Origin of the sequence: uncultured Aquimarina sp. (assembly GCF_947492115.1) — a bacterium.
Classification (GTDB): domain Bacteria; phylum Bacteroidota; class Bacteroidia; order Flavobacteriales; family Flavobacteriaceae; genus Aquimarina.
Genome location: NZ_CANLMM010000001.1, coordinates 173015 through 403700, shown reverse-complemented (window position 1 = coordinate 403700; position 230686 = coordinate 173015). Strand labels below are relative to the sequence as shown.

Genomic DNA, 230686 nt, shown 5'->3' with positions numbered 1-230686 from the left:
ATTACTTTTAGAAAAGTAAATGGTGTTGCCGTCTTTGGTAAAACAAAAATTACCTTCATGCAATTTAGAGTTAATCTCTCCCGAAATTTTTTCTATATCAGTTGTTGGTATATTTTTCTCATTCACCTGAACCTTATAAATATCTAAAAACGGACGATGAGTCCATTTATAGCTTTTATCCATAAAACCATTAGAATTCCTATCAGAGCTGAAATAAATGGCACTATCTACCTTAACTGCAGCAAACTCTGATGCATTGGAATTAATTTTTAGAGGACTAATGGTATAGTCGTCATCTTTTAGTTTAAAGGCCTCAATAACAGCTATGGCACTTTCTCTATGTAATTCTTCTGATTTGTTTTTCTTATACAAAGCCAGAAACTCAACTGCTTTTTCATATTTTCCTAAAGCAGAAAGTACTTGATACATTTTAAAATTATACGAATTATCGTAACTCTTATCTTTTGCATAAAACTTTCCAGAAGTCAAGATTTTAAGATACCGATATGCCTTTTGAAACTGAAAAGTATTATAATATGAGGTAGATATCTTTTCTAATATATCTTTTCTATACCCTTCTCTATTGAGTTCTTCCTCATATTGCAGCGCTGCATTGATATAGTCTCCTGTTTCAAAAAAACGATCTGCTCTACTCTTTCTTTGGGAAAAAATAGTTTGTCCGATCAATAGGACGAATACAAATAGTAACTTAGTTTTCATATTTTAATAAAATCTTGGAGATGTATATTTATTGCTAAGATTGAGTAAATCGAAATTATAAAGAAGAATAATTTCATGACTTCCGTTATTATACCCACTTAATTCACTAGTACTAAAATCATATGCATATCCCACTTTTAAATTTCTGGTAATATTAAATCCCGCCAGCGCAATAAAAGCATCTTCATAGCGGTAAGAAACTCCTAGTTCGAATTTATTATAGATTAAGGAATTTAAAGAAATATCAAAGGTTAATGGTGAATCCAAAACCTGTTTGATTACTAAAGACGGTTTCAGTTTTACCTCATCAACCAAATCAAAAACAAAACCAGTAACCCCATATAAATGGGTTTTTGATCTAGATACACCTACTCCATCTATATCAACGTCATTAGGTAGTAAATTTGGCGATGAAATTCCGGCATAAAAGTTATTAGAAAACAAGAATAGGCCTGCTCCCAGATTAAGTTGCAAAGAAGAGTTGTTATCGGAAAATGCAGGATCATCGGACACATCAGATCCTATGGCATTAAACTGAAAACTTGTAATACCAGCTTTTAAACCATATGATAACTTAAATTTATCAGAAATACGAGTGATATATGCAAAATCAACATTAAAATAATTATTATTGGTACGAATCGCTTCTCCAATTCTATCATTTACATAGTTTACGCTCAACTCTATCTTTTCGTTTAACGGGATATTACCAAAAACATTTGCTGTTTCGGGTGAACCTTCTATTCCAGTCCACTGTTTTCTATATAAAAGACCGGTAGAAATAAGCCCTCTTTGATTCGTTACATAAGCTGGATTTACCGTACTCATGTTATACATATACTGGGAATATTGTGGATCCTGCTGTGCATACATCACCGAGCAGAAAACAAGTGCTATACTTAAAATTAATCGTGATCTCATGAACTATTTATCTGCTTAGGTAAAAACTTCCTTGAATTGGAAAATTATTTTCAAAATTGGGAGTAAAAATATAGAAATAGGTTCCAGAAGGAAGATCATCTCCTAATCGCAAAGAAACGTTACTTTCTCCTCTAAATTCTTCTGTATCTCTATTCCCTTCATATACTAAAGCTCCGTATCTGTTGTATATTTTTAAATCAAAATCTGGAAATGCAATTGGAATATTAAATTGATCCTCTATAAACAGATCAAAAGTGTCATTTTGGTTATTTCCATCTGGAGATACTCCATCCTGAAAATCCAACGCACATAATTCTCCATTAGAAAACCGTTCTCCCATATTTAGGATATTTATTTGTACCATTACTCGTTCTGATTCACAATTATCAGCATCAACCGTAGCTATATAAAAAACCTGATTATCGAAGAGTAAAGGGTTATCAATAATTGGCATATCACTTTCTAGACTAGCATACCAATTATAATTGAGTACATCGACCTCTATATCATCTAGCCTTTTAGCATCCAGAATACAAAACTCTTGATCAGGTACATTTGGTTCTGGTAAATCAATTATTTGTACTTCCACATTTAATGAAGATTGATCACAAGGAGCAGAATTAGGAATAACATATCTAAAATTGTATATCATATTAACCTCATTATCTGGATTAGGAAGTAGATCAAATTCCACCACACCTTCGGGAGTTAGCGCACCGGTATTTTCAATATCCTCAAAACTTCCAATTCTAGGAGTATCATTGTCTAGCAGTGTAAATAGATTCACACGACCGTCTATTTCACAAAAAGAAGCACTACGATCATTTCCTATTTCTACAGGCTCTACTATTTCTATAGTTACTGTAGCTTGATCTTGACCAGTACATCCAGCATTACCACCTACGGTGTAAACATAATTTCCAGGACCCAAGATTGGTAACGTAAGATCTGTAGCATCAAAAACTCCTAAATGATCTGGTGAGGTATATCCGAAAGGACCTGTCCATATTCCTGTTGGATCAGGATTTCCTTCCAATAGATTAAAAAGAGTAACGGTCAAATTATCTGAACATACGGTAACAGCAGTTCCACTTCCAGCACCTGCATCAGCTTCTTTATATATTGTAAATTCAAGTGTAGCTTCATCTACACATCCTGAAGGATTCATTGTCGTATGTGTAAATGCATAAGAAATAGGATCCACTATATCTACAGGAACTATAAAAATATCATCGACTATAACATTCATATCATCTGTCCAAACTCCTTCTGCTATTTCTCTTCCATCTGAGTTGAGTAAACTGCGTAAACTAAATTGATCATTAGAACTTTGACAAATATTTAGACCTACTGTATCCTGTCCTGCGTAATCATAAGGCAAAATCTCAATCGTGACAATAGTAGAAATCGAAGCGCAAGGATTACTATCTATGCTAATAGGATTACATACGTCATCCGAAAATAAAAATGTAACGTCGCAGCTCTGTCTGGGAATCACATCATATCGAAATCTATAAGTTCCTGGATTTGCATTAGCAATATTAATTGGTCCAAGATGTTGCTCATCTTCAGGTAGATCATTTAGATTATTTTCTAAATTCAGGTCTCCATTTGAAGGCACTCCTCCAACAAAGGTCCAAAAGGCAAAATCATCAGCAATTGAACCATCCATATATTCATATCCAGGTTCAAATTCAAGTAGATCAAAAAGATTAATTTGATCTGGAGAAGAATTAGGACAAATTTCTTCCACTGAATTCTCAGGAGCAAATGGCCTTAATTCTTCATAAATCACGAAGGTAACCGTTTCTTCGTCATTTGGACAAATAGGAGATCTACTGTTGATTTTATAGGTATAACTAAAATTCACACAACTAAAACCAGGAACATAGTCTGGAGAAGCTCTAAAAACGTCGTAAACCTCTTTTAAATTAATTGTTGAATCTGTGGCACTTGTAATTTGACCAGTATTATCATCATCTTCCCAACTTCCTCCTGTATCTTCTCTTGTTAAAAATCTATCTTCAAAAAGATTAATATTCTCATCCCACAAATCAATATCACTTTCACAAATCGTAAATGATGATCCGTAACCAGCTGTCACCGGTCTTACTACTGTTATTTGGACATCAACAAAATCCGTTACACAAGTATCTACATTTAAAACAGTATATCTAAAACTAAAATCTTCACTATCTACAGGAAAACCTCCGTTATCGTCTATAGTAGTGGCAAAATTTGCACCTTGTAATATATAAGGATTTGCTGGTTGAGGACCTGTGTAGGTCCACTCACCATTTAAATGAGGAAGTGCAAAACCTTCTCTAGATTCCAGGGTATCAAATAGATTGATATCAACTTCGATACCAGGTTGGCAAATATCATCATTATCACATACTGGAAAGAATCCCGTAGTAGCAGCAATCCCAGCGTAAGGCCCAAGCTTTAGATTAACTCTAACTCTATACCCACTTGGACAATTGGGGTTTATAAGATCAAAAAAATAATCCCCAGAGGCATCTCTTAATTGCCACAATCTTAAAATACCAGAAGACTCTATGCCCTCTTCCCCTTCTTCTATTCCAGTTGATTCCCAAGAATCACCAGATTCGGGAACAATACCTGTTTCATTATATAAATTAATTATTCCATCGGGGTTACCATCATTATCAAAGTCAATGGTTTCCATATCACAAACAGTTATTGTCTGTGTAGTGTTACATTGAGCAAATAGTTTTTTTGTGACCCCAAAAAACAGAAATACAATCAAAAAGTGTTTTACGTAATATTTTTTCAAGATGAATTGGTTTAAGTGTAAGTATCATTTCATCACATTTTGTTACTATCAAAAGTGAAATAAAATTGATTAATATTCTAAAAGTATGTAAATATTAAAAAAAGTGATTTAAAAACACTATGATTTATATTAAGATTGATGCCTTTTTTAGTAACGAAATTTTCCCCTTCATCAAATAAGAGAGAAAAAAGGTACATAAAAGAATATACCAAACAAGATTTTCATAAATGAATTAATCATTTACGAAGTATCAAATCAATTATTCTAAAAGTTCGTTTAAAACTTATCGTAGCATCACTATGATAATTTGGAAGTAAAACACATTAAAATCAGTTAGTGTCTATCTTTTAAAACCTCAACAATATCATTTAATTTATATCCTTTTGCTTGTAACAAAATTAAATAATGAAAAAGTAGATCTGCGCTTTCATCTAAAAACAATTTTTCATTATCATCTTTAGCTTCAATAACAACTTCTACAGCTTCTTCTCCTACTTTTTGAGCAACCTTATTGATCCCTTTTCTAAATAAAGATGCTACATAAGATTTTGAATCATCTTGATTTTCCTTTCTGTTTTGAATAACATTTTCTAACTCGGTTAAAAAGCCAAAAGTCTGTGTATTATTTTGAGCCCAACAGGTATCATCACCTTTATGACAAGTCGGACCTACAGGATCCACTGTTATTAATAATGTGTCTTTGTCACAATCATTTTTTATATCTATCAGATTTAAAAAGTTGCCACTTTCTTCTCCTTTTGTCCATAATCGTTTTTTAGTTCTACTAAAAAAAGTAACCTTTTTTGTGTCAACTGTCTTCTGATAAGCTTCTTCATTCATGTACCCTAACATTAGTACATTTTTCGTTAAAGCATCTTGTATAATTGCTGGCACTAATCCATCATTATTTTTATCGAAATTTATTTCCATCATTAAGTTTTATAACTTCACAATTGAAGTGAAATATATTGATTGTATGTTATTTTGGTATAAGCTCTCCCGAATGTAAAAGCATAATGTAATTATAATCTAACGGGAATGTCATTCTTTTTTAATTCTTTCTTTAGATCTTCTATTTCTATTTCCTTGAAATGAAAGACACTAGCAGCCAATGCTGCATCTGATTTACCTTCCTTAAAAGTATCCACAAAATGCTTAATATTTCCTGCTCCTCCAGAAGCAATAATAGGTATATTAAGTTCTGTAGATAATCTTGCTAATGCTTCATTTGCGAAACCATCTTTAGTACCATCATTATCCATTGACGTAAACAAGATTTCTCCAGCTCCTCTTTCTTCCACTTCCTTTGCCCAATCAAAAAGATTTAATTCCGTAGGTACTTTTCCTCCAACCAAATGTACTTTCCATTCTCCATCTATTTGTTTAGCGTCTATCGCTACAGTGATACACTGACTTCCAAATTTACCGGCTAATTCATTAATCAATTGTGGATTTTTTACTGCAGAAGAATTCACTGAAACTTTATCTGCTCCATTTTTTAGCAATATATCAACATCTTCCACGGAAGAAATCCCTCCTCCTACAGTAAATGGAATATTTACTTTTTCTGCTACTTTCAGCACTAAATTTGCTAATGTTTTTCTTCTCTCTTCTGTTGCAGAAATATCTAAAAATACTAATTCATCTGCTCCTGCTTTAGAATAGATATCTGCTAATTCTACCGGATCACCTGCATCTCTTAAATCTACAAAGTTCACTCCTTTTACAGTACGCCCGTTTTTAATATCTAAACAAGGTATGATTCGTTTTGTAAGCATTACTTATCGTTGTTTTTTATATTTAAGTCCATACCGTCGTAAAAACCTAAATCTTTGTTTTTTAATTGTTTTGTCCAAAATGCAATTTGCCCAGTATGATATGATAAATGCTCTGTCACATGAATAGCAATACCAATTCCAGAAAAATTAAAACCTTGCACTTCTCTTTTTCTTTGATACTCTGCGGTTGAACAAGTATTGATGATCTTTTTAGCTTTAGTAATTGTAGCAGTTAATTTGGTTAACAATTCCGATTTGGACAATCCATCGGTAATACTAAATTCTGCATCTCGATCTCTATTATCTTCTAAATTCCCTAAAGACGAGATTGCGTATTGTGTAATATTACCACATAAATGTAAAATCAAATTACCAATACTATTCGAAGATTCATTAAACCGTTTCCATATATCCTCTTCAGAAAGTTGATCAAAGCTAATGGTAATCATTCGGACACTTTCATCTAATCTGTAGATGATTTGTTCTTTAAAATCCTGAATTATCTCTGAATCCATTGTTAGTTTATTTGAAGAATATAGTTTTCTAATTGTTTTAAGCTAATTCTGTTCTCATATATTGCTTTTCCGATGATGGCTCCTTCACATCCAATCTCTGCCAATTTAGGTAATTCATCAAACGCCGAAATTCCACCAGAGGCAATTAATTTTATATGCTCGGAATTATCCAAGATCTTTTTATAAAGATCAAATGAAGGTCCTTGTAACATACCATCCTTACTAATATCAGTACATATTACATAAGAAACTCCTTCTTTTTGGTATTCTTGAATAAATGGAATTAGTTCTTTATCGCTTTCTTCCAACCAACCACTCACTGCAATTTTCTCATGATGAGCATCTGCTCCAAGAATTATCTTATCATTACCAAACTTAGATAACCAAGATTTAAAAGTTTCAGGATTCTTCACTGCAATACTTCCACCTGTAATTTGGTTTGCACCACTTTCAAAAGCAATCTTAAGATCTTCGTCCGTTTTTAGTCCACCACCAAAATCAATTTTAAGACTTGTTTTAGATGCTATTTGTTCCAAAACTTTGTGATTGACTATATGCTTCGATTTAGCACCATCTAAATCTACCAAATGTAAATACTGAATTCCATGTGCTTCGAACTCTTTTGCTACTTCTAATGGACTTTCATTATATATTTTCTTGGTATCATAATCTCCCTTAGAAAGTCTGACACATTTTCCATCTATAATATCTATTGCTGGTATTATTCTCATTTTTCTCTTTGGTAAATAGTTATTGTTTATTAGTTGTTGGTTTAAATTTATAGCTTTAAAAAATTCTCTAAAATTTTCTCTCCAACAGTACTGCTCTTTTCAGGATGAAACTGAGTTCCATAGAAATTATCTTTTTGCAATGCTGTACTATAGGTTATTCCATAGGTAGACTCCGCAATTGTAGTTTCAGTAACGGGAGCATAATAACTATGTACTAAATAAATATATTCGTTTTCGGATATATCATTAAAAAGTGAAGATTTTAGAGATGTTATTTGATTCCATCCTATCTGGGGGACTTTTACATCCTTCTGAAATCTAATCACATCTGTATCAAAAATGCCCAAACCTTTGGTATCACCTTCTTCTGTATAATTACACATCAATTGCATTCCTAAACAAATCCCTAAAACTGGTTGTTTTAATTCTGGAATTAGTTTTTCCAAACCAGAAGCACGAAGTTTTTGCATAGCACTGCTCGCTTCTCCTACTCCTGGAAAAATAACTTTATCAGCCGCTTTAATCTCCTCTGGATCATCACTCAGAATGGCCTCATATCCTAATCGCTGAATTGCAAACTTAATGGACTGAATATTACCGGCTCCGTAATTTATAATTATTATTTTCATTTATATTGTCATTCCAGCATAGTCTGGAATCTTTTTTAATTTAAACCTTCTACTTTACTGTGGATTCCAGCCTGCGCTGGAATGACAAAAGCATTGGTTATAACATTCCTTTCGTACTTGGTAGAATCATTTTTTCAGGATCTCGCTTTACTGCCACTTTAATTGCTTTGGCAAAAGCTTTAAAAATAGCTTCAATTTTATGATGCTCGTTGGTTCCTTCTGCCTTTACATTCAAATTGGCTTTTGCACCATCGGTAAAGGACTTAAAAAAGTGATAAAACATTTCTGTTGGCATTTTACCAATCATTTCTCTTTTAAATTCTGCATCCCAAACGAGCCAGTTACGTCCTCCAAAATCTATTGCTACTTGAGCCAAGCAATCATCCATTGGCAAACAAAAACCATATCTTTCTATACCCAATTTATTGTTTAGAGCTTTACTAAAAACTTCTCCCAAAGCAATTGCTGTATCTTCAATGGTATGATGTTCATCAACTTCTAAATCTCCTTTTACTTTAATCTCTAGATCCATTTGTCCATGACGTGAAATTTGATCTAGCATATGATCAAAAAACTCCAGTCCTGTAGAAATATCACTTTTCCCAGTTCCATCCAGATTTAGCTTAATATAAATATCAGTCTCATTCGTTTTTCTAATTATTTCCGCTACTCTTTCATTTAGTTTTAAAAACTCATAAATCTCTTTCCAATCTGTTGATGTTAGCGCAATACTTTCTAAAATAGTCTTCTTATCTGTTTCTATTTCATCTGCGCCAAGTTCTGGATCTTCAGATAAGAAAATTCCTTTAGATCCCAAGTTCTTAGCTAATTCCATATCGGTAATACGATCACCCAATACAAAAGAGTTTTCTAGATCATACTTTTCTTTATCAAAGTATGCTGTTAACAAACCTGTTCTTGGTTTACGCGTATCTGCATTTTCATGAGGAAATGTCTTATCGATATGAATTGCACTAAATACAACTCCTTCCTTCTCGAATGCTGATAATACTTTATTATGTGCCGGCCAAAAAGTATCTTCTGGAAAGGAATCCGTTCCTAATCCATCCTGATTAGTGACCATTACCAATTCATAATCTAATTCACTGGCTATTTTAGCCATGTATTGAAAAACTTTTGGGTAAAACTCTAGTTTCTCCAAACTATCTAATTGATAATCTACTGGTGGTTCCAAAACAAGTGTTCCATCACGATCTATAAATAATACTTTCTTTTTCATTTTTTTGTCATTCCAGTAAAGGCTGGAATCTATTTTTAATTAAACATTTTGTTATTTATGGATTCCAGATCAAGTCCGGAATGACAATTACAAACTCTTTAATGCTTCTATTAATTTTTGGTTTTCTATTGTCGTACCCACTGTAAATCGTAAGGTATTTTCACAAAGTGGTTGTGTTGTTCGATTTCGGATCACAATTCCTTTTTCTAAAAGTTGGTTATATCTGCTATTAGCATCATCTACTTTTACCAAGACAAAATTAGCATCTGACTTATAGATCTTCTCAATAAAGCTAATTTCCTCTAAGGCAACCATTATCTTTTCTCGTTCTTGCAAAATATTGTCTACCTCTCTTTCTACAGATGCTACATCCTCTACTCTTTCTAATGCCTTTCGCTGTGTTAGTTCATTTACATTATATGGTGGTTTAATTTTATTTAAAACCCCTATAACTTCTTTAGAAGCATAACACAATCCAAGTCTAATACCCGCCATTCCATATGCTTTAGATAATGTTTGTGTAATAATAAGATTAGGACATTCTTTGATTTTACCAATCCATGTTTCTTGAGATGAAAAATCAATATAAGCTTCATCAATGACAACCAACCCATTAAAGTTTTCTAAAATATCCACTATACTCTTTTCTGAAAAAGAATTACCCGTAGGATTATTTGGTGAACATAAGAATATCATTTTTGTTTGGTGATCAACTGTATCTAAAATCTTAGCTACATTAGGCTCAAAATTATCATTTAGAAGAACTTTTCTGTTTTCTATATCATTGGTGTTTGCTAATACATTATACATCCCATAAGTTGGTGGTAATGTAATGATATTATCTACTTTTGGTTCACAAAACGCTCTAAACAAAAGATCCAAAACTTCGTCACTCCCATTTCCTAATAAAATACAATCAGTTGATATGTTTTTTTGCTCACTTAATACAGCTTTAAGACTTCTTTGTTGTGGATCAGGATATCTGTTTACCCCATTTTCATAAGGATTCTCATTAGCATCCAAAAAAATCATTTCCGAACCATCTGAAACGTATTCATCACGAGCAGATGAATATGGCTGTAAATCTTTTACATTTTCACGAACTAATTGGTCTATATTGAATTTTATCGTTTTCATTATTTATTGTGCTTCTTTATTTATTGAAATAACTTAAAGAGAAATACAAATGCAATTGTTATTATTATAATTAGAATGCCGAAAGTTATAGACAAAAGGATCAATACTGCTATAAACTTTAAGAACTTTAAAAAAATTTGTCCAATACTATAATCACCTAATTTTTTATAGGTATAAGAGTAATAAAAGATGACAACTAAAGAACTTACCATGTATATGTAAGGTGAAGTAATTAATCCAAGCAAAAAGAAGAGCGTTCCTGAAAATAATGCTAATCCTAATAAATAGGAGTTAATTACTAAATGTTCTCCATAATTATATTTTTTCTTTCCAAATACTAAGAATGATAATAAGGCATAGAAAGGAATCATTAGAAAGGCAATAAAGTTGAAATATTTAAGCATAAAGTTTTGAGTTCCTTTATTTATCTCATGTTGCTCTTGTTTGTATTGTAAAAACTGTTCCTGATAAGCCGCCGATTCTTTATCTAATTCAGGTTGTGTAATAGAAAATATTGTTTCATACATTGCCTCATTTTGCGCGGATAACATTAATTCGATATATTTCTCAGAAAAGAAGTTAAACGTAAATGTTGCAACTGCAGTACCAATTACCAGAAACGCAAATGGATTCATATACTTCTTTCTTGTTCCTGAAATATATTCTGAAATAACCTTTTGTGGAGAAGTAACTATACCAATCAATGTTCTAATAAAGAGATTGTCTAGCCCTAGAACATTACTGAAAAAATCACTTTTTAATCCTTTAAAAGTAATTCGTTCTCTTATCACTTTTGCGCCACAAGATTGACAGTAATCTGAATTTTCAGATATGAGATATGAACAATTTCTACAACTCACTAATTTCCAATTTTAGTTTATATTCTTTATAAAATTATTATCTAACCATTTTTCAAACTCTGTAATCGCAAGGTCACTGCATTTTTATGCGCTTGTAAACCTTCTGCTTCTGCCATAATTTCGATAGCATTTCCAATATTCTTTATGCCTTCTTTAGATAATTTCTGAAAGGTCATAGATTTCATAAAACTATCTAGATTTACACCACTATATTGTTTAGCATATCCGTTTGTAGGTAATGTATGGTTAGTTCCGGAAGCATAGTCTCCTGCACTCTCCGGAGTATAATTACCGATAAAAACAGAACCAGCGTTGGAGATATTATCTATGTAATATGCTTCATCGTTTACACATACAATAAAATGCTCAGGACCATATTCATTAATCAATTCTAAAGCTTCCTTATCATTAGCAACATAAATCAATTTAGAATTTGCTATGGCAGCTTCAGCAATTTCTTTTCTTGGTAATACATCACATTGTTTTGCTACTTCTAACTCTACATGCTCTATCAAATCTTTGGAGGTAGATACTAAAATCACCTGACTATCTTTTCCATGTTCTGCCTGACTTAATAAGTCTGAAGCTACAAAAGAAGGATCTGCTGTATCATCTGCAACTACTAACAATTCGCTAGGACCTGCTGGCATATCTATTGCTACACCGAACTTAGTCGCTAACTGTTTAGCAACGGTTACAAATTGGTTTCCAGGACCAAAAATCTTATATACCTGAGGAATCGTTTCTGTCCCAAAAGTCATTCCTGCTATTGCTTGAATTCCTCCTACTTTAAAAATCTTAGTAACTCCACAAAGATCAGCTGTATACAAAATAGCGGGGTTTATTTTTCCTTCTTTATCAGGAGGCGAACACAGCACAATTTCTTTACATCCTGCAATAGTAGCTGGAACTGCTAACATTAAAATTGTAGAAAATAATGGAGCTGTTCCGCCTGGAATATAAAGACCAACCTTTTGAATAGGTCTTTTCTCTTGCCAACAATTAACACCATTTGCAGTTTCAATATAAACCTTATCCGTTTTTTGTGCTGCGTGGAAAGCTTCAATATTAGATTTGGCAATAAGAATAGCATCTTTAAGATCAGATGAGACACTGTTCTTAGCTGTTTCTATTTCTTCCTTACTAACTAAAGTAGTACTAAGAGAAACCTTATCAAACTTCTCTGTATATTTATTAATAGCAAGATCCCCATCTTCCTTTACCTCATTAAAAACATCTAAAACAACGTCCTCAATATCTGCTACCGTTTGAGTTGGTCGTTTTAAAATTTCCGACCACGTACTTTTTTCTGGATTATATATTTTATTCAAAACAATCAATACTTTTTGATCTCTATTAGTAAGAGATATTAATCATTATAATTCTTTCTGAAAATGATATGCAATTTTCTTATACCCTTGATTCTCCCAAAAATTATGTGCTTTTTCGTTACCTAAATAACAATTTAACTCAGAAGCGATGCACCCTTTAGATTTGGCATAATCAAAAATCCAATTCATCAAAAGCTCACCTATTCCCTTTCCTTGATATTCTGGAAGAATAAATACATTATCTGGCTCTACATGTCTCCCAATATAATATTTGGTAAGAAACCACAACCCAGAAATACCAATTAAAGTTTTATCATCATATACACCAACACACTCGTACCCTTGAAGAATCATTTCTGCTAACCTATTTGACAAGATTTCTCTACCGATATTAGGATTGAGTTGTTCTAAAAAAGGAACAATGATTGGGATATTTTCTTTAGGTATAAGAGTGATTGATATCATAATACCATTTTTTCAATTGGACATACCAGAATCCCTTCAGCTCCTTCTGATTTTAATTCATCCAAGATATCCCAAAACTTATTTTTCTCTACCACAGTGTGTATAGAACTCCAACCTTTTTCTGCCAGCGGTAATACTGTAGGACTTCGCATACCTGGTAAAATATCCACAATACGATCGATTTTATCATTTGGAGCATTTAGCAAAACATATTTAGAAGCTCTTGCTTTAAGTACTGCTTGTATTCTGAATTGTAACTTAGCTAATATCTCTTTGCTTTCTTCACTAATCTTAGGAGAAACCGCTAAAACTGCTTCAGAAGTAAGCATAACCTCTACTTCTTTTAGATTATTCTTGAATAGTGTGCTTCCGCTAGACACTATATCACAAATTGCATCAGCTAGACCGATATTCGGCGCTATCTCTACCGAACCTGAAATCTGGTGGAGATCAGCAGAAACACCTTTCTCCTTTAAATATTCAATGACAGTATTGGGATAAGAAGTAGCAATTCTTTTTCCTTCCAAATCCTGAATAGAATTATACTCCATATCCTTTGGAACCGCAAGTGATACTTTGCACTTAGAAAAATTTAATCTCTCCGCAATATCAATATCCTTTCCTTTCTCTACCAATACATTTTCACCGATAATAGCAATATCCACTACTCCATCTCTTAAATATTGTGGAATATCTCCGTTTCTAAGAAACATAACTTCCATAGGGAAATTTCTAGTGGCTGCCTTCAATTGGTCTTTTCCATTATCTATGGAAATTCCACAATCTTTAAGGATCTGAACCGAATCTTGGTTTAATCTTCCACTTTTTTGAATAGCAATTCTAATTTTTGACATGTTTTTGTTGTTGTGTTTGGTCAGTTCAAAACAAGTTTAAACAAAAAACCCGTTTGACTTTGCTCAAACGGGTTACTATATATGATTCACTTTTACACATATCAACTTACCACGCTTGGGCGGAAATGTAAGAATGATGATGATGTAAAAGTATGTTTTTCATTTTTTCTAAATCTGCAGCGAATTTATAAAAAAAAAGTTTTACTCAAAATGTATTTCAGCTTAATTTTTTGCAATTCATCTTTTTTTGATGCATAAATCATTCTGCTTTAACAGATTAATTAAAACATTTCATAAATTTAAAAGAGTAATACTAATCATCAACCTATGAGAAATTTAATTTCCTTTTTAATTTTTATCCTATTTGCATTACTGGCCATGTGGTGGTACTATTCCTGCCCTATCTGTTTAGGAGATAGAGATAGTAATTCCACCATTGTCAAACAAATAGATCCTGAAGCAGAAGCCAAAGCAAAAAAAGCATACGAAGACAGTATTGCTTTAGCTAATGGATTATATGCATTAGATATCGACAACAACGATATCTTCAGGTATCCTGCCAATCTTCAAATTAACAATTCTAATCTCGATGTATTCATTCCGGAAAAACTAAAAGGTTTTGAATCTAAAATAGCTGATTATATAGGACAACATCAAGATCAGGAATTAATTATATACGGTTATGAAACTTCTGCCGAAAAAGAAGCTGATAGCCTTACAGGTGTTTCCAGAGCTAATTTTATTAAGAATATTTTGATTGATGCAGGAATTAATGGTGATCGTCTTGTTTCTAAAGCAAAATTACAAGAATACTCTTATGATGAAAATGGAAAATATAATGGTGGAATTCTTTTAAACTTCCATACACTAGATACATCTAGATTAAAAGAAGTAGAAAAAGGTATTGCCAATAAAACATTGTATTCAGATTTTGGGTCAAAAGAATTCAAACCGGATGCAACCCTTGCAAATTATGCGCTCGAGTTAAAAAGTTATCTTACCAAATACCCAGCTAAAAAAGTGTTGATCACTGGACATACAGACGATATTGGTGATAACAAATCCAATCAGTACTTTGGGTTAAAAAGAGCTGAAAATGTTAAAAAGTACTTCATCTCTCAAGGGATCTCTGCAGAAAAGCTTTCTTCTAAATCCAAAGGAGAAACAGACCCTATCGTTCCTAATGATAGCGAAGAAAACAGAGCAAAAAATAGAAGAATAGAAATAACTGTAAACTAAATACCAACGATAACAATGTTAGATTTTTTAAACGAAGCAAACTGGTGGTGCCTATTACTATTATTATTAATCGCTTTCCTTTTAGGATGGTTATTATCTAGGTGGTCACTTAAAAATAAATACCAAGAAGAATTAGACAAATGTCTAAAGGAAAAGGAAAAACTTAGAAATGGAAGTTATAAAAAAGCTAATACTACATTCTCTCAACCAATTCCTGTAGAAGCGCCTAAAGCAATTGAAACAACAGATATAAAGGTTGAAACGGAAGCTGTTGAAAAACCAAAATTAAATTTCGAAAGTTTCGGTAAAGCTGATGAAACTCAAAAAGATGATCTGAAAAGAATAAGTGGCGTTGGTCCTTTTATAGAGAAAAAACTAAATAGTATTGGAATATTTACTTTTGATCAAATCAGTAGGTTTACCAAAGAAGATATCGAAACAGTTACCGAACTGATTCAGTTCTTCCCTGGTCGAATAGAACGGGATAATTGGACCGATCAAGCAGAAAAACTAAAAAATCAGAAGTAATATAAATTACCTCTAATCAATATTTGCCTTTAAGCGATGAACGCTTAAAGGCTTTTTTTTGAAATAAAGAATAATAAAAAGTGTTAGATTTACGTGATCTAATTAACGCTCTATTATATGTCATTATCTACCTTAGATTGGATTATCATTATTTCATTCTTTATTGTTTTTGCTATCATTGGTATTGCTGTTTCCAAAAAATCAGGTAAAAGTGCTAGCGAATTTTTCTTATCCGGACGTAACATGCCTTGGTGGTTATTAGGCATTTCTATGGTAGCTACCACATTTTCTGCGGATACTCCAAATTTGGTAACAGACATTGTTAGACAAAATGGAATTTCAGGAAACTGGGTTTGGTGGGCATTTTTATTTACTGGAATGCTAACTGTATTCGTATATGCTAAATTATGGAGAAGATCAGAAGTACTAACCGATTTGGAATTTTACGAAATTAGATATAGCGGAAAAGCTGCCGCCTTTCTAAGAGGTTTTAGAGCTATTTATCTAGGTGTCTTTTTTAATATCATGATCATGGCATCTGTGTGTCTTGCAGCTATAAAAATTGGTGGTATTTTATTTGGACTAGCGCCTTGGGAATGTGTATTATATGCTTCTATCATCACTGTAATTTACAGTGCATTAGGAGGGCTAAGAGGTGTGATTTTTACAGATTTTCTTCAATTTATTGTGGCAATGATAGGATCAATTGCAGCAGCTTATTATCTTATTAACCTTCCTGAAGTTGGAGGATTATCTAATTTGTTAGCACATGAAAATGTAAGTCCTCAGCTTAATTTTTTACCCGACTTTAATGACTCCAATTCTCTTATAACGCTATTGATAATACCATTAGCTGTGCAATGGTGGAGCGTTTGGTACCCTGGTGCAGAACCCGGTGGTGGTGGCTATATAGCGCAAAGAATGCTCTCTGCCAAGGATGAAAAAAATGCTATCGGTGCTACCCTGCTATTTAATATTGCACACTATGCCTTGCGTCCATGGCCATGGATCCTAATTGCTTTAATTTCATTAGTAATTTTTCCAGAATTAACCTCCATACAACAAGCTTTTCCTAATGTAGACTCTGGAATCATTGGACACGACCTTGCATATCCAGCAATGTTAACCAAATTACCAGCTGGTTTATTAGGGCTAGTTGTAGCTTCGTTAATTGCTGCGTTTATGAGTACTATTTCTACCCATCTTAACTGGGGATCTTCATATATCGCTATTGATTTTTACAAACGCTTTATGAACCCCAATGCCAGTGAAAAAAAGCTAGTTAAAGTTGGACGTGTAAGTACCATAGGCCTTATGTTATTTGCAGCATTAATTGCATTGGCTCTAGAAAGCGCATTAAGTACTTTTAAAATACTATTGCAAATTGGCGCGGGAACAGGCTTAATTTTTATTCTAAGATGGTTTTGGTGGCGTATAAATGCCTACAGCGAAATAACTGGGATGATCGTTTCATTTATTATTGCACTTTGGTTTGAATTTATCCATGAGCATATATTTGGTTCTCGTTTAGAAGGATATCAAGAATTAGTAATCGGAGTAATTTTAACAACAATAAGTTGGGTAGCCGCTACTTTACTAACCAAACCCACTGAAAATGAAACACTGATTAAATTTTATAATAAAGTAAAACCTTTTGGTACTGGATGGAATGGTTTTAAACAAAAAGTAAGAACAGATAATATTGAGTTAGATGATAGTTCGGATAAATTTACAATTGATCTAGCGTCTATGTTATTAGGTGTATTGCTTGTATATTGCTCTCTATTTGGTACTGGATATCTTATTTATGGTAATCTCATTGGTGCCCTGATATTATTTACTATTACAGCTGTAGCGGTAATTGTTCTTTTAAAAATAAGAAGGAAATGATTATAGTTCTAAATAATAAAGTGCTTCCACATATTTATTAGAAGACTCTTCTGCGTCTTTTTTAGACGTGATTTCTTTTACTACACCCGCTATTTTCATTTGTCTTTCTGGAAGTTTCTTGAATTCCTTAGAATGCGCAATGATACAACTTGTGGAGGAATTGATATCTGATATTTCATAAACATTGTAGGTATCTATGATAGGAATCATACTAAAAGTTGTTACTTTTCCAGCTACAATGGGAACCATTATAAAACCATTAAAATTTGATTTGGAAGCAATCTTTTTGGGTATTCCCGTGATGATCACATTTGATGATAACTCGATCGACTCCATCTCCTTAGCATCTATAACTTCCCTGGTTTTATGTGAATTATAAATCAATTGTAATTCATCTGACAAATACGATATTACTTTGTTTCTATCAGAAACTTCTAATTTAGAAGTCGCTACATCCAGAAATAAAATCATTTTTTGTTTATCATTAAACAAGCCAGAAACCTTACCCAATTCGGCAGTAGAGATCACACCATCCTCTGCTTTCGTTAGTATATTGTAAAATCTTCCTCCATTATCTAAGGATTTAATTGCTTCTTCAAAATTATCAAATGGAACTATCTTTCTCATTAAATCAACAGATTACAGATGAAGAAAGTTATATAACAACTTTCCAATAAATTCTCCAAAACAGTATAGCAAACCTACAACTATTAAAGACACATATAAAAACGTAAACAATCGTTTCTTTTTGCCATTCTTTTCATTTTCTAAAGAAAGAAAACCAGCAAAACTCAATAAAGCAAAAAACATATAGTTCATAGTATAATCTTGTTTTATTTATAAGTATCTAAATGATCCAAAATGTTACAAAGTTAAAAACCCATCTTACACTTAGTTGAAAGATGGGTTTAAAAAGTTTGTAGTTACCTAACCGCAATAAATTCTGTTATGTTTTACTGATTTCCAAGAATTAAAGGCATACCATCCTTCCCAGATCCTACTACAACAACTTTCGCATTAGGAGATTTTGCTAATTGTAATGTAGCTTCGATTCCTTTTTCCTTTAAAATTTTATCTGTTAAAGAAGCACTAAGAATCTGGTTGGCTACCGCTTTACCTTCTGCATCAATCTTTTGTCTCTCCGCCTCTTTTTTAGCTTTCTCTAATCTAAACTCATACTCCAACGCTTCTTGCTCTTGCTTTAACTTTCTTTCTATCGCTTCTTTAATTGTCGGAGGTAAAGTAACATCACGTACTAAAACTTCATTTAACTGAATATACTGATCTCCAACAATCTTTTTAGTTTCTTCGAAAATTTCTTTTTGAATCGCATCTCTTTTACTAGAGTACAACTGTTCTGGTGTGTATCTACCTACTACACTACGTGCTGCAGAACGAATTGTTGGAAGTAATACTCGCTGTACATATTCCTCTCCTTTCTGCTGATGCAACAAACCTAATTTCCCATAATCTGGTTGAAACCAAGCAGAAGCATCTAATTTAATCTCTAGACCATTAGAAGATAATACTTGCATTTTTTCAAATACTTCTTGTTGTCTAACTTCGTATACTATTACTTTATTCCATGGCGCTACTAGATGAAATCCCTCTCCTAGTGGTGGTGCATCCGTTACTACTCCTCCTCCAAATGTTTTATAAAGAACTCCAGCCTCTCCAGATCCGATAGTAACTGTTGACTTCGACACAAACACAATAGTTAATACAATGATGATTAGAATAGGTAATCCTATTTTAGGTAATTTTTCCATGATAATTTTTTAGTTTTTTTAATAATTAAATAAGCCCATTATATTTTCTCATAAACCACTCGATACTTAATAGCGCTATGAGTATTGCTAAGAGATATTTCCAATCTACTAAAGATACGATATTTTCCTTGCTCTTCTGAACCGCTTTGTACCTTTCATCTGCCATAAGATCTTGTATCAAAATATCATCTTGATTCATAAAATAAGCCTTTCCATTCGTATTAGTCGCTACTTCAGTAAGTTTTGTTACATCTGCATTTAATAATTGTTGTTCGACATTATAATCCAAAATACTAAAACTCCCTGAACGGCTTATATTTTCTCCAATTACCGAAACCGTATAATCATAATTCCCCGAAGACAAACTACTTAAATCAACTTCATATGAATTATTCTTTAGTAACATAGGAATTGTTTGCGATTGCTCTGTATCTTTGTTTTTTAGACTGATACTAAGATTGCCTCTATTGTCAAATTCATAGTTCTTGGTAAAATATTCCGCCTTTATTTTTATACTGGAATTTCCATAATAAAAAGATTCTGCAATCGTATTAAGTCTACTTTTTTTCTTGTTAGAAGCAAGATATTGAATTAGTTTACCCAAGAATTCATCAAAAGTTTCGAAACTCTTTGTATCCAAATAAGATTGTGCTCTCCATCTCCAAATACCTTCTCCAAACAAAACTGCTTCTCTGGTACCATTATCTTCTACAGTTGCCAGTAAGGGTTCTTCGGTACTGATATTACTTATATTTCTATGAAGTACCACATCATAAGAAGAATTCATGGCAATTTCTCCAAACGTTCCTATTAATGGTGGATAACCACCGAAACCAATATCATCTAATAAAAAAGTTCCGTAATTATTATTAAATCTTGGAAGATAATACTCCGTTTGCCTCGTAATTTCCTGCTTATATAAATTTTGGGCTTTGTTTAAAAATACCCAATCTGTTTTAGATCCAGTAACAGTAAAGTGATTTTTCTTAGCATCTGTTATCTTCTTATAAACACTGCTAAATCTTGTATTAGGTTGATATAAGATTATTAACTGATAATCTTCTATATCTCGAACTTCTGCTGGCTTAAGGATCGTGATACTTCTTCTCTCGTTACTTTCTACACTCTTTTTTATAGCTCCAAGATCTGGATGTGTCATATCACTAACCAAAAGAATATTTGTTTTTTGATCAATTACCTCTACTGCAAAATCTTTGTTATTATTAATAACATTCTTTTCATTTTCTAACGGCACCAATCTTGCGGTATATTGCAAAACCCCAGCTTTAGAAGCTCCTAACGTTAAATTTATAATTTCGGAATTATTATCTTTAGAAAAAGAAACTGGCTGAGAATAAATTGTATTCTGACCTGATTTTATTTCAAATTTTGTGGATACATTATCTATGCCTGAGTAAGTAAGAATTACTTCAACTGGGAATCTATTCTTCAAATAAGAATATCGATTTACGTTTAATTGTTGAATTTTAGTATCTACAACTTTTGCCGTATCTCCAACAATTACTGGAAAAACCTGTTGTTTATAAGTTTTACTACTGAATTGGTAATCTGCTCCATATGTTTGATTACCATCGGTCACCAAAACTGTTGGTGCATTGGAGTTTTTATAAATCTGATCTAAATTTCCAAGAGCATTCGAAATATTTGTTTGTTTTTTATCGAAATTCAAATTCAATGTATCTTCTAAACGATCTGAAAAAGTATAATACTTTATACTAAACCTATCTTGAAGTTCTTCCGAATTTTGAAATTTATCAACAAGTTCAATAACCGGTTTATTTTGACTCAAATGTTTTATAGAGGATGAATTATCTACCGCAATGATCAAAGAAGGTTTTTCGATATAGCTCGATTTTTTGCGAAACGTAGGGTTGATTAATAAAATCAACAGTGTAAACACACTTAAAAAACGTAATAAAGCAAAAAACAGATGCTTTTTTGTTCTGTTTTTTGCTTTATAAATATACTGAAATATAGAAATAATTAGTGCAATTATTCCTGCTGCGATAATCAATCCTATATTATGTATCTGCATTCTTTTTTGTTACAATCTTAAAATTTAAGATTTCATATTTCAAAACGAAAATTAATCAGATTTAATTTAAAAGATCTTAAACTTATTAAAAAACTGAAGATTTAGGTTAACATACCACCATCTACATTTAGTACTTGACCCGTAACATATGCACTTAAATCACTAGCTAAAAATAGACAAGCATTTGCAATATCTTCTGGAGAGCCACCTCTTTTTAGTGGGATTGCTTTTCTCCATTCATCTACCACCTTATCATCTAACTTTCCAGTCATTTCCGTTTCGATAAATCCAGGAGCAATTACATTACTTCTAATATTTCTAGATCCTAATTCTAACGCTACCGATTTCGAAAATCCAATGATACCTGCCTTAGAAGCAGCATAATTAGCCTGACCTGCATTTCCTTTAACTCCAACAACAGAACTCATATTAATAATACTTCCTTTACGTTGTTTAAGCATTGTACGCTGAACCGCTTTGGTCATATTAAAAACACTTTTTAGATTTATTTCGATTACTTTATCGAAATCCTCCTCGCTCATCCTCATCAATAAGTTATCCTTTGTAATCCCAGCATTATTAACTAACACATCAATACTTCCGAAGTTTTCTAATACATCTTTAACCAAACTTTCTGATTGTTCAAAACTTGCAGCATTACTCTGATAAGCCTTTGCTTTAACTCCTAAATCGTTTAATTCTTTTTCTAATTCTGTTGCAGCATCTACTGAAGAACTAAATGTAAATGCAACGTTAGCACCATTTTTTGCAAAAACCTGTGCAATTCCTTTACCAATACCACGTGTAGCACCTGTGATAATAGCAGTTTTACCTTGTAAGAGATTCATTCGCTCTGTAATATTTTTTTGGTATCACATATCATATCGCTATAATATGCCTGATTTGTGTTTTCAAATATAAGAATAACTCTCAGGCATACAATAATAAAAACATTGATTTATACAGGGTTTTGAGCATATAATATGATCTCTAAAACACATTAAAGCTCCAATACTTTACTTCATTCTATTTAGAGTACTGAATATCTTGGGGTTAACAAACTTCATTATGCAGCTGCTTAAATAAAATAAAAAACCTTGATCTTTCATAGATCAAGGTTTTAAAAAAATCATATTTGAACTTATAATCAATGATGCGCAACTGCTTCTGATCGATAAGAAGATAAATCCTTCTGAAACGCATTATAAGTTTTCATTACTCCAAAAATCTCATCTCCTACCTCTTTTGATAATCGACCGGCATCTTTTAGCAAATCTGTGGTATTCATTAACGTTTGTGATAACTTGCGACCGTTATGGTCTAATTCTAAATACTGTTGATGCATATCTGGAGTGCATGGCTCGCAACGGTAAGAGTGTAAATCAGAAAGCATAGCGGAAAGCTCTTCTTTCATTCTGCTCAACCTGAGGGTATGCTTTTGACGATTTGGAGAGAGTGTTAAAGTAATGTCATTTTCCATAATGGTTTGGTTTTAAAAGTGAGTGTTTTAAATTTACCAATAAATATGAAAAGATCAAAAAAATCCAGCATTACAGCTTTATGTTTTATGTTTTTGTTAAACATTTAAACAAATTGCAAATAAATTATTATTAAATCTCTAAAAAAATATAAAAATGATAATTTAATTAAGGGAAAATCCCCTTAATTAAATCAAAAAGTCATCTATTTAATAAGACAATGAATTCTAACAAAATATATAATTGGGGTATTTTAGGCTGTGGTAAAATAGCCCATAAATTTGCTCAAGATCTACAAAGTATTCCTAATGCAAAATTACAAGCCGTAGCCAGCAGAAATATAGAAAAAGCAAAAGATTTTGGAGATACTTATCAAACACCAACCCACTATGGAAGTTATATTGAACTTGCCAAGGATACCAAAATTGACATCATATATATTGCCACTCCGCATGTATTTCATTACGAAAACACTATGATGTGTCTTAATGAAAAAAAAGCGGTTCTATGTGAAAAACCTTTCGCGATGAATAAAGCTCAAGTCTCTGAAATGATACAAATGGCTAAAACGCAAAATACATTTCTGATGGAAGCACTTTGGACATACTTTTTACCACATTATGAATTTGTTTTGCAAACTTTAAAAGGGAATCAGCTAGGTAAAATTAAGTCTCTGAAAGCTGATTTTGGATTTGCTAGCACGTTTGATCCTAATAACCGAATATTTAGAAAAGAACTAGGAGGTGGCAGTTTATTAGATGTTGGGATATACCCATTGTTCGCAGCTTTAAGCATGATTGGAGTTCCAGAAAAAATCAAAGCTTCTGCCAATTTTGGAGAAACTGGGATAGATGAAGATTGCAATATGACGCTTCATTACAAAAACAATGTATCCGCTGATCTATTTTCTTCTGTTATTCAAAAAACTGAAACAAAAGCTTTTATCCAACTAGAGCATGGAAGTATTATAATAAATAGTCGTTTTCACGAACCATCTTCTGTCACCATTATTAAAAATGGAAATTCCAAACTGTACGAATTTCCAGTAGTAACTAATGGATATAGTTATGAGGCGATTCACGTACATAATATGTTAGAAAGAGGAAATATAGAAAGTACAGTAATGTCTTTTGAAAAAAGCCTACACCTTATCGAATTACTAGATAAAATTAGAAAAGAAATCAAACTGGAATACTAACCATTCGATTTTTACAAAAAACCACAAAACATTGTAATTATTTTACTTTTTGTAAAGTTTATTTTACATTTAGTAAAAAAAATCATACTTTTGAAATATTAATCAAAAATCGAACAAGATGAAATATTTATTATCAAACAAGTTTAAAAAACCAGGATGGTTACTCTTCATTATTGGAAGTATTGCGGGAATTTATCTTCAACCACAGGGATTCGAATCAGATCAAATGAGGACTTCTGTTATTTCCTTATTTCATTATGATTCTTTTGAAAAAGAAAAAAATGGTATTATAAGAATCATAGAAAATGACATTTTAGACGAACTTATTATCGCTTTTATTATCATAGGAGGATTGCTGATTAGTTTTTCTAAAGAAAAGATAGAAGATGAATTTATTGCAAAAACAAGACTAGACTCTCTAGCTTGGTCGATTATTGTAAACTATTCTTTGCTCCTATTGTTAACTATCTTTATTTATGACATGAAGTATTTTCATGTATTAATTTATAACATGTTTACTCCACTGCTTATTTTTATTGTTAGGTTTCACTACGTTATCTATAAAAACAATAGATCATGAAAAATAAAATCAAAATTGAGCGAGCTATTCATGATTTCACTCAAGCTAATTTAGCTGAAAAAATTGGAGTAAGTAGACAAACCATAAATGCTATGGAAAAGAACAAGTATGTACCTTCTACTGTTTTAGCGCTAAAAATAGCGAAGCTATTTGGAAAACCAGTAGAAGAAATATTCTTTTTAGACAGTGATGATTAAAAAAAGCGCTCTGAGTTTCAGAGCGCTTTTCCATTTGTGTGAAAAAAAAGAGTGTTTATTTAGCTCCCCACTCTGCAAGGGAATCTTTATTTAGTTTTACGTAATCCGCATTATTTGCTTTCTCTGCTAATTGTAACGAAGTTTTAGCAGCTTTTATTGCCCCAGCCTTATCTCCGCTCTTGGCTAATATTAAAGAATGTTGTCTGTGATACCAGAAAGCATCCGCTCTTCCAGCTACTGCTTTTTCAATATGTGTTTTTGCTTTTGCAATGTCTCCTGTTTCTTTATAAAAGACAGCCGCTTGATAATGATCATTAGCAGAAGGACCTGCCATAATCTTTTCTATACTCTCTGTAGCTTTTTTCTTTGTAGGAACTTCTAACTTTATAGCCGCTTCAGTATTCTCCCATAAAATATTAATTAAAGCACTATCCATCGTAAAATCACTTAACATGATAGTAAATGTTTCTACGTTCATAGGAATCTTAGTCGCTTTTACTTTTACAGTAGCAGCTACTTTACTATCATCCCATTGGCGCGGTGTACCCCAGTTATTAGCATCACTATAAAAGATAACTTCCCAGCTGTCTTTTCCTGGTTTGGTGAAAATAGCGTAAGTACCTTTTTTAAGGTCTGCTCCTTCCACTTTTACATCATCACTAAAAGTTACCTGTGTATTCTTATTGGCACCTGTTCTCCATAATTTATCAAAAGGAACTAAGTTTCCAAAAATAGTACGCCCTTTCATGCTAGGACGAGAATATTCGATAGCTACATCAGTTAACCCAACAACTTGCTCAATTTTTGATAAAGGACTTGGCTGTGGAGTTTCTACCTGCGCTTTTACACCTAATGATAATAAAGCCACAGAAACAAATAAGACGATCTTTTTCATTGTAATTGTATTTAATTTTATTCCGTTAATTAGTATTATTGGTAACGAAAATAATAATTACACATACATTAAGAGTTAACAAAAACTTAAAATAAGGAGTGTTATATTTGCCATCATTTTCAATTGTATGATGCGTAAATATATAGCAGAGATTATAGGAACTTTCACCATGATATTTTGTGGTACGGGAGCAATGACTATTAATGAAGTAACTGGTGGTGATGTAACTCACGTAGGAATTGCTATCACCTGGGGATTGATTGTGATGGCTATGATTTATTCCTTTGGTGACATTTCTGGGGCTCATTTTAATCCTGCGGTTACTGTCGCATTTGCCTTTGCAAAAAAATTTAGTTGGAAAGAAGTCCCTAAATATATTCTAGCGCAATGTATTGGCGCTATCGCTGCCAGTAGTATTTTATTATTTTTATTCCCTGAAAGTGAGTTTCTTGGTGGTACTCTACCATCTTTTGAAGCATATAAAGCATTTGTTTTAGAATTACTCCTTACCTATTTCTTAATGTTAGTCATTATAAATGTATCTACTGGTTCTAAAGAAGTTGGTATGATGGCGGGTATTGCTATTGGTGGTGTTGTACTTTTAGAAGCTATGTTTGCAGGTCCCATGACGAATGCTTCTATGAATCCAGCTAGATCACTCGGACCAGCACTTTTATCAGGACATTGGGAACACCAATGGCTGTATATGACAGCACCAATAATAGGCGCTATTTTAGCTGTTCTAACTTGCAGATTAACAAAAGCTGATAATTGCTGCAACGACTGTTAACCTGATATATCTAAAATCCGGTCGTTTTAAAATTAACTTTATTTAACATATCTTTATTGCTTATTAATTTTTATGCAATTACAAACTACAGATTTTTGTACGATAGAGTTATATGAAAAGTTTGCTATTATAACCGTTAATAATGGAATTACGTTTACTTTGGAAAAAGCTAATATCATTAGAAAGGAACTACGTAGTTTTTATAAAGACAAAAAGTTTGTTTTAATCTCAAACAGACTCAACAATCACGAAGTATCTATTGATGTATACAAACAAGGTCAACTATCAAATATGAAAGGCCTTGCTATTGTTTCAAAAGAAAAAACAGATCGTGATAAAGCTCTTGAAGAGCAAAAACTGTTCGATAAATCATTTGTGTTTTTTGATTGTTTAGAAGAAGCTAAATCTTGGGCTATTTCTTATTTTTAATTTTGTTTAACTTTTTTATTTAAAGAATTAAACAAAATCATTGTACCTTTATCCTAATAAAAAGGTATACAATGAAAATTTATACATTACAGACGAAACAGAATCTTCCGATCTCCTTGCAAGAAGCCTGGGATTTCTTATCTGATCCGAATAATCTAAAGACCATTACACCCGATTATATGGGTTTTGAAATCTTATCCGGAGCTGATAGAAAAATGTATGCGGGACAAATCATACAATATATAGTAACACCTATCGCAGGAATCAAAACCAAATGGGTCACAGAAATCACACATGCTATTGATAAGGAATACTTTGTGGACGAACAACGATTTGGCCCCTATGCTTTATGGCATCATAAACATTTTATTAAAGAAATTCCTGGAGGTGTAGAAATGGAAGATATTATTGATTATAAAGTCCCTTTTGGCATTTTAGGTCAATTGGTACATCCCTTTTTGGTTAAGCCAAAACTAAAAGAGATATTCGAGTATCGTGAGCAAAAGTTAATTGAACTTTTTGGAACCTTCAAGCATAACACAAAACAAGAAACAGCAACAGTTTAAGAATAAAAAATAATATGAGAAAAAATATTTTACTAATTGGTGGAAGTCACGGAATTGGTTTTGAAATTGCATTAAAGCTTTATAAAGATCATAATATATATATTGCATCTAGAACCTCTCAAAATTTAGGGAATTTAGAGGTGACACATATTCCATATGATGCTTCTACCGATGAAATTGATACTTCTTTACTTCCAGAACAATTAGATGGTTTTGTATACTGTCCAGGTAGTATCAACCTAAAACCTTTTAAAATGCTAAGTCTAGAGGCTTTTCAAGAAGATATGCAGATTAATTTTATGTTTTTAATAAAAATCATGCATGCTATTGTTCCTCATCTAAAAAAATCCGAGCAAGCAAGTATTATCTTTTTCAGTACCGTGGCGGTAAAAGTAGGTATGCCATTCCATACAAGCGTAGCAGCTGCCAAAGGAGCTATAGAAGGTTTTGCTAAAGCGCTAGCTGCCGAATATGCTCCGAAACTAAGAGTTAATGTTATTGCTCCTTCTCTAACCGATACGCCTTTAGCCGAAAGGTTATTAGGAAATGAAAAGAAAAGAGAGAAAATGGATCAACGCCACCCACTTAAAAGAGTTGGAGAAGCCGAAGATATTGCCAATATTGCTAAGTTCTTATTAAGCGATGATAGCAGCTGGATCACAGGACAAATCTTAGGTGTAGATGGAGGTATGTCTACTTTAAACGTTAATTAAAATGTCTAAAAAAGTAAACATTTTCTGGTTCAGGAGAGATCTTAGGCTTGATGATAATATTGGTTTCCTTGAAGCACTTAAAGACGAAAATCCTGTACTGCCCATATTCATTTTTGATGACGAAATATTGGACAAACTTCCAGAAAACGATGCGAGGGTATCTTTTATATTCGAAACTTTGCAAAATATGAGAAAAGAGTTACAAGAAAATAATGATAGCTCCATTGCTTTTTTTCACGGGAAGCCTTTAGATATATTTAAAGCATTAATCAAGGATTACAAGATAGAAAAAGTATACACCAACCGAGATTATGAACCTTATGCGAAAGAAAGAGATGAAAGTATTAAAAAGTTATTAGACGATAATTCTATTAAGTTTAAGACATTTAAAGATCAAGTGATTTTTGAAATAGATGAAATTGTAAAATCCGATGGTGATCCCTATGTCGTATATACGCCTTACAAAAATAAGTGGAAAGAAGAATTTGATGAGTCAAAATTAAAAATCCATTATACCAGTCAGCATATTGATAATCTTATCAAAAACACCCGACTGCCTAATTTATCATTATCTGATATGGGATTTAATAAATCCAACATCACAGTTCCTGATTATACTGTTACGCCTACACTAATTGAAAACTATGAGGATACACGGAATTTCCCTGCTAAAGAAGATGGCACATCAAGACTAGGTCCACATTTGCGATTTGGTACGGTTAGTATTCGCAAAATGGTAAAAAAAGCTATAGCAGAAAAGAATGAGGTTTTTTGGTCTGAATTAATCTGGAGAGAATTTTTTATGCAAATTCTATGGCATTTTCCACATACAAAGGATAAGGCGTTTAGACCTAAATACGACCGAATCGAATGGCGAAATAATGAAGAAGAATTTGAGAAGTGGAAAAAAGGTGAAACAGGATATCCATTGGTAGATGCAGGTATGCGACAATTAAATGAGACCGGCTACATGCATAATAGAGTACGAATGCTTGTTGCTAGCTTTTTATGTAAACATCTTCTTATAGACTGGCGTTGGGGTGAAGCATATTTTGCAGAAAAATTATTGGATTACGACATGTCAGCCAACATTGGAAATTGGCAATGGGCTGCTGGGTCTGGAGTAGATGCTGCTCCTTATTTCCGAATTTTTAACCCAACAACACAAGTAACCAAATTCGATAAAAAACTAGAGTATATCAATACATGGGTACCAGATATTAATGAACTTACATATCCTAAACCCATGGTAGATCACAAAATGGCTAGAGAACGCTGCTTAAAAGTATATAAAGAAGCAGTTGCCTGATAACCAAATTATAACATTTCTTTAAAAATGCAGATAGCTATTTTTTGTAATTTAAGGGTCACAAATTATTAAAATTAAAACCAATGAATACACAAGAAGTAGCTAATCGTCTGGTAGAACTTTGCCGTCAAGGTGAGAATATGCAGGCATTAAAGGAATTATACGCAGATAATATTATTAGTAAAGAAATGCCTGGAGCTCCAAACCCAGTGATACAAGGTAAAGATGCTGTAACCAAAAAAAGTCAGGAATGGTATGCTACCGTAGAAGAATTTCATGGCGGAGAAATTTCTGATCCAGTGGTTGCGGACAATCATTTCTCTTGCAGAATGAAAATGGACTGTACTTTTAAAGGTCAAGGAAGGATGCAAATGGAAGAATTAGCTGTATATAGTGTAGATAATGGAAAAATAGTAGAAGAACAGTTTTTCTATTCAATGCCTTCGTAATAGATCTATATTTTCTGTAAAATCTAAAAAAAAACAAGTTTCACTTCTGATGAAGCTTGTTTTTTTATTAAAATTTATTCCAAATCTTAATCAGATTATTTTTTTAGAATTCTTTTTACCACGATCTTATCTAATGTAACATGATACATCCCTTCTTGTAAACCTCCAAGATCGATCACGTTTTGAAAACCATTATTGAGTATGGTTTTAAAAACGGTTTTACCAGTAATATCGCTAATTTCAACCAACGTATTTTTAGTGATTCCATGTACTATAATAAGATTATCGACCGGATTTGGAGTCAAAATAACTTTAGAAGAATCCAAAGGTGCAATATCCGAAACAGACAATATGTTTGATTCTATATTTATCATTATAGGCTCCATAGTACTCCAGGGACGATCGGTCCAAGACCACACTAAAGAACCATGCCATTCATTTTCTTTTAAGACAACTCCTAAGTGCTCTGCTTCTACTCCAAAAGTGTTCTCAGGATAATATTCTGCAATAACAGCTTTTTTGTCTACTTTTTCAACATCATAAAAATTATGAAATGGAGAACCATTCTCTCCTGCCCAATTGTAATAATGAATATTGTAAAAATCTAGGTAACCCCCAGATTCGCCTCCAATTTCTTCAAGTTTTTGATCCGTATAATAATTTTGATACCCCAAATCAATATCTTCTACGTTTGTAAGAAAACCTAATGCTCCATTTGTTATCATAACATTAGGTTCTACTCTTCTAATCGTTGCAGATGCTTTATTAATAAATTTTTGAATATCTACAATTGAAACTTTCTCTATAAATCCCGGCCAATGAGACCCGAACTCAGTAGTCATACCTTCTGCTTCATTAAAAATTTCCCAAGCATACAAACCAGGATGATCTCCAACAGCCTGAACCAAGGGAATCAAGGCATTAGTAAGATATGCTTCCATATTCTCATCCTCAGTGAGCACTTTTTTATTAGCAACAGCGTCGACATTCCACTGATCTTTTAACATATCAAATGACCAAAGACATATTTGTACTTGTACCCCTTTAGAAGATGCCAGATCCAGTATTTTTATAACATCCTCATGAAAAAAAGCTGGGTTATTTGTTACTTTTTGATCCATATCATAAACTGGATTCGTCGAACCATTTGTATGATACCACCAGCGCAAAACATTACCACCAGCATTAACTACCTTATCCATAACCAAACTAAAAGCATCTAAATCTGGATGGTATTCTGTTCCATATTCTGGATCTACTCCTATATCCCTACCAAATGAAACCCAAGCGATATTTATACCATTTACGAACTCCGAAACATTAGCATTAGATTGCTGTTCATAATTATTATTGATTGTAGTAGTAGACTCCTCTGGAAAATCAAAAAAATCCTTTGGATTTAAAATTTCAGGACTCTGTTTAATAGCTTCAATGACATCTTCTTTGTAATTCTCATGATTATGCCAAGGTTTTTTAGAGCGTTGTGAGAAAAGTTGGCACGTGAGTAATGTGACCATTAACGTGATAATAGTTTTCATGTAAGTTGATTATTTTGTTAGTGTAATTCCCAACGAAAAAAAACAACAATAATTATACGTTCTTCTTGAAATAACAATTCCTTAAAAAAAAGTGGTTTTTTAAAAAATCTAAAACAATAATTGCTTCACCTTAGCTAAAGCAGGATTACGATTATCTTCTTTCCATATTACAGACAACTCAGCTCTTTGAGAAATCCTTGGAATTTCTAAAAATTTCACTTTCAAATCAAAACCATATTGTAGAGAAGTAGGTACAATAGCCACTCCAAGACCACTTTCTACTAATTTAAAAATAGTTTGTGCATGAACAGATTTATGGGATACAATTGGTGTAAAACCCTGATCTTCGCAAATACTCATTATTTTATCATAATAAATAGAACTATAATCTGAAGAAAATAAAACAAAATGCTCCTTAGAAACTTGAGCCACACTAGTAAAGTTTTCTTGATTCAAAAAATGATTTTTTGGTAACACCAATGAAAAAGTATCGGTTTGCACCTGTTTAATACTAACTCCATCTGGAACTCTCGCTAATCTTACAAAACCGACATCCAATTGATCACTTAATATTCCATTTACCTGATCATAATTAGACATTTCTTCTAAGCTAAACTGAATCTTAGGAAATTCTTTATTAACCTTTATTAGAAGATTAGGAATAACAGTTTGCATGGCGGAGCCCAAAAACCCAATTCGTATCTCCCCTTCACTACCATCATCTATTAAAGCTGTTTGCTTTACGGTAAAATCAATATGATTAAAAATGTAAGATATTTCTTTTTTCAAATACATTCCTGCAGCTGTTAAACTTACGTTACGTTTATTCCTAATAAAAAGTTCAGCTCCGATAATCTCTTCCATTTGCTTTATTTGTCTGCTTAACCCAGGCTGAGAAATAAACAGGCGCTCTGCAGCTTTTCGAAAATGTAATTCTTCAGCCACTGCTAAAAAATAAGTAAAATGTCGAAGTTCTAATTGATAACTCATAGTTATTAATTATTGATAAAATTAGTATTTATAAGTATTAAAAATACATATTATCTTTATGTACACAAATAAAGAATCGTACAAAATGTCTAAAATATCATCACACTTCCACTTTGGAGAAGACTATTTAACTGCTGGAAAAGCAATAAAAATAGCTAGAAAAGAACTAAAAGGGGTAATTTCTAATGATGCGAGAGAAAAAATAAAAAGGAGCAGACACATCGTAGAAAACATTGTTGAAACGGGAAAGCCTGTGTATGGGATCAATACAGGATTTGGACCGCTTTGTACTACGATGATTTCTAAAGAAGAAACTAAGATATTACAAACCAATATATTACAAAGTCATAGCGTGGGCGTTGGAGATCCAATTGATCAAGAAATTAGCAAACTCATGCTAATCCTGAAATTACAATCCTTAGCCAAAGGGTATTCTGGAATTGCAGAAAAAACTTTAGATCGTATTTTATGGCATCTTGATAATGATGCTATTCCGATAGTACCTTCGCAGGGATCTGTAGGAGCTTCTGGAGACCTAGCTCCCCTTTCTCATTTATTTTTACCTTTAATTGGTTTAGGAAAAGTAATCTATAAGGGTACAGAAATTAGCACATCAAAGTTATTTGAGCTTACAGGTTTACAAGCTATCGAATTAGGACCAAAAGAAGGGTTAGCTTTGATTAACGGAACGCAATTTATTGCTGCGCATGCCGTTAAAGTTGTTGAAAAACTCCATAGTTGTCTTTCTCAAGCGGATATTATCGGAGCAATGATGATAGAAGGATTGCAAGGTTCTGTTAAACCTTTCTATAATGAATTACACACTTTAAGACCATTCAAAGGTACCATTCATGTTGCCTCCAGAGTAAAATCACTATTAAAAGGTTCTGAAATTATGGAAGATCATATTGATTGTGATCGTGTTCAAGACCCCTATTCTTTGCGATGCATTCCTCAGGTACATGGAGCTTCTCGAAACGCTTGGCTTCATCTTAAAGAATTATTGGAGATAGAATTAAATTCTGTAACTGATAATCCCATTATTATCAATGAAGAATTAACTATCAGTGGCGGAAGCTTTCACGGACAACCTTTAGCTATGGCAATAGATTACGCTTGTATTGCTGCATCCGAAATAGGAAATATCTCAGACAGACGCATATATCTGGCCTTAGAAGGAAATTCTCCTGGAGTTCCAAAGCTATTAATGGAAGACACAGGTATTAATTCTGGATATATGATTTTGCAATACACAACAGCGGCTTTAGCAAGTGAGAACAAAGGATTATGTTTCCCTTCTAGCGCAGATAGTATTCCAACCTCTTTAGGTCAAGAAGATCACGTAAGTATGGGATCTATTGGAGGAAGGAAAGCTATGCGAGTGATTGATAACGTAGAAAAGATACTAGCAATAGAACTTTTAACCGCTGCACAAGCATTCGAATACCGAAAACCGATGAAATCTGGTCCTATCTTAGATGAAATCCATAAAATGGTGCGTACCAAAGTTTCGTTTGCAGAAAAAGATCGGGTTTTCTCAGATGATATAGAAAAAGGAATTGATATTATTAGAAACAATAGGATCATAAACCTAGCAAATGAAGTAACCGAAAAGAAGAACTTATCCTTAGAAACCAAGTTTTCTTCCTCATTTGAAACATATTAATTATGGAAAAATATACACTTATTGGGCCTATTTCCCAAGTATTACCGATGGATAATATTCCACTAAAAGGTGCTCTAAAAAATGAAGAACTTCGTGTAATTGAAAATGCAGGAATTCTAATAGAAGATGAGTTAATTCATTCCGTTGGCGATTATCAAGCAATCAAGGAGATTGCACTTAAATTGAATGCCAAGATCATTGAATTACACACAGATTATGTTTGCATGCCTGGTATTATAGATGCGCACACGCATATCTGCTTTTCAGGTTCCAGAGCTAATGATTATGCTATGCGAAACTCGGGAAAGACCTATTTAGAAATCGCACGAGCTGGTGGAGGTATCTGGGATACAGTCACTAAAACAAGAGCCGCAAATCAAGAAGAATTATGCCATTCGGTTATAAAAAGAGCGAATTGCTTGCTTAAAAACGGGGTTACTACCGTAGAAGTTAAAAGCGGATATGGACTTTCCATATCAGAAGAATTGAAAATGCTTAGAGCAATCAATCAAGCGAATTCAAATTCGGAATCCGATCTTATCCCAACTTGTTTGGCAGCACATATGTTACCAAAAGATTATGATGGTGATCATCATACTTACCTCGCCGAAATTGCCGAAAAACTATTTCCAATTCTAAAAACTGAAAACCTAAGTAATCGAATTGATGCATTTATAGAACAAAGCGCTTTTTCTTACGAACATATAGAACCTTATTTTCATAAAGCAAAGGAAATGGGATTTGATATCACTGTGCATGCAGATCAGTTTACAACTAGCGGTAGTGAAATAGCCATAAAATTTGACGCTATTAGTGCCGATCATTTAGAAGCCAGCACAGAAAAGGAAATAGAAAAATTAGCAACAAGCAATACTATTGCAGTGGCATTACCAGGAGCATCCATAGGTTTAGGGTGTGACTTTACTCCTGCCAGAAAAATTTTGGATCAAGGAGGCGCTTTAGCAATAGCGAGTGATTGGAACCCTGGCTCTGCACCTATGGGTGATTTACTAACACAAGCTTGCATTTTAGGAACCTTTCAAAAACTTAGCAATGCAGAAGTTTTAGCCGGCATAACTTGCAGAGCTGCTGCTGCACTTAAACTAAATGATCGAGGTAGTTTAGCACCAAAAATGCTTGCAGATTTTTGTCTATTTCCGTCTCATCATTATAACGAAATATTATATCATCAAGGTAAACTCACTCCTTCACAAGTATGGAAAAGAGGTGAAACTGTGTATTCTAAATAACCAATCGATCAAAAAATCTAGTAATTAAAAGTCAATTACAATTCATTATCATGACTACATTCAAAGAGCAAATAAAAACAGGTATCCCACAAACTCTTCCTAAAAAAAAGGAATTTGACACAACCATAAGCAGAGCTCCAAAAAGGAAACAAATATTATCAATTGATGAAAAGAAACTAGCACTTAAAAATGCTCTGAGATACTTTCCTTCAGAATGGCATGAAGAATTAGCTCCAGAGTTTCTTGAAGAACTAAATGAATATGGCAGAATTTATATGTACCGATTTATGCCCGATTATGATATGTATGCCAGACCTATACATGAATATCCAGCAAACAATTTACAAGCTGCTGGAATCATGCTCATGATACAAAACAATTTAGATCCTGCAGTTGCTCAACACCCTTATGAACTTATTACCTACGGAGGTAATGGTGCAGTATTTCAAAACTGGGCACAGTATTTACTAACGATGCATTATTTAGCCACAATGACTAAGGAACAAACATTGCACATGTATTCTGGTCATCCAATGGGACTATTTCCTTCATCTAAAGACGCTCCAAGAGTTGTTGTTACCAATGGAATGATGATTCCAAATTACTCCAAACCAGATGATTGGGAAAAATTCAATGCCCTTGGAGTTACACAATATGGACAAATGACTGCTGGCAGTTATATGTATATTGGTCCTCAAGGAATTGTGCACGGCACCACAATCACAGTAATGAATGCTTTTAGAAAAACTCTCAAACCAGGAGAAACTTCTGAAGGAAAAATTTTCTTAACTGCTGGATTAGGTGGAATGAGCGGAGCACAACCAAAAGCTGGTAATATCGCCAAATGTATCACCGTATGTGCAGAAGTAAATCCTGCCGCTGCACAAAAAAGATATGAGCAAGGTTGGGTAGACGAAATTATAGACAATTTAGATCAATTAGTAAATCGTGTTAGAGAAGCAATTTCTAATACCGAAGTTGTTTCTATAGCCTATAAAGGAAATGTGGTTGACATATGGGAACGATTTTATGAGGAAAATATTTATGTCCACTTAGGGTCCGATCAGACATCATTGCATAATCCATGGTCTGGAGGATATTATCCTGTAGATATGAGCTATGAACAATCTAATGAAATGATTGCCAACAATCCTGATGGTTTCAAGGTAAAAGTTCAGGAATCTCTAAAAAGACATGCTTTAGCAATAAATAAGCATACAGCCAAGGGAACTTATTTCTTTGATTATGGAAATGCATTTTTATTAGAAGCATCAAGAGCTGGTGCGGATGTAATGAGTACTAACGGAGTGGATTTTAAATACCCTTCATACGTCCAAGATATTTTGGGTCCTATGTGTTTTGACTATGGATTTGGACCCTTTAGATGGGTTTGTACATCTGGTAAGTCAGAGGATCTGGACAAAACGGATCAAATAGCCATTGCCATAATGCAAAAAATAAAAGCAGAAGCACCAGAAGAAATCCAACAACAAATGCAAGACAACATTACATGGATTGAGGAAGCAAAACAAAATAAGCTTGTTGTAGGCTCTCAAGCAAGAATTTTATACGCTGATGCCGAAGGAAGAATAAAAATCGCTGAGGCGTTTAATAAAGCTATTAAATCAGGTGATATATCTGCTCCTATTGTTTTAGGAAGAGATCATCATGACGTTAGCGGTACAGATTCTCCATATAGAGAAACGAGCAATATTTATGATGGTAGTAAATTTACCGCTGATATGGCTATCCATAATGTCATTGGTGATAGTTTTAGAGGTGCCACTTGGATATCCATTCATAATGGAGGTGGTGTTGGTTGGGGCGAAGTAATCAATGGTGGATTTGGACTTTTACTCGATGGATCTAATGAAGCTTCAATCAAATTAAAAAACATGCTCTTTTATGACGTGAATAATGGTATATCCAGAAGAAGTTGGGCAAGAAATGAAGAGGCCATTTTTGCCATAAAAAGAGAAATGAAACGTACACCAACACTTAAAGTAACTATTCCTAATAAATTAAATACTAATATTTTAGACAAAATATTTTAAAGCTTACATTCAAAATAATTATAATCAAATAGATCTCAATAATTTTATAAAAATGACTAGTTACGAAAAGACCTCTGATAATATATGGAAAGGAAGAACATCTGACAAGGAACTATACCTGCATGAAAAGGTGCAATGCATCGATCTTGAAAAAGAGGAATTAACTAGAAATCAAAATATTGGATTCTCCATATTAGGATATGAATGTGAAGAAGGAGTTAAAAGAAACCAAGGGCGTATAGGTACAGCAGCTGCTCCTGATATTATTAGAAAAATGATGGGGTCTTTATCAAATCATTTTCAAGATGATGTCAATATCATAGATATTGGCAATGTAAAATGTGTTGATGATGATTTAGAAAAAACCCAAAGTTTTACTTCAAATAAAATAAAACAAGTAATTGAAAAAGAATACTTTAATGTAGTTTTAGGAGGCGGTCATGATTTAGGATATGCGCATTATAATGGTCTTAAAAAACATCTCCCAACTGCCACTATCGGAATTATCAATTTGGATGCTCATTTTGATTTAAGAGTCCCTAACGGAAAAGGAAATTCCGGTACTCCATTCTACCAAATAGCAAAAGAGAACGATCATTTCAAATACTTATGCTTAGGCATTCAGGAAGAAGCAAACAATAGGATTTTATTTGAAACCGCTCGTGAATTAGGTGTAAACTTCATCAAAAACACAGAATTTACTATGAGCCATATAGATCATATAGACAAAACCCTCACCAATTTCATTAATACTGTTGATTATGTGTACCTCTCTATAGATTTAGATGGCTTTTCTTCTGCATATGCTCCTGGTGTGAGTGCTCCTTCTCCATTTGGATTCTCTCCTTCTATAGCATTACACACTATCGAAAAGATTTGTAATTCTAAAAAACTTATTAGCGCTGACATTGTAGAACTTAATCCAGCTTATGATGTTGATAATTGTACCGCTAGATTAGCAGCAAGGTTAATTTATTATATCATGAAGTATATTTCTACTTTATAACATGATTCGCAATTCCTTTTCTTTATCTTTACTATTAAGAATCGGAATTACTTAAATGGAATTAACAGCTAAAACACTTATTTATATTCATGCTTTCTTTGGTAGTATTGGATTATTATCTGGATTTATAAGTTTGGTTGGAAAAAAAGGAAGATTTTACCATAAGAAAGGTGGTGTAGTTTTTTCTATAAGTATGCTTATAAGTTCATTGATTGCTATACCAATCACATTGCTACCAAATCATAAAAACTTATTATTACACCTACTTTCTATTTTTACTATCTATTTGGTTGTTTCTGGAAATCGTGTACTTAAGTTTAAAAGAAATCATACCCTAGGTAATACGGACATTATTATTACTTCAGTAATGGGTATTGTTTTTCTGGGAATGATTGCTGTGGGAGTGTATTATCAAATAAATGCGATACCTAAGAGCGCTTTATTTTTCTTTTTTGGAGGATTTGGCATTATGGCTACTATAAGAGACATAAAACTCTACAAAACCTTTAAAACAAATCCTACAGCTTATTTATCCAATCATCTTGGTAAAATGTCTGGAGCTTTTGGAGCAGCCGTAACAGCATTCCTTCTTGCCGCCTTAGACTCAAGCACTCTGTGGGTCTGGATAACCCCATCTGTAATTACTTTACTTTTTGTTACCTTTTGGAGAAGAAAAATCTCAAAGACCTAATGTTGTAACAACATTTCTAGTAAATCGTCTGATTACTAAATCTTTTCCTGTATGGCTTTTCAAAATATTATCGAACGTACGTTGCGTTATTTCGTAGCATTTTTCATTTTCGTATATGGAGCTGCAAAACCTTTACAATTTCAAAACAACAATGGATTTCCAGATAAACTTGTAAGTGAACTTACAGGAATGGAACTTATGTGGTCTTTTTTTGGATACACTCAAACACTACCTATAATTATTGGATTATTACAAGTAACAGGAGCTATATTTCTATTATTTTATAGAACAAAAATCATTGGTATTTTACTACTAATTCCAATTATGACTAATATCGTATTATTTGATATTTTTTACGAAGTAAAGACCGGTGCTACGGTTAATGCAATTGTATTTCTTGTAATTCTTTTCGTCCTTTTAATTTTTGAAAAGAATAGGATTTCCAAAGTAATACAGATAATTAGTTCCAAAAAAGAAAAGGATCCAAAGCGAATCCCTCTATTTATTATTAGTGCAGTATTTGCTGCTACCTTATTTTTTGTGTATACGTATCTTCAAAACACCATATAAATTGCTGCTATAAAACCTAAAAAGCTCTTCTTGGTAAATCTCTGTAGGTAACCGTTAAACCCTGATATTGTCCTTGCCAACCATTATCATCATCTACCCAGCCGAAATGACTTCGAGGACCATTTACAAACTCATCCACATCGTTAATTTGGGTTCTTCCGCCTTGTACTCCAAAACATCCTGTATTATTAGCTCCTACCCAAGAAGTAGGTGTTATTGCCAACATGGTGTGTTGTAAAACTCCACTATGATCCCAAAACCCAATTACAGAGTTTTCACGAACTTGAACTTCTCCACCAACTCTAGCTGGCAAACCCATATCAGGAAAAAAGAATCGTTCTGCTTCTACAGAAGAGATATTCTGTAACGGATCTGGATAATCTCCTGTAAAATTTCCATTAGCTATTAGCCATCTGTAGACGAAAGTATGGCATATTTCAGAATCAGGACTCATTCCTAACTCTGGAACATATGTGCCTAAAAAAATCCCCATTGTTGTTTATTTAAAAGGTTCTAAAAGTTATTATGATTGAAATAAATATGAAAATAACATATTTAAATTCACCTTTAAAAATACAAAAAAACCTCCAATTTTTGTAAAGCAGCAGGTAATTAAAAAAGGGAGAAAAATCATATCTCTAAAAACTTAAATATTAAGAGGACGTATATATAAATACTTTTGTATCTTAGAACAATACATTAATTCTCTTAACGATATACACATCGATCATCTTGAAGATTTTTTTAAAACGGCACTAAAAATTTCTTTCTTTCAATGAAAGTTAGGATGATTAATTATGTTCTATGGAAGCTATTAATTTTTATCAAATATCAGTTTTTCTACTACAAGGGTTTGTTGTTTCGTCATTGGTATTGATATTGTTCCATTTTCGCAAAGTCACTGGTAATGGTTTACTTTTTACCGCACTTGGGATGTTTCAATTCATACAGGTATTCACCGCGACTACTATGTATTTCGAGATATATGATGGTATTACAGTTTCTCCTGGCTCTTCTGTACTATTCTCTGTTACTCTATTTTCAGTTTTAATATTTTACATAAAGGAAGATGCATTACTGACCAGAAGACTTATTTATGCCTTAGTCATTGCTAATTTGATGATCGTAATTTTATTACTGTTATTCAGCATCAACCTACAAGACTCTAAGATACATCAGGTGTCTTTTAAAATGATCTCTGATTTTTTTAACACAAACATCTTTTTGTTGATTTATGGTACGGTATTATTATTTGTCGATTCTATATTACTCATTTTCATATATGAATATATCTCTAAATATATCGAAAATCTATTCTTTCGCATATTCTTAACGATGCTTACCATCCTCACTTTCGATGCGATTCTCTTTAGCGTTGTAGGCTTTTGGAACAATAGTAATATGATATCTTTTTTAATATCTGGTTTAGCTTCTAAAATTACTATGAGTTTTTATTATGGGATTATTTTTACTGTGTATTTAAAATACATACAAAAAGAAATCAACGAAAATACCTATGCCACTTTTAAAGATGTATATCATTCTCTAACCTACCGTCAAAAATTTGAAGAAGCTGAAAAAGTTATTCAACTCAGTGAAAATAGATATCAAACACTGACTGATATTTCTCCAGTAGGTATTTTTATGACAAAGGCTAATGGAAAAACTACTTTTGTAAACGAAAAATGGTGCCAGATTTCTGGAATTTCTCAGCAAGAAGCGATGAATGATGGGTGGTTAAAAGCGGTTCACCCAGAAGATCGAAAAAAACTAAAGCAAGGATGGTATCAAGACTCTAAGAAAAAAGATTCTTCTCATGCAGAATATCGTTTTTTACGTCCTGATGGAACAATAAAATGGGTATTGGGTCAAGCAATTCCAGAATATAATGAAAAAGGAGAAGTGATCGGCTATGTTGGAACTACTACAGATATCACAGATTTAAAACTCTATGAAATAGAACTTAACAAACTAAAAGATAAAGCCGAAGAAAGTGATCGATTAAAATCTGCATTCCTTGCCAATATGAGTCATGAAATCCGTACTCCAATGAATGGGATATTAGGATTTGCCGAGTTATTAAAAGAACCCGTACTTACTGGTGATGAGCAACAACTATACATTAGTTTAATCGAAGAGAGTGGTGCTCGAATGCTAAATATTATTAGAGATATTATTGATATTTCTAAAATTGAATCTGGACAGGTAAAAGTATTCTTATCTGATTTAAATGTAAATGAACAAGTAGGTTATTTATATAATTTCTTTAAACCCGAAGCAGACAGAAAAGATCTGGAACTTTCCTTCAAAAATGGACTGCCTGATAGTGATTCTATTATTAAAACGGATAAAGAAAAGTTTAACGCAATACTTACAAATCTTGTCAAAAATGCACTTAAATACACTCCTGAAGGCTCTATTACCTTTGGTTATGAATTAGAGGATGATTTTTTACAGTTTTATGTAAAAGATACTGGTATGGGAATAGCTAAGGATAGACAAAAAGCCATTTTTGAACGTTTTGTACAAGCGGATATTGAAAATAATTATGCTATTGAAGGAGCTGGTATCGGTTTATCCATTGCTAAAGCATACAGCGAAATGTTGGGTGGTAGTATATGGCTGGATAGTACAAAGGATATCGGAAGTATATTTTATTTTACTATTCCTTACCGGAAGGAATAGTAAAATAAAGAAATGATTTATTAATTATTCTGTCGGAATTCTTTCATCTACAAATTTTAAAGGCATATTGTCCATAAGATCTATCATATCTAAGATATCTCTTATCGTTTGCTCCTCTTCCATTTGCTCTTCTACAAACCATTGCAGAAAGTTTTCTGTTCCAAAATCTAGAACACTTCTACATTTAGCAACTATTTTGTATATAGACTTGGTAACACTAATTTCCTGCTCTAAGGCAGATTCGAATACTTCTTTTAAAGAGCTATATTCATGAGCATTTGATAGATTGGCTACTTCTGGAGAGTACGCAGCACCTCCAGCATCGTTGATAAACCTAAAAATTTTCATCATATGCTCTCTTTCTTCTTCAGATTGTTTGTAGAAAAAATCAGCACTTTTTAGCAAACCCTTTTGATCACACCAAGAGGCCATCGCTAAATATACAGATGATGCATGTTGCTCTTTTGCAATTTGAGCATTAAGCAAATCCATTACTTCTAAATTGATACTGATCTGTTGTCTTGCTATATTTTCCATCTTTCTGTGTGATTTGTCAATTAATTTTTATTTAAAATTAAACAAAAAAAGAAAGAGAAAATAATACCTATATCAATTTATAAGAAGTCTAAATATAAGTAAGATTAGGCGGTAACAAGAACATCTTGCAATTCTATCATCGTAAAAGTTCCATGAATTAGCTCCACAAAATCTAACACCTGAAGTGTATCTAATAATAATACATGTTGTTTATCACAAAACGACAGAAGAGTGGTATCATTCTGATTAAGCATATATTCTATATGTTCTTTGGTAGATAATTGTTTTGCTTTGTATCGAAGACTCAATAGTTGACAAAAGGATACTTTTATTAATTTATGACCAAAATCAATATAAAAACAACGCTCTTCAGCAGACTGATAAGAAGTGTAATATTTTGAGGCAAATAGTAATTCCATATTCCAGGAACAAAATTAATTGTTATTTAGATCTATTCCAAATATAAATAACAATTTTATAACTTTTCATTATTTAAATAATATCATTCTTGATTCTCAAACATCAATGAAACAAATTCTGCTACACAGGCGGGCTTTCTAACACCTTCGATTTCGACAGAACAATCCCAAGTAATCTTTAATCCTTTCTTAGTATATGGCTCTATCTCTGCAATACTGCTATGCAATCGCAATCTACTATCAACAATAACAGGATGTGGGAATCTAACTTTATTTAAACCATAGTTTACACCCATTTCTAAACTTTCAACAATCACAAGATCCATTAGCATCTTGGATAAAAGTGAAATCGACAAAAAACCATGAGCAATTGGTTTTTTAAACGGTGACTCCTTTTCAATACGATCTAAATCAACATGTAACCATTGATAATCTTGAGTTGCGTCTGCAAAAGAATTAATCATTTCCTGAGTAACAGTAACCCATTCTCCTATTGGCAACTTCTCTCCTTTGTGAGTTTTAAATTCTTCAAAATTTTTACAAATAAGCTGTTCCATATATTTACGTATAGATTCATTTACCTAGAAATGCCTCCATCTATGGTCAAACAAATTCCTGACACATAAGAAGCTTCATCAGAAGCCAAATATAAATATCCATATGCAATATCCATTGGTGTTGCAGCTTTTTGTAACGGTATTTGTGATTTTATTCCATCAATATGCTCTTTGGGGATTTGATCAGTCATTTCTGTTAGCGTAAAACCTGGCGCTAAAGCATTCGCCGTAATACCATATTTTCCAAGCTCCATAGTCCATGTTTTAGACATAGCAATAACGCCTGCTTTAGTTGCCGAATAATTTGTCTGTCCAAAATTTCCTCTTAGCCCTACATTCGATGCTGCAGAAACTATTCTACCGTAGCCAGCTTCTTTCATATACTTAGAAATAACCTGAGTACAGAGAAAAACTCCTTTAAGATTTACATCTATAACGGCATCCCATTCGGCTTCGCTCATTTTATGTAATGTACGATCTTTCGTAATTCCTGCATTATTAATTAATATATCTATTTTTCCATATTTCTGATATATCCTTTCTGCTTCTATTTCAATTGCATTTTTATCAGTTACAGAAATATTTGTAAACTCGGCTACTTGACCTTGATCAGCTATTGTACTTGCTACATCCTTACCTTCCTCCAAAAGATCCCAAATAATTACTTTAGCACCTTCGCTTGCAAATAAGGTAGAAATTGCTTTTCCAATTCCTCTGGCTCCGCCTGTAATAACAGCTACTTTATTTTTTAATCTCATCTCGTTAATAATTATATCGATATCATTAAGAACACTGAATCACTACTTTCCCTTTTACTTTTCGATTCATCATCTCCACTAAGGCCTTAGCAGCATCCTTTAGCTCATATACCTTATGAATATGAGGCTTCAATTTTCCTGCTTCTAGCCATTTCATTAATTGTATCGTATTATCCATATTCATTTTAGGATTCTTCATCGCAAAACTGCCCCAAAAAACACCCACAACTGAACATCCTTTTAACAAAGGTAAATTCAGTGGGATTTTAGGAATTGAGCCAGCTGCAAAACCTACCACCAAGTAATGCCCTTCCCAAGCCATAGAACGTAATGCTAGTTCAGAATAGTCTCCTCCCACCGGATCATATACAACATCTACTCCTTTGCCATCAGTTAACTCTTTCGCTTTAGATTTAAGATCTTCTGTGGTATAATTAATAACCTCATCGGCACCATACTCCTTACATAGCTTTAATTTATCCTCAGAAGAAGCAGCTGCAATTACTTTAGCTCCCATTAGTTTCCCTAATTCAATGGCAGCAAGACCTACACCTCCTGAAGCTCCAAGAATTAACAATGTATCTCCTTCGTTTAGATTCGCTCGGTCTTTTAATGCATGGTAAGATGTCCCATATGCAATCATAAATGAAGAGGCTATTTCAAAAGACATTTTTTGAGGTTTTTTAAAACACATATTTGCTGGCATTGCTACTTCCTCCGCATATCCACCTTTCATTACAAATCCAAAAACCTCATCATTAACCTCTAAATGTTTCACTTCACTGCCCACTTCTTTAATTATTCCCGCAACATCACTTCCTGGAACAAATGGTAACTCTGGTTTAAACTGATACAATCCTTGAATAATCAAGGTGTCGGGAAAATTAACTCCACAAGATTTTATCCGAATAAGAACTTCATCTTTCTTTAATTTCGGACTTTCTACATCCTCAAAAACTAAATCAGAAGGAGGTCCATAATTTTTGCACACAATAGCCTTCATAATTATTCCTCTATAACTTTTAGGACTAGTTTCCCCATTTTGTCTCCAGAAAAAAGGCGCAAAAAAGTATCATGAAAATTTTCAATTCCTTCATACACATCTTCTTTACTTTTTAGTTTTCCTTGTGCTAGCCAACCTCCCATTTCTTTAGCTGCCTTCCCATAATCCTTTGCATAATCCATGACAACCATTCCTTGCATAGTTGCTCTATTCACCAACAAAGACAAATAATTTTTGGGGCCTTTTACATCATTCATATTATTATATTGAGAAATTGCTCCGCAAATTACTATTCTTGCATGCATTCTAAGTCTTGATAAAGCCGCATCTAAAATTTCACCTCCTACATTATCAAAATAAACATCAATTCCTTTTGGACATTCTCTTTTGATTGCATCATAAATTTCTTCAGATTTATAATCTATAGCTCCATCAAAACCTAGTACCTCTTTTATGTATTTACATTTTTCAGTCCCTCCAGCTATACCAATTACACGACATCCTTTAATCTTAGCGATTTGCCCAACAATACTGCCAACAGCTCCTGCAGCTCCAGAAACTAAAACGGTATCTCCTTCTTTAATCTTACCAACTTCGAGAATGCCAAAATATGCTGTCATTCCAGGCATACCTAGCGTTCCTATATACATTGGCAAAGGCGCTAAGCTTGGATCTACAGGATACCAATTTTCGCCATTCGTTACCGTGTACTGTTGAACACCTCCTGTACCCTTCAAAAAATCACCTTCTTTAAACTTTGGATGATTATTTGACTTTATCACTTTACCTATAGATCCAGCTCTCATTACATCATCTAATTCTACCGGTTCTATGTATGATTTTCCTTCTCGCATCCAACCTCGCATTGCAGGATCCAATGATATATAATGATGTTGTATTAGAACTTCACCTTCTTTTGGTTCTGGAATCACATTATTTTGTAATTCCCAAGTATTTTCATCTGGTAATCCTTCTGGTCTATTTTTTAAGATGATTTGTTTATTCATGTGTATTGTTTTATTTCTCTATTAGTTTAGTTCTTTTGTGTATTAATAGTTTATCTTAAAATTTGTCTACAAAGATGTTCCTCCATCTAATATTATAGTTTGTCCTGTTATGAACTTTGTAGCATCAGATGCTAACCACACTACTGCTTCTGCTATTTCTTCTGCCTGACCATATCGCTTCATAGGAATTACACTTTTAAGCATATCATCCATATCTGGTCTTACAGATAATAATTTATTAAGTAGTGCAGATTCTGTATATCCGGGACATACTGCATTGATTCTAATGTTTTTCGTAGCGTATTCTAATGCAGCTGACTTTGTCATTCCTACTACGGCAAACTTACTAGCACTATATGACAGGTTTTTTAATGATGCTTTTAGACCAGCCAGAGAAGCTATATTTACAATATTTCCATGACCTTGTTTCATCATTTGCTGTAGTGCTAATTTCATACAATAAAACACTCCTGTTTGATTGACGGCAATCACATTATCCCAGTCTTGCAATGTATATTCTGCTGTTTTAGACATATTTCTAGGACCAATTCCCGCATTATTTACCATTACATCCAACTGCCCGAATTGATCAACTGTTTTCGCAATAAGAGTTTCTACCTCTTCATAACTTGCCACATTCGCTGGAATCACTGAAGCCTTTCCTCCTTCTTCCCGTATTTGATCCGCTGTACGCTTTGCTTTTCCTTCCTTTATATCCGATACTACAACTGTTGCTTTGTGTTTTGCGAAATGTTTTGCCGTAGCAGCTCCAATCCCAGAACCTGCTCCTGTTACGATAACTATTTTATTTTGTACTTGCATATTCGTTTACTTTTGATGAGGTTGTTTCCTAATGATTTGCACATAAAATAAGACGAGAGTCTAATAAGGATCTTCTTCTCATTTCCATCGGATACGCCTTGTGACTAATCATTCCCATAAATTCTTCTTTACTTTCATATTGTACAATTAGTATTTTGTCCCATTCTAAAGTATCTGCAGGTCCAATTAATTCATAGATTGGTTTTCCGTTGTAAACTATTTCAGCGTTTGTTGCTTTAAAAAAAGGAAGTGCCGCTTTCATATATTCTGCATAACCTTCTTCTCCAGTTATTCCCTGCTCTTCTATAATATCTTTAAATTTCAATAGATTAATCATTTGAAAAGATCCTTCGATAGGTAATTTCAAAAAATCAGTTAATTGTTTTTCAGTTATACTAGTATAGGTTTTCATAAAGTTGATTTTACAATCTTATTTCTTTTAATCCTTCATACTTATTATAAATTTCGCCGTAATGTTCTTTTATATTATTTAAAATAAAATCATATGGTACATCTTCAAAATGCCCATAATCCTCTAAATACTCCATAAAAGTACCTCCTTCATTATCAAACTCTTGAAACATCGAATCTTCTTCTCCATTAAATTCTAGTGGTGCTACATTACATTTTTCGCACAACTCTTTATTAAATGCTGGAGAAGCCTTTAACCATTTTCCATTAAGAAAGACATTAATCATTCCATGCGGTGTTAATTCATTCGTACCAATTTTTTCAATCAATCGCTCCACACCTATGTGGTTTTTCACCTTTGCTAAGTGTATTCTTGCAGGAATTCCAAGACCTCGTAATCCTGCGATTAATATGATCGATTTATCTAAACAATGCCCACTATTTCTTTTTACTAATGCACTTGCCTTATACGCTTCTTTTTTTAAACGGATATGATAAGGATCATAACGCCACCCATCTCTAACTTTCAGATATAAACCAACCGCTTTTTCCTTTTGTGTTAGCTCTTCATTATCAAACTCCTGTATCATATTTTTAATATCAGCACTTTGATGATCGTAATAGTATGTTTCCTCTAAATAATTCATTTTTTCCAGTATTAGTCAATCTTTTTTGTTTGGATTGCCCTCCATGCCAACGAACATAACAAAGCCGATGCCTGATCCAATTGGGCAAAACGCGGGTCTGTTGTTAATCCTTTATCATACCTGTAGTAAATTTGCTGAGCAATCACTGCAATTTTAAAAAGTCCGAAAGCATAATAAAAAATCAAATTATTCACAGCATTTCCACTTTTTTCTGCATATTTCTGAACAATTTCACTTCTAGTTGGATTACCTTCCATTATGGTAGGTGAAGGAATTCCTTTTTTTACAAATTCATGATCACTCTGCATTGTCCAATATCCTAAAGATGTGCCTAAATCCATTAAAGGATCTCCTAGCGTTGCCATTTCCCAATCCAAAACAGCATTTACCTCATTCCAGTTCTCATCTTTAAAAACAATATTGTCGTATTTAAAATCATTATGAACTAAGCTGTATGTATACTCTTTTGGTTGATGTGTCTCCATCCATTCCATTACTTTTTGCGCTTCTGGAACATCTTGAGTCTTTGCTACCACATATTGCTTACTCCAATTAGATACCTGACGCTCCACATATCCCTCTGGCCTACCAAGATCTTCTAACCCTGCTTTATTATAATCTATCGCATGTAATTGAACAAAAGTATCTAACCAAGATTCTGCTATTTTCTTAAAACTTGTATCATTAATATTTCTCTTTTTTGCTTCTTGAATGCTTAGAATAATTCCTTCCACTTTTTCCATCACATAAAACTGACATCCCAAAATACTTTCATCATCAGTATAAGCATGCATCTTGGGAACTTTTGGAAACGCCTTATAAATACCGGACTGAACTCTAAATTCTCGTCCCATATCGTGTCCTCGTTTTATGGCACCAAATGGAGGACGTCTTAACACATACTCCTCATCTTCTATTGCTATTAAATATGTAAGATTGGAGTAGCCATGAGTATATTGCGTAACCTTCCATGGACTCTTTATACTCTGTATAAGGTCATTTTTTTGTAGAAATGATTTTAATGCTTCTTCACTAAGTTCTTCTCCTTTACGAACATCTTGCATGATAGTAATCTTTAAAAAGCGTTGATTTTATATATTACTCAGCGTATTTTTTTATAATACTTTTTCCTAATTGGTACATATGTACTTCATCTGGTCCATCTGCTAACCTTAGCATTCTTGCAGCAACAAAAAAATGTGCTAATGGAGTATCTGGACCCACACCTTTTCCACCATGAATTTGCATGGCTCTATCAATTACTTTCAATGCCATTTTAGGAGCTACTACTTTAATCATAGCAATTAAATCTTTGGATGATTTATTCCCAAATTTATCCATCTTATCAGCTGCAGAAAGTGTCAATAATCTAGCTTGCTCAATATCACATTGTGATTTTGCAATTTCTTGTCTAATATTGCTATAATCTTTAAATGTTTTTCCGAAAGCTATACGTTCTGAAGCTCGTTTTGACATTAGCTCTAAAGATCTCTGAGCCATTCCGATAAGACGCATGCAATGATGAATACGTCCAGGGCCTAGTCTTCCTTGTGCTATTTCAAAACCTCTTCCTTCTCCCAGAATCAAATTTTCTTTGGGAACACGAACATTTTCTAGTAAGATCTCTGCATGCCCTTCTGGTGAATCATAAAAGCCGAAAACCGATAAAGGTCTAATTATTTTTAATCCAGGTGTATTCATAGGTACTAAGACCATACTTTGTTGTTGATGCCTTGGAGCTTGTGGATCTGTTTTACCCATTACAATAGCTATTTTGCAATTAGGGTTCATTCCGCCAGAAGACCACCATTTTCTACCATTGATTACATAGTCATTTCCATCACTCACTATGGATGTTTCGATATTTGTTGCATCCGAAGAAGCGACTTGAGGTTCTGTCATTAAAAAAGCAGAACGAATATCACCATTTAACAAAGGCGTTAACCATTGTTTTTGCTGATCTTTTGATCCATACTTTGCCAAAACTTCCATATTCCCCGTATCTGGCGCACTGCAATTAAAGATTTCTGAAGACCATAAAATGCGCCCCATAATTTCTGCTAGAGGAGCATACTCCAGATTTGTTAATCCAGGACTTAGATCTCCATACGCTTTGGGTAGAAATAAATTCCATAAACCTTCCTCCTTGGCTTTCTGTTTTAATGATTCCATACCAGGCCATGGTTTCCAAAGATTATCAGGATGATACAGAAATTCATTAACCTCCTTTTCTACAGGCAGAATATGCGCATCAAAAAACGAAGTAAGTCTCTCTTGAAGATTTATAATTTTTTCTGAGTAATCGAAATTCATATATATAATTATTATTTCAACATCTATGTTTCAAGATTAACCTGCTATCATATAACCTCCGTCCGCGGTATACACTCCTCCTGTCATATAAGCTCCAGCATCTGAAGCTAGTAAACAAACAATCCCTGCCATTTCGTCTGGCATTCCCATACGAGATGAAGGCAATGATTTTTCTATTTTATTAAGTAATTTTTCATTTTGCCAAAGAGCAGCACTGAATTTAGTTTTGATAAGTCCTGGACAAATTACGTTCGCTCTGATACCATATTGTCCCCATTCTTTAGCTTGATTCTTGGTTAACATTAGTAAAGCCGCTTTACTCGTACTGTATAAACCTAAACCAGCTCCTGGATGCAAAGCTTCTACAGAGGCTATATTAATTACACTACCACCTCCTCTTTCTTTCATAGAAGACAATACCAGATTAGATAATAGCCAAGGTGCTTTTACATTTACATCCATAATCTTGTCAAAAACTTCCTCTTCGGCTTCTTCAATTGGAGCATAAATAGGATTAATAGCTGCATTGTTCACCAAAATATCCACTCCGCCATAATGTTCTATGGTTTTTTCTATTAGCTCTTTACGCTGATCTGCTTTACCAATGTGACAAGCAACTCCAATCGCTTCTAAACCATTGTTATTGAACTCTTCTGCGACATTATCAACCGCTTCCTGATTTCTACTACTTATAACCACTTTGGCTCCATATTCTGCCAATCCTTGAGCGATTGATTTTCCAATTCCTTTGCTAGAACCAGTTATGATAGCTACTTTTCCTTTTAAATTGAATGATTGTTGTATACTCTTCATTAGGTGTTTAATGAATTAATAATTTTTAAATTGTGGGATAAATTAATGTAAGATCTCTTTTTCAGTTGCTACTGTAAGTACTTCTTCATTCGTTAGAATTTCTGCTAATCCAGTAGTCTTTGGCAACTCGTATTTATAATAAAACCGCATTGCATGAATTTTACTTTCATAAAACTCTTCTGAATATTTTAAAGCGCCAGAAACCAATTTGCTCTTAGCAAAAGTTGCTGTTTCTAGCCAAACCCAAGCTAGGGTGATATTACTTAAAAATTCCATAAAAGGAGAAGCATCAGATAAAAATCTTTCGTAATCGCCTTTTTTAGCAAAACCGACTAAAAATCCAATTACTTTTTGAGCTAATTGAAGTTTACCTCCAAGGGTATTTGCATATTTTCTTAGATCTTCGAACTTAGATGCATTTTCTATAGTTAGCATTACTTCCTTAGTAAGTAATTCTAAAGCCTTTCCATTTTCCATTAAAAGCTTTCTACCTAGTAAATCTTGAGATTGTATACCTGTAGTACCTTCGTAAATTGGAAATATTCTTATATCTCTATGATATTGCTGCAATATAAAATCTGCGCAAAACCCATATCCACCTAATACCTGTAGACCATTAGAAACAGCTTGTGCTCCCATCTCTGAAGGATATGTTTTTACCATCGGAATGATCAATTCTAACAATAAGCTATATTTTTCTTTTTCTAAAGGATCTGTAACAGTCTCTTTAAGATCATAATATTTTGAAGCTAACAATACCAAGCTTAGTGAACCTTCTGCAATTACTTTTTGCAATAAAAGCATTCTACGAACATCAGGGTGATTGATAATTAACGTCTGGCCTTGTTCAGGATCTTTTTTTCCGGTACTTGCTAGCTTTCTTCCTTGCGGACGTTCTTTTGCATATTGTAATGAGGCATGATAAGCTGCTGTAGCAATTGCCGCTGCACCTCTTCCTACAGCGATTCTTGCACCGTTCATCATCAAAAACATATATTTCAGTCCTTGATGCGCTTCACCAACCAACCAGCCTTTACAATCATCTGCATCGCCAAAACCTAAGTGTGTAGTACAATAACCGCGTTGACCCATTTTTTGAAAATCTGCAACCGTAGTTACATCATTACTAATAAGTCCTCCTTTACCATCAAGTCGTTTTTTAGGTACAATAAATAAGGAAATTCCTTTTGTTCCTGCTGGAGCCCCTTCAATACGTGCGAGTACCAAATGGACAAAGTTTTCTGCATATTGATGGTCTCCTCCAGAAATAAATATTTTTTGTCCTGAAATTTTATAAGAGCCGTCATCCTGTGGTGAAGCTTTTGTAACCACATCCGAGAGTGAACTACCAGCTTGGGGCTCTGTTAAACACATTGTTCCTCCCCAATCACCAGATAACATCTTGGGAACGTATGTGTCATTCAATTCTTTATTAGCAAAATGAATGATGAGTTCTGCCGCTCCTAAGGTTAAGCCTACATAACCAGGTAAGTGATTATTGGCTGCATCCTGAATAAAAGAAGAGGCTGTATAAACCATCATAGGCATTTGCAATCCTCCCGCCTCATAGTCAAAGGTTCCTGAAATGAGTCCCATTTCTCCACCTTTTTTCATCATTACTTCTACCTGTTTATGAACCACTACTCCACCATTTTTGTGATACGCAGGTTTTTCATCCATTTCCTTGAAATACGGAAATAGTTCTCTATCCGAAAATTCTTTTACCGAATCTATAAACAAATTCAACGAATCTTTATCATGATCGGCAAAACGTTCTTGCTGTAATACCTCTTCTAAATGATGAACGTCATATAAAAAGAATTTTAAAGTATCTATATCTACATATTGATTAGCCATTGTACGAAGTTTTAAGAAGTTGATTATTGACAACTCATTAAATTTCGTGAATATTTAATACATTCTCATTAAACATGTTTAATAAATGAGAAATTTAAGATTTCCTTAGGTTTTCGATATAACAAAAACAAGCTCTATTGCTGACTAAGACGTTTTCTTATTTTTGAAAGTCCTACTGGTGTCAATCCTAGATAAGAAGCAATCATATATTGGGGAACTCGTTGAAAAAGTGAAGGCCTTTTTTCCAACAACTGAAGATATCGTTCCTGATTTGACAAATTTTTAATGCGATTAATTTTTTGAAAATTATTTATATAGGCCTTCTGCATGGACAATCGCCCAAAGCGCTCTAATGCATGAGAATGATCAAAAACTTTTAATGCATCACTTTTAGATATCGCATAAACTACTGAATCTTCTGTAAGTTCCAAATATGATTCTGAAGGTATTTCTTCTATATAAGGATATAAATCCGTAAAAAAAGTGTTCTCCGTATAAAACTCCATAACCCTTGTTACACCATCTTCTACAGTATAATAGGTAGCACAACCTTGCTTCATATAATAGAAATCCCGGATATATTGCCCTGGTTTTACGAGAAACATTCCTTTTTTATATGTTTCTTTTTTATAAAACTGAAGCCCAAATTCCATATCCGAATCGCTAACTGGTGTAAAAGACCGTATTTTTTCTTCTAAATCTTTCAATACTTATTGCTATATCAACGAAAGAACAAAATATTTATATAAAGACCAAGTATTAGAAGAGGAATGAGTTTATAGTATAAAAAAAAAGGCCACTTACAAGAAGTAACCTTTTTCGACTATTTATAAACTACAACTAAACAATTTATTATTTACGGATCGCATAACTAGATGCTCCGGGAAGGTCTCTTAAAAAATCAACTGCACTTTTCAAAATAAGCTCAATAGAAGAATAAAGGTGATTCATAACTGTGTGATTTAAAGATTAAACAAGCTAAATATACATAGTTATTAACAATTTAACAAAATTATTGTTTAATTTATGTTTATAAATTGTTTAAAAGTTAATTTTTTCGGATAAAATTAATTATATTAATTTATAAAAGACCTTAATGTAAGTTATTTCTTTCTATTATTATTAATAACTATGTTGATAACTGCAATTTTTGTTAATAACTAGGAAGATCACCTACATCTAAATTCAAAAATCTACGTAGTATGCAATCATGGAAAGTGATTTATAATCAAAAAACGAAACTATTATTCATAAATATGCCTAGGCATATTTTGATAAAAACTTGTAGTTTTTCATAATTTTTGTTCTTAAATTAGAGGTAAATTCCCCTTACACCAACACACAATCTTTATAAAAAACTGTATGCCAAACAATTAAAAACTAAACATAGATTTGATTTATGGAGCAACCAAACCTATCTTTTATTACTAAACTATCTAACGGAGATAAAGTCTTTGAAGAAAAGATCTTTAAAGTAATTCGAAAAGAGTTTCCTGAAGAAAAAGAAAAATATTTTTTAAGTATAAAATCAAAAAATTATACAAAAGCAGCAGAAGATGTGCATAAGCTTAAACACAAAATTAGCATCTTAGGATTAGAAAAAGGATATGATGTTGCAGAGAAATATGAAGATAATCTAAAAGAATCCTCTGAAGTACTAAAAGAGGAGTTTGAAAATATCTTAACTAATATCACCACCTATTTAGCAGAAACACTATAAAATTTACCCTGCTACTTTTTTAAACTGTAGTGGTATGCTATTTGCCCCAATTGTCCAACAATTTTCACAGAATCTTTCATGGATAATTTGGATCCATCAGCATGAATCCATCTTTTAAGTGGTTGTTCACATATATAAGAAATTGCTTTTTTCTTTCCATAAAATTTTCGCATTCTCATAAAAATCTCCACGTCGAATAACCATCGGGTAATAAACTTTTCTTTAAATAACTCGTTAAAAACCTCTTTATCCATTATCTTGGCGCCACATTGAGTATCATTAAATGACATACCCAATATATTACGAATGATCAGATTAATAGTTTTACTAATTATTTTACGTGCTGATTCCTTGGTGATATCCGCTCCCATCCTACTCATTCTGGATCCACTTACAATTTTAAAATCAGAAGAGGCTATTGTTTTTACCAAATCATCAAAGTCCTTGAAATCTGTAGAAAGATCGGCATCTAGATATCCTATATAATCTAACTGTTTATCTTTTGCCATATGCAATACTCCTTGTCTCACTGCCTCACCTTTTCCGCCGTTTTTCTCACAATTATAAACACTAATATTATCTTCTCTGCCTTTTTGTAACTCTAATAAAACATTAAGCGTATCATCTGTACTACCATCATTTACAAAACACAAATGATATCCTAGATTACTATTTGTAAAATCTATAAACTCCTTACTTAACAATCTTTTCTCTTCATTGTAGCACGGAATTACCACTCCCACACAATTTCTTTGTAGTATTTTACCTTTGGAATCATCGCTAGGAATCCTGTCTTTCTTCACCCCTAAAATCCTACCTATTCTAACCGAAACTTCATTCAATGACAGAGGTTTTTTCATATAATCATCGATCCCTAAATCAAAACCATTAATGATGGTATCTTCATCGTTATTTCCGGAAAGTACTAATACCTTTACATCAGGTTTTTTTTCTCTTTTTACGGTTTCTATCACTTCTAAACCAGACATTCCATCCATATTAATATCCACGATGATAAGATCAGGGTCAAAAGAATCAAAAAGACGTAATCCTTCTTGTCCGCTATCCGCACATTTTACTTCATATCCTAAATCCGTAAGATGTTTCTCTAAAGATAATAGTATTAGTTGCTGATCATCAATCGCTAAAATTCTTTTCATTATATATCTAATTTAAAACTTATTATAAAATCTTAATCGAGCCTGTACTATTTGGATTTGTGGAAGTATCTGTTAGCGACAAAATCACTAAAGATATTATTAGTCGTTTTATAAATTTAGGGAATTTTCACCTAAATACACAAGTAGATAATTTTAATTTCAAAATATTTGTGTAATTCAAGTTACAGTTTTTATTCGAAAAAATCAATTAAAGATAGTTTTATAATAGTTAGAAAAACAGTAGTTAATCTTTCAGTAACCTGTACATTTGCAAAATGTCATTTACAGATCAAAACCAGCAGGTATTTTTAAAAAAACTAGGTATAGATAAGCTTAATCCTATGCAAGAAGAAGCAGGATTGGCAATTAGTTCCAGCGATAATGTCATTTTATTGTCTCCAACTGGAACAGGAAAAACTATTGCTTTTCTGTTACCTATCTTTGCCAATCTAGATGTTGATTGCCAAGAAATCCAGACGATTATAGTAGTTCCGTCTAGAGAACTTGCGATACAAATAGAAAAAGTTGCCAGAGATATGGGAACTGGATTTAAGATCAATGCCGTCTATGGAGGAAGATCGGGCTCACAAGATAAATTAGATTTAAAACATCGTCCTGCGATTCTTATTGGAACTCCCGGTAGGATTGCCGATAGACTTCGACGGGATAACATCTCAGTAGCTCATCTTACCACTATTGTTTTGGATGAATTTGATAAATCATTGGAAGTAGGTTTCGAAAAAGAAATGATAGAGATTATCAATGCATTACCCAATATCAAGAAAAAAGTACTTACTTCTGCCACGCAAGAGTCTACAATACCAGATTTTGTGAGACTTCACAATCCAATAAAAATCAATTATCTAGATCAAGCTACCTCTCAATTAACGCAAAAAAGAGTTATCTCTGAGTCTAAAGACAAATTACCAGTATTAGTAAAAACAATTAAACACATTGGGAATCAGCCTGGAATTATATTCTGTAATTACAAAGATTCTATACAACGTGTCAGCGCATTTTTAAAAGAGAACAAGATAGATCATGGTTGTTTTTATGGAGGTATGGAACAAAAAGATCGAGAACGAGCCTTAATAAAATTCCGAAATGGAACACATCAAATAATCGTTGCTACAGATCTTGCTGCAAGAGGAATTGATATTCCCGAAATCAAATATATTATACATTATCATTTACCTATGAAGCGTGAGGAATTCACACATAGAAATGGTAGAACAGCAAGGATGAATGCTAATGGGACCGCTTATATCCTGCAATGGGAAGAAGAAATACTTCCTGATTTTATAGATGAAGTTGAAGTAGAAGAATTGATAGATGCTCCCATTCCGAATAGATCTGAATGGAAAACATTATTTATTTCTGGAGGAAGAAGGGACAAAATATCCAAAGGAGATATTGCTGGTCTTTTTATAAAACAAGGAAAGTTACACAGGGATGAATTAGGGATTATAGAAATCAAACCTGATTGTGCTTTTGCAGCCGTAAAGGCTTCTAAAGCAAAAAAAGTAATCGAACAGGTTACGAATACTCGACTAAAAAAGAAAAAAGTTAGAGTGACCATGATTTAAAGGATTAAAACAAAAAGAGGAACAGTTTAGTTCCTCTTTTTGTTTTTTTCAATATAAGTAGATCTTTTACTTATGAGTCCATTCTAATAATCTTAGCTCCTATGGCTCTCAATCGATCATCAATATTTTCATATCCTCTATCTATCTGCTCAATATTATGAATCGTAGATGTTCCTTTTGCGCTTAAAGCCGCTATTAGCAAAGAAATTCCAGCTCTAATATCTGGAGACACCATAGTGGTTGCTTTTAATGTAGATTTAAAATCATGACCAATAATAGTTGCTCTATGTGGATCACATAAAATGATCTTAGCCCCCATATCTATCAATTTATCTACAAAAAACAATCGACTTTCGAACATTTTCTGATGTACCATTACTTCTCCTCTAGCTTGTGTAGCTACAACCAGTACAATACTTAACAAATCTGGAGTAAATCCAGGCCATGGAGCATCGGCAATTGTCATAAAGGATCCATCTATATAACTTTCAATTTGATAACCATCAGTATGCGCAGGTATGTAGATATCATCTCCTACACGTTCTAGAGTGATACCAAGTTTTCTAAATGTATTTGGAATAATACCAAGATTATCCCAGCTTACATCCTTGATCGTAATTTCACTTTTGGTCATAGCAGCAAGACCGATCCAAGAACCAATCTCGATCATATCTGGCAATACTCTATGTTCGCATCCACCTAAAGATTCAACTCCTTCGATAGTTAGCAAATTAGATCCAACACCTTGAATCTTACCACCCATGGAGTTAATCATTTTACAAAGTTGTTGTAAATACGGTTCGCAAGCAGCGTTGTATATTGTTGTTTTTCCTTTAGCTAATGCTGCAGCCATTACGATATTAGCCGTTCCTGTAACAGAGGCTTCATCCAATAACATATAAGTACCTGTAAGACCTTCTGGAGCTTCTACGCCATAAAAACGTTCTTCCTTGTTATACCTAAACTCTGCTCCTAAATTGATAAATCCTTCAAAATGAGTATCTAATCTACGACGTCCAATTTTATCTCCTCCTGGTCTTGGGATGTATCCTTTTCCAAAACGGCCCAATAACGGCCCAACTATCATTATAGATCCTCTTAATCCACTTCCTTCTTGCTTAAATTGCTCACTCTCCAGATACTCTAGATTCAGCTCATCACTTTTAAAGGTATATTTACCCTTTCCAAGTTTCTGAATTTTTACTCCTAAATTTCTAAGAATCTCTATTAATTTGTTTACATCTCTAATATCTGGAATATTAGAAATCGTAACTTTTTCTGGAGTTAATAATACTGCACAAAGAATTTGTAAGGCTTCGTTTTTCGCTCCCTGAGGTGTAATTTCACCTTTGAGCTGATGCCCTCCTTCTATCTGAAAAGTACTCATAAAAGTTGATTGGTTAAGGTAATGTTTTGGTTAATAACGTTTTTTTCCTCGGTTATTACCACCGCTTCGATAATTCTTTTTTCCAGAACCTCCACGATAGTTTTTCTTTTTTCCTCTAAGTAGATCAGTAGAAGTACTTAAATCCTCACTACTATTACGAAGATCTATTTTACCATCACTTAATTCCAAAAGATGATTAAAAATTGCCTGATCATCAACCGTATCCTTATTCCAGTTGAGATAACATTTCTTCATATGATTGGCAATTGTATACGTAAGCGCAGTTTTTAAATCTCCTTCTTCCCAACTTATTGCAACATCGATCATTCTCTTGATATTATTACCGTAGTATCGATATTTTGGGAAATTCTGAGGATATTCTAAAGGCTCTGGCCTTTCTTCTAACTTTTCTTTTGTGAGTATAGGATAAGGAGCTTCTACATCAAGTTTAAAATCACTCATAATAAAAAGCTGATCCCATAGTTTATGTTGAAAATCTGGAACATCTCTTAAATGAGGTTGAAGATTTCCCATAACCGCTATAATCGCTTTTGCTACCTTATTTCTCTCTTCTCTATCTTCTATTTCAACAGCTTGATCAATCATTTTTTGAAGATGACGACCATACTCTGGAATAATCAACTTATCCCGTTCGGTATTATATTCTAAATTATTTATACTCATATGATTGTTAAAGTCTATAAAATGTATAAGTAGTAGTCTTGAGCATCTACAAAAAGGAATGGTAAGTAATATATCCTGACTTTTAGGCGGCTCAATATTTGTTTGCAAAATACTAAAATAATATTAGTATGCTCAAAATGAATCTAAAAATATTCCTTTTATAGAGAAATTACACCTTCTACTTTATCCGCTACTTCTTTATACTTAGAAATAACATGGTCCGGGTTTTTCATGCGAACGTTTATAGAAACACTAGTGTATTTTCCATTTTTGGACTGTTTGGTAGTAATCACAGCACCAAGATTATTAAAAATCTCTTCTACCTGATTCACTTTTTCAGTTTCTGTAGGAACGATAAACTTATACAAATAGTTTGTTGGCCAAAGGGCCGTATCTGCTAATTGGGCTTTTAATTTTTTATAAAATTCTTCAGATTTTGAAGGGTCACTCATCTATTACAAAATTTTTGGGCAAAGATACACCTTCTCTTTTATATATTAAGAAGTGATATATTACTCTTTTAGCCTTTTAATTAACAACCGATATTGTTCGATTGTGTCCATATCATCCGTCTTATTTTTACCATCTAAGGTAATAACCTTATCCTCATATTTCTTAATAATATATCTTGCTCCAAAATCTTCTTTAAGCTCTGATAATTCTTCAAAGTAAATGCTAGAAAATATTGCTGGAACTCCTATTTTAGCTTGCATTGCTGTAGCTACAATCGCATTTGGATTTTCGGTATAATGCTGTATCAAATTATTGAAATGCGCAAGATCTATAAAAGGTTGATCAATTAAAGATATTAATACTGCTTTATATTTCTTCGTTGCACTCATTATATGTCGAACTCCTGTACTTATAGAAGTTCCCATTCCAGATTGCCAACTTTGATTGTACAAAATACGAACTGGTAAATGTTCTATTTCCTTATTAATGAGATCAAAATTAGCTCCTAATATGACATAAGTTTCTAATTGAGATAATTTTTGAACCTTTTTGATTTCAGATACTATCAAAGATTCTTCTTTCCAAGGTAACAATTGCTTTGGAGATCCCATTCTGGTAGAAGCTCCTGCTGCTAATATGATATGCGCTATTTCTTTAACGATCTTTTACTGTATTATGAGCGAGATCATTGGAATAATCACTGTGAATACCTCCTATTTTTTCGTGTAATGGAATAGGCCTCTGATTACGAACCACAGAAAGTATTTCTGCAATAATAGAAATAGCTATTTCTTGTGGAGTTTCTGCTCCTAAATTAAGTCCGGCTGGCCCATGAATACAATCCATAAACTCATCTGTAACTTCAGGAAAATATTCTATAAATGCGGATAACAGTTTTTCTCTTCTTCTAGAAGGTCCTAACAAACCTATATACACAGGACTTGTATCTTTGATTGCTTGCAGGTATAACAGATCTTTCGCAAAATTATGTGTCATCAATACAATTGCAGTTTGCTTATCTACTTTATCAATTATTAAATCTTCAGGAGATTTATTAATGATTCTATTAGATCCAGGAAAATCAGCAATTGTCTTTGGGTTTTTTGGAGAATTTACCACCTCTACTTCCCATCCAGTTTTATGAGCTATTTCGCTCAAGACTACTGCATCATGCTCAGAACCAATAATTACTAATCGAAAGCACGGTTTCATTTCTCTTTTAAAACAATGAATTCCATTAGTATCATCTATTGACATTAATTCAAAATCATCATAGAATCTAAAGCTACGAGTAGCATCAAAAGACAAAGTAGATCCCATAAGAAGTTCCGTATTCTCTTCTTTTGCATAAAAAGAACTCATCTCAAAAGATGTTCGAGATTGTAAATATGACTCTATTTCGTCTATATTTTCGGAACTAATTAGAAAAGGTTCTATCAGAATATATAAAACACCTTCACAACCCAAACGATACCTCCCATTATAGGTCATAATCTTAGCTCGTCCAGAATCGAAAACAGATTTAGCTTGCCTTAACACTTCTTTTTCTACACATCCTCCACTAACCGCTCCAGTCATCTGTCCATTTTCCAGAATCAACATTCCAACTCCTGGTCTACGGTAAGACGAGCCATCAATATCAACAACTGTTGCCATGACGGCTCGCATTCCTATTTTCTTTGCTTCTTTATAAGAAGCTATTATTTCTTTAAACTCATGAGTCATATTCTACCCAAGCAATTCTTTTTCCTTCATATTTTTCACAAAAGGTTGTTTTGTCATTCGAACACCTTTTGCAGCTTTTATAGCATTGGCAATAGCAGCTCCTGCTGGTGGTAATGTAGGTTCACCTAATCCTGTAGGTGCAACATCACTTTCGATAAAATGTGTTTCTACAATAGGTGTTTCATTCATTCTAATTAAACGATATGTATTAAAATTAGTATCCTGAGGTTGACCATCTTTAAAGGTAAAATCTCCATACATAGCATGCCCTATTCCATCGATAACTCCTCCTTCAATTTGATTTTTAGCTCCTAAAGGATTTACAACAATACCACAATCAACCACACAAGTTATCTTTTTTACTACAGGTTGATCATTTTCTATGACTACATCTGCTACTTCGGCTACATGAGTATTATGACAATAATAAGAACTAAACCCTTGAAATACTCCTTCAGGTTTTTTACCCCACTCAGATTTCTCAACTGCGGTTTTGATCACTTGTTCTAATCGCTCTGGAGAATATTGAATTCTTTCATCATTATGCCCTTTCACATTCTGCAATAAGTCTAGTCGCAATTGTATATTATCTACTTCCATTACTTCAGCTAGCTCATCAAAGAAACTTTGCTCTGCAAAAGCAAGAAAATTCGTGTATGGCGCTCTCCATGCTCCTATGGTAATATTACTATCATATTTAGCAACGTCTACCTGATAATTTTCTACTGCTCCCGCAGGAAAGAAATTAGGAATTAAACCATACATATTAGAATTCACTGCAGCTTCTTTTAAGTGATAACCTGTTAATTTACCATCTTTTATCGCAGCACTAATTCTATATTTTATTGCGGGTCTGTAGATCCCTGCAGACATATCATCTTCTCTGGAATATACCACTTTTACTGGTTTTTTGGCGATATTAGAGATCTCTGCGGCTTCTAAAGCAAAATCTCCATATAATCTTCTACCAAAACCACCACCCATTCTGGTCATATCTACGGTAACTTCTTCAGGCTTTCTATTCAATAGTTCCGCTACTCTTCTTGCAGTTCCTGCTGGTGTTTGAATAGGTCCAACCAAACGCACTTTTTCTTGGGTTACATCTGCAAAGAAATTCATAGGTTCCATACAGTTATGTGGTAGAAAAGGAGATTCATATGTCCTCTCTAGAACCTTGTCAGCATTTGCAAAAGCTTTTTTAATATCTCCGTCTGACCTCATCGTATCAAACTCACTCCCATCCAAAAGAGCAGTTAATGCTTTATCATGATCTTCTGTATTCTCTAGTTTAGAATCATCTTTCCACTTTGCTTTTACGATTTTTTTAGCTTTCATCGCCGACCAAGTATTTTCGGCCATCACAGCAATCTTATCACCAAACTTGAATATATCGACAACACCTTTTACCGTTTTAGCTTCTGTAGCGTCAAAATCTTCTAGTTTTTTACCAAATGCAGGTGGTCTCACTACACTAACGTATAGCATTCCTTCTTCCTTATAATCCAATCCATATAGAGGTTTACCAGATACGATTTTATCAATATCTACATTTCGAATATCTTTTCCGATAATGGTAAAATCCTTAGGATCTTTTAAAGTTATATCTTCAGGAATCTCCAAAGAAGCTGCTTCTTTAACCACTTCTCCGTATCCTAGTTTATCTCCATTGCTATTGGTTATCACTCCTTCTTTAGTAGTACATGTAGAAGGATCTACTCCCCACTTTGCCGCTGCAGCATTCACTAGCATTTGCTTAGCAGTAGCTCCTGTTTTTCTTAACGATTCCCAACCATGCCTTAAAGATTGACTACCTCCAGCCACTTGTCTGGTAAAGTTTTTGGTATCCAATGCACCTTGTGCTACCACTACATTATCCCATGCAACGTCTAACTCTTCTGCGATTAACATCGGCATCGAAGTTTTTACTCCCTGCCCAATCTCTGGATTTGGAGAAAAAATAGTGACCATTCCATTATCTGCTATTTTAATAAATGCATTAAAATCATTAAAATTCAAATCAGCAATATCTACAGGAGGCGCAGCTTCTGGTTTACAAGCCTGAAATAGGTTAAAACCAATTAACATTCCTCCACCAGCCAATGCGGATGTTCTTATAAATGACCTTCTACTAACAGAAGGTGTTGTAATACGTTTCATTTTTTTGGATTTAAATTGGTTAACTTAGCTTACTTGCAGCTTTTTCTACAGCTTTTTCTATCCTATTATAGGAAGCACATCTACATAGATTTCCACTCATAGCAGTTCTAATCTCCTCTTTATTAGGATTTGGATTCTGCTCTAAAAACGCGGCAGCGGTCATAATTTGTCCTGCCTGACAATATCCACACTGAGGAACATCTATTTCTTTCCAAGCTTGTTGAACTGGATGCGAAATATCTTCAGATAACCCTTCTATTGTCGTTATTTCCATTTCGGCAGCTACAGATACTTGTAACAGACAACTTCTGGTAGCTACTCCATCTGCATGTACAGTACAAGCACCACATTGTCCAATTCCGCAACCAAATTTGGTACCCACTAAATCAAAATGATCTCGTAGAATCCATAATAATGGTGTATCCTTATCTGCATCAACAGAAAGGAATTTACCATTTACTTTTAGATTATAAACAGGCATGAATTTTATTTTTAAAGATTTGTATTTAATTAGTCTAAATAACAGTTAAATCATTATTTGATTTCTGAATTTACTAAAAATAAATACTGGAGAATTCAACTTTAACAGAGCTTTATGGTATCCATATCAATCTATTTTCAAAATCCTTTAATAATTCCGAAATTTGTAAAAAAATATTTCTTTGACGAAACACAAAATAGTAATTACAGGAGGCCCTTCTACTGGAAAAACATCCATCATAAACAAACTTGAAAGTGATGGTTTCTTTTGTTTTCCAGAATTTATTAGAAGTATAACTCAAGAGGTGAAACTTAGCAACGACGCAATGGAAATCACCTCTAATCCAATTGTATCTGTTGATGATCCTTACGATTTCAACTTACAACTTTTACAAGGTAGAATTGATCAGTATCAGGATCCTAAGGCTAGTGATAAACAAATTTCATTTTATGATCGTGGAATTCCTGATGTTCTTGCTTATATGGATTTGTTTAATCAAACATATGATGAAACTTTTATTAATGCTTGTAAGTCGTATCGGTATAATAAGATTTTCATACTTCCTCCATGGGAAGACATTTACACTTCCGATGAAGAAAGATATGAAAGTTTTGAGGAAGCAAAACAAATCTACCTTCACTTATTAAACACTTATACAAAGTTTGGATACAATTGTATAGAAGTTCCTTTTGGAAATGTAAAAGAACGCAGTACCTTTATATTAGAACACGTTTTATAAAATAGTATTGATGATTTCCCCTATTCAACTATTAAAGGAAAATTGGAATTATGATTCTTTCAGACCTTTTCAGGAAGAGATCATCAATGCGCTCCTCCAAAATAATGATGTCTTTGGTCTACTACCTACTGGTGGAGGTAAATCCATTTGTTTTCAAATTCCAGCCCTTTTAAAACCAGGTATTTGTATTGTTATATCACCACTAATTGCTTTAATGCAAGATCAAGTACAACATTTACAACAAAAAGGTATTAAGGCAATAGCGCTTACTAGTGGAATCAAATATTCTGAACTAGATACGCTATTAGATAATTGCATCTATGGTAATTATAAGTTCCTTTATCTTTCGCCAGAGCGATTACAGCAAGATCTAGTGAAAGAACGTTTAAAAAAAATGAACATTAATCTGATTGCAGTAGATGAGGCACATTGTATATCACAATGGGGTAATGATTTTCGGCCTTCTTATAAAAAGATAAGAACTCTAAGAGAGCTAAAACCTTCTGTTCCTATAATTGCACTTACGGCCTCTGCTACTCCCGAAGTAGTAGATGATATTATAATTGAATTAGATTTATTTCAGCCAAAAGTATTCCGACAATCTTTTTACCGGAATAACCTGGGATATATCGTAACCCAAACTTTAGATAAAAATGATCAATTACTTCGGATTCTTTCTAAATATAAAGGTAGTTCTATCATTTATGTACGAAATCGAAAATCTGCCATAGAGATTAGCGATTTCCTAAACGCAAATAAACTGAAGGCAACTTACTATCATGGAGGTGTCGACGCAAAAGAAAAGACCAAACGTTTCCAACAATGGATGCAAGAGGAAATTACTATTATGGTAGCTACCAATGCTTTTGGAATGGGTATTGATAAATCGAATGTAAAAACCATTATACATTATAGCATTCCCGAAAGTATAGAAAGTTATTTTCAGGAAGCAGGAAGAGCTGGAAGAGACGGAACCAAATCATTTGCATTCTTATTAAATAGCAATAATGATATCCGCAACGTTCAAAATCAATTTATAAAAGTATTACCCGATATAGAATTTGTAAAACTGGTTTATCGTAAACTTTGCAATTATTTTCGGATATCTTATGGAGAAGGTGAACAATCTTCCCATGGTTTCAATTTTAATATATTCTGCAAAACTTATAATTTAAACACACTGATAACCTACAATGCATTACAGTTTTTAGATCGTTGTAGTGTATTAAGTTTTTCTCAACGATACTCCAAAAAGAGTACAATCCATATCACTACCACTGGAAATCATCTTTTAGGGTATCTAGAACAAAAACCCCACTTAGCATTAATTACCAAAGCAATATTGCGAACATATGGAGGTATTTTTGACGAAGAAGTAAAAGTTAATCTATCACTAATCGCTTCCAAAGTTAATTGTACAGAAACGGATGTAATCGACACATTAAAACAGCTAGAGGAAGCCGAACTTCTTATTTTTAAGCATAAACTAACGGATGCTAATATTACTTTTTTAGTACCTAGAGAAGATGATCATACTATTAATAGAATAAAACCTTATATAACAGAATTGCGATTATCAAAAACCAAAAAGGTAAATGCAATGATTGATTTTGTACAAAACGAGAAAATATGCAGAAGTAGATTTTTGCTAAAGTATTTTGGTGAACAAGATGCTGTCGATTGTGGAATATGTGATATATGCCTTGCCAAAAAAAAATCAGTTATTGATCCTGTAGCAATCAAAAAACAAATACTCAATCTTTTAACAAAACAAGACTTATCCTCAAGAGAATTGCTACATCAACTAGATTGCTCCGAAGAAGAAGGATTAAAAATACTAAGAGAATTAAACGAACATCGTATTATAAAAATAAATTCTTATAACAACTATCAACTCGTATAAATACATGAGAGACTTACGAATTCTATTTATGGGTACACCTGATTTTGCAGTAGAAACCCTTAAAACAATTATAGAAAATAAATTTAATGTTGTTGGTGTTATTACTGCTCCAGACAAACCTGCTGGAAGAGGTAGAAAACTAAGAGCGTCTGCGGTAAAAGAATATGCACTATCCCAAGGTCTAACGATATTACAACCAACGAATCTAAAAAATGAAGATTTTATAAAAGAACTAGCTTCCTTAGAAGCAAATCTAAATATCGTAGTTGCCTTTAGAATGTTACCTAAAGTAGTATGGAACATGCCCGAGTATGGTACATTTAATCTTCATGCATCTTTTTTACCCGATTACCGAGGTGCTGCACCAATTAATTGGGCTATCATTAATGGAGAACAAAAAACTGGAATTACTACTTTTTTCATCGATGAAAAGATTGATACGGGTCATATCATTCTTCAAAAAGAAGTAGAAATTAAAAAACAGGACACTGCAGGAATACTTCATGATAAATTAATGACACAAGGAGCAGCTTTGGTAATTGACACCATTAAAGCCATAGAAAACGAAACGGTTACTACTACGAAACAACCAAAAGAAGAGACTTTTAAGACTGCCTATAAATTGCATAGAGAAAATACCAAGATTAATTGGCAGGACTCAATTGAAAATATTTACAACCTTATTAGAGGTTTGAGTCCTTATCCTTCTGCCTGGAGTAACCTATATAATAAAGGAGAAGAAATATCTATAAAAGTATATGAAGCTGAAATAGAACTTATAGAACATAATTTTGAGATAGGAAAAGTAATCATTGAAGATTCTAAAATCAAAGTTTCGGTAGTAAAAGGATATATTATTTTAAATAAGATTCAACTTCCGGGGAAAAAAGCTATGGAAGCTAAAGCACTCCTTAACGGGTACACTTTTTATAAAGATGCTAAAATGTGCTGAGCCCTTGCTATCAAAGGAGTAAGAAAAATCCAATAATTCATATATGTTTATTAACAATCACCTTGAGTTATCAACAAAAGCCCGTATTTACTGGGCTAATCCTTGCACGAATCATAAATCCGTATAAATTTGTAGAGCGTTTAACAAAAATTTGGTTTAACCAACAATTAATTTAAAAACAGAATTATGAACAAAACAGAATTAATCGATGCAATGGCAGCTGATGCTGGAATTACAAAAGCAGCAGCAAAGAAAGCTTTAGAGTCTTTTTTAGGAAATGTTGAAGGTTCTCTTAAAAAAGGTGACCGTGTTTCTTTAGTTGGATTCGGTTCTTGGTCAGTTTCTAAAAGAGCTGCAAGAGAAGGTAGAAACCCTCAGACAGGAAAAACTATCAAGATCGCTGCTAAAAACGTTGTAAAGTTCAAAGCTGGTGCAGATTTATCTAGTTCAGTTAACTAATTTAGTTAGTTTTTGATATTATAAAGAGCTCCTTTTTAAAGGAGCTTTTTTTATGGATAACAGCTAAAAATCGGCTATACTTTTTGATTATTAGAAATAATTATTTAGTTTTAGTATAAACTACACCATCTATGATTTCATTACAACCAGCAAAAGGACACCTTCTGATTGCAGAACCATCGATTATTGGCGATGTTTCTTTTAATCGTTCGGTCGTACTTTTAGCAGATCATAGTAATCAGGGATCTATAGGCTTTATCATGAATAAACCATTAGATTATGTGCTTTCTGATTTAGTTCCTGAAGTAGAATCAGAATTTCAAATTTATAACGGAGGTCCTGTTGAGCAGGATAATCTGTATTTCATTCATAAAATTCCAGAGTTAATTCCTAATAGTGTGGAGATTTCTTCAGGAATTTATTGGGGTGGTGATTTTTCGGTAGTATCTAAATTAATTATCGAAAATAAAATTACACCTAATGAAATTCGTTTTTTCTTAGGGTATTCTGGATGGGATGCAAAACAACTACTACAAGAATTAGAAGCTAACTCTTGGGTGATTGTTAAAAACACTTATGAGAAGAATATTATAGGAAAATCCTATAATACTTTCTGGAAAGAAAAAATGATCGAACTTGGAGGAGAATATGTGCTGTGGTCCAACGCGCCTGCGGATCCTAGTTATAATTAATTTCCCAGTCTTATTTGTGCATTTAATACCCCAAGTAATCTTCTAGCAATATCTAAATTATACTCTTTCTTTCTAAACTTAGTAATAGGTTGAATACCTTGTATTACATTAGTTATAAAAAGTTCGTCTGCTTTCTGCAATTCGAAAGGAGAAATAGAAGCTTCCTCTATTTCGTATTCTGGTAACTTTTCAATAATTCTTACTAACTGCTTACGTAATATACCTTTAAGACAGCCATCAGCAACTGGCGGAGTTTTTATCTTATTCCCTTTTATCAAAAATAAATTTCCATTTAAAGCCTCAATAACCATTTTATTGGAATTAAGTAATAAACAATTATTGTATCCATTTTCTTTAGCAAAAATACCACCAAGAATATTCACCAATTTATTATTAGATTTTAGTGTGGATAATAAATCTGTAGCAACATAATGATCTTTAAATAATGTCACTTCATAAAAATCTTCAGATAAAGTATAAAAGGACGATGTAAGTTGCTTTACCGAAATAGAATAATCAACGTCATTGGTAGCTGGCGTATATAATCCTCCTTCTTTTCTATTTACAATGATCTTTACACGAACAGAAGAGTTTGACAAACCATTTTCTTCTATAAGACCTAAAATCTCTTCCTGTAAAAACTCTGGTGTAAACTTCATCGGAATTTGCATTCTTAGAATCCTCATGGAAGCCATTAATCTAAAGTAGTGGTCTTCCCAAAATAGAATAGTCCCAGAATTTACTCGTATCGTTTCAAACAAAGCATCACCGTAGGCATATCCTCTGTTGGCTGTAGATAATGTAGCTTCATTATCTTTCAACAAATTTCCGTTTATATTAATCATAAAAAAGCCCCTTATTACCAATTATCATTGGGCGGGGCAAATATACATTATAAAAATATAGGAATTAAGCAGAACCTAGTACATGTTTTAGGTTACTAATCATATTCTCCCATAACATTTTATTTTCATCGATTTCATCATCATCCGAGAAATCTGTAACCATTAAGGATACATCTTTAGTAATTTCATCTACCTGAATTCGCATTTCGAAAAAATAATCACTCCCATCTTCGTCATCTGCTAACCATCTAAATTTAATTCTTTCACCACTTTTTTTACTTAAAAGCTTTGCTTCCTCTTCACTATCGTCCCATATAAATGTAAACATTTCACCTCGTGAATTTACATTATCAGAAAACCACTCAGAAAGTCCTGAAGGAGTAGAAATGTATTGATATAATAGTTGAGGAGAAGATTGTATTACAAATTCAAGCTCGTATTTTATTTTTTCAGACATATTGGAAATTGTTAGTAAGCCAATATATAGATTAATTATTGACTTTAAAAATATTTGAAAAAAATTAATTCTACTTTATTGTTTGCTACAACGGTTTTTGTTTTTATATTTGCACCCGAATTAAAATGATGTAGCATCTATTTGGCGAGGTAGCTCAGCTGGTTAGAGCGTTGGATTCATAACCCAGAGGTCGGGGGATCGTGCCCCCCTCTCGCTACATTAATTCACAAAGCCCTTAGAAATAAGGGCTTTTTTGGTTTTATGAAAGAATTCGTAGTTTATATATTATTTTCTAAAAAGTATAATAAAACTTATACTGGTTATACTTCTGACTTAATTAAACGTTTTCACTCCCACAATCAACTTGCAACAAAAGGATTCACGATAAAATATAGACCTTGGTTGGTAGCCTATATAGAGTTTTTTACAAACAAAAAGGAAGCTCTAGAAAGAGAGAAATTCCTAAAATCTGGGAAAGGAAGAGCTTGGGTAAAAGACAAACTAATGCTATAGGTAAGGATTCTTATCCGCCTAAGGCGGACGGGGGATCGTGCCCCCCTCTCGCTACATTAATTCACAAAGCCCTTAGAAATAAGGGCTTTTTTGGTTTTATGAAAGAATTCGTAGTTTATATATTATTATCTAAAAAGTATAATAAAACTCTTACCATCATGCACTAAATCCGTCTAAAACATCTAAACTAATAAGAAATAGAACAACTATCGAAACAAAAAACCATCTTAAAATATCTTTTAAGATGGTTTTTTGTTATTTAGTAGAATTCTAATACTACATCTGTCTGCTTAAAGCATCTATTTGTTTTGTTTTTTCCTGCATATACTTACTCATCTTTTCCATTTCCTCTGCAGGTAATGTAGAAATTAATTTCCTGTACTGTTTGGTAAGGCTAGTACTAGACTCACTCAGCTTTAAAAAAGCGTCCAAATCGGCTTTGGACTCTACAGCTTTTTTATATTTTGCCACATAAGCTTCATAATCCCTGATATACTTTTTTGCTTCCTGACTATCAAATGAAGGTGCTCCAGCAGGTAATTTTATTTCCTCAGTTTTTGGCTTCTTCTTCTTAGGTTTCTTTTTCTTCTTTACTACTGGTTTTTTTTCTTCCACAACTTCAACAACATCCGTTGAGTCAACAACCTCTTCCACAACTTCGACTTTATCTTCTTTAGGATCCTTTTTGCAGGATACCGGAAAAGATAATAAGAGACATAAAAGAGAACTCAATAAGATATTTTTCATAATTATAATTTTAGGGTAGTTAATAGTATTTGCTTTTAGTACGGTCTATTTATTGGTTGTAATTTTAGCTTAAAAGTAACTTTAATTCTTCAAAATTCATAGTTTCTTGCGTTCCAGTCTTCATATTTTTAACTGTATAATTGTTATTTTCTATTTCTGAAGTTCCCGCAAGAACAACAAACGGTATTACTCTTTTATTAGCATATTTCATTTGTTTATTCATTTTTGCACTATCAGGATATAGCTCAGCAATAACACCTTCTTTTCTTAATTGAGCAACCGCTTTAAGACTATACAATCCCTCATCCGTTCCAAAATTAATAAATAAGACTTTAGTTCCTGGAGCTACTGTATCAGGAAACAGCCCTAATTCCTCTATAACCAAATATATCCTATCCAATCCAAATGAAATACCTACTCCACTTACATCTTTAAGTCCAAAAATACCTGTAAGATCATCATAACGACCACCTCCTCCGATAGAGCCCATTTTGACTCCTTCTGGAGCTGATACTTCAAAAATTGCTCCTGTGTAGTAATTTAAACCACGTGCTAAAGTAACATCCAAATCAAGTTCTGCAGTTTCTAACGGAATTTCCTTGATAGCATTTATGATAAACTCTAATTCATCTACTCCTTTTGTACCTTCTTCAGAGGCATTCAGAAGCTCTCTCAACTTAGCTAACTTCTCTGCAGTAGTTCCTGTAAAATTAAAAAGAGGTTGTACCTTATCTATGGCGGTTTGTTCGATACCTTTAGAAAGCATTTCTTTTTTAACACCTTCTTCTCCTATCTTATCCAGTTTATCTAATGCAACCGTAAAATCAATCAATTTATCACTAGCTCCAATCACTTCTGCAATCCCTGAAAGAATCTTACGATTATTCATTTTTATCGTAACTCCTTCTAAACCTAATTTAGAAAACACTTTATCATAAAGCTGAACAAAGTCTACTTCTTGCCATAAAGATTTACTACCTACCACATCTGCATCACACTGATAAAACTCCCTAAACCTTCCTTTCTGTGGACGATCTGCTCTCCATACAGGTTGAATCTGATACCTTTTAAACGGAAAATCAATTTCATTTTGATGCTGAACCACGTATCTGGCAAATGGAACTGTTAAATCATAACGAAGTGCTTTCTCGCTGATTTTAGAGGTCATCTTACCACTATCTTTTGTAGCATACAATGCATCATCTACCTTATTTAGATAATCTCCACTATTCAATATTTTAAAAATAAGACGATCTCCTTCTTCTCCATATTTACCCATCAATGTTTCACTATTTTCAAAACTTGGAGTTTCTATGGGATGGAAACCAAACAACTGAAATTGTTCTCTAATAGTATTCATAATATAACTTCTCTTAGCTACTTCAATTGGAGAAAAATCACGTGTTCCTTTTGGTATAGAAGGTTTTTGTGCCATATATTTATATTAAATTTTTCGCAAAAGTATACAATTCTTTATTTATACTTTTACCACTAATTCTAATTCATTCTAAAGGATGTAAAGATCTAAAAAAGCTTAAAATTTTATATTAAAAAACATAAAGAGTTTTACTTATTTAAATAAAATTTACTTTTTTGAGTAACTTTAAGGACGTTTTGTAGTCTTATACAGGAAACGATACTAATTCACTAATTATGTTTTCACTTTTTCGCGAGAATGTTCGTATTGCCTTAGACTCTATTAAGGGACAACTTTTACGCACTATTCTTACCGTATTAATCATTGCTATTGGTATTACAGCATTAGTAGGAATATTAACTTTTTTAGGAGCTTTAGAAAACACCATTACTGGAGATTTTGCCTCTATGGGTTCTAATACTTTTAATATTCAACGTTATGAATTTACTACCAGAAGAGGTGGTAGCGGCGAAAGAGAGAAAATAAACCCTATTATTAGTTATAGAAACGTACGACAGTTTAAAGAAAAATTCCAATATCCTTTTTCTAAAACTTCAATTTCATTCACAGGAACACGAAATGCAGAAGTAAAATTTGAAAATGAAAAAACAGATCCTGAAGCTTCTGTAGTAGGAGTTAATGAAAACTATTTAGAAAATAGCGGTACAGAAGTAGAATTTGGAAGAAATTTTACTTTTTTTGATATAGAAAACAACAATCGTGTTTGTCTAATCGGACCAGATTTTAAGAAGAATATTTTTAAAGATACTGATCCTGTAAATAAAACAATTAGCATTAGAGGTGTGAAATTTAAAGTGATTGGTGTTTTAGAGAGTAAGGGAGCAACTTTTAGAAACAATCAAGATCTTAAAGTTTTAATTCCTTTGCAAGTAGCACGTTCGATTTATACTTTACCAAACATTAACTATAACATCAGTGTAAAGGTAGATGATAAACAGTTTTTAGAAGGCGCGCAAGATGAAGCTATTATTACTTTTAGAAAAATACGCGGTCTCAATCCTATAGAAGAAAATAACTTTGGTCTAGAACGAAGTGATGACTTGATTAACCGTATCTCTAGTATTACTGGATATTTGTATTGGGCAGCGTGGATCATTAGTATCATTACTATTTTCGGATCTTCGATTGCACTTATGAACATCATGCTCGTTTCTGTAACGGAGCGAACCAGAGAGATAGGAGTTCGAAAAGCTCTTGGAGCTAAAAAGAACACAATTTCTACTCAATTTTTTATGGAAACCGTTATTATTGGTCAAATCGGTGGCGTAGTAGGTATTATACTAGGAATAACAATTGGAGCTATTATTGTAGCTGTTTCAGGCTTTGAATTTAGTACGCCTTGGTTAGCGATTTTCGCCGCAGTAGTTACCTCATTTTTAACTGCTGTTGTTTCTGGGTCCTATCCAGCTGTAAAAGCAGCAAAACAAGATCCTATCGAATCGTTACGATATGAGTAATTGGATATAAAACCTTAAAATGACATTTGAAAAAAATTACTTTTTTCTGATATCCAGATTTATTTTAATTAATGTTTCAATCTTTACTCTATTAATAATAGGCAAAACCTTGTATACTGGTACTGCCTTATTTAATATTCCAAATTACCTATTCATATTACATGGAATACTAATAACCATTATTTTTTTCCTAATGGTTCACTCGATTTCTATTAAAAAGAAGATTCTTATATTCAAAAATATTTTTGGTATAACTATTAAACTAGTAGATTTAAAAACCATAAAGGGACGAAAGGTAGATTACAAGTCACTCCCTAGCAATATCTATAATATTTTGCTGAGAAAAAAATACGATAGTACTTGTAAAATAACGTACGCTTTAACAAATAAGACATATTCTTTTAATGGTCATGTTTTATCAGATAAAGGTTTAAAATTACTATTGGCTAAAACCAAAAAATAATTTTTCTTATTCTTTATCTCCAATAAGTTTATCAAAATATTGAAACAATTCACCTTTGGTGATATTTGCACCTTGAAGAATCAGTTTAAACTTATCCATATTTGGATTCTCTCCGTAGGCTTTATTGGCATTATAGAAAGCTACTTTATCGTCTAATAAATTATTTCGTAACCAATCATATCCTTCTTTTGTAGTGATATCAATATCTTCTACATTTACTTTTATAGCAATCAAATGCATTTCCATTTCTCCAAGATGAAAAAGATGTATTTGATCTTTAGAAAAATGTTCTAAAAACTGAGCGCTATTAAGAACTCCTTCCCAAACTAGATCACTAAAAACATCTATCTCTTCCTCTGCTACTTCAGGTTTATTTGCCTTGATATCACTCCATTCTTCAGCTGTAATAGATTGTGTAGCTAAAAAATTAATAAACTCTTGATGTAATTCTTCTAATTGTTCTTTGGTGAGCCTTTTGTACTTCATCTTTTCTATAAATTGGCTGCAAAAATAGTAATAATTAAAAATCCGCTCCTAATAATTAGGAACGGATTTTTTATAGTATTCTGAATACAATGGTTTTAATTAAATATATAGCGCAAACCAACTTGTGCTTGCCATCTAGAGTCTAAACTAAAATCATTTGCGAATGTCTTTGTCTGCGAAGTGTCAAAAGAATAGGTTGGTGTATTAGTAGCATCCACAGTAACACCAATTGGCTGATCATTTACTGGTATCTGGATCACACCCCAATCAGAATTTAACAAATTTCCAAAATTTAGAATATCAACGCTTAATTGGATTGTATTCGTCTTATCACCTATTTGAAAATTATAATCCTGTAAAAGTTTTACATCCCATCTTCCTCGCCAGGGACTTAAAATTGCATACTTCTCAGCATAATTCCCCCTTCTTCCTCTAAGATACTCATCCTGTTGGATATATGCTTCTAGCGCAGCTCTTTGCTCTTCTTGTTCTGCTGGAGTTCCACTAAAGTTATAAGTCCCTAATTCTGTTTGTGTTGGAATATAAATCAAATCATTCAATACCGATCCATCATTATTGATATCTCCAGAATAGGTGTAAGAGAATCTTCCGCCTTGAGCATATTCATAAAAAGTCCCTAATGATGTTCTCCATTGTTTATTCTTTCCATAGTGGAAAGATTTATTTAATTGCCCCACAATTCTATGTCTATCCCCATATCTAGATGCAGTACTTATCGCCTGATTTACATTTCCAAGAGCCGGATTTCTATCATAAGCATCACTCGAAATTTCTGCATCAAGCGAACTTGCATCTTCAGCTTCTAAGAAGTTATAAGCAACACTGGCAAATAATCCATTCTTAAAACTCTTTTGTAATTTAAATGACCAGTTAAAAGAATGTCCTACATTCGTATTCGTAAAAACATAGGCATTTGTAACTCCTCCAAACTCATTAACAGCCCTATCAGATGCCAAATATATTGGTCTACTATCAGCTCCATTTAATGTTCCAGAAGGTGTCGCTAATCCAAAATTACGAACCATTTGCGCATTGATATCTTCGGTATAAATAATATCAGTGGATGCAATCAAACCATTTTTAAACTTATAATCAATTCCTAAACTATTTCTAAATACTTGAGGGAATTGAAAATCTGGAGAAGACGTAGTGTAAAAGAAGAAATTTGGATTTGCCACTTGATTCCCTATCCATACAAAAGGAAGTCGCCCCGTAAAAATCCCTGTTCCTCCTCTTACTTGCAATGTCTTATCTCCTAGTATATCATAGTTAAATCCTAATCTAGGAGAAATTAATAATTTTTTAGAAGGTAAGTCTAAGCTATTTAAATTAGTTGGGCTTCCATTTTCATCAAAATAAGTAATTCCAGGTTGGTAATTCCCATCTGGGAACTCTCCACCAGCTGCTCTTTCGATATTTTCGACAATTTTATCTCTGGTATCAAAAAATAGTGGTTGATCCACTCTAATCCCATAAGTTAACGTAAACTTGTCACTCATTCTCCATTTATCCTGTGCATAAAAAGCCAATTGCCCAACATTTGTTTCTGCCAACGCCCAATTATCTGTCGAATTATTGGTATCGAATACATTTCTAGCATTCGCAAGCGCTTCTGTAATAAGACCGTTATTTACAGCTTGTTCAAAACTATTCGTAGAACCAGGTGTAATCCTTACGCTATCAAAATCTGGCGCAAAAGTACCCACCCCACCATCGGCATTAAAATACGTATAGACTCCAAGATTAAAAGAATTATCAAACTCAAATCTTTCGAAACTTCCTCCTAGAGTAATTGTATGTTTACCGGTTACAATATTTAAATTATTAGTTACCTGATATACTTTTTGTTCTAATCTATTATTTATAGAAAACGGTTCATGCCCGGCGACAATATATCGCACACCATCTTGTGCAATATTAATAGGTGGAGCTGGCGCAGAAAAAGGATCTCTACTATCATCAAACAAGGTATAACCTGCCTGAAATTTATTAGAGATATTTCCTCCAAAATTGGAATTTAATTCTACTAAAAAGGAATTAATCTTGTTATTAATTGTGTAACCAGAATTTCTAAACTGTAAAGTAGTAAGATCAGGTCCCCTTCTGCCAATTGCTTCTGGATTTGCAGGTAAATCTCTAGAAGCATCTAAAAAGTTATAAATTAAAGCTAACCGGTGATTATCACTAATATTCCAATCTAGTTTTAGAATTCCTTTTGTTGATTCTGTATTATGCGTATATCCTTCATAAGGTCCTGTTTGATACCCTAATGAGTCTAATTTTCTTGACACAAATTCTAAATCTTCTGCAGAAACACGAGATACATTCGCACCAGTTAATCCAGGTCTGGCCGCTAAAAAATTAGAACCTAAATCTTCGCGATCATCTATCTCGAAGTTTGCGAAAACGAATAATTTGTTTTTTACAATCGGTCCTCCAATACTTAAACCATATTGTGCTTGGGTCAAATCTGGAACTATAATATCATCATCTCCAACTTTATCTCCTGTTAAATCCTGATTACGATAAAAACCATATACAGTACCTTTCCATTCATTCGTACCACTTTTGGTAACAGCATTTACCGATGCTCCGGTAAATCCAGCCTGTGTAACATCATAAGGAGCTGTAGAGACTTGAATTTGATCAATAGCATCTAAAGAAATAGGTTGCGCATTGGTCTGGCCACCAGGAGTTGCAGCATCTAATCCAAAAGGGTTATTAAAAATAGAACCATCTAAACTAAAATTATTAAACTGATCATTTCTTCCTCCAAAAGAACCATTACTCGAAGCTGTTGGTTCTAAACGGTAAAAATCCGCTGCAGACCTGGTAATCGTCGGTAACGATTTTATTTCTCTATTACCAATACTGGTTTCAGCACCTGTTCTTTCGCTACTAAACGTAGCATTTTTATTCGTAGTGATTACAACCTCTTCTAATTGATTAGCGTCTTCAATCATAACCACATCAATATTGTACGTTTGCCCTAACTGAAGATACACATCATCAAATACCTTTTTCTTAAATCCAACATAGCTAATTGTTACACGATAGGGTCCTCCTACTCGTAAATTAATAAGATCAAATCTACCATCGAAATTGGTTGTTCCGCCATAAGTGGTTCCAGTAGGCGAATGAACAGCAGTGATATTAGCTCCTGGTAGTAATTGATTGGCACTATCATATACCAAACCAGAAATATTGGATGTCGTTACCTGAGCATGAATAGTAATTGCCAATAAGGCAAAGACTAGAGTGATAAGAGTTTTTTTCATTGATTGATCGTTTTTGTGTGAATACAATGAAAATAAACAAAAAAACCACTCCAAAGGAGCGGTTTTTATATTCTTATAAACTGGTTTATTAACCGATTTAGTATTATGCTTGTGCTATAACTTCAAACGTAAGTGGAGTAATAACAGCTCTGTGAAGACGAATTGAAGCTTCGTACTGACCAAGACGTTTTATTGTTCCTCCTGGTACCGTGATGAATTTTTTCTCTAATTCAACACCTTCTTTAGCTAGAGCTTCAGAAACATCAGCACTAGAAACAGAACCAAATAATTTATCACCTGTTCCAACTTTTGCAGCGATTTTAATTTCTAAAGCAGCTATTTTCTTCTCTAATTTCTCTGCATCTTCAATTTCTTTCTTTTCTTTAAAAGCACGTTGCTTTAACGTTTCTTCTAATACTTTCTTAGCAGATGGAGTAGCTAATACTGCATATCCTCCTGGGATTAAAAAGTTACGTCCATAACCGTTCTTCACCTCTACTACATCGTCTGCGAATCCTAGATTCTCAACGTCTTTCTTTAATATAAGTTCCATAATGTTATGACGAATTTTATTTTAATAAATCTCCAACGTATGGCATTAATGCTAAGTGTCTTGCTCTTTTTACAGCAACACTTACTTTACGTTGATATTTTAAAGATGTTCCTGTAAGACGACGAGGCAATAATTTCCCTTGTTCGTTTACAAAAGCCATTAAGAAATCAGGATCTTTATAATCAATATATTTAATTCCTGATTTTTTAAAACGACAATATTTCTTCGTTTTAGAAGTATCTATATTTAATGGAGTAAGATATCTGATCTCTCCATCTTTTTTTCCTTTAGCTTGTTGTTCTATCGATGACATAATTAAGCTTTTTGTTTGTTTCTATTTCTTCTTTTCTCAGCCCAAGCGATTGCATGCTTATCTAATTTTACAGTTAAATAACGCATCACTCTTTCATCTCTTCTGAACTCAACCTCTACGGTGTTTATAGCTTCTCCTGGTACGGTGTACTCAAATAAGTGATAAAATCCACTTTTCTTGTGCTGGATTGCATAAGCTAACTTCTTAAGACCCCAGTCTTCTTTAGATATCATCTTGGCACCGTTAGAAACAAGAATGTCTTCGTATTTCTTAACTGTTTCCTTTATCTGCTCTTCAGATAAAACGGGATTCAAGATGAAAACAGTTTCATAATGATTCATAAAAAATCTATTTTTTAATTAAAATTGGCTGCAAAAGTAATACTATTTTTTAAAATATTCAACAAACGCAACAAGAGAGTAAATAAAAAGTATTATCAAAAATGTAAAAATTATCCATCTATCGTTAAAAAACACAATTCATCGATAAAATACACAAATTCATTTAAGTTTAGATAATTTTTGAGTACTATTGTAACATCCTAAATCTAATAAAATGAAAAAACCTTTAATCAAATGCGCAGTAGTAGATGATTCTAATATGCAGCGTCTTGCTATAACTCAATTAATCAGAAAACAACCCCAATTAGAACCGGTAGGGGAATGGAGCAACGCCATCGAAGCAAAAAATGGATTACTAGATGTACACACGGATGTATTATTTCTCGACATAGAAATGCCTGTACTAAATGGATTTAATCTTCTTGATTATTTAAAAGACAAGCCTCATGTTGTCATCGTTACTGGAAAATCGAAATATGCTCATAAAGCCTTCGATTATAATGCGATAGATTTTTTAAAAAAACCTTTGAAATCAAGTCGTTTTTCTATCACCATAGATAAACTTTTACAAGCCGAAAATTTTCATAAAAAAATCGAAGCGGAAAAAAACAGCCCTTCGATATTCATAAAAAGCGGTTTAAAAGAATATAAGGTTTATTTACAAGACATTTTATACGTATCAGCAATGGGAGATTTTGCAAAAATTCATTTAGAAAAAAGCTCTCCTTTGGTTGTAACTGGCACGATGACTTACTTAGAATCATTATTACCAAAACAATACTTTTTTAGAGTACATCGATCATTTATCGTAAATCTGGAAAAAATAGAACGTTTTACCTCCAGTTATTTGGAAATTAAAAACGAGGCCATTCCCATTAGTAGACAAAAGAAACAAGAATTAAGGGATATTTTAAAATCTTTTTAGCGTTATAGACCATAAAAATTATTTACAAGTAACTGTAATTAAAGTGATTCTAAAAAATGACATTTAAAATAAAAAAACATCGGAATTTTTCATTTCGATGAAACACATTTTTTATCGATAAAAAGCGTAAAATGTTTGTGGAAATAATATATATTCATTAATATTGTATAGAATATTAACCTATGCAAGTGGAACAATCTCAATTAAAATGCGCAGTAGTAGACGATTCACGTCTCCAAAGACTCGCAATTGTAAAATTAATAGATGAACACTCATCACTAGAATTAGTGGCTGAGTGGAACAATGCTATTGAGACAAAAAACGGATTATTAGATACTCCGGTCGACCTATTGTTTCTAGATATCGAAATGCCAATACTCACCGGTTTTGATCTTTTAGATGATCTGGAAAACAAACCTCATATCATATTTGTTACTGGAAAAACAAAATATGCTTTTAAAGCCTTTGACTACGATGCTATCGATTATTTAAGAAAGCCCCTAAAAAAAGATCGATTTAATGCAGCTGTAGAGAAAGCACTTAGCATGTCTCGTTTAAATTCAGAACAAGCTTCTGTAGAGGATGATGATTACATCTTTGTAAAAAGTAATCTGAAAAAACGAAAAATATTTTTAAATCAATTAAAGTATGTTGAAGCTTTAGGTGATTATGTAAAGTTAATTATGGAAGATGGTGATCCTATTGTGGTTTTGGCTACGATGAAATCATTTGAGGCAGAATTACCAAGCGATCGTTTTTTAAGAATACACAAATCGTACATCGTAAATCTTGATAAAGTAGAACGTTATAACAGTCGTAACATAGAAATAGCGGATGAAAAAATACCGCTAAGTAGACATAAAAAACATTCTTTGATAGAGGCGTTAAGCGGATAAAACAAAGTATAATAAATATACAATCCCGTTACTTCTAAGTGATGGGATTTTTTATTTAATGAAACCTAATAATGAGCATTAATAATTATCGACGTTGATAATTATCCGTACTCCAGAAAACTCTCTAATACTTTTAAATGAGTTCTCAATTTTTTTAATAACTTCCTTTGTTTTTTTTAGAGATTGTCCTGCTGGTATTTTAACCAATATATTTTTATTATACTGGTTTCTAATTCTGGAGATTGGAGGGAATTCGGGCCCTAAAACATGTTCTTTAAAACTCATTCTAAGAGATTTAGCAAACCAAGCTGTAGCGTCATTAACTCTATTATAATCTTTATGACGTCCTGTTATTTTAATAATCCTGTAAAATGGAGGATATTTATATTGATAACGCTCTTCCATCTGATCTTTATACATTCCTTCAAAGTCATTAATAGATACCTGCTGAAGAATTTGATGAAAAGGATTATAGGTCTGTATCAGAACTTTTCCTCTCTTACTGGTTCTACCGGCTCTACCAGCTACCTGTTGCATTAATTGAAAGCTTCTTTCATGTGCTCTGAAATCAGGGAAGTTCAGCAAATTATCCGCATTCATAATACCCACCAAAGTTACATTTCTAAAGTCAAGTCCTTTTGTAAGCATTTGAGTTCCTACTAAAATATCAATTTCTCCATTTTCGAATTTGGTAATAATTTTTTCGTATCCATGCTTTCCTCTTGTAGTATCCTGATCCATTCGACCAATATGATGTTCTGAAAAAAGCTCTTTAAGTTCATTTTCTATCTGTTCAGTACCAAAACCCTTTGTAGTTAACTCAGGGCTATCGCAGGCAAGACATTTTTGCAACATTGCGATATGATATCCGCAATAATGACATCTCAATTGATTTCTATAATTATGATATGTTAAGCTAACATCACAATTAGGGCACTGCGGAGAATGGCCGCAAGTATTACATTCTACAACAGGAGAATACCCTCTCCTATTTTGAAATAAAATTACCTGTTCATCTTCTTTTAAAGCTTCTTCGATAGCTGTTAATAGGGTATCACTAAAGTGCCCTTTCATCTCTTTACGCTTGTACTTCGTTTTAAGATCTACCAAATTAATATCTGGCATCAATACATTGCCATATCTTCTATTTAGAGTAACCAATCCGTACTTTTTTTGATTGGCATTATAATATGATTCTAAAGAAGGAGTAGCAGATCCAAGAACTACTTTACCATTAAATAGTTTGGAAAGTACAATTGCTGTATCTCTTGCATGGTATCTAGGAGCTGGATCATACTGCTTAAACGAACTTTCGTGCTCCTCATCTATAATGATTAACCCAAGGTTTGTGAATGGAAGAAAGATTGAAGATCTAGCACCAATAACTATTTGTGCTTTTGCTTTAGATTCTTTTACATTATTCCAAGCTTCTACTCTTTCATTTACCGAATATTTTGAATGGTATATGGTCAATTTTTCACCAAAGTATTCTTGCAATCTACTAATTAGTTGCGTGGTCAAGGCTATTTCGGGTAACAAATACAAAACTTGTTTTCCTTTTGCAATTTGCTCTTCTATTAGTTTTACATATACTTCTGTCTTACCAGAAGAAGTAACCCCATGAAACAAACAGACATCTTTTTCCAGTAAATGTTTTTGTATTTGCTCTAATGCTTGTTTTTGAAAAGAATTCAGTTCTTTACTAGCAACACTAATATTAGACGTATACTCTACTCTATCGGTTTGCTTGTGATACTCTTCTAAAATACCTTTATCAACTAAGGTCTTAATAATACTAGTACTGCTATTAGCTACTTTAATTAGGTCTGCTACTTTAATAGCTTTATTTGTTTTGGCTTGCAACATAAACAAATGCATTAACACTTCCTTTTGCTTTGGAGCTCTTGTTAAAGAATCTAATAAATCTTGTAATGCTTCTTCAGTACTATACGCAATCTGTAATTTAACATACCGAACTAGTTTAGGTTTGTATTGCTCATAAATCTCCTCCTGAACAGTAATTACATTTTTCTCTATAAGCCTTTTTATAAGTGGAAGTACACTTTTCTTCCCTACAATATCCATTATCTCCTGTATGCGAAGTAAACTTTGATGCTGCAGTGCTTCGTACAATAAAAACTCATCATCTTTTAATTCTTGTTCATCTATTGCATGTGAATCATTTCTAAGAATAATAGTTTCACTTTCGAGTAAGAATGCACTAGGTAAGGCAGCTCTCATTACTTCTCCCTTAGAACACATATAGTATTCTGATATCCAAGACCAAAGTTGTAATTGATCATTTGTTACAATAGGAACCTCATCCAAAATATGCTCGATCTCTTTAGCTTCATAAACCTGAGGAGCCGTTTGATGAATGTTCGTTACCAATGCAGAATACACTTTACTTTTACCAAATTGTACAGCTACTCTCATTCCTGGTTTTAGGAAATGAGCCTCGCTCTCATTAACACTATACGTAAACTCTTTATGAAGAGGAATAGGAAGAATTACATCTATATAATACTGCATCGACATTTTTGATTCATACAAAAATACATCTTTAGCCAAATTATAAACAACAAAAGCCAGATCAATTGACCTGGCTTTTGCTTGATTTTGGGGTAAATTTATTTTATCCGTTTTGACCTAACATTCCTCCTTTAATTAATTTACACGCTGGCTCATCTCCCAACCAAATTTTGAATAACGCATATTTAAAATCTCTTCCTTCTATATATCCGATTTCTTCTCCATTCTTATACGTTCTTATTCCTTTTCCTTTTATGTAAACAAGATCAAAGAAATCATTGATTTGCGTACTACTACCAAATAGTTCTAAAAACTTATCGATTCTTTCATCCAAACTTTGTGTATTTCCAAACATAGCATCATCAAAACCTTTTCTAAACACTTTGATCATTCTTTTATTAGTTACTTTTTTAGAATTGATAACTAATCTAATAGACATACTCTCATCTGCATCTAAAACTTTTCTATCATCTGTATATTTATTTACGGTATATAAACCTCCTGAATATGTTTCTACGCCAAGTACTTTTCTAACTCCGGCACCATTAAGGGTAAGTTCTTCTCCTTCAAAATTTACTTTATAAGGAACTACAGCATCACCAACTCGAATTTGAGCTGTAGCCATTGTTGCAACTAGCAGTAATATAGATAGGGTAATTATTTTTTTCATGATTTAGTTTTTTAAAAATTACAAAGTCTTAGTTCTGTATTTTTTTAAAAACTAACAATCAAAAATGTTAAAATTTTGTTTAAACATTAAACCATTAAGAAACACACTATGCTTTAACCCACTGTTGAGTACGAAATAAAAAGGCAATGTAACCCCTTACATTTAAAGTGTTTGGATCATTTTCTTCTAACCAAATTTTGCATCTGTACACCTTTCCGTTTTCAGGATCTAAAATTGTTCCATCTTCATATTCATTCCCATCTTTTGTTAAACCTTTTATAATAACCATACCCTCGATAGGTTTATTATAATCTTCTCCTTCACATTCTTTACATAATTGTCCTCTATCCGATTCCTTTAAAATTCGATCAATCTTTCCGTAAATTTTATCTCCCTTTTTGTAGATTTCTACGATAGATCTGGCTTCTCCAGTAGTATCATCTATTGTTTTCCATTTTCCAATAATTCCATTTTGAGCATTTACAAAACTTGATAGTAATATAAAACAGCTAATAATGATTTGAGATAATTTCATATTGAGTATTTATTTTAGATTATAATATTAAAAAAATATGTGATACTAAAAAAGCTACCTGAGCTCAGGTAGCTTTTATGTTTATCATTAAGGAATTAGAATTATTGTAATCCTAACATTCCATTTTTGATTCCTTCACTAGCAGGTTCATCACCTAACCATATTTTGAATAATGCATATTTAAAGTCACGTCCTTCTATTTCTCCTAGTTTTTTTCCATTTTTGAAACAGTGAACGCCTTTATCCTTTATATATACAATATCAAAAATATCGTTCTTCACAATAGGCTCATTAAAAAACTTAATAAACTTATTGATTCTCTCATCTAACGTTTTTGTATTGCCAAAAGTTGCTTTATTAAAACCATCTCTTACTGCTTTGATCATTTTCTTTTGTGTAACAAATCCAGAAACAATATTTAGTTTAATAGCCATTGTTTCGTCGGCATCCAAAATCGCTCTAGGGTCTTTACTCTTTTTTTGTAAATACAACCCTCCAGCGTATAGATCAATCCATAACATTTCGCGCATCCCCGCACCATTTAACTTCAGATCCGTATCGCCAAAGTTCTCTTCGTAAGGTAAAACAGCCTTACCTACTCTAATTTGTGCTGTAGCTGTATTTAGAGAAATTAACGCTACAATTAATAAAGTAATATTCTTCATCTTTGTCAAAGTTTTATTTGGGGTATATTAATATCAATTTTTCCATCAAGTTTCAAAAGTAATAAAATCTGTTATGCGCGCATAGCAATTTTCAAAAAAAAACGTTAAATTGTGTATTTCACCGCTAAAATAAGCATTTTACCCTAAAAAGCACCTAACATTTCATTTTTTAACCCTTTATCTGCTGGATTATCTCCAATCCATATCTTAAAAAGTGCTTCTTTGAAGTCTAAACCTTCTACATATCCCTTTTCTACACCATCTTTATAGATCACACTTCCCTTTCCTTTTTCATATACTATATCATATATCTGACCTTCTTCGATCTCATCTTTTATGAAACCAATAAATGTATTAATTCTATCATCTAAAGGTGCTGTATTACCATTTGTAGATTTTTTAAATCCATCTCTTAAGGCACCAGCCATTTTACTTCTAGACATCATTCCTGATAAAATATGCAATTTAATTGCCATCGTTTCATCGGCTGCCGCTATCGTATTCCCACTAGCACTTTTCTTCTTAAGATATAATCCTCCAGCATAAATATCGAAAAAGAACTTCTCTCTTAATCCAGCTCCATTTATAGAAAGGTCTTCTCCGCTAAACGTTACTGTATTTGGAAGTGTAGCATCTCCTACCTTCACTTGAGCTTGAGTAGTTCCTACAATTGCTAAAAGAATAAATAATAAGCTTAGTTTTTTCATTTTTATTAAATTAAATGTTTGTATGATGCTAAAATATTAAAAATTCTTCTTCAATTTAATAAGAGATGCGTTTAATTCAAATCCTAATAAAAGTAAATTAGCATTGAGCCAAATGTATACCATTAGAATTAGCATTGCACCTATAGAACCATACAATTTATTATAGTTAGAAAAATTATCTATATAAATACCAAACAAATAGGTCGTAACCATAATTAGAATGGTGGTCATAAAAGCACCTGGAGAAAAGAATCTATTCATTTTACCTTCAGTAGTACCGAAATAAAACAAAGTAGCTACAATAAGAAAGATCATCAGTACGAATAATCCATATTTTCCAAATTGTAACCAAAAAACAGTATTGTCCATTACTCCTATTTCTTTTAAATTTTCTAACAAGTAACTAAAATATAATGTTACTATTACCGTGATAAGCAACAATGATGCCACAATTAAAGACACACCTAAGGCAACTATATATTGCTTTACAAAATTGCGGTTCAGCGTTACGTGATAGGAGTATTCGAATCCCGAAAAAACTGCATTGATCCCATTCGTCATTAAAAACAGCGATAAAACAAAAACTGTAGATAATAAACCTGTTCTTGGTGTATCGGAGATATCTTTATAAATCCCTTCAAAAAAAAGTTTTGATTGATTGGGTAAAGCAGAGGTAATAAACTCGAAGAAATTTTCCTGAAAACCATCAATCTGAATTATAGGAATTAAATTAAGTAAGAAAAGTAAAAAGGGAAACAGAGATAAGAAAAAACTCCATGATATAGAACTTGCTCTTGCCGAAAATGTACCTTTTACGATACCGATGGAATAAATTTCTACTAAATCATATAATGATAGTCCTTCGAAGCCCGGAAGAATTACTTTTTTACCGATTTTAACAAAAAGATTAATAATCGGAATTTTATGGAGTTTATCTTCGACTTCTTTAGACATATATTATACTGCTTTCAAACTCAAATCTAGATTATATACCGAATGCGTTAACGCACCGCTGCTTATATAATTAACACCACACTCTGCGTATTTACGAACTGTATTTTCATTAATACCACCACTAGATTCAGTAAGACAAGTATCTCCGATAAGCTTTACTGCTGTTCTAGTATCTTCATAATTAAAGTTATCAATCAAGATTCTATAGACACCAGGTGTTTTAAGTATTTCTTGAATCTCTTCAAGATTTCTAGCTTCTACAATTATTTTTAAATCTCTTTTGGTATCAGTCAGGTATTTTTTTGTCTTTTCTATGGCTTTTGTGATTCCTCCTGCAAAATCAATATGGTTATCTTTTAGCATAATCATATCATATAAAGCAAACCTATGATTTTCACCACCACCAATTTTTACAGCCCATTTTTCTAAAGCTCTAATTCCGGGAGTTGTTTTTCTAGTATCTAAAATTTTAGTTCCCGTTCCTTCCAGAAGTTGCACGAAATGATTTGTTTTTGTAGCAATAGCACTCATTCTTTGCATTGCATTCAATACAAGTCGCTCCGCCTTAAGAATAGATTGAGAGCTTCCAGAAACATAAAAGGCAATATCTCCATATTTCACTTTGGATCCATCTTCGATCATCACTTCGATTTCCATATTTGGATCAACATAGTTAAATACTTTCTTAGCAAAATCTACTCCTGCCAATATTCCTTCATCCTTTACAAGAAGTTTTGCTTTGCCAGTTGCTGCATCTGGAATACAAGCAAGAGAGCTATGATCTCCATCACCTACATCTTCTCTAATAGCATTAGCAATAATTAATTCAATTTCGTTGTCGAATTGAGCCTTTGTAATCATATTGAATGGTTATTTTTGCTAAAGTAGGAAAAGTAGTTGGAAGAATGAAGTAGTAACTACAAAGTGCATAAATAATCAATACAAATGACTATTAAATTAATTGCAGTTGGCAAAACAGATCATAAACAATTACAGGATCTTACTGCAGAATATATTAAAAGACTAGGTTTTTATATCAAGTTTTCTTTTGACATTATACCTGATATCAAAAATTCCAAGAATCTTAGTGAAGCACAACAAAAAGACAAAGAAGGAAAATTGATCCTGCAGAAAATAACCACTTCTGATGTGCTAGTTTTATTGGATGAGAATGGAAAGCAATATGACTCTGTAGGTTTTGCTGATCTATTACAGAAACATATGAATAGTGGTATTAAACAATTAATATTTGTTATAGGAGGGCCATATGGATTTAGTCCAGAAGTCTATAATCGAGCGAATGGAAAACTTTCTTTATCCAAAATGACATTTTCTCATCAAATGATTCGCTTATTTTTTATCGAACAACTCTACAGAGGTTTTACCATCTTAAGAAATGAGCCTTATCATCACAGATAAAGCTCATCTCTAAAATGATCTCAATTTTTATAGCTGTTGAGACAAAACTCATTGTATTAGTTATCCTTTATTAAGCTTCTTAGATCATCAAAAGCATCAATAAGATCTTCTACCAAATCAATAGAAACTGCATCTTTATCTAAAAAGACTGATAATTTTCCTTTTTTAAGTTTCACTTTATACCCATCTTCTCCCTTAGCCAAATAGTTCCATTCATAAGTTCCATAGCTTTTGGACATCTTTGCATCTAAATGATCTTTTAAAAACTTTTTTACTTTATCTGTTTTATCAGAAGGAAAACTTGCTTTTAATCTATAATTATCATCGGTATTGGAGACAGAAATATTGATATTATATCCTTTATCGGTATCATCACTAGAATAATTAACCGTTACTTTAGTGTTTGAATTTGTTTGCGCATGTGCTGTTGGCAGTGCCATTGTCATACATAAGATAAAAATGATTGTTTTCATAATTCATATTTTTGATTAATGATTCACTTTAAGTGAAAAGATTATTGATTGATTTTAATAATTACTAATACTAACTTCCTGATTCTTGGGAAGTCATTTCTTTTAATTCTTTACCGATAAGCCCAAATCTCTTTAATAATTTATCTGAAGCTAATTCTTTGTTTACGTTTATTCTTAGTTTATTTCCTTTTAGTTTTACTACGTATACCTCTTCATCTTCTAAACCTTTTGTCCAAGAATATGTATTGTCTTTTATTACCATATCCTTTTGCCCAAACTGATCGATCAAATAAGATTTTATGTGAGACTTCATGCGTTTCATAAACTTAATCTTAATACGATAGTTATCATCTGTATCGAGCGTAACAAATGATCTATAAAATGTCTTATGCTCTGCATCGGTATCATAGGTTATAGAAATACTAGAAGAAGATCCTGATGAGCTTTCATCGGTTTGTGCCTGTGTTGTTAGTAAGCCAAATACAAGACTTACAATAACAAAAATTACTGTTTTCATATTGTTCGCTTTTATGAAGAGAAATCGCTAATACGAAATCTCAACTATGTTAATGATTGATTTATATATTAATTGCTTGTAGAAGCTTACAAGCTTTTGGAGTACTCGGATCTATATTGTTTTACTTCTTTCCAAATACTTTTTACTGATTGAAGAACATCTTTATCTTCTTCCAAACCTGTATTCATAAAAAATATAGCTCCTATTTGATCATTTTTATTAAAATACATTAGTGTTAAGATTCCTGGATCCGATCCATTATGACCAATCTTTCCGGAAGTTCCTACCTCCCAAAAGAAACCATAATTGTCTTTTTGATTTCCTTTATTATTTAACTGGTCTTTATCTAGTTTAGCGGACATCATTTGTTGAAAAGATGCGGTTTTTAATACAGAATCTTCTCCATAATATCCTTTCATCAATCCTTGTAAATACGCTGAAAGGTCTTTTATACTACTCCTGAATCCTCCGTCTGGATACGTAATTAAATCATACCTTGGTATTTTATTACCTTTTTCTGTGTAAATCGATGCGTAGTTTTTTGGGTTAGATGCTGCATAAGACCAACCCGAGTTGCTCATTCCTAGTGGATCTAATATAATTTGTTGTGTATATTCTGTAAATGAAGTTTCTGTGGCTATTTCAATAATATATGCTAATAGTGCCGAACCTATATTGGAATATTCATATCGGTCGCCTGGTTGATGCTTAGAGAAGTTATTTTTTCGAAACCACTCCCCTTTTGGTGTCAAATGATTTTTTAGAAAAGCTTCTAGACTATACTTTATATTGCCCTTCATCAAGGTAAGGTCCTTTAACTCGCTTTTAGTATAATTTTTTTTATCAAATTCCGCTTCATTTTCTAAAACATAACTTTTTTCATAAGCATCTGTATCTAAAATCGAAGAAGTATGTGTTGCCAAATGTTTTACCGTTATTGGTGTTTCAGGATGTCTTGGATGATTTATTCTAAAAGGCAAAATATCATTAATAGGAGTATCTATAGAAAGTTTCCCTTCTTCGATAGCTTTCATTAGTGCTACTCCTATAAAAGTTTTAGAAACTGAACCTATATTTTGCACCGTATTGATCGTATAAGGCTTTTGTGTTTCTGTATCAGCATAACCAAAACCGTTCTGATATAAAATTTGATTAGGAGTAAATACTGAAACTCCAAAACCAGCAATTTTACTGGATTTATAAATATTTTCCAGTTTTTGATCTAATTGCTCTCCTTTTAATTGAGCGTTTACATATAATGATATGCAACAGAATAGTAGTACTTGTAATGTTTTCATGATGTTCGTTTTTTGATTGATGATTGATGATTGATTTAATTTATTCTATTTGAAATGTTAGTCCCACACCTCGTACACTTTCGATTTTTATTTTACTATCTTTTTTAAAATACTTCCTTAGTCTGCTGATAAATACATCCATACTCCTTCCTGAAAAGAAATCGTCATTTCCCCAAACATCTTTCAGTAGGTTTTCTCTTTTGATCATAGTATTTTTATGATCAAACAAATACTGAATTAATATTGTTTCTTTTTCGGTTAATTTTTGTCGATCCTCGTTCAATTTTAAACAATGATTTATAGCATCGAATTTAAAATCACCGATAGACAACACCTCTTCCTTTATTACTTGAGTTCTTTGAGATCTTTTTAAAATATTCTGAAGACGTAATACAAGAATATCTGCTTCAAAAGGTTTTACGATATAATCATCTGCACCTAGTTTTAACCCTCGTATTTTATCTTCTTTCATTTTTTTTGCTGTTAAAAAAACAAAGGGAGTTTCTGGGTGTATTTCGATAACATTTTCTGCCAATGTAAACCCATCCATTTTGGGCATCATAACATCAAAGACGCAGATGTCGAATTGTTCTTGTCCAAATATTTCTAAAGCTTCTTTCCCATCTTTGGCCCATACCACCTTATATCCATGAAGTTCTAAATATTGTTTTAGAATACTTCCGAAATCAAAATCGTCCTCTGCTAATAATATATGCTTCATCTTATTCATTGATTGGTATATTGATGGTAAATGTGGTTCCTAAATCTAATTTGCTTTCCAAGCTTATATTGCCCTGATGTGCTTTTACAATTTGATTGGTAAAAAACAATCCTAAACCTAATCCTTTCACATCGTGGACATCTCCTTCGGTAATACGGTAAAATTTTTCAAAAATCTTTCGCTGTTCCTTTGGTGAAATTCCAATTCCGTTATCATGTATTGATATTTCATACAAATCATCTTTTAAATAAGTTCTAAAAACAATTTCTACCTCATCTTTTCCATATTTTACTGCGTTATCTAAGATATTTAACAAAGCTGTAGTAAACATAAACTTGTCTATATTTAAATTCACTTCTCTAAATTCTATTTTGGAGGTGACGGTAACATTTTTGTTTTGTACTGATAATTGAAAATCCTTTAATACATTTTTAAAATAAGTATCATCTAATACTTCTTCTTTTTTAAGAATAATCTCTTCGGATCCCAAACTATTTGTAACCACCTGATCTACTAACTTTTGCAATCTATCATTTTGTCGATCCAGTATATCTAAAGTGTTAGCAAAAGCATCTGGTGAATTTTGTATCTCAGGTTTTCTTAGGGTTTTAGAAGCTATTCCTAAAGTTGCCATTGGCGTTTTTAATTCATGAGTTATGTTATTAATAAAATCAGTTTTAATATCCGCTAATTTCTTTTGTCGAATCAAATTCCTAATGGAATAGAATAGTAGTATTACCACAAAAAGAATTAACAAAACTGAAAAAATAAACAATGATGCCATTTGCCCAAATACGATTCTTTTCCAACCAATGATATTGATATAATCTACAGTACGAACTTCTAAATCCATAGATATTTTAATTCCACCACTATTTACTTCATCTTCGTACTCAAAATCTGTAAACCATCGAGCATTACTCATTACCACCTCATCTTTTTGTGGGAACTTTTCTCCGAAAGTGTATATATTTTCACCGTCTACTGCAGAAAATATACTGTCCATCCTTTCGTCTTCAAAAAGGACGATACTTTTTATATCCTTTTTATATTGAATATCATACTCTAAATTGCGTTTGGCAATCTCTTTCTTATAATATTCTTTAAAAAGATCATTTAACGAATCTGTTTTAGGTCTAAACTTATCAAGAGCTTCTTTCTTTTGAATTTTGTTTTTCTTGTACTCCACTAAATTCTCACTCAGATATGTATACCATTGTTCCGCGAGAGAATCCATTTCCTTGGTATTATCTATATTGCTAATAGCTTTCTTTGTTTCTTTTATAAAGACATCTTTCTTTAATTGATATGTATTATATATCAAATACCCTTGTATACCAGATAAAGCAAGTAAAGCAATAACCGAAGTAATAATTAATAAGTTTATATTTTTCTTCATTATAGAGATGCGTTAATAATTTCAATTGCCTTTTGCAACTGATCTTGAGAATCTAAGATAAAGTGTTTTGGTTTAAAATCTTCTCTAGGCTTTCCATTTATATGAAATAGTTTTTCTACCGGAATTTGAAAGCCAATATTTGTTTCTGGCAAGGTATAATTATAGATGGCACCTAATAAATCAGCCATATCAGCACCTACGGTTTTGGATCTTTTTAATCCATCGAAACCAATCGTCATTCCTTCTCCCATACTTCCTGTCCATTTACCACAAAGAACAACTAACTTCTTACCATATATCTTTCCTCTTGGCATAACCAATTCTATCGTTTTTCTTTCTACTCCATATAATCTTTCTTCATACGTAAAGCTATGTATTTGGTAGGCTGCTTCTTTGTTGATAAATCTTCCCATAATTCCTCTTGCTACTGTGGTATTTCCGCCTCCTGGAGTATCTCTAAGATCTAATATCATCCCATCTGTATTTTCTAAAGCGCGTAATGCTTCATCGAAAGCAGCAATAGTGCTATTATTCCCTAATGAGTTGTTTATTTTTATGTACCCAATATTATTATCAATGATTTTTGAGGTCACCAATTCTTCATAATTTTTGTTTCTCACCTTTTCTAATTCGAATGTTAATGAATCATTAACATTCAAAACTCTACTTTGATTATGTGTCCCTGCCAATAATAAGTTAGCTGCGTACTCATACATTTCTTTTGTATACGTGGTAACACTCTTAGGTAAAAACTTTTTAATAGCCTTTGATATTGAAACTCCATTATATGCTGTAATACACATTCCTAATTTAACTCCTGTTTTCTGTGCCGAAAAACCGTCTCTAATACCAGATACAATGAATTGTTTGTTTTTATATGAAACCCATATATCAGTTCCTGATGGGATTACTCTACTAGAAGAAGCTAAATTTCTATTTAAACCAATATGACCATTATAAAGCTCATTATTAGTCATCTCCAACAAACGAATAAAATCATCATCATTTTGAATCGTATCTACAATAGGTTGGTAAATACTTCGCACTTTATCCCAATTCGTTTTCTGAACGTCGAAATAAGCAAAGTATTGATCCACTGTTTCCCAATAGGTGTTAAAATCCTTTTGATACTTTGTTTGGGCGAATGAACTCGATACGATTCCTAAAATGATGATGATTCTTAACATTACTATTCGTTTTTTGATTGTTGATGGTATCAAAAGTATAGAAGGCTTTCTAAGAAATCGAAAAATTACAGATCGTTAACCCTGCATTAACGTTAACAAGTATCAAAAACCCTTATAACATAAAGGATTGAAGAGATTAAGTTAATACCGCTATAAAAAAGATTAATTATTACATTTGCGAACAAACCAATTCAAACACTTTATGCAATCATATCTAAAGCTCATTAAACTTGATAATCTTCTTCTTATAGCATTAGCTCAATTATGCATTAAGTACGGGCTTTTTGAACCATTCGGAATTGATATTACACTAAATGGATTCGGTATCTCATTACTAATTATAGCGACTATTTCTCTGGTATCGGCTCTTAATGTTATGCTATATCTAGAGGATAAAGAAAAATCGAATATTGCAATCTCTGAAAAAGTAGCAAATCGACTTTTCATTATCTTTAATGTTATTGCCGTAGGTATTGGTTTTTATCTTTCCAATATTATTGGTCGACCCAAATTGGCTGCTTTATTTATTGTCGTTTCTGGTGTATTCTATATTTACACCACCTATTTAAAAGAAATCATTGTGGTCAAAAATGCACTAATGGGTATAATGATGGCTTTAGGGCTAATTGCTGTAGCCATTTTTGATTTACTTCCTGCAATCACAGAGCAGAATAAGGCATCCCAAAAAGTTATTTTCCTGATTATTGTAGATTATGCAGTGTTTGCGTTTATTATGATTACTATTAGGGAAATTGTAAAAGACCTTCTTACTGTGGATAAAGATCATAATACAGGATTACAAACCATCCCAATTGCTTTAGGAAAAGACAGAACAGCAAAGCTTATCAGTGGTCTTACTATAATTCCTATTGGTTTGATTATTTACTATGTATACACTTACTTGTTTAATAATTCAACCGCTGTTGTTATAGTCTTAGCAGTATTGGTAGCTCCTTTGTTATACTTTATGTTTAGAAGTTGGGGAGCAGAGAATGACAAAGATTATAAAGTTTTAAGTATGATTTTAAAACTAGTCTTATTTGCCACTTCTTTATCTATGCTGTTATATCAATTTATATTGAAATAAGCTATGCTTAAAACTATTTTAAAAGATTATCAACTTATTTTGGCTTCAGGTTCACCGAGAAGACAACAATTTTTTAAAGATCTAGATCTAGACTTTATCATACAAATAAGAGAAGTAAATGAGGTGTATCCCGAAGATCTAAAAGGCTCCGAAATATCAGATTATTTAGCTAATCTAAAAGCTGGAGAGTTTTCTGATTTACAACCCAATGATATTTTAGTTACAAGTGACACTATTGTTTGGCATGAGAATAAAGCATTAGGCAAACCAAAAAATCCTGAAGATGCTAAACAAATGATTGCTTCTTTATCTGGCAAGACTCATGAAGTCATCACTTCTGTGTGTTTTAAGACGATACACCAAACTAAAATTATTAACCAAACCACCAAAGTCACCTTTAAAACCTTATCGAAAGATGAAATCGATTATTATGTTGACACGTTTTCTCCATTAGATAAAGCTGGTGCCTACGGAATACAAGAATGGATAGGATATATCGGTATAACAAATATAGAAGGTAGTTACTATAATGTTATGGGACTACCTGTACAACTTGTTTATGAAACGTTAATAGCGCTTGCTAGATCATAGCTTTGTCGTAATTTAGATTTTGTTGATCTATTATTCAAAAGGATTACTAGTAAGAAGGATTTTGAATAATCATATAGATCATAAAACTTAAAATTACCGCTATGAAAAAGTCTTTACTATTATTTGGTGCACTTGGAGTTTTAGTTATTATTGCCTGTAGTAATATCAAAGCTGATGAAAAAAACAATACGGCATTAAACAATAGTTCCGAATCAGCAGAATCTGAATTACAACCAGCAAAAGAACTTTCAGAAGATTTTAAAAAATATTGGTATGCAGGAAAGGCAGAAATCACTTCTTATACTCTAGAGCAAGCAAGATATGGAGAAATAAGAGAAGGAAAAGCTGTGCTGATTTATGTAACAGAGGATTTTTTACCAAAAGAACAAGTAAAAGCTGATTACCAAAACAATACTAACGTGCCTGTTCTAAAACTCAATGCTACTAAAAAATTTAATACTGGAATCTATCCTTATTCCATTATGCAAAGTACGTTCTATCCAGTATCTGACAATAAACATGCGATTAAAGTATCCAGCTCTATGCAAGAATGGTGTGGTCATGTATACGCGCAAATTAACAATAAAGAGAATTATGAGATTACGTCGCATTCTTATTTTCAAGGAGAAGCTGATCAAAACTTTACGTTAGATAAGGATATTTTGGAAAATGAACTCTGGACTAAGATTAGAATAGATCCTGAAAATCTTCCTACTGGAGATATAAAAGTAATCCCATCCCTGGAATATTGCCGATTAAAACATAAAGAAATCAAAGCTTACAACGCCAAAGCTACCATTACTAAAGAAGGTAACTATAGTAATTATAGCTTAGAATATCCCGAACTAAAGAGGAAATTGAATATTACTTTTTCAACTTCTTTTCCTTATGAAATAGAAAGTTGGACAGAAACTTTTACAAGTGGTTTTGGTCCAAACACAAAGGAATTAGTAACAACAGCTACAAAATTAAAAAGCATTAAATCTGCGTATTGGGGAAAGAACAGTAATAAAGATGAAGTTCTTAGAGATGCTTTAGATTTGAAATAATACAAACCTGCACAACCTTTTCATAACTTACTGAAAACCAAACAAAAAATCTTATTTCTTGAGATATATTTGTTAAGTGATATTAGGAAAACTAAGCATTTATTAGGAAATTGCTATCACCAAAGAATTAAACTTAACAAATCTACTTAATTATGAAAAAACTCATGTTATGCATATGGTTTCTCATGTGCATATGCGAAATTGAAGCGCAGACATTAACGAATCATATTGTAATTGATCAATTTGGATACAGACCAAATTCTGATAAAATTGCTGTCATTAGAGATCCTCAAACAGGTTTTGATTCTAGTGAATCTTTTAATCCAGGAAATACATACGCATTAGTAAATGCATCTAACGATCAACAGGTATTTACAGGAACTCCAGTAGCCTGGAATGCTGGTGCAGAAGACACATCATCAGGTGATAAAGCTTGGTGGTTTGATTTTAGCAGTCATACAAATCCTGGAACTTATTATATTCTAGATACTACTAATAATGTTCGCTCTTTTGAATTCGAAATTCGAGAGGATATCTACAATGAAATACTCAAACAAGCAGTTCGAACATTTTATTATCAGCGTGTAGGGTTTGCAAAAGAGACTCCTTACGCAGAACCTAATTGGGCAGATAGTGCCAGTCATATGGGCGCTTTACAAGATACGCAATGCAGAAGTTACGATGCTCCAAATGATGCTAGCACAGAAAAGGATGTAAGTGGTGGTTGGTATGATGCTGGTGATTACAACAAATACACCAACTGGACTTCTAACTATATTTACGAAATGTTGTTGGCTTATGAGGAATCACCTGATGTTTGGGGAGATAATTATAATATTCCAGAATCAGGTAATGCCATTCCAGATATTATTGATGAAGCCAAATGGGGAATGGATCATTTACTACGATTACAAAATAATGATGGTAGTATGATTGCCGTAGTATCCGAAAGTCATGCTAGTCCTCCTTCTACTGCAACAGGACCAAGTTTGTATGGAGCCGTTAATACAAGTAGCACTTGGAATTCTGCTAGTACTTTTGCTTATGGAGCCAAAATATTTGCCTCTTTAGGAATGACTGCTTATGCAAACACCCTAGAACAGGCAGCTACAAGTGCATGGAATTGGGCAGCGGCAAATCCTAATGTAGTCTGGAGAAATAATGATGCAGCTAATGGATCGCAAGGTATTGGTGCTGGGCAACAAGAAGTAGATGATTACGGAAGAGCCATGTACAAACTGCGTGCTGCAGCACATTTGTATGAAATTACAAATCAAGATAGCTATAAAACTTTTTTCGAAAGTAACTATACAGAAACTCATATGATCGCTTGGAACTTTGTTTTTCCTTACGAAGCTAGAGAACAAGAAACTTTATTGTATTATACTAGAATTCCTGGAGTATCTACCAATGTTAAAGATAATATTGTGAACACCTATAATAGTTCCATGAATTCTAATGCTATTAACTTTATGTCATTTGATAATAAGGTTGATCCTTACATGGCTCATTTAGACACCTACACTTGGGGAAGTAATAACACGAAAGCTAAGAAAGGGCTAACATTTTATAGTATTAAAGAATATGCACTTAACAATGCTCGAGAAGTAGATGCAGAAAAAGCGGCAGAAAACTACATTCATTATATGCATGGAGTAAACCCTTTGAATATGGTATACCTAACCAATATGTATTCTTATGGAGGTGATCGCTGTGCTAATCAAATATACCACACTTGGTTTCAGGATGGAACGGATTGGGATGAAACCGGTGTTTCTTTATATGGTCCTGCTCCCGGTTTTGTTCCTGGAGGACCTAATCCAAGCTATGATAGAGATCAATGCTGTAACAGTAGCTGTGGAAGTACAGCAAATGATGCTTTATGTAATGCCATTTCCATCAACCCTCCTAAAGGACAACCTGATCAAAAATCTTATTTAGATTTTAATAATAACTGGCCATTGAATTCGTGGTCAATTTCTGAAAATAGTTGTGGATATCAGATAGCATATATTAGACTTTTATCAAAATTTGTTTCAGATACTAATAATACTTTGTCAATAAACACACCCAACACTCAGAACTCAAAGTTAGTGGTATATCCTAACCCTGCTAAAAATCAAATAAAAATAAAATTCCCGAATAATATAGATACTTCAGACTATACAGTAACTATTTCTTCTCTAGTTGGAAAAAAATTAATTGAAACCAAAATTAAAGATTACATAAATGTTTCTAAATTAAACCAAGGAATGTATATATTAACCGCCGAAAATAAAACGAAAACTTTTAGTCAAAAAATTATTATTCAATAAAATAAAATTATACCAAATGAAACTTTCAGAAACTGAAATTACGGATCGTCTTAAAACTAAGGACGGATGGGAATATGAAGATAATGCCCTACATACATCTTTTGAATTTGAAAACTTTAAAGATGCCTTCTCTGCTATGTCTAGAATAGCTTTTGAAGCGGAAGCACTAAATCATCACCCAGATTGGTCTAATGTGTATAATGTAGTTAATATATCCTTGTCCACACATGATGCCGATGGAGTAACGGATAAAGACTTTGAGCTTGCAAAGGCAATTGACGGCATCGTAGAAGAAGAATAAAAATATGCTGTAGAATCAAACATCTATTTGTGAAACTTTTGGTTTCTACTTATGTTTGTAATTAGATTTTAAATTTAGATTATGGGAAGAGCTTTTGAGTTCAGAAAGGCACGTAAAATGAAACGTTGGTCTGCAATGGCCAAAGCATTTACTAGAATTGGTAAAGATATTGTAATGGCTGTGAAAGAAGGAGGACCAGATCCTGATTCTAATTCACGTTTAAGAGCGGTTATACAGAATGCTAAGTCTGTTAACATGCCAAAGGACAATATCGAACGTGCGATCAAAAGAGCTTCTGATAAAACACAAGGAGATTATAAAGAAGTTCTTTTCGAAGGATACGCACCTCATGGAATTGCTATTCTTGTAGAAACCGCTACCGATAATAATAATAGAACCGTTGCCAATATTAGATCTTATTTTAATAAATGTGATGGAAATTTAGGAACATCTGGATCTGTAGAATTTATGTTTGATCACACTTGCAATTTTAGAATTAACGGAGACGGTCTAGATCCAGAAGAATTAGAACTAGAATTTATTGATTTTGGCGCTGAAGAGGTGTTTCAGGATGAAGATGGAATTTTAATCTACGCCCCTTTTGGTAGTTTTGGAACTATCCAAAAAGAATTAGAAAGTCGCGAAATTGAAATTCTTTCTTCTGGTTTTGAGCGAATCCCTCAAGTAACTAAAGAATTAACTCCAGAGCAAGCAGCGGATGTAGAAAAGCTTTTAGAAAAAATTGAAGAAGATGATGATGTGCAAAATGTATATCATACGATGCAAGAATCTTCTTCTGAAGCATAATTAAAAGTATAACAATACTTTATGAAAAGACTGTCTATAAAAGGCAGTCTTTTTTGTTATGTTTAAATAATCTTTTCGACTTAAATCAAAACAACATACAATGAAACAATGGATATTTTTGATTTTATTATCGTTTGGTGTAAGCGTTACGGCCCAACAAATGAATAATGAAACACTAGGAGAAATAATTACCCAAAAAGCTGATACGATAAATGGAATCACTGGTAATTGGCAATTTATTTATAAAGAAATCCCAATGTTGTGTGTTACCGACGAAAGGAATAACCGAATGAGAATCATTGCTCCTATAACAGATTCCAGTAATCTAGATAAAGATTTATTACTAGATTCTATGACTGCGAATTTTCATTCTGCCTTGGATGTAAAATACGCCATTTCTAATGGAATCCTATGGTCTGCTTATGTGCACCCGTTAAAAGAACTTACTACGGAACAGGTCGAAAGTGCTTTATCACAGGTTTATCTTGCTACCAAAACCTTTGGGACTACATTTTCTAGTACAGAATTACTTTTTGGAGCCAGTGCTTTAGAAGAAGAAAAAAAGGAAGAACCTAAAAAAGAAGTGATTAAAAAAGAGAGTACTCGAAAATTTTAATTATTTCGATTCTTAAATTCAGTATATCCTTCTTTTCCAATAATTTCATATATATCAGAATCAAGCTGTTCCATTTCAGTATTGTTATCTTTATATTGTTTACATAAGGCGTCCAGATATAAAGACAAACGTTCTTTCTCCTTAAGTTCTTGTAATAAAAATAGAATACACCTTACTATTTCCTCCTGATATTCTCCAATGAACTTATCCTGAATATCTTTTGCCAATTGAGCAATTTTTAGCGTTTCTAGCAGCCCATCCTTTTTATGATGGATCTTACTTAGATGTAGTGCTTTCATTTTTTGATAATTAATCAATGAATAAAACTTCATATAATTACCCTCTTCAAATAAAAACTCTTTACTAGCATCAAGAGAAACACCTATATCATGTAACCTTTCTATTTCTTGATCTAATACTTTTTCAAATCTAGAGAACAACTTATGATAAAAACTACTCTTATCCAATTGACTAAGGTATGCATGGATTTGTTCCATTTTAGCATAAAAATTGACTAAGTACTTGGGTTGATCAGGAGTTAGTAGGGTACTTTCCTCAAGAAGTGTAATTACTTGATTATATAGAACGTCTTCTATGTTTTTATAATCAATAACACTTACATGCTCAAAAACAGAATTACAATATGAGCAAGTATATAGATTTGGTTTATTCTCTTTAAAAGAGTCATTTGCTCCACAACTAGGACACTGTAATCGATTACTATTCATAACATTAACACTGTTCTTTTATGGTATGATTGAAAAGATTCAAGGATCAAAACTATATTCGGGAACTTTTCCCTTAACACCTTTAAAAAAGCTGTACATATGCTGTAAATCCTTATCCAAATCACCAGTTGGATGAAAAGCTTTAGAAATCACTACTCGCTTTCTTCCAAAATCAAAGGCTACCATGATTATTGGAACATTTGCTGCCATTGCGATATAATAAAATCCTGTTTTCCAAGATTCCACTTTTTTTCTGGTACCTTCTGGAGCTAGGGTAATTCTTAATTCATCACGCTTTTCAAATTCTTTAGCAATCGCTTCTACTTTATTCTGCCCAGGTGTCCTATCAAGTGCAATCCCTCCTACCTTTCTAAAATACCATCCAAACGGCCATTTAAAAAGCTCTTTTTTTCCCATGAAGCTAATTTTAACACCTGCTAATTGCCTAATTAACAGCCCTATATAAAAGTCGTGCCAACTAGTATGAGGGACAGCAATTACCACACACTTTTTTACATTATCAGCATCGAAATCACCTATCATCTCCCAGCCCATAATTTTATGAAATATAAAAGATGATAGCTTTCTCATGAGTTATTAAATATTATAAAGAGAAGTTACAAAGAGCGATAAATACCTTTTAACTTATCTGCATTGATATGTTCCTTCCAATTTTTACCCAGCGCATTTTCCCATAAAGGAACCAATCCAAGAGCCACAGAGACCATAGTATCTAATTGATCTTCTGAAACATTAGCACATATACCTTCTGGTATATGTATATTGTGGAGCTCTTTCATTTGTTTAAAAATCGCTACGCCTTCAGGATAGTACTCACCTAATTTATCGAATACGATGCAATTACCAATACCATGTTTTGTTCCTAAAACGTATGCCAATCCATAACTCATAGCATGAGCAATACCAACTTGAGAATAAGCTATGCTCATTCCTCCATGCCATGAAGCCATCATTAATTTAGCATCAGCTTCTTCTTTGTCTAAAGTAGTATCTAAAAATATTTCCTTACAAAGATCATACGCCTTTTCGCCATAACTTTGACTAAATGCATTAAGATAAGTACCTTTTAGAGATTCTATACAATGTATATAACAATCCATTCCTGTATAAAACCACTGATCCTTTGGTACATCTTTTATAAGTTCTGGATCTAGTATTACCTGATCAAACGGAGTGAAATCAGAATTAATACCTAATTTTTTTTCAGGACCTGTCAATACTGTTGTTCTCGACACCTCTGCTCCAGTTCCAGATATTGTGGGAATACCAACGTGGTACACTGCTTTGTGATGCACCAGATCCCATCCTTGATACTCAGTAGCACTTCCAGAATTATTCATCATAATAGCAACCGCTTTAGCAAGATCCATGATAGATCCTCCTCCAATTCCTATAATTCCGCTTGGAGTAAAGCTAAATTCTTGCTTTAATTCTGTTACAAGTTGATCTACTTGAGAAGTTTTAGGTTCTTCTTTCGTAGAAACATATATAATCTTGTCTGTACCTGATAATTCAATCCTATCTTCGATAAATGTTTTATTATTCTCAAAGACATCATCAATAAGATAGATGAATGGGGCTCCATTCTTTCGTTCTGCAGAGAGGATTTGTCCTAGTTGATTAAAGGATCCTTTACCAAAAACCACTCTTGGCACCATAGGGAAATTCTTATGGAAAGATTCTTTTACTTTAGGAGTAACCGTAGATGTAATGTTCAAAAGATTTTGTTTGTTAATTAAATTTCTTGCTTTTTCTAAATCTTCCGGGGTATCTATTTCCACACCTTCATGGTGTGTCTCTATCATTTTTATATTCTTACCATATTCTAAATATCGTATGCATTCAATTTTCTCAGAAGCTTCTAGCGTTCTCATCGGTAGGCGATAAAAATCTAAAATTGCTTGCTTTCTAAATGCATAGATCCCTTTATGTTTAAAATAGGTATGACTTACTTGTTTATCACGTGGGTAAGGTATGGGAGCACGAGAAAAATACAATGCGTAATCATTCTCATCTACGATTACCTTTACACTATTAGGATTTACGATATCATCCCAATCGGTCATGGGAGTCATCAAACTTGCCAAATCGATCTTATCTGCATCTTCTCCCTGAAAGACCTCTAAGACTTTTTCAAGACTTTCTCTTTCTGTAAATGGCTCATCTCCCTGAACATTAACCACGATATCGATATCCATATCTGCTACAGCTTCAGCAATTCTATCGCTTCCGCAGTCATGTTCTTTTTTACTCATAATAGCTTTACCACCATGAGATGTAATTTCATCAAATATAATTTCGCTATCGGTAACTACATATACCTCGCTAAATAATGATGTTTTTACCGCAGCTTCGTATGTTCTCAATATAACGGATTTTCCCTCAAGATCTTGCATAAGTTTCCCTGGAAATCGGGATGCAGCGTATCTCGCAGGAATCATTGCGATAGTTTTTAGTTCAGTTTTGTTCAAAATTGCTTGCTTTTGCGGGTCAAAAATAGGTTTTTTAAATCGATTTTCAAGAAGAGCGCCTGAATAGTTTTTTATAAACTTTTCTTAAACCAAAAAACAACACTATTACCAAAATAATAGCTACCAATGGAAGAAATACAGATAATATCGACATAACAGTTGCAGTTCCCGTTTCTACTGTAGCTATTATCGGATTTGCCAATCCTCCAGTCGTAGCAGAAGATGTTAACCGCGATGCTCCCATGGTACTTTTTACAGTAGCCGCCGTTCCTCCACCAGCAATAATTGCAAGTGCCCAAGTAACTACAGGACTCAAATTAGCGACGGTAGAAACCATAACTGCTGTTCCTGCAATAGCTGCAAGTGGAATTGCTATGGTGTCGAGCAAATTATCAAACCAAGGAATATAGTAAGCCAATATCTCTACTACCGTTGCTATAGATAAAACGATTAACGCAGTATTGCTCCCTACCCACTCCCATTCAGAATTTAAAGGAATAACTCCATAATGCCCTGCTATACTGATTGCTAACAAGGGTAAAAAAACTCTAAATCCTACAGAAGCAGCCAAACCAACTCCTAAACATATACTCAAAATAGTCTCTTGCATATACTTTTACTTTAATTTTCGATAAAAAATTCATCTTTAAAACCTATAAGATATAATTTTTCTTTCGCTCGGGTCACTGCAGTATACAGCCATCGTAGATAGTCTTTATTAATTCCATCGGGAAGATAAGGTTGTTCTATAAAAACTGTATCCCACTGTCCTCCTTGCGATTTATGGCAAGTAATCCCATATGAAAATTTAACTTGAAGTCCATTAAAAAACTTGTTGTTTTTTACCCCTAAAAACTTCTTATACTTAGATTTTTCATCTTCGAAATCCTTTAAAACCTCTTGATATAATTTATTCGAATCCTCATAGGACAATGATGGGCTCTCCGAAGTTAAGGTGTCAAGAATTAATACTGTTTCTAATGGTTTTTGATCAGGATAATCCACCATCATTATTTTTACTTCTGCAAAACGAAAACCATATAATTCTTTAATTGCATAAATTTCAAGAATTTTAATGATATCTCCATTTGCAATAAAACCTGCTTCACTTTTATTATCTAACCAAAAATAGTTATTCTTTACCACCATTAGATAATCTCCAGAAGATAACTCTTCTTCCTGAAATAAGATTCTGGATCTAATCTGTTGATTGTAAATATTGGCTCTTTTATTAGATCTTAGTATAATAACGGACTCTTCGTGTCCTGAGCTGGCATAAGAATCATTTAAAGCATCCATGATATCATGACCATCCACTAATCGAATAATATCTGGATATCCCTGAATATCGAACTGAAAAGAATCATAAAACCCACCATTTAATAATTCCCTAAGATTAGTGGCATTCATGAGTATACCACTATCTTCGGCTTGTCTTACTACTTCATCCAATTCTATTTGAGTTACCTCTTTATTAAATCCCATTGATAAGGTGTCAGGATCTAAAGCGGGACTAACTTCAAGCTTTACTGGCGGCAACTGTGCAGTATCTCCTATAAAAAGGATCTTACAATTATGACCAGAATAAACAAACATCATTAGATCATCTAGTAATGAACCATTCTCAAACAATTTACTGTCACTTGGTGTATCTGGTATCATGGAAGCTTCATCCACGATAAAAATGGTATTTCTTTTCTTGTTTTGTTTTAGTTGAAAAGCCAGACCACCACTATTGGTTTTTTTAGGATAGTAAATATTCCTATGAATGGTTTGTGCTTGTCGTCCAGAATAATTACTAATTACCTTTGCAGCTCGACCTGTTGGCGCTAATAAAACAGAGCTTAACTTTGCTTTCCATAGGTTTTTTACCAAAGTACCTATTAAAGTAGTTTTTCCTGTTCCAGCATACCCTTTTAGTAAAAAAAGATCATCTTTTTTACTTGATAAAATAAAAGCTGAAAGTTTTTGAAGTACAACATCCTGTTTTAGAGTAGGTTCAAAAGGAAAATCATCTTTTAATAATTGATAAAACTCTATTTCCCTCATGAAAAATTCTTGTTCCGTAAATCCATAATCTGTTAATAAATCAAAGATAGTAATGATTTTTTGGCTATAAACTTTTACGATTAAAAAAAAATTGTAGATTTGCGTATACACTAATGTCTAAAAGCTAAATTATAAAATGAAAATTGTTCTTCAATTAGTTCTATGGGTAGTTATCGGAGTTTTAGGATACCTGGTATTTAATTCTGTAATGGGTCCTGTAAGGTTCAATAAAGTTAAAGAAGCGCGTTACGCAAAAGCCATTGAAAACTTAAGAGATATCCGACAAGCAGAATTAGCTCATAAAACCGTAGTTGGTAGATTCGAAAAAGATCCAACTAAATTAATTGCTTTTATAGATACTGCTAAATTTACTCTTACACAGCGTAGAGATTCAAGTTTTGTAAGATTTAATAAAATATTACAAATTGATGAGCCAAAAGATACTGTTGTAGTAGATACTCTTGGTTATGCTTCTGTAAAAGATTCGTTATTTAAAGGAAGTGATCGTTATAAAAATATGATGAAAGTTCCTGTAGAAGGTAAAGAAGCTAATTTTGAATTAGATGCTGGATTCATTGATAAAAATGGTATTCGTGTAAGTGTTTTCGAAGCAAGAGTAGCGAAAGAAGTTTTATTACACGACCTTGATAAAGATCTATTATTTCAGGAAAAGCAAGTTGTTTCTGTTGAAGAGGTAAACGGACCATTCTTGTCAGTAGGTTCTATGCAGGAAGTTAATACTAAAGGAAACTGGCCAAAACTTTATGACACCAACGTTACAACCACAGAAGAGTAACACCTCTGGTAATAAAAAACATACATTGTCCATTCAGGTTAGCCTGAATGGACTTTCTTTTTGTATCGCAAATTCAGAAAAAGAAATCATTGCCTTAGAGCAAGATAATTTCGGGATCCACTTGTCTCCAGAACAGGTACTGGATAAAATCAAATATGTATTTGATCACCATCCTAAGTTCAACAATGATTTTGAAAGTGTAGAAGTTATTTATCAGAATGACTTATACACTTGTGTTCCCAAAGCCTTGTTTGATGAGGAACAGCTCAAAGAATACTTAAAATACAGTATCAAGGTATTAGAAAATGATTTTATTGCTTATGACGAATTACACCAGCATGATATCATCATAGTATATGTACCCTATGCAAACATCAATAATTTCTTTTTCGACACCTTTGGTACTTTTACCTATAGACATGCCGCTACAATGTTAGTGGACACTTTATTAGCTAAAGAAAAAAATAGCGATAGTACTAAAATATATGCTCATATGAATGCAGCATCTTTTGATTTAGTCATTACATCAAAAGGTAAACTATTATTAACCAACTCGTATCTGTACGCAAACGAAGAAGACTTTTTATATTATGTAATGTTTGCAGCAGAACAACTTCGGTTAAACCCAGAAGAGTTTGAGCTTATCTTTTTAGGAGACATTACGGAAAGAAGTAGTTGCTACACTATTGCATATACTTATATTAGACATATAAGTTTTGGAAAAAGAAGTAATCTTATCAATCTTTCAGAAGAGATCTCAACCATTCATGAACATGAACACTATTTGTTATTAAGTCATTTTTAATATGCGAATTATCTCAGGAAAATATAAAGGAAAACGGTTACAAGCACCTAAAAAGCTACCTGTACGTCCTACAACCGATATGGCAAAAGAGGGGTTATTTAACATTCTTAATCATCATTATGCCTTTTCTGAAGTTACCTTATTAGACCTTTTTGCAGGCACGGGAAATATCAGTTATGAATTTGCTTCTCGTGGAACCGAACATATTACTGCAGTAGATGCTCATTATGGATGCGTAGGATATATCAAAAGTGTCGCCAAAGAACTTGATTTCGATATTGATACCATTAAAAGTGATGTCTATAGCTATTTAGAAAAAGTAAAACGAAAATCTGATATTATTTTTGCTGATCCTCCTTATGATTTTACGGTAGAAGAGTTTGCCAAAATACCCGCGTTAGTATTTGAAAACGAATTACTCAATGATGATGGTGTGTTAATTATAGAACATTCTAAGCACACATCCTTAGAAGATCTTCCTAACTTTAGGAATTCGAGAAAGTATGGAGGTTCTGTTTTTAGCTTTTTCGAGAAAACAACTACATAACCCAAAACATAGTTATTTTACTCAAAACTATAGATCGAAGTAATGGACTCTCTACTTCTTGATAAATTTAAAAATATTGCTGTCTGTCTTATTTTTTATTTTAATGAAATAAGGACCAGCATTCAGTAAACTTACATCAATACTATAAAGATCCTCTGAGATAGTACCAGACATAAACTGTTGCCCCAAGATATTATAAATAAAATACGTATTATTTTCTTGATCGAATCCGTCTAAATGCAGCCTATCAGCAACCGGATTTGGATACATTCCAACAATTTTATTAGCAACTTCGTCTGTAGACAAGATATTACAAGACAAAACTGTATCCCAACTAATTGCTTCTTCTCCTAAAATATTGTTTTGATGTTTTATAATGAATTTATTGATATTTGGCCAGGCACGTTTCGCCCAATCTTTTACTTCATTTAACAAACCACAATCTGCTCCTAATTCTTCTCCAGATTTTAATACCCAATACATATGATCTGCATACATTGGGCCATCGGTGTTTACCGCTTTTGTAACATCGAATATTTCTGTTTTGCTCCAAGAATCTAGATTCTGCGAACCATTTCCTCCTTTAATTCTACTGGCAGGTCCTCCAGGAATACTTTCCATGTTATCATAGCGCCACCAATTTTCATTACTACTACTAAAATCAGAATTATCGACAAGATATAACCTATTGCGTGGTTTATTTATTTCTATTAAAAACTGCTTTAACTGTGCATTTAAAATTAGAGGTAACATCCCTCCTTCAATTTCATTTACGGATTTTACGAACTTCAGCGGTGCATGTCCTGCAAGCTGAGAAGCTCCTGCATCTGCTTCTTTTCCAAAAAAGTACCAAGGTCCCATCACGCGAATCCGAAAACCTCTGGCATCGTTTGGATTGGTATCTCCAGACCAGGTTTTTACTTGATACATATTATTAATCGTATGAAAATACCGTAATGGTTGATTAATTCCGGAGGATTTACTAGAACTTAATATAAACTCTGGCTGGTAATTAAAATCTACAGGGCCATTTCCATAATTTACACCATAACCAGGAGTAAGAATCATTTGCAATTGATACCATGCAGTAGATTCATATTGTCCAGTTTCTCTCGGTTGCCCCATAAAATTCTGGCATCCGCCATCATCCAAACATCCCGTAAGATGTGGTGGTATTTCGAAAACGTGTTTACTGTCATAATCAGGAACAAACCATTGATGATCCGAGGGATTATCTTCTAGATTTAGATAGTTCGCTGCCTGATTTTGTAGACTAAACTCATTCATGAACTCAAAATTCTTCACGGCCATCAACCTAGCCATACTGGTTGCAGCAAACACCTGAGGGACATGATCTGCTATTGAATTTAATCCATCTCCAGTTCTTGTTCTCCAATGCCCACTCATATTTTCATTATCTGAATTTAGTACCTGTGCCTGAAAAAATCGATAATGCACTCTATGTTTAACATGTCCTTGCATTAATTCATTAACTTGATCTTGTGATAAACTTGATAAATTAATATTTTTAGTAACTGCCGTGCTATTCGTGGCATAGCTTTCTAATAGCTCTCTAAATATTTCATATCCTTTCTGGGGATTTAAGTAACTCTTTACAATACTTACAAAAGGTGTACGATCATCATAAGTAGTTTGGTAGAAATTATTTTTTGTGTATGCATCCATAGGATGTATCATCGGTAGCCAATGTTTCCAATCTGGAAATTGAATTGGTAAAGGAAGTGTATAGGTTTCTGGGGATTTATCAGCATCAAAAAAAGTATCCATATCAGCCTGAGTAAATCCAGAAGATTTACCAAATAAATAGGGTGCCATTTCACTATCATTTTCCAAAACAGCTTCTAAACCAGCTCCTGCAGACCATTCGTTTATTGGTTTGTCTTTTAGCTCTGTACCTGGTTGGTATGGAGGATTCCAAGGACGTCCGTACCTATGAATATTATTTTTGTCACCATCGGCATCTGATAATGAACGTATGTAAGCAGCTATTAATTTACCTTCTGCTTCTGTTAATCGATGAAACTTAGATCTTTCTACAATTGCTTTATTAGAGTATGAAAAAATCTCTAAATCCCTTCCATCATGCGTATGACAATCTGTACATTTAGCTTTGATCTTTCTAGAATTTCCTAAATCATAACCGTACCAAAAACCGTTATTGCCACTGGTTAAATAATTACTCCATAAATCTTCTCCTGCTGTTTCAGATTCAAAATCCCCTCCTCTTCCATAATACCATAAACTTTTTCCTTTATAGATACTATCTAATAAAGCAGATTGACTGATAGAAATTCCGGATTCGGTATATGGATTTGTCCAAGTTAAAGGGTCATCTTCATTAAAATAACTAACACCATATACTCTGGAAGCTTCTGAAACCTGATTTGCAGGAAGATAATACTCACTATTTTTTAATATTCGTGCTCCTCCACTATCTACAAGATCTAGATCTATAATTCTATATCCGTTGGAAATACCATCAGAGATTTCCATTCTAAATCGAATTGAATTTTGGCCAACCTTTAAATCTGTATTTGTAAAATGTAGTCTTACGGAATTATAACCACCATGCACCATTCCTCCTCTGGCTAACTCCTGTGGATATATACTTGTATTATTTTTATGTAAGCTGGTAAACGTAGTATGATTTACACTTATAGACACCTTATCATCATAACTTGCATTATTAATCTGTAAATAAAGGTTATTTGTGTTTCGTATGCGATCATACATAGATTGATCTATGGTAAATCTAATTTCCGCTAATGCACGTTTCAAACCTAAACCCTCTAATTCTGTATTCGCAACAGCAATATTTTCGGGTAAACCAAAAACTTCTATGGGAAGGTTTATTTTTTGAGCTTTAAGATTGGTATAAGCAGATATTAAAAAAGTAATAGCTAAGAGAAAGCATTTATTTTTCATGGCATAAGAGATTTGGTTTCGCATAATTAGCCTAAAACCAACTATTTTAGAAAATAAAACTTTTTAATTTTATTTTAATTACGAAACATTTCGTATTGCCAGAAAAACCTTTCAGAATAAATTAAATCTACTATTGATTCCTACTTATAAAAGTAAACTTTGATAATAAAAGTATGATTTACTTTCTCTTCTTTTTATCAGATACTCCAAACTGTCTACGTGCTTTGATCTTATTGTATAGTAGAATAACAACAACAATCAACGCCAAAATAGCAAACCCTCCTCTACCCAATAGGTAATCGATAATGTCCATATATAAACTTTTAGACAAATGTCGTTGTTTAATATGATAGCTTACAACATCTTAACTAGAAATATGCTTTTACTGAAAATAAATTTAAAATAGTTAAAAAAGAATTTTATTCGATTTTCATGGTAACAAATTTGCTCTTAAAGACACTATAATAATAAGTAGATATTTTAACTATAATCAATATAATGAATATCAGATTACTAAGTAAGTCAAAAAAGTATATTTTTGCAGACTTGAAACAGGAGTTCAGAAAAGCTATATCTATATGAGAAATAAAATATATAAGGTCAAAGCATTCAACCTTCAGGAAATGCTTTTGGTATTAGCAATAATTGGAATTTTACTTCTAATTGCGTTGCCAAATTTCTTGCCATTGATAGCGCAGACCAAAGCACAAGAAGCAAAGATTCAGTTGAAATCCATCAGTAGTATGCAGACCCAATATAGATATCTTAATTCGAAATATTCCAATGATTTTAATGAGATAAATTATGAAGCTCCTCTAACTGTTAAAAATGGTGGCACTGCAAATTATAGTTATGAAATGATCGAAGCTTCTATTTCCAATTTTAAAGCAAGAGCAACCGCAGTTGTTGACTTTGATGGTGATGGGATATTTAACGTATGGGAAATTGATCAAAATGGTAATCCTAAACAAATTACTAAGGACTAATGTTGTTGCTTAAAGGACTTATCATACTTAATCTTATCTATATTATAGTACAAGATATTAAGAATCGGAAAGTATATTGGTTTCTGTTTCCTAGTCTTTTGATGCTATTAGGATATTTACATTATAAAAATGTTCTTCCTATTCATTTTAAAAATTCTATTGTGATTAATATTGGAGTAATAGTTTCTATAATGCTTATCCTGTATGCCTATGCTAGAATTATCATGAAACGTTCATTTTTTAAAGACGTATTTGGTTTAGGAGACGCATTGTTTTTTACCGTATTGGCGGTTGCTTTTCCTACGATTAGTTTTATTATTCTATTTGTATTTTCAATACTTTTCTCTTTGTTTACTTGGTTAATTACTAAAAAGAATGCTAAACATGAAACTATACCATTAGCAGGATATATGTCATTGTTTTTTATTTTTATTTTTTTGGGAAATTGGATTACAGACACTATTAATTTATATATAATATAATGAAAATAGATTCTTTTGAAATACCCGTAGATCTGAAGCAATTGATTACCTCTAATCAAGCTTTCCATTATCGAATCATTCCTTTTTTAAAAGAAAATGATATCGTGCAATTCAAAACTGATTCTAAAAACAGTGATGAATTAGCTAAAGAACTCTCTATCATATTAAATCATAAGATTACACTTATTTCTGAAACAACAGAAAATTTACAATCTTATCTTTCTTTAAATTATAGAAAAACAACTTCTGCTTCTCATCAAAAATTACACTACGAGGATAATTTTTTACAAAAATTAATCGCTACCGCAAAAGATTTTGGTAGTAGTGATATTCATATGGAACCATATGAAAAATTTTGTAGAGTTCGATTAAGACTTGACGGGAAATTAAAAGAGCAGTATACTATTAGTAATAAAGAATATCCTCAATTAGTAAACCAAATAAAAATACAATCGGGGCTTGATATTTCTCAAAAAAGATTAGCTCAGGACGGTCGTATTACTTTTAAAAACGGTTCAGAAGAATTTGATATTAGGGTATCCACAATGCCTACATTACATGGAGAAAAAATAGTACTTCGTTTATTAAGTAGAGATACACAAGATATCCAATTAGAAGATCTTGGTTTTACAGATAAAGAATTAAAACTTTATAGAGAGGCTACCAAAAAACCTCAAGGTATTGTTTTGATTTCTGGTCCAACAGGGTCTGGTAAAACAACTACTTTATATGGTACTTTAAAAGAGCTTAACAAAGAGGTTTCTAATATATTAACGATAGAAGATCCAATAGAATATACATTAGAGGGAATAAATCAAGTACAACTAAGAGAAGATATTGAGTTTGATTTTCCTGCTGCTCTTCGCGCTTTCTTACGCCAAGATCCAGATATCATTATGGTAGGTGAAATTAGGGATGACAAGACGGCAAATATGGCTATAAAAGCAGCTCTAACAGGTCATTTGGTATTATCTACAATTCATACGAACTCCGCTTGGGCTACTATTTCTAGACTTATTGATATGAAAGTTCCTTCTTTTCTATTGGCAAGTACATTAACCATGAGTATTGCACAGCGGTTAGTAAGAAAACTATGTACTCATTGTAAAACAGAAAAAAAATCAGAAGTTGAAGATTTTCCATTAGGATATGATATCCCAGAAGAAATCCAGAGCCACTACATCCCTGTGGGATGTAATTATTGTTACCAAACAGGATATTTAGGAAGAAAAGCTATATATGAATTACTTCCGATTACAAAAGAATTAGAAACCGCAATACGTCATAACGAAATTCAGATCGATGATTATATTGCTACCCAAAATATTGATACGCTACAAGATAATGCAATTCGCCTAGTAAGGGAAGGTGTAACTTCGGTTGAAGAAGTATATGCATTATTAGCTAATAACTAAGATTTATGAAAAAAAATATATTTTTAATATATCTCATTTTTAGTTTTGGAATACTCTCTTATGCACAAGATACTTTTCAAAATCAATCACAAGATAATGCTCGATTTCTTACTCTAGAAAATAAATTACAACTTCTAAGTGTAGAAGTACCAGGTTTAGCAGAGAAAGTGAACGTGAATATTTCTAATACTTCACTTCCTAATTTTGTACGGGCAGTTTCCCAAGTACATAAAATCAATATTAACCTTTCTAATGATCTTAATTCTATTTCTATTGTAAATGGTTTTAATGATGTTAATGTACAGGATCTTCTTCTATTCCTAGTTAAAGAATACCAATTAGATATAGAATTTACTGGCAATATTTTATCCTTAAAAAAATACAATCCACCTGCGGAAATAGCTCCAGAAAAAGAGCCTATCATTAATTATGATCTTGCAGCTGGAACTTTATCTACAGATCTTAGAAATGATCCTCTTCCTAAGGTTTTTCGAAAAATCACCGAATTCTCTGGCAAGAATTTACTTTTTACTCCAGAATTAAATTCTAAAAACTTAACACTATACATTAGCAATGTACCTATCGATTTAGCATTACAAAAATTAGCAGAAACAAATGATTTAATATTTAATAAAACTAAAGATGGGTTTTATGAATTCGAAGGTATTCCAGGAGTAAATGATGGAAATAACGCTACTTCTAGACAAAGAAGAAATCGAAGAAATACTAATTACAAAATTGTAGATACGCTACACAATGTTTTATCTGTAGATTTAAAAAATGCATCTGTAGCTCAATTAATAAACAATGTATCAGAAGATTTAGGGTTAAATATTTTTACAGCTTCCCCTTTAGAGAATGCTGGTAATGTTACCGTAAAAGCTGAAGCTATTAGTTTTGATGATTTATTAGTCAAAATTTTTGAAAGTAATGCTAACAGCAGTACTGCAAATAACACATCCAGTAATCAAAATAATCGAAATACAAATTCAAATACTCAAGGCAATTTCCAGAATACGAATACTACCACAAATAATTTTACTTTTAAGAAAGAAGGAAACGTATATTATTTCGGAACTGAAAATCAATTAACAGTTAAAAAGATCGAAATGATACAAATGATGCATCGATCAATCGCCATGCTTGGTGATGCTAATCCTGCTGGTGGTTTTGGAGGTAGCAGCTTTGGAAATAATAATTTTGTAACTGGAGGAACAAATTTTTTTGGAAATCAAGGTAATTCTAATTTCAATCAAAACAGAATTAATAACAGAAACCAAGGGAGTATAAATTCTAATATCGGAAGAACCAATGGTTCTGGCAATAACGATACGCAAGCGGGATCAATTTCTGATATTTTCCCTGCCTCTGTAACAGAAGGTTTAGATATAAAGATAGATACAGAATTAAATAGCTTTATCGTAAGTGGATCTGGGACAAGAGTAGAAAAATTTAAAAACTTTGTTAAGTATATAGATAAGCCAGTTCCATTAATTCTTATCGAAGTTATGATTCTGGAAGTAAGTAGAAGTGCAACAGTCGAAGCTGGATTAGAATTTGGAATTGGAAAACAACCCAACACAACAGAAGGGGCAACTTTTCCTAACACAAACATTACCCTTGGTGCACAGACAATTAATAGAATCATCGGTGGTTTCGATGGTTTTGGATCTTTAAATTTGGGTAATGTAGTTCCCAACTTTTATATGGATATCAAGGCTATGGAATCTAACGGGAATGTCAAAATCTTATCCACTCCTAAACTAAGCACATTAAATGGTCACAAAGCATACTTGTCTAGTGGTCAAACAACGTATTATGCAATTACTAGTCAGAATATTTTTGGATCTCAAAATCCACAAACCTCAGAAATTGTAAATTATCAACCAATAGATGCTGAATTAGCGTTAGAATTCAAACCTTTTGTATCAGGAGATGGTCAGATTACATTAGATATACAGGTAATACAGTCTAATTTTAGTGGAGAGCGAATTGCAGAAGACGCTCCGCCAGATATTAATAGCAGAAGGTTCTCTTCTATTATGAGAATGCAAGCCAATGATGTAGCTATTTTAGGCGGAATCGAAGAAAAAATTAAAAATGATTCTGGATCTGGAACTCCTTTATTATCCAGGATCCCAATTATAAAATGGTTATTTAGTAAAAGAAGAAGAGAAGACTCCAAGAAAAAGTTAAATGTAATTATCAAACCAACAGTGTTCTATTAATGAACAGATTTAGATTACCATATAACCCTATAAAGAGATCTATCTATGCTTTTGAACACACCGAAGATAACAACGGTACTGTAATTATTGGTGTAGAAGTCGCTAAGAAAAACGGTGAATTAGATATTGCAAAAAAATTCATGATTAATGATCTAAAAGATCTTCCTGAAAGGAATATCTCCTCAGCTCATTTGGTGATAACCGATAATCAAATATTAACTAAAGAAATTGTTACCAAAGGAACAGATCAGGAAATTGTATCTGAAGCATATCCAAATTTAGAGGTAGACAATTTTTATTATCAAATTCTAAAAACATCAGAAAAATCATTTATTTCCATCTGCAGAAAAACATATGTAGATGATATCATTTCGACATATAAAGATGCTAAAATAGCCATCACGTCTATTGACCTTGGAAATCTTACAACTACAGCATTAATTCCTTTTATAAAAGATTCTAAAGTCTTAACTTTTACAGCAAGTATTACTATACAGAATGAAGAATTACTATCTATTACTCGAAATGACAAACAAATAGAACACTATGAAATTGATTCTTTAGTGATCCCTAGTTCTCATCTGTTACCCTTTGCCAGTATTCTACATAAAGTTTCTGGTATATCGAATATTTCCGGTAATGTTATCGAAAAGAATACAACTTTAGAAATAACACATAAAGAACTTCGATTTTTTAAAAAAACTTTATACTACGGAATTGGTTTTTTACTTATAGCCCTACTCATTAACTTTTTTGTTTTTAATTCGAACTATAAAAAATTACAAGAATTAAAAGAAGAAGAGCAAGTATATAACACTCAAAAAGAAACTATAAAAAAACAACAGCTTATAGTAAACACAAAGGAGAATATTGTACAAAGTATCCTTTCTACCGGATTTTCTAAAAGTTCATATTATGCAGATCAAATAATTCAGTCATTACCACTATCAGTATTATTAAAATCATATAACTATCAACCTGTTCTAAAAACATTAAGAAATGACAAACCGATTACTATTAAACAAAAAGCAATAGTAATAACAGGAGACTCTTTAGATAAAACAAGTTTCACTAATTGGATTCATAAAATTGAAGACCTAAACTTTGTGGACAAAGTGACTATTCTATCCTATGGAATACAGAAAAAAAAGACTGCCATTTTCGAAATTGAAATTAAACTGATTGATGACACAAAAAAATAAAAATATAATCCTAATAATAGCTTTATTACTGGTTTCATTTTTTGCTTATAAATATGGAATATCTAAAACTTTTGTTGTCACTGATCAGGTCCATACATTAGAAATGCAAAAGCATGCTTATGAAACGGCACCTAATCAATTGGCGGCACTAGCTAATAAAGAAAAACAATTAGATGAAATTCTAAAGCAGAACAATGTAGAGGGTAATTCTATCCAAAATAATTTATTAAAAACTTTAAATACACTATCAAGTACCTCTAATTTTACTATTATAGCTTTCGAAGAGCCTCATATATATAAAGATGAAGCTTCGCAAAAAACGAGTACTACCTATAATTTCACATTACAAGGATCTTACAGTTCTTTAATAAAAGTAATTTACGCTTTGGAACAAAGCTATAGTTTTGGTAATATTATTCATACTAATTTTGAAAAAAAGAAAAATTTCAAAACAGGGAAGAATCATTTACAATGCACCATTTTTTTACAGCGGTTAAATTAGTTCCTAACCGAAGACGAAGGTTATTAGCTGATAAAAAATAAATTCAAAACCTCGAGCATTCGATTCCTAACATCCAAAACCTGACTCCTAACTCCCTACTTAACTGGACTTCGGGAACCTCAGTCCTCGGACATCCGACTCATAACATCAAACGCAAGACTCCAAACATAGGATTTACGACATCAGACTTATCAACCTTAACATTATTAAACATACCTCTTGTGTAAGCCTTTTTACTCAAAAAAATGAAGTCCAAACAGTCCAAACAGTCCAAATTTTAACACTATCAAAAAAAATCAAAAAAAAGTTCATTTTTCATAGTAACATTTATCGTATTACTGACACTATAGTATATAACAAAAAATTAAGAGCCGGAAATTTATACATTATCAGACACTTTACATGAAAACAAGAAGAGCTAAACATTAGTTTTTAACATTTTTAAGCATTTGTTAACAAACATGTTTTTTCCTCATAGAAGTAATATACTGATATCTATATTTGCAGCTTTTTTAAAATAAACAATAAGGGAAACAATAGGTCTATGAACAAATCAGTATTATTTGCTATAATTTTTATGTTTTTAGCATTGCCAACTTCGGCGCAAGTAAATTTAAATTCATCTAGTGGTCGAGTAAATGAAATCAAAACAGATTTTGTCTTCAAGATCGAAGATGCTCAATATACAAGACCACTACTCCAATCTGGTTGGTTATCAGGTATTGGTGATTATCTATCATTAAAACATGGTGGCGGAAATACCGAAGAAAACACTTATGGCCTTCGTATAAGTGATGCTAAAGGTTTTGATTTTGGAAAAAACAATTTTACAAATTCTTTCTTTAAAATTCAGACGAATGGTTATGTAGGTATCGGGACGAGTAATCCAACTGAAAAGCTTCAAATAGAAAATGGTATAGTTAAAATTAGGAGTAATAATCAAACCGACAGATTTATATGGAGCAGAACAGACAATACGATGAAAGCGGGCTTAGCTGGAGATGGTGCTAGAAAAGTATTTCTTTTGGCTGATAATTTAACAAGATTGACCATTGATGGGAATAATGGAAATGTAGGAGTTGGCACGAGTAATCCCTCAACGAAACTTCATGTTTACAATGGAAGTTCTGGTGGTTCAACCCATGATTTTTCTGATTTAACAGTTGAGGATGATGATAATACTATGATCAATCTTTTATCTCCAAATAATAAAACCGGTTATTATGGATTCTCCGACACCGAAGATAATTTTGTCGGAGGAATGCAATATGTCCACACTACTAACAGTATGATATTTAGAGTAAATAACCATGGTAGTGATGTTACTATAAATCAAGATGGAAATGTAGGAGTTGGCACAAATAGTCCCACGGCAAGATTTCATGTTGTTGGAAATGGAGTTAGAGCTGATAAATTTTCGCTGGAAAGTATAAACGATTTAATAAACGATAGTCCGTGGTACGGTTTAGGAAGAGGGAATTTTAAAGGTCTTTCTAGCAATACCGACAAATCATCAGTTCAATTAGCAGGTTATTATGGGCTTCTATTAAAAACAGCAAACGGTTCTTTTGGTATACATCAAAATGGAAATATTGGGATCGGCACCACTAACCCAAGTGCAAAACTACAAGTAGAAGGTCAAACCAGAGTAGGGAGATCAGGAGTACTAACATTGGATTGGACTAACGAACCAAATTGGGGAGGAAGTTCTAACAAATGGGCTGGATATATTGGTTTTAATGCTACTAGAAATAATGAGGATCCAAAAGATAATTATAAAGGTCCGAATCGATATACTTCTAAAGGTGTTTTTGAAGGTTCTAACTACGGGTTTAGATGGTTATTCAGGAATCATAACAATTATGATTCTGATGTACAACACCAACTTTCTGAGTACATGCGTCTAACAAATAGTGGAAACCTAGGAATAGGAACCACTGCTCCAGATGCTAAACTTACCGTAAAAGGAGATATTCATACCCAAGAAGTAAAAGTAGATCTTAATGGAGCTGTCGCACCTGATTATGTATTTCTAGAAGATTATGATCTAAAATCTATTGAAGAAGTAGAAGCTTATATCAATGATCAAGGACACTTACCGAATATTCCTTCAGCAGCAGAAATGGAAAAAAATGGTATCGAACTCAAACAAATGAATCTACAATTATTAGAAAAAATTGAAGAGCTCACTTTATACACCATAGCTCAAGAGAAAGAACTACAAAATCAGAAAAATAAAAATAGTGAGCTAGAAACACGTTTAGAAAAATTGGAAGCTCTCCTCACTAAAAAATAAGAAATGAAGACTTAGAAAAGATCATATAATTAATATACGACCAATATAAAATAAAACTATGAAAAGGAATCTTTTATTTCTTACTGCAATCATTTTATTCGTATTTAAGAGTTATTCTCAATTTACATTTACAAATAATGAAGCTCAAACAAACAATGAAATTGTTGCTCCCGTTATTCGTTTAAGTAATGAACTGAGACTCCCAAATACTTTTGCAGCAAACGACCCAACATTAGGAACAATTTACAACACTAGTTATGGTATTAACATCCATAAAACAGAAGGAATAGGTTTTGCATTCAATAATATCAACAGAGTATTCTTTACTCCAAATGGAAATATTAGAACTTTTAATAGCAACCCTTCTATTCATATAGAAGGTTCTGAAACAGGTAACTACCAGATACAAACCATATAGTAGGCTTCATAATTAATTCCTCTTAATTCAATAGTAACGAACTACACGAACGAGACACTCACCAGTATAAATATTTATTAAACAAAATAGAGATGAAAGAAATATTATTATTAATAATTATTATGACAATTAGTTTTGGGCTTAAAGCTCAAGATAACAAGATAGAATCTACTGGCAACGTTGGAATTGGAACAACAAATCCAACTGAAAAGCTTCAAATAGAAAATGGTACTGTTAAAATTAGGAGTAATATTGAAACAGATAGATTTATATGGAGCAGAACAGACAATACTATGAAAGCAGGCTTAGCAGGAGATGGAGCTAGAAAAGTATTTCTTTTGGCTAATAATTCAACAAGATTAACAATTAATGGGAATAATGGAAATGTAGGAATCGGCACAACAAATCCAGATGCCAAGTTAGATATTTATGGGGCAAATGGTAATTCTAACAACCTAATTTTATCTGCTAATTATGAAAACAAATATCGTTGGAGATTTAATACTCATGATAGAGGAAACGCCATTGACCTAGATATTACTGCTTCAGATAATAATGATACTCAAGAAGCAGTATTAAAATTATCTCGATCGACATCGGGAAGACCAGAATTTCAACTTCAAAACAACACAATCGTTGCTAACAATGGAAATGTCGGAATAGGTACACAAAGTCCTTCAGAAAAACTAGATGTAATAGGTACGATCCAAAGTCAAAAATTATTGCTTAAAGATCCAAATAATACATCAGACTGGAATACAATATGGCAAAGTGGTTTTTATCAAAGTTACAATGCAGCCAATGTTCCCGAAGCTAATCAGTGGTTTTGGGGTATAAACATGAATCATAGTTCTAATAATGCAGATTATAGATATAACGGTCAAATTGTAATTAAAAACAACTCCGTACATCCAAGGATGTATTTTAGAAGCACAAACAAAGAAGGTACTGGAAATTGGGCCAGACTAGTACACAGTGTAGGTAATCAATATATTGAAGGCGCATTAGGTATTGGAACCGCCAATCCAGATGCAAAACTTACCGTAAAAGGAGATATTCATACTCAAGAAGTAAAAGTAGATCTTAACGGCGCAGTAGCGCCTGATTATGTATTTCTAGAAGATTATGATCTAAAATCTATTGAAGAAGTAGAAGCCTATATCAATGATCAAGGACACTTACCGAATATCCCTTCAGCAGTAGAAATGGAAAAGAATGGTATCGAACTCAAGCAAATGAATCTACAATTATTAGAAAAAATTGAAGAGCTCACATTATACACTATAGCTCAAGAGAAAGAATTAAAAGAAGCAAAAAATAAGATTCAAGGTTTAGAAAATAACAACCAAGAACTGGAAAAAAGATTAGCAAAAATTGAAGCATTAATCAACAAAAAATAAAAAAAAGTAAGAATTATAACAAAAAAAGATAAAAGTCGGAAGATAGAAGTCAGAAGACCGAGGATAAAGCTCCGTTTTAGAACACAATTGACATCAAGCTCCTGACAACAAACTTCGGACATCGAACACCTGACAACTGTCAGTCAAAACAAATACAAAACAAATGAACAAATTAGCACTACCCATCTCCATTATAGCACTTGCCATTGCAGTAGCATCTTTCTTTTACCTACAATCTTCATCAGATTTAGTCTATGTAGATGTAAATAAACTTTTAGATGGTTATAAACGAACCAAAATTGTAAAAGCGGAATTTGATGAGAAAGCAAAAACCATGAAGTCTAATGTAGATAGTTTATTAGCAGATTGGCAAAAAGAACTAAAAACATATGAAAAAGAGCGCAGTAGCCTTAGTAAAAAGGAACTAGAGCTAAAACAGCAGTTATTAGGAAATAAACAACAACAGATTAACAATTATCAACAAGCTGTACAAAAGCAATTACAAGACGAAGACAAAAAAGTAACACAAACAGTTATCAATGATATCAATGATTTTGTAAAAGAATACGGGAAAAAGAACGGATACAAAGTCATTTTTGGTGCCACTGGAAATGGAACTATTATGTATGGAGAAGAAGGTGCGGATCTAACAGATAAAGTGCTGGAAAAATTAAATGCCGAATTCGAAGGGAAGTAGTAATGTTGGATGACAGAAGAAGGAAGTCCGAAGTCAAAAGACAAAGTTTGGAAATCAGGGGTTCGAAAACAAAGCTTTGCTTTGCAACACCAAACATCTGTCATCGGTCACCAAACTCCTGACTTTAAACATCTAACATCGGTCATCAGTCACCAAACAAAAATAGAATTATGAAATTCAAATTTGAGAACTTAATCATTTGGCAAAAAGCAATGGATTTCGCAGAATCAATAAATGTGATATCCTCTAAGTTTCCAAAAAAAGAAAGGTACAATCTATCTTCTCAAATAATGAGAGCTGTAGATTCGATAGCTTTAAATATTTCAGAAGGTTCTATTGGGCAAACAAATCCAGAGTTTAAACGATTTATGGGGTATTCGATAAGATCATTGGCAGAAGTTATTACATGTCTTCATAAAGCGAAGAGAAGAGCTTATATATCCAATGAGGAGTTTGCAATATACTATGAACATAGTTTTGAATTAATGAATATGATGATTGCATTTAGAAATAAAATTAATTGATTAAAGATAATAGTCAGAGTCAAAAGAAGGAAGTCTGAAGTCTGAAGTCTGAAGTCTGAAGTCCGAAGTCAAAAGACAAAGGTTGGAAGTCTGAGGTTGAAAACAAAGCTTTGCTTTGCAACACCAAACATCGGTCATCGGTCACCAAACTCCTGACTTTAAACATCAAAATAAAAACACTATGAAACAAACAATATATATCATACTAACAACTCTGCTGCTCACCTCCTGCTCTAGCGGAACTTTTGACAGCAAAGAAGAGTTGTGGGAATATATTAATGATCCCAAAAATGGGTATATACATACCAAAACAGTGAATGGAGTTGATTTTTCATTAGTGTATAAACCTACAGATATCTTAGTAGATCAGGAATTAAGTGGCCAGGCCACCGCTAAAGAGATCGACAGCTTAAGAAATAAATACAGAGAATATCTCTATTTCAACCTATCGATGTCTAAAAACAATAAGGAGTTACTAAGCAATGTAGCTGGAAACAAGCAACAATTTGGTGCAATGGTAAATCAGCTAGCCTTCGGAATGGAACAGAAAATACATTTCTATACACCCAAGAAAGATACTGTAGAAATTGCTGATTACATCTATCCTAGAATGTATGGTATGAGCGGAGCAACAACAATTTTATTGGTATATCCTAAAGAAAAGATGGTAACAAATCAAGAGTTCATGACACTTAGTATTGAGGACCTTGGATTTTACACGGGAGAAGTAAAATTTAAAGTCCCTACAAAAATATTTAAAAACGAATTAGAACTAGCTTTTAAGTAAGAATGAAAAGAGTTAGATATAAAAAGTCACAAGGCCGATATCAGATGTTTGAGGACAGAGGATCGAAGTCAGAAGTAGAAAGTTAGAAGACGGAAGTCGGAGGTCAGAGGTTGGAAGACAAAAGGCAAAGCTTTGCTTCGCAACACCAAACATCGGACATCAGACATCCAAAATCGGGCACCAAACCTCAGTCAGCTCACACCTGACATCCAACATCCAGCATCCTGAGCTTGTCAAAGGAAAAAACAAAAAAAGTAAAACATCAAATCATAAGCTGATGAGAAAACAGAACACAGAACATTTTAAAATTTCATATAAATCTATACTTACAAGTTTTATATGTTCTTTTATTCTATCGTTAAATAGTCTTTTTGCACAGGGACCCAACGCGCCAGAAGCAGCCGCTTTTGAACCCGTAGATGCAACAGATATGGTAAATCTATTAACGGGAGATTTAACTTATGTAATTCCAATACTAAACGTTCCTTCTCCTGAAGGTGGCTATCCATTGGCATTATCATATCATGCAGGTATTGCCATGGATCAAGAAGCCTCTTGGGTAGGATTAGGTTGGAGTTTAAATCCTGGCGCGATAAATCGTGGTGTCAATGGATATCCAGATGATTGGAAAAATGGTCTTATCCAAGAAAGTTTTTACGATGTTGGTGGTTCTGAAACTACTCATTCTATTGGTTCAACTTACACAACAATAGCTGGAGGTTGGACCTTTGGACATACTAGTTCATATAATTCAAACAAAGGTTTCGGAGGTTCTGTAAGTATAGGATATGGTATTCCAGATGGCGCTGGTGGTATAATTGGTGCTGGGGCGACCGCTGGTATACGACCTGGAGGTCAATTCTATGGATCCGCAAATGTAGGTTATACTTCTTCCTTTGGAATTTCGACTGGTATTAATGTTGGTACTAGCGGAGTCGGAGTAAACGCAGGATATAATTGGGGAAATAATCAGATTTCTGTGGGATATAATAGTAGCTACGAAGGAGAAAACTCCTTATCCATTACCTACGGTAAAGGAGAGTCATTTAAAAAATCTGGTGTTGGTGTTAATTTTTCCTCACGTGGAATATCCGTGAATGGAAAATTAGGTGGAATTGGAATTGGGTCCAATATATCATTCATGAATTCTATAAATATGAATGATTACAATGTTGAACAGGATAATGAATCTTATTCATTAATGGTTGGTACACCTATTGGAATATTTAGTTTAGGTTATAATAAACAAAAAGTAGAATGGTATTTAAACTCTCATAAATCAAGTAATGTTAGTGGTGCGTTATATTTTGGAGATGCTATAAAATATGAATGTGAAGTGGAGTACATTTTCAATACTTATTATGGTCAACCACGAAGATACAAGTCAATAGCTTATGTAGATTCTCCAGATGAATGTAGCTGTAGTAACTTACAAGGTAGTTCTAGCCTTTTTATTTGTACCGATACTAATTTAGTTTCTTCTAGTCCAACAAATGGAGGTAAATATTTCATGGATGTAAATGAGGTTGGAGTAACTAACGGATCAAGAGAACTTAACAAAAATAATGCAATGTTTCCAGCTTTTGATTCTTTTAATGTTTCTGCACAAGGATTATCCGGATCAATGACTCCAAGAATATCCAGAACGGGAACATTATTAGGATTACATAGAAATTTTGCTAATTCAAATCTTTTTGAAGTCAATTACAACCTGTCATCTTATTCTGGATTCCATAACAACAACTCTCAGAACAAACCAGAAGTTAATTTTTATTTCAACAATCAATATTCTTCATCTTTAAACATTGAGCCAGCTTCATTTAACACTAATATATCCCATTCTGATATTTATGATCACTATAATACCTCGTCTGGAACAATGTCATCTTCAAGAAAAAAAGACGGTCGTTTTGTATCCTATTATACTCTTGAGCAGATAAAAGACGGAACAGCTGCGTCAGATGGACTTTTATTACCATATGAATATGATGTAGAAAATGCTACAAATGGTGTGGGTGTGTATGATGGAATGTTTAACACTGGTGAATACAGTGATAGCGCAATTGGTGGTTTTAAAATTGTAGCACCAGATGGAAAGACTTATCATTATTCACTACCTGTATTTAATCTAAATACTAATATTAGAACAATAGGTGCAGTACAAAATAAACCAGAAAGAGAATCTTATTTTGAAGTTAGACAAGGTGCCTACGCTACACATTGGTTATTAACAGCGATAACCGGCCCTGACTATGTAAATACTCAACCTAATACAAGAAACTTCCCAGACGGCAAGGACATGGGGTATTGGGTGAGGTTTGATTATGGAAAATGGACTAATAATTCTGTTTGGAAGCTACCTTATGCTGAAGAATACAGCATATCAGAAGATAATCCTAACGTAAAAACTAAGACATATGGAAAAAAACAGCTTTATTATCTTGATAGAATAAAAACAAGAACACATAGCGCAATATTTGTTAAAAATACTAGAGTGGATTACACGAGCCCAAACTGGGAAAGACATGTTTTTCAAGCAAATGGAGCACAACCTACTTCACAATTTTTCGATGAAATTAGATTTAATATACCAGAACAAAAATCTTTAAAACTGGAAAAAATAATTCTTGTAAAAAATGAAGATGATTTAATAAATAAAACACTTGGTAATTCTCTACCGAGCACAGGCACTATTTTTAATTCTATAACAGAAGAATCTATTCCGGATTATAACTTACAAGATAATATTATAGATGTAGGAGATAATATTTCTGAAACAATAGATAATGCAATTAAAATAATTGATTTTGCTCCTCATTACTCTTATGATCTAGCTAAAGGCTCTCCGAATTCTTTAAATGGTAGGTTAACACTAAATGGATTATCAATTAAAGGAAAAAAAGGTAATCAACTGATTCCTCCTTATAAATTCAAATATTCAAACAACGTAAACTTTGATTATGACAAAAAGGACCTATGGGGATATTATGAAAATGGTCCTGAAACATGGTCTTTAAATAAAATAATCACCCCAACTGGAGGAACTATTGATATAAATTATGAATCAGATGATTATGATATTGCAGTAGCGGAAACTGGAAGAATTTTTAATAAACATCTGAAGTTCACTTTTTTTCCAGACGAATTACCGCTCGTAAACGGTACACCAACCAAAATAAAACTAAAAATTGAAGTTGATGACCAAGATAGTTCTACATCTAACTTTTTACTTTCGGATTATTTTAACCCTAATAAGAAAATTCACGTAGATATTTGGTTTTCAACCATAAGTATGAATATTGCCAGTCCAACACAAAGGTTAATACCATCAATTGATATTAAACCTCAAAAGGCAAGCATTGTATCGATGAATACTTCGGATAACTCTATGATTATTGAGGTTGAAGCAATCGGAAAATTGAATTATAACTCTAATACTTTAGCTAAAATCTTAGACGCAGTTCCAGTATCAAGTGTAACAGGATCAAACAATTATACTGAAAACCAGAAAAAGCCTAGACCTTTAACTGCTTCTAATTCGACACGAGCATATTCTTTGATTCATAATATAATTTCGAATAAAAGACCTGAAGGCAATGTTGGTGGAGGTTTAAGAGTAAAAGAATTAAGTATTTTAGATGGTGTAAAAGTTTACAAAACGCAATATTTATATAACAAACCTAATTCAGCGGAAAATCCAAACAATTCTGATTATACCTCATCAGGAGTTATTAGTTATTTACCTTTCCCTTCTACCTCTGATCAACCTTTTTCATACGGTTCAGAACTACCCACACCAACTCCGATGTATGAATATGTAACAGTAAAAAGTGGAGTTAATTCAACTACTAATAGCTTTATTAATAAAACGACATACAAGTTTAAAGTATTAGAAGAAAAACAACAGGATAAAATTAAGTTTGGTGATTTGTTCGAAATTTCGGAGCAAACAAATCTAAATAATTACAATAATAATATCCAAAAGAATGTAAACATAAAGAGTTATGAATTAATAGACAATTTTGCATGTTTAGGGCAAATATTGGAAATAAATCATTTTAATAATAAGGAACAGTTATTATCTAAAACTATAAATGAATATGCCTCAAGTAATGAAATAAGTCAGGGTATTATCAAAGAATCTTTCCAGTCTTATAAAGATATTAATTATAGAAGTTCGGATATTCAGGATGAATGGTTAATAAATACTTCAACTAGAATTATATATCCTTCTTTATTAAAAAGTACAACCACTATTACTAATGGCTATACTAGTACTACAAATTTCATTAGGCATGATAATATTTCTGGGCAATTATTAGAAACCCAAACAAAGTCAAGCACTGGTTTAGAATTTAAGACTAAAATTGTTCCTGCATATCATATAGATAAATATTCTAATAACGTAGAAGGATATAGTATGGGGGCAAAAGTAAACAACCCCACTAATAAAAATATGTTATCTCAAACAGCAGTAACATTAACGCAGATTAAAAATAATACTGGTGACTGGGCTACCATTAATGCAAATATAAGTACTTGGAATAACAATTGGACTTATCAAAACTATGACGGATCCACTTCTACTCCAACTAATAATGCAGAAAAAATCTGGCGTAAACACCAATCTTTTGTTTGGAAAGGTGAAGTTGATGTTGATGGAGTATATATAGGTTATACTGGTGAGGATGATAACTTTAATTGGTTTAACCCTGACAATCAAAACAATATAGAATGGATCAAAACTTCTGAAGTTAGTTTATATGATCATTATTCAATGCCTTTAGAATCGATAGATATCAATGACAATAAAGTAAGTACTAAAATGGGAGATGATGAATCCAAAGTATTCGCAGTTGCGAATGCTGGATATAATCAAATGTTTTATTCTGGAGCTGAGGATCTTGTTGAAAACACCAATTATTTTAGTGGTCAAGTGAGTAAGGGCAATACCGCTACCCTGTCCGACACCTATCATACAGGAGCAAAAGGTGTACAAGCTGCTGCTAATGTAAAAGCTTTTGCCGTAAACCCAGAAGCTGGAAAATACAAAATCTCTGTTTGGGTATACAAAGGTGCTAACAACAATTATGTAAACACAAAAGTGAAAGCTGCTAATGCTGTGATCTCTTATCATTCTGGAGAAGTAATTCCAGCAGGCGATTGGGTACAATTGAACTTTTATACGCAAGATATTGGAAACGCTCAAGAAGTGTATGTATATAATACATCGGGAACAACTATTTATGATGATTTTAGAATGGTTCCTTTTACCTCTTCTATGACAAGTTATGTCTATAATGATTGGGATGAACTTACCTATATCATTGGCGCAAACAATATGGCTACGAAATATGAATATGACGACGCTGGAAGACTTCATAAAACATATTCAGAGGTGATGGATACTCCAGGAATTCCTGGCGGTTTTAAACTAAATAGTGAAATCAATTATAACTATAGTACGCCTATCAATACGAATGTTACAAATCCAAATGCATTAACACTATCCATAGGAGTAAGTAACTACAATATATCCTCGCCTACGCTTACAGCTACAGCAAATGGAGGTACTTTTGAGTATGAATATCGTTGGGCCATTGGTAACAACCCCAATACTTTAAGTTATGGGTCTTGGTCAAGTTCTAACACACGCAACATTTTCACAGAGTGCGGACCAAACGGAAGAGTACATTACAAATGTCAGGTACGTGATAAAAACACAGGTGATACGAAAGAAACGATAGGCAATCATCAAAAACAAGGATGTGGAGATGATGATGATGATCCAAATGATCCTGATGGGAATCCAATACAACAATAATCAATCAATTTAAATTAAAAGAAAAAATGATACATTTTCATAAATACATTAGCTGTCTTTTCTTATTAATGTTATCCTTTGTGGGTACAGCACAGGATTTAAATTGGTATAAAAATTCAGGAATAGAAACTGGTACAAACAATACCCTTACAGGTAATGCACAAGTATTGTCTTTAGAAGTCTTACCAGAAGGAACATCAACAGGATACTTCGAGATCACTAATTTTAAAATTGATGGAAACAATATCGCTGGTTTCTTAGAAACTAGATATTCTGATGTAACCATATTCCTTTCGCAAACTTCGATCACAACCTTAGACGATCGAAATGCATATTCTATTAAAATTCTTAACGAAGGTAGAAGTGATGATCCTTTTTCATCATCTTACAAAGTCGTTGCCAAAAAACCCGATGGATCGATTATTGGAACACTAACCAATATAGCTCCACAAACATCAGATCGATTACGAATAGAAAAAATCAATGCTACGCAGTTACGTTTCTCTTATAATTCACAAGTATTAGGAACCGTTACCGATTCAAACCTATCTTGGCTTCGTGCTGGATATGCAGGTAATCTGAGTGCCGATGTTTTTCCACCTAGAGTATTATCCTGTATTTATAGTCAACAAGGATTTAATATAACAAGTAATAGTTATGGCCCTTTTTCGGTGACCGATACCGACAAAAATTGGGTTTCCGTAAATACCTATGGAATCACAGAAAATCAAATAGGAAATTTAACTGGTGCAAGTGTTACCTATTATGATGATATTGGTAAAACTATGCAATCTCAAGTCTTTGATAAAAAAGGAAAGAAAACTTGGGCTAGTGAAATTAGGTACGACCATCAAGGAAGACCTGCTGTCAGTACGCTAACAGCTCCTATTGGGAATGCTGGAAGCTTTAGCCATAAAGATGGTTTTATAAAAAAAACAGGGAATGCCAATTTCGATATCGCTGATTATGAAAAAGAAGATATAGAAAACCCGACCCCTGTTACTAATGAGGAAAATACGCTTGGGTGGTACTATAGCAATAGTAATAATAGTGACCCATATCAAGATGTAACAGATCGTCCCTATTCCAGAACTATTTATAGTGAACTTAATCCTGGGACAGCTTTAAAAACGATTGGTGGAAACAAAATGGGAGACGAATGGAAACAAGGATATGTGTTTTCTATGCCTGCTGGGAATGAACTCTCTCAACCGAACGCCTTTGGAGAAACTAAATACAATGATTACAAAATTATAAAAACAGTTTCCAGAGATGTACATGGGGTAGAAAGTGTAGTATTTACAGATACAGATGGTCGTACACTAGCAGCTGCAAGAAGTGGTAATGAAAAAGGCGGAATTGATAATTCCAGAACATCTACAGTTACTATTGGAGAACAAAAATTTGTAGATATCCATATTCCTGTAGGCTTGCAAGGTATAACAGTGACCAATGAAAACTTCGGAAATTTATCGAATAACCATTGGTTCGAAGTTTATGATTTAGTCTCAGAACAAAAAATCACTACAGCTTTTGGAAGTTTACCTAGCGGATTTTATAGAATATCCTATGTAGCTTCTGGTACTCCTACAATACAAGTAACCTATCCAGAAAACTACTATGATTATAGCCTGAACGAATATGACAAAGTGGGTAGACTAATCAGTAGTAAGCAACCCTTACAGCAACTAGAAAGCACTTTTCAATACAATACGTTAGGGCAACTAGTGTTTTCTCATAGTCCAGATGAAGGTGATGCTTGGTTTAAGTATAAAGATGACGGGCAAATACGATTTTCGCAAAATAGTAAACAAAAAGATTCGCATTCATTTTCCTATACCAACTATGATCAATTAGGTAGACCTGTAGAAAGTGGAGTCTTTTATCCTAAACCGGTTAGTGACGTTTTTTCTAATATCGATCCTAACGAGGATTTATCAATTCTTGGAATAAGATCCGAAGTACATACTACTACCTATGACGTATTATCATCAGATGATTTAGATTATCTCGCTAATATACACAGCAGTTATGCCAATCCTTCTTTTTTAAGTGGTAATGTAGCAAAAACTTATAACGAGAATACCACTACCTACTATAGCTATGATATTTATGGAAGGGTACAATGGATAGTACAAGACATTAAAGATTTAGGAGATAAGACGATTGATTACGAATATGACCCTATTACCAGTCAGGTAAGCCGTGTGCTCTATCAAAAACATGGTACAACAGACTTGTTTATCCATAGATATACCTATGATAAAGATGATTATAGTTTAACCAAAGTGGAAACCTCTACCGATGGATCCACATACAAAGAGCATGCGGAATATAGCTATAATGAAACAGGAGCTCTAAAACGTTTAAATTTAGCACAAGGATTGCAAGGAATTGATTATGTATATAATTTAAACGGTGCACTAAAAAGTATCAATAGCCCAAATCTTACGGCTACATCGGATCCTGGTGGGGATAACAATGATCTTTTCGGGATGAATATTCATTATTATAAAGATGATTACAAGAGAACAGGAACCCCAAGAACTATTCCTTCTACTGCTAATGGTATTGAACAATACAATGGAAATATCAAAGCCATCACCTGGAAAACCACAAATATAGATGATAACAATCCGGATACGTATTACTACACCTATAACAAAAATAATTGGTTAACAGGGGCTAGTTTTAATACACAAGTAAATGAAGCAGATCCATCTATCCAAATCGAAGAAACCAGAAGTCAAACTGTAACAGAAACCGAAGATGTAGAAGCCAGAGCTACGGTACTACTAAAACCAGGATTTAACATCGTAGCCTCTAGCTCTAAAACTTTTAGTGCCCGCATTGCTACCGATGGAACTGTGCAAGGAAACGGAGACTATAATGTATCAAACATTACCTATGATGCTAATGGAAATATCCAATCCCTAAATCGTAATAAAGATACGTATCAGGGAAGTAATGCTATGGATCAACTATCTTATACTTATAAAACGGACAAACCGAATCAACTACTCAGAGTAGATGATGCTGCGGGAGAAGTTGATGGAGCAGATGATATAGGAGATCAGATTACTCTAGAAAATTATAAATATAACAAAATTGGACAATTAATAGAAGATTGGGAGTATGTAACTCCGGAAGATCCTGAAAATGTCATACGTTATTCATACAATGCCAGTGGATTGGTTACAGAAGTATCTAAAAAAAATGTAACTTTAGTTAAGTTCTTTTACAATGATAAAAACCATAGAGTTCGCAAAGAATCTTATAATCCCAATAGCAGTGCAGTAAGCATAACGTATTACGTAAGAGATGCTGCGGGAACCGTAATGGCTATTTATAATAAACTAGACGCAAATGTGCCTAGTGGAGGGGCTAGTCCTCAAATTGCAGAGCATACTATTTATGGCGCTAGCCGATTAGGTGTTTATAAAAGAGGATTGTTTGGCGAAGGTAACAGCTATTATGAACTTACAGACCATTTAGGAAATGTACGTGCGGTGGTAGGTAGAGATAAAGATAATAATCCTATTGCAATGACAACGGCCACAGATTATTATCCTTTTGGTATGCCAATGCCAGGGCGAATACAAAATGGTAGTGAGCAATATAGATATGCATACCAAGGACAGGAAAAAGATACCGAAACCGGGAAGGAAGCCTTCCAACTTAGATTATGGGATAGTCGTATAGGAAGATGGTTGACTACAGATCCGTATGGAGAGTTCTCTTCGCCCTATCTTGGTATGGCTAACAATCCTATCAGAATAATTGATCCAGATGGCGGGTGTACTTCCTGTCTATCATTTGAAACATTAAGGGGCATTAATGAATTCGTTTCTTATCGAACAACTGGAAATCCTTTTACCTATCTAAAAGATGATTTCATTCAGTTAGATGAAGTTTATTTAGGCTTGTTAGACAGAATTGAAAGTAGGGATCAACTAGACCCATCGACCGTAGGACATAATATTTTTTATCTAACATATCCTGGAGGAAATAACCCTTTAACTTATAATGGAGATTATACATACACTGCAATCCCCAAAGATTTATCGGGGTATCCAGCAATTGGTCATGATCGGAGATATGACAATCTTAATATCGCGGGTGCATCTGGATTATTTACTGATACTAGAGCAATTGGTGCAGACTGGAAATTCGTTTCAGAAGAATTAGAAATAGCTGGAAATCCAGTTTTACCATTAAAAACAAGATTATATGCTGGTACTTTAGGAGTTGGTTTAGGATTAGCAGCTTTACCAAAAACTTTAGTTAAATTAGCCGAACCAAATGGAGTTGGAATGATGGAAATAGAAATTTATTACCATCTCAGTAGTCATGGTGTAACGAATGCTCCAGATAAACCGATAAGATAATAAACTTATGAAATTTTCTCTTCTCTTTTTTCTTTTTCTTTTGTTATCCTGTAATGTAGCACCAGGAAGTTATCCTTATGCTGAGAGATATGAAATTAACTTAACAGAAACTGATATAATTCAAAAAATCAATGATTTTAAAATAAAAAATCCTGAATATCATGTCCCAAAGGAGTTTAGGATTACCGATGGAAAAAGAACTGAAAATGATCATTGGTTTCATGTTTATTTTTATTATAAAGAAAAAAACATTGTAGTAAAAACTTGGATTAGATCTAAATCAAAAGCTAAAACAATTTTTGCTTTTGTTGGAATAAAAAAATATTCTGAAAATAGTAAATGGAAAATGATCAATAAAGATTTTGACAATTTAAATAACAAAAACATTCTTGATGAATTTGAAAATAGAATTTTAAAAAATTTCAATTAACATTGAAACTACTCCAAACCTCTTGTGAGAAGTTTGTACCAGTTAACGCTAGGTAAGACATTAGGAAGAAATTAACAACAGCCACGATCTATTTTATAATAGGTTGTGGTTTTTCTTTTTCAATATTCAATATCTGTATCATAAGATGTAAAAAAGTAAATCTAAAATGGTAACATTTATCTCTCTTTTGACACTTATCTATATATCTTAAAGTAAACTAACATATGAAACATACTACACTCCTACTATCTTTAGTATTCGCTATATTTTATTCTTGTAGTCTACAAGCTCAAAAAAGTAGTGCTATACTCATTTTTAAAGATGGTACAGAACTAAAAGGATTTGGAAAAATCAAGAGTTTTGGAAAAGTAAAATTTCGAAAAACAAAAAAAGACAAAGCCAAAAAATATAAGTTTGATGAGCTCCACAGCGTGAAAATTTATGAAGGTGGTGAATTAAACACCTATGTATATAAATCCATTAAAGACAGTGAATTTCCAAAAGTTTTACAACTAATCACTGAAGGGAAAGTAACTTTATATAAAATCCATACAGAAGGATATTATGGAACCCCAAATATAGGTGCTGGAGGATTTGGTGGTACAGGAGTAGGTTTCGGTGGAGGAAATTATTATTCTATGAATAGTTACTATGTAAAAAGAGAGAATGAAGAAGAAGTAACACATTTAGGATCCACTCATCTATTCAGTAAAAACTTTAAAAAAGCTGCTTCTACCTATTTTAAGGATTGTACTTCTTTAGTCGAAAAAATACAGAACAAAGAATTCAAGAAAAGACATATCCGAGAAGTGGTAGAATATTATAACAATGATTGTCATTAAAGAAAGACGGAAGATCGAGGTGCGATGCTAGAAGTCCGAAGTTCGAAGACAAAGGCTTAAAGCTGTAAATAGAAACTGCAACTAAAAGTCTTCAAACATCTGACATCCGACATCAAACCAAAGCTGGAAGATCGAGGTCCGATGCTAGGAGTTCGAAGACCGAAGACAAAGGCTTAAAGCTGTAAATAGAAACTGCAACTAAAAGCCTTCAAACATCTGACATCCGACATCAAACCAAAGCTGGAAGATCGAGGTGCGATGCTAGAAGTCCGAAGATCGAAGACAGAAGCTTGAAGCTGAAAATAAGAATTGTAACTTAAAAGTATTCAAACATCAAACACCCGACATCAAACCAAATCTGGAAGATCGAGGTGCGATGCTAGAAGTCCGAAGCTCAAAGACAGAGGAATGAAGCTGGAAATAAGAATTGTAACTTAAAAGCATTCAAACATCAAACACCCCACATCAAACATCTGACATCCAACTCCATGTACCTAACTTCCCACACCTAATAAAAAAATTACAATTTCGTGGTAACATTTTTGGTGTAAAAGACACTATATAGTAGAAAACCATTTGTAAAAGAGTAACCATTATAATAATTGATGCCTTTTTAGTATAATTTGCTGGCTTCTCTTATCTTTGGCGGCTCATTTTGTGGTAGATACAAAACTTAATTTATGAAGTATAAAACGTTAATTGTTATAGTAATTAGTGTAGTAACCATGATCAGCTGTCGTAGCATTTCTGTAAACAAATCTGCTATGCACACAGCTACCACTACTCCAGTAGCATTAGGAGTTATTGGAATTCATGAAAATCAAATGCGTAACACTGATTTTCAAGTAACGGCAATACCCAACTATCAACAAAACATTCGCGTAGGAGTTACTCCGGTTCATTTTGATAACACAACCTACAAAGCATACCTACAAGCGTCTACACAAAATAAACAACAAATAAAATACGTTGATTCTTTAGAAAAGAAACCTAAATTTCTAAAACTGGAAATCATCGATTGGGTAGGTCTTATCTCAGAATTAGAGCAGGACTATAACCAACAAACGATTAGTTATCTAAAAAGACAAAAAGATGCTGAGATCATTGCCTCGGTATCCATGGCAGTTAATCAGCAGATTCTTTTGGAAATACAACAGGCAGAAGCTGTTTTTTTAGTAAATAAAAAGTACAAGCAATATGAACTAGCCTTGGTAAAAGATGGCAAACCACATAAATATATAGATTTTGGTAATACTACTTTATTTGGGTATCGACTATCCTATTTCTGCTGGGGCGAAAATGAAAAAAGAAGAGTATCCTTATTCGATATTGTAGATGAGAATGACCAATGTCCTAAGAATACTTATAAAAATGCAGATAAAGCGAAAGAAAACATAAATTATTTCAAACTTTAAAAGTCCATCTAGTAGCTGAATTGAGGTACTTTTCAATTCAAAATGAAAGTGAAGGCCTTTTAAAATTTTAGAAAAGCACATGAAAAAACAGATATTATATATCACGATACTACTACTCTCACTTTATAGCTGTGAAGAGATTTTATTCGAAGAAGATATCACCGATGATGTCGTTTCATTGATCGCTCCATCAGATGGTACCGAAGTAGAAAGCACTTTGCTAACCTTTAGTTGGAATACCGTAGATCATGCTACTTCCTACCGATTACAAATCGCTAGATCAACCTTCGAAAATGCCACACAAATTGTAGAAGACACTACGGTAACCACTGCAAGTTTTAGTACTACTTTAACTAAAAACAACTATCAATGGCGTGTAAGAGCTCAAAATACTGGATCGCAAACAGCATACACTACCGCAAGTTTTAGTATCATAGAAAGTGAAGATTTTTCTGCTAGAGAAGTACTATTGTCCTCTCCTGCCGATAATACAATTTCTAATAACACTGCTGTGAATTTACAATGGGAAACAGTATCAGATGCCACCGCTTATAGAGTGCAATTAATAGATGATAACGATCAGGTACTAACAGAAGAGACTACTGCTAACACCTCTATCCAAATCACCTTTCCGGAAGGAGTAACTACTTGGCAAGTCCGTGCAGAAAACGATACTCAGAACACCTTGTATTTTAGCAGAACATTGACTATTGACAGTATGAATCCTCTAAAACCTGTTACCACTGCTCCCGTCGATCAAGCGACACTAACAGATACTGCAGTGTCATTTACTTGGACAAGAGACGCTGTAGAAGGAACAACAGAATTTGATAGTATCTATATCTATAGAAATCAACAACTAACCGATTTAGTAACGAAAGATCAAGTAACCTCTCCTGCGGATATTACATTAGACGCTAGTACTACTTATTATTGGTTTATAAAAGCATTTGATGAAGCAGGTAATCAAAGTGAAGCCAGTGACACCTTTAGTTTTACTATAAATTAATAGCATGTTAAAAGGAAAAAAAGGCATATATGTATTGTTACCATTGGTGGTGTTTATCTGGGGAGCAATTATTTTTCAGGTAGTAGACGCCTTTTCAGATGATGATCCAGAAATTACTGATATCACAACAGTATCGTTTGCCAAGATAGAGGCTAAAGAACGAGAAAAGTTTGAAATTAGCAATGTAGAAAGGGATCCTTTTTTAGGTACCATATACAAACCTAAAAAAGTAGTAGCAAAACCTACCTCCATTAGAAAAAAACAGGAAGTTGTTTGGCCATCTATACAATATAAAGGGTATGTTGCTACGCAAAACAAATCTGCTACCATCTTTTTAATCGAGATCAATGGATCAGAACAACTGTTAAAAATTAATGATTCTTTTGCTGATGTTAAATTAATTAAAGGATCATCCACAATGGTGAAATTAAGGTATAAGGGCAAGAGCAAACAATTTCAAATTTTGAATTGAAAATATTTCATAAAATAAAAGCACAAGCAATGCAATTCGCATTGCTAGTTTCGGTAATCATTGCCATATTACTTAGTGCTTTTTTATTACTTACGCACGTACAGTCCTTTTTTAAAATAAAATCTCAAGAATTAATTACAGCCGTAGAATTGGCAAATCATCAATTATTAGTTTCGCTACAAACACCCGTAATATCAGAAGATACAATCCAAAATAGTGTAGATTCAAAAACCACTAAACTAATAGCCACGTACCATGGTATCTGGACAAAGACTGTATCTGATGTTATTACAAACAATAGAAAAATTAGAAAAGTTGCTTTTTCTGGTACGGCAATAGGTCTGAAGACTCCAAATGTATATATAGCAGATAAAAATGCTCCTTTAGTTATTGTGGGTGACACCCGTTTAGAAGGAAATAGCTATGTACCAACACAAGGTATAAAAGCAGGAAATATTTCTGGTAATTATTATCAGGGATCTTCTTTATATTATGGCAATGTATATCAAAGTAAAGAAACCATTCCACCACTAGATAATAAGTGGATTTCATATATAGAGTCATTTACAAATGGAGTGTTTATAGACGAAGAATTAATGGTTCCATTGGAAAAAGAAATAAAGAACTCCTTTGACAACCAACCAATGTTACTATATGACCCAACCCCGATCTTTTTAGGGAATGAAAATATTACTGGAAATATTATCATACAATCAGCTTCTAAAATTGTGGTTAGTAGTGCTGCTACATTAACAGATGTCATATTGATTGCTCCAGAAATAGTGGTACAAAATAATTTTAAAGGCAGTATTCAGGCGATTGCTACAAAAAAAATAACCATAGGAGAACGGTGTCTACTCTCCTATCCTTCTTCAGTTACACTATTTGATAAAAACGTTATACCTACTGGACAAAACAACTCCCAAAATAATCGTAACTCGGATTTTATTATTCATAAAAACACAGAGATTGAAGGTGCAGTACTATATATAAGACCAAAAGGAGAATTACAAAATCGGATAAAGTCTCACATGAAAATTGATGATCATGTTCTAATAACAGGAGAGATTTATTGTAACGGAAATATAGAATTTTCTGGTACTGTAAAAGGTTCATTGTATACCCAGCAGTTTGTGACCAAAGCATCTGGATCTATATATCTAAATCATGTGTATAATGGTAAAATTCTTAAAAATCCTATTGTCAAATATGCAGGGATTCCCTTTAAGGATACTAAAAAAACAGTAGCAAAATGGTTATATTAAAAAAAATAAGAGCTGCTACACTTATTGAGACCTTAACGGCCTCTGTACTCATCATTATTGTTTTTATGATCGCTAGTCTGAGTTTCAATAATATCTTTAGCAATCATCTACGCAGTGATCATAGTGCTATTGAAAACAGAATTAAAGAACTAGAATACAAAATCTTACATGAAAATATAACAATACCCTACACCGAAGATTTTGATGCTTGGGAAATTGAAATTATCACAAAAAACAATATCGGCATCCTACGCTATAGCAAACAAGAAAAAACATATGAAAAACAGTTAATCATCCCTTGAATACTTCTGCTCATAAAATAAAGGCTTTTACACTAACCGAAATGATGGTGGTATTAGTGATCACCGCTATTGTGGTGGGTTTAGCATTTTCTGTGTTGAGTTTAGTTCAGAAAAATATGAGAAGTATTGAAAATAATTATGAATACCAATCGCAAATACGATCCTTAGAAGTGGCATTGACTATAGATTTTAATAAATATACATCGATTCATTGGAATGCTAAAGAAAATATACTATCGTTATCCTCACCCAATAAAGAGAATCGCTATATTTTCACAAAAGATAGTGTCTACAATAATCAAGATACATTTCGATTGCAAATAAAAGACATTCAGTATTTTTTTGAAGGTAAGAAAGTGAATTCGGGATCCATTGATGCTGTCAAATTAAAATACATGAAAGCTTCTGATGTACATAGTACATTTGTATATAAATATAATGATCCAACAATATATTTCTGAATATGGGAATCAAAATACAAAATACCGATAAAGTAACATCAAAAGAAGGTTCTTTTGATATTTCAGAAATATTAACCAAAGAGATCACGCTTTTTGGAAACTCATTTAATAATAAGAAAAAAGAACAATGGTACTCAGAACTAAGTGTTTTATTAAAGTCAGGAATTGATCTAAAAAGCGGTTTAGAATTATTATCAGAAACTCAAAATAAAGAAAAGGACAAAAAACTAATGAGTACTATGCTATCGAAATTAATCGATGGAACATCTTTTTCTGAAATATTAAAAGCTGATAAAAACTTTACCGATTATGAATACTATGCCGTAAAAATTGGAGAGCAAACAGGCGAATTAGCTCAGATTACTTTAGAATTAAGTGATTTTTATAAAAGAAAAAATGATCTCCGAAGAGAAATTATTTCTGCACTAACCTACCCTGTAATTGTATTGCTTACCGCTTTGGTAGTCATATTTTTTATGTTGCGATATGTTGTTCCAATGTTTATGGACATATTTAAACAAAATAAAGTAGATCTTCCTAGTATTACAGAATCGATTATTGGTTTTTCCAATTTTGCAGGAAAAAACGGCTGGATTATCTTAGGAATTATGATCGCTATTCCTATCATTATATCGCTCATATCTAATAAGAAATGGTATCGAAAAATTATTGGAACCATACAACTTAAAATTCCAATATTGGGAAATTACGTGAAACGAATTTATATGGCACAATTTACACAAGCATTATCGTTGTTAACGTATGCCAAAGTCCCGATGGTAGATAGTATAGATCTCGTAAAAAATATGATCAACTTTTATCCGCTTCAACAAGGGCTTCATAAAACAAATCAAGAAGTAATTGCTGGTGCTAAACTAAGTGATTCCTTTGCGAAAAGCAGTATTTTCGACAAAAAGTTGATTGCAATGATTCGCGTTGCGGAAGAGACGAATCAAACAGAATTTATATTTCAAAAACTAAACGAACAATATAATCAACAGGTAAAACATCAATCACAGGTCATATCCAATGTCTTAAACCCGATACTAACGATTTTTGTGGGAATTATAGTTGGTGTAATTCTAATAGCTATGTATTTACCAATGTTTAGGTTGAGTAGTGTAATCGGATAAGATTATCAACAATTTAAGCCGACATTACACTTGTTCTAATAGAGTATTCATCTATACTTGATAGATTGCTTAGTGAATGTATTTGATCCGAAGTATTACTAATAATATCTTCATAATAAGCCAATGTCTTAGCATCAAAACCAGGAGTATCTTCAGCCGTTATTTTAAAAATATCCATTTGATAGATAAAATTATTTAAGATATGATGACTAGAAGATAGCATAGCTTTATAAATTTGAAGCTTGGCATTTTCCAATTTTATTTTTTTAATACGCCTTCTAGCATCTAAGGCCAAGAAAACACCAAAAATCAAGAAAGGCAGAATGAATTCATCAAATTTTAATTGCTCAATTTTTGAAAGTGCTATTAATATATATTGAAAAATATCTAATTCTAAGAAAACGGAAGTGAAATAAACGAAAACAGATATTGCCAATCCAATAATCGTAAGCTTGTAGTTGTTCATTATAGGGGTAAGCAGTTTAAATTAATGACGATTTGTGACTTTTATTTATACCGTATGATGTATTCATTTTCAGAATGATATCATATAAAGATCCAATGTTAAGCTCGATAAATGTACATAAAAAAATATTAAAAAAGTATTTTATCGAAAATTTATTAACAATGCATGCATAGTTATTCACAATCATAAAAAAATAGAAAGCTTGACTTTCGAGAAGAGTTTTATGGTACAAATAGAAATCAAGTAACTATATATCAATGTTTTATAAAAAAATCTGACTACGGCACACATACCCCTATGAAACCGTAGTCATTGATTTATAAGCAAAATTGTTTATTTGATTAAATGCCTACCTTTATTCATCAAAATCAATGTTTGCTATAAGTAAGTATCATTTGAAACAAAAATGTTACCCCGATTTTTCGTTTTTTTTTAATTTTTCTTTAAAATATTTTTGTGAGCATCAAAATTGGCAACAAAATTATCTAGAAAACAATAAAATAAGATGACTATGCCACTTCTTGTCCAGTAGAAGCTTCCCAAATTCGAAACCATTCTTCATCAGAAATCTGAACATGTAAGGAATCTACAGCAGATCGGATTCGATTTATTTTAGTAGATCCTATTATAGGAAGTATTCCTGAAGGATGTTTTAATAACCAAGCAGTTAATATCTGATCCGCTGAAACGTTATGTTTATTAGATAAATCACTAACAACAGTATTGATTCTTACCACACTATCCTCAGGGTTTTTAGCAAAAAACTTTCCTCCTGCTAATGTAGAATACGCCATAGGTTTTATTCCATATTGTATACATTGATCTAAAGAACCATCAACAAAAGGTGTTAGATGCAATGGTGAAATTTCTATCTGATTTGTTTGCAAAGGAAAAAAACCATGTAACATTTTAAACTGTGATGTTGTAAAATTAGAAACTCCAAAATGCAATACTTTGCCTTCAGATTTTAGCTGCTCGAAAGCTTCTGCAATTTCTGCTGGATTCATTATAGGACTAGGTCTATGAATCAATAGCATATCTATATAATCCGTTTGTAAGTTTTTTAGCGACTGTTCTACGGATTTTATAATATAATCTTTTGTAGTTTTATAAGACTTAATAAGATTATCTGGTCTATTGGGAGTTACCAACCTAATTCCGCATTTGGTAACAATCTGTATTTTTTCTCGTAATGATTTATTGTTGGCCAAAGCCTCTCCGAACAAAGCTTCTGTAGTATAATGCCCATAAATATCTGCATGATCAAAAGTAGTTACTCCAACAGAAATACAGTCTTCTATTAACTGTAACGACTGTTCTGCACTAAGATTTGCGCCCCAAGTTCCCCAATTCATGCATCCCGCAACTATTCTGGAAAATTCAGGTCCATATCCTGAAACCTTTGTTTTCATAATACTATTAATTTTAAATATTTGGTTAGTGGTTAATTTTAATAATTTATTGCCTCATAAATCAACCGCTGAATCTCGGATCGAATATCATTAGAGATTAATTTTCGATTGGCAGAATCGGGAAATGTTCTATTACTCAGGAACACATAAATTATTTCTTCATCAGGATCCGCCCAGGTAAATGTTCCGGTAAAGCCACTATGACCATAACTATTCATAGATATACAACCGCAAGTAGGCCCTATATCTCCTAACTGTGGTTTATCGAACCCCACTCCACGTCTTACTTTTTTATGACAGTAGGAACAGGTATTAAACTCTGCAATCGTTTCTGGAGAAATGTATTGTTTTCCTCCATAATACCCTCCATTTAAATACATCTGCATTATTTTAGTAACATCATTAGCATTGGCAAATAAACCTGCATGTCCACCAATTCCTCCAAACATTGCCGCACCTTGATCATGCACATATCCATGAATTATTTCTTTGCGATACGCCTGATCATTTTCGGTAGGAACAATACGCTTTTTATTGAATCTATTAATAGGAAGATATCCCATATTACTCGCTCCTATTCCTCTGTAAAAATGTTGCTGAGTTAATGCATCTAAATTATTTCCATAATGATCTTCGATAAAAGATTTCATCATATAATAAGGAAGATCACTATACTTATAACTCAGTCTTTTTCGAAGTTCACTGTCTTTGATACGTAACATCAAAGAATCTTTCATATCACTTCTTAAATACAAATTACCTGTAACTCTAATGTTAAAATCGTCAGAGCGTTTATTTCTATAGTACTTTTTATCAGGTTTAGTAGTAACGCTATCCAAGGTCTTTAGAAAAAATGGAATCCATGCTCTTAAACGAGCATAATGCGACAACATAGATCGTACTGTGATATCTTTCTTATTCGAATCTTGAAAAGAAGGTAATAATTCACCTACTCTACTATCCAATGATAGAATACCTTTATCTTTTAATTCCATAGTTAACGGTAGCGTAGCAAGAATCTTTGTCAAAGAAGCCAGATCATAAATATCAGATCCTTTGACTTTTCTAGATTTCGCATAGGTGTGGTAACCATAGTTCTTATTAAAGATTACTTTCCCTTTTCTAGCTACCATCAATTGCACTCCTGGAGTCATATTTTCTCTAAGCGCTATATTCACAACAGAATCGATACGCTGCAATTTATGGCTATTCATTCCAACCGTTTCAGGAATTCCATAAGCAAGTCGTTTTAAAGACCTTGTTTCCAAACCTGTTCCCAAAGGAAAATCCACCCCCAAACTAACCGGAAGTTTTCCTTTTGCTTCGATAGCCCCAAAAAGTAGTTGTGCTGCCTTTTCTTGAGCAACTTTACTGTTTTGATATGACATCAAAATACCCTCAAAATTTGTAGTTGTCTGTAGATCTAACATCGCATAGGGTCTAGAAAAAACACTAAGCACAGTATTATTAAGTCTAGCTATTTCGTACAACCACACAAGCTCTTTATCTTTAAACTTGTAATCTTTCCAAGGATTAGCATTTGATTTATGTAGCCCTACAATTACATAATTATAGTTCTTAAGCTGTTCTAATATCTCTGGTAATTGATTTCCCTTTACCCAATCTACTTTGGTATATTTATTTAATTCTTCTAAAAAAACTTCACCCGAATCATCACCTAAAGAAACATACGCAATTTTTTTCAGGTCTAAATTTTTTACTGGTAAAATAGCGCGCTCATTTTTTAATAAAGTCAAAGAATTCTCGACCAGTTTATGATGTAATACCTCATTAGCAATACTATTCAACTCTTCGATAAGATATTCTGATTGGATTGGTTTATAAGAATGTAAACCAACTTTATACTTAGCCATCAAAATCTTCTTAACCGAACGTGATAATCGTTTCTCGGAAATTTCTCCAGCATAGTACGCTGAAATAATTTTCTGTGATGCCAAAGGAACATCTTCGGATATTAACAAGATGTCATTCCCTGCTTTGAAAGCTGCTAGATCGATATCTCCGGGCGCTTTAAAGTCCGAAGCTCCTTTCATATTAAGAGCGTCGGTTATCACCAACCCTTCAAAATTAAGACTATCTTGTAATATATTGGTTACTACATTCTCAGAAATAGAAGATGGGTATCCAGATCTATGTTCTAAACTTGGAATATTTAAATGTGCTACCATCACACTAGACAATCCTTCTTTTATTAGTTTACGATAGGGGTATAGTTCTATACTATCTATTCTTTTTTCATCAAAATTGATTGTCGGGAGTGTTTTATGAGAATCGCTATCGGTATCGCCGTGACCAGGGAAATGCTTTGCACTTGCCAACACGCCCTCTTTTTGCATCCCTTTCATAAAAGCTAATGCCTTTTCGGTTACATTACCTTTTTCTTCTCCAAAAGAACGATTTCCGATAATAGGATTTTTGGGATTGGTATTCATATCTACCACAGGAGCAAAATTTATGTGCACTCCTAATCGCTTACAATGCTTGGCAATTTGCTGACCAGTTTCTTCAATTAAGTTGTTATCCTGAATAGCCCCCAAAGTCATATTCCAGGGAAATGCTTTTGTAGAATCCAATCGCATTGCTAATCCCCACTCAGCATCCATTCCAATCATTAAGGGTATTTTAGAAAGCTCTTGATACTCGTTATTTAGTTTTGCCTGACGTTGAGGACCTCCTTTAGAAAATATAATTCCACCAATATGAAATTCTTGGATTAACCTTTTGATCTTATCAGTTTCTTTCTTTGGTTTAGAAGAAAAGACATCCACCATAAAAAGCTGGCCAACTTTTTCTTTCAACGTCATTTTATTGTAGATACTATCTACCCAAAATCGCTGCCGATCCTGTTCATCCTTTACAACCAATGGACTAACCGTAGTATTTCCAACAACCTCTTCTACTTGTAAAGAATCGGTTTTCTTCTCATCTAATATATCCGATACATTGAGAGTATCAGGTTGTTGCGAAAAAACGGATACTGAGAAAACAAAAACTAAAACAGAAAAATATCTTCTAAAAATACAACTCACTAATACTAATTTAAAAAACGGTTATGCCAACTATCTTTTGCTGGTACTTCCCAATCTGTTTTATATTCTGCTAAGTTTGTAACCAGATTGTTAAATACAATTGTATTAGGAGATACAGAGCGATTTTTTGCCATTTTTCTAAAATCTGTAAGAGATTTATAGGCAACAAACTCTCCCTGTTTATAAGAAACATTCATTTTATCCATTAAATCTACCTTATAATCGTTTTCTAACTTTTGAATAAAGTGAACAGAAGCATCGATAGAACATCCTGTCGCTTGATTTAGATCTTGATCTAAGGCAATGGTAATAAAACGCTTGTATTTTATATCAAAGCCAGCTTTAAGGTCTGCCCCATGGGCAGTCCATTGATTTATAAAAACCTCTAGCTTTTCTTGTATTTCTTCTAATTCTTCTTTTGTAAAAGATCTATTGGCCTGATATATCCAAACTCTCGACGTATCTGGCAATTCATTAAAATCTACTAACATCTACTTTCTTTTTATTTTATAAAATAACAAAAAGTATTCCTAATTGTTGCAACAAAAAAGAGTTAATATGAACAAACATATCAACTCTTTACTTATTTTTAGAAATCTTTAAAATTCTTTCTATAAATCTTGAGCATTTGCAATTAACTCTGCTACATCCAACACCTCTATACTATCCTCTTTTTCTTTATTCTTAACCCCATCAGTCATCATAGTATTACAAAAAGGACATCCCGCAGCGATAATATCTGGTTTTGTTTCTAAAGCATCTTCTGTTCTTTCGATATTTACATCTTTATTACCCTGTTCAGGCTCTTTAAACATCTGTGCTCCACCAGCTCCACAACACAAACCATTGCGTCTGCTTCGTTTCATTTCTGTAAGTTCTACTTCTAATTTCTTAAGTAAATCTCTTGGAGCTTCATATACATTATTAGCCCTACCCAAGTAACATGGATCGTGAAAAGTTATTCTTTTACCTTTAAACTTTCCACCTTCAACCGTTAATCGTCCTTCATCTAAAAGAGACTTAAGAAACTGCGTATGATGCATTACCTCATAATTTCCTCCCAACGCTGGGTATTCATTTTTCAAGGTATTAAAACAATGAGGACAAGCAGTAACCACTTTCTTTATTTCATAAGCATTCATTACTTCTATATTAGTAACTGCCTGCATTTGAAATAAAAACTCATTACCAGATCTTTTTGCAGGATCTCCAGTACAGCTTTCTTCAGTTCCTAATACAGCAAAGTCTACTTTGGAACTGTGAAGTAATTTTACAAAAGCTTTTGTAATCTTCTTAGCTCTATCATCAAAACTTCCAGCACATCCTACCCAAAATAAAACCTCAGGCATTTTACCTTCGGCCATATACTCTGCCATTGTTGGCACCTTTACTGCTTCACTCATATGTTTTATTATTTATATACATCGTTTTTGTTAGAAAAGATGTCTTACAAAAATTTATTAATCGTGTTTTCCATCATCAAAAACCTCGATGGTAACTACTCTCTCTACTAGCTCTGTAAATTTACCTGTATATCGAGTAGCTTTTACTAAATGATTATCTATCCAATGATAGTTCCCACCTCTTGGTTTACCCATTAATAAGCTATGGTATTTAAATCCATGCTTATTCAACCAAGTTTCTGTAACCTCTCTATGCTCTTCTGTTCTAGAAGTAAAGAAACAAATAATATGTCCTTCATCATACCACTTATTTAAGGTTGCTAAAGCATCTGGAAAAGGCTCACAAGTAACCATACGCTCTGGTTCTTCGTTAGGAACATCTTCTGTAATTGTCCCATCAATATCGATGAGATAATTTTTAATACCTTCTGGTAAAACTGGACTTATATGTTCTCCAGCTTCAATCTTTTCATGCAATAATTTCTCTACTTCTTCCTTCTTCATAATTTCTAGATTCTCTTAATTTTTAAAAGTTTTCGGTTAATAGTTATGGTTAATAATATTTAATTTTTACTCTTGACTCCAATTTAACCTGTCCATTTGGTTGAATGGCCATGGTGCTCCGTTATTTTCGATATTAGACATCATATTATTTAGGTCTGAAGGCGCAGCACTTTGCTCCATTACCAAATATCTTCTCATATCTAAAATAATAGACAATGGACTTATACTTACAGGACAAGCTTCTACACAAGCATTACAACTAGTGCAGGCCCACAATTCTTCCGTCGTGATGTAGTCATTTAATAATTGCTTCCCATCGTCTACAAAGCTACCGTTCTTATCGATATTATCTCCTACTTCCTGAAGTCGATCTCTGGTGTCCATCATAATCTTTCTAGGTGATAACTTCTTGCCAGTCTGATTTGCAGGACATTCACTGGTACAACGCCCACACTCCGTACAAGTGTAAGAATTTAACAATTGTACCCAATTTAAGTCTGTTACATCGGAGGCACCAAATTTTTCAGGCTCCCCTTCTGGTTCGTCACCCGCTGGAGCTGCAAAGGGATCTGCATTTGGATCCATCATTAACATTACCTCGTTCGTTACCGCTTCAAGGTTATCCATTTGTCCTTTAGGATTTAAATCTCCATAATACGTATTAGGAAATGCTAAAAGAATATGTAGATGTTTAGAAAAGTATAGATAATTAAGGAAAATTAAAATCCCAATAATATGCATCCACCATGCTCCTCTTTCTAAAAGAATTAAGGAACCTTCAGACATTCCATCAAATAATGGTGATATAAATTGACTTATTGGATATGCTCCTGCTTTTACGTAATGATCAGCTCCTAAGTTTTGTAATTGTAAATCTGCAGCATTCATTGTTAAAAACAGGGTCATTAGAACAACCTCGAAATACAGAATTATATTACCATCATTTTTAGGCCATCCTTTTAGCGTTTTAAATCTTCGAATATTGATAACATTTCTTCTAATCCAGAATATAAATACACTTACCAATACTAATAGGGCTAACACCTCGAATGAACCAATTAAAAAGTCATATAAACCTCCTAGAAATGCAAAAATTCTGTGTGTTCCAAAAACACCATCTATAATAATTTCCAGAACTTCGATATTAATAATGATAAAACCTAGATACACAATGATGTGTAGAATACCAGCAATTGGCCTCCTTACCATTTTGGATTGTCCCAAAGCGATACGAGCCATATTATTAAAACGTTCTTTTTTATTATCCGTTCGATCTACATCCTTACCCAATTTTATATTACGAATAAGTTTACGAACGTTTTTTGCAAAATATCCTATTCCAGCGATTAGGATGATTACAAAAACGATATTTGGAATATATTGCATAGTTTAGTGATAGTTAGTTTATTGAATCTGCCGGTTTTACATAAGGTTTATTCTTTTTACCAAAAACCGAAATATTTACATATCTAGTAGGATTTAATCTAAGATCTTGAAGTAGTAATTCTAGTTCTTTACTAGCTCTATCTAAATTGTTATAAAGCTGATCATCCTTTAGTAGCTTCCCTGCTGTTCCTTTTCCAACTTCTAAATCTTTAGAAATTTTATCAAAATTTGCTAATACCGCATCTAAATCATTCACCAATTTACCAATATTTACTTTTGATAATGAATCTGAGAATTGATTTAAATTAGTAGACATCTTATCTAGATTAGAAAGGGTAGTATTTAACTTATCTTCATTACCAGATAAAATATTATTTAAGGATCCTGAAGCTCCCTTGAAGTTTCGAACAGTAATACTTAAATCTTTAAATATAGAATTTAGATTGTTTTTATTATCTACAGATAAAATTCCATTTACAGAAGTTAATAACGTATCTGCGTCTTTAATTGCTGATTCAAGCTTTAATTGTAAAGGAGTAAGTTGCTCATTTACCAATTCTAGTAAACCAGCTTTTACTCTTCCTGGCAAGGTATCTCTATCTTTTGCTTCTTTTCCTACTTCGTAAATTGGGTTAATAGCTAAAGACTTACCTCCAATTAGATCGCCACCATATACCATAGCTTCACTATTTCTGGAAAAAGAAAAATCGCTACTTACATTAAATTCTACAATAAGATTACCTTTGGTATCTGCGAAATTGATAGAAACAACCTTTCCTACAACTAATCCATTGATGGTTACTGGAGAGGAAGGTATTAGTCCCTCCACATTATCATATACCGCGTAAAATGTTCGATCAGATTCTAAAAGGTTCTTTCCTTTTAAAAAACTATATCCAAAAATCAGAAGGGCTATAGCAGATAATGCTAAAATTCCAGTTTTAACTTCTCGAGTAAATTTCAAAATAGCATATATTTAGGACACAAATTTAGAATAAAAAATATACTTCCAAAGATTATTAACGAACGATTTATCAGTATTTATTTAGATTAATTCGATGAAGTATTAGTTTTCAGGGCTTCACTTAACGGAATTATCTCGTTATCCTTAAATGCAACAACAAAACAAGAGGTATATCCCTTAGCAACAGCTACATCTTTTAACTCCTTGATTAAATTATAATTAGGTGTATTTCCAAAGTAATATTTATAAACCTCTCCAAATTGAATTTTTGATAACTGATCCAGTCCATTGAAATTTTTTGGATCTAAAACTACATCGTTTGAGCCTGCTTCAATTTGCACTTTAAATGTTATTCCATCATATAATTCTTCATCAACTGCTTTTACTATAGTATCATTGGTGACTACCTCTGGAGTTTTTGGTTCTGGAACATAATAGGTTTCATCCAGACTATCCTTGTAATCAACTATAGACTTAATGATCGATTTTGCCATATCATCTTGTCCTTTTTTAGAATTTAGATATTTGCCTTCTTTATCATTTGTTAAAAAACCTAGCTCCACTAATACACTTGGCATATATGTCTGATGTAATACTACAAAACCAGCTTGTTTTACTCCTCTACTCTTTCTTTTTAAAGTATTCGTAAATCTTTTTTCTATATAACTCGCCAAAATTAAACTTTGATCCAGATATTCTTCTTGCATAAGCGTAAGCCCTATAATGGATTCAGGAGAATTAGGATCAAAACCATCGTAATTCGCCTCATAATTGTCTTCCATCAAAATAACGGAGTTCTCTTTTTTGGCTACGTTAAAATTTTCATCATTGGCATGCAACCCCAAAACAAAAGTTTCTGTCCCATATGCTTGAGACCTATGAGAATTGCAGTGAATAGAAACAAAAAGATCAGCTTTTGCTTTATTAGCAATCCTTCCTCTTTCATGAAGTTCGATAAATTTGTCTGTCTTTCTTGTGTATACTACTTTAAAACGATCGTCTTTTTCTAATGCAGCTCCTACAGCTAAGACCACTTTTAATGCAATATCTTTTTCCTTATATCCATTCCCTCTATTTCCTGGATCATCACCTCCATGACCAGCATCTAAAGCCACGATAAACTTTTCTGTATTCGAATCAGAAGTTCTGGACATCAAAGCAAATCCAGAGGACACCATAATTAGTGCTACAGATACAATGCTATATATAATTTTCTTTTTCATAATTATCAAAATTATCCCTTAGCTTGAAACATTCCCAAATTGTTTCCGTATTTAGTATAATAATTCTAAAATCACAAGGTTAATGATCTTGGAATTTAATCGACATAGTTTCTTAAAAAATAACATTAGAGTATCGTATTTGATAGAAATATTTATTTTTTTCTCAATTACAATCTCTACATAAAAAATATATGTAATTTTGGCACTTCAAAAACTAAGCCATAGTTTTACAAAAATAGGATATAAACCATTGCAAACAACGGTACGTAACATACTTTATTCACTAAGTTTTTCACTATTTTGTATTTGTTATACAACTGCACAAGAGTTTGATAAAACGACAAAGAAACCTATTCAATCTCCAAAGGATTCTATTGCCCTATCTAAAAAAGATATCGAACCCAAGACAGAACTCCTTGAAAATGAAAAAGATCAGGATACCGTAAAGAAAGATAGCGTTGTGGAACCTCCGCAATTGTTAACCGATAAAGTTACTTACAAATCCAAAGATTATATGAGACTAAGTCGTAGAGAAAACAAAATGTATCTCTACAACGAAGCAGAAATTATCTATGGAGAAATGCAAATAAATGCTGGATTGATCATCGTAGACAATTCCAAAAACGAGGTATATGCCTATGGCATTAAGGATTCTGTAGGAGATTATACACAAACCCCAGTTTTTAAGCAAGCACAAAATGTAGTTGAACCTGATTCTATTCGATTTAATTTTGATACAGAAAAAGCACTTATTTACAATTCTAGGACCAAACAAGGTGAAATGAACGTAAAAGGTGAAGTTTCTAAAAGAGTTAATGATTCTGTTATATACATGAGTAACGTAAAATTTACTACTGCAGAAGATGTAGATAATGCAGATTATTACTTCTATGCCAGAAGAATCAAACTTGTACCAAAAAAGAAAATTGTAACAGGATTGGTAAATATGTTTATCGCAGATGTACCAACTCCTTTAGGATTACCTTTTGGTTATTTCCCTTTACAAGAAAAAAGAACTTCAGGATTTATTATTCCAAGTTATGGTGAAGAAAATAACAGAGGATATTTTCTACAAAATGGTGGATATTATTTTGCGATAAGTGATTATGCAGATCTTACGGTCACCGGTGATTATTATACAAATGGAAGTTATACATTATTAGCCGAAACATCGTATGCTGTTCGCTACAAGTATAGAGGTAATCTGAGATTTCGGTTTGAGAATAACCTAACTAGCGAACGAGGTTTTCCTGACTTTGCCCAGAGAACTACCTATAACATCCAATGGACACATTCGCAGGATGCCAAATCCAATCCGAACTCTAGATTTTCGGCATCTGTAAATTTTGGTAGTAGTGACTTCTTCCAACAGTCCACCAATCAGTTAAATACAGGAAATTTCTTGAATAACCAGTTGAGTTCATCCATCTCCTATTCCAAAACTTTTCAGGGAGATCCTCAGGTAAATTTAAATGTTGCAGCAAATCACAACTCTAATACAAATACACAAGAAGTTAACCTATCGCTACCTAATGTTAATGCAAGTGTTTCAAGGATATTTCCTTTTGCTCCAAAAGTTGGTGTAAAAAAAGGTATTATTCAAAATATCAACACCCAGTATAATTTTAGAGGTGAGAACCGTATTACTACCAATGATGATGATTTGTTTACTGGAGATATGTTTAACGATGCTAGAATTGGAATGCAACATTCTATTCCGATTAGTACCAACTTTAAAATCTTTAAGTATTTAAGTGCTACTATGGGTACAAGTTTCCAAGAAAATTGGGTGTTCGAAACCATAGAGCAAAGTTACGATCCAGATGCTAATGACGGCGCTGGAGAGGTGGTTAGAGATACTATTGCAGGTTTTGATGCTTTTAGAACCTACAACTTCTCTGCTAGTTTAGGAACTACGATTTACGGAACATTTAATTTTAAGAAAGACAAAAAGATACAAGCTATTCGTCATACTATGAGGCCAAGTGTTAGCTATAGTATTAATCCAGCCTTTGATCAATTTTATGACGAATATACGATTACAGATAATCCTGCAACTTTGGATATTGATGAGGAAGAAGTAGTAGAGTACTCTAGATTCGAAGGTGGATTCTTTGGTGCACCTAGTAATACTTTTTCAAGTAGTATTGGTTTTTCTTTAAGTAATAACTTAGAAGCCAAAGTGCGGAGTAAAGACACTACAGATCTCGAACCTAAGAAAGTGGTTTTGCTTAATAACTTAAACTTTAGAACCGCATACAATATTGCTGGTGACTCTTTACAATTAAGTCCCCTATCAATTACTGGAAACATTCCTATAATTCAGAATAAGTTAGACATTAACTTTAGTGCAGAACTGGATCCATATGCATTAGATAATAATAATCGTAAAATTGATGTTTGGAATATTGATAATGGAGGTAGTCTTTTTAGATTAACCAGAGCTAGTGCAAATTTTGGATATTCTTTTTCTAGTAAAGATTTTGAAAAAGGCCAAACGAATGAAGATCCGCTCACAAACCAGACCTTACAAAATGGTGGGCGACCAGATAATTTGTTTGGAGGAGGAACAGATTTTAGAGAAGAACAAAGTTATCGTCAAAAAAGTAAGGATACTGAGAAAAAGGATGTACAAAATTATAATTACAAAATTCCCTGGTCTTTACGACTATCTTACACTGTCAACTATAGTAATAATGCTCGACAAAATGAGATATCCTCCCACTCGATTATGTTTTCTGGAGATGTAGAGTTAGCTCCTAAATGGACCGTTGGAGTTTCATCTGGGTATGATCTAAAAAATCCTGGTTTTACTTTTACTAACTTAAGATTTCAGAGAGATTTGGATAGTTGGAATCTTAGTTTCAATTGGATTCCGTTTAGTGAAAGAACTTCTTGGAACTTTTTCATAGGAATTTCTTCTTCTGTTCTAAGTGATATCAAATACGATAAACGTAGAGAACCAGACAGGCAGCTTTAGGTTTGAGGTTTGAGGTTTGAGGAAATTATTTGAAAATATTACAAAATCAAAATAAACAATAACACTTTACATATCATGAAAAAAATCATCACGACTTCCAAAGCACCTGCTCCCATTGGACCTTACAGTCAAGCTATTCTAAACGGAAATACCTTATATACTTCTGGTCAGATAGCTATTAATCCTACTTCTGGAGAATTGGTTACGAATGATATCAAAAAAGAAGCAGAACAGGTAATGCAAAACCTTAAAGCCATTTTGGATGAGGTGGATATGACTTTTGAAAATGTTATTAAGACAACAATTTTTTTAAGTGATATGAATAACTTTTCGAAAGTAAATGAGGTATACGGAAGTTATTTTAACGAAGATACTGCTCCAGCTAGAGAAACAGTGGCTGTAGCTGCACTACCAAAATTCGTAAATGTTGAAATTTCTGTAATTGCTGTAAAATAAGACCTCAATTGAATCAAATATAAAAGCCTAAGTTTATTCAACTTAGGCTTTTAATTTATAAGAGATACGTGGTTTATTTTATTATAACATTTCGAGTAGCTTTTGTATTATCACTTTCTATAGAAAGTATATAGCTACCGGTTTTCAATCCGTCAACATCAAATGATAGATTATAAATCCCTTTTTGAAGTTCCTGTTCCTGTAACTTTTGAACCAATCTCCCCTGAATATCAAACAAATTAATAATCACCTTACCCTCGGAATTCATAATATAATGAACATTCCCTCTATCAAAAATGGGGTTTGGGTATACTCCCATGACAACGAATTTTTCATTAATACTTCCTGAAGGCAATTCATGCTTTGTAGTAGTTTCCTTTTGCGTTTCTCTGGTATTTAGTGCTATCGCAGCCTGAGAAGTTCTTCTTACTTTACAATCATTAGAATTTACATACCAGCTACGAGATCTATTTTCTTGTGCTATTGGTCTTGAAACATCATTCGTATCAAACCAATCAGCCTGTACTCTATTTTCTCTTACATCAAGCACATAATATCCATGATTATCTAAATCAACATCTTTTATATGTCTGTTTAACAACCGTACATAAAATTCTGATAATCCCGAAGCAACTCCACCAATAAAATCCAAATTAGTAGAAGTAACACTAGGAACTACAAACTCGCACATTTCGCAATTGCCCTTATAACGTACTTCACCAACAAAAGTACTATGTATATCTCCTGTTAGTACAATTACATTGTTAATGTTGTTAGTATTAATAAATTCTAAAAGTTGTTCTCTCTCCTCCTGATATCCATCCCAAGCATCGTTAGAAGGAACACCATTCCAAGGCATAACCATTACCTGATTACCAATAATTCTCCATTTTGCAGAAGAGCTTTGTAATTGATTTTTTAACCACAGAAATTGTTCTGATCCTAATATGGATTTATAAGACTCTTTATTAGACTTTGATAGTTCATTTTCTCTATATTTTGTTCCTTTCTGTAGTAATTGCTCTAAAGCAAAGGTTGATTTCTTATCTAAACTTCCTTTTTGCAAAACTTGATTCACGAAACCATCAATTACCTGCTCGAACTCCTCGGCATTTAGAGCTTTTTCATTTTTAGATTTCTCACCGCTATCTAAAGAAACATTCAAGATCATTGGTAACACTTCTTTTAATACTTCTTTTAATTCCTCTTCTTTGGTAAGATCCTTTTTAGCAATTACATTTTGTGCAAAAGTTTTAAATGCATCGTTAGAAGCGGCAGCACTAATAAGGTTTTTAGAAGAATTTACTTGCGTATCTCTTCCTTCTATTCTAGTGTCTAACATAATTAAATCCATTAACTTACCATAAGATATCTTTCTGTACAGTCTGTATTCTTCAATGGAATTAGCTCTTACTGGCATCCATTCAAAATATGCTTTGAAAGCATTATTTTTTCTTGCTTCCCAATCACCTTCTGAAGATGAGGAATGATTTTCCGCTCCAAATTTATTTGCATCATTCGCAAACTCATGATCATCCCATATATTTATAAATGCATGTTGTTGATGTACATTACGTAACATTGGATCTAATTTGTAATAAGAGTGACGTACTCTATAATCATCTAAAGTAATTATTTCATTTTCGGGCACATGACCTCGGTTAATTTCATTACTATAACCATATCCTCCTGATTCATATTCATAAATATAGTCTCCTAGATGTATTACAGCATCTAAATCTGTTCTACTTGCAATTTGATTGTATGCATTAAAATATCCATTTTGATAATTTGAACACGATACTACAGCAAATCTTAAGTTATCAACTAAATCCTCTTGTGCGGGAGCAGTTCTGGTTTTTCCTATAATAGATTTTGCACCTAAAGATTCGAACTGATAATAATACGTCATATATGGCTCCAAACCGATCGCATCAACTTTCACCGTATAATCTTTTGATTGACTGGTATTTGTAGAACCCTGTTGTACAATTTGATTCATCTGAGGATCTTTGGCTATTTTCCAATCTACTTGTACATTATTCTCATTGGTAGTAACTCTTGTCCAAATAATAACAGAGTTTTCTAAAGGGTCACCTGATGCAACACCGTGATAAAATGGTGCTAACGAAGGATTAAAATAATCAGACACATCGCCTACATTTACAGTTCGCTCTATTTTAGTAAGAACCGTATTTATTTGTTGAGCGTAAAAGCAATGTGTACATAAAAATAAAAAGATTAGGTTTTTAAGATTTGATTTCATGTAAAGCTATATTTAGTTGTTAGTTTTTCGCGAAAATATGCGAATGAGCAAACAAAAAATCAACGTGATTCTTTTTTAATCAAACCTTAAAATGGATAATGAATATTTTAATTTAACGCTTATTAATTAACTATGATTTTAAATCATTCTCTAAACAAAATACTATTTTATAATAATAATCAACAAAACACTTCTATTCTATAAAATTTAAAATTTGTATTTCCATAGTACTTTTAAAGAAAAAAGAAAAAATCCTGTAGAGCTTTTATTAATCTTACTAAAACTAACTAATATTTGAAAAGAATCTACTTTGCATTCTAGAAGATATGAGAATTACAAGAACAATGTATCTATCACTTATCTTTACAACCCTTTAAGTAATAATTCTGCAGTAGATGGGTTTGTAGCTAACGGAACATCATATACATCACAAAGTCTCATTAACATAAAAATATCTGGTTCGTGAGGGTGTTTGGCTAAAGGATCCCTAAAAAAAATGACCATATGTATATTCTTCTCGGCAACACCTGCTGCAATCTGCGCATCTCCACCAAGAGGACCAGAAAGTAATGCTTCTACATTAAAACCAGCTTTTTTTGCTTTTTCTCCTGTTGTTCCAGTAGAAACAAGTTTAATTTTTTTAGAATCTAATATTTCTCGATGTTCGTTAAGAAACTGTACCATATCGGCTTTCTTACCATCGTGAGCGATTATAGCTATTGTCATCATAAATTTATACAGAAAGTATATCCGAAATTCGTAATAATTCCTTGTTAATGCTGTGATCTTCTTTCAGACCATCATCAAAATTAGTGGCTACAATCTCGTTGTTAATCAATCCTACCATTACGTTCTTTTCTCCATCAAGTAATAACTCGACTGCCTTAACACAGAGTCTACTGGCTAAAGTTCTATCAAAACAAGTTGGAGATCCTCCACGCTGCATATGACCTAAAACGGTTACTCTTACGTCATAATCAGGCATGTTTTCGGTAACATAGTCTGCTAGTTCATATACATTCTTTCCTATCTTATCTCCTTCACTTACCACTACAATACTGGAAGATTTTCCAGATCTTTTACTTCTTTTTAATGACTCTAGCATCCTATCTAGCCCAAGATCCTCTTCTGGGATAAGGATTTCTTCTGCTCCAGCTCCTACACCACTATTTAATGCTATAAAACCAGCATCACGTCCCATTACCTCGATAAAAAACAGTCTATCATGAGAACTTGCCGTATCTCTAATTTTATCAATAGCTTCTACTACGGTATTTAAAGCCGTATCATATCCAATGGTAAAATTAGTTCCTGCAATATCATTATCAATGGTTCCTGGAACTCCAATTACCGGAATATCATATTCTTCACTAAAAACTTGTCCACCTTTAAAAGTTCCATCACCGCCAATGAGTACCATAGCATCTACACCTGCTTTTTTTAAGTTTTCTGCAGCTTTTTTTCTCCCTTCTGGTGTTCTAAACTCCGAAGACCTTGCGGATTTCAGAATCGTTCCTCCTGTACTTATAATATTGCGAACACTTCTGGCATTCATCTCACAAAAATCATTTTCGATCATGCCTTGATAGCCTCTGTAAAAGCCAATACATTTTACATTGTAATAAGAGCAAGCTCTTGCTACTGCTCTAATTGCTGCATTCATTCCTGGAGAATCACCTCCTGAAGTCATTACGCCTATTGTCCGAATTTCTTTAGCCATCTATCGTAGGTTATATTGTCAGAATTTAATTATTCTTATCGGTAAAATTAATAAAATCTGGTGTTTCTATTTTGGTAGTATCCTTCTTTTTTTGGGCTACCGAGTCTTTTACTTTTTTTGATTTAAATACTTTATCAATCAGCTCTCCGAAATTATTGAAATCTACGGAATAGGAAAGTCCTAATCCTTGTTTATATCCTTGAGTTTCTCCGATATATTGAATTTCGTTCTGACGATTAAAAATCTTTCCCTTTAGTGTTCCTTCTTCATTAAATAAATATTCTACTTCTACATCTCCTGTTACAACAGATTCACTAACACCTCCTATAGGAACTCCTACTCTACCGTTTATCAAAATTCTATTATTTATTTGTGTAGATACTGTAACTCCAAATTGATCTGCAGCTTCTTGATCGATATTTCGATTACCTTGAACATAGTTTACTCCTACTTTAAACTTATCATCATCTCCAGAAAATATTCCATTTACCAATCCTGCAGCTCTTTCTACCAAATTCCCTGTAATAAAGGTAGGATCTAAATTTCCACTATAAAATTGACCTTGTGTTACTAAAGACAGCGCTTGTAGTTCCTTTGTTGCTTGATCTTCCAATTGATACTCCAACTCACTTTTGGCTACTGAACTCAAATTAGGCAATTCTATATTAAAATTAAGATCTGGTTGTATTAATTCTCCATTAAGATCAACCACTACTTCTACTGGTATTTTTCGGTTAATCGTAGCATTTTCTAATAATACAGCTGGATTTGCTTCTGTTTTGTATACTGCACTTAAATTAAGTTTTGCCCTAGTCGGACTACCATCCCAGTTAATACTTCCTCCTGATCTTACTGTAAAATCTTTACCTACTAGCGCTCCATATCTAAAATTATAGCTTCCTTCATATGCTACAAAATCTCCCCACATATTAAATTTACCATTGGTATTTATCTCTATTAATAGTGTTCCTGCTCCTCTACCTTTTAGAGAACTACCCGTTTTTTTATCAACAACAACTTCTACTAAAGCATTATTATTTACATACAAATCAAAATTTAACTCTAACCCCTTAATTTCTTCTAAGATAATCTCCTTACCATCTAATCGCGCCTGTTTCTCTTCTGGACTTAAGAAATGTATATAAGAGTTATCTCCTATAGATTCAGACTCATTTAGAGGAATTTTGAAAACTGTTCCTTTTTCTGTAGTAGCATTAACATCAATTACTAAACCATCGGTCGGTCCTGCTATGGTAGCATCTCCACTGATAAAACCTGTTCCGTAATATAAAGATTCTTCATCTTCTTCCGTATCGAGAACTAACAATCTTTCTTTTGCTTTTAAGGTAAGACCTAAATCCCATTTCGAAAACCGTTGATGACCTATATATCCTCCTAATATTCCTTTTGTTTTATATTTTGTATCTGTGATATCGATATTATCAAAATTAAAACGCTGCTTATCTAAAACAACACGAGAATTATTATCAAAATCGAGATCCACGTTTAAGTAAGGCACTTTTAAACCTGCTTTATCTAATGTTAAGACTCCATCAATCGAAGGATTAACATAATTCCCGCTTATTTTGGCTTTTCCAGAAACTAATCCACGAAGATCAGAAATTACGATTCCTCCTAAATTGCTAAATCCTGATATATCTAATTGATCTAAGTTTACATCGATATTCATATCTGGATTATTGTTAGAAACATTAATAGAACCCACGGCGGATAATGTCTTTATATCTTCGTTGTTTACTAGTCTTGTATTGATTGAATACTGAGTTAATGATTCATTTCCTGATGCATTGACTCGTAGCTCACCCATATTGATATCGTTTACACCTAAATCATTAATAATTACTGTAGAACTTGGGAAATAAACTCCTTTTTCCTGAAATATATTAAGATCTCCATCGACTACACCTGATAACTTTAGATCCTCTATATAAGGCGTAATTTTATTTAAATCTACATCTTTAAAAGTAGCCTTAATATCTTTATGATCTTTGCCTTCCATAACCCCAGAAACGCTGATCTCTTCGTCTTCATGGATAAGCTTAATAGATTGTATAGCTATATTTTTAAAGTCGTTGTCAAAAATGATCTTATTATTACTCTTACTTTTATATGGATTTGCATACCATGTGTATCCTTTAAAAGTAAAATCGGATTTTTTAAATCCTAATACCGAGTTATTGTCTTCGTTGATTGTATGATAAAATTCTAAATTGTAATTATCCACATTATTCTTACCTCCTTTAAATTCAGAACGCATGAATAGTGTATCATTAAGAGTTACATTAATCAAGCTAAACTTAGATACATCATAATATCGAGTATTAATGCTATCAATAGCGACGTAGGTATTAAATAAAGGGTTCTTATTATCAACTTGAATATCTACCTTTTTCATAAGATTATCAAACGCCTTAATCGAAGGTGATTTAAAAGTTAACTTAAATTCAGAATCATTGCTTTCTACTTTTCCTTTAATAAAAGTATTGGGAGCGAACTGAATTTCGGGAAAAAAGACATCTACAATCTTATTGTAAATTCTGAAATTAAATTCCATGAATTCATTATCTGTAATCTCAGTCGGCTCGAAATTAGTATATAAACTACCGATAGAATTTCTAAATAAATCATACACATTTTCAAATCTAAAAACTCCTTTTACATTACCTTCGATAATATCAGGACTATTCATAGTAATCGTTCTGATATTTTGGTCATCAAAACTAGATGTGATGTCAAAATCATCAAAATAATAACTGGCATTTTGATTTTTGTATAATGTTTTTTCAAAAGAAATGGTACCAAAAGCGTCATTAATACCTGTTCCTTTCATCTTCATCTTCACATCTCCATTAAAAATAGAAATGCTATCTCTAGTAAAAATATTTAGTTTATGAAGATCTATATGATCTACATTGGCAACAAAATCATAATTATTAATTGCTTCGGAAATATCCGCTACACCATTAAAGCTAAATTTCATGTTTGGATCATCTGCCACTAGCTTTCCATCAAAAACCGGATCTTTTAAATTCCCAAATACATTAAGATTGGTATAGGTATATCCATTAAACTCCAATTTTTTTATATCTCCTTCTAGCTTGGTATCTAGATTGTCCAAGGTAAAACCGCTTCCATCTACATTAATATCAAATGCAGCATTTCCTAATCGTGGTTTGCCCAATAATTGACCTATATTAAAATTGTTTGATATTACACTACCATTATATGTTGCACTTTTAACATCATCTAAATCTCCCAGTAAGACAAAAGCATTGATTTTCCCTAACTGAGAAAAGAAATCCATGTCTATATCCACATCCTTAATGGTTACTATGGTCTTACCTACTCCTTTTACACTTCCTAACTGATATAGTTGTTTCGGCAGTGACTGTCCTAAAATATTTGGAAGCAGATTCACTAGATCATAATAATTGGTTGTCAAGTTGGTTAAGTCTCCGTCTAATCTGAATTTGGAAACATCTGTAACTGCATTTCTAATTCGTATATTTCCTTGAATTAACGATCTGTCCAATCCAGAAATATCAGAATCTAATACTTCAAAATCATTTAAAGTCCCTTTTAACGTTGTATTTTTTAACGTAAGATCTTCATTACGACCAAATTCATCATAAAACGGAATCAAATCATTTGTAGAAATTACCGCTTTCATAAAATCGGCTGTAATATTCACACTATTCTCAAAATCTACAAGTCCACCTCTTTCGTACTCGAATACGATTTCACCATCTACTTTAGAATCTTTCGTTTCTAGAATTAGATCTCTAAAACGCATTTCTGTCGGAGTAATAGAAAAACCTGTTTTCAGATTCGAGACATTTAAACCTCTATGATCCTTGAATGCCAAAAGGTCTGTTGTTATATAAAAATCTTCTCCATCAACCTTAAGACTCTCCGCATCCAACATAATATCTCGTAGAATGACGATATCAGAATAATTAAGATTTTCATCGATATAACTAAACTTACCATTCTCCATGGTAACATTACCTGTAGTAAGTAAAAATTTAGTTGTAGACGAGGATGTTTTACCAGTATTAAATTTTCTTATGAAAGTCATAAGATTATCACTACTCTCACCTTTGTACATTTTCATTCTAAATGTTAGATCATCTATCGAAACTGCTCCTAACTCTGGCTGCCCTTTAGAAATCTCTCTAAGATTTAAAATAGAAGTTGCAATACTCCTAGCAAATAATAAGGTATCCTGATGATGGTCTTTTACAAAGACTTCTTTTAAATTTACTTTACCCGAATAGGTTAAACCAACTTTACCAATGTTAATATCCACATTATATTCTTTATTGATATAATTGGTTATTTTTCGACCAAAAAGAGTTTGAATTGCGGGAATTGAAAATAAGATCACCAATAGTACAAATAGCGATATAAGGATAAGTAATATCCTTTTCAATATTTTCCCAAATTTTTTGATACGTTTTATTGTTTTAACTTTGCTGACAATATTAACAATTTCTATGCCTTTTTCCTCATAATGAGTTCACAAAATGTATACATCTTAGGTATTGAATCATCTTGCGATGATACTTCTGCCGCTATATTATGCAACGATCGTGTATTATCAAATGTTGTTGCTTCACAAAAAATTCATGAACAATATGGTGGTGTGGTTCCAGAATTAGCTTCCAGAGCACATCAGCAGAATATTGTTCCTGTAATTGATCAAGCTATCAAACAGGCTGGAATTACTAAAGATGATCTTACCGCAATAGCTTTTACCAGAGGTCCCGGTTTAATGGGATCTTTATTAGTCGGAACATCTTTTGCAAAATCACTAGCACTAGCATTAGATATCCCTTTGATTGATGTAAATCATATGCAAGCACATATTTTGGCGCATTTTATTGATGAAGAAGGATTCGATAAACCAGAATTTCCTTTTTTAGCTCTAACAATCAGTGGTGGTCATACACAAGTAGTGAAGGTTACTAATCATTTCGAAATGGAAATTATTGGAGAAACGATTGATGATGCTGTTGGAGAGGCTTTTGACAAAAGTGCTAAAATATTAGGTTTACCGTATCCAGGAGGACCACTTGTGGATAAATATGCTCAATTAGGGAATCCAAAAGCGTTTCCATTTACCAAACCTCGAGTAGATGGTTTGAATTTTAGTTTTAGCGGTCTCAAAACAGGAATTTTATATTTTGTTCAAAAACAACTAAAAGAAAATCCTAACTTCATAGAAGAAAATCTTCATGATGTATGTGCATCTATTCAACATACGATAATCAATATCTTGATCGATAAATTAAAAAAGGCTTCTAAAGAAACTGGAATTAAATCCATAGCTATCGGCGGTGGCGTTTCTGCCAATTCAGGAATTAGAAAAGCATTAAAAGAAGGCGAATTCAAATATGGATGGAAGACTTTCGTTCCAAAGTTTGAATATACAACTGATAATGCAGCGATGATCGGCATTGTTGGTTACTTAAAATATTTGCAAAAAGATTTTACAGATATGAGTATTGTAGCCAAAGCTAGAATTAAGTTTTAATTATTATGCAGCTTTTTTATAGTAAAGATATCACAGGCGCTACTGAAGAATTCGAATTCTCCAGAGAAGAAAGTAAACATATAACCAAGGTACTTCGTAAAAAAGAAGGTGATATTCTTCAGATTACAAATGGAATTGGTTTATTATGTAAAGGTCTCATCACATTTTCCAGTCCTAACAAGTGTATTATACAACTACAAGATAAAAATCATCATGATCGAAAAGACTATAGACTACATCTAGCCGTAGCTCCTACCAAAATGAATGATCGGTACGAATGGTTTTTAGAAAAGGCAACAGAAATAGGTATTGACGAGATTACTCCCGTTATATGTGATCATAGTGAACGAAAAGTAATAAAACAAGAACGTTTTGAGCGTATTCTACAAAGTGCTATGAAACAATCCCTGCAATATTACTTACCTATATTAAACCCTGCTATTTCATTTACAGAGTTCATAAAACAAGAAAATAATGATCAGCTATTGATAGCGCATTGTGAAGAAATTGATAAAAAATCCTTGCAAGAAACTCTAAAAACAAAAGGCAGTACTACTATTTTAATCGGACCAGAAGGTGATTTTTCTAGCAAGGAAATAGCAACGGCCTTAGCTACAGGTTATACTCCTGTTACCCTAGGGAATACGCGATTACGAACAGAAACTGCCGCAATCGTTGCTACACATAGTGTTGCTTTTCTGAATCAGTAGGATATAGTTTTTAATAAATTGTACTCATCTATTAAATTCTCTTTCTTAGTGTTAAGTTATAATTAAGAATAAAGAGTTTCTAAGACCTGTGGATTTACCACAGTAATTTCTTTGTATATTGCTGAACTATTTTTCACTCAATTATTTATATTATGAAAAAACTTTATTTTTTATTTTTAACTCTTTCTTTTTCTTTTGCTTCATTTGGGCAAACGGTAGGCGATATCGCATTTGTAGCATATAATGCAGATGGAGATGATGATTTTGCAATAGTTGCTTTAGCAGATATAGCGGCAAATACTACAATCTATTTTTCTGATGATGAACTTGACGGAACTGGTAGTTTTGTTGATTCAAACGAAGGAAATATTCAATGGGATACTCCCAGTAATGTAATACCTGCTGGAACAATAGTCGTTTTTACTGATACTGATAGTGATGGAAATGCTTCCTATGGCGCCTCATTAGGAACCTTAACACAAGTTGGATCCGGAACTATAAATCTAGCTGGAGGCGGAGACTCATTACTTGCGTATTTAGGAACAGATGAAAATACTCCAACAACTTTTCTAGCTGGTATTCAATATTCAAATAGTGTGGGAGATCTTACAGGATCTGGTCTGACTGATGGAACTACATTTATCACAATCGCTACATCTGGGAGTCCTGATGGTGGAGAATATACTGGATCAAGAACATCTGAAACTTCTTTTGCAAATTATATCCCATTAATAGCTAACCCAGCGAATTGGACCACAGAAGCTACTGATGGTGAACTTATTTTACCAATCGATACTACTGCGTTCATTGAATCTGCAATGGGAACGCCTACTATATCTGTTAGTGGTGCAGTTTCTGGATTAGATTATTTTGAAAACAACGGTCCTTCTAACGAAGGTACTTTCACAGTTTCTGGAACGAATCTTAGTGCTGATTTGACCATAACTGCTCCTATGAATTTCGAAGTTTCTCTAACCACAGGATCTGGATTTGCTTCATCTGTTGCTATCACTCCTTCTGCAGGAAGTGTTACAACAACAACAATATTTGTACGTTTAACAGCCGGATTATCGTCAAACACCTATATGGGAGATGTTACCGCATCTTCAACCGGAGCTATGGATCAGAGCATTTCATTAGAAGGTATTGTTTCCCCTGATGATCCACAATTTACAGTTTCAGGTTTTATAGGTGATTTCTCGTATTTTGAAGGATCAGGACCATCTTCAGAAGATAGTTTCAATGTAGAAGGTTTATTTCTTACTGGAGATATTACAATTACTGCTCCAATGAATTTTGAAGTATCATTAACGACGGGTACTGGATTTGCTTCTTCTGTAACTATTACGCCAAGCATGGGAACAGTAGCGAACACCGAAGTTTTTGTTAGATTGGCTTCAGGATTAACTGCTAATTCATATACAGGTGATATAACAGTATCATCTCCAAGTGTGACGGATGAAACGATCACTATAAATGGAATTGTTTCCCCTGTGGCTGTTTGTGGAAATGTTGGAGATATTATTATCACAGAAATAATGCAAAATCCTGTTTCTGCAGGAGATGATCCTAATGGAGAATATTTCGAACTGTATAATACCACCGGAAGTCCTATTGATATTCAAAGTTGGATTATCAAAGACGATAATCAAGCTGGAGAAACACATGTGATCACATCATCTGTTATTGTACCAGCAATGGGGTATGTAGTAATCGCTAATGCCGCAACACCAAACGGAGGAATTACTCCTGACTATACATATGCAAATGACATTTCACTAGGTAATAGTACAGATGGTATTATCATAGAGTGTAGTTCGGTTGTTATCGACGAAGTTATTTGGGATAATGGTGCAACTTTTCCTGATCCAACAGGTGCTAGTATGGAGTTATCTATTAATGATTTAAATAGTACAGCTAATGATGACGGTGCCAATTGGGCTGAGGCTACTTCTTCTTTTGGTAGTGGTGATCTTGGAACACCTGGTGCTGTAAATGATAATGCAAGTACTTTATCCGTTGATTCGTTTGATCAAAATACAGTAAACTTTAAAGTATTCCCTAATCCAACAAATACTGGATTTATAAATATTACGTCATCTTCTAATACTGATATATCAGCAGTTGTATTCGATGTTTTAGGGAAGCAGGTGATATCTGAAACTTTAAATGATAGCCAACTTAATGTTTCAGGTTTAAATGCTGGCATTTATATCATAAGAATAGAACAAAACAATATAGCAGTTGCTAAAAAATTGGTAATTGAATAAAGCTTTGATTTAACATACAAAAAAGAGTGTCTTATCAGACACTCTTTTTTTTATTCATAACTGTTATTTGATTTCCAGTATGCTTAAATAGTTTACTTCTTAATACATTGTATTAGGGTTCGCAGACTCTTTTGGAATTTGCTGAATAGAATCCCAATGTTCGCAGATTTTACCATTGTCATCAAAACGAAAAAAATCCATGGTGATATATTCATCATTTCCTGGCCAAGTTTGATGCGTATGTAATGCCACTAAATCTCCTTCTGCAATACACCTTACAAATTCTATAGATTTATCTGCATATTCTTCTTGCATTCTTTCAAAATATGAGATAAATCCTTCAGTACCATCTGCTACGTCCGGATTATGCTGGATATATTGGTCTCCAACATATTTCTCCACTGCTGCTCTGGGATTACCTTCATAAGCCATTTTGTAGAAAGCTACAGCATTATCTTTATTTTGTTGTAAATCCATATTCTGTTTTTAAGTAATTTAAAACTACTACTATTTTCTCAAAATTATGCCCCAAAATCAACTAATTGAAATTAAATAGACATCCTAAGAAAAATAGTCCTAAAACCAATGTTCTAACTAGCACTTTTTGCTTTGGTTCTCTCTATATAAGCATCAATAATTTCTTCTAAAATATCTAAGGGAACGGCTCCATCTTTTAGAACTGCATTATGAAATTCTCTCAGATCAAAACGATCTCCCAATTCTTTTTTTGCCTTTTCTCTAAGTTCTAAAATTTTCAGCATCCCAATTTTATAGGCACATGCTTGTCCTGGCCATACAATATATCTTTCTATTTCTGTAGTTACTTCTGTGGTGGTCATGCCTGTATTTTGTACCATATAATCGATCGCTTGCTCTAGTGTCCATTTTTTATGATGAATCCCAGTATCCACTACCAACCGTACAGCCCTAAACATTTCTGCTTGTAATCTTCCTAAATTTCCAAAAGGATCGTTTTCATAAAAACCAAGTTCCCAAGCTAATTGTTCCGAATACAAAGCCCATCCTTCGATGTAAGAAGTAAAAAGCCCTATCGTTCTAAAAATAGGAACTCCTTCTAGTTCGGACTGAATTGCAATTTGAAAATGATGTCCCGGTATACCTTCATGATAGGCCAAGGTCTTCATTCCGAATTTAACAGATTCGTGTACATTTCTTAGATTCGCATAAAACACTCCTCCTCTAGACCCGTCCATTGCTGGTCTATTATAATAGGCTCCTGCCGATCCTTCTTCCTTAAATTCTGGAACTCTTTTTACTTCTAGTGCTGCTTTAGGTCTTATATCAAAAGCATCATCCAAACCATTACTAATCTCGGAAAGTATTCGGTTATATTCATCAATCACCATTTGTCTCCCTTCATCATTATTAGGAAAAAGAAAACGGTCTTCTTTATTTAATTCCTGAATAATAGCGCCAACAGTTTTTGTAGAATCAGCATATCCCTGAGAAGAAAGAATAGCCTCCATTTCGCCTTTAATTCTTGCTACTTCTGACAAACCAATAGTATGCACTTCTTCTGGATCTAGATCAGTAGTGGTACGTTGTTTCAGCTGATATCTGTAATATGCATCTCCCTCTGGTAATTTCCAAACGCCTGCATCTGTCGTTGCTTTTTGTTTTAATTGCTCAAAATAACTAATAAGCTTCTGATATGAGCCGAATACTGTAGTCGCAATTTCATTCTTCACTTGTTCTTTAAGCTCATTTTTTTCTTCCTGAGATAAGTCTTCTATTTTATCAATTTTCGTATCAAAATTGCTGTACAAAATATTCGATGTTACTGCATCATCCGTTTCCTTAATCTCATTTTCTTTCTTTCCGATAAAACCTTTCATCTCATCGAGTACTCTATCCATTACAAACTTTGGAGGTATAATCCCCTTTTCTTCTCTAATTTTTAGATTTTCTATAAGCTGATCAAATTTTGTTTCAAATTTGGATAGACGAGTAATATAAGCTTCAGCATCACTCTTATCTCTAAGCTTGTGCGAATCTTCCATAAGACTTGGTAATGAACTTTGTACACCACCCATTTGATTTACGGGATAATCATGATAAAAAAATCGCTCTCCTTCTAATTCTCCTTTTAAATAATACCCTAAAATTCTTGTATTTAACTTATTGGCTTCTGATTGACTTTCGAAATCATAACTTTTTAAGGTTTCGTAATCTTTCTTTATTTTATTAAAAGTCTCCCATTGCTTTTTGTCCGAGATATCGTCTAACTCATCTTTAGACCAGTTATATATTACTGGAATTCCCATTGCAGTAGTTAATTCTGGACTATCCAAAGCCAACTCTGCAAATATCCTATCATAAAAATGAGTGATATTAAAAGGACGAAACCAAATAAGATTTCCAACCCAAAATGCAACTAAGGCAAAAATGACTAGCAAGGTTCGTGAAGTCCAAAACTTCCAGGTACGTTTTTTTTTCATGATAAATGATTTATGTGGTTTTTGATTGATTTTCAGGCATTGTAATATTTAAAAATCAATTTTAAACAATACTAATATACCTTTTTTACGAGACGTTTTTATGATTAATTTGTTACACTGTAGCTGTAATGAAATTTTGATTTCAAAAATTAATATTGAAATATAAAAAAGTCATAACTGTATCACGAGTTATGACTTTAACGTATGCAAAAAAGTAATTAATCAGATAGATACTTTTGCAGCACCTGTAGTGATTAATTTATTGTTTTGAGTATAAGCTATAATTGTCAATTCATCCTTATCTTCTACCCAATCAGGAATTGTAATCTCAATAGAATCTATATCTTTAGTACTTATAACTCTATTAGCTACTATATTAGAGTTTTTAAGTGTTCTATTTCGATTTTCTCCTCTTTTAATTTTTGTAATTCGTTCGGATACTACTAATGCTAATGTGATTTGCTCAAAAACACCTCCTTCTACTTCATAATTAATAGCAATAATTTCATCTTTTCGTTTTATATCCTTTAACTGTATAGTATTATTTGTTGTTTGTTTTGAATAATTACGAATAGCCGAAACCGCTTTACTGCTATTAGAACCTGTAAAATGTTCACTCCCGTTAACTACTAACTGTGGCGTATAGATAGATCTGCTATTAAATTGTTGTGCATAATCTCGTTGGTAATCCGTAAATCCTTCCGTACTAAACGGATCTTTCCAACCTAATCGATTCCAGTAATCAACGTGATAAGACAATACAAAAACGTTATCATCTTTATACTTTTCTTTTATTGCATCCAGCAATTCATCTGCCGGAGGGCAACTACTACATCCTTGTGATGTAAATAGTTCCATAACTACAATAGACTTATCTGCTTGTTGTGCATTGGCCCATGAAGAAATTGTGATCGTTAATAGTATCAAAAGGTTTCTTATCATCTTTTTTATTTTAGTACTTTTAGAATCTCTTATTTAGACGATGATGGTAACAAAACTTACAAGTTTTATCGGAGTATTATTCTTTAGTGCGATGCTAAACGCTCAGGATATTGCTATTTTACACTACAATGGTGGTGGTGATTGGTACAGTAATCCAACGGCATTACCTAACCTTATCAGTTTTTGCAATCAGAATATCAACACAGCCATGAGCGCTAAACCTAAAACCGTAAAACCGCAAAGTGTAGATATCTTTCAGTATCCTTATATTCATATGACTGGACATGGAAATGTATTTTTTACAGAACAAGACGCCGAAAATCTACGTAACTATTTATTAAGTGGAGGTTTTTTACATATTGATGATAATTATGGGATGGAACCTTATATCCGTAAAGAGTTAGTTAAAGTTTTCCCAGACATAGAATTGGAAGAGTTACCTGCTTCTCACCCTATTTTCTCAGCAAAATTTAAGTTTCCTGATGGCTTACCAAAAATACATGAACATGATGGAGAAAGACCACAAGCTTTAGGAATTACCCATGAAGGCCGTTTGGTGTTGCTTTTTACTTTTGAAAGTGATTTAGGTGATGGATGGGAAAACCCAGAAGTTCATAACGATCCTGAAGAAGTAAGACAAAAAGCACTAAAAATGGGTGCTAATATTATCAAATACGCTTTTGAAAACTAAATTCATGTCCTCACAGCTTCATCACGACAATACTACTTTTATCAAAAAACAATTTCCTATTACTCTTGTTTGTGATCGAGTAAATGCTCCCGCTAATATTGGAAGTATTTTTAGGATTGCAGATAGTTTTGGTGTAGAACATATCTATTTCTGTGGAGAAGATCTTACCATTATTAGTAAGCGAATGCAGCGTACTGCTAGATCTACTCATAACTTTGTGAGTTATGAAGAACAGGAAGATATTGTGACTGTATTGGATACCTTACAAGATAAAGGATACAAAATAGTAGGTTTAGAAATTACAGAAGATAGCATTGAAATTGCAAACTATACCTTTTCTGCAAACGATAAAATAGCATTGGTAATAGGAGAAGAAAATTTAGGAATTTCTGAACATATCCTCACAAAACTTACAAATAGCGTGCATATCAATATGTATGGAAATAATAGTAGTATGAATGTAGCAACCGCTACTGGTATTGCGTTATTCGAAATCACGAAGCAAATGATGATTACTGATTGATCGAAAGTAATTACAAAAAATAACCTAAAAGTATCCATGTTAGGCTGTTTATACTAACTTTGGAACTCCAGAAAAATAATTCATATGAATTCAAAAACAATAGCATATGGTATTCTAAGAGCTCTTGGAGTAATTGTTGGAATACTTATTTTACTTTGGTTTTTATTTAAAATACAATCTATTCTCATCTATATCGCTTTTGCCGCAGTATTTTCTTTAATGGGTAGACCACTGGTATTATTTATAAAACGGAGATTGAAATTTAACAATACCCTAGCGGTCGTGTTTACGCTATTTATTTCTATCGGTCTTTTTATGAGTCTTTTTTTACTATTTGTTCCTATTATTGCGGAGCAAGGTCAATTAATTGGTGAAATCAATATTAATGAAGTTGGAGATGACCTCGATCAATTGAATCAAGAAATAAGTGACTATTTTAACATAGAAAAACTAAACTTCGTAGAACTGATCAAGCAAACAGACTTGATGGAATTCTTTGATCTAAAAGCTATTCCTGATACTATTAATAATTTTTTAAGTGGTTTCGGTGCTGTACTCATTGGACTTTTCTCTGTACTCTTTATTTCCTTTTTTCTTTTGAAGGATAGCAAACTTCTAGAAACAAGCTTACTTGTTTTTGCAAAAAAAGAAGATGAAACTAGGTTTATGACTGCCTTTACTAAAATCAAAGATTTATTGTCTCGTTATTTTGTAGGTCTGTTACTTCAGGTATTGATTTTATTTGTTTTGTATACCATTCTACTTTTAGTTTTTGGAGTTCATAATGCTGTTGCACTTGCACTTATTGCGGCTATCTTTAATTTAATCCCTTATGTTGGCCCTCTTTTTGGAGGCGCTTTGGTATTAATCCTTGCTACAACTAGTAATTTGGGAGCAGATTTTCAATCCGTGATACTGCCAAAATTATGCTATATATTGATAGGTTATATCATCATTCAATTGATAGATAATTTCCTTAATCAACCCTTAATTTTTGGTAATAGTGTAAAATCGCATCCTTTAGAAATATTCCTAGCCATACTTATTTTTGGAGCATTATTTGGCATTGGAGGATTGATTGTAGCCGTACCATTCTATACTGCGATAAAAGTAATTGCCAAAGAGTTTTTATCAGAATATAAGATTGTGAAACAATTGACTAAAGAGTTATAATACTTGAATGCTCTTATTTTACATAGGGAAGTTCAAGACTACGTTTTCGAAACATCCGAAGGTCCAGTTGACATTACAAAATTAATACTATCCCGTAGTTCTTTTGAAGGTATTAGCAGCAAAGAACTTGCGCAGCAAATTAATGGAAGAAACAAAGCAAAAACCAAACTTCCTCTTTGGTATCAAACGAGAGACATTTATTATCCGCCAACCATTAATCTAGAACAAACCTCATCTGAGGTTACTGCTAAGTATAAAAGTGAATTAGTCTCTGGTGATTTCTTAATCGATATCACTGGAGGATTAGGAATTGATGATTATTATTTTTCTAAAAAAGTTTCTAGAGTTATCCATTGCGAACTAAACGCTGAACTTAGCAAGATAGCAAATCATAACTTCCAGGTATTAGAAGCTACTAATATTCAAACTGAAATGGGTGATGGTTTAGTGATTCTAGAAAACTTTACCAAAGTTGACTGGATTTATATCGACCCTTCTCGTAGACATGATAGCAAAGGGAAAGTATTTTTTCTGGAAGACTGTTTGCCTGATGTCCCCAAACATTTAGATTTTTTACTATCCAAAAGCGATCATATTTTAATCAAAACATCTCCTCTACTCGACATTAATGCTGGTATCAAATCATTACGATTTGTAAAAGAAATCCATGTTGTTGCCGTACAAAATGAGGTTAAAGAATTGCTTTGGGTCATTGAAAAAGATCATACCGATGATATTGCAATAAAAACCATCAACCTTACCAAAGATAGTAGACAGGAATTTTCATTTTTGTATCAAGAAGAAAAAACTAGTATCCCAACGATATCTGGGCCAAAGAAGTATTTGTACGAACCGAATGCTGCGATCATGAAATCAGGAGGTTTTCTGAGTATATCCAAAAGTTTTAAAATTGATAAACTCCACACCCACTCACATTTATATACTTCTGACACATGGATCGAATTTCCTGGAAGAAGTTTTGAGATCCTTCAAATCATTCCTTATCAGAAAAAAAATATCAAAAAAGCCAACATTACTAAAGCGAATATTACCACACGCAACTTTCCTGAAACCGTATTAGGTATTCGGAAAAAATTTAAAATAAAAGATGGTGGTGATACCTATTTATTTTTTACCACTAATAGTGATAATGAAAAGATTGTACTAGTTTGTAAAAAGTTTGGCAATAATCAATAATATTCTTCATCAACTGGAAATTAAATTTTACACCCTAATTAAAATGGATTCCAGCCTACGCTGGAATGACAATAAAAAGTTATTGAAATTGCTATAGTTTCTGCTACGACTGAAAGTTGTTACTATTAAACTATGATTTTTTCCTTTTAGCTAAAAAATTAAAAAGGCTAATGGCAAAATGCTTTTGTAAAAAGTTCTCAAAAACTAAAAATGAAATACAGTAAGATACATAGTTTTAACCTTCACTAAGATCCATAAATCATAATAAAGCTCTCTATAACTCTGCGTTTCTAACAAATATCTGGTTTTCGATCGCATGAATCACCAAACCTGCAATATTTTTAGAACCTGTTTTTACCAATAGATTATTTCGATGTCCTTCTACTGTTCTTGGACTGATAAATAATTGCTCGGCTATTTCAGAAGTTGTTTTCTGTTCGCAGATAAGTTTTAAGACTTCACGTTCTCGTTTCGTTAAATACTCTTCATCTCTAGACTGTTTGCCAGACTTTAGCGAAGCTTCTTCTAGCATGGTCATTACATTCTCATCGTAATAAAATCCTTTTATTGCTACGTGATTAATGGTATTTACCACTTCGGTAGGTGTTGCATTTTTTGCCAAATATGCTACCGCTCCTTGCTGAATCATGTTGGTAATAAATGGTTTACTATAATAACTGGTTAATGCTATAATCTTGATATCTGGAAATTTCTTCTTTACGATCTTTGTAGTTTCTACACCATTAAGATCTGGCATTTTTAAATCCATTAGAATAATCTCTGGTAAGTCTCTGGTATTATCTAATTGCTTAATTAAATCATTACCATTTTCTGCCTGAATGTTGATATCAATATTTTGCTCTTTATTTAGGATAAATGTAATTCCTTGTCGAAATAATGTTTCGTCATCGGCTATCGCTAATTTAATAATGTCTTTCTTCATTGTTTAGGTGTATTAGTGCTGATGTTAAAAGTTGCTCCCTTACCAATCTTACTATCATATGAAAGTTCCCCATCGAGTATGTCTACTCTACTTTCGATATTTTTAAGACCAATCCCTTTGTTCTTATTTACAGATTTCACATCGAAGCCTGTTCCGTTGTCTGAATATTTAATGAATACTTGTTCATTTTCTTCATTCATTTGTAAAGTGACCTTAGTAGCGTTACCATGTCTCACGGAATTATTAAGTAATTCCTGAATAATCCTGAAGATATGCAATTCATTGCTCTTAGACAATAAATTGGTATAAACAATATTGTGATCGATATGTAATTTTTGGCTACAAATAAACTCATCGCAAAGTTCTTCTATTGCCGCCTGCAATCCAAAATTTTCAAGAATAGGAGGTAATAAATTATGCGCTAATCTTCTAGAGCTTTCTAACGTTTTGGTAGTAACAGCAAGTATATGTTGTAGCGTTCGATCTTTTTCGTCATCCTGTAGATTCCCATCGATTAGAAAATTGGTACTTAAACTCACTACATTTAGTTTAGAGCTAATAGCATCGTGTAAGTCCTGAGCAATTCTTTTGCGCTCTTCTTCTTGTACTTCGATGGTGCTATGCAGTAAATCTTTTTGGTAAGAGATCTCCAGATTCGCTTTTTCTAGTTCTGCTGCAATTATTTTTTTACGAGAAAAGAAAAAGAAAAGTACCAACGATACTGCCATTAATAGCAACACCATAATAGCAATTAAAATAATCACTATGATCTGTGAATCTTCTTGTAATAATTCTTTCTCCATTCAATAAAGATTAAGATTTGGAATAAAAAATATAAGATACGATTTGCATTTATTAACAGATAATTCATTGAATCAGAAATATTTAGATTAAATACTAAATTCCCTGAGGCAAATATCAACGTACTAGAAACTAAATACAGTAACACACCTACATTTACTATTAAAAAAAGACTTTGACCTTGCAAACATCTGTATAAATAAATTATCGAATACACTATTAGTAAACCTTGAGTAATCGATATACCAATAGCATTATATCTATGTAAAAGATCTTGATCAATTATATATTGATAAGTGAGAAAACATGTAACTGGAATCAACACATACGTTACTAATTTGGTATTTAAAAGTTGTTTGTAGAAAAAAGATAAAAAACCAAATTGTATTATAAAATAAAAATGTGATAGAAATAAATTTGGTTTATGTAATATTTTGCCAATAAAAATTGTAATTAATTGAATTAAACATATGAAGACCAAATACATGGTAAATATCTTAAAAACTTTGATAGATTTTCCAAAGTTTTTAAGATATAAAAATGTATTAAATACTAAAAACAAAATAGTTAATACATTAAACCAAATGAAATAATCTTCTTTCAATACAATTATTGATTCAGTGGACTATTAGGATCGCAACTTGGTGGACAAGGACTGGTAAAATCAAAGACTCCACTGGTGGATGGATCTGATGCTGAAGATTTTAATGTAGTAGGAGTAGTACCGTCAATAGTCCCATCAATAATATCTCTATAAACTCCATCGACATTTTCAGTTCCAACAAAGATGATTTTTTCCATATTACTAGCATCAATAGCTAAATAACCTCTTATCTGAGAATTCAGATTATTTGCATTCGCTTGTGCTTGTTGTGCGGCTGCATCATCTAATACTCCTATTTCGTTTAACACCTCAACAAAATCAACTGCTGGTATTAAAAAAGCGTTTACAGTATTAGGATTTTGTGATCTCCAGTTTGCCGTCCATTGGGTCCCTGTATCTTTAGAAATAGTATTTTCGTTGTTTGAATTCATTTTATTTTTTCGTTTAAAATTAGTTATGGAATTAAAGTCCTAAATTTGTGTCAAAAGTTTATTGATTCAATGGACTATAAGGATCACAACTCGGAGGGCAAGGACTCGTAAAATCATAAATACCACTACTAGTAATAGGCGTTCCAAAAGCACTAAGCTCTTCTTCATTACCATCAACTTCTTCGTTAATTATATCTTCATATACTTTTGTTTTTCTATTGTATTTTGTTCCAACAACCAACAGTTTCTCTTCTAGTTTCTCATCAGCATCTTCAGAACCAATAGCCATATAAGCTCTAATTTTCAAACCTTTAACACAGGCTTGTCCTTGTGCTTTTTCAGCAATTTTATCACTTAATACTCCCATCTCATTAAGGACTTCTATTAAATCTACAACAGGAACCAAATAAGCACTTGTTGGATTCACAACTGGTTTTTGGTCATTTTGATACTTATCTCTCCAAGCTTTTGTCCATTCTGCTGCTTCTGCACAAGGAATTGTGTTTTGTAAATCAGGATTCATTTTAATTTTTGATTTAAATTAGTAATTAGATTAAACGTACAAAATATGGAGTAAGGGTATATCAATTTTACAAGTAGTAATAATGAAATTATTATAACCCATAAAGATTTTTCTAAAATTAGAATAATTCCTACTTAAATCGTAAAGTTTTATAGAAAATTTTCTGTCAATTTAAACAGACATCCTTCTTGTGATTGAAAATCAAAGACATAAAATCAATAGTGAGTAGAAATCATCTCACTACTTATCTGTAGATACTAATCCCCTGGAGTCTATAAATGAAATGGGTTTTCTGCTCATCTCTGGGAATTTTTTTGCTTTTAATGCCTCTTTAGAATTTAATACCAAGTCCGGCACCACTCTAAGATTGGCTCTAAGATGTTCTTTTAGTTCTTTTTGTCGCAATGCAGAAAGTGTATCCGATACATGAATTAATAGTTTATCGGTTCCTAAATCTCCTGTAATCACCTCAATAACATACATTCCCAATCCTTCGAAACTAGTTAATACCTCGATAACGCTTTGCGGATACAAAGTAGTTCCCTTGTATTTGATCATATGTTTCTTTCTGCCCAAAACCGGGCTTAATCGCATCGTTGTTCTACCACAGCTACAAGGTTCTGTATGTGCTTGTACCATATCACCAGTCGTGTAGCGAATTAGTGGCATTGCTTCAATTCCCAAAGTAGTAATTGCTAACTCTCCCACTTCTCCTTCTTCCACTGGAATACCTTCATCATCTAAAATTTCGGTGATAATCAATTCTGGACGATGGTGTCCTCCCTGATGGGCGGAACATTCTGTAAACGCAGTACTCATCTCGGTAGATGCATAGGTAGAATACAATTCTATATCCCACTTTTCTTTAATTTTACTACCAAGGGTATTCAACTTAAAATCTTGATCTCTTAATGGTTCTCCAATACAAATGGCAGCTTTTACAGAAGAATTATTATAATCTATTCCGTTAGCTTCTGCATAGGAAATCAGTTTTAATAAAAAGGAAGGGACTACCACCAAATAAGTAGATTGAAAACGATGTATAGAATCCCATTGCAATTCCGGAATTCCAGATCCTACTCTAACCATAGCTGCGCCTAGTTTTCTGGTGCCTAGAAAATATGCTAATCCTGCCATAAATCTACGATCCAAGGTTGTTGTGAGCTGTACCACATCATTTTTAGTAACTCCCGCAGTAGCAAAAGAAGTAGCCTCATTATAGGCCAATCGCTGCAAATCCTTTTCTGTAAGAGCAAAAGTAACTGGCTTTCCTAAAGTACCCGAAGTAGTTACATAATCTACAATCTCTGATTTTGGAACACATAAAAAATCATCATTATACGCTTGTAAATCATCCTTAGTTGTAATCGGTAACTTTTTAAGATCTTCTACAGTATGAATATCAGATGCTGAAAGACCTAGTTTGTCAAATAATCGTTTATAGTAAGGAGAGTTTTTTAATACAAAAGAAATTAATACTGTGAGTTTTTCGTTTTGCATTTTTATTATCTCCTCTTGTGTAGATCGTTCTATATCCTGAGTCATCAGCTTAAATTTTTCGTTCGCATTTTCTAATATACTTCTGTATATTTTTCACATCCGGAACTGTAGTTACTTCTCTTTTTAATGCTTGCTTAAAAGCTATTAATGCTTTTTTATACTTTTTATGAGTATAGTAATACTCGCCCAATACATAATAAGTAGCCCAATAATTAGCATTTAAATTCTGAAATGTAGTAAGCTCATCGTCAGAAATAGCTATTTCATTTTCGGTAGCGCTTTCTATCTTTCTACTTAAAATTCTAAACGCTTCATAGTTCTCATATGTTTTGGTGTGGATAAAAGGATCTTCTGGAACATTCATTCCTTCTGAAGCAATCACCACTTCTTCTTTTTGCACGGCGATACTATCAAAAACCTGATCCAAATCATATGCTACAAACTCTCCCATTTGATAAGGATTGGTAGACACCCATACTCTTTTTTCTTCTGGTTGAAAAACAATACCATGATGTGCTAACATCTGATTTAGTGCTTTTTCATTACCGTAACCAATCAGCTTATCTTTTAATCCTTCTCTATTTCTTAAAATGGCAACTGCCTTTTCTGGGTTTAGTTTATCATTTTCTGATAAGAGTTCTGTCATTCGCTGATATCTATAAAAAGAATGACTCTCTTCTATTGCTTTTTGGTTGCGTTTATCTTCTTTATAAGAATCACTCTGAAAATGATTAGAACAAATCAATTGATTAGAATTAGGAACATGATACACTCCAAAATTATCAGGAGAAACTTCTATCAAGGCTGCTCTTTTATCTTTGGCACTACCAATCATAATAGATTCTGAAACGAATACTTCTCTTTTCTTTGCAATTGCTACTGCTTCTTCTATAGTCGAGGCATATTGTAAAATTTCTCTGGTAAGGATGGAAATTGGAGTTTTGGCAATCAAAGGAATTTTTGATTTTCCTGCGTTTATGGTAACGGTTAATCCCGTTTCATTCATACCAGATAATGCTCCCATCATTCCTGCCCAGCCATACGTCATAAATTTATATCCTTCAGCAGGATTCATGAAGGTAACCAGTTTCTCTTTAGAAAAATCGTCACCTGCATAGAAATCAAAATTACGACCTATTAACAGTTTTCCATCATCAGTTTTATCGCCCCAAGCGGCAAAGGAAGTACATCCTACCAACATTAAATCTTGCAATGCATGACCAATGTCATGAGCTCCATGCGCATAGAGCATACGTACATAAGGCTCTGCAAAATCATTATAATCATTGGAAGCATAACGAGAAACTCCGTAAATCTCTGTTTTAAACTCCTCGGGAACATTAAGATGTAACTTTCTATTATACCATGCTACCACTTTACTTAAGAATCTTAAATAACTTTCTGAAGGCACTAATTCTGTTACTTTTCCAATAAAAGCATCTTCCTGAATCTTTATCAACTCTCTACTTAGACTTCCGGCAGCAATACCTCTTTCTAGTGGTTTCCCTTCTATATACAGCTCCCATAAACCTTGCTTATTTTTTCGCAATAGATTATTGTTAAGCGTAAAGAATGTATCACTATGTTTTATTCTTGTGGTATCTACTGTTTCTATTCCCGAAATATCAGGTCGTGCTTCTAGTGATTTTTTAACACCACAAGAAGATACGAGTAACAATAGAACTACCAAAAATATATGATGTAAACAACTCTTCATTAGGAATCTAACAACTCTTTTTCAGCTAAGGCACTTTTGATATCCTTCAATAACTTTTCTTTTCCCACCAGTTCTCCGCAAGTAACTACAGCGCTAATGGTAACACCTAATACTCCATGCATGTTTAGTCCTTGCCCCGTAAATAATAAATTAGGAATCTTAGTTCTTGGAGATAGAAATGATTTCATCGGATTATCAGCATCTTTTGCAAATCCGTACATAGATCCTTCATAACAACCAATATAATCTCTATATGATAAGGGTGTTGAGGTATGCACAGACTTTATGCATGATCGAATATTTGGAAACTTCTTTTCAATTTCTTTGAGGTAAGCTTCTATTTTTCTTTGCTTAAATTCTTCATAATCTTCACCTCTTTCATTCTTTTGCGCAACCGTATTAAATGTATCTGCCCAAGGAGCAGTTTCTTCAAAACGCATGTACGCTATCGATGTTAAATTTTCGGCATAACCAGGGTTTTTAAGATCCTCATTCATTGATATCAAATACGCTTCTGGCCAGTTCTCTTCCTTATACTCCTGTGTAGTCCATACTTTTTCTGTTGTATGTGTATGATAATAGTTTTTATTCAAGTAAGGGAAGGTTCCTTTTTCAAAAACTATATAAATACTGAAGGAAGAAATGATGCTTTCTGTATTTTGAATCCTTTTGTAATACAAATTCCTGAAGCGTTCTTTACCAATAATCTGCAAGGTAAGTTTAGGATCTACATTGGAGATAAAATTATCACCATAGAACGTATCTCCTTTGGTTGTAGAAACAGATACTATTTCTTTTTCTTCAAAATTAAATTTATTAACCTCTTGATACTTATAAATTGTTCCTCCCAAAGCTCTAAATCTCTTTACCAAGAGTTTTGCTATCTGACTTCCTCCTTGTATGCATCTCCAAGCACTTTCCATATACGAATTGATCGACAATGCGTGTACGTAGAAAGGTGTTTTATCTGGATCGCCAGCATATAGCAAATTGGAGCCTGCAAGTACAGCTCTTAATTTTGGATCTTTTACTACACTATCGATATAATCTTTTGCCTTAAGTGTCAAAAGATCTTCTCCATAATAGCGATCTCCTTCTTCTAAATTGTACAGTGGGAATTTATAACACGTATCTTTTACTTTCTGTACATACGTCCTTATTCCTTCCTCTTCTTCAGGAAAGAACTTAACCAATTGCTTTACAAAATTATCATACCCTTGAGCATGCGGATATTCTTTTTCATCACCATCAAAAGTTATAACATCATACGCATCTAAATTCATTCTTTTGATCTTAAGATCATCCATGATATCCAAGTACGAAAAGTATTGATATAAATTTTGTCCTTTATCTAATCCTCCTATATAATGAATTCCGGTATCGAATATGCTTTTATCTCTTACAAAAGTCTGTAGATTACCTCCAAACTGATTGTTTTTTTCTAGTACACATACTTTTTTACCTTCTTTGGCAAGAATGTTCGCAGAAACCAATCCTCCTAGTCCACTACCGATAATAACAACATCAAATTTATCTTGCATGTATTATATTCTATTCAAAACTGTTAATCCAAATTCTTGAGAAGACACTTTAAAAGTTCCTTTCAACAACTCGGAAAGATAATTTTCTTCAGAGAACAAAACGATACGTTTTATATCCTCTGATACTATTTTTTCTAAATGTTGTGGTTGTACTGGTATAGCTGTATGTAACAAAAGTACATCAAATTTCGACGATGTCAAATCTTCACTATCCACAAATTCTATTTTGTTTCTAATTGTAGTATAGCAATTTTTTACAACACTTAATTTTTCACTATCCGCTACTATTCCTTTGAGTTTAGCATACGGTCTTTTAAAGGAAATGTATAACAATAACTGTCCATACTGATCATCATATACCAAAACTCGTTCTTTATGATCAATATAACTAGTAGCTTTATAGAATCTTTCTTTGTTTTCTGAATAATCCAATGCTACTTTTCTGTAACAACTTTTATACCTATAATTATTCAGTAATGCTTTTTTATAGTAATCTACGCCTTCTAAGTCACTCTGTAACTCTGCATATTGATCTTTGAAATATGCGCTTATCTTTTTTGTTCTTTCGGTATAACCTTCGCCAAAATTAGCATCATCATTTGTAATTCTAGGTAATATCTTTAATTGAATAGCGCCATCGTGGATAATAAAATCTCCTTTTGGAGATACCTGTGCATTTCCATGAATAACAACAGGTAAGATGTCCAAATCTAATTCTTGCGCTAAATAAAAAGACCCTTTGTGGAATCTACTCATTTTTGCCGTATTTGTTCTACTACCTTCAGGGAATGCAATTAACGAATATCCTTGTTTTACTTTTTCTCTAAGATGTTCCACACCGCCTTCTATACCTGAAGAAACCGGATAAAAACCTGCCAATTTCGCAGCACGACCAAAAACCGGATTATCATATACCCAATCTTTTACTAAAAAGATAAGTTTTGGATACAACATTCCTATAGAAATAATATCCAAAAATGAAGAGTGATTTGCTATGATAATGCATTGCTTACTGAAATCTTCGTTTTCTGGATTATACACTCTCTTTTTTACAAAAGGATTAGAATATAACACGGATCGCATCAATTTAGAAACTACCCTATGAAAAACACTCATTTTCTTTTTCATCTTTGCAGGAAACCAAGGAATGATCAGACTGCTTAGTAGTGATACGATAAATCCTCCAATAATAAAATACCCAAAACTAAATATTGACCATAGTGTTTGTCTAAGTCTTAAAGGTGTTAGCCCTTTCTTTACTCTATTTGTTATAAAAGTTCTGAATAACATTGGCTGAATGGTAAAAGCCACCAAAACAGCTGAAAAAATCCCTATTAAGGATACTGTAGATATTGATCTTAATGCGGGATGTTTTGCAAAAATTAAAACTCCAACTCCCAAAATTGTAGTAATAACCGATAAAAGAATGGAAGTTTTATAAGTAGGAAGTTCTTTTACACCATAAGTAAATTCTTTTATTAAACCATTGGTAATAAAGATGCTATAATCTACGCCTAGACCAAAAATAAACGTGGAAATAATTACATTAAAAATATTAAAATCTATTCCCAAGATTTTCATGACTCCTAAGGTTATCACCCAGGTTATTGCAATCGGTAATGCTGTGATAAGAGTAAGCATAGGATCCCTGTAAAACAAGAGCAGCAATGCTACTACCGCTATTAAAGAATATCCAATTAACGAATTGAAATCGTTTTTAAGATTCCCTAATAGCGTTTCATTTAGCTGCTTCCGATCAATTACTACCGTGTTAGAAATCTTGCTTAGTGATGCATTTAGTTGATCTGTATTTTCATGATTTACTTTAATTGCAGAAACTACCGTTGCGAAGTTAGGTTCGGTAGTTACAAACTCTTCTAGGTACAATTCTTTGATATTTTGATACTCCTCGAAACCTATAGGATTAATTTTATTGGTAAGCATCGCATAAAACTGATGAAAGGTCTGAGGTTTAAAACCAAGAACACTTCCTTTTTCTATCAATAAATTAGTAAGAGAGTCTCTACGCTTTTGCGTCCAAAATTCATTCCAGAGTTTAATTTTTTCTTGCTGAGCTTCCTTGGATAAAACCACACCTCCTACAGAACTAAAATTAATAATCTCTTCATTAGTTTTCTTTTTTTCTAAGGTTTTAAACAGCTTATTATTGGCATTTAATGCCTCATTTAAAGAAGAACCATACGAAACCAAGTAGATTGATTTGGCTTTGTTATTATTAATACGATCTAAATCTTCTTCTGCCGCCAACAACTCTTCTGGTTGGTAGTTCATAGTATTTAAATCTGTATTAAAACCGACTTTATGGAATAAAAACAAGCCAATAATAAATATCAAGCTAATCAGCCCGATTAACACTTTGTTCTTATGAAAGTTGATTTGCGAAACTCTATCAATAAATGTTTTTCGCTCACTTTTTACAGTTTTAGAAAAGCGATATACTTGAGGAATAAATAATAAAGCAAATACCGAGGCTCCTACTACACTAATTGCTGCAAAAATACCTAGATCATTTAATGCTTCTGATTTTACAAAAACCAAACATAAAAATGCTACCGCCGTTGTTAAACTACTCATAAGAACTGGCATAGAAACATCTTTATACAATTCTTTTACATCATTATTATTTCTAAAATGCGTAAGAATATGTAAGGAATAATCCAATGTGATTCCTAATAACACTGAACCAATTCCAAGTGAAATAGCTGATATCTTACCTTTGATCAAATAGAGAATCGCAATAGCTACAATAGCTCCAAATACAGTTGGTGTAAAAATAATAAGAGGTACCGCTAGTTTTCTATAAAAGAAAATAAGTATTAGCAATAAGATTGTCATTGCGATACTTACGGTAAGTTGAATATCACTCTTTATTTGTTTTGCATTGGCTACAGCGTATAATGTAGATCCAAACAAAGTGGCACTTGCAGTTTCCTGATAAGTAGTATTTAAGTCTTCTGTAATTCGTTTTAATTCTTCAACAAAAAGAGTATTCTCACCTGTTTCATTTGTTGCCAATGCAGGTGTAAGAAATAGTAAGAGATTTTTCTTGTCTTTGGTAACTAAAAAACCATTATACAAATCATAATTATCTCCTAGTTGAAGCTGTGCTAGTTTTTGAAGACCTTTTGGTGTTAATGTTAATGGATCTTTTACAATATATTTTTGTGTTACTAAACCTGCTGGAGATATTAAAGACTTATAATTGTTTTCTATCACTTTTGTAATAGAATCTGGATTGATCTGTCTATCGATAGTTTTATAATCTTCCTCCGTTAGAAAAAAAGGAAGATGCTGATACACAAAATCGTATAATTCCATAACATTATCATCTGCCACTTTTCCTTGTATTTTTTCAACATATTTTGGCAAATGTTTATTGATAGAATCAATGTAAGAAGATGCATAGCTAGTGAGGTTATCGGGATTCTCACTTCTATTAGAAATATTAACTACTATCTTATCTGAAAAAGAAACTGTCTTTAGTACCTTTTGGGTAACCTCTGATTTATCGCTATTAGGTATCAATCGAGTTATATCTTCTTCGAACCCAATTCTACTAGCAAGAAATGCAAAAACTGCAACACACCCAACAATTATTGGCCAGGCAATTAATTTGTTTCGCCTGATATATTGATATAAGGAAAGAAAAAAATTATGCATCCACAGCCTCTTTTTTAGATTTGCGAAAGCTAAAATACAAATACGCAATGACTCCTGAAATTGATGACACTAGTGTTGCTAAAATTATACTCCCCAAAATATATTGACCTAACCCTTTAAAAACGTCTGTTCCGGATTTAATATCTTCTATATTAAGTGTAGCATCCATTTCTTTGCCCATCGCTATAGCTCCTATCTGATAGCTACCATAAATTATAAAAGGAATCAACGGCGGAATACTGATGTTAGAAAACAAAAAGGCAATAGCCCTATTAAGTTTTAATAAAACTGCTAGCGATATTACCAAAATTGTTTGAAAACCCCATAATGGAGCAATACCTATAAAAAGACCCAAAGCTATAGCACTGGCTTTTTTTATAGGGGAATCATTACTTCTTAATACATTTTCTCTCCAGTATTTTTTAAAGCCTTTTTTTTTTACTTTCCCAATTAATCGTTTAGGCAGATAAAAAAACAATGTTAGGGTAACTAACCAAGTATTTAAAATGCTGATTCTGGTAAAATCTTTGAAAGGTCTAAAGTGAGAAACTCTTTCGGTTTCATCGTATAGCACCTGTACAGGTATATTTCGAACTTCGACATTTCTCCAGGCAAGTTTTACAATAACTTCTATTTCTAACTCAAATTTTGTGGTAAACAGTTTTAATTTAAGGATCTCTTTGATCGGATATAATCGGTATCCTGATTGGGTATCTTTAAGTTTAATTCCTGTTTCTACATAATACCAAAAATTAGAAAACTTATTTCCAAAACTACTTTTTCCTGGTACTGTGGGATCATCCATATTACGTGATCCAATAAGCAATAGAGAAGTCGCTGGATCTTGCTTTTCAAGCTCATTTAAAAAAACAGGTAAATCGCTAGGAAAATGCTGACCATCACTATCGATGGTGATCATATAATCATACCCTAATTCTGATGCTACTTTAAAGCCTTCACGAAGTGCCATTCCTTTTCCTTTATTTTCAGGAAATGTTATGACGTTAAGAGAATTTTGATATTGCTCTAAGATATTTGATGTACTATCGGTAGATCCATCATTAATAATAATGATCCGATCCGTATATTTCATAACGCCTCGAATTACTCTATCCAAAGTTTTATGATTGTTATACGTAGGAATAAAAACACAACAATTTAGTGTTTCAAAACGTGAGTCAAATAAAGTGTTTTCTGCCACAGCGCTATTTTTTCCGATGCAAAAATAGCATAATAATAATTTTAATGGTAAAGGAATTAACTTTTATAGAAGTAAGGAAGGGTATTATTTAAAAGCTTCGGAGGTAGACATAAAACCTTTAATAAATTCTTTTAACTTAGGAGAAGATACTTTTTCTACATTATCAATAAGAAAACTTTTGTCTTCCTCCTTATTTTTATAATACCTGGTAATTCTAGGTGCACTACTTTGTACACTTAGCCTAATCATACGTAATTCTATATTAGAAGGATCTGACTCGATAGCTTCTTCTATCATTTTTTTTCCTTTTCTAAAAAAAGATATTTTGTCTCCTCTACTATCTGCATAAGAAGCTTTCAAAGTTAATGCACAACCATAATAAGCCGATAACACTGGATCCTTTTGGTAATTGGTATTTTGGGTAACTTTATAGAATTTCTCAGTATTTTCTTTAGTGTCTTTAGCATATCTATATAGGTTGCGTACCTGGGTTATATCAGTGTTTATACCGCTACTAAAAAAGAATACTCCAATAAATAATGCTAAAAACTTCATAATAATCGATTTATAATTTTACAAAAGTAATTACAACTTTTAAGGCAACTGTATCATCATATTTCACAGTACTTTTCACTTTAATCTCTTCTTCACCATCCTTAAAATCATTGGTAATCTCTAAATCTGGATTCTTTTCCGGATTGATAACCGCCATAAACTTTACATTAGACGATTTTTTCATAAACAAAGAGCAACCTGTTCTCTTTTCTGTTAGTTCCTTTATAATCTGTAACGTACACACTCCTGGTGTTACAGGATTACCAGGAAAATGACCTTTAAAAATATCATTATCCGGATTTAAAGTGATAGTCGTTATCTGCACACCATCCCTTACAGAATCTTCATTAATTTTATATAAATCAGCTATTAGCATATTATTTCAGAAAGTTTAATTCAATATTTAATTTAATATTTTTATGGTCAATCTTTATATTTTTTGCTACTTGATCCTTTGATACTTTATTGAAAGACACTATTACTTTTTCTTTCATTTTCGTAGCCTGTACAATCTTATCTAATCTCTTATCAGAAATCCTGTAAAAATAGTAATTACTTCTTTTTCCGTTTCTATTTTTTAGAACATTGTAAGAATCATTATAATATTTTCCAATAACAGGTCCCTTTTCATCCACTACTAATGAAAAATCTCTAATTAAAGTGTTTAAGATTATTTTTCTATTCAACTGTTCTACAACACTATTAATCTTAAAAGAATCATTTTCTAATTCTATGTCAAAAAAAGTAGATCCAAACTGAGAAGTAAACACAATACGATGTTTATCTTCTGATATCTTTTTTATTATTAGAATACCACTAAATTCATTACCATATACCTTTATATCTGCTTTATAAACATAATCAATACTGGAGCTTGCAAAATATAAATTTTCAAATGTATCAGATTCTTTTACATCAGACTCGATATAATCTTTTACTGTGGTTACTTTACAACTATAAAAACTAAGAAGAAGTATGCTAATGTACAAATACCGCATCTGGAATTGGTTTGTTAACAGATGTGTTTTTAAATTTGATAAGTGTATAATCACCTGAAGGCTCTATAAGTTTTACACTAGAGACCAAATAGCTCTTTGACTGAAAACCTAATACAATCTCTTTAAACATATTTTTTAATGTTTGGTCTTTAGGAGATAATTTAGCTATATATATCCCTTTGTTTTTATAAAAACGCATTGCAAACTGTGATTCATCGAGCATATCACCACTAACACTTTTTGCGATAAGATCATTTAATTTTTTGAAAACTTTATTCGAAGCCAAATTAATATCGCTTTTCTTACCTGCATCATTAATATATAACTTCTTATCCTTAAAGATTACGCTATATTCATAAGGTTTTAAATAAGACCATTTAATGATATTAGGCGATTTGAAATATAAATCTCCATTACTTTCTATATCATTAGAAAGAAAATCAATATGCTTTAATTGTGTAAAAGTATTTACAATAGTTTTAGATTTCTTTGCACTAGCACTTACTGCATTTACAAAAGAAGTAGCTTCAGGCTTACTTAATTCTACTTCTTGAGCCATTACCCATGAAGTACTCATAAAAAAAATAGTACATATAAAAAATCTAAGCATATGCCTGTATTGAAAATAGTTCATCTATAGTTACGGTTGTAAAGTTATTCCTTTGCAAAAATAGCAACAATTGTTCCAATACTGACAAAGTAATGGTTTTTGTATCATGTAGTAAGATTACATCTCCATTTTTAAGGTTTTTAGTAATTCTTCTAAGAATCACTTTTTCGGAAGGAATGGTGGTGTCAAAAGACCTTTTATTCCATCCAATTACAGTATGCCCCGTAGCTTTTACAGCTTTGGCAATATTTGGATTCGTAATTCCATATGGTGGTCTAAATAGCAAAGGTCTTCTTGTCGTATATTTTTCTATAATACGATCTGCGTCCTTTATCTCATTCGTAAATCGTTCGGTACCATACATATCAATCAACTTATCATGACTAAAGGTATGATTACCAATCACATGATTCTTTTTAGTAATTTCTCTTACGATTTCAGGATATTTCTCTACTTGCTTACCTATGCAAAAGAAAGTACATCTTACACCATACTTATCTAATATTTTTAGAACTTCTAATGTATTGGGATCAGGACCATCATCAAAAGTAATCGCTATCTTTCTTTGATTAATTTTTGAATTATTACTAAGACTTTTTAAGAAATAGCCAGATCTAATATTCGCAACACCATACCCTGTAATTAATAACCAAATAAGTATTAAAACAAATAAACTCCACCAAGGGAGTTTATCAAATATTATTGCTGCTAGCATCAACGAGCCAGCTATAACACTTATAATATTAACTATATTTCTAATTAGCATCTTTGCAATAAAGCAATACTATGGTTTTTTCCAAGATATTGATTGTATAGAAGTACTGTATCATACTTCTTAGCAGTAGTTGAATTAACCTTTAAAATATCAGGTACAGTATTCTTCTCAAAAATCTTACATCCAAGCCAAAAACCGAAACTAGAAGCTACAGGATAATCTCCTATTAAATGCTTATAACACAATTGTTCAGTTTCCGAAAAAAGAGAGTCCTGAAGATTTCGATAATAATGATCATAATCGATATCTCCATTATTTCCAAGAATTACAGCATCAACATCCTTTATAGAAATACCTTTACGATCTAAGAAAACCACAATGTGTTTCTCAGCTTCTTCACTACTTGCCTTACTAATCGTTTCAATATCTACAATTTTAGCATGACTAGTATCAGTTTTCTTACTACCCAGCATCATAAAAGTAGCTCCTTCGCTATGAACCGTACCTCCAGTTTTAGAATTCAGAAGATTAATTACATCGATATCATCTTCTTTAATCTGCCCATCTAATTTATGTAATAATGTAGAATTCTTAGCTACTTCATCAATACCTCCAACTAATATATTCTTTTCAGGCTCTTCCAATAACATAAGCTGCGCGTCTATGAGAGAAGACTCAAACGAAGCAGCTCCCTGAACGTAAGTTAGATTGTATGCTTTACATCCTAAACCAAGCGCTACCTGTCCTCCAACGGTATTGTGAGTAGACTGAATAAACAATGTTGGAGTTAGAAACTGTTCATCATCATATAGAATTTTTTCAAGAAACTTTTCAGAATCTTGTTTACAACCCATTCCAGTCCCTGTAATAATAGCATCTGGCATTTCTACGCCAGAATTATTTAAAGCTATAGAAGCAGCAGTAACACCCATTTTTACAGACTTGGACATACGCCTCATTGCTGCTGGCTTTATAAACTCCTTATAATTCGGATCGTGAGCTTTAAATATCGATGTTTTATGAGAAATTATTTCTTCCAAAAATCTATCCGCATCTGTGGTAGGTTGCGCCGAAATATTAGCGATACCGTTTATATAGCATTCTCCCATTATTTAGTAAAAATTAAAGTAGAACAATTTCCTCCAAAACCAAATGAATTAGATAGAATGGTGTTTAATTCCTTTGAAAGCAATTCAGTTTGTGGAACCAAAGCAAACTCTTGCATTTTAGTCTTAAAATTCAAGTTCGGAAAAATTAAATTCTCACGAAGAGACAAAAGAGAATATACAGCTTCTACAGAACCTGCAGCTGCAAGTGTATGCCCTGTAAATGCTTTAGTAGAACTAAAAACAGGTGTTTTATCTTCTCCAAAAATTCTAGTCATGGCAACACCTTCGGATAGATCATTATTAGGCGTAGCCGTTCCATGCGCATTTACATAATCTATCTCTTGCGGTTCTAAACCAGCGATCTTTAATGCTTTTTTCATGGCTAAATAAGCACCTTCTCCATTCGAAGAGGAAGCAGTTTGATGATATGCGTCATTTGCATTTGCCCATCCAGCTACTCTACCAAGAATTTTTTTATTTTCTTTTTCCACGATTTCCTCACTCTCTAGCACTAAAAATGCTGCAGCTTCTCCTAAATTAAGACCTTTTCTATTGTCATCAAATGGAGTACATTCTTCATCTGATAAAATCATTAACGTTCCAAAACCATTGATGGTAAACTTTGATAAAGCATCCGTTCCTCCTACAATCATTCTATCGATCTTACCAGCTTTGATCATACGCGCTCCCAACATGATTGCATTCGCTGCAGATGAACATGCTGTACTAATAGTAGACACATAACCATTTATCCCTAAATAATTAGAAACGGATTGTGTAGTATACCCAGCATGCTGCGCTTTTATAAATCTTCTGTTTTCTTCTGATTCTGGATATTGAAGATAGAACTTTTCGGTAGTATCCATTCCTCCAACACTTGTTCCAGAGATAAAACCTGTTCTGTATTCGTTAATATCAGAAATTTGGGCATCTACCAAAGCTTCTTTTGCTGCAATTGCGCCAAGCATTGCTGTTCTGGAAAAACTATTTAAAGGATCTAATCCAAGTTCTTTTATAAGATCTTCATTGGTCTTTTTAATTTCACCAACCATTATATCGTCTTTATGACGTGTTTCGATTAGATCTATTCTAGAAATTCCGTGAGAAACAGATTTTAAAGCATTTAAATTTTCTTCTACGTTATTCCCAATAGAAGAAATAATTCCCATACCAGTTATGGCAACGCCTTTATTCATATTACTTTGTACGATGTTTTGAAATATAATCAGCCATTACATTAATCGACTCAAAAATAGCTTTTCCTTCTTTAGGATCTTTTAATTTAATCCCGTAATCTTTTTCTAATAAAACAATTAATTCTAATGCATCGATCGAGTCTAAACCAAGGCCATCACCAAAAAGAGGATCGTCATCTCCAATTTCACTTACTTCCACATCCTCAAGACTTAATTGCTCTATTATCTTTTCTTTTAGCTCTTCTTGTAATTCAGCCATAATTATTGATTGTATAAATTATTTAATTCTTTTTTTGTTAGCTCTTTTTTACCTTTTTTTGAAAGAAAAGCCAAAAATACGTCATATTTATCATTATCCAAATCAACCCAACCACAAATAACATTGCTTGCTTTTCCTGTTTGAAGTAAAACCTGAGAATAACTAGCTATAAATTCTGGATCAAAGTGCTCCGAAATGAAAAACGCATTTTCACTTTTTAGTTTATTTTTTATACTTATCTCACCCATAATGATATTGGGCAGTGTATATACAAAAACGGCAGGAGAAGGATAAAAATTCGCTCTGTCATCGATGCTTACTTGATGTTTTCTATCAGTATCCAAACTAGAAGCCCTATTTGACAACACCAAAGCGGTATCCTGATCAACATCTTCCATATGACTTATGAGTACTTCTGTAGCTAAAAAACCTAGTTTGCACAATTCATCCATTTTATGAAACTTAGGATATTTCAAATCTAAAGACTTGTAAAGACCTTTTGCAAAATCTTTAATACTCTCGGATGTTACATCTGAATAAATTTCCTCACCATTTTTAAAAACTCTATTATTTCGTAGAGAACAAAAATCTGATATGTAAAACTTCTCCATATCCACTACGCTAGTTTTTCTATAATCAAAGCGACATTACAACCCCCAAAACCAGAAGCTGTTTTTAAAACCCTTGTCAACTTTTTAGATTCATTTTTTGTAATCACATTTACAGGTTGTGAAACTCCCAACTCTTCAAAACCAACGGATGCTATCAATTCATTATTAAGCAAACAATGTCTTGCTATGATACTCTCTATTAGCGCAGATGCTCCCAATGTATGACCGTAATATCCTTTCAGGCTATTAAGCGGAACTTCTTGCAAGCCGGCTCGATTAAATGCAATAGCCTCCATTTCATCATTGAAAGGTGTTGCGGTTCCGTGAGCAGTTATATAATCAATTTGCTCACTACGTAAATTAGCTTCTTTTAATGCTTTGGTAATGCTGATATACAAACCTTCACCTGTTCTTGAAGGACCAGAAATATGATTCGCATCATTAGCAGAGGCATCACCTGATATACTAATTACTTCACCGTTTATTTTATTTTTATCTGCACTTAACCAAGCAGAAGCTGCTGCTTCTCCAAGACTTATACCTGTTCTGTTTTTACAAAAAGGTTTACAAGGAGCTGCACTAACTGCTTGAAAAGAAAAGAATCCTGAAAGTGTAAATTCAGACAACAAATCTCCTCCAATAACAATAACATCATCAAATAGGTGCGCCTGAATCATTCTTTTTCCTATTGCTAATGCCAAACCACCTGAAATACAAGCGTTAGATAACACTTTTGGTGTTTGTTCTAAATCAAAATAACCTTGAATTGTTTTGGCAATACTCCCTAGATAAGCTTTATCATTTTGCTCTTTTCTAATTTCACCTATATTTCCTTTAGTTGTTGAAATCACGATCCCGCATCTAGAAATATCTAGCGAAGGATTATTGGATAAAAGCTTAGAAACAGACAAAATCATCATTTTTTCTAACTTCGAATAATCTCCATTCTTATCATTCGAAATCGAGTTCCATGCTTCATTCAGTTTAGTATTATCTACTACCGAACCGTAAAAGGGTGCAGACCAGATATCATTATTGTCAACCTCTTTTATACCAATATTATTTTCCTGAAGATTCTGGAAATTTTCTTGCGTTGAAAAACCAAGAGGAGAAATAATACTATCATCGATTAGATACACTTTTCTCATAGCAAACCAACTTTTCGTTTCCAATCAAGGAAAAATTCAGGAATACTCAGAGACATATTCCCATCCATATCCAAAAACACTTGTGTAGTTTCACCTACGCATACAAGCTCTTTTCTTTGGTTATAGACATTATATCTAAAAATCATTTTCGCTGCAGGACTATCTACATATATAGTTTCTACCGTAGCCACATCACCATATTTGAGTGGTAATTTATGATCACAATTAGAATTTACAATTGGAGTTACATAGTTATTATCTTTAACATGTAAATAAGAAATCCCATGATTCCTTCCGAAAGCTTCTCTTCCTTCTTCAAAATATGTTATATAAATACCATGCCACACAATACTTAAAGGGTCACAGTCATTAAATCTAACTCTTACCTCATGAACGTGTTTTATATCTGTAACAACCTCTTTAGACCGTTTTTTTCTTTTCATAGTATAATATAGCTATTACGATAGTACTAATAAAAAATACAATAAGCAAACCAATCTCTGGAAGAATATCTCCCAGACTTCCTTTTCTTAAGAAACAGTCATAAAAAGCCTCTAATCCCCAGTTCATTGGAGATACTTTAGCGATCATTTGCATCGTATCAGGCATAGCAAAAACAGGTACCCAAACACCTCCTATTGCTGCCAACAACACTACTAAAACTGCTCCAAACGGTGCCGCTTGTTCATGTGAATTAAAGACTGTTCCTAATAAAATTCCGAGACCAATTGCTGCTAAACCCGAACTTAATGCTACCAAATACAACAATGCTAAATGGTCTCCTAAATCCAAAACGGGTAATCCTAATTTTGGAAAAACAAAAATCCCTAGCAATAAAATCAAGGTAAATTGCAATAAGCTAACCAACAAGAACAAAAATGCTTTACCGGCAATAATGGTACCGTATTTTGCAGGAGTTGTCTGCAACCTAACAAATGTACCTTGCCCTTTTTCGTGCACAAGATTTAGTGATAAAGGTAAAATCATAAAAAAAATCGCAAATAATGTCCAAGCGGGTATATTGTGCTGTACCGAGTTAGGAAGAATATCTTCTCCCGATAACGATGGATTTATTTGATCATATTTTACAAAGTTATCTCTATTAAAAGACTTTAGGCTTTCAGATTCTCCCAATTCTTTTTCAAAAGCTTCATAAATCGACCTAGTTTCTATACTTGCTACCAGCTTATCCACAGCGAATATAACTGAGCTTCTAAAAGTTTCCTGAGTAATCGGATCAAAATATAGTTTAACAACCTTATTAGAAGGTAGCTTTTCATCTGCCTGAGAAACTTTTAAAGAATCCTCTGTTCCTTCGAACTCTTCAAGTATTTTGGTGATATTCTTATCTATTTGTTTTTGTAATTCACTACTTAAACCTTCAGGTATTACTATTGCCAGTTGATACTCACCTGCAGCTACAAGTTGTTTTGCAGTTTCCTCAGATAAAGGAGTTTCTCCAATGGCCGAAATAGGCTCTAAAAACTCTATATCCGAAAAACTCTTTTGAATCTCTTTAGACAACTTTCCTTGATCCTTGTCTACCAATAATATATCTATTGAATTACTAGAAACGGATTTAAATGTAGCATCTTGAATTAGTGTTATAGTGATCACCAATATGATTGGCATAATAAAAAGGATAACTAACCCTCCAGGATCTCGAAGCAATAGTAAAAATTCTTTTTTTATGGATGCTAAAAACCTATGCATAATCCCTAAGTTCTCTTCCTGTTAATTCAATAAAAACATCTTCTAGATTTCGTGCATCTTTTGTATCTGAAATAAGCTTAGCAGGGGTATTCTCTGCAATGATTTTTCCAGAATCGATGATACCTACCAGTGAACATAAATCCTGAGCTTCTCTTAAATGATGTGAGGTATAAATAATCGTAGTGCCTGTAGCATTAAGTTCTTTTAATTTGGCTGTAATTGCCTGCTTTGACTGTACATCTACACCAACAGTAGGTTCGTCTAAAAACAAAAGTTTAGGATCATGAAGTATCCCTGCTATTAGATTTACCCTTCTTTTCATACCGCCAGAAAATGTTTTAATTTTTTTATCTGCAAATGGCAGCAGTCCTAATGCTTCTAGATGAGAAGAAATAATTGGTTTTAGTTGAGCTTTCGTCATTCCGAACATACTTCCAAAATAGAATAAATTCTCTCTAGCTGTTAATTTAGGATATAAAGCATATTCTTGTGGAACAACACCTATTTGTTTCTGAATTTCTTTGGTTTCCTGTTTTAAATCTTTGCCAAAAATCGAAACGTCTCCAGATGATGGTTTTATAAGACCGCACAAAATAGATATTAATGTAGTTTTACCAGCACCATTGGGTCCAAGCAAGCCATAGACCTCTCCGCTTTCGATTTCAAGATTCACATCATCTAAAGAAAGAAAAGTAGCTCCTTTATACTGTTTGGATATATTTTTTATTTGAATAAGAGGATTTTGATCCATCTCACAACTATTTAATTGCTCTCTTCAGATCTAAAAAGAAAGCTCTCTCTGCCAATCCAATTGCATCCAGTTTATCCGCAATTTTATTATATGCATCAGTTTCTCTACTTCTGTTTTTATATAATCTGGAAGCATCAATTGCAAAATCTCTCCATTGATCTCCTATAGCAGTCATTTCTACAGACAACTCAGCCAATCTAGGATTCTCCATAATTACAGAAGCCTCTTGTAAAAAAGCGGCGAAAATAAATCTAAAACCTCCTCCACCAGTTCCTATTTCTTCTTGCATACGTACTAACTGACCAAGATAATGGTTGGTTTTCTTTACACCTATTTTATCAGGCCATTTACGAATACGCTTCGCAACATATCTTATTCCTCGAAATCCAACAAGCGGCACCGGAGCTAACATATGCCTATACGCCTGTTTAATTCCCTTTGTTATCGCTTTTTTAAGATCTACATCATTTGGTAATTCTGTCGGATAGTAAATATGCCCTTTTGGAGCAAATGGTCCCTTTGCAAAACGCACTTTTTCTAATTCTTTTGCAGACAGAGTCGTTACCTGAGGCATTACTGGATCACTTATTAAGTAATCTCCTCCATCTTTTCCATACACGACCAAATTATGTGCATTAAAATGAAAACGGTACTCATCAGGAAAGTAAGTAAGATTATACACTCCAACCTGTAATCCTACTGGGTTATTTTTTGATAATTCTGCATCTAATGTTTGCTGTGCCTTCTCTTTAGAATTAAATTTATGTCGCTTAATTTTGAAGCCTAGCCTTTTACTTACTCTAGAAAAGATAAATCCAGGAACAGGTCTAAAACTGAACATTGGTGCAAAATTCACCTTAATAAAAGGTATATATATAAAAAAGACTCCTGAAGCTATCCCAAACACCATTGGTTCACTTACCTTAAGTCCGTTATAGTTTAATAAATTCGAAACCACCCCATTTTCACAATGAGCGGATTGATTGTGTTCAAAGTTTATTTTCAAATCTTTGGATTTTTAAGTTCTTCTAAAGAAATTTCGAAAGCTTCAGCATATTTTTTAAGTGTTTTATCACTTAATTTTTTAAAAGTTTTTGCTTTCAAATGTCTTTTCACCTTCCACTGCCAGATACCAACATAACCAGATAATACTACTACATCCATACGCTGGGATTCCATATAGTAAGCTATTGGACTGAGCTCTCCTTCTTTTATTTTTTGGATTGTTTCTTGTAGCTGTTCCTCGATTAAATCTAAAGATTCATTTAATGCAATGGTCTTTGCTTCCCAACCCGAACTAAGTGCCTTACCGTATTTACCATCCTTATCTACAGCATATACAACTTCTTTCATATTTGTATGAGAGAAACAACTTTCATCCTGAGGTACTTCTTCTTTTTTCATCCTAATTTAGATTTAAAAGTTTCTAAAAATGTAAGATCATTGTGAATCCACAATAATGGTCTTCATCTCAGAAGATGCTAGCAAATTACCTTCTGTATCTTTTACTTCGATTTTCACCAAAGACACTAACATAATTTCAGCTATAATTTCTACTGTAGTAACTAATTCTGTGCCAACTTTAGGCAGTTCATGGATTGTAGCGTGTTTTATAGACCCGATAAAACCTGTTTTAGGTTTATCATCTTTTCCTCTTTTTATATAACCTCTATAACCTCTATGCAGCGCTATGCTCTGCGCCATGTTTTCAATTAAACCGCCTTCTGTAAAATATCCGTTATTGGTAAGAATGTTGGTTTCAGAAATTTTATAACCAGAAACTACTTTATCAGGATCAAAATAGAGCAACTTGTCTATCATTACAAAAGGATCCTTTTGCGGAATTAATTTTTTGATTAAATCAATATCTGTGATTTCCTCTTGTAATTGATTATTCATTAGCAAACTGTTAGTAGAATATGAAAATACGAAAAACGACCACTTTCTGGGACGAGTAATAATATTTTTTCACCTTTTTTTAACTTCCCTGAATTTTTCAATTCATCTACCATTAAATAAATAGATGCCGAACCTACATTACCAACGTCCTTTAAGTTTGTGAACCATTTTTCTTTGGGAATCCCAATACCTTGCTCCTTCATTTCATCATCTAACTTACCTTCAAAATAAAATGATGACATATGCGGTAAAAAATAATCTACATCATTGATATCCAAATCATTTTTCGTTATTGCATCTTTAAGGCTAAGAATAGCTTTTTTAACAACATGCTCGTCTAGCACTTTCACATCTTGTTTCAAAGAAAAGATAGAATCATTAAGCCAATCTTTAGGAGTATAATCCGTCCATGGTTTTAGAGAACCATCTTCTTGTTTTTCTCCACCAGCATACATACATGCCTCTAATTCATATGCATATGAATACGCTTGCATCCAATCAATTCTTAAAGAAAGATCATCTCCTGGTTCTGATTCTAACAAAAATGCACCTGCACCATCAGATAACATCCATCGTAGAAAATCTTTTTTAAAACCTATAACTGGAGTTTCTTCCAAACTCTTAAGATTTTCTATCTCCTCATTATATTTTTGCGATTGCATCCAACTGGACGATCGTTCGGATCCCGTACATATTGCGTTATTCGTGTTCCCTGATTTTACAGAAAGAAAACCATATTTTAATGCACTCATTCCTGAACAACAAACTCCAGAAGCAGAATTAAGCTCAATACTTTCGGTATCTAATAATCCATGCACCATAGAAGCGTGCGAAGGCAACAAATTATCGGGACCAGTAGTTCCACAAGAAAGCAACTCTATTTGTTTTTCGGTAAAACCGTCTTTACACAAACTTTTAATTGCTTCTTTAGTAAGTTCTGCATTATTATGAGTTACATTACCTTCTTTATCTACAGCATAATATCTTTGTTTAATACCATTATTTCTTAGTACTATTCGCCTTGCTCTGGAAGGTTGATCATCAATCATACCTAGTCTCTTTTCCATTTCATCATTCGAGACTGGCTCATTTGGCAAGAAATGCCCTGTTTTTGTTATGTAAACGTTCTTCATAAAAGTGGTTACCTACCTTAATCTTACTGATTGATAATATTTAATATCCTTTTTTATGCGTGCATAAAAAGGCACATAAGTCAACAAAAATATAATAAAAACTATAGGTACAAAAACCCAAATAGCAAATTGTAGATAATACTGGAAAAAGTTTAACCATTTTTGTCTCCTTTTAGGAGATTTCAACCCCACCTTATATATATGAGCTGACCACTTACTAAATATATGATTTCCAGATTTATCTGATCTTATTAAAAAAGGTTTTATTGTTATTGCACCATCATTTACCAAGTCCTTTTGCAGTTGTTCATAATTTTCTTTAAAAAGATTTCTTTTTATGATAATTCCAAATTTATCCGCCTCATTAATATCTTTATCAGAAACACCAGGTTTTGGAAAAATACCCAGGTACTTTGTTTTTTTACCACTCATCATCCAATGAACAATAGTGATTACACTGATATGGTTCCAATGCCGATCTACAAAAGCAATATTACCTACTAATTTAGCCTTACAATCTACCAATAATCTTTTTACCTTTTCCTGAGTTAAAATCCACATGTTTCTAGATGCATTCACGGTAATTACAGGTGTATCTTTCAACAAAATCTTCGCATCATCTCCCTTCAAAAATGAATTTATAGGGATAGAAGGCGAAAGATACCAGACAGTATACCCTAGAATGATTAGGTCATATTTTTTCTTCTTAATTTCATCAGGAATAGGAATATTTGGCTTTGGTATTTGCAAATATGATTCCGGAAATACTTGAAGAAAATCTTTCTTATTCCATGGAAATTGATAAGGATCTTCTGGACAAATTTGATGCGTAGTAACGGTACAGTTCTTTTCCCTTTCTAAGGGTTTTATCAAATTAGATAAAATATCTCCAAGTTGCCCGCTTTGACTGTAATATAATACCAATATATTTTTCATATGTTAGGTATTAATATCTTCCCAATAGTCGTAATAATTAAACCACTGCAATGGGTATTTCTTAAGCATGATTTCTGTGTATCTTATATATTCTTTTAACACATGACTAGGTTTTACTGAAGCTTCAGTAAATTCTGGCTCTCTGGCATATAAGTTATATTCTTTACCTTTTCCTTTCATTATATACATATAAAGGATAGGCTTCTTTTTACGAGCAGCTAACTTATAAGGTCCAGAAGGAAACTTGACTGGTTTACCAAGAAATTCTTGTTCTATAAACTGAATACCTTCTACATATCTATCTGCAGCGAAAACAATAACTTCTCCGTTGGACAACACCTCATTCATTTCGAAAATATGAGACATATCCTCTTTAATCACAATAAACTTCATGGTGGTATCCGTGGAAACTGCTCCAACGAATTGTTTGATTTGTTCATTTTCCTGATCCGTAACAATCAAATTCACACCAGTATCCGTCATGTCAAACTCATCAAAAAAATAACGAGCAATATTAAAACTTCCAACGTGACCACTAAAAACAACTCCGCCTTCTTTCCGCTCTAATAATCTCTGAATTTTTTCTCTACCATCATATGTAAAACTAAACTTATCTTTAAGTCCATAGGAAATAGCAGTCCTATCGATAAGGGTTTGTCCAAAAACAAAATAGTTTTTATAAACACTTATTATCGATTTTATAGTAGATTGGCCAAGTCTTTTATTAAAAAAATAAAAACTTGATTTCGTAGAAGAAAAAGAGAAGACCAAATAGTAAGCTGCTACAAATACCAAAATGGTATATGCAGCATTAAGCCCAAGATACTTAATAAAAAATATAAAAATTCTATAACCTAAAGGTGTACCTTTAGCCTTACCTTCCCATTGGGCCATTGCAGTCTTTTAAATATTGACTTTACGTTCTATTAAATCATAAAAATCTTGGAAGCTCTCAACACCTACAAAATCATCACCTACCAACTTTACTCCGAAAGTAGCTTCTATAGCCACAACAAGATCAACATAATCTAAACTATCTAAATCTAAGGTTTCTTTAAGGTTTGCTTCAGGAGCTATCTCATCTGCTTCAACCTCGAATTCTTCAATCAAAAAGTCATCAACTTTTTCGACAATTACACTTGTTTCCATCATCTTTCTAGTAATTTTTTTCTATCCTAAATCTTTTTAATTACGATCGCAGAATTTGTGCCCCCAAATCCGAATGAATTCGACAAAAATACATCAATTTTTTTATCTATCGTTTCTTTTACCAAATTTAACTTTGTAGAGTCCTCATCCGGTTCTTCTAAATTAATATTCGGTGCTATAAACGAATTATTCAACATAATTAAAGAGTATATAATCTCACTTGCTCCAGCCATCCAACATTCGTGTCCAGTCATGGATTTCGTTGAACTTACATAAGGTTTAGATTCCCCAAAAACCTCATTAATAGCCTTTGCTTCGTTAGCATCACCAATTGGAGTTGATGTTGCATGTGCATTTACATAATCTATATTTTCTGGCTTTATATTTGCCTGATCAACTGCTCTTTTCATTGCTCTTGCAGGACCCTCTTGATTAGGAGTAGAAATATGATCTCCATTGGAAGAAAAACCATATCCAACTACTTCTCCTAAAATAGTAGCACCTCTTTTCATTGCGCTTTCATATGTCTCCATAAAAAGAGCTGCTCCTCCTCCACTTGGCACCAAACCGTCTCTACTACTATCGAAGGGTCTCGAAGCTTTTGTAGGGTTTTGTTCGTTTACAGAAAAAACTCCTAACCCATCAAAACTTCCAAAAGCATAATCATTTATTTCTTGAGCTCCACCACAAAGTACATAGTCCTGAAGCCCTTGTTTAATCAACAAATATCCCATTCCAACGGAATGCGATCCACTAGCGCATGCCGCACTAATGGTAAAATTAACTCCCTTTAGTTTAAAAACTGTCGAAAGATTCATAGTCACTGTTGAGTTCATAGACTTAAAAACTCCTCCAGAACCTACCAAAGTCGTATCTTTCTTAATTCTAATCTTATCGATTGCTTCCATTACGGACTCGGCAGTACTATCGTTACCAAAAAGCACTCCAATTTCTTCATTATCTAGAAACTCCTGATCTACTCCTGCTTGATCAAACGCTTGCTTTGTAGCTATGTAAGCATATTCAGATTCAGAACCAAAACTTACTCTTTGCCTTCTACTTAATTCTTTTTTCAGGTTAGGTTTTGGTACAATTCCTGTTAATGCAGATCGGTATCCAAATTCTTTGCGCGATGGCTCATAAACAATACCTGATCTTCCTTGATACAAAGACTCTTTTACTTCATCAACATTTGTACCAATACAAGAATAAATCCCCATTCCAGTAATAACTACTCTTCGCGTACTCATCCTCTATGAATATATTCCTCCGTTAATATTTACTACTTCTCCTGTAATATATGCCGCTTTTTTAGATGCCAAAAAAGTCACGAGATCTGCAACTTCCTCCGCTTCACCAAAGCGATTTACTGGAATCATTCGTTTTAACTCTTTTTCATCCATCTCTGCTGTCATATCCGTTTTTATAAAACCTGGAGCAACAGCATTCACAGTAATTTTACGTTTGGCTACTTCTTGCGCTAATGCTTTTGTAGCTGCAACTAAAGCTCCCTTAGCAGCCGAATAATTAGCCTGACCGGCTGTTCCTTTTACTCCTGATACAGAAACCACGTTAACAATACGGCCATATCTGTTTGTCAACATTTTCTGTATCAAATGATTTGTCACGTTATAGAAACCGTTTAAACTAATGTTCAAAACATCGTGCCAATCTTCTGGTTTCATCCACATAAACAAACCATCTCTGGTTATACCAGCATTATTTACTATAATTTCTATTGTTGCATCTGGATTTTCAGCAATCCAAGCGTCTAAAACCTTGTGAGTATCTTCTCTATCTGCTACATTAAACTTTAATAATGTACACTTTCCTCCTTCATCTTCAATTAACTTTTTAGTTTCATTAGCAGCGTCATCATTTGACTGATAATTGATCAAAACTGGATACTCCAATTCTTTTGCTAGTTTTACTGCTATTGCTCTTCCAATTCCTCTGGATCCACCAGTAACGAGGGCGTATTTCATTTACATATTTGGTTTTAAGATCAAATAATTATTGAAATTCTTAAAAAACAACAATTATTCCAAATTAAGATATAATTAACAATATTAAAAAAATCCCAACAACTTTAACAATCGTCTAAGGTTGCTGGGAAACTAGAAATTTTACTTAACATTTACAAAAGGCTCTGCATTTTCAAACCATTTACCTCCTAACAGCTTCCCATCTGGCGTTAAAAAACCCCATTTTTTCTCATGTTTAACTCGAGCTAAACCTTCAACAAAACCTTTTTGAGGGACTCTACCTGATAAAAAACCAAAACTTCCAGCCGTAATACCGTACTTTGTTTCTATCACTAAATCACCTTTTGTATTTATAAATCCCCATTCTTCGATTTTCACAGGAGCCATCCCGTTTTTATCGAAATAATCAACATCATCATATTTGTTTTCCACAACTACTTTACCATTAGTATCAATAAAGCCCCATTTGTTACCATCAAAAACTCCCGCATAGCCATTTTGAAAAGCTTTTGCTTTTACAAACTGAGGTTCTATCACCCATTTTCCTGATGTATCTATGAAACCATATTTTTCATCCTTCATGGCAATAGTATACTTTCCGCCCTCTCTAAAATCCCATATTTTAGCAGCTCCTTCAACAGCACTAAATGATGATGAGGATGCTATTCCAAAATTCTTTTCACCTTTCTCGGCTCTTGCAACACCATTTCTGTAGTTTCCTATTGAAGTATACTCTGCTTTAATAACTATTTTACCTTTGTTATCTATAATACCCCACTTACCTGACTGATTAGCAAAGCGAGCATAACCATTCTGAAATCCTTTAATAGTTTTATATTCTGGCTTTACAATTACTTCTCCTTTAGCGTTCATTAAACCTACTTTCTTGTCTTGTTTAATAAAAGCCACTCCTTCTTTAAAAGGATATATTTTTTCAGCATCTGAAAGAGCTAATTCCTTACCTTCTTTATCTATATAAACCCACTTCTTACCTTTAAGAACCATAGCTACTCCACTATTAAAGTCTTTCGCTTTACTAAACTGAGGTTCTAACAACCATTTACCATCAGGAAGTATATACCCCCATTTTTTTCCGTCTAAAACTAAAGCTACACCATCTGCAAAACTATTCGCTTTTTTAAATTGTGGTGTTATTACGAACTCAGCTTTTTTATTAATGTACCCGAATTTTCCATTTTCTCGAACTTTTGCCAGTTCCTGAGAGAATATTGTCTGTAAACCAAATACTAATGCTACTGTAATTAAAAATGCTTTTTTCATTATTTTATATTTAAGGTTTATTTTTTAGTACAAATAAAAAAGCATAGGTTAACATGCTTTTTTCTTTATGGTAAAATATATTAAATATTAATGAAATAAATTAATACGCATTATTATCTTTTAGATAGTCCTTAACTTGCTGTACAAAAGGATATGTAATATAGTCTTTATCAAACGGAGGAACGATAGCTTTGATATCTTTCACTAATTTTTGTGTTCTACTTGAGAGTTTATCACCAAAATCCAGATATTCTAAAGCTTGTACAATAGTCATCAATTCTATCGCAAGTACTTCAAAAGTGTTTTCTATAACCGTTTTAGTCATATTAGCAGCATTTGTACCCATACTCACAATATCTTGATTGTCATTATTGTTAGGAATACTATGCACATACATAGAATTAGAAAGCGTTTGATTTTCTGCTGTGGTAGAAACAGCCGTAAACTGAATTCCCTGCATTCCAAAATTAAACCCTAACTTTCCTAAATTCGCAAAAGGTGGTAAGATATCATTTAGTTTAGAGTTTAATAAATAATTTAATTGGCGTTCCGCTAACATAGAAAGTTTTGTTACTACCAGTTTTAATTTATCCATCTCTAAAGACACATAGTCTCCATGGAAATTACCTCCATGATACACATGCTCTGTCTCTACATCAATAATTGGGTTATCATTGGCAGAATTTAATTCTTCGATTAAAATTCTCCCAACATGTTTTATAGTATCACAAACTGGCCCTAAGATTTGCGGAACACATCTAAGCGAGTAATACTCTTGTACTTTCTCTTTGAAATATGTATCTCCATTCTGACCAGAGTATAAATGCTCCGTACGATCTCTTGTAAGTTTACTATCCGAAAGATGCTCTCTCATCATACGAGCAACATCCTGTTGCCCTAAATGTAATTTACTATGATTAAGCTCTTCTGACAAGTGATCATCGTATGCTTGAACTATTTCATTGATTGCTGAAGAACACACTATAGACCAATCCAATAATTTTTGAGCATTGATTACATTAACGATACCTATACCTGTCATCGCCGAAGTACCATTCATCAGTGCTAATCCCTCTCTAATCTTAACTTCAATAGGTTTCAGTCCAAGTTCTTTAAACACATCTTCTGTATTTCTTCTTTCTCCTTTGTAAAATACCTCTCCTTCTCCAATCAGTACAAGTGCTAAATGCGCTAACTGCACCAAATCTCCACTTGCTCCAACTCCTCCATGATCAAAAACCAAAGGCGTTACATCATGATTGATCAAATCTTTCAACCCGTTAATCACGGTAGTATTTACACCAGATTTCCCTAAGGATAACGTGTTTAGTCTAGCTAACATCAAAGCCTTAACATAGGCAGGTTCCATAGGTTTTCCGGTTCCTGATGAGTGACTTCTGATCAGGTTAAATTGTAATTCTATCCTATCCTTATCATCAATTTTATATTGAGCCATAGGACCAAATCCAGTATTAACACCGTAAATAACTTTATTTTCAGAAAATTTCTCTAAAAATTTATAGCTATCCTCCACTCTTTTCACAATGGATTCATCTATCGTAACCTTTTCTTCATTAAAAATTACACTAAGGAAATCTTTAATTTCTAACCTTTCTTTTGATATTAGCATTCGCGAATTAGTAAGTTTTTTCCAATATTTGTAAAAAAATTCAAGTTTACTCTTTATTTTTACGAGGGCAAATGTAATGTATTTAATGTACCTTTGAAAATTATGAAAAAAGAAAATGTAGATGTACTAGTTATTGGCGCTGGTCCTTCAGGCAGTGTAAGTGCTGCATATCTTAACAAACATGGAATTAACGTTAAGGTAGTCGAAAAAACAAAATTTCCACGTTTTCAGGTGGGAGAAAGTCTCATCCCCAGATGTATGGACAATTTTGAAGAAGCTGGACTTCTCGATTGTTTGATGAAACAAGGGTACGAAAAGAAATATGGTGCTCGTTTTATAAAAGATGGTGTAAAAGGCTCTTTTGATTTTAGCAAAAAACATGGTGAAGGATGGGATTGGACATGGCAAGTGCCTAGAGATCATTTCGACAAAACACTTATAGACGAAGCGATTTCACAAGGTGTTAGTGTGGATTTCGAGACCGAAGTAACTGATGTACAATTTGACGGAACAAATTCTTTAACCACTGTAAAGCATAAAGACGGTTCAGAAAGTGAAATTGAAGCCAAATTTATAATCGACTCTAGTGGTTTTGGTAGAGTTATTGCCAGACAACTAGGATTAGAAGCACCACCAAAAATTGCCGAACACGGATCTATTTTTACACAAGTAAAAGATGTAAATAGACCTGAAGGAGTTGAAGGAACTACAATTACATTTGAAATTATAGAAACCGAAGTATGGTTCTGGTACATTCCTTTTTCTAACGGTAATACTAGTATTGGTTTTGTAGGTCCGATGGAATGGATCAATAAGTTTGAAGGCAACACGACCGAAGTTTTACAAGAAATGATGAAAACTTCGCCATATTATTACGATCAGTTTAAAGATGTTCCCTATCTTTTTGAACCTTATAAAGTAGAGAACATTTCTAAAAATGTTACCAAGCTTTTTGGTGATGGTTTTGTACTAACTGGTAACAGTGCAGAGTTTTTAGACCCTGTTTTTTCTTCAGGGGTTTCGTTTGCTACAGAAACAGGTTTGTTAGCTGCTAAACTAGCTATTAAACAATTAAACGGAGAAGAAGTTGATTGGCAAGAAAATTTTGTTGATCATATGAAACGTGGAGTCGATGTATTCTCTACTTACGTAAAAGAATGGTACACAGGAAATCTTCAGAAAATTATTTTCCATGATAAGCCAAGAGAAGATTTCAAAGAACAAATATGTGCGGTATTAGCAGGATATGTTTGGGACCAAACTAATCCTTTTGTAAAAAAACACAACCATATTGTTAGAAATGTTGCCAAACTAATAGAAATGGAAGAAAACGTTGCAGAATAACAATTCTGCTTTTTAAGATATATAAAAAAGGAGGCTATTATGCCTCCTTTTTTAATTTTTTAAATAAAATAAGGTTATGCTACTTAGCCTTCACCTTAACCAGAAAGTCTTTACTTCTTCCTTCAAAACCTTCAATTAAAATTTCAGAATCAGACAATGCAAATATTTTATCTGTTTCGAAATGCTCTAACTCTGTCCCGTTGAAATCTCTCGTATTAAAAATTGCTTCTTTTTTCACTTCTCCAGTTTGATCATTAATAATATACGCTGTAAAATACCCTCCTTTTCCGTCTGTATGTTTATAAGGCACTTTATCCTCAGGTAAATTCAAGTTTTTAACATTATCTAAATACAATAAATAATGATTCTCTCCTGCAAACATATGTGTATATGACATAGTTCTTTTTCCTCTTCTACCTACTTGTAATTTTGGTAATTTATGCATCCAAGCCAAAGTACCGTCTACATTAATTTTAGCAGCTAAAATATCTCTGTAATAATGCACATAACTAGTACTGGTTCTACCTGTACTCGTAGTTCTTGTATTCGCTACGATATAACGCTGTTCTCCCAAAATCACGAAGCTACCATCATCATTAGCTGCAATAGTATTTATTTTAAGCCCATTAAAAGCTGGAGATTCAGCCTCATCATTTTCTTTTTTCTTATTCTTCTTTTTTTCCTTTTTAGTAGCGTACTTGGTTAACATCTCGATAGGAAAATCATAACTATTAAAATCACTAATAGCTCCTTCATTATCTAATTTAGCAGTAAATATTCCTGTTGCCTGCCCTCTTCTTTTTCCAAAAAGCAACCCCTTTCCAGAATCGGGGTTTTTAGAAGTTCCCGACAAAACGATATCACCTAGTGCATTTTCATATAACAAAATCTCATCCACCAATTTGTCTCCAATTTCTATTTTACTATTCACAATAGTATTTGTTCCCTTTTTTACTTTGAATATCTCTAAATGATAATTAGCATCTTTCTTTCCCTTTTTACTCCGTTTTCTCTTTTTAGTTTCGTTGGTAGTATCATCTTCATATACTTTTGCTAACATGAAAAAATTACCTTCTTTATCAATCGCAAAATCTTCATTATCCATCTTTTTCTCAGTGTAAGGCATTTCTACAACGTTATTCCAGATCACATTAAGATCTTTATCAAAAACATTGATAGAAATTCTATCATAGCTTTTAGAGTCATCTCTAAATTTTGGTTTTAATCGATACTCTAGTAATAATTGATCTTCGTCATAAGAAGTACGATATTCATATTTATTTAAAGTTTTAGCCTTAGTCGTAAAAAAACCTGAACGAACAAAAGCAAAATCCCCAGCCACTTTACCTTCTTGTCTAATAATCTCCTTGAATTCACTTATTTCTAAGGTCTTTAAAGATATAGCCTCATACTCCAATGACTCCACTTTTGCTTTTCTATCCCATTGCGCGTAAAAAAACAGTACGTTATCTCCTAGTCTTAGAATTTTCTCAAAATCTTCTCTTCGCTTTTCTTTAAAGAATTTCTTATGCTCTTTTCGTTCAACCTCTTTTAAGGTATTGGGATCAAACTTCTGAATAATTAGGTGATCCTTATGTCTATTTATACCTACAATATATCCATCATACTTATAAAAGTTTCTCATCCCACCATCGGTTTCTCCATATTCCTCACCTACTTCTACGGTAAAATTTTCGGATAGTTTAGGATCTTGTGCAATTAAATTAAATGTACTTATCATAAGTACTAATAAAAAAATGTTGATTTTTTTCATACTAATTTTTGTCAATTTGTTTTAAATCAAGAAGAAAGCATATCGTTACAAACTACAGAAACGTATTCTTGACTTTTTAGAAGTTTTGTGTTTTTATTAAAATTTCTAATGGTAAGTATCAAAACAAAAGCAAATGTTACTATGCTATTGAAAAATTCATGCAAAACACCTATTTCAAATGATTTTATTTTGAAGTTATTTTACAAAAAAAAGAGAGAAATAAATCTATTCCTCCCTTCCGTAATATTCAATAAATTGTTTTCGAAAATCTATTTATCAAGCGAAACTTTTAGCAATAAATTATTCTTTTTACCATCAAACGCTTCAAAAATCATATCTTGATTTGGTAAAACAGCTGCTTTATAAACCTCTAGATTATCCAATCTGGAATTTCTAATATCACTTCCTGTTAAGATAGGTTCTTTAATAACTTCTCCAGTAGCATCATCTATAGTATATGATGTTAGATACAAGAATTCTTTTTTACCATCAAAATATCTCGTGGGATACTCATCAAAAGATCTTTTAAGATTGGTAAAATCATCGATATGGAACAAATAATGTTTACCTGAATCTTTAAAATTAAGATATGACATACTTCTCTTTCCACGAGCACCAATTTGATATTTTGGTAATCTATGAAACCAGACTACAGTACCATCAGAAGTAATTTTCGAAGCTATCACATCTCTGTAATAATATTTATAAGTAGTTCTGGATCCTGAAGAACTAGACGTCGTAAAGGACTCAACATACCGCTGTTCACCTAGTATTACTGCGCTTCCATCTTCATTATAAACAACATCATTCACTTTTAAATTTTCAAAATCCTTTTTATCTTTTTCATCTTGTGTTCCTTCATTAATACGCTCTTCCCTTTTTAATGCATACTGTTCTAAAGTACCAGCTGGAATATCACTTTTGGTAATTGAAGAAACAATTCCTTCATTATTTAAGCTTGCAGAAAATAAACCTGAGGCTTCTATTTTATTATCATTATTTACATAAAAACCCGAAACTCTGACCTTACCTTGCTTATCTAAACCAAGTACAGCATCCATTATCGATTTACCTGGTAGTTCTATCTTACTTTTAATAATATCTTTGGGGTTTTCCTTTATCTTAAAAACCTCTGTTCTATAGGTGTTTTCTAATTTATCTTTTTCTTCTGCGCCAGAATTAAAAATAGAGGCAGTCATATAAAAACTTCCTTCATTATCTATCGCAAAATCTTCATTTTCGATACGTTTACTAGTATACGGTAATCGAACTTTTCTACTCCAAAGCAACTTTAAATTCGAGTCATAAACGCTAATTCCTATTTTATCCGCTTTATCATTTGCTGTTTTTACTCTAAATAGCACTAATAGTTTAGTTCCATCGAAAGACTTTTTAAAAACGAATTTGTTAATTCTTCCTCCTGCATCGAAGCCATATGTACTTTTAAATCCAACATCATTTGTGATATTATCCTTATCACTACCTACTAAAACCGGTTTTTCTGCAATAATCCCTGTTAGTGATATTCGCTGTGCAAATGCTTTATCCTTAACAGTATAAAAGGCAACTGCTTTACCGTTTAAATTCATGACTGTTTGAAAATCTCCTTTATCTTCAATTACCTGTCTTTTTTTGATATCTTCCTTGAGATCTTTCAAAGAAAATCTTTGAATGGTCATATCCTTTCTTCCTTTTTTTATAGCCACCATATGCTCTCCAGAAGCTACATAATAAGAACTTAAACTTTTAATCCTTTTATACTTCTCTCCTATTTTAAAATTAAAATCTTCAGAAAGCACAGGTTTTTGACCGTAGCTAAATCCAGAAATTAGTAGAACAAAAATTAGAAAGGCTTTTATTTTCATTGTAAATTTTCTTTTATCAAAACGCATAGGTTATTGTATTTGGGTCGTGTTTCACAAATATATGATTATAGATTGAAATCACTATTTATATCCTTTGATATCATAAACATCTTAATTTTTCAAAAATTATTCCAAACAAAAAAACTGATTTTCAACTTTTTAAAATTATCCAGAAAATAAAACGAAAATAATGACAAAAAAATGTTGCATTGTAGATTCATAAAAGCTACATTTGCATCCGCATTTGAAATATTAATGTGGAGTTCATAATCAAAATTTGATTTAGGAGAGGTGCCAGAGTGGTAATGGAGCAGATTGCTAATCTGTCAACGCGTAAGTGTTGCCTGGGTTCGAATCCCAGTCTCTCCGCTTTAATTTTGAGTATTATTTTCAAAATTCGGGGTGTAGCGTAGCCCGGTTATCGCGCCGCGTTTGGGACGCGGAGGTCGCAGGTTCGAATCCTGCCACCCCGACAATTTGAAAAACATAATTTACTGGTCGCGTAGCTCAGCTGGATAGAGCATCTGCCTTCTAAGCAGACGGTCACAGGTTCGAATCCTGTCGCGATCACAGGAAGCCTTACTTTTTAGTAAGGCTTTTTTGTTTAGATTACTTATTTATGTATACCGTTTATATTCTTTTTAGTAGTTCTAATGATCAACGTTCCAGAAAAAAAGTGTAATTCGTAGATGGTCCATGATTAGTAAAAAATATTCCTTACAATATATCAAATGAATTAATATTTATTGGAATAGGATTCAGAAGCCAATTAAATGCATCTTACTTTTGGAAAAAACCAAAATCATCATGGGATTATTTGCAACTGACAAAAAACAAATCACTTTAATTTACAATTCGGAAACATCTATTGGAAAACAAACGTATGCTTATACTATCAACTCCAAAAAAGAGATAAGAAGTATTGATACATCAAAAACAAAAATAACAGGAACACAATGGACGGAAATTGCAGAAAAATTAGATGTCGAAATTCAAGATTTAGTGGATAAAAAACATCCTAACTTTAAAAACTTATATAGCGAAGATATTAGCCTCGAAACTAATGATTGGTTAAAAATACTAGAAGAAAATCCTCAGCTCATACAACCTTCTATTTTAATTAAAAAAGAAGAATTTTATCTTTTAAAAAATCCAACGGATTATCTAAAACACATGGAATCAGACAGCGCTGGAGTGTCTAGGAATCCAGAAAAATAATCCTATAAAACAAAAGTTTAAAAACACTAATGCCTTACAACTTCCATAGATACATTAAATTTGTAAACACATAAATTTATATTTATGGGAAATAACAACAATGTCATCTCTTGTATCGGAATTCCTGTTAGCGTTAAGGTTTAGCATATAATTAATACGTAAATCAAGTATGATATTACCATAAAATGAGACTATCAATTTTAAAGATAGTCTCATTTTTATTTTATTGACCTTCTTCGCTACAACCAGTCAATCCTACGGCATGAGAAACATTAAATCCACAATGAGATCCTTCCCATTGACACCCTATATTACGATCACATTCATAATGAGGCAAACCACAACAATGAAAAGGTATCAAAGGAGTACCTCCATTTATTGATCTTTGCTCAAGCTTACTTAGATTACTGACATTCTTTAATTCTAAAAGTGATTTTAACATAATAAATTTATTTTAAGAGTAATTAATTTCTGAACATTTAAAGACAATAATCCTGATTGTCTTTAATTCACTATTCAATAAATACGATTTTAGCATTATTGATTTGGATCATGTTTAAGCTCTAAAATAAATATAATATAAAAGTTGAATTTTCCCCTAATTAAAAAAGAAAATATTCATGTGAATTAAGGAGTCATAAATCTTAACCGTCATTACTTTTTAGGTCTAAATACTTTTATATGATCGTCATTTGTATCTAGAAAAGGATGCCCTATCAATTCTAGACAATAAGGAATTGCAGGAAACACTGCTTGTACACATTCTCTAATAGATTTAGGCTTACCAGGAAGATTTACAATTAATGTTTTATTTCTAATTCCAGCTGTTTGTCTGGATAAAATTGCCGTGGGAACATATTGCAAACTTTCTTGTCGCATCAACTCTCCAAAACCTGGCATCATCTTTTTACATACATTTTCTGTGGCCTCTGGTGTAACATCTCTTGGCGCTGGTCCAGTGCCTCCTGTGGTAAATATTAGACAACACTCTTCCTCATCACTGAAAGCAATTAGCTTTTCTTCGATAAGGTGTTGTTCATCAGGAATTACTTGATACAACGGAGTCCAATCCGACGAAATATATTCACTCATTACCTTTATAATTTCTTTACCAGAAATATCTTCATAAACTCCCTGACTAGCTCTATCTGATATGGTAAGGATTCCAATTTTTATTTTACTCATGTAAATAATTTTGATTTTTGCAATGTTTTCTCAATACGTTCTAACCTATTTATTCAATTCGATGCAATAATAGGGAGAGAAAACATTAAAAGCAACATAGTTGCATTTGTGTTTTTATTACTAACTTTGATCTCACAAGTATATTTAATTTTAGTCTTTATAGTGATGAATATTTCAAAGAAATTACCTGTTACAGTATTAAGTGGGTTTCTAGGAGCTGGAAAAACCACTTTATTAAACCATATTTTACACAACAAAGAAGGTCTTAAAGTTGCGGTTATCGTAAATGATATGAGCGAAGTGAACATTGATGCCCAGCTTGTAGAAAATGAAAACACACTATCCAGAACTGAAGAAAAACTTGTAGAAATGTCCAACGGTTGTATCTGTTGTACATTAAGAGAAGATTTGATGATTGAGGTTGAAAAACTGGCTAAAGAGGATAGGTTTGACTACTTAATTATCGAAAGTACAGGAATATCTGAACCGATACCAGTGGCACAAACTTTCAGTTTTGCTAGTGAGGATGGACAATTGGATTTAAGCCGATTTAGTTATGTTGATACTATGGTTACAGTAGTAGATGCTTTTAATTTTCTAAAAGACTTTTCTAGCCCTCAGTACTTAACAGATAGAGACCTTACTAATATAGAGGGAGATGATAGAACTATTGTGAATCTTCTTACGGATCAGGTAGAATTTGCAAATGTAATTTTATTAAACAAGGTTGACTTGGTTACCGAATCCGAATTAAGAAATTTATATGACATCATTCATAAATTAAACCCTAAGGCTCGAATTATTCCAACTCAAAATTCAGAAATATCCTTATCCGAAGTAATTGGTACTGGTTTGTTTGATTTCGATGAAGCAGAAGCATCTGCCGGATGGATACAAGAACTAGAAAACGAACATATTCCAGAAACAGAAGAATACGGAATAGGTTCTTTTGTATACCGAAGTCGTAAACCTTTTCATCCTGAGCGATTTTTAGATTTTGCAACGGAACACTTCCCTTCTAATATAATTCGTAGTAAAGGATTGTTCTGGCTCGCTTCTAGACCTAATCAAGCACTTATTTGGGGTTCGGCCGGAGGATCCTTAAAAACAGATCCTGCAGGAGTTTGGTGGGCTTCTATGCCGTTTATTGATCGCATTGGTTACGCTGCTTTTGTAAATAACCAAGAAATGATTGAATCTGAATGGGATACAGTTTTTGGGGATCGCAAAACTGAACTTGTTTTTATTGGTCAAAACCTAGATGTTACAGGCACAACCGAGCTATTAGATTCTTGTTTGCTTACGGAAGAAGAAATTATCGAATGGAAAAACAATCAGTTTTTAGCAAAAGACAATTGGCCAATCCCTACCTACCAAGAACCTACACTATAAAATCCTAAATAGTAATAGATATTATTAAAAGTCTTGACGCCTTTAAAATACAACGCTAATATTTTATGATTTCTTTATATAATTTGTTAATGCAATATAATTGCATTAACAAATTATCTTTTATATTTACGAGTAATTAAAACATTTTTCACTCTTAGATATTATCATCATAAAATCATCATTATGTTACAAAGAAAATTTGACCAAGTTGTAAAGCAGCATTATCCTAATGCTAAGGATGCAAAAGACACTTCTATACATTATTTAGGAAAAATGCAAAATGAACATAAACTTGATATTTCAAAAGTCTTAATGGCTACATCTGTTTGCTCAGACGATATCAATATTCCTTCTACAACATTTTTTAATGTTTTGTTTGGTCCCTTTATCATGGGAGGACTTGGAGGAATCCCATTTGTAGGTCAGACAGGTATGACCGCTTTTGCTCACCATATTCCTGATGAAGGAAGTGCCTTTATATTTTATGGACCACATATCGGAGTAACCTTAGATGGTGATTTAGGAAAAATGTACCGTCCTAGACAAGAAGAAACAGGAAATTCTTGTGGAGCCCTGATGTTAGCACTTAGTCGACTTCAAGATTCGAACTATCAACCCGTATTGAATGAAAATGATTACCAGCAAATGAAGCTGGAAGAGAGCTTATTACCTTACAGAAAAGACATTATTAATAGCGATAATCCACAGAAAGCTATAACGGAAGCAACCTATGAAATTATTCATAAAAAAATTCACGAGTATGTAAAAACATGTAAGGATGAATTTCCTGTGGATAAAGTTGCTCTTTTAGGAGGAATCATCATTAATACGGATTATGGCTTAGATGATTATTTTGATGCTAAAAACTTTGAAATAATAGACCTTAAAAGTTTATAATATTATTTCTTAAACACAAGTTTTTAATTAATAAAACTATTTACACTATAGTGAAAAAACACCTATATTTTCTTTGTCCTACCGACTATTTAGAGTCAATTATCAATGCTACTTTTCATGAAGAGAACTATTATTATAACTCTTTAGGAAACTCTATAACATTTGATTCAGAAATGGTAGGACAAATAAATAGGTTGATACAAAAGAATGATATTGGAGAAATCACCTTCGCATTATCTGACAACAATTGTATTGTTAAAGACGCTATAAAAAATCGTCATTTCATCGATATCAAAGGTTTAAATGATTTTTATGACCAAATTCATAAGCAGAAGCAACATTCAGATATGCTTTGGCAAACTGATCATCCTTATTTTTCAGTTTTCTCATACCATTTGAATAAAAAAATTAATGAGTTACAACTTGCACTGAACACTATATATAAGATTCCTATAAAAATAACCGGTAAGATTTATATTAAAAAGAAAGGTATTTTTAAAAACATCTATTCCGATTTAGTCTGTGTAGACAAACATTGTCTAAACTAATCTCAGAAATTCCTTTAAAAACTAATCTCAGCGGAAATTATAAGTAGAAGTATTCGTCTAATACAATAAAAAGATAGTATCTTAAACTACTGCTTAATAACAATACCCTTTAAATTAATATCATAGTGGTTAACAATAAAGAAGCCATCATAACGGTTGTAGGTTTTTTAGGAGCTGGAAAAACTACATTACTAAAACACTTATTGACTAGTTTTGTCAGTAAAAATTGGGATCCATTTGTCATTCTCAATGACTATGAAAATGCGTATTTGGATGCTCAACAATTTTCTGAACAAATTAAATTAAATAGTATTAAACCACTAAGTGGCAGTTGCATTTGCTGTAGTGGTATTGTAGAACTAAGAAATGTAATTAATAGAATTCCAGCCCGAAAAAACGGAATCACTTTAATTGAAGCTAATGGAACATCAGATGCATGTACATTGATGGAGTTTCTCGGTGTTGGACTGAATGAACGGTTTTTACCACCGATCCAAATATCTGTAGTGGATGCTAAAAACTGGCAACATAGAGGTGAACACAATGAATTAGAAACAAATCAAATACAGGTTTCTTCTTTAATTGTACTAACGCATATACATACTATTTCTTCAGATAGAAAAACTACTGTAGTTGAAGAATTAAAAATATTAAATCCTTTTGCGAAAATCACAACGATGGAGAATTTAAATGTTTTATCACTTCCCGAATTAGTCCCTACCAACAATAGAGCACAGCAATTTAATCATCAAAAAGCTCATTGGGCTTCTAGTTCTGTGGATTTGCCCAATCTTCCTGAAATTGATTGTATTTACAAGATTTGTGAGGCAATACCTAAAAGTATTCTGCGAATAAAAGGATGTACTAAAATAAAGAATGATAAAAACTACACCTACTTCGAAAGAAAACCCGACGGAGACGTTTATATACGACCTTTTAATGGAATACCTATAACAGGAGCTAAACTTCTTACCATTGGTCCAGGAAGTAATCCTTCTGCTTTAACTGAAGCAATTGAAAACAGCATTCAAAATATAAACCATTCACTATAATTGAATTAATCTGACACCAATTGCAATTGGTATCAACATAAAAAAATCGAGCTAAAATTACTTTCAACTCGATTCATATTTAATAATTTATATCAATAAATTCTTATTCTTTATCAGCTTCACCTTCTTTTGCTTTTTCCTGATCTTCTTTGATCATTTTCTCGTCTTCTTCCTTAATTTGCTTATGCTCAGCAGCTAGTTTTTGGTGTTCTTTTTCCATAGTCTCATGTTCTGCACTCATAGACTCATGCTCCTTGGTCATCTGCTCTAACGTAATTTCACCAGAAACATGTTTAGCTTCAAGCTCTGCATGTTTTTCTATTAATGCTTTGTGTGCAGCGATTAACTCACCATGTTTTGCTAAAACATCAGTGTGTTTTTTTTCGGTAATTACATGAATCGAATCGTTCTCTAATGTTTTATGCGCATTCACCATTTGTTGATGATCATCCTTCATAGCACTATGCTCTTGAGCCATTGTCTCATGAGAAGTTTCCATGGTTTTGTGTTTCTCTACCATCGCTTTGTGCTCTGGAGATTCTGCTGGGTTTTGCTTGCAAGAAACAAACAAAATCGTAGCTACTAATACTGTTAATTTACTAAGTGTTTTCATAATATGTAGTTAAGTTTTGCGAAGTTAAATAAAAAATTCCCCCTTTATATAGGATAGATTTTTTTAATATTGATGAAAGTTCTTTATGTATACTTCTTAAAATGATTGTTCTCTTATTAAAAATTATTATTTTAACCGTATCAACGGGAATTTGAACATAATATTATGGAAATAAAAAAAACTAGGAATACAGAAAAACAAAACCTGGTTAAAGAAATTTTATCCAAATCGGAGCATACATTGTCTGCCGATGACATCATGCTCGCCATGCCTATAAAAGTCAATAAAACTACGATATATAGGATTTTGGACCGTTTTGCAGAAAAAGGAGAAGTTCATTTCGTGACGGGTAAAAACGGAAAAGCGTATTACGCTTTATGTGGTAACAGTTGTGGAACTTCGCACAAAATCCATAACCATATTCATTTCGAATGTCAAATATGCAATGAAGTTACCTGCCAACCAAACACGCTTCATATTCCTAATTTAGAAGGGTTTACAATACAGGAAACACAGTTTTTAGTGATTGGTATTTGTAATAAATGTAAAAAATGAAACCATCAGCTCTCCAGCTAATGGTTTCGTAACTACACATCCCAACGATAAAATAAAATGATATTCTTTTTATCTTACAGCGATAGGATAGTTTTCTCCTCGGCTACTAACTGTGCCGGATGTTCTAGGTCCGTTATTTCTAGCGTGCATGATTCCAGCTACATGAGGCGATGCCATTGACGTACCGCTTAAAGTTGCATATCCTCCATTTAGATATGTACTTCTTACACTACTTCCTGTAGCAATTACATCTACTGGATTCATATTATAATTAGAAAAAGATGAGAAACCTCTATTACAAGTCATAGACGCAACTGTGAAAATATTATTTCCATTTACACAAGCAGGCTGATAATTTGCAGAGTTCGCACTACTGTTTCCTGCAGCGATTGCTATTCTTGTTCCTCCGTTAGCTAATGCCGTTAAAGCACTTCTATAAGAAGAGTTATTAGCACATCCTGATCCGAAGAAACCTCCTAGACTTAAATTAGCTACATCACCTGGTAAATCGTACTGACCAACATGGTTGATTCCTGATAAGATTGTAGATGTACTAGTTCCTCCACTACATCCAAAAACTCTCACTGGTACTACTGGTGCTCCTGCAGAAACTCCTACAACACCAATTCCATTATTGATCGCTCCAGCAGTTCCCGCAACATGCGTTCCGTGACCGTTACAATCGTTTGCAGAACCTCCCACAAAAGATCTTGCGTAGGTAGTATTGGTTACTACATTAAGATCTGGGTGATCTAAATCAATACCTGTATCGATTACCCAAATCCACTCATCTCTATTAGCGCCATTTCCAGCTCCACCAGCACGTGTAATTCCACAAGGTGTCTGCTGTGCCATTCTTTGAGACTGCTCTCCAGAGATTACTTCTTCTATTTCGAATTTTGGCAACTCCACTACTCTATCATATTCTATAGAAGCAATATTGTCATCTTTTGCTATTTTTTCGAATTCGCTATCATCAAGATTAATTGCTACTCCAGAAATTTTTGTAGTGTAGTAGCTTAATACTTTGGACTGATCCACATTGTATTCAGATAAAATGGTGTTCATTTTTTTAATAGAAACCTCCGAGATATCGCGAACGGCACTTGCCTTGTCCTCTCTACTCGTAAAAGATCTTTTTTCTAAAACCTTAGATGCTGGTTCTACCTTAGAATCCTTGAACGTAATAATAAATTGTCCTGGAATAATTTTACCTTCTGTACTCGTTGGTTGTACAATTGTTTCCACCGTTCCGTCCGAAAAATTTTCGTTTTGACAAGAGGTGATCATCAATGCTGAGAGCATAGCGCCCGCAGCTAGTTTACTAAAAGTTTTCATATGAGTTAAATTTGTGTTAGTGCCCAAAATTAAAAATTCAAATGAAAAAATCACTGTGGTAAAACCGCAGGCCAACGTATTAACAAATCCATTTTTAAGGTAAAAACAACCAAATAAAAAACACTAATGCAACATCATTGCATTAGTGTTTTTAGCCATTGAGAAGATTTTTATGTATAACAAAATATTCCAAATTTTAGTTTAAATGAAAATAAACCAATAAAAACATTTAACTTTTATTTAACTTAATTTAACTATAAAAAAATCTTTTTAACATCATATCTCCTCATTAAATGTTTAATCTACAAGAAAATAGATCAAACAAAATGATCTAAAATTCTCTTTCCAGACAAAATCAGAGCGTTAAATTTACTCGATACATTTTAAGATTCTCTAGAATTCTTATATTTACCTGATGAGAAGTCTTTCTTTAAAAAATATCATTTCTCTATTTTTTCTTTTCAGTTTTCTCTTAATAAGAGTGGCTGACTTGCATGCGTTTTCTCATTTCTCCGATGATATTGGAGTAGAATGTGAATTATGTGAAATAATCATTACTCATCATCAGTTTACTCCTTTTTCTAATCATGATGTAGAAAATTATGAGTACAAACCTTTTATTATCTCTTATAAAGAAACCACTAACTTTAACTATACTACACTTAACAATTGCATTACGCTACCTAAAACGGTATACAACAAACCTCCTCCTAGTTGTTAAGTTTATACGAAGTTTTTATTTTTTGTAATCTTTCTGCACATATAAGATGTTTTCAGAAAGATCGCAAGTAGTTTATTTATATGATAAACCGTTGTGTTTGCATACATCTAGTCATTAAAAGCTTCGCTTAAAGAAACAATTGATATAGTCTAAGTCCTATTTTTCCTACTAAATAGGCTCTAGACTCTATCATTGAAAATTTCTCATATTACTTTTCAAACTTATTTTAACATTAGCTATGAAAAACCTGTTTTTTATACTATTTGCTGTACTATTTACGTCTTGTGGTTCCAACGAAGAAGAAGAAAAAAGAGTTTTACAAATAAAAGAAGGAGATAGTACTTTAGTTGTAAATATTCCCAAGGCTGCATGTAAAAAGTGCCAAAAAATATTAGAAGAAGGAATTTTTAAAGAATCTGGAGTTCAACAATCTATTTTGAATCTCCATACGAAAAATCTTTCTGTGGTTTATACTCCGGAAAAAACTTCACCACGAATTTTAGAAACAACTATAGAAAGACTTGCACACAAATCCCTTGTAAATAATTAAATTATTGTAAACATGAAATTTTTTAAAATCATACTTCTTGGAGGTATACTCCTTATATCAACGTCATTTAATAGCACACATCCCATAAAATTGACCTCTTCGTTAATTCAAAGCTTTCCAAAAGATAACCTATTGCGAGTAGAATGTAGAGTCTTTATTGATGACTTTACTTTTAGCATGAATGATACGTATACAAAGAACTTTAATGCTAGCAATTTATCAAAAGACGATATAAAGGCTATTGAAAAATATTTTAAACGTTATTACAAAATCATTATTAACAATGAAGTCTACCCGCTAGTCTACACATCTTCGGAAGTTTTTGAAAAGCACAACGTACTCTCTATAAAGTTTGCTAAAAAAATTCCTACAATTACAGAAGGAGATCAAATCTGTATAGAAAACACCTTGTTTTTTGAAGATTTTGACTTTTTACAGTCCAATAGGATGACTGTGAGAATTCCCCCTTTTATCTCCGAAGATTATTTTGAGGTTACCACATTAGACAAACCAATAACTCTAAACCTATAACCATACAAAACATAAACTAAACTTTTAATACGTAAATTTTAAATGGATAATTTCGGTTCTTTTTTTATTAATGGATGGGAGCATATTGTAGATATTAATGCCTATGACCATTTGCTATTTGTAATGACATTGTGTGCTGCTTTCAAACTAGAACAATGGAAACAAATTTTAGTAATCATAACAGCCTTTACTATTGGACATAGTGGAACTCTTATTCTTAGTGCTTTGGATGTGATACCCGCTAATTCCAAACTCATAGACACTTTAATTCCTTTTACCATTATGATTACAGCCATCGCTAATATTGTAAACTATGGCAAAGAAGGTAAATTCTCGGATACCAAAATAAAATACACCATTGCGTTGGTTTTCGGTTTAATCCACGGATTAGCTTTTGCTAGTAATTTTAAATTCATGTTATTTACGGATAGTATTGTTATGCCTTTATTTGCTTTTAATATTGGAATAGAGGTTGGACAACTATTCATTGTACTTTTATTTACGATTGCTTTGTGGGTATATACGAAATTCATCAAAGGAGAACATCTTAAATGGAATCTATTTGTATCAGGAGCAGGTTTTGGAATAGCAACTACTATTTTCCTAAATGCTATTAACGGAGCTTAGTTTACCTTATATTTCTTTATCTGTTTTTAAGTCATAAATAAAATCTAATAAAACATCAAGATATACAATGGAAATACTAGGATAATTTGTATTTTTTGAGCTAAAATTAAAGAAGAAAAAATTCAATAATTTTAAGTCAAGAATTAACTAATCCAATTATAGTTGGTACTTTCATTAATTACAAATTTATAACCCTTGAAAACCAAACAAATGAAATTTCACACAAAACACTTATTAGCTAAAATGCTTCTAATAGCAGTTACTTTTACAGCCTGTAAACAGGAGAAAAAAGCATCAGAAACAGAAACAACGACGGACCAAGTAGAAACTGAGGTTAAAGAAGAAGTAGCAAAACCAGAAATCATATTAGACAAACTAGAAGGTTCTCCTGCATATGCTGATGCAACACTTATATTGGATACGCCGGAAGAAATAGTTGCTAAAGCATCCGGCGAGATGGACTTTTCGTTTAAAGTAGAAAACTATGAATTAGGAGCACAAACTACAGGTCCAAATCCAGAAAAATTAGCAAACTCAGGAAAAGGACAGCACATTCATTTTATCCTGAATAACCAGCCTTACTCTGCTCATTATGAACCTACTTTTAAAAAAGAAATTCCTGATGGAGTACATCATTTAGTTGCTTTTTTAAGCCGTTCATTTCATGAATCTGTAAAGAACGAAAACTCTGTAGTAGTTCGCAAAGTAGTGGTTGGAGAGAACCCAAAAGATACTATAGGTCTAGATATGAAAGCTCCAACACTTATTTATAGCAGACCTAAAGGTGAATATTCTGGAAAAGGAACTGAACAAGTTTTATTAGACTTTTTTGTCCTGAATACTGAATTATCTCCAGAAGGGAATAAGGTACGTGCAACCATCAACGATAAAGTATACATGCTTACAGAATGGACTCCTTATGTAATGAAAGGATTACCTAAAGGAGAAGTAACTATCCAATTAGAACTTATAGATGCAGAAGGAAATTTAATTCCTGGACCATTTAATAACGTAAAACGTACAGTTACGCTTAAAGAATAAAACTAATCCCGAAAGGCTTTAAAATAAAAGTCCAGTACAAATTTGTACTGGACTTTTATTTTAACCATTCTTATTACTAATTACCTGTTATACGGAAATCGTACTTGCTTTAGAAATTTTACTTTTTTGGTGATCAAAATAAAAATCAATTCTACCTAGGTATAATCCGAAGCAACCTACCTGATTTACCATCACCTCTTTATCTTTTCGGTTTTGTACTATCGTTGGTTCTTTAAGAAAAGTATGTGTATGTCCTCCGATAATAAGATCTATATCTTCTGTCGCTTTGGCTAGACTTATATCCCCTACTTTATTCGGTTCTTTCTTATAATCATATCCCAAATGAGACAAGCATATTACCAAATCACATTTTTCTTCATTCTTTAGTTTTGAGGTCATATCCTGAGCAATCTCAATCGGATCCAAATATTTCGTTTCCTTATATAAATCTTTCATCACCAATCCTTCTAAAGCAATACCAAGTCCAAATATTCCGATCTTAACACCATCTTTTATGATAATTTCATAAGGCTTTACAAAAGTATCCATTACCGTATTGGAAAAATCATAGTTCGCAGAAACGAATTTGAATCCCGCATAAGGCAATTGTGCATGTAAACCTTCGATACCATTATCAAAATCATGATTCCCAATAGTAGCAACATCATATTTAAGCATACTCATTAGCTTAAACTCTAATTCTCCTCCATAAAAATTAAAATAGGGTGTTCCTTGAAATATGTCTCCTGCATCTAACAATAAGGTATTTGGATTTTCTTTTCGAACATTTTCTATAATTGTAGCTCTCCTTGCAACACCTCCTTTATTTGCATTTCGCCCATCTTCTGGACCAAATGGATCTATATGACTGTGCACATCATTAGTATGCAAGATGGTAATCTTTTTAGTGTAATTCCCTGTAAAAGATGATAAACCTGAACCTCCTAATACTACTGCTCCTGCTGTTACCGCTGTTTGTTTTACAAATTCTCTACGCTTCATTTCTGCACCTTATTTGTTAATTTGTATGAACCTATCATCCCTTACCGGATTAATTGTGTCTACTTTTTTAAAATAGTCAATCATCGCATTTCGAATTTTATAATTCAGTATGTGTGAATTAGTTGATTCCTTAAAAAAAGACATATTACTACCTCCGTTATATAGATAATCATTTGTCGCCACGAAATACGAAGTCTCGTCATCAATCTCTTTATCATTAATTAATGCATTCACAACTTCAAAATTATGATCCAAAGTAAGTTTTAATCCAGAAATTGGATGTGCTCTTTTAGACTCCTGTAAATACGCAATCAACTTTTTAATTAAAGCTCCTTTCATTTCGGCTACGATTATGCTATTCTCAAAAGGCATTACTTGATATGCTGTTCTTGCACTTATATTTCCTTTAGAAATAGGAGCTCGTATTCCTCCATAATTTAGAAGTACCATATCTATTTTGTTACCTGTTCTAGAAGTAAAAACTGGATTTGCTTGTTCTAATACTATATCTGCCATTAAATTACCAATGGCAGTATTCAAATCTCCATCCCCTTTAGAATACGTTTGTGGAGCGTAAGCCAAAGCACTATCTAACATTTTATTTACATGAGCTCTATAGGGCTTAATAAAAGCTTCAACCTCAGCGTTGCTAGCAATAGTATCGTTAATTTCAATTCTTTTACCTTCTATGCTGGTGAGGTAATTATTCTTCTTACATGAAGAAAAAATTATCAGGAAAACTATTATAAAATAGCTTTTTAAAAGTATCTGTTTCATCGGATAATGAATCGTATATTTTCTTTATTAATTTGAAATCAAACTTAAGTAATTCGATCTAAAAACTAGTGTGCAAATGTGATTAATTTATTCTATTAATCTACCGATAGCATCCCGAAGAATATAATTACAATGATCAACATCATCGTCATTGAGTTCAAGTACACCGATCACCTCCACAATTTGATCCGTTTTATATTTTGTATTATTTTTAAATATCACTTCTACAACAGATTCAGGTCCAGATCCTCCGCAGAAAAAACAGGAGGACATCGGGTTTCGAGAAAGCAAAAGAAACTGATCATCTTCTGATGAAAAGTCTAGAAAATATCCTGTAAGCTTTATTTTGGTACCCTCAAGAGCTTCTACAGATGTATCAAATGTTGGTTTCAAAAAATAATCATCATAGTTTACATTATAAACATTACGAAACGTTACTTGCGCCAAGTCATTCCAGGATACTTTTTTTTGAGAAAACAAGGTCGAAGTAACACTAAATAATACTATGATAAACAAACAAAACTTACGCATCAGCTAATATTTTAGAAACATTTAATTTTAATAAAGACAAAGAGGCTATAATTGCTGCTGGCAAAGTAGTAACCATAACTAGTAACAACATATAAACCTCTTCTCTATTAGGCATACCGAACTGAAAATCATATCCATAAGCATCGGAGAAAACTGAAAACAACCAGACGCCTAACCTACCAAACAACCAACCAAAAATAGCACTGATTAAAGTTAACATTAGCGCTTCCAAAAAAACAAGTTTTATCAACTGAAACGTACTTATTCCATAGGTTCTCAATAAAGCCAACTCCTGTTTTCTTTCTCTTACTGATCTTACAACATTAATAAAAATACTAAGTGAAGCAATAAAAAGTATCACTAAAGAAATCCCATTAATTGCCTGAAACCCTACCCCTAAAAACGTCGTTAATCGATCAATTTCAAATTTTGGAATTGCTGCTTGCATTGTAGATTTTTCGTTTACAAACCTGGATGTCTGCAACACTCCTATTGGATTTCTAAATTTAACTAGTAATGAAGTGATTTCTTTTTTCTCTTCATCATCTCTTTCTGAGTGATCGTGTTCTTTGGAGTGATCATGTTCCTCTTTATGCTTAGGATCGTCTTGCGAATGATTATGTTCTTCGACAAGGTGATACTCTTTATTTTCATGAGCATGCCCATCATCTTCATGAGATTGTGTTTCTGTGATAAGATTAAAATTCTCTTTCTTAACAGGGTCTTGATGCTTTTGATGAACTTCTTGATTTTCATGACCTTCATCATACGAGTGTTCATGAACTTCCCAAATACTTTCGAGATTTGTAATAATCAGATTATCAATGATAGTTCCTGTCGGTTTTAAAATACCTGTAATCACAAATGGCTTTTCTTTATGAGTTTCTAAACCGCTCTCAGCCAAACCATGACTACTTGCAAAAGTTTTACCAACCTTAAGATTTATTTGCTCTGCAACTTGACTTCCGACGACAGCTTCGAACGATTTTTCATATAATCTTCCTCTTTGTAATTGTGCTTTATAAACCTCTAGGTATTTATGTGTTGTTCCTAAAATCCTATATCCTTTGTAATTATCTCCGTATGAAACAGGAACCTTATATTTGACCATTGGTTTTTTAGCTATTTTCATAGCTTCTTCAAGATCGATGTTTCCTGTCGGATTATCTATATGTAATAGAGATGATAATACCAATTGCAAAGGACTTCCCTTGGCCCCAATAACCATATCAAAATGCTTCGTATTTCCCTCTAGATGTTCGTTAAGTTGTTTTTTTACTTGCAAAATAAACGTAGCAAGTGAAATACTAAGTATCAAGAGTAAAACACTTAATACCGTATTTAGAGGTTTAGAAATAAGATTTTTGTACGCTAAGTATAACAATTTTATAAGATTATATGATTATTAAAATGCGGCTTTACTCGCTGATCATGCGTTATAATTACTAAATTGCTATTACAGATCTTAGCTTCTTTTTTTAGAAGAGAAACTACTATTTCGCAATTGATATCATCCAAATTGGATGTCGGTTCATCTGCTAATATGATTTTAGGTTTATGAATTACTCCTAGAGCTATCGATAATCGTTGTTGTTGTCCTTCGCTAAGTTGATATACCTTTTTATGCATTTGATCACATAATCCTAAATGCATTAATAATTCTTCTCTCCGATATCGATCACTTTTACTTTTCGAAAATTTTTCTCGAATCAACAGGTTTTCCAGCACAGATAAAGATTTTATAAAATAGGATTTCTGAAAAATAAGACCGATGTTTTGTCCTCTAAAATGATTTAACTCTCCTCTAGTTAATCTGTTAATATGAGTATTCCCAATATAAACATCTCCCGTATCTATCGGTAAAAGTCCAGCCAATAAATGCAACAAAGTAGTCTTTCCTACGCCAGATGCACCTAAAATCAATAAGCTCTCTTTGGAAGAAAGGTGAATGTCTGGGAAAACTAGATTTTGATCTTCAGA

General features: G+C 32.8%; 218 protein-coding genes, 4 tRNA genes and 2 pseudogenes (2 of these 224 cut by a window edge). 89 read left to right on the top strand and 135 right to left on the bottom strand.

Annotated features, from left to right (window positions below; all coding sequences use genetic code 11):
* From Q1A73_RS01825 to hisG, 14 genes are all read right to left on the bottom strand, one after another.
* Window positions 1-720, bottom strand: the start of a protein-coding gene (locus tag Q1A73_RS01825) for an OmpA family protein (protein WP_299600886.1). It extends 1326 nt beyond the left edge of the window; only the first 720 of its 2046 coding nucleotides appear in the window; it begins with the start codon at window positions 718-720; its stop codon lies off the left edge, out of view.
* Window positions 721-723: 3 nt separating this feature from the next.
* The gene (locus tag Q1A73_RS01820; protein WP_299600884.1) at window positions 724-1641 is read right to left on the bottom strand and encodes a type IX secretion system membrane protein PorP/SprF; all 918 of its coding nucleotides are present in this window, start codon (window positions 1639-1641) and stop codon (window positions 724-726) included.
* A 7-nt stretch (window positions 1642-1648) separates the two neighbouring features.
* Window positions 1649-4438, bottom strand: coding sequence for a gliding motility-associated C-terminal domain-containing protein (locus tag Q1A73_RS01815; RefSeq protein WP_299600881.1), 2790 nt, complete (start codon window positions 4436-4438; stop codon window positions 1649-1651).
* A gap of 333 nt (window positions 4439-4771) precedes the next feature.
* Entirely contained in the window at window positions 4772-5368 is a 597-nt protein-coding gene (hisIE, locus tag Q1A73_RS01810; protein WP_299600878.1) for a bifunctional phosphoribosyl-AMP cyclohydrolase/phosphoribosyl-ATP diphosphatase HisIE, read from the bottom strand.
* A gap of 92 nt (window positions 5369-5460) precedes the next feature.
* A complete protein-coding gene (gene hisF, locus Q1A73_RS01805; RefSeq protein WP_299600875.1) occupies window positions 5461-6216 on the bottom strand; it encodes an imidazole glycerol phosphate synthase subunit HisF in 756 nt (251 codons plus the stop codon).
* Window positions 6216-6731, bottom strand: coding sequence for a DinB family protein (locus tag Q1A73_RS01800; protein ID WP_299600873.1), 516 nt, complete (start codon window positions 6729-6731; stop codon window positions 6216-6218). Before Q1A73_RS01800 ends, hisF begins: the two co-directional genes overlap by 1 nt.
* 2 nt (window positions 6732-6733) lie before the next feature.
* Complete coding sequence (gene hisA / locus Q1A73_RS01795) at window positions 6734-7462, bottom strand: 1-(5-phosphoribosyl)-5-[(5-phosphoribosylamino)methylideneamino]imidazole-4-carboxamide isomerase (RefSeq protein WP_299600871.1); 729 nt, start codon at window positions 7460-7462, stop codon at window positions 6734-6736.
* Between the two features lie 47 nt (window positions 7463-7509).
* Window positions 7510-8091, bottom strand: a complete 582-nt coding sequence (gene hisH, locus Q1A73_RS01790; RefSeq protein ID WP_299600869.1) for an imidazole glycerol phosphate synthase subunit HisH — start codon at window positions 8089-8091, stop codon at window positions 7510-7512.
* A 97-nt stretch (window positions 8092-8188) separates the two neighbouring features.
* Complete coding sequence (hisB, locus tag Q1A73_RS01785) at window positions 8189-9331, bottom strand: bifunctional histidinol-phosphatase/imidazoleglycerol-phosphate dehydratase HisB (protein ID WP_299600867.1); 1143 nt, start codon at window positions 9329-9331, stop codon at window positions 8189-8191.
* A gap of 87 nt (window positions 9332-9418) precedes the next feature.
* On the bottom strand, window positions 9419-10468 hold the full coding sequence (gene hisC, locus Q1A73_RS01780; protein ID WP_299600865.1) for a histidinol-phosphate transaminase: 1050 nt from the start codon (window positions 10466-10468) through the stop codon (window positions 9419-9421).
* A gap of 20 nt (window positions 10469-10488) precedes the next feature.
* A complete protein-coding gene (locus Q1A73_RS01775) occupies window positions 10489-11328 on the bottom strand; it encodes a DUF3667 domain-containing protein (RefSeq protein ID WP_299600863.1) in 840 nt (279 codons plus the stop codon).
* A 41-nt stretch (window positions 11329-11369) separates the two neighbouring features.
* On the bottom strand, window positions 11370-12659 hold the full coding sequence (hisD, locus tag Q1A73_RS01770; RefSeq protein ID WP_299600861.1) for a histidinol dehydrogenase: 1290 nt from the start codon (window positions 12657-12659) through the stop codon (window positions 11370-11372).
* 45 nt (window positions 12660-12704) lie between these two features.
* On the bottom strand, window positions 12705-13124 hold the full coding sequence (locus Q1A73_RS01765) for a GNAT family N-acetyltransferase (RefSeq protein WP_299600858.1): 420 nt from the start codon (window positions 13122-13124) through the stop codon (window positions 12705-12707).
* Entirely contained in the window at window positions 13121-13978 is an 858-nt protein-coding gene (gene hisG, locus Q1A73_RS01760) for an ATP phosphoribosyltransferase (protein WP_299600856.1), read from the bottom strand. Before hisG ends, Q1A73_RS01765 begins: the two co-directional genes overlap by 4 nt.
* Window positions 13979-14305: 327 nt before the next feature.
* Here hisG and Q1A73_RS01755 point away from each other — a divergent pair, with 327 nt between their 5' ends.
* The 3 genes from Q1A73_RS01755 (at window position 14306) to Q1A73_RS01745 (ending at window position 17635) form a co-directional block, all read left to right on the top strand.
* Window positions 14306-15217, top strand: coding sequence for an OmpA family protein (locus Q1A73_RS01755; protein ID WP_299600855.1), 912 nt, complete (start codon window positions 14306-14308; stop codon window positions 15215-15217).
* A 15-nt stretch (window positions 15218-15232) separates the two neighbouring features.
* Window positions 15233-15745, top strand: a complete 513-nt coding sequence (locus Q1A73_RS01750) for a hypothetical protein (RefSeq protein WP_299600853.1) — start codon at window positions 15233-15235, stop codon at window positions 15743-15745.
* Between the two features lie 117 nt (window positions 15746-15862).
* Complete coding sequence (locus Q1A73_RS01745) at window positions 15863-17635, top strand: sodium:solute symporter family protein (RefSeq protein ID WP_299600850.1); 1773 nt, start codon at window positions 15863-15865, stop codon at window positions 17633-17635.
* On the opposite strand, the gene Q1A73_RS01740 is transcribed toward Q1A73_RS01745, so the two are convergent.
* The 5 genes from Q1A73_RS01740 to Q1A73_RS01720 all read right to left on the bottom strand — a co-directional run bounded on the left by Q1A73_RS01740 (window position 17636) and on the right by Q1A73_RS01720 (window position 22874).
* Complete coding sequence (locus Q1A73_RS01740; RefSeq protein WP_299600848.1) at window positions 17636-18262, bottom strand: hypothetical protein; 627 nt, start codon at window positions 18260-18262, stop codon at window positions 17636-17638.
* A 326-nt stretch (window positions 18263-18588) separates the two neighbouring features.
* Window positions 18589-19404: a prohibitin family protein gene (locus Q1A73_RS01735; protein ID WP_299600846.1), complete on the bottom strand. Its 816-nt coding sequence runs from the start codon at window positions 19402-19404 to the stop codon at window positions 18589-18591.
* A gap of 25 nt (window positions 19405-19429) precedes the next feature.
* Window positions 19430-21460, bottom strand: a complete 2031-nt coding sequence (locus Q1A73_RS01730) for a VWA domain-containing protein (RefSeq protein ID WP_299600844.1) — start codon at window positions 21458-21460, stop codon at window positions 19430-19432.
* 101 nt (window positions 21461-21561) lie between these two features.
* Window positions 21562-22308, bottom strand: a complete 747-nt coding sequence (fabG, locus tag Q1A73_RS01725; RefSeq protein WP_299600842.1) for a 3-oxoacyl-[acyl-carrier-protein] reductase — start codon at window positions 22306-22308, stop codon at window positions 21562-21564.
* Window positions 22309-22607: 299 nt separating this feature from the next.
* Complete coding sequence (locus Q1A73_RS01720; protein ID WP_299600840.1) at window positions 22608-22874, bottom strand: hypothetical protein; 267 nt, start codon at window positions 22872-22874, stop codon at window positions 22608-22610.
* Window positions 22875-23158: 284 nt separating this feature from the next.
* On the opposite strand from Q1A73_RS01720, the gene Q1A73_RS01715 reads away from it, so the two are divergent.
* From Q1A73_RS01715 to Q1A73_RS01705, 3 genes are all read left to right on the top strand, one after another.
* Window positions 23159-24136, top strand: coding sequence for a Gfo/Idh/MocA family oxidoreductase (locus Q1A73_RS01715; RefSeq protein ID WP_299600838.1), 978 nt, complete (start codon window positions 23159-23161; stop codon window positions 24134-24136).
* A 118-nt stretch (window positions 24137-24254) separates the two neighbouring features.
* Complete coding sequence (locus tag Q1A73_RS01710) at window positions 24255-24716, top strand: hypothetical protein (RefSeq protein ID WP_299600836.1); 462 nt, start codon at window positions 24255-24257, stop codon at window positions 24714-24716.
* On the top strand, window positions 24713-24913 hold the full coding sequence (locus tag Q1A73_RS01705) for a helix-turn-helix transcriptional regulator (RefSeq protein WP_299600834.1): 201 nt from the start codon (window positions 24713-24715) through the stop codon (window positions 24911-24913). The genes Q1A73_RS01710 and Q1A73_RS01705 overlap by 4 nt, the downstream gene beginning before the upstream one ends.
* A 55-nt stretch (window positions 24914-24968) precedes the next feature.
* On the opposite strand, the gene Q1A73_RS01700 is transcribed toward Q1A73_RS01705, so the two are convergent.
* Window positions 24969-25808, bottom strand: coding sequence for a DUF2911 domain-containing protein (locus Q1A73_RS01700; protein ID WP_299600832.1), 840 nt, complete (start codon window positions 25806-25808; stop codon window positions 24969-24971).
* 127 nt (window positions 25809-25935) lie between these two features.
* Between Q1A73_RS01700 and Q1A73_RS01695 the strand changes: the two genes are divergently transcribed.
* The 6 genes from Q1A73_RS01695 (at window position 25936) to Q1A73_RS01670 (ending at window position 30064) form a co-directional block, all read left to right on the top strand.
* Window positions 25936-26598 carry an MIP family channel protein gene (locus tag Q1A73_RS01695; protein ID WP_299600831.1) on the top strand — a complete coding sequence of 221 codons (663 nt, stop codon included), beginning with the start codon at window positions 25936-25938 and terminating at the stop codon, window positions 26596-26598.
* Between the two features lie 72 nt (window positions 26599-26670).
* Window positions 26671-27027: a hypothetical protein gene (locus tag Q1A73_RS01690; RefSeq protein WP_299600829.1), complete on the top strand. Its 357-nt coding sequence runs from the start codon at window positions 26671-26673 to the stop codon at window positions 27025-27027.
* Between the two features lie 71 nt (window positions 27028-27098).
* Entirely contained in the window at window positions 27099-27593 is a 495-nt protein-coding gene (locus Q1A73_RS01685; protein ID WP_299600828.1) for an SRPBCC family protein, read from the top strand.
* 14 nt (window positions 27594-27607) lie between these two features.
* Window positions 27608-28306: an SDR family oxidoreductase gene (locus Q1A73_RS01680; protein ID WP_299600825.1), complete on the top strand. Its 699-nt coding sequence runs from the start codon at window positions 27608-27610 to the stop codon at window positions 28304-28306.
* Between the two features lies 1 nt (window position 28307).
* Entirely contained in the window at window positions 28308-29615 is a 1308-nt protein-coding gene (locus Q1A73_RS01675; RefSeq protein WP_299600822.1) for a deoxyribodipyrimidine photo-lyase, read from the top strand.
* Window positions 29616-29698: 83 nt separating this feature from the next.
* On the top strand, window positions 29699-30064 hold the full coding sequence (locus Q1A73_RS01670; protein ID WP_299600819.1) for a SnoaL-like domain-containing protein: 366 nt from the start codon (window positions 29699-29701) through the stop codon (window positions 30062-30064).
* A 95-nt stretch (window positions 30065-30159) separates the two neighbouring features.
* Here the strand turns inward: Q1A73_RS01670 and Q1A73_RS01665 are convergent, their stop codons facing one another.
* Both Q1A73_RS01665 and Q1A73_RS01660 read right to left on the bottom strand, forming a co-directional pair.
* Window positions 30160-31602: a T9SS type A sorting domain-containing protein gene (locus tag Q1A73_RS01665; RefSeq protein ID WP_299600816.1), complete on the bottom strand. Its 1443-nt coding sequence runs from the start codon at window positions 31600-31602 to the stop codon at window positions 30160-30162.
* Between the two features lie 108 nt (window positions 31603-31710).
* Window positions 31711-32592, bottom strand: a complete 882-nt coding sequence (locus Q1A73_RS01660; protein WP_299600814.1) for a LysR family transcriptional regulator — start codon at window positions 32590-32592, stop codon at window positions 31711-31713.
* An 85-nt stretch (window positions 32593-32677) separates the two neighbouring features.
* Between Q1A73_RS01660 and hutH the strand changes: the two genes are divergently transcribed.
* Genes hutH through Q1A73_RS01630 form a run of 6 tightly spaced genes read left to right on the top strand, consistent with a single transcriptional unit; the run spans window position 32678 to window position 39829 of the window.
* Entirely contained in the window at window positions 32678-34258 is a 1581-nt protein-coding gene (hutH, locus tag Q1A73_RS01655) for a histidine ammonia-lyase (RefSeq protein WP_299600812.1), read from the top strand.
* A gap of 2 nt (window positions 34259-34260) precedes the next feature.
* Window positions 34261-35508, top strand: a complete 1248-nt coding sequence (gene hutI / locus Q1A73_RS01650; RefSeq protein WP_299600811.1) for an imidazolonepropionase — start codon at window positions 34261-34263, stop codon at window positions 35506-35508.
* Window positions 35509-35558: 50 nt separating this feature from the next.
* On the top strand, window positions 35559-37562 hold the full coding sequence (locus Q1A73_RS01645) for a urocanate hydratase (RefSeq protein WP_299600809.1): 2004 nt from the start codon (window positions 35559-35561) through the stop codon (window positions 37560-37562).
* A gap of 52 nt (window positions 37563-37614) precedes the next feature.
* A complete protein-coding gene (hutG, locus tag Q1A73_RS01640) occupies window positions 37615-38568 on the top strand; it encodes a formimidoylglutamase (protein WP_299600807.1) in 954 nt (317 codons plus the stop codon).
* A 55-nt stretch (window positions 38569-38623) separates the two neighbouring features.
* The gene (locus Q1A73_RS01635) at window positions 38624-39259 is read left to right on the top strand and encodes a hypothetical protein (RefSeq protein ID WP_299600804.1); all 636 of its coding nucleotides are present in this window, start codon (window positions 38624-38626) and stop codon (window positions 39257-39259) included.
* A 51-nt stretch (window positions 39260-39310) separates the two neighbouring features.
* Window positions 39311-39829 (top strand): hypothetical protein, encoded by a 519-nt coding sequence (locus Q1A73_RS01630; RefSeq protein ID WP_299600802.1) that lies wholly within the window; start codon window positions 39311-39313, stop codon window positions 39827-39829.
* 16 nt (window positions 39830-39845) lie between these two features.
* Here the strand turns inward: Q1A73_RS01630 and Q1A73_RS01625 are convergent, their stop codons facing one another.
* The gene (locus tag Q1A73_RS01625) at window positions 39846-40322 is read right to left on the bottom strand and encodes a hypothetical protein (protein ID WP_299600800.1); all 477 of its coding nucleotides are present in this window, start codon (window positions 40320-40322) and stop codon (window positions 39846-39848) included.
* A 311-nt stretch (window positions 40323-40633) separates the two neighbouring features.
* Between Q1A73_RS01625 and Q1A73_RS01620 the strand changes: the two genes are divergently transcribed.
* Window positions 40634-42514: a PAS domain-containing hybrid sensor histidine kinase/response regulator gene (locus Q1A73_RS01620; protein WP_299600798.1), complete on the top strand. Its 1881-nt coding sequence runs from the start codon at window positions 40634-40636 to the stop codon at window positions 42512-42514.
* Window positions 42515-42538: 24 nt separating this feature from the next.
* Here Q1A73_RS01620 and Q1A73_RS01615 read toward each other — a convergent pair whose 3' ends face one another.
* The 14 genes from Q1A73_RS01615 to Q1A73_RS01550 form a co-directional block, all read right to left on the bottom strand.
* Window positions 42539-43051, bottom strand: a complete 513-nt coding sequence (locus tag Q1A73_RS01615; RefSeq protein ID WP_299600795.1) for a ferritin — start codon at window positions 43049-43051, stop codon at window positions 42539-42541.
* A gap of 104 nt (window positions 43052-43155) precedes the next feature.
* A complete protein-coding gene (locus Q1A73_RS01610; RefSeq protein WP_299600792.1) occupies window positions 43156-43470 on the bottom strand; it encodes a hypothetical protein in 315 nt (104 codons plus the stop codon).
* 83 nt (window positions 43471-43553) lie between these two features.
* Window positions 43554-44027: a MaoC family dehydratase gene (locus Q1A73_RS01605; protein WP_299600790.1), complete on the bottom strand. Its 474-nt coding sequence runs from the start codon at window positions 44025-44027 to the stop codon at window positions 43554-43556.
* A 20-nt stretch (window positions 44028-44047) separates the two neighbouring features.
* Window positions 44048-44785, bottom strand: a complete 738-nt coding sequence (gene fabG, locus Q1A73_RS01600) for a 3-oxoacyl-ACP reductase FabG (RefSeq protein ID WP_299600788.1) — start codon at window positions 44783-44785, stop codon at window positions 44048-44050.
* Between the two features lie 25 nt (window positions 44786-44810).
* Window positions 44811-45788, bottom strand: a complete 978-nt coding sequence (locus Q1A73_RS01595; protein WP_299600785.1) for an NADPH:quinone oxidoreductase family protein — start codon at window positions 45786-45788, stop codon at window positions 44811-44813.
* A 2-nt stretch (window positions 45789-45790) separates the two neighbouring features.
* On the bottom strand, window positions 45791-46795 hold the full coding sequence (locus tag Q1A73_RS01590; protein WP_299600783.1) for an NADP-dependent oxidoreductase: 1005 nt from the start codon (window positions 46793-46795) through the stop codon (window positions 45791-45793).
* Between the two features lie 66 nt (window positions 46796-46861).
* Entirely contained in the window at window positions 46862-47617 is a 756-nt protein-coding gene (locus tag Q1A73_RS01585; RefSeq protein WP_299600781.1) for an SDR family NAD(P)-dependent oxidoreductase, read from the bottom strand.
* Between the two features lie 28 nt (window positions 47618-47645).
* Window positions 47646-48029, bottom strand: a complete 384-nt coding sequence (locus Q1A73_RS01580) for a hypothetical protein (protein ID WP_299600779.1) — start codon at window positions 48027-48029, stop codon at window positions 47646-47648.
* A gap of 10 nt (window positions 48030-48039) precedes the next feature.
* The gene (locus Q1A73_RS01575; protein WP_299600777.1) at window positions 48040-48675 is read right to left on the bottom strand and encodes a transglutaminase family protein; all 636 of its coding nucleotides are present in this window, start codon (window positions 48673-48675) and stop codon (window positions 48040-48042) included.
* Between the two features lie 11 nt (window positions 48676-48686).
* A complete protein-coding gene (locus Q1A73_RS01570; RefSeq protein ID WP_299600775.1) occupies window positions 48687-49739 on the bottom strand; it encodes a phosphotransferase family protein in 1053 nt (350 codons plus the stop codon).
* 34 nt (window positions 49740-49773) lie between these two features.
* Window positions 49774-50988 carry an acyl-CoA dehydrogenase family protein gene (locus tag Q1A73_RS01565; RefSeq protein WP_299600773.1) on the bottom strand — a complete coding sequence of 405 codons (1215 nt, stop codon included), beginning with the start codon at window positions 50986-50988 and terminating at the stop codon, window positions 49774-49776.
* Between the two features lie 36 nt (window positions 50989-51024).
* The gene (locus Q1A73_RS01560; protein ID WP_299600771.1) at window positions 51025-51801 is read right to left on the bottom strand and encodes a glucose 1-dehydrogenase; all 777 of its coding nucleotides are present in this window, start codon (window positions 51799-51801) and stop codon (window positions 51025-51027) included.
* A 42-nt stretch (window positions 51802-51843) separates the two neighbouring features.
* Entirely contained in the window at window positions 51844-53658 is a 1815-nt protein-coding gene (locus Q1A73_RS01555; protein ID WP_299600769.1) for an acyl-CoA dehydrogenase, read from the bottom strand.
* Window positions 53659-53792: 134 nt separating this feature from the next.
* Entirely contained in the window at window positions 53793-54365 is a 573-nt protein-coding gene (locus tag Q1A73_RS01550; protein ID WP_299600767.1) for a Crp/Fnr family transcriptional regulator, read from the bottom strand.
* A gap of 692 nt (window positions 54366-55057) precedes the next feature.
* On the opposite strand from Q1A73_RS01550, the gene Q1A73_RS01545 reads away from it, so the two are divergent.
* The gene (locus tag Q1A73_RS01545) at window positions 55058-55378 is read left to right on the top strand and encodes an Hpt domain-containing protein (protein ID WP_299600765.1); all 321 of its coding nucleotides are present in this window, start codon (window positions 55058-55060) and stop codon (window positions 55376-55378) included.
* Between the two features lie 11 nt (window positions 55379-55389).
* Here Q1A73_RS01545 and Q1A73_RS01540 read toward each other — a convergent pair whose 3' ends face one another.
* A complete protein-coding gene (locus Q1A73_RS01540) occupies window positions 55390-56538 on the bottom strand; it encodes a response regulator (protein ID WP_299600762.1) in 1149 nt (382 codons plus the stop codon).
* A 275-nt stretch (window positions 56539-56813) separates the two neighbouring features.
* On the opposite strand from Q1A73_RS01540, the gene Q1A73_RS01535 reads away from it, so the two are divergent.
* The gene (locus tag Q1A73_RS01535; protein ID WP_299600759.1) at window positions 56814-58124 is read left to right on the top strand and encodes a DEAD/DEAH box helicase; all 1311 of its coding nucleotides are present in this window, start codon (window positions 56814-56816) and stop codon (window positions 58122-58124) included.
* Between the two features lie 70 nt (window positions 58125-58194).
* On the opposite strand, the gene murA is transcribed toward Q1A73_RS01535, so the two are convergent.
* The 7 genes from murA to Q1A73_RS01500 form a co-directional block, all read right to left on the bottom strand.
* A complete protein-coding gene (gene murA, locus Q1A73_RS01530; RefSeq protein ID WP_299600756.1) occupies window positions 58195-59511 on the bottom strand; it encodes a UDP-N-acetylglucosamine 1-carboxyvinyltransferase in 1317 nt (438 codons plus the stop codon).
* 30 nt (window positions 59512-59541) lie between these two features.
* Window positions 59542-60195, bottom strand: coding sequence for a DUF4290 domain-containing protein (locus tag Q1A73_RS01525; protein ID WP_299600754.1), 654 nt, complete (start codon window positions 60193-60195; stop codon window positions 59542-59544).
* A 158-nt stretch (window positions 60196-60353) separates the two neighbouring features.
* Window positions 60354-60647 carry a DUF493 family protein gene (locus Q1A73_RS01520; RefSeq protein ID WP_299600752.1) on the bottom strand — a complete coding sequence of 98 codons (294 nt, stop codon included), beginning with the start codon at window positions 60645-60647 and terminating at the stop codon, window positions 60354-60356.
* Between the two features lie 60 nt (window positions 60648-60707).
* Complete coding sequence (locus Q1A73_RS01515; protein WP_299602579.1) at window positions 60708-61286, bottom strand: nucleotidyltransferase family protein; 579 nt, start codon at window positions 61284-61286, stop codon at window positions 60708-60710.
* A 16-nt stretch (window positions 61287-61302) separates the two neighbouring features.
* Complete coding sequence (locus tag Q1A73_RS01510; RefSeq protein ID WP_299600749.1) at window positions 61303-62373, bottom strand: XdhC/CoxI family protein; 1071 nt, start codon at window positions 62371-62373, stop codon at window positions 61303-61305.
* A 3-nt stretch (window positions 62374-62376) separates the two neighbouring features.
* The gene (locus Q1A73_RS01505) at window positions 62377-64530 is read right to left on the bottom strand and encodes a molybdopterin cofactor-binding domain-containing protein (RefSeq protein WP_299600747.1); all 2154 of its coding nucleotides are present in this window, start codon (window positions 64528-64530) and stop codon (window positions 62377-62379) included.
* Between the two features lie 19 nt (window positions 64531-64549).
* Window positions 64550-65011 (bottom strand): (2Fe-2S)-binding protein, encoded by a 462-nt coding sequence (locus Q1A73_RS01500; protein ID WP_299600745.1) that lies wholly within the window; start codon window positions 65009-65011, stop codon window positions 64550-64552.
* 181 nt (window positions 65012-65192) lie between these two features.
* Between Q1A73_RS01500 and Q1A73_RS01495 the strand changes: the two genes are divergently transcribed.
* From Q1A73_RS01495 to Q1A73_RS01475, 5 genes are all read left to right on the top strand, one after another.
* A complete protein-coding gene (locus Q1A73_RS01495) occupies window positions 65193-65750 on the top strand; it encodes an ATP-binding protein (protein WP_299600742.1) in 558 nt (185 codons plus the stop codon).
* 10 nt (window positions 65751-65760) lie between these two features.
* Window positions 65761-67653: an ATP-dependent DNA helicase RecQ gene (locus tag Q1A73_RS01490; RefSeq protein WP_299600739.1), complete on the top strand. Its 1893-nt coding sequence runs from the start codon at window positions 65761-65763 to the stop codon at window positions 67651-67653.
* Between the two features lie 4 nt (window positions 67654-67657).
* Window positions 67658-68605, top strand: coding sequence for a methionyl-tRNA formyltransferase (gene fmt, locus Q1A73_RS01485; protein ID WP_299600736.1), 948 nt, complete (start codon window positions 67658-67660; stop codon window positions 68603-68605).
* A 186-nt stretch (window positions 68606-68791) separates the two neighbouring features.
* Window positions 68792-69064, top strand: coding sequence for an HU family DNA-binding protein (locus Q1A73_RS01480; protein WP_027391128.1), 273 nt, complete (start codon window positions 68792-68794; stop codon window positions 69062-69064).
* Window positions 69065-69195: 131 nt separating this feature from the next.
* Window positions 69196-69756 (top strand): YqgE/AlgH family protein, encoded by a 561-nt coding sequence (locus Q1A73_RS01475; protein WP_299600733.1) that lies wholly within the window; start codon window positions 69196-69198, stop codon window positions 69754-69756.
* On the opposite strand, the gene Q1A73_RS01470 is transcribed toward Q1A73_RS01475, so the two are convergent.
* Together Q1A73_RS01470 and Q1A73_RS01465 are read right to left on the bottom strand one after the other, a co-directional pair.
* On the bottom strand, window positions 69753-70601 hold the full coding sequence (locus tag Q1A73_RS01470) for an aminotransferase class IV (protein ID WP_299600731.1): 849 nt from the start codon (window positions 70599-70601) through the stop codon (window positions 69753-69755). The two genes, Q1A73_RS01475 and Q1A73_RS01470, sit on opposite strands and share 4 nt — an antisense overlap.
* 64 nt (window positions 70602-70665) lie before the next feature.
* The gene (locus tag Q1A73_RS01465) at window positions 70666-71058 is read right to left on the bottom strand and encodes an START-like domain-containing protein (RefSeq protein ID WP_299600729.1); all 393 of its coding nucleotides are present in this window, start codon (window positions 71056-71058) and stop codon (window positions 70666-70668) included.
* A 143-nt stretch (window positions 71059-71201) separates the two neighbouring features.
* Here Q1A73_RS01465 and Q1A73_RS01460 point away from each other — a divergent pair.
* Window positions 71202-71275, top strand: a tRNA-Met gene (locus Q1A73_RS01460).
* Between the two features lie 44 nt (window positions 71276-71319).
* Window positions 71320-71571, top strand: coding sequence for a GIY-YIG nuclease family protein (locus tag Q1A73_RS01455; protein WP_299600726.1), 252 nt, complete (start codon window positions 71320-71322; stop codon window positions 71569-71571).
* A 276-nt stretch (window positions 71572-71847) separates the two neighbouring features.
* Here the strand turns inward: Q1A73_RS01455 and Q1A73_RS01450 are convergent, their stop codons facing one another.
* Together Q1A73_RS01450 and hisS are read right to left on the bottom strand one after the other, a co-directional pair.
* On the bottom strand, window positions 71848-72318 hold the full coding sequence (locus Q1A73_RS01450) for a hypothetical protein (protein WP_299600723.1): 471 nt from the start codon (window positions 72316-72318) through the stop codon (window positions 71848-71850).
* Window positions 72319-72382: 64 nt separating this feature from the next.
* Window positions 72383-73753 (bottom strand): histidine--tRNA ligase, encoded by a 1371-nt coding sequence (hisS, locus tag Q1A73_RS01445; RefSeq protein WP_299600720.1) that lies wholly within the window; start codon window positions 73751-73753, stop codon window positions 72383-72385.
* A 218-nt stretch (window positions 73754-73971) separates the two neighbouring features.
* On the opposite strand from hisS, the gene Q1A73_RS01440 reads away from it, so the two are divergent.
* Complete coding sequence (locus Q1A73_RS01440) at window positions 73972-75213, top strand: ABC transporter permease (protein WP_299600718.1); 1242 nt, start codon at window positions 73972-73974, stop codon at window positions 75211-75213.
* Window positions 75214-75682: 469 nt separating this feature from the next.
* Here Q1A73_RS01440 and Q1A73_RS01435 read toward each other — a convergent pair whose 3' ends face one another.
* From Q1A73_RS01435 to rpsF, 5 genes are all read right to left on the bottom strand, one after another.
* Window positions 75683-76162 (bottom strand): DUF6495 family protein, encoded by a 480-nt coding sequence (locus tag Q1A73_RS01435; protein ID WP_299600716.1) that lies wholly within the window; start codon window positions 76160-76162, stop codon window positions 75683-75685.
* Between the two features lie 95 nt (window positions 76163-76257).
* The gene (locus Q1A73_RS01430) at window positions 76258-79461 is read right to left on the bottom strand and encodes a TonB-dependent receptor (protein ID WP_299600714.1); all 3204 of its coding nucleotides are present in this window, start codon (window positions 79459-79461) and stop codon (window positions 76258-76260) included.
* A gap of 103 nt (window positions 79462-79564) precedes the next feature.
* A complete protein-coding gene (gene rplI, locus Q1A73_RS01425) occupies window positions 79565-80014 on the bottom strand; it encodes a 50S ribosomal protein L9 (protein WP_299600712.1) in 450 nt (149 codons plus the stop codon).
* 16 nt (window positions 80015-80030) lie between these two features.
* Complete coding sequence (gene rpsR / locus Q1A73_RS01420) at window positions 80031-80330, bottom strand: 30S ribosomal protein S18 (RefSeq protein WP_174412104.1); 300 nt, start codon at window positions 80328-80330, stop codon at window positions 80031-80033.
* Window positions 80330-80668 carry a 30S ribosomal protein S6 gene (gene rpsF / locus Q1A73_RS01415; RefSeq protein ID WP_299600709.1) on the bottom strand — a complete coding sequence of 113 codons (339 nt, stop codon included), beginning with the start codon at window positions 80666-80668 and terminating at the stop codon, window positions 80330-80332. Before rpsF ends, rpsR begins: the two co-directional genes overlap by 1 nt.
* A 214-nt stretch (window positions 80669-80882) precedes the next feature.
* Here rpsF and Q1A73_RS01410 point away from each other — a divergent pair, with 214 nt between their 5' ends.
* A complete protein-coding gene (locus tag Q1A73_RS01410) occupies window positions 80883-81593 on the top strand; it encodes a LytTR family DNA-binding domain-containing protein (RefSeq protein WP_299600707.1) in 711 nt (236 codons plus the stop codon).
* 182 nt (window positions 81594-81775) lie between these two features.
* A complete protein-coding gene (locus Q1A73_RS01405; protein ID WP_299600705.1) occupies window positions 81776-82489 on the top strand; it encodes a LytTR family DNA-binding domain-containing protein in 714 nt (237 codons plus the stop codon).
* 78 nt (window positions 82490-82567) lie between these two features.
* Here Q1A73_RS01405 and priA read toward each other — a convergent pair whose 3' ends face one another.
* The 7 genes from priA to nadC form a co-directional block, all read right to left on the bottom strand.
* The gene (gene priA / locus Q1A73_RS01400) at window positions 82568-85021 is read right to left on the bottom strand and encodes a primosomal protein N' (protein ID WP_299600703.1); all 2454 of its coding nucleotides are present in this window, start codon (window positions 85019-85021) and stop codon (window positions 82568-82570) included.
* Window positions 85022-85124: 103 nt separating this feature from the next.
* Entirely contained in the window at window positions 85125-85691 is a 567-nt protein-coding gene (locus Q1A73_RS01395) for a chalcone isomerase family protein (protein ID WP_299600701.1), read from the bottom strand.
* A gap of 106 nt (window positions 85692-85797) precedes the next feature.
* Entirely contained in the window at window positions 85798-86226 is a 429-nt protein-coding gene (locus tag Q1A73_RS01390) for a DUF2147 domain-containing protein (protein WP_299600699.1), read from the bottom strand.
* A 101-nt stretch (window positions 86227-86327) separates the two neighbouring features.
* Complete coding sequence (locus Q1A73_RS01385; protein WP_299600698.1) at window positions 86328-86891, bottom strand: chalcone isomerase family protein; 564 nt, start codon at window positions 86889-86891, stop codon at window positions 86328-86330.
* 143 nt (window positions 86892-87034) lie between these two features.
* Entirely contained in the window at window positions 87035-87598 is a 564-nt protein-coding gene (locus tag Q1A73_RS01380) for a chalcone isomerase family protein (protein WP_299600695.1), read from the bottom strand.
* Window positions 87599-87634: 36 nt separating this feature from the next.
* Window positions 87635-88552 carry a YihY/virulence factor BrkB family protein gene (locus tag Q1A73_RS01375; RefSeq protein WP_299600693.1) on the bottom strand — a complete coding sequence of 306 codons (918 nt, stop codon included), beginning with the start codon at window positions 88550-88552 and terminating at the stop codon, window positions 87635-87637.
* Window positions 88553-88555: 3 nt separating this feature from the next.
* On the bottom strand, window positions 88556-89413 hold the full coding sequence (gene nadC / locus Q1A73_RS01370) for a carboxylating nicotinate-nucleotide diphosphorylase (RefSeq protein ID WP_299600691.1): 858 nt from the start codon (window positions 89411-89413) through the stop codon (window positions 88556-88558).
* Window positions 89414-89497: 84 nt separating this feature from the next.
* Here nadC and rlmH point away from each other — a divergent pair, with 84 nt between their 5' ends.
* Complete coding sequence (rlmH, locus tag Q1A73_RS01365) at window positions 89498-89971, top strand: 23S rRNA (pseudouridine(1915)-N(3))-methyltransferase RlmH (RefSeq protein WP_299600689.1); 474 nt, start codon at window positions 89498-89500, stop codon at window positions 89969-89971.
* Between the two features lie 56 nt (window positions 89972-90027).
* Here the strand turns inward: rlmH and Q1A73_RS01360 are convergent, their stop codons facing one another.
* The 6 genes from Q1A73_RS01360 to Q1A73_RS01335 all read right to left on the bottom strand — a co-directional run bounded on the left by Q1A73_RS01360 (window position 90028) and on the right by Q1A73_RS01335 (window position 95566).
* Window positions 90028-90444 carry a hypothetical protein gene (locus Q1A73_RS01360; RefSeq protein WP_299600686.1) on the bottom strand — a complete coding sequence of 139 codons (417 nt, stop codon included), beginning with the start codon at window positions 90442-90444 and terminating at the stop codon, window positions 90028-90030.
* A 70-nt stretch (window positions 90445-90514) separates the two neighbouring features.
* Window positions 90515-90961 (bottom strand): hypothetical protein, encoded by a 447-nt coding sequence (locus tag Q1A73_RS01355; RefSeq protein WP_299600683.1) that lies wholly within the window; start codon window positions 90959-90961, stop codon window positions 90515-90517.
* 86 nt (window positions 90962-91047) lie between these two features.
* Complete coding sequence (locus Q1A73_RS01350; protein WP_299600681.1) at window positions 91048-92259, bottom strand: serine hydrolase domain-containing protein; 1212 nt, start codon at window positions 92257-92259, stop codon at window positions 91048-91050.
* A gap of 40 nt (window positions 92260-92299) precedes the next feature.
* Window positions 92300-92980 (bottom strand): response regulator transcription factor, encoded by a 681-nt coding sequence (locus Q1A73_RS01345; protein WP_299600679.1) that lies wholly within the window; start codon window positions 92978-92980, stop codon window positions 92300-92302.
* Window position 92981: 1 nt separating this feature from the next.
* A complete protein-coding gene (locus Q1A73_RS01340; protein ID WP_299600677.1) occupies window positions 92982-94379 on the bottom strand; it encodes a HAMP domain-containing sensor histidine kinase in 1398 nt (465 codons plus the stop codon).
* Window positions 94379-95566: a S41 family peptidase gene (locus tag Q1A73_RS01335; protein WP_299600675.1), complete on the bottom strand. Its 1188-nt coding sequence runs from the start codon at window positions 95564-95566 to the stop codon at window positions 94379-94381. Before Q1A73_RS01335 ends, Q1A73_RS01340 begins: the two co-directional genes overlap by 1 nt.
* A 202-nt stretch (window positions 95567-95768) precedes the next feature.
* Here Q1A73_RS01335 and Q1A73_RS01330 point away from each other — a divergent pair, with 202 nt between their 5' ends.
* The 7 genes from Q1A73_RS01330 to Q1A73_RS01300 all read left to right on the top strand — a co-directional run bounded on the left by Q1A73_RS01330 (window position 95769) and on the right by Q1A73_RS01300 (window position 102332).
* On the top strand, window positions 95769-96653 hold the full coding sequence (locus Q1A73_RS01330) for a geranylgeranylglycerol-phosphate geranylgeranyltransferase (RefSeq protein WP_299600672.1): 885 nt from the start codon (window positions 95769-95771) through the stop codon (window positions 96651-96653).
* Window positions 96654-96656: 3 nt separating this feature from the next.
* The gene (locus tag Q1A73_RS01325) at window positions 96657-97244 is read left to right on the top strand and encodes a Maf-like protein (RefSeq protein ID WP_299600670.1); all 588 of its coding nucleotides are present in this window, start codon (window positions 96657-96659) and stop codon (window positions 97242-97244) included.
* A 101-nt stretch (window positions 97245-97345) separates the two neighbouring features.
* On the top strand, window positions 97346-98293 hold the full coding sequence (locus Q1A73_RS01320; RefSeq protein ID WP_299600668.1) for a septum formation inhibitor Maf: 948 nt from the start codon (window positions 97346-97348) through the stop codon (window positions 98291-98293).
* 152 nt (window positions 98294-98445) lie between these two features.
* Window positions 98446-100608, top strand: a complete 2163-nt coding sequence (locus tag Q1A73_RS01315; protein WP_299600666.1) for a glycoside hydrolase family 9 protein — start codon at window positions 98446-98448, stop codon at window positions 100606-100608.
* A gap of 16 nt (window positions 100609-100624) precedes the next feature.
* Window positions 100625-100909: a 4a-hydroxytetrahydrobiopterin dehydratase gene (locus tag Q1A73_RS01310; protein ID WP_299600664.1), complete on the top strand. Its 285-nt coding sequence runs from the start codon at window positions 100625-100627 to the stop codon at window positions 100907-100909.
* Between the two features lie 81 nt (window positions 100910-100990).
* Window positions 100991-101716 carry a YebC/PmpR family DNA-binding transcriptional regulator gene (locus Q1A73_RS01305; protein ID WP_299600662.1) on the top strand — a complete coding sequence of 242 codons (726 nt, stop codon included), beginning with the start codon at window positions 100991-100993 and terminating at the stop codon, window positions 101714-101716.
* A 100-nt stretch (window positions 101717-101816) separates the two neighbouring features.
* Window positions 101817-102332 carry a hypothetical protein gene (locus Q1A73_RS01300; protein ID WP_299600661.1) on the top strand — a complete coding sequence of 172 codons (516 nt, stop codon included), beginning with the start codon at window positions 101817-101819 and terminating at the stop codon, window positions 102330-102332.
* On the opposite strand, the gene Q1A73_RS01295 is transcribed toward Q1A73_RS01300, so the two are convergent.
* The 6 genes and pseudogenes from Q1A73_RS01295 to Q1A73_RS01275 all read right to left on the bottom strand — a co-directional run bounded on the left by Q1A73_RS01295 (window position 102329) and on the right by Q1A73_RS01275 (window position 107601).
* Window positions 102329-103060 carry a hypothetical protein gene (locus tag Q1A73_RS01295; protein WP_299600659.1) on the bottom strand — a complete coding sequence of 244 codons (732 nt, stop codon included), beginning with the start codon at window positions 103058-103060 and terminating at the stop codon, window positions 102329-102331. The genes Q1A73_RS01300 and Q1A73_RS01295 overlap by 4 nt on opposite strands.
* Window positions 103061-103099: 39 nt before the next feature.
* A complete protein-coding gene (locus Q1A73_RS01290) occupies window positions 103100-103651 on the bottom strand; it encodes a 1-acyl-sn-glycerol-3-phosphate acyltransferase (RefSeq protein WP_299600657.1) in 552 nt (183 codons plus the stop codon).
* A 26-nt stretch (window positions 103652-103677) separates the two neighbouring features.
* Window positions 103678-104718 (bottom strand): annotated as a pseudogene (locus tag Q1A73_RS24575) (iron-containing alcohol dehydrogenase family protein); the annotation flags it as partial.
* A 99-nt stretch (window positions 104719-104817) separates the two neighbouring features.
* A pseudogene (gene kdsB / locus Q1A73_RS24570) lies at window positions 104818-105522 on the bottom strand (3-deoxy-manno-octulosonate cytidylyltransferase); the annotation flags it as partial.
* A gap of 76 nt (window positions 105523-105598) precedes the next feature.
* Window positions 105599-106162, bottom strand: a complete 564-nt coding sequence (locus Q1A73_RS01280; protein WP_299600656.1) for a DUF4126 domain-containing protein — start codon at window positions 106160-106162, stop codon at window positions 105599-105601.
* Window positions 106163-106173: 11 nt separating this feature from the next.
* Window positions 106174-107601 (bottom strand): AAA family ATPase, encoded by a 1428-nt coding sequence (locus tag Q1A73_RS01275; protein ID WP_299600654.1) that lies wholly within the window; start codon window positions 107599-107601, stop codon window positions 106174-106176.
* Window positions 107602-107737: 136 nt separating this feature from the next.
* On the opposite strand from Q1A73_RS01275, the gene Q1A73_RS01270 reads away from it, so the two are divergent.
* The 3 genes from Q1A73_RS01270 to Q1A73_RS01260 are packed head-to-tail and all read left to right on the top strand — an operon-like array spanning window position 107738 to window position 109749.
* The gene (locus tag Q1A73_RS01270) at window positions 107738-108397 is read left to right on the top strand and encodes a hypothetical protein (RefSeq protein ID WP_299600652.1); all 660 of its coding nucleotides are present in this window, start codon (window positions 107738-107740) and stop codon (window positions 108395-108397) included.
* Window positions 108366-109202, top strand: a complete 837-nt coding sequence (locus tag Q1A73_RS01265; RefSeq protein ID WP_299600649.1) for a DUF3822 family protein — start codon at window positions 108366-108368, stop codon at window positions 109200-109202. The genes Q1A73_RS01270 and Q1A73_RS01265 overlap by 32 nt, the downstream gene beginning before the upstream one ends.
* Before the next feature lies 1 nt (window position 109203).
* A complete protein-coding gene (locus tag Q1A73_RS01260; protein ID WP_299600647.1) occupies window positions 109204-109749 on the top strand; it encodes an RsmD family RNA methyltransferase in 546 nt (181 codons plus the stop codon).
* 51 nt (window positions 109750-109800) lie between these two features.
* On the opposite strand, the gene Q1A73_RS01255 is transcribed toward Q1A73_RS01260, so the two are convergent.
* Together Q1A73_RS01255 and Q1A73_RS01250 are read right to left on the bottom strand one after the other, a co-directional pair.
* Window positions 109801-112695: a T9SS type A sorting domain-containing protein gene (locus Q1A73_RS01255; protein WP_299600645.1), complete on the bottom strand. Its 2895-nt coding sequence runs from the start codon at window positions 112693-112695 to the stop codon at window positions 109801-109803.
* Window positions 112696-112873: 178 nt separating this feature from the next.
* Entirely contained in the window at window positions 112874-113008 is a 135-nt protein-coding gene (locus Q1A73_RS01250; protein ID WP_299600643.1) for a hypothetical protein, read from the bottom strand.
* Between the two features lie 265 nt (window positions 113009-113273).
* Between Q1A73_RS01250 and Q1A73_RS01245 the strand changes: the two genes are divergently transcribed.
* The 23 genes from Q1A73_RS01245 to Q1A73_RS01135 all read left to right on the top strand — a co-directional run bounded on the left by Q1A73_RS01245 (window position 113274) and on the right by Q1A73_RS01135 (window position 143173).
* Window positions 113274-113681 carry a prepilin-type N-terminal cleavage/methylation domain-containing protein gene (locus Q1A73_RS01245; protein WP_299600641.1) on the top strand — a complete coding sequence of 136 codons (408 nt, stop codon included), beginning with the start codon at window positions 113274-113276 and terminating at the stop codon, window positions 113679-113681.
* Window positions 113681-114163 (top strand): hypothetical protein, encoded by a 483-nt coding sequence (locus Q1A73_RS01240; protein ID WP_299600639.1) that lies wholly within the window; start codon window positions 113681-113683, stop codon window positions 114161-114163. The genes Q1A73_RS01245 and Q1A73_RS01240 overlap by 1 nt, the downstream gene beginning before the upstream one ends.
* On the top strand, window positions 114163-115578 hold the full coding sequence (locus Q1A73_RS01235) for a GspE/PulE family protein (protein ID WP_299600637.1): 1416 nt from the start codon (window positions 114163-114165) through the stop codon (window positions 115576-115578). Before Q1A73_RS01240 ends, Q1A73_RS01235 begins: the two co-directional genes overlap by 1 nt.
* Window positions 115579-115583: 5 nt before the next feature.
* Window positions 115584-117806, top strand: a complete 2223-nt coding sequence (locus Q1A73_RS01230) for a type II secretion system protein GspD (protein WP_299600635.1) — start codon at window positions 115584-115586, stop codon at window positions 117804-117806.
* Window positions 117806-119008 (top strand): hypothetical protein, encoded by a 1203-nt coding sequence (locus Q1A73_RS01225; RefSeq protein ID WP_299600633.1) that lies wholly within the window; start codon window positions 117806-117808, stop codon window positions 119006-119008. Before Q1A73_RS01230 ends, Q1A73_RS01225 begins: the two co-directional genes overlap by 1 nt.
* Window positions 118992-119510, top strand: a complete 519-nt coding sequence (locus Q1A73_RS01220; protein ID WP_299600631.1) for a hypothetical protein — start codon at window positions 118992-118994, stop codon at window positions 119508-119510. The genes Q1A73_RS01225 and Q1A73_RS01220 overlap by 17 nt, the downstream gene beginning before the upstream one ends.
* Window positions 119511-120054: 544 nt before the next feature.
* Window positions 120055-121806, top strand: coding sequence for a tail fiber protein (locus tag Q1A73_RS01215; protein WP_299600629.1), 1752 nt, complete (start codon window positions 120055-120057; stop codon window positions 121804-121806).
* Window positions 121807-121864: 58 nt separating this feature from the next.
* Window positions 121865-122224, top strand: coding sequence for a hypothetical protein (locus tag Q1A73_RS01210; protein ID WP_299600627.1), 360 nt, complete (start codon window positions 121865-121867; stop codon window positions 122222-122224).
* A 92-nt stretch (window positions 122225-122316) separates the two neighbouring features.
* Window positions 122317-123624, top strand: a complete 1308-nt coding sequence (locus Q1A73_RS01205; RefSeq protein WP_299600625.1) for a tail fiber protein — start codon at window positions 122317-122319, stop codon at window positions 123622-123624.
* A 163-nt stretch (window positions 123625-123787) separates the two neighbouring features.
* Window positions 123788-124321, top strand: a complete 534-nt coding sequence (locus Q1A73_RS01200) for an OmpH family outer membrane protein (RefSeq protein ID WP_299600623.1) — start codon at window positions 123788-123790, stop codon at window positions 124319-124321.
* Window positions 124322-124491: 170 nt separating this feature from the next.
* The gene (locus Q1A73_RS01195) at window positions 124492-124845 is read left to right on the top strand and encodes a four helix bundle protein (protein ID WP_299600620.1); all 354 of its coding nucleotides are present in this window, start codon (window positions 124492-124494) and stop codon (window positions 124843-124845) included.
* A 181-nt stretch (window positions 124846-125026) separates the two neighbouring features.
* Window positions 125027-125632 (top strand): hypothetical protein, encoded by a 606-nt coding sequence (locus Q1A73_RS01190; protein ID WP_299600618.1) that lies wholly within the window; start codon window positions 125027-125029, stop codon window positions 125630-125632.
* Between the two features lie 277 nt (window positions 125633-125909).
* Window positions 125910-131456, top strand: coding sequence for a hypothetical protein (locus Q1A73_RS01185; RefSeq protein WP_299600616.1), 5547 nt, complete (start codon window positions 125910-125912; stop codon window positions 131454-131456).
* A gap of 26 nt (window positions 131457-131482) precedes the next feature.
* On the top strand, window positions 131483-135844 hold the full coding sequence (locus Q1A73_RS01180; RefSeq protein WP_299600613.1) for an RHS repeat-associated core domain-containing protein: 4362 nt from the start codon (window positions 131483-131485) through the stop codon (window positions 135842-135844).
* A gap of 7 nt (window positions 135845-135851) precedes the next feature.
* Window positions 135852-136274 (top strand): hypothetical protein, encoded by a 423-nt coding sequence (locus Q1A73_RS01175; RefSeq protein WP_299600610.1) that lies wholly within the window; start codon window positions 135852-135854, stop codon window positions 136272-136274.
* A 224-nt stretch (window positions 136275-136498) separates the two neighbouring features.
* Complete coding sequence (locus tag Q1A73_RS01170; RefSeq protein ID WP_299600607.1) at window positions 136499-137116, top strand: hypothetical protein; 618 nt, start codon at window positions 136499-136501, stop codon at window positions 137114-137116.
* A 680-nt stretch (window positions 137117-137796) separates the two neighbouring features.
* Window positions 137797-138531: a hypothetical protein gene (locus tag Q1A73_RS01165; RefSeq protein WP_299600605.1), complete on the top strand. Its 735-nt coding sequence runs from the start codon at window positions 137797-137799 to the stop codon at window positions 138529-138531.
* Window positions 138532-138610: 79 nt separating this feature from the next.
* Window positions 138611-139540, top strand: a complete 930-nt coding sequence (locus Q1A73_RS01160) for a hypothetical protein (RefSeq protein WP_299600602.1) — start codon at window positions 138611-138613, stop codon at window positions 139538-139540.
* A gap of 4 nt (window positions 139541-139544) precedes the next feature.
* Window positions 139545-140012, top strand: coding sequence for a hypothetical protein (locus Q1A73_RS01155; RefSeq protein WP_299600600.1), 468 nt, complete (start codon window positions 139545-139547; stop codon window positions 140010-140012).
* On the top strand, window positions 140009-141277 hold the full coding sequence (locus Q1A73_RS01150) for a hypothetical protein (protein WP_299600598.1): 1269 nt from the start codon (window positions 140009-140011) through the stop codon (window positions 141275-141277). The genes Q1A73_RS01155 and Q1A73_RS01150 overlap by 4 nt, the downstream gene beginning before the upstream one ends.
* Complete coding sequence (locus Q1A73_RS01145) at window positions 141265-141579, top strand: hypothetical protein (RefSeq protein WP_299600595.1); 315 nt, start codon at window positions 141265-141267, stop codon at window positions 141577-141579. The genes Q1A73_RS01150 and Q1A73_RS01145 overlap by 13 nt, the downstream gene beginning before the upstream one ends.
* Window positions 141576-142040, top strand: a complete 465-nt coding sequence (locus tag Q1A73_RS01140) for a type II secretion system protein (protein ID WP_299600594.1) — start codon at window positions 141576-141578, stop codon at window positions 142038-142040. The genes Q1A73_RS01145 and Q1A73_RS01140 overlap by 4 nt, the downstream gene beginning before the upstream one ends.
* A 2-nt stretch (window positions 142041-142042) precedes the next feature.
* Window positions 142043-143173 carry a type II secretion system F family protein gene (locus tag Q1A73_RS01135; RefSeq protein WP_299600592.1) on the top strand — a complete coding sequence of 377 codons (1131 nt, stop codon included), beginning with the start codon at window positions 142043-142045 and terminating at the stop codon, window positions 143171-143173.
* Window positions 143174-143186: 13 nt separating this feature from the next.
* Here Q1A73_RS01135 and Q1A73_RS01130 read toward each other — a convergent pair whose 3' ends face one another.
* The 9 genes from Q1A73_RS01130 to Q1A73_RS01090 form a co-directional block, all read right to left on the bottom strand.
* Window positions 143187-143639, bottom strand: coding sequence for a hypothetical protein (locus Q1A73_RS01130; RefSeq protein WP_299600590.1), 453 nt, complete (start codon window positions 143637-143639; stop codon window positions 143187-143189).
* Window positions 143640-144148: 509 nt separating this feature from the next.
* Window positions 144149-145051: an aldo/keto reductase gene (locus tag Q1A73_RS01125; protein WP_299600587.1), complete on the bottom strand. Its 903-nt coding sequence runs from the start codon at window positions 145049-145051 to the stop codon at window positions 144149-144151.
* A 38-nt stretch (window positions 145052-145089) separates the two neighbouring features.
* The gene (locus Q1A73_RS01120) at window positions 145090-148101 is read right to left on the bottom strand and encodes a glycoside hydrolase family 3 N-terminal domain-containing protein (RefSeq protein ID WP_299600585.1); all 3012 of its coding nucleotides are present in this window, start codon (window positions 148099-148101) and stop codon (window positions 145090-145092) included.
* 5 nt (window positions 148102-148106) lie between these two features.
* On the bottom strand, window positions 148107-148592 hold the full coding sequence (locus tag Q1A73_RS01115) for an ABC transporter ATPase (protein ID WP_299600583.1): 486 nt from the start codon (window positions 148590-148592) through the stop codon (window positions 148107-148109).
* A 120-nt stretch (window positions 148593-148712) separates the two neighbouring features.
* On the bottom strand, window positions 148713-149504 hold the full coding sequence (locus tag Q1A73_RS01110; RefSeq protein WP_299600580.1) for a (Fe-S)-binding protein: 792 nt from the start codon (window positions 149502-149504) through the stop codon (window positions 148713-148715).
* 57 nt (window positions 149505-149561) lie between these two features.
* Window positions 149562-150008 carry a phosphoheptose isomerase gene (locus tag Q1A73_RS01105; RefSeq protein ID WP_299600578.1) on the bottom strand — a complete coding sequence of 149 codons (447 nt, stop codon included), beginning with the start codon at window positions 150006-150008 and terminating at the stop codon, window positions 149562-149564.
* 66 nt (window positions 150009-150074) lie between these two features.
* Window positions 150075-151394 (bottom strand): (Fe-S)-binding protein, encoded by a 1320-nt coding sequence (locus Q1A73_RS01100; RefSeq protein WP_299600576.1) that lies wholly within the window; start codon window positions 151392-151394, stop codon window positions 150075-150077.
* A gap of 13 nt (window positions 151395-151407) precedes the next feature.
* On the bottom strand, window positions 151408-152358 hold the full coding sequence (locus tag Q1A73_RS01095; RefSeq protein WP_299600574.1) for an MlaD family protein: 951 nt from the start codon (window positions 152356-152358) through the stop codon (window positions 151408-151410).
* 86 nt (window positions 152359-152444) lie between these two features.
* Window positions 152445-153581 carry an N-acetylmuramoyl-L-alanine amidase gene (locus Q1A73_RS01090; RefSeq protein WP_299600571.1) on the bottom strand — a complete coding sequence of 379 codons (1137 nt, stop codon included), beginning with the start codon at window positions 153579-153581 and terminating at the stop codon, window positions 152445-152447.
* Window positions 153582-153780: 199 nt separating this feature from the next.
* Between Q1A73_RS01090 and Q1A73_RS01085 the strand changes: the two genes are divergently transcribed.
* A complete protein-coding gene (locus Q1A73_RS01085; RefSeq protein ID WP_299600569.1) occupies window positions 153781-156561 on the top strand; it encodes a putative LPS assembly protein LptD in 2781 nt (926 codons plus the stop codon).
* A 75-nt stretch (window positions 156562-156636) separates the two neighbouring features.
* A complete protein-coding gene (locus Q1A73_RS01080; protein ID WP_299600567.1) occupies window positions 156637-157017 on the top strand; it encodes a RidA family protein in 381 nt (126 codons plus the stop codon).
* Between the two features lie 73 nt (window positions 157018-157090).
* Here the strand turns inward: Q1A73_RS01080 and Q1A73_RS01075 are convergent, their stop codons facing one another.
* From Q1A73_RS01075 to Q1A73_RS01060, 4 genes are all read right to left on the bottom strand, one after another.
* On the bottom strand, window positions 157091-159283 hold the full coding sequence (locus tag Q1A73_RS01075) for an alkaline phosphatase D family protein (RefSeq protein ID WP_299600565.1): 2193 nt from the start codon (window positions 159281-159283) through the stop codon (window positions 157091-157093).
* Between the two features lie 363 nt (window positions 159284-159646).
* The gene (locus Q1A73_RS01070; RefSeq protein WP_299602575.1) at window positions 159647-160009 is read right to left on the bottom strand and encodes a methylglyoxal synthase; all 363 of its coding nucleotides are present in this window, start codon (window positions 160007-160009) and stop codon (window positions 159647-159649) included.
* A 7-nt stretch (window positions 160010-160016) separates the two neighbouring features.
* A complete protein-coding gene (gene pfkA / locus Q1A73_RS01065) occupies window positions 160017-161003 on the bottom strand; it encodes a 6-phosphofructokinase (protein ID WP_299600563.1) in 987 nt (328 codons plus the stop codon).
* A gap of 25 nt (window positions 161004-161028) precedes the next feature.
* On the bottom strand, window positions 161029-165456 hold the full coding sequence (locus tag Q1A73_RS01060) for a translocation/assembly module TamB domain-containing protein (RefSeq protein ID WP_299600561.1): 4428 nt from the start codon (window positions 165454-165456) through the stop codon (window positions 161029-161031).
* A gap of 81 nt (window positions 165457-165537) precedes the next feature.
* Here Q1A73_RS01060 and tsaD point away from each other — a divergent pair, with 81 nt between their 5' ends.
* The 3 genes from tsaD to Q1A73_RS01045 all read left to right on the top strand — a co-directional run bounded on the left by tsaD (window position 165538) and on the right by Q1A73_RS01045 (window position 169540).
* On the top strand, window positions 165538-166560 hold the full coding sequence (tsaD, locus tag Q1A73_RS01055) for a tRNA (adenosine(37)-N6)-threonylcarbamoyltransferase complex transferase subunit TsaD (protein WP_299600559.1): 1023 nt from the start codon (window positions 165538-165540) through the stop codon (window positions 166558-166560).
* Window positions 166561-166565: 5 nt separating this feature from the next.
* Window positions 166566-167270 carry a 16S rRNA (uracil(1498)-N(3))-methyltransferase gene (locus Q1A73_RS01050; RefSeq protein ID WP_299600557.1) on the top strand — a complete coding sequence of 235 codons (705 nt, stop codon included), beginning with the start codon at window positions 166566-166568 and terminating at the stop codon, window positions 167268-167270.
* 152 nt (window positions 167271-167422) lie between these two features.
* Window positions 167423-169540 (top strand): lamin tail domain-containing protein, encoded by a 2118-nt coding sequence (locus Q1A73_RS01045; protein WP_299600555.1) that lies wholly within the window; start codon window positions 167423-167425, stop codon window positions 169538-169540.
* Between the two features lie 99 nt (window positions 169541-169639).
* On the opposite strand, the gene Q1A73_RS01040 is transcribed toward Q1A73_RS01045, so the two are convergent.
* From Q1A73_RS01040 to Q1A73_RS01030, 3 genes are all read right to left on the bottom strand, one after another.
* A complete protein-coding gene (locus Q1A73_RS01040) occupies window positions 169640-170017 on the bottom strand; it encodes an ester cyclase (RefSeq protein ID WP_299600553.1) in 378 nt (125 codons plus the stop codon).
* A 113-nt stretch (window positions 170018-170130) separates the two neighbouring features.
* Window positions 170131-171999, bottom strand: coding sequence for a DUF885 family protein (locus Q1A73_RS01035; RefSeq protein WP_299600551.1), 1869 nt, complete (start codon window positions 171997-171999; stop codon window positions 170131-170133).
* 222 nt (window positions 172000-172221) lie between these two features.
* Window positions 172222-172941, bottom strand: coding sequence for a thioredoxin family protein (locus tag Q1A73_RS01030; RefSeq protein ID WP_299600549.1), 720 nt, complete (start codon window positions 172939-172941; stop codon window positions 172222-172224).
* Window positions 172942-172984: 43 nt separating this feature from the next.
* Between Q1A73_RS01030 and Q1A73_RS01025 the strand changes: the two genes are divergently transcribed.
* From Q1A73_RS01025 to Q1A73_RS01010, 4 genes are all read left to right on the top strand, one after another.
* Window positions 172985-173632, top strand: coding sequence for a DUF4159 domain-containing protein (locus Q1A73_RS01025; RefSeq protein WP_299602573.1), 648 nt, complete (start codon window positions 172985-172987; stop codon window positions 173630-173632).
* Window positions 173633-173636: 4 nt separating this feature from the next.
* A complete protein-coding gene (locus Q1A73_RS01020; protein ID WP_299600546.1) occupies window positions 173637-174155 on the top strand; it encodes a TrmH family RNA methyltransferase in 519 nt (172 codons plus the stop codon).
* Between the two features lie 84 nt (window positions 174156-174239).
* The gene (locus tag Q1A73_RS01015; protein ID WP_299600544.1) at window positions 174240-175328 is read left to right on the top strand and encodes an AI-2E family transporter; all 1089 of its coding nucleotides are present in this window, start codon (window positions 174240-174242) and stop codon (window positions 175326-175328) included.
* 3 nt (window positions 175329-175331) lie between these two features.
* Window positions 175332-176525 carry a class I SAM-dependent methyltransferase gene (locus tag Q1A73_RS01010; protein ID WP_299600542.1) on the top strand — a complete coding sequence of 398 codons (1194 nt, stop codon included), beginning with the start codon at window positions 175332-175334 and terminating at the stop codon, window positions 176523-176525.
* 274 nt (window positions 176526-176799) lie between these two features.
* On the opposite strand, the gene Q1A73_RS01005 is transcribed toward Q1A73_RS01010, so the two are convergent.
* The 33 genes from Q1A73_RS01005 to Q1A73_RS00845 form a co-directional block, all read right to left on the bottom strand.
* Window positions 176800-177468, bottom strand: coding sequence for a response regulator transcription factor (locus Q1A73_RS01005; RefSeq protein WP_299600540.1), 669 nt, complete (start codon window positions 177466-177468; stop codon window positions 176800-176802).
* Window positions 177465-178271 (bottom strand): sensor histidine kinase, encoded by an 807-nt coding sequence (locus Q1A73_RS01000; RefSeq protein WP_299600537.1) that lies wholly within the window; start codon window positions 178269-178271, stop codon window positions 177465-177467. Before Q1A73_RS01000 ends, Q1A73_RS01005 begins: the two co-directional genes overlap by 4 nt.
* A gap of 607 nt (window positions 178272-178878) precedes the next feature.
* Window positions 178879-179304, bottom strand: a complete 426-nt coding sequence (locus tag Q1A73_RS00995) for a hypothetical protein (RefSeq protein WP_299600533.1) — start codon at window positions 179302-179304, stop codon at window positions 178879-178881.
* Between the two features lie 58 nt (window positions 179305-179362).
* Window positions 179363-179827: a hypothetical protein gene (locus Q1A73_RS00990; RefSeq protein ID WP_299600531.1), complete on the bottom strand. Its 465-nt coding sequence runs from the start codon at window positions 179825-179827 to the stop codon at window positions 179363-179365.
* A 240-nt stretch (window positions 179828-180067) separates the two neighbouring features.
* The gene (locus tag Q1A73_RS00985) at window positions 180068-181372 is read right to left on the bottom strand and encodes an AMP-binding protein (protein ID WP_299600529.1); all 1305 of its coding nucleotides are present in this window, start codon (window positions 181370-181372) and stop codon (window positions 180068-180070) included.
* 4 nt (window positions 181373-181376) lie between these two features.
* A complete protein-coding gene (locus Q1A73_RS00980) occupies window positions 181377-183017 on the bottom strand; it encodes a C45 family peptidase (RefSeq protein WP_366141409.1) in 1641 nt (546 codons plus the stop codon).
* Window positions 183018-183043: 26 nt separating this feature from the next.
* Window positions 183044-184585, bottom strand: coding sequence for an NAD(P)/FAD-dependent oxidoreductase (locus Q1A73_RS00975; protein ID WP_299600526.1), 1542 nt, complete (start codon window positions 184583-184585; stop codon window positions 183044-183046).
* 3 nt (window positions 184586-184588) lie between these two features.
* Window positions 184589-188266, bottom strand: coding sequence for a 1-acyl-sn-glycerol-3-phosphate acyltransferase (locus Q1A73_RS00970; RefSeq protein WP_299600523.1), 3678 nt, complete (start codon window positions 188264-188266; stop codon window positions 184589-184591).
* Window positions 188259-189467: a DUF2062 domain-containing protein gene (locus Q1A73_RS00965; protein WP_299600520.1), complete on the bottom strand. Its 1209-nt coding sequence runs from the start codon at window positions 189465-189467 to the stop codon at window positions 188259-188261. Before Q1A73_RS00965 ends, Q1A73_RS00970 begins: the two co-directional genes overlap by 8 nt.
* Before the next feature lie 84 nt (window positions 189468-189551).
* A complete protein-coding gene (locus Q1A73_RS00960; RefSeq protein ID WP_299600518.1) occupies window positions 189552-190022 on the bottom strand; it encodes a hypothetical protein in 471 nt (156 codons plus the stop codon).
* A 10-nt stretch (window positions 190023-190032) separates the two neighbouring features.
* Window positions 190033-190398 carry a 3-hydroxyacyl-ACP dehydratase gene (locus Q1A73_RS00955; RefSeq protein ID WP_299600515.1) on the bottom strand — a complete coding sequence of 122 codons (366 nt, stop codon included), beginning with the start codon at window positions 190396-190398 and terminating at the stop codon, window positions 190033-190035.
* A gap of 1 nt (window position 190399) precedes the next feature.
* Window positions 190400-191020, bottom strand: a complete 621-nt coding sequence (locus tag Q1A73_RS00950) for a hypothetical protein (protein ID WP_299600512.1) — start codon at window positions 191018-191020, stop codon at window positions 190400-190402.
* The gene (locus tag Q1A73_RS00945; RefSeq protein WP_299600510.1) at window positions 191001-191597 is read right to left on the bottom strand and encodes an outer membrane lipoprotein carrier protein LolA; all 597 of its coding nucleotides are present in this window, start codon (window positions 191595-191597) and stop codon (window positions 191001-191003) included. Before Q1A73_RS00945 ends, Q1A73_RS00950 begins: the two co-directional genes overlap by 20 nt.
* 25 nt (window positions 191598-191622) lie before the next feature.
* On the bottom strand, window positions 191623-192345 hold the full coding sequence (locus Q1A73_RS00940; RefSeq protein ID WP_299600507.1) for a polysaccharide deacetylase family protein: 723 nt from the start codon (window positions 192343-192345) through the stop codon (window positions 191623-191625).
* Between the two features lie 44 nt (window positions 192346-192389).
* Window positions 192390-193454, bottom strand: a complete 1065-nt coding sequence (locus tag Q1A73_RS00935) for a beta-ketoacyl synthase chain length factor (protein WP_299600504.1) — start codon at window positions 193452-193454, stop codon at window positions 192390-192392.
* Window positions 193454-194650, bottom strand: coding sequence for a beta-ketoacyl-[acyl-carrier-protein] synthase family protein (locus Q1A73_RS00930; protein WP_299600501.1), 1197 nt, complete (start codon window positions 194648-194650; stop codon window positions 193454-193456). Before Q1A73_RS00930 ends, Q1A73_RS00935 begins: the two co-directional genes overlap by 1 nt.
* 1 nt (window position 194651) lies before the next feature.
* Window positions 194652-194909, bottom strand: coding sequence for a phosphopantetheine-binding protein (locus Q1A73_RS00925; protein WP_299600498.1), 258 nt, complete (start codon window positions 194907-194909; stop codon window positions 194652-194654).
* A 2-nt stretch (window positions 194910-194911) separates the two neighbouring features.
* The gene (locus tag Q1A73_RS00920) at window positions 194912-195520 is read right to left on the bottom strand and encodes a hypothetical protein (protein ID WP_299600495.1); all 609 of its coding nucleotides are present in this window, start codon (window positions 195518-195520) and stop codon (window positions 194912-194914) included.
* Between the two features lie 5 nt (window positions 195521-195525).
* On the bottom strand, window positions 195526-196668 hold the full coding sequence (locus Q1A73_RS00915) for a beta-ketoacyl synthase (protein WP_299600493.1): 1143 nt from the start codon (window positions 196666-196668) through the stop codon (window positions 195526-195528).
* Window positions 196665-197111: a thioesterase family protein gene (locus tag Q1A73_RS00910; RefSeq protein ID WP_299600491.1), complete on the bottom strand. Its 447-nt coding sequence runs from the start codon at window positions 197109-197111 to the stop codon at window positions 196665-196667. The genes Q1A73_RS00915 and Q1A73_RS00910 overlap by 4 nt, the downstream gene beginning before the upstream one ends.
* Window positions 197089-198381, bottom strand: a complete 1293-nt coding sequence (locus Q1A73_RS00905) for an ABC transporter permease (RefSeq protein WP_299600488.1) — start codon at window positions 198379-198381, stop codon at window positions 197089-197091. The genes Q1A73_RS00910 and Q1A73_RS00905 overlap by 23 nt, the downstream gene beginning before the upstream one ends.
* Complete coding sequence (locus Q1A73_RS00900) at window positions 198374-199132, bottom strand: ABC transporter ATP-binding protein (protein WP_299600485.1); 759 nt, start codon at window positions 199130-199132, stop codon at window positions 198374-198376. The genes Q1A73_RS00905 and Q1A73_RS00900 overlap by 8 nt, the downstream gene beginning before the upstream one ends.
* A 7-nt stretch (window positions 199133-199139) precedes the next feature.
* Window positions 199140-200138 carry a BtrH N-terminal domain-containing protein gene (locus tag Q1A73_RS00895; protein WP_299600483.1) on the bottom strand — a complete coding sequence of 333 codons (999 nt, stop codon included), beginning with the start codon at window positions 200136-200138 and terminating at the stop codon, window positions 199140-199142.
* The gene (locus Q1A73_RS00890) at window positions 200135-200536 is read right to left on the bottom strand and encodes a hypothetical protein (RefSeq protein ID WP_299600480.1); all 402 of its coding nucleotides are present in this window, start codon (window positions 200534-200536) and stop codon (window positions 200135-200137) included. Before Q1A73_RS00890 ends, Q1A73_RS00895 begins: the two co-directional genes overlap by 4 nt.
* 36 nt (window positions 200537-200572) lie before the next feature.
* On the bottom strand, window positions 200573-201031 hold the full coding sequence (locus tag Q1A73_RS00885) for a hypothetical protein (RefSeq protein ID WP_299600477.1): 459 nt from the start codon (window positions 201029-201031) through the stop codon (window positions 200573-200575).
* Complete coding sequence (locus Q1A73_RS00880) at window positions 201031-202164, bottom strand: beta-ketoacyl-ACP synthase III (protein ID WP_299600474.1); 1134 nt, start codon at window positions 202162-202164, stop codon at window positions 201031-201033. Before Q1A73_RS00880 ends, Q1A73_RS00885 begins: the two co-directional genes overlap by 1 nt.
* A 12-nt stretch (window positions 202165-202176) precedes the next feature.
* Window positions 202177-203100, bottom strand: coding sequence for a dialkylrecorsinol condensing enzyme DarA (locus Q1A73_RS00875; protein WP_299600471.1), 924 nt, complete (start codon window positions 203098-203100; stop codon window positions 202177-202179).
* Between the two features lie 3 nt (window positions 203101-203103).
* On the bottom strand, window positions 203104-203994 hold the full coding sequence (locus Q1A73_RS00870) for a lipid A biosynthesis acyltransferase (protein ID WP_299600468.1): 891 nt from the start codon (window positions 203992-203994) through the stop codon (window positions 203104-203106).
* A gap of 9 nt (window positions 203995-204003) precedes the next feature.
* Entirely contained in the window at window positions 204004-204249 is a 246-nt protein-coding gene (locus Q1A73_RS00865; RefSeq protein WP_027392758.1) for a phosphopantetheine-binding protein, read from the bottom strand.
* A 26-nt stretch (window positions 204250-204275) separates the two neighbouring features.
* Entirely contained in the window at window positions 204276-205499 is a 1224-nt protein-coding gene (locus Q1A73_RS00860; RefSeq protein ID WP_299600466.1) for a beta-ketoacyl-[acyl-carrier-protein] synthase family protein, read from the bottom strand.
* A gap of 3 nt (window positions 205500-205502) precedes the next feature.
* Complete coding sequence (gene fabG, locus Q1A73_RS00855; RefSeq protein WP_299600465.1) at window positions 205503-206234, bottom strand: 3-oxoacyl-ACP reductase FabG; 732 nt, start codon at window positions 206232-206234, stop codon at window positions 205503-205505.
* 141 nt (window positions 206235-206375) lie between these two features.
* Window positions 206376-207515: a WG repeat-containing protein gene (locus Q1A73_RS00850; protein WP_299600463.1), complete on the bottom strand. Its 1140-nt coding sequence runs from the start codon at window positions 207513-207515 to the stop codon at window positions 206376-206378.
* A gap of 100 nt (window positions 207516-207615) precedes the next feature.
* On the bottom strand, window positions 207616-209145 hold the full coding sequence (locus tag Q1A73_RS00845; protein ID WP_299600461.1) for an aromatic amino acid ammonia-lyase: 1530 nt from the start codon (window positions 209143-209145) through the stop codon (window positions 207616-207618).
* A 102-nt stretch (window positions 209146-209247) separates the two neighbouring features.
* Between Q1A73_RS00845 and Q1A73_RS00840 the strand changes: the two genes are divergently transcribed.
* A complete protein-coding gene (locus Q1A73_RS00840; protein WP_299600459.1) occupies window positions 209248-210489 on the top strand; it encodes an NAD(P)/FAD-dependent oxidoreductase in 1242 nt (413 codons plus the stop codon).
* Between the two features lie 79 nt (window positions 210490-210568).
* On the opposite strand, the gene Q1A73_RS00835 is transcribed toward Q1A73_RS00840, so the two are convergent.
* Both Q1A73_RS00835 and Q1A73_RS00830 read right to left on the bottom strand, forming a co-directional pair.
* Window positions 210569-212263, bottom strand: a complete 1695-nt coding sequence (locus Q1A73_RS00835; protein WP_299600456.1) for a hypothetical protein — start codon at window positions 212261-212263, stop codon at window positions 210569-210571.
* 269 nt (window positions 212264-212532) lie between these two features.
* Window positions 212533-214128 (bottom strand): hypothetical protein, encoded by a 1596-nt coding sequence (locus tag Q1A73_RS00830; RefSeq protein ID WP_299600453.1) that lies wholly within the window; start codon window positions 214126-214128, stop codon window positions 212533-212535.
* A 285-nt stretch (window positions 214129-214413) separates the two neighbouring features.
* On the opposite strand from Q1A73_RS00830, the gene Q1A73_RS00825 reads away from it, so the two are divergent.
* From Q1A73_RS00825 to Q1A73_RS00810, 4 genes are all read left to right on the top strand, one after another.
* A tRNA-Ser gene (locus tag Q1A73_RS00825) sits at window positions 214414-214497 on the top strand.
* Window positions 214498-214526: 29 nt separating this feature from the next.
* Window positions 214527-214601 (top strand) — tRNA-Pro (locus tag Q1A73_RS00820).
* A gap of 23 nt (window positions 214602-214624) precedes the next feature.
* A tRNA-Arg gene (locus Q1A73_RS00815) sits at window positions 214625-214698 on the top strand.
* A gap of 237 nt (window positions 214699-214935) precedes the next feature.
* Window positions 214936-215346, top strand: coding sequence for a hypothetical protein (locus Q1A73_RS00810; RefSeq protein WP_299600450.1), 411 nt, complete (start codon window positions 214936-214938; stop codon window positions 215344-215346).
* Window positions 215347-215569: 223 nt separating this feature from the next.
* Here the strand turns inward: Q1A73_RS00810 and Q1A73_RS00805 are convergent, their stop codons facing one another.
* Window positions 215570-215788, bottom strand: a complete 219-nt coding sequence (locus Q1A73_RS00805) for a hypothetical protein (protein WP_299600447.1) — start codon at window positions 215786-215788, stop codon at window positions 215570-215572.
* 212 nt (window positions 215789-216000) lie between these two features.
* Entirely contained in the window at window positions 216001-216531 is a 531-nt protein-coding gene (gene mog, locus Q1A73_RS00800; RefSeq protein WP_299600444.1) for a molybdopterin adenylyltransferase, read from the bottom strand.
* A gap of 165 nt (window positions 216532-216696) precedes the next feature.
* Between mog and Q1A73_RS00795 the strand changes: the two genes are divergently transcribed.
* The 4 genes from Q1A73_RS00795 to Q1A73_RS00780 all read left to right on the top strand — a co-directional run bounded on the left by Q1A73_RS00795 (window position 216697) and on the right by Q1A73_RS00780 (window position 220420).
* Complete coding sequence (locus tag Q1A73_RS00795) at window positions 216697-217923, top strand: GTP-binding protein (protein WP_299600442.1); 1227 nt, start codon at window positions 216697-216699, stop codon at window positions 217921-217923.
* Between the two features lie 183 nt (window positions 217924-218106).
* On the top strand, window positions 218107-218820 hold the full coding sequence (locus Q1A73_RS00790; RefSeq protein WP_299600440.1) for a hypothetical protein: 714 nt from the start codon (window positions 218107-218109) through the stop codon (window positions 218818-218820).
* 50 nt (window positions 218821-218870) lie between these two features.
* Window positions 218871-219368 (top strand): hypothetical protein, encoded by a 498-nt coding sequence (locus tag Q1A73_RS00785; RefSeq protein ID WP_299600438.1) that lies wholly within the window; start codon window positions 218871-218873, stop codon window positions 219366-219368.
* A gap of 125 nt (window positions 219369-219493) precedes the next feature.
* Window positions 219494-220420, top strand: coding sequence for a GTP-binding protein (locus Q1A73_RS00780; protein ID WP_299600436.1), 927 nt, complete (start codon window positions 219494-219496; stop codon window positions 220418-220420).
* A gap of 103 nt (window positions 220421-220523) precedes the next feature.
* Here the strand turns inward: Q1A73_RS00780 and Q1A73_RS00775 are convergent, their stop codons facing one another.
* Window positions 220524-221033: a hypothetical protein gene (locus Q1A73_RS00775; protein ID WP_299600433.1), complete on the bottom strand. Its 510-nt coding sequence runs from the start codon at window positions 221031-221033 to the stop codon at window positions 220524-220526.
* Window positions 221034-221198: 165 nt separating this feature from the next.
* On the opposite strand from Q1A73_RS00775, the gene Q1A73_RS00770 reads away from it, so the two are divergent.
* Window positions 221199-221588, top strand: a complete 390-nt coding sequence (locus Q1A73_RS00770) for a transcriptional repressor (protein WP_299600431.1) — start codon at window positions 221199-221201, stop codon at window positions 221586-221588.
* Between the two features lie 69 nt (window positions 221589-221657).
* Here the strand turns inward: Q1A73_RS00770 and Q1A73_RS00765 are convergent, their stop codons facing one another.
* A complete protein-coding gene (locus Q1A73_RS00765) occupies window positions 221658-222926 on the bottom strand; it encodes a S8 family serine peptidase (RefSeq protein WP_299600429.1) in 1269 nt (422 codons plus the stop codon).
* Window positions 222927-223407: 481 nt separating this feature from the next.
* Between Q1A73_RS00765 and Q1A73_RS00760 the strand changes: the two genes are divergently transcribed.
* From Q1A73_RS00760 to Q1A73_RS00740, 5 genes are all read left to right on the top strand, one after another.
* The gene (locus tag Q1A73_RS00760) at window positions 223408-223647 is read left to right on the top strand and encodes a hypothetical protein (protein ID WP_299600427.1); all 240 of its coding nucleotides are present in this window, start codon (window positions 223408-223410) and stop codon (window positions 223645-223647) included.
* Between the two features lie 238 nt (window positions 223648-223885).
* Window positions 223886-224197 carry a cation transporter gene (locus tag Q1A73_RS00755; protein WP_299600425.1) on the top strand — a complete coding sequence of 104 codons (312 nt, stop codon included), beginning with the start codon at window positions 223886-223888 and terminating at the stop codon, window positions 224195-224197.
* A gap of 12 nt (window positions 224198-224209) precedes the next feature.
* A complete protein-coding gene (locus tag Q1A73_RS00750) occupies window positions 224210-224728 on the top strand; it encodes a DUF6702 family protein (RefSeq protein ID WP_299600422.1) in 519 nt (172 codons plus the stop codon).
* Between the two features lie 42 nt (window positions 224729-224770).
* Window positions 224771-225355, top strand: a complete 585-nt coding sequence (locus Q1A73_RS00745) for a HupE/UreJ family protein (RefSeq protein ID WP_299600420.1) — start codon at window positions 224771-224773, stop codon at window positions 225353-225355.
* A 210-nt stretch (window positions 225356-225565) separates the two neighbouring features.
* Window positions 225566-226396 carry a hypothetical protein gene (locus Q1A73_RS00740; protein ID WP_299600418.1) on the top strand — a complete coding sequence of 277 codons (831 nt, stop codon included), beginning with the start codon at window positions 225566-225568 and terminating at the stop codon, window positions 226394-226396.
* Window positions 226397-226483: 87 nt separating this feature from the next.
* Here the strand turns inward: Q1A73_RS00740 and Q1A73_RS00735 are convergent, their stop codons facing one another.
* The 5 genes from Q1A73_RS00735 to Q1A73_RS00715 all read right to left on the bottom strand — a co-directional run.
* The gene (locus Q1A73_RS00735; RefSeq protein ID WP_299600416.1) at window positions 226484-227398 is read right to left on the bottom strand and encodes a metallophosphatase; all 915 of its coding nucleotides are present in this window, start codon (window positions 227396-227398) and stop codon (window positions 226484-226486) included.
* 9 nt (window positions 227399-227407) lie between these two features.
* Entirely contained in the window at window positions 227408-228175 is a 768-nt protein-coding gene (locus tag Q1A73_RS00730) for a 5'-nucleotidase (RefSeq protein WP_299600414.1), read from the bottom strand.
* An 87-nt stretch (window positions 228176-228262) separates the two neighbouring features.
* Entirely contained in the window at window positions 228263-228706 is a 444-nt protein-coding gene (locus Q1A73_RS00725; RefSeq protein WP_299600412.1) for a hypothetical protein, read from the bottom strand.
* Window positions 228699-230090, bottom strand: a complete 1392-nt coding sequence (locus Q1A73_RS00720; RefSeq protein WP_299600410.1) for an ABC transporter permease — start codon at window positions 230088-230090, stop codon at window positions 228699-228701. The genes Q1A73_RS00725 and Q1A73_RS00720 overlap by 8 nt, the downstream gene beginning before the upstream one ends.
* Before the next feature lie 2 nt (window positions 230091-230092).
* Window positions 230093-230686, bottom strand: partial view of an ATP-binding cassette domain-containing protein gene (locus tag Q1A73_RS00715; protein WP_299600408.1) — the 3' portion only. The gene runs 39 nt beyond the window's last position; the window shows 594 of its 633 coding nt (coding positions 40-633); the start codon falls outside the window, past its right edge — the gene reads right to left on this strand; it ends in the stop codon at window positions 230093-230095.

What these genes read in the sequence shown, in the direction of transcription:
- Q1A73_RS01290 (WP_299600657.1), bottom strand. Translation starts at nt 103,651, where the DNA reads ATGAGAAAGCTATCATCTTTTATATTTCATAAAATTATGGGCTGGGAG.
- Q1A73_RS01015 (WP_299600544.1), top strand. Translation starts at nt 174,240, where the DNA reads ATGAATTCAAAAACAATAGCATATGGTATTCTAAGAGCTCTTGGAGTA.
- Q1A73_RS01540 (WP_299600762.1), bottom strand. Translation starts at nt 56,538, where the DNA reads ATGAAAAGAATTTTAGCGATTGATGATCAGCAACTAATACTATTATCT.
- Q1A73_RS01315 (WP_299600666.1), top strand. Translation starts at nt 98,446, where the DNA reads ATGAAAAAACTCATGTTATGCATATGGTTTCTCATGTGCATATGCGAA.
- Q1A73_RS01125 (WP_299600587.1), bottom strand. Translation starts at nt 145,051, where the DNA reads ATGAAAACAAAGGTTTCAGGATATGGACCTGAATTTTCCAGAATAGTT.
- Q1A73_RS00750 (WP_299600422.1), top strand. Translation starts at nt 224,210, where the DNA reads ATGAAATTTTTTAAAATCATACTTCTTGGAGGTATACTCCTTATATCA.
- Q1A73_RS01035 (WP_299600551.1), bottom strand. Translation starts at nt 171,999, where the DNA reads ATGAAAAAAAAACGTACCTGGAAGTTTTGGACTTCACGAACCTTGCTA.
- Q1A73_RS01500 (WP_299600745.1), bottom strand. Translation starts at nt 65,011, where the DNA reads ATGCCTGTTTATAATCTAAAAGTAAATGGTAAATTCCTTTCTGTTGAT.
- mog (WP_299600444.1), bottom strand. Translation starts at nt 216,531, where the DNA reads ATGAGTAAAATAAAAATTGGAATCCTTACCATATCAGATAGAGCTAGT.
- Q1A73_RS00840 (WP_299600459.1), top strand. Translation starts at nt 209,248, where the DNA reads ATGAAAAAAGAAAATGTAGATGTACTAGTTATTGGCGCTGGTCCTTCA.
- Q1A73_RS01265 (WP_299600649.1), top strand. Translation starts at nt 108,366, where the DNA reads ATGACACCAACGTTACAACCACAGAAGAGTAACACCTCTGGTAATAAA.
- Q1A73_RS00870 (WP_299600468.1), bottom strand. Translation starts at nt 203,994, where the DNA reads ATGGCCCAATGGGAAGGTAAGGCTAAAGGTACACCTTTAGGTTATAGA.
- Q1A73_RS01100 (WP_299600576.1), bottom strand. Translation starts at nt 151,394, where the DNA reads ATGCAATATATTCCAAATATCGTTTTTGTAATCATCCTAATCGCTGGA.
- hisB (WP_299600867.1), bottom strand. Translation starts at nt 9,331, where the DNA reads ATGAAAAAGAAAGTATTATTTATAGATCGTGATGGAACACTTGTTTTG.
- Q1A73_RS01735 (WP_299600846.1), bottom strand. Translation starts at nt 19,404, where the DNA reads ATGGAAAAATTACCTAAAATAGGATTACCTATTCTAATCATCATTGTA.
- Q1A73_RS00975 (WP_299600526.1), bottom strand. Translation starts at nt 184,585, where the DNA reads ATGCAAGATAAATTTGATGTTGTTATTATCGGTAGTGGACTAGGAGGA.
- Q1A73_RS01155 (WP_299600600.1), top strand. Translation starts at nt 139,545, where the DNA reads ATGTTAAAAGGAAAAAAAGGCATATATGTATTGTTACCATTGGTGGTG.
- Q1A73_RS00950 (WP_299600512.1), bottom strand. Translation starts at nt 191,020, where the DNA reads ATGCGGTATTTGTACATTAGCATACTTCTTCTTAGTTTTTATAGTTGT.
- Q1A73_RS01520 (WP_299600752.1), bottom strand. Translation starts at nt 60,647, where the DNA reads ATGAGTGACCCTTCAAAATCTGAAGAATTTTATAAAAAATTAAAAGCC.
- Q1A73_RS01235 (WP_299600637.1), top strand. Translation starts at nt 114,163, where the DNA reads ATGAAAATAGATTCTTTTGAAATACCCGTAGATCTGAAGCAATTGATT.
- Q1A73_RS00770 (WP_299600431.1), top strand. Translation starts at nt 221,199, where the DNA reads ATGGAAATAAAAAAAACTAGGAATACAGAAAAACAAAACCTGGTTAAA.
- Q1A73_RS01525 (WP_299600754.1), bottom strand. Translation starts at nt 60,195, where the DNA reads ATGAGTATAAATAATTTAGAATATAATACCGAACGGGATAAGTTGATT.
- Q1A73_RS01710 (WP_299600836.1), top strand. Translation starts at nt 24,255, where the DNA reads ATGAAATATTTATTATCAAACAAGTTTAAAAAACCAGGATGGTTACTC.
- Q1A73_RS01625 (WP_299600800.1), bottom strand. Translation starts at nt 40,322, where the DNA reads ATGGGGATTTTTTTAGGCACATATGTTCCAGAGTTAGGAATGAGTCCT.
- Q1A73_RS01145 (WP_299600595.1), top strand. Translation starts at nt 141,265, where the DNA reads ATGGTTATATTAAAAAAAATAAGAGCTGCTACACTTATTGAGACCTTA.
- Q1A73_RS00865 (WP_027392758.1), bottom strand. Translation starts at nt 204,249, where the DNA reads ATGGAAACAAGTGTAATTGTCGAAAAAGTTGATGACTTTTTGATTGAA.
- Q1A73_RS01205 (WP_299600625.1), top strand. Translation starts at nt 122,317, where the DNA reads ATGAAAGAAATATTATTATTAATAATTATTATGACAATTAGTTTTGGG.
- Q1A73_RS01160 (WP_299600602.1), top strand. Translation starts at nt 138,611, where the DNA reads ATGAAAAAACAGATATTATATATCACGATACTACTACTCTCACTTTAT.
- Q1A73_RS01740 (WP_299600848.1), bottom strand. Translation starts at nt 18,262, where the DNA reads ATGAGAAAGATAGTTCCATTTGATAATTTTGAAGAAGCAATTAAATCC.
- Q1A73_RS00775 (WP_299600433.1), bottom strand. Translation starts at nt 221,033, where the DNA reads ATGAAAACACTTAGTAAATTAACAGTATTAGTAGCTACGATTTTGTTT.
- Q1A73_RS01300 (WP_299600661.1), top strand. Translation starts at nt 101,817, where the DNA reads ATGAAACAATGGATATTTTTGATTTTATTATCGTTTGGTGTAAGCGTT.
- Q1A73_RS01305 (WP_299600662.1), top strand. Translation starts at nt 100,991, where the DNA reads ATGGGAAGAGCTTTTGAGTTCAGAAAGGCACGTAAAATGAAACGTTGG.
- Q1A73_RS01670 (WP_299600819.1), top strand. Translation starts at nt 29,699, where the DNA reads ATGAATACACAAGAAGTAGCTAATCGTCTGGTAGAACTTTGCCGTCAA.
- Q1A73_RS01225 (WP_299600633.1), top strand. Translation starts at nt 117,806, where the DNA reads ATGAACAGATTTAGATTACCATATAACCCTATAAAGAGATCTATCTAT.
- Q1A73_RS00900 (WP_299600485.1), bottom strand. Translation starts at nt 199,132, where the DNA reads ATGGATCAAAATCCTCTTATTCAAATAAAAAATATATCCAAACAGTAT.
- Q1A73_RS01020 (WP_299600546.1), top strand. Translation starts at nt 173,637, where the DNA reads ATGTCCTCACAGCTTCATCACGACAATACTACTTTTATCAAAAAACAA.
- Q1A73_RS00960 (WP_299600518.1), bottom strand. Translation starts at nt 190,022, where the DNA reads ATGAAGTTTTTAGCATTATTTATTGGAGTATTCTTTTTTAGTAGCGGT.
- Q1A73_RS00845 (WP_299600461.1), bottom strand. Translation starts at nt 209,145, where the DNA reads ATGCTAATATCAAAAGAAAGGTTAGAAATTAAAGATTTCCTTAGTGTA.
- Q1A73_RS01385 (WP_299600698.1), bottom strand. Translation starts at nt 86,891, where the DNA reads ATGAAGAATATTACTTTATTAATTGTAGCGTTAATTTCTCTAAATACA.
- Q1A73_RS01680 (WP_299600825.1), top strand. Translation starts at nt 27,608, where the DNA reads ATGAGAAAAAATATTTTACTAATTGGTGGAAGTCACGGAATTGGTTTT.
- Q1A73_RS01195 (WP_299600620.1), top strand. Translation starts at nt 124,492, where the DNA reads ATGAAATTCAAATTTGAGAACTTAATCATTTGGCAAAAAGCAATGGAT.
- Q1A73_RS01165 (WP_299600605.1), top strand. Translation starts at nt 137,797, where the DNA reads ATGAAGTATAAAACGTTAATTGTTATAGTAATTAGTGTAGTAACCATG.
- Q1A73_RS00880 (WP_299600474.1), bottom strand. Translation starts at nt 202,164, where the DNA reads ATGAAGAACGTTTACATAACAAAAACAGGGCATTTCTTGCCAAATGAG.
- Q1A73_RS00810 (WP_299600450.1), top strand. Translation starts at nt 214,936, where the DNA reads ATGGGATTATTTGCAACTGACAAAAAACAAATCACTTTAATTTACAAT.
- Q1A73_RS01270 (WP_299600652.1), top strand. Translation starts at nt 107,738, where the DNA reads ATGAAAATTGTTCTTCAATTAGTTCTATGGGTAGTTATCGGAGTTTTA.
- Q1A73_RS01510 (WP_299600749.1), bottom strand. Translation starts at nt 62,373, where the DNA reads ATGACTCATGAGTTTAAAGAAATAATAGCTTCTTATAAAGAAGCAAAG.
- Q1A73_RS00995 (WP_299600533.1), bottom strand. Translation starts at nt 179,304, where the DNA reads ATGAATTCAAACAACGAAAATACTATTTCTAAAGATACAGGGACCCAA.
- Q1A73_RS01430 (WP_299600714.1), bottom strand. Translation starts at nt 79,461, where the DNA reads ATGAAAAAAACTCTTATCACTCTAGTCTTTGCCTTATTGGCAATTACT.
- Q1A73_RS01135 (WP_299600592.1), top strand. Translation starts at nt 142,043, where the DNA reads ATGGGAATCAAAATACAAAATACCGATAAAGTAACATCAAAAGAAGGT.
- hisA (WP_299600871.1), bottom strand. Translation starts at nt 7,462, where the DNA reads ATGAGAATAATACCAGCAATAGATATTATAGATGGAAAATGTGTCAGA.
- Q1A73_RS01440 (WP_299600718.1), top strand. Translation starts at nt 73,972, where the DNA reads ATGTTTTCACTTTTTCGCGAGAATGTTCGTATTGCCTTAGACTCTATT.
- Q1A73_RS01745 (WP_299600850.1), top strand. Translation starts at nt 15,863, where the DNA reads ATGTCATTATCTACCTTAGATTGGATTATCATTATTTCATTCTTTATT.
- Q1A73_RS01200 (WP_299600623.1), top strand. Translation starts at nt 123,788, where the DNA reads ATGAACAAATTAGCACTACCCATCTCCATTATAGCACTTGCCATTGCA.
- Q1A73_RS00940 (WP_299600507.1), bottom strand. Translation starts at nt 192,345, where the DNA reads ATGCTAGCAGCAATAATATTTGATAAACTCCCTTGGTGGAGTTTATTT.
- Q1A73_RS01025 (WP_299602573.1), top strand. Translation starts at nt 172,985, where the DNA reads ATGGTAACAAAACTTACAAGTTTTATCGGAGTATTATTCTTTAGTGCG.
- hisS (WP_299600720.1), bottom strand. Translation starts at nt 73,753, where the DNA reads ATGGCACAAAAACCTTCTATACCAAAAGGAACACGTGATTTTTCTCCA.
- Q1A73_RS00910 (WP_299600491.1), bottom strand. Translation starts at nt 197,111, where the DNA reads ATGAAAAGAAAAAAACGGTCTAAAGAGGTTGTTACAGATATAAAACAC.
- Q1A73_RS01560 (WP_299600771.1), bottom strand. Translation starts at nt 51,801, where the DNA reads ATGAAGAGTATACAACAATCATTCAATTTAAAAGGAAAAGTAGCTATC.
- Q1A73_RS00765 (WP_299600429.1), bottom strand. Translation starts at nt 222,926, where the DNA reads ATGAAAACTTTTAGTAAACTAGCTGCGGGCGCTATGCTCTCAGCATTG.
- Q1A73_RS00835 (WP_299600456.1), bottom strand. Translation starts at nt 212,263, where the DNA reads ATGAAAAAAATCAACATTTTTTTATTAGTACTTATGATAAGTACATTT.
- Q1A73_RS01730 (WP_299600844.1), bottom strand. Translation starts at nt 21,460, where the DNA reads ATGCAGATACATAATATAGGATTGATTATCGCAGCAGGAATAATTGCA.
- Q1A73_RS01580 (WP_299600779.1), bottom strand. Translation starts at nt 48,029, where the DNA reads ATGAAAACCTATACTAGTATAACTGAAAAACAATTAACTGATTTTTTG.
- Q1A73_RS01080 (WP_299600567.1), top strand. Translation starts at nt 156,637, where the DNA reads ATGAAAAAAATCATCACGACTTCCAAAGCACCTGCTCCCATTGGACCT.
- Q1A73_RS01360 (WP_299600686.1), bottom strand. Translation starts at nt 90,444, where the DNA reads ATGAAAACAATCATTTTTATCTTATGTATGACAATGGCACTGCCAACA.
- Q1A73_RS01410 (WP_299600707.1), top strand. Translation starts at nt 80,883, where the DNA reads ATGAAAAAACCTTTAATCAAATGCGCAGTAGTAGATGATTCTAATATG.
- Q1A73_RS00805 (WP_299600447.1), bottom strand. Translation starts at nt 215,788, where the DNA reads ATGTTAAAATCACTTTTAGAATTAAAGAATGTCAGTAATCTAAGTAAG.
- Q1A73_RS01535 (WP_299600759.1), top strand. Translation starts at nt 56,814, where the DNA reads ATGTCATTTACAGATCAAAACCAGCAGGTATTTTTAAAAAAACTAGGT.
- Q1A73_RS01190 (WP_299600618.1), top strand. Translation starts at nt 125,027, where the DNA reads ATGAAACAAACAATATATATCATACTAACAACTCTGCTGCTCACCTCC.
- Q1A73_RS01480 (WP_027391128.1), top strand. Translation starts at nt 68,792, where the DNA reads ATGAACAAAACAGAATTAATCGATGCAATGGCAGCTGATGCTGGAATT.
- Q1A73_RS01720 (WP_299600840.1), bottom strand. Translation starts at nt 22,874, where the DNA reads ATGAAAGAAGAGCTTTCCGCTATGCTTTCTGATTTACACTCTTACCGT.
- Q1A73_RS01595 (WP_299600785.1), bottom strand. Translation starts at nt 45,788, where the DNA reads ATGAAGGCTATTGTGTGCAAAAATTATGGACCTCCTTCTGATTTAGTT.
- Q1A73_RS01090 (WP_299600571.1), bottom strand. Translation starts at nt 153,581, where the DNA reads ATGAAAAAGAAAATTATATATAGCATTGTATCTGTAGCACTAATTATG.
- Q1A73_RS00905 (WP_299600488.1), bottom strand. Translation starts at nt 198,381, where the DNA reads ATGCATAGGTTTTTAGCATCCATAAAAAAAGAATTTTTACTATTGCTT.
- Q1A73_RS01610 (WP_299600792.1), bottom strand. Translation starts at nt 43,470, where the DNA reads ATGGAATTACTATTTGCCTCAAAATATTACACTTCTTATCAGTCTGCT.
- hisG (WP_299600856.1), bottom strand. Translation starts at nt 13,978, where the DNA reads ATGTCAAAAATTAGAATTGCTATTCAAAAAAGTGGAAGATTAAACCAA.
- Q1A73_RS01325 (WP_299600670.1), top strand. Translation starts at nt 96,657, where the DNA reads ATGCTTAAAACTATTTTAAAAGATTATCAACTTATTTTGGCTTCAGGT.
- Q1A73_RS01040 (WP_299600553.1), bottom strand. Translation starts at nt 170,017, where the DNA reads ATGGATTTACAACAAAATAAAGATAATGCTGTAGCTTTCTACAAAATG.
- fmt (WP_299600736.1), top strand. Translation starts at nt 67,658, where the DNA reads ATGAGAGACTTACGAATTCTATTTATGGGTACACCTGATTTTGCAGTA.
- Q1A73_RS00830 (WP_299600453.1), bottom strand. Translation starts at nt 214,128, where the DNA reads ATGAAAATAAAAGCCTTTCTAATTTTTGTTCTACTAATTTCTGGATTT.
- Q1A73_RS01490 (WP_299600739.1), top strand. Translation starts at nt 65,761, where the DNA reads ATGATTTCCCCTATTCAACTATTAAAGGAAAATTGGAATTATGATTCT.
- Q1A73_RS00755 (WP_299600425.1), top strand. Translation starts at nt 223,886, where the DNA reads ATGAAAAACCTGTTTTTTATACTATTTGCTGTACTATTTACGTCTTGT.
- Q1A73_RS00945 (WP_299600510.1), bottom strand. Translation starts at nt 191,597, where the DNA reads ATGAGTACTTCATGGGTAATGGCTCAAGAAGTAGAATTAAGTAAGCCT.
- Q1A73_RS01820 (WP_299600884.1), bottom strand. Translation starts at nt 1,641, where the DNA reads ATGAGATCACGATTAATTTTAAGTATAGCACTTGTTTTCTGCTCGGTG.
- Q1A73_RS01390 (WP_299600699.1), bottom strand. Translation starts at nt 86,226, where the DNA reads ATGAAATTATCTCAAATCATTATTAGCTGTTTTATATTACTATCAAGT.
- hisIE (WP_299600878.1), bottom strand. Translation starts at nt 5,368, where the DNA reads ATGGAAATAAATTTCGATAAAAATAATGATGGATTAGTGCCAGCAATT.
- Q1A73_RS00850 (WP_299600463.1), bottom strand. Translation starts at nt 207,515, where the DNA reads ATGAAAAAAGCATTTTTAATTACAGTAGCATTAGTATTTGGTTTACAG.
- Q1A73_RS00730 (WP_299600414.1), bottom strand. Translation starts at nt 228,175, where the DNA reads ATGAAACAGATACTTTTAAAAAGCTATTTTATAATAGTTTTCCTGATA.
- Q1A73_RS00745 (WP_299600420.1), top strand. Translation starts at nt 224,771, where the DNA reads ATGGATAATTTCGGTTCTTTTTTTATTAATGGATGGGAGCATATTGTA.
- Q1A73_RS00790 (WP_299600440.1), top strand. Translation starts at nt 218,107, where the DNA reads ATGTTACAAAGAAAATTTGACCAAGTTGTAAAGCAGCATTATCCTAAT.
- Q1A73_RS01615 (WP_299600795.1), bottom strand. Translation starts at nt 43,051, where the DNA reads ATGGAAAATATAGCAAGACAACAGATCAGTATCAATTTAGAAGTAATG.
- tsaD (WP_299600559.1), top strand. Translation starts at nt 165,538, where the DNA reads ATGAGTTCACAAAATGTATACATCTTAGGTATTGAATCATCTTGCGAT.
- rlmH (WP_299600689.1), top strand. Translation starts at nt 89,498, where the DNA reads ATGACTATTAAATTAATTGCAGTTGGCAAAACAGATCATAAACAATTA.
- Q1A73_RS00885 (WP_299600477.1), bottom strand. Translation starts at nt 201,031, where the DNA reads ATGAATAATCAATTACAAGAGGAAATCACAGATATTGATTTAATCAAA.
- Q1A73_RS01405 (WP_299600705.1), top strand. Translation starts at nt 81,776, where the DNA reads ATGCAAGTGGAACAATCTCAATTAAAATGCGCAGTAGTAGACGATTCA.
- Q1A73_RS01435 (WP_299600716.1), bottom strand. Translation starts at nt 76,162, where the DNA reads ATGAAGTACAAAAGGCTCACCAAAGAACAATTAGAAGAATTACATCAA.
- Q1A73_RS01800 (WP_299600873.1), bottom strand. Translation starts at nt 6,731, where the DNA reads ATGGATTCAGAGATAATTCAGGATTTTAAAGAACAAATCATCTACAGA.
- murA (WP_299600756.1), bottom strand. Translation starts at nt 59,511, where the DNA reads ATGAGTACTTTTCAGATAGAAGGAGGGCATCAGCTCAAAGGTGAAATT.
- Q1A73_RS01555 (WP_299600769.1), bottom strand. Translation starts at nt 53,658, where the DNA reads ATGGCTAATCAATATGTAGATATAGATACTTTAAAATTCTTTTTATAT.
- Q1A73_RS01565 (WP_299600773.1), bottom strand. Translation starts at nt 50,988, where the DNA reads ATGAATTTCGATTACTCAGAAAAAATTATAAATCTTCAAGAGAGACTT.
- Q1A73_RS00985 (WP_299600529.1), bottom strand. Translation starts at nt 181,372, where the DNA reads ATGACTCAGGATATAGAACGATCTACACAAGAGGAGATAATAAAAATG.
- Q1A73_RS01690 (WP_299600829.1), top strand. Translation starts at nt 26,671, where the DNA reads ATGCAATTACAAACTACAGATTTTTGTACGATAGAGTTATATGAAAAG.
- Q1A73_RS01170 (WP_299600607.1), top strand. Translation starts at nt 136,499, where the DNA reads ATGAAACATACTACACTCCTACTATCTTTAGTATTCGCTATATTTTAT.
- Q1A73_RS01705 (WP_299600834.1), top strand. Translation starts at nt 24,713, where the DNA reads ATGAAAAATAAAATCAAAATTGAGCGAGCTATTCATGATTTCACTCAA.
- Q1A73_RS00930 (WP_299600501.1), bottom strand. Translation starts at nt 194,650, where the DNA reads ATGAATAAAGGCGTTGCCATAACTGGTATGGGAATTATTTCTTCTATT.
- priA (WP_299600703.1), bottom strand. Translation starts at nt 85,021, where the DNA reads ATGCAGTATTATATAGATGTAATTCTTCCTATTCCTCTTCATAAAGAG.
- hisC (WP_299600865.1), bottom strand. Translation starts at nt 10,468, where the DNA reads ATGAAAACGATAAAATTCAATATAGACCAATTAGTTCGTGAAAATGTA.
- Q1A73_RS01310 (WP_299600664.1), top strand. Translation starts at nt 100,625, where the DNA reads ATGAAACTTTCAGAAACTGAAATTACGGATCGTCTTAAAACTAAGGAC.
- Q1A73_RS00735 (WP_299600416.1), bottom strand. Translation starts at nt 227,398, where the DNA reads ATGAAGCGTAGAGAATTTGTAAAACAAACAGCGGTAACAGCAGGAGCA.
- Q1A73_RS01765 (WP_299600858.1), bottom strand. Translation starts at nt 13,124, where the DNA reads ATGATATCAATCACTCTTATACCTAAAGAAAATATCCCAATCATTGTT.
- Q1A73_RS01185 (WP_299600616.1), top strand. Translation starts at nt 125,910, where the DNA reads ATGAGAAAACAGAACACAGAACATTTTAAAATTTCATATAAATCTATA.
- Q1A73_RS01320 (WP_299600668.1), top strand. Translation starts at nt 97,346, where the DNA reads ATGAAAAAGTCTTTACTATTATTTGGTGCACTTGGAGTTTTAGTTATT.
- Q1A73_RS01675 (WP_299600822.1), top strand. Translation starts at nt 28,308, where the DNA reads ATGTCTAAAAAAGTAAACATTTTCTGGTTCAGGAGAGATCTTAGGCTT.
- Q1A73_RS01755 (WP_299600855.1), top strand. Translation starts at nt 14,306, where the DNA reads ATGAGAAATTTAATTTCCTTTTTAATTTTTATCCTATTTGCATTACTG.
- rpsF (WP_299600709.1), bottom strand. Translation starts at nt 80,668, where the DNA reads ATGAATCATTATGAAACTGTTTTCATCTTGAATCCCGTTTTATCTGAA.
- Q1A73_RS01345 (WP_299600679.1), bottom strand. Translation starts at nt 92,980, where the DNA reads ATGAAGCATATATTATTAGCAGAGGACGATTTTGATTTCGGAAGTATT.
- Q1A73_RS01240 (WP_299600639.1), top strand. Translation starts at nt 113,681, where the DNA reads ATGTTGTTGCTTAAAGGACTTATCATACTTAATCTTATCTATATTATA.
- Q1A73_RS01380 (WP_299600695.1), bottom strand. Translation starts at nt 87,598, where the DNA reads ATGAAAAAACTAAGCTTATTATTTATTCTTTTAGCAATTGTAGGAACT.
- Q1A73_RS01630 (WP_299600802.1), top strand. Translation starts at nt 39,311, where the DNA reads ATGGCTTTTCAAAATATTATCGAACGTACGTTGCGTTATTTCGTAGCA.
- Q1A73_RS01590 (WP_299600783.1), bottom strand. Translation starts at nt 46,795, where the DNA reads ATGAATAAACAAATCATCTTAAAAAATAGACCAGAAGGATTACCAGAT.
- Q1A73_RS00915 (WP_299600493.1), bottom strand. Translation starts at nt 196,668, where the DNA reads ATGAGAAAAGTGTATCTAATCGATGATAGTATTATTTCTCCTCTTGGT.
- Q1A73_RS01255 (WP_299600645.1), bottom strand. Translation starts at nt 112,695, where the DNA reads ATGAAAAATAAATGCTTTCTCTTAGCTATTACTTTTTTAATATCTGCT.
- Q1A73_RS01030 (WP_299600549.1), bottom strand. Translation starts at nt 172,941, where the DNA reads ATGATAAGAAACCTTTTGATACTATTAACGATCACAATTTCTTCATGG.
- Q1A73_RS01575 (WP_299600777.1), bottom strand. Translation starts at nt 48,675, where the DNA reads ATGAATTATTTAGAGGAAACATACTATTACGATCATCAAAGTGCTGAT.
- Q1A73_RS00860 (WP_299600466.1), bottom strand. Translation starts at nt 205,499, where the DNA reads ATGAGTACGCGAAGAGTAGTTATTACTGGAATGGGGATTTATTCTTGT.
- hutH (WP_299600812.1), top strand. Translation starts at nt 32,678, where the DNA reads ATGTCTAAAATATCATCACACTTCCACTTTGGAGAAGACTATTTAACT.
- Q1A73_RS01700 (WP_299600832.1), bottom strand. Translation starts at nt 25,808, where the DNA reads ATGAAAAAGATCGTCTTATTTGTTTCTGTGGCTTTATTATCATTAGGT.
- Q1A73_RS01115 (WP_299600583.1), bottom strand. Translation starts at nt 148,592, where the DNA reads ATGTTAGTAGATTTTAATGAATTGCCAGATACGTCGAGAGTTTGGATA.
- Q1A73_RS01570 (WP_299600775.1), bottom strand. Translation starts at nt 49,739, where the DNA reads ATGCAAGATGTTCGTAAAGGAGAAGAACTTAGTGAAGAAGCATTAAAA.
- Q1A73_RS01340 (WP_299600677.1), bottom strand. Translation starts at nt 94,379, where the DNA reads ATGAAGAAAAATATAAACTTATTAATTATTACTTCGGTTATTGCTTTA.
- Q1A73_RS01375 (WP_299600693.1), bottom strand. Translation starts at nt 88,552, where the DNA reads ATGTCTAAAGAAGTCGAAGATAAACTCCATAAAATTCCGATTATTAAT.
- fabG (WP_299600788.1), bottom strand. Translation starts at nt 44,785, where the DNA reads ATGAGATTAAAAAATAAAGTAGCTGTTATTACAGGCGGAGCCAGAGGA.
- Q1A73_RS01505 (WP_299600747.1), bottom strand. Translation starts at nt 64,530, where the DNA reads ATGAAACGTATTACAACACCTTCTGTTAGTAGAAGGTCATTTATAAGA.
- Q1A73_RS01645 (WP_299600809.1), top strand. Translation starts at nt 35,559, where the DNA reads ATGACTACATTCAAAGAGCAAATAAAAACAGGTATCCCACAAACTCTT.
- Q1A73_RS00875 (WP_299600471.1), bottom strand. Translation starts at nt 203,100, where the DNA reads ATGAAAAATATATTGGTATTATATTACAGTCAAAGCGGGCAACTTGGA.
- Q1A73_RS01215 (WP_299600629.1), top strand. Translation starts at nt 120,055, where the DNA reads ATGAACAAATCAGTATTATTTGCTATAATTTTTATGTTTTTAGCATTG.
- Q1A73_RS01475 (WP_299600733.1), top strand. Translation starts at nt 69,196, where the DNA reads ATGATTTCATTACAACCAGCAAAAGGACACCTTCTGATTGCAGAACCA.
- Q1A73_RS01455 (WP_299600726.1), top strand. Translation starts at nt 71,320, where the DNA reads ATGAAAGAATTCGTAGTTTATATATTATTTTCTAAAAAGTATAATAAA.
- Q1A73_RS01685 (WP_299600828.1), top strand. Translation starts at nt 27,099, where the DNA reads ATGAAAATTTATACATTACAGACGAAACAGAATCTTCCGATCTCCTTG.
- pfkA (WP_299600563.1), bottom strand. Translation starts at nt 161,003, where the DNA reads ATGGCTAAAGAAATTCGGACAATAGGCGTAATGACTTCAGGAGGTGAT.
- Q1A73_RS00725 (WP_299600412.1), bottom strand. Translation starts at nt 228,706, where the DNA reads ATGCGTAAGTTTTGTTTGTTTATCATAGTATTATTTAGTGTTACTTCG.
- Q1A73_RS00925 (WP_299600498.1), bottom strand. Translation starts at nt 194,909, where the DNA reads ATGGCTGAATTACAAGAAGAGCTAAAAGAAAAGATAATAGAGCAATTA.
- Q1A73_RS00970 (WP_299600523.1), bottom strand. Translation starts at nt 188,266, where the DNA reads ATGCATAATTTTTTTCTTTCCTTATATCAATATATCAGGCGAAACAAA.
- Q1A73_RS01230 (WP_299600635.1), top strand. Translation starts at nt 115,584, where the DNA reads ATGAAAAAAAATATATTTTTAATATATCTCATTTTTAGTTTTGGAATA.
- Q1A73_RS01355 (WP_299600683.1), bottom strand. Translation starts at nt 90,961, where the DNA reads ATGAAAACAGTAATTTTTGTTATTGTAAGTCTTGTATTTGGCTTACTA.
- Q1A73_RS01585 (WP_299600781.1), bottom strand. Translation starts at nt 47,617, where the DNA reads ATGCAAGTACAAAATAAAATAGTTATCGTAACAGGAGCAGGTTCTGGG.
- Q1A73_RS01210 (WP_299600627.1), top strand. Translation starts at nt 121,865, where the DNA reads ATGAAAAGGAATCTTTTATTTCTTACTGCAATCATTTTATTCGTATTT.
- Q1A73_RS01465 (WP_299600729.1), bottom strand. Translation starts at nt 71,058, where the DNA reads ATGTCTGAAAAAATAAAATACGAGCTTGAATTTGTAATACAATCTTCT.
- Q1A73_RS01335 (WP_299600675.1), bottom strand. Translation starts at nt 95,566, where the DNA reads ATGTTAAGAATCATCATCATTTTAGGAATCGTATCGAGTTCATTCGCC.
- Q1A73_RS01180 (WP_299600613.1), top strand. Translation starts at nt 131,483, where the DNA reads ATGATACATTTTCATAAATACATTAGCTGTCTTTTCTTATTAATGTTA.
- Q1A73_RS00955 (WP_299600515.1), bottom strand. Translation starts at nt 190,398, where the DNA reads ATGCTAATAGCTGATTTATATAAAATTAATGAAGATTCTGTAAGGGAT.
- hisF (WP_299600875.1), bottom strand. Translation starts at nt 6,216, where the DNA reads ATGCTTACAAAACGAATCATACCTTGTTTAGATATTAAAAACGGGCGT.
- Q1A73_RS01395 (WP_299600701.1), bottom strand. Translation starts at nt 85,691, where the DNA reads ATGAAAAAAATAATTACCCTATCTATATTACTGCTAGTTGCAACAATG.
- fabG (WP_299600465.1), bottom strand. Translation starts at nt 206,234, where the DNA reads ATGAAATACGCCCTCGTTACTGGTGGATCCAGAGGAATTGGAAGAGCA.
- Q1A73_RS01070 (WP_299602575.1), bottom strand. Translation starts at nt 160,009, where the DNA reads ATGACAATAGCTATAATCGCTCACGATGGTAAGAAAGCCGATATGGTA.
- Q1A73_RS01660 (WP_299600814.1), bottom strand. Translation starts at nt 32,592, where the DNA reads ATGAGTTATCAATTAGAACTTCGACATTTTACTTATTTTTTAGCAGTG.
- Q1A73_RS00920 (WP_299600495.1), bottom strand. Translation starts at nt 195,520, where the DNA reads ATGGAGAAGTTTTACATATCAGATTTTTGTTCTCTACGAAATAATAGA.
- Q1A73_RS01050 (WP_299600557.1), top strand. Translation starts at nt 166,566, where the DNA reads ATGCAGCTTTTTTATAGTAAAGATATCACAGGCGCTACTGAAGAATTC.
- Q1A73_RS01450 (WP_299600723.1), bottom strand. Translation starts at nt 72,318, where the DNA reads ATGAAAAATATCTTATTGAGTTCTCTTTTATGTCTCTTATTATCTTTT.
- Q1A73_RS00990 (WP_299600531.1), bottom strand. Translation starts at nt 179,827, where the DNA reads ATGAATCCTGATTTACAAAACACAATTCCTTGTGCAGAAGCAGCAGAA.
- Q1A73_RS01275 (WP_299600654.1), bottom strand. Translation starts at nt 107,601, where the DNA reads ATGAGGGAAATAGAGTTTTATCAATTATTAAAAGATGATTTTCCTTTT.
- Q1A73_RS01280 (WP_299600656.1), bottom strand. Translation starts at nt 106,162, where the DNA reads ATGCAAGAGACTATTTTGAGTATATGTTTAGGAGTTGGTTTGGCTGCT.
- Q1A73_RS00890 (WP_299600480.1), bottom strand. Translation starts at nt 200,536, where the DNA reads ATGAAAAAAGAAGAAGTACCTCAGGATGAAAGTTGTTTCTCTCATACA.
- Q1A73_RS01245 (WP_299600641.1), top strand. Translation starts at nt 113,274, where the DNA reads ATGAGAAATAAAATATATAAGGTCAAAGCATTCAACCTTCAGGAAATG.
- Q1A73_RS01330 (WP_299600672.1), top strand. Translation starts at nt 95,769, where the DNA reads ATGCAATCATATCTAAAGCTCATTAAACTTGATAATCTTCTTCTTATA.
- nadC (WP_299600691.1), bottom strand. Translation starts at nt 89,413, where the DNA reads ATGATTACAAAGGCTCAATTCGACAACGAAATTGAATTAATTATTGCT.
- Q1A73_RS01665 (WP_299600816.1), bottom strand. Translation starts at nt 31,602, where the DNA reads ATGAAAACTATTATCACGTTAATGGTCACATTACTCACGTGCCAACTT.
- rplI (WP_299600712.1), bottom strand. Translation starts at nt 80,014, where the DNA reads ATGGAACTTATATTAAAGAAAGACGTTGAGAATCTAGGATTCGCAGAC.
- Q1A73_RS01470 (WP_299600731.1), bottom strand. Translation starts at nt 70,601, where the DNA reads ATGATTAATATAAACGGAAATTTGTTGAAAGATAATGAAGCTACATTA.
- Q1A73_RS01110 (WP_299600580.1), bottom strand. Translation starts at nt 149,504, where the DNA reads ATGAGTGAAGCAGTAAAGGTGCCAACAATGGCAGAGTATATGGCCGAA.
- Q1A73_RS00935 (WP_299600504.1), bottom strand. Translation starts at nt 193,454, where the DNA reads ATGGGAGAATGCTATATAAACGGTATCGCTAATATTTCGGCGCAACCT.
- Q1A73_RS01250 (WP_299600643.1), bottom strand. Translation starts at nt 113,008, where the DNA reads ATGGACATTATCGATTACCTATTGGGTAGAGGAGGGTTTGCTATTTTG.
- Q1A73_RS01220 (WP_299600631.1), top strand. Translation starts at nt 118,992, where the DNA reads ATGACACAAAAAAATAAAAATATAATCCTAATAATAGCTTTATTACTG.
- Q1A73_RS01620 (WP_299600798.1), top strand. Translation starts at nt 40,634, where the DNA reads ATGGAAGCTATTAATTTTTATCAAATATCAGTTTTTCTACTACAAGGG.
- Q1A73_RS00740 (WP_299600418.1), top strand. Translation starts at nt 225,566, where the DNA reads ATGAAATTTCACACAAAACACTTATTAGCTAAAATGCTTCTAATAGCA.
- Q1A73_RS01005 (WP_299600540.1), bottom strand. Translation starts at nt 177,468, where the DNA reads ATGAAGAAAGACATTATTAAATTAGCGATAGCCGATGACGAAACATTA.
- Q1A73_RS01350 (WP_299600681.1), bottom strand. Translation starts at nt 92,259, where the DNA reads ATGAAAACATTACAAGTACTACTATTCTGTTGCATATCATTATATGTA.
- Q1A73_RS01260 (WP_299600647.1), top strand. Translation starts at nt 109,204, where the DNA reads ATGCGAATTATCTCAGGAAAATATAAAGGAAAACGGTTACAAGCACCT.
- Q1A73_RS01130 (WP_299600590.1), bottom strand. Translation starts at nt 143,639, where the DNA reads ATGAACAACTACAAGCTTACGATTATTGGATTGGCAATATCTGTTTTC.
- Q1A73_RS01635 (WP_299600804.1), top strand. Translation starts at nt 38,624, where the DNA reads ATGGAATTAACAGCTAAAACACTTATTTATATTCATGCTTTCTTTGGT.
- Q1A73_RS01695 (WP_299600831.1), top strand. Translation starts at nt 25,936, where the DNA reads ATGATGCGTAAATATATAGCAGAGATTATAGGAACTTTCACCATGATA.
- Q1A73_RS01000 (WP_299600537.1), bottom strand. Translation starts at nt 178,271, where the DNA reads ATGGAGAAAGAATTATTACAAGAAGATTCACAGATCATAGTGATTATT.
- Q1A73_RS00795 (WP_299600442.1), top strand. Translation starts at nt 216,697, where the DNA reads ATGAATATTTCAAAGAAATTACCTGTTACAGTATTAAGTGGGTTTCTA.
- Q1A73_RS01075 (WP_299600565.1), bottom strand. Translation starts at nt 159,283, where the DNA reads ATGAAATCAAATCTTAAAAACCTAATCTTTTTATTTTTATGTACACAT.
- fabG (WP_299600842.1), bottom strand. Translation starts at nt 22,308, where the DNA reads ATGAATCTCTTACAAGGTAAAACTGCTATTATCACAGGTGCTACACGT.
- Q1A73_RS01545 (WP_299600765.1), top strand. Translation starts at nt 55,058, where the DNA reads ATGGAGCAACCAAACCTATCTTTTATTACTAAACTATCTAACGGAGAT.
- hutG (WP_299600807.1), top strand. Translation starts at nt 37,615, where the DNA reads ATGACTAGTTACGAAAAGACCTCTGATAATATATGGAAAGGAAGAACA.
- hutI (WP_299600811.1), top strand. Translation starts at nt 34,261, where the DNA reads ATGGAAAAATATACACTTATTGGGCCTATTTCCCAAGTATTACCGATG.
- Q1A73_RS01750 (WP_299600853.1), top strand. Translation starts at nt 15,233, where the DNA reads ATGTTAGATTTTTTAAACGAAGCAAACTGGTGGTGCCTATTACTATTA.
- Q1A73_RS01105 (WP_299600578.1), bottom strand. Translation starts at nt 150,008, where the DNA reads ATGAAGAAGGAAGAAGTAGAGAAATTATTGCATGAAAAGATTGAAGCT.
- Q1A73_RS01045 (WP_299600555.1), top strand. Translation starts at nt 167,423, where the DNA reads ATGAAAAAACTTTATTTTTTATTTTTAACTCTTTCTTTTTCTTTTGCT.
- hisH (WP_299600869.1), bottom strand. Translation starts at nt 8,091, where the DNA reads ATGAAAATAATAATTATAAATTACGGAGCCGGTAATATTCAGTCCATT.
- Q1A73_RS01605 (WP_299600790.1), bottom strand. Translation starts at nt 44,027, where the DNA reads ATGGAACAGCTTATTTGTAAAAATTTTGAAGAATTTAAAACTCACAAA.
- Q1A73_RS01295 (WP_299600659.1), bottom strand. Translation starts at nt 103,060, where the DNA reads ATGAATAGTAATCGATTACAGTGTCCTAGTTGTGGAGCAAATGACTCT.
- Q1A73_RS01175 (WP_299600610.1), top strand. Translation starts at nt 135,852, where the DNA reads ATGAAATTTTCTCTTCTCTTTTTTCTTTTTCTTTTGTTATCCTGTAAT.
- Q1A73_RS01715 (WP_299600838.1), top strand. Translation starts at nt 23,159, where the DNA reads ATGAATTCTAACAAAATATATAATTGGGGTATTTTAGGCTGTGGTAAA.